The organism is Paenibacillus nasutitermitis (assembly GCF_014641075.1).
Taxonomy (GTDB): Bacteria; Bacillota; Bacilli; order Paenibacillales; family Paenibacillaceae; genus Paenibacillus_Z; species Paenibacillus_Z nasutitermitis.
On record NZ_BMHP01000005.1, the window covers coordinates 1 to 230,686 of the forward strand.

185 protein-coding genes, 3 pseudogenes and 1 riboswitch (1 of these 189 cut by a window edge) are annotated in these 230,686 nt (G+C 51.4%); of the genes and pseudogenes, 59 read left to right on the top strand and 129 right to left on the bottom strand.

Going from position 1 to position 230,686, the window contains the following annotated elements:
• From IEY46_RS27525 to IEY46_RS27545, 5 genes are all read right to left on the bottom strand, one after another.
• A partial coding sequence (locus tag IEY46_RS27525) for a dihydrodipicolinate synthase family protein (protein ID WP_188997253.1) occupies positions 1 to 202 on the bottom strand: 202 nt, incomplete at its 3' end.
• A gap of 289 nt (positions 203 to 491) precedes the next feature.
• The gene (locus tag IEY46_RS27530; RefSeq protein WP_188997255.1) at positions 492 to 1,613 is read right to left on the bottom strand and encodes a sn-glycerol-1-phosphate dehydrogenase; all 1,122 of its coding nucleotides are present in this window, start codon (positions 1,611 to 1,613) and stop codon (positions 492 to 494) included.
• Entirely contained in the window at positions 1,613 to 2,407 is a 795-nt protein-coding gene (locus tag IEY46_RS27535) for an HAD-IIA family hydrolase (protein ID WP_373288904.1), read from the bottom strand. The genes IEY46_RS27530 and IEY46_RS27535 overlap by 1 nt, the downstream gene beginning before the upstream one ends.
• Positions 2,408 to 2,561: 154 nt before the next feature.
• Positions 2,562 to 3,326, bottom strand: coding sequence for a DeoR/GlpR family DNA-binding transcription regulator (locus IEY46_RS27540; protein WP_188997257.1), 765 nt, complete (start codon positions 3,324 to 3,326; stop codon positions 2,562 to 2,564).
• 408 nt (positions 3,327 to 3,734) lie between these two features.
• The gene (locus tag IEY46_RS27545; protein WP_188997259.1) at positions 3,735 to 4,517 is read right to left on the bottom strand and encodes a YheC/YheD family protein; all 783 of its coding nucleotides are present in this window, start codon (positions 4,515 to 4,517) and stop codon (positions 3,735 to 3,737) included.
• A 148-nt stretch (positions 4,518 to 4,665) separates the two neighbouring features.
• Between IEY46_RS27545 and IEY46_RS27550 the strand changes: the two genes are divergently transcribed.
• The 3 genes from IEY46_RS27550 (at position 4,666) to IEY46_RS27560 (ending at position 12,272) form a co-directional block, all read left to right on the top strand.
• Positions 4,666 to 5,448, top strand: a complete 783-nt coding sequence (locus tag IEY46_RS27550; protein WP_188997260.1) for a DUF6492 family protein — start codon at positions 4,666 to 4,668, stop codon at positions 5,446 to 5,448.
• 405 nt (positions 5,449 to 5,853) lie between these two features.
• Positions 5,854 to 10,035: a hypothetical protein gene (locus IEY46_RS27555; protein WP_229750589.1), complete on the top strand. Its 4,182-nt coding sequence runs from the start codon at positions 5,854 to 5,856 to the stop codon at positions 10,033 to 10,035.
• A complete protein-coding gene (locus tag IEY46_RS27560; protein ID WP_188997265.1) occupies positions 10,032 to 12,272 on the top strand; it encodes a hypothetical protein in 2,241 nt (746 codons plus the stop codon). Before IEY46_RS27555 ends, IEY46_RS27560 begins: the two co-directional genes overlap by 4 nt.
• A 138-nt stretch (positions 12,273 to 12,410) precedes the next feature.
• Here the strand turns inward: IEY46_RS27560 and IEY46_RS27570 are convergent, their stop codons facing one another.
• From IEY46_RS27570 to IEY46_RS27615, 10 genes are all read right to left on the bottom strand, one after another.
• Positions 12,411 to 13,373, bottom strand: a complete 963-nt coding sequence (locus IEY46_RS27570) for a phosphotransferase family protein (protein WP_188997268.1) — start codon at positions 13,371 to 13,373, stop codon at positions 12,411 to 12,413.
• Between the two features lie 114 nt (positions 13,374 to 13,487).
• A complete protein-coding gene (gene fdhD / locus IEY46_RS27575) occupies positions 13,488 to 14,276 on the bottom strand; it encodes a formate dehydrogenase accessory sulfurtransferase FdhD (RefSeq protein WP_188997270.1) in 789 nt (262 codons plus the stop codon).
• An 83-nt stretch (positions 14,277 to 14,359) separates the two neighbouring features.
• Positions 14,360 to 16,714: an FdhF/YdeP family oxidoreductase gene (locus IEY46_RS27580; protein ID WP_188997271.1), complete on the bottom strand. Its 2,355-nt coding sequence runs from the start codon at positions 16,712 to 16,714 to the stop codon at positions 14,360 to 14,362.
• A 177-nt stretch (positions 16,715 to 16,891) separates the two neighbouring features.
• Complete coding sequence (locus IEY46_RS27585) at positions 16,892 to 17,254, bottom strand: Na-translocating system protein MpsC family protein (protein ID WP_188997273.1); 363 nt, start codon at positions 17,252 to 17,254, stop codon at positions 16,892 to 16,894.
• A gap of 132 nt (positions 17,255 to 17,386) precedes the next feature.
• Positions 17,387 to 18,604, bottom strand: coding sequence for a formaldehyde dehydrogenase, glutathione-independent (fdhA, locus tag IEY46_RS27590; protein ID WP_188997275.1), 1,218 nt, complete (start codon positions 18,602 to 18,604; stop codon positions 17,387 to 17,389).
• Between the two features lie 275 nt (positions 18,605 to 18,879).
• Complete coding sequence (locus IEY46_RS27595; protein WP_188997276.1) at positions 18,880 to 19,605, bottom strand: PCI domain-containing protein; 726 nt, start codon at positions 19,603 to 19,605, stop codon at positions 18,880 to 18,882.
• A 59-nt stretch (positions 19,606 to 19,664) separates the two neighbouring features.
• Positions 19,665 to 20,267 carry a DUF443 domain-containing protein gene (locus IEY46_RS27600; RefSeq protein ID WP_229750590.1) on the bottom strand — a complete coding sequence of 201 codons (603 nt, stop codon included), beginning with the start codon at positions 20,265 to 20,267 and terminating at the stop codon, positions 19,665 to 19,667.
• A 280-nt stretch (positions 20,268 to 20,547) separates the two neighbouring features.
• Complete coding sequence (locus IEY46_RS27605) at positions 20,548 to 21,267, bottom strand: hypothetical protein (protein WP_188997279.1); 720 nt, start codon at positions 21,265 to 21,267, stop codon at positions 20,548 to 20,550.
• A 45-nt stretch (positions 21,268 to 21,312) separates the two neighbouring features.
• Positions 21,313 to 21,762 carry a hypothetical protein gene (locus IEY46_RS27610; RefSeq protein WP_188997281.1) on the bottom strand — a complete coding sequence of 150 codons (450 nt, stop codon included), beginning with the start codon at positions 21,760 to 21,762 and terminating at the stop codon, positions 21,313 to 21,315.
• Between the two features lie 12 nt (positions 21,763 to 21,774).
• Positions 21,775 to 23,100, bottom strand: a complete 1,326-nt coding sequence (locus IEY46_RS27615) for an SPFH domain-containing protein (protein WP_188997284.1) — start codon at positions 23,098 to 23,100, stop codon at positions 21,775 to 21,777.
• Between the two features lie 240 nt (positions 23,101 to 23,340).
• Between IEY46_RS27615 and IEY46_RS27620 the strand changes: the two genes are divergently transcribed.
• The 3 genes from IEY46_RS27620 to IEY46_RS27630 all read left to right on the top strand — a co-directional run bounded on the left by IEY46_RS27620 (position 23,341) and on the right by IEY46_RS27630 (position 25,711).
• Positions 23,341 to 23,853: an acyl-CoA thioesterase gene (locus IEY46_RS27620; protein WP_188997594.1), complete on the top strand. Its 513-nt coding sequence runs from the start codon at positions 23,341 to 23,343 to the stop codon at positions 23,851 to 23,853.
• 151 nt (positions 23,854 to 24,004) lie between these two features.
• The gene (locus IEY46_RS27625) at positions 24,005 to 24,517 is read left to right on the top strand and encodes a cupin domain-containing protein (protein ID WP_188997285.1); all 513 of its coding nucleotides are present in this window, start codon (positions 24,005 to 24,007) and stop codon (positions 24,515 to 24,517) included.
• A gap of 204 nt (positions 24,518 to 24,721) precedes the next feature.
• Entirely contained in the window at positions 24,722 to 25,711 is a 990-nt protein-coding gene (locus tag IEY46_RS27630; RefSeq protein ID WP_188997287.1) for a Gfo/Idh/MocA family protein, read from the top strand.
• 247 nt (positions 25,712 to 25,958) lie between these two features.
• Here the strand turns inward: IEY46_RS27630 and IEY46_RS27635 are convergent, their stop codons facing one another.
• The 9 genes from IEY46_RS27635 to IEY46_RS27675 all read right to left on the bottom strand — a co-directional run bounded on the left by IEY46_RS27635 (position 25,959) and on the right by IEY46_RS27675 (position 42,583).
• Positions 25,959 to 28,607: an SLC13 family permease gene (locus tag IEY46_RS27635; protein ID WP_188997289.1), complete on the bottom strand. Its 2,649-nt coding sequence runs from the start codon at positions 28,605 to 28,607 to the stop codon at positions 25,959 to 25,961.
• Positions 28,608 to 28,861: 254 nt separating this feature from the next.
• Positions 28,862 to 29,191, bottom strand: coding sequence for a hypothetical protein (locus IEY46_RS27640; RefSeq protein WP_188997290.1), 330 nt, complete (start codon positions 29,189 to 29,191; stop codon positions 28,862 to 28,864).
• Positions 29,192 to 29,208: 17 nt separating this feature from the next.
• Positions 29,209 to 29,907 (bottom strand): pirin family protein, encoded by a 699-nt coding sequence (locus IEY46_RS27645; protein WP_188997292.1) that lies wholly within the window; start codon positions 29,905 to 29,907, stop codon positions 29,209 to 29,211.
• A gap of 254 nt (positions 29,908 to 30,161) precedes the next feature.
• Positions 30,162 to 30,413, bottom strand: coding sequence for a GlsB/YeaQ/YmgE family stress response membrane protein (locus tag IEY46_RS27650; RefSeq protein WP_188997294.1), 252 nt, complete (start codon positions 30,411 to 30,413; stop codon positions 30,162 to 30,164).
• 218 nt (positions 30,414 to 30,631) lie between these two features.
• Entirely contained in the window at positions 30,632 to 32,857 is a 2,226-nt protein-coding gene (locus IEY46_RS27655; protein WP_188997295.1) for a hypothetical protein, read from the bottom strand.
• Positions 32,858 to 33,479: 622 nt separating this feature from the next.
• Positions 33,480 to 36,053: a glycoside hydrolase family 2 protein gene (locus tag IEY46_RS27660; protein WP_188997297.1), complete on the bottom strand. Its 2,574-nt coding sequence runs from the start codon at positions 36,051 to 36,053 to the stop codon at positions 33,480 to 33,482.
• Positions 36,054 to 36,207: 154 nt separating this feature from the next.
• Positions 36,208 to 41,085: an S-layer homology domain-containing protein gene (locus IEY46_RS27665; protein WP_188997299.1), complete on the bottom strand. Its 4,878-nt coding sequence runs from the start codon at positions 41,083 to 41,085 to the stop codon at positions 36,208 to 36,210.
• Entirely contained in the window at positions 41,075 to 41,437 is a 363-nt protein-coding gene (locus IEY46_RS27670) for a hypothetical protein (RefSeq protein WP_188997300.1), read from the bottom strand. Before IEY46_RS27670 ends, IEY46_RS27665 begins: the two co-directional genes overlap by 11 nt.
• Before the next feature lie 147 nt (positions 41,438 to 41,584).
• Positions 41,585 to 42,583, bottom strand: coding sequence for a LacI family DNA-binding transcriptional regulator (locus IEY46_RS27675; protein ID WP_188997302.1), 999 nt, complete (start codon positions 42,581 to 42,583; stop codon positions 41,585 to 41,587).
• Positions 42,584 to 42,797: 214 nt separating this feature from the next.
• Between IEY46_RS27675 and IEY46_RS27680 the strand changes: the two genes are divergently transcribed.
• From IEY46_RS27680 to IEY46_RS27700, 5 genes and pseudogenes are all read left to right on the top strand, one after another.
• The gene (locus tag IEY46_RS27680) at positions 42,798 to 44,729 is read left to right on the top strand and encodes a hypothetical protein (RefSeq protein ID WP_188997304.1); all 1,932 of its coding nucleotides are present in this window, start codon (positions 42,798 to 42,800) and stop codon (positions 44,727 to 44,729) included.
• 199 nt (positions 44,730 to 44,928) lie between these two features.
• Positions 44,929 to 45,420 (top strand): NUDIX hydrolase, encoded by a 492-nt coding sequence (locus tag IEY46_RS27685; protein ID WP_188997306.1) that lies wholly within the window; start codon positions 44,929 to 44,931, stop codon positions 45,418 to 45,420.
• Between the two features lie 5 nt (positions 45,421 to 45,425).
• Positions 45,426 to 45,683: pseudogene (locus IEY46_RS27690) on the top strand (VOC family protein); the annotation flags it as partial.
• Between the two features lie 355 nt (positions 45,684 to 46,038).
• The gene (locus IEY46_RS27695; protein WP_188997307.1) at positions 46,039 to 47,019 is read left to right on the top strand and encodes an aldo/keto reductase; all 981 of its coding nucleotides are present in this window, start codon (positions 46,039 to 46,041) and stop codon (positions 47,017 to 47,019) included.
• A gap of 111 nt (positions 47,020 to 47,130) precedes the next feature.
• Positions 47,131 to 47,508 carry a MerR family transcriptional regulator gene (locus IEY46_RS27700; RefSeq protein WP_188997309.1) on the top strand — a complete coding sequence of 126 codons (378 nt, stop codon included), beginning with the start codon at positions 47,131 to 47,133 and terminating at the stop codon, positions 47,506 to 47,508.
• A 260-nt stretch (positions 47,509 to 47,768) separates the two neighbouring features.
• Here the strand turns inward: IEY46_RS27700 and IEY46_RS27705 are convergent, their stop codons facing one another.
• Entirely contained in the window at positions 47,769 to 48,665 is an 897-nt protein-coding gene (locus tag IEY46_RS27705; RefSeq protein WP_188997310.1) for an aldose epimerase family protein, read from the bottom strand.
• 238 nt (positions 48,666 to 48,903) lie between these two features.
• Between IEY46_RS27705 and IEY46_RS27710 the strand changes: the two genes are divergently transcribed.
• The gene (locus tag IEY46_RS27710) at positions 48,904 to 49,122 is read left to right on the top strand and encodes a DUF1540 domain-containing protein (RefSeq protein ID WP_188997312.1); all 219 of its coding nucleotides are present in this window, start codon (positions 48,904 to 48,906) and stop codon (positions 49,120 to 49,122) included.
• Between the two features lie 296 nt (positions 49,123 to 49,418).
• Here IEY46_RS27710 and IEY46_RS27715 read toward each other — a convergent pair whose 3' ends face one another.
• Complete coding sequence (locus tag IEY46_RS27715; protein WP_188997313.1) at positions 49,419 to 50,207, bottom strand: class I SAM-dependent methyltransferase; 789 nt, start codon at positions 50,205 to 50,207, stop codon at positions 49,419 to 49,421.
• Positions 50,208 to 50,542: 335 nt separating this feature from the next.
• Between IEY46_RS27715 and IEY46_RS27720 the strand changes: the two genes are divergently transcribed.
• Together IEY46_RS27720 and IEY46_RS27725 are read left to right on the top strand one after the other, a co-directional pair.
• On the top strand, positions 50,543 to 51,133 hold the full coding sequence (locus IEY46_RS27720; RefSeq protein WP_188997315.1) for a beta-class carbonic anhydrase: 591 nt from the start codon (positions 50,543 to 50,545) through the stop codon (positions 51,131 to 51,133).
• Between the two features lie 78 nt (positions 51,134 to 51,211).
• Entirely contained in the window at positions 51,212 to 52,324 is a 1,113-nt protein-coding gene (locus IEY46_RS27725; RefSeq protein ID WP_188997316.1) for a stalk domain-containing protein, read from the top strand.
• A gap of 104 nt (positions 52,325 to 52,428) precedes the next feature.
• Here IEY46_RS27725 and IEY46_RS27730 read toward each other — a convergent pair whose 3' ends face one another.
• The 8 genes from IEY46_RS27730 to IEY46_RS27765 all read right to left on the bottom strand — a co-directional run bounded on the left by IEY46_RS27730 (position 52,429) and on the right by IEY46_RS27765 (position 60,712).
• Positions 52,429 to 53,535 carry a Gfo/Idh/MocA family protein gene (locus tag IEY46_RS27730; protein ID WP_229750591.1) on the bottom strand — a complete coding sequence of 369 codons (1,107 nt, stop codon included), beginning with the start codon at positions 53,533 to 53,535 and terminating at the stop codon, positions 52,429 to 52,431.
• 203 nt (positions 53,536 to 53,738) lie between these two features.
• Positions 53,739 to 54,530: a hypothetical protein gene (locus IEY46_RS27735; RefSeq protein WP_188997317.1), complete on the bottom strand. Its 792-nt coding sequence runs from the start codon at positions 54,528 to 54,530 to the stop codon at positions 53,739 to 53,741.
• Positions 54,527 to 55,462: an MBL fold metallo-hydrolase gene (locus IEY46_RS27740; RefSeq protein ID WP_229750607.1), complete on the bottom strand. Its 936-nt coding sequence runs from the start codon at positions 55,460 to 55,462 to the stop codon at positions 54,527 to 54,529. Before IEY46_RS27740 ends, IEY46_RS27735 begins: the two co-directional genes overlap by 4 nt.
• Before the next feature lie 261 nt (positions 55,463 to 55,723).
• The gene (locus tag IEY46_RS27745) at positions 55,724 to 56,551 is read right to left on the bottom strand and encodes a carbohydrate ABC transporter permease (protein WP_188997320.1); all 828 of its coding nucleotides are present in this window, start codon (positions 56,549 to 56,551) and stop codon (positions 55,724 to 55,726) included.
• Positions 56,552 to 56,570: 19 nt separating this feature from the next.
• Positions 56,571 to 57,464, bottom strand: coding sequence for a carbohydrate ABC transporter permease (locus tag IEY46_RS27750; RefSeq protein ID WP_188997322.1), 894 nt, complete (start codon positions 57,462 to 57,464; stop codon positions 56,571 to 56,573).
• A 22-nt stretch (positions 57,465 to 57,486) separates the two neighbouring features.
• Complete coding sequence (locus IEY46_RS27755; protein WP_188997324.1) at positions 57,487 to 57,948, bottom strand: Ig-like domain-containing protein; 462 nt, start codon at positions 57,946 to 57,948, stop codon at positions 57,487 to 57,489.
• A 254-nt stretch (positions 57,949 to 58,202) separates the two neighbouring features.
• Positions 58,203 to 59,765 (bottom strand): ABC transporter substrate-binding protein, encoded by a 1,563-nt coding sequence (locus IEY46_RS27760; RefSeq protein ID WP_188997325.1) that lies wholly within the window; start codon positions 59,763 to 59,765, stop codon positions 58,203 to 58,205.
• 20 nt (positions 59,766 to 59,785) lie between these two features.
• Positions 59,786 to 60,712, bottom strand: coding sequence for a nucleoside hydrolase (locus tag IEY46_RS27765; protein ID WP_229750592.1), 927 nt, complete (start codon positions 60,710 to 60,712; stop codon positions 59,786 to 59,788).
• A gap of 284 nt (positions 60,713 to 60,996) precedes the next feature.
• On the opposite strand from IEY46_RS27765, the gene IEY46_RS27770 reads away from it, so the two are divergent.
• Positions 60,997 to 61,764, top strand: coding sequence for an AraC family transcriptional regulator (locus tag IEY46_RS27770; RefSeq protein WP_188997329.1), 768 nt, complete (start codon positions 60,997 to 60,999; stop codon positions 61,762 to 61,764).
• Between the two features lie 133 nt (positions 61,765 to 61,897).
• Here the strand turns inward: IEY46_RS27770 and IEY46_RS27775 are convergent, their stop codons facing one another.
• Positions 61,898 to 64,126 carry a glycosyl hydrolase gene (locus IEY46_RS27775; protein ID WP_188997331.1) on the bottom strand — a complete coding sequence of 743 codons (2,229 nt, stop codon included), beginning with the start codon at positions 64,124 to 64,126 and terminating at the stop codon, positions 61,898 to 61,900.
• A 351-nt stretch (positions 64,127 to 64,477) separates the two neighbouring features.
• On the opposite strand from IEY46_RS27775, the gene IEY46_RS27780 reads away from it, so the two are divergent.
• On the top strand, positions 64,478 to 65,428 hold the full coding sequence (locus IEY46_RS27780) for a DUF4261 domain-containing protein (protein ID WP_229750593.1): 951 nt from the start codon (positions 64,478 to 64,480) through the stop codon (positions 65,426 to 65,428).
• Positions 65,429 to 65,680: 252 nt separating this feature from the next.
• Here IEY46_RS27780 and IEY46_RS27785 read toward each other — a convergent pair whose 3' ends face one another.
• The 7 genes from IEY46_RS27785 to IEY46_RS27815 all read right to left on the bottom strand — a co-directional run bounded on the left by IEY46_RS27785 (position 65,681) and on the right by IEY46_RS27815 (position 74,347).
• A complete protein-coding gene (locus tag IEY46_RS27785; RefSeq protein ID WP_188997333.1) occupies positions 65,681 to 65,959 on the bottom strand; it encodes a hypothetical protein in 279 nt (92 codons plus the stop codon).
• An 89-nt stretch (positions 65,960 to 66,048) separates the two neighbouring features.
• Positions 66,049 to 66,936 (bottom strand): diacylglycerol/lipid kinase family protein, encoded by an 888-nt coding sequence (locus IEY46_RS27790; RefSeq protein ID WP_188997600.1) that lies wholly within the window; start codon positions 66,934 to 66,936, stop codon positions 66,049 to 66,051.
• A gap of 204 nt (positions 66,937 to 67,140) precedes the next feature.
• Positions 67,141 to 69,384 carry an alpha-L-fucosidase gene (locus tag IEY46_RS27795; protein WP_188997335.1) on the bottom strand — a complete coding sequence of 748 codons (2,244 nt, stop codon included), beginning with the start codon at positions 69,382 to 69,384 and terminating at the stop codon, positions 67,141 to 67,143.
• A gap of 14 nt (positions 69,385 to 69,398) precedes the next feature.
• Entirely contained in the window at positions 69,399 to 70,709 is a 1,311-nt protein-coding gene (locus tag IEY46_RS27800; protein WP_229750594.1) for an alpha-L-fucosidase, read from the bottom strand.
• Between the two features lie 112 nt (positions 70,710 to 70,821).
• A complete protein-coding gene (locus tag IEY46_RS27805; protein WP_188997339.1) occupies positions 70,822 to 72,429 on the bottom strand; it encodes a type 2 periplasmic-binding domain-containing protein in 1,608 nt (535 codons plus the stop codon).
• A gap of 51 nt (positions 72,430 to 72,480) precedes the next feature.
• Positions 72,481 to 73,365, bottom strand: a complete 885-nt coding sequence (locus IEY46_RS27810) for a carbohydrate ABC transporter permease (RefSeq protein WP_188997340.1) — start codon at positions 73,363 to 73,365, stop codon at positions 72,481 to 72,483.
• Between the two features lie 25 nt (positions 73,366 to 73,390).
• The gene (locus IEY46_RS27815) at positions 73,391 to 74,347 is read right to left on the bottom strand and encodes an ABC transporter permease (RefSeq protein ID WP_188997341.1); all 957 of its coding nucleotides are present in this window, start codon (positions 74,345 to 74,347) and stop codon (positions 73,391 to 73,393) included.
• 209 nt (positions 74,348 to 74,556) lie between these two features.
• Between IEY46_RS27815 and IEY46_RS27820 the strand changes: the two genes are divergently transcribed.
• Both IEY46_RS27820 and IEY46_RS27825 read left to right on the top strand, forming a co-directional pair.
• Positions 74,557 to 76,149, top strand: coding sequence for a response regulator transcription factor (locus tag IEY46_RS27820; RefSeq protein ID WP_188997342.1), 1,593 nt, complete (start codon positions 74,557 to 74,559; stop codon positions 76,147 to 76,149).
• A complete protein-coding gene (locus tag IEY46_RS27825; protein ID WP_188997343.1) occupies positions 76,146 to 77,876 on the top strand; it encodes a sensor histidine kinase in 1,731 nt (576 codons plus the stop codon). Before IEY46_RS27820 ends, IEY46_RS27825 begins: the two co-directional genes overlap by 4 nt.
• Before the next feature lie 179 nt (positions 77,877 to 78,055).
• Here IEY46_RS27825 and IEY46_RS27835 read toward each other — a convergent pair whose 3' ends face one another.
• Positions 78,056 to 78,460, bottom strand: a complete 405-nt coding sequence (locus tag IEY46_RS27835; protein ID WP_188997622.1) for a hypothetical protein — start codon at positions 78,458 to 78,460, stop codon at positions 78,056 to 78,058.
• Positions 78,461 to 78,774: 314 nt separating this feature from the next.
• Between IEY46_RS27835 and IEY46_RS27845 the strand changes: the two genes are divergently transcribed.
• The gene (locus IEY46_RS27845) at positions 78,775 to 79,815 is read left to right on the top strand and encodes a GTPase (protein WP_188997346.1); all 1,041 of its coding nucleotides are present in this window, start codon (positions 78,775 to 78,777) and stop codon (positions 79,813 to 79,815) included.
• Positions 79,816 to 79,923: 108 nt separating this feature from the next.
• The gene (locus tag IEY46_RS27850) at positions 79,924 to 80,802 is read left to right on the top strand and encodes a TRM11 family SAM-dependent methyltransferase (protein WP_188997602.1); all 879 of its coding nucleotides are present in this window, start codon (positions 79,924 to 79,926) and stop codon (positions 80,800 to 80,802) included.
• A gap of 16 nt (positions 80,803 to 80,818) precedes the next feature.
• On the opposite strand, the gene IEY46_RS27855 is transcribed toward IEY46_RS27850, so the two are convergent.
• Positions 80,819 to 82,657: a UbiD family decarboxylase gene (locus IEY46_RS27855; protein WP_373288909.1), complete on the bottom strand. Its 1,839-nt coding sequence runs from the start codon at positions 82,655 to 82,657 to the stop codon at positions 80,819 to 80,821.
• Positions 82,658 to 83,228: 571 nt separating this feature from the next.
• Positions 83,229 to 84,350 carry a GntR family transcriptional regulator gene (locus tag IEY46_RS27860; RefSeq protein ID WP_188997347.1) on the bottom strand — a complete coding sequence of 374 codons (1,122 nt, stop codon included), beginning with the start codon at positions 84,348 to 84,350 and terminating at the stop codon, positions 83,229 to 83,231.
• A 226-nt stretch (positions 84,351 to 84,576) separates the two neighbouring features.
• Between IEY46_RS27860 and IEY46_RS27865 the strand changes: the two genes are divergently transcribed.
• Entirely contained in the window at positions 84,577 to 86,862 is a 2,286-nt protein-coding gene (locus IEY46_RS27865) for a hypothetical protein (RefSeq protein ID WP_188997349.1), read from the top strand.
• A gap of 329 nt (positions 86,863 to 87,191) precedes the next feature.
• On the opposite strand, the gene larC is transcribed toward IEY46_RS27865, so the two are convergent.
• The 13 genes from larC to IEY46_RS27930 all read right to left on the bottom strand — a co-directional run bounded on the left by larC (position 87,192) and on the right by IEY46_RS27930 (position 101,951).
• Positions 87,192 to 88,877 (bottom strand): nickel pincer cofactor biosynthesis protein LarC, encoded by a 1,686-nt coding sequence (larC, locus tag IEY46_RS27870; RefSeq protein ID WP_188997606.1) that lies wholly within the window; start codon positions 88,875 to 88,877, stop codon positions 87,192 to 87,194.
• Positions 88,878 to 88,918: 41 nt separating this feature from the next.
• Positions 88,919 to 89,608 (bottom strand): nickel pincer cofactor biosynthesis protein LarB, encoded by a 690-nt coding sequence (larB, locus tag IEY46_RS27875; protein ID WP_188997350.1) that lies wholly within the window; start codon positions 89,606 to 89,608, stop codon positions 88,919 to 88,921.
• Positions 89,609 to 89,674: 66 nt separating this feature from the next.
• Positions 89,675 to 90,493, bottom strand: coding sequence for an ATP-dependent sacrificial sulfur transferase LarE (gene larE / locus IEY46_RS27880; protein ID WP_188997352.1), 819 nt, complete (start codon positions 90,491 to 90,493; stop codon positions 89,675 to 89,677).
• A gap of 43 nt (positions 90,494 to 90,536) precedes the next feature.
• On the bottom strand, positions 90,537 to 91,415 hold the full coding sequence (locus tag IEY46_RS27885; RefSeq protein ID WP_188997353.1) for an aldo/keto reductase: 879 nt from the start codon (positions 91,413 to 91,415) through the stop codon (positions 90,537 to 90,539).
• 233 nt (positions 91,416 to 91,648) lie between these two features.
• Positions 91,649 to 92,539: a hypothetical protein gene (locus tag IEY46_RS27890; protein WP_188997355.1), complete on the bottom strand. Its 891-nt coding sequence runs from the start codon at positions 92,537 to 92,539 to the stop codon at positions 91,649 to 91,651.
• On the bottom strand, positions 92,536 to 93,531 hold the full coding sequence (locus IEY46_RS27895; RefSeq protein ID WP_188997357.1) for a carbon-nitrogen hydrolase family protein: 996 nt from the start codon (positions 93,529 to 93,531) through the stop codon (positions 92,536 to 92,538). The genes IEY46_RS27890 and IEY46_RS27895 overlap by 4 nt, the downstream gene beginning before the upstream one ends.
• Positions 93,532 to 93,547: 16 nt before the next feature.
• Positions 93,548 to 95,086: a bifunctional GNAT family N-acetyltransferase/carbon-nitrogen hydrolase family protein gene (locus IEY46_RS27900; protein WP_188997359.1), complete on the bottom strand. Its 1,539-nt coding sequence runs from the start codon at positions 95,084 to 95,086 to the stop codon at positions 93,548 to 93,550.
• 439 nt (positions 95,087 to 95,525) lie between these two features.
• Positions 95,526 to 95,846, bottom strand: a complete 321-nt coding sequence (locus IEY46_RS27905) for an MGMT family protein (protein WP_188997361.1) — start codon at positions 95,844 to 95,846, stop codon at positions 95,526 to 95,528.
• 59 nt (positions 95,847 to 95,905) lie between these two features.
• Entirely contained in the window at positions 95,906 to 97,648 is a 1,743-nt protein-coding gene (locus tag IEY46_RS27910) for an ABC transporter ATP-binding protein (protein ID WP_188997362.1), read from the bottom strand.
• Positions 97,649 to 97,769: 121 nt separating this feature from the next.
• Positions 97,770 to 99,512: an ABC transporter ATP-binding protein gene (locus tag IEY46_RS27915; RefSeq protein ID WP_188997363.1), complete on the bottom strand. Its 1,743-nt coding sequence runs from the start codon at positions 99,510 to 99,512 to the stop codon at positions 97,770 to 97,772.
• A gap of 174 nt (positions 99,513 to 99,686) precedes the next feature.
• Positions 99,687 to 100,298 carry a class I SAM-dependent methyltransferase gene (locus tag IEY46_RS27920; RefSeq protein ID WP_188997364.1) on the bottom strand — a complete coding sequence of 204 codons (612 nt, stop codon included), beginning with the start codon at positions 100,296 to 100,298 and terminating at the stop codon, positions 99,687 to 99,689.
• Between the two features lie 55 nt (positions 100,299 to 100,353).
• Positions 100,354 to 100,788 (bottom strand): DUF6526 family protein, encoded by a 435-nt coding sequence (locus IEY46_RS27925; RefSeq protein ID WP_188997365.1) that lies wholly within the window; start codon positions 100,786 to 100,788, stop codon positions 100,354 to 100,356.
• 218 nt (positions 100,789 to 101,006) lie between these two features.
• On the bottom strand, positions 101,007 to 101,951 hold the full coding sequence (locus tag IEY46_RS27930; protein ID WP_188997366.1) for a DUF1861 family protein: 945 nt from the start codon (positions 101,949 to 101,951) through the stop codon (positions 101,007 to 101,009).
• 376 nt (positions 101,952 to 102,327) lie between these two features.
• Between IEY46_RS27930 and IEY46_RS27935 the strand changes: the two genes are divergently transcribed.
• Genes IEY46_RS27935 through IEY46_RS27945 form a run of 3 tightly spaced genes read left to right on the top strand, consistent with a single transcriptional unit; the run spans position 102,328 to position 105,684 of the window.
• Positions 102,328 to 103,512, top strand: a complete 1,185-nt coding sequence (locus IEY46_RS27935) for a glycosyltransferase family 4 protein (protein WP_188997367.1) — start codon at positions 102,328 to 102,330, stop codon at positions 103,510 to 103,512.
• On the top strand, positions 103,509 to 104,612 hold the full coding sequence (locus tag IEY46_RS27940) for a glycosyltransferase (protein ID WP_188997368.1): 1,104 nt from the start codon (positions 103,509 to 103,511) through the stop codon (positions 104,610 to 104,612). Before IEY46_RS27935 ends, IEY46_RS27940 begins: the two co-directional genes overlap by 4 nt.
• On the top strand, positions 104,605 to 105,684 hold the full coding sequence (locus tag IEY46_RS27945) for a mannose-1-phosphate guanylyltransferase (RefSeq protein WP_188997370.1): 1,080 nt from the start codon (positions 104,605 to 104,607) through the stop codon (positions 105,682 to 105,684). Before IEY46_RS27940 ends, IEY46_RS27945 begins: the two co-directional genes overlap by 8 nt.
• A gap of 101 nt (positions 105,685 to 105,785) precedes the next feature.
• Here IEY46_RS27945 and queF read toward each other — a convergent pair whose 3' ends face one another.
• The 14 genes from queF to IEY46_RS28015 form a co-directional block, all read right to left on the bottom strand.
• Positions 105,786 to 106,286 (bottom strand): preQ(1) synthase, encoded by a 501-nt coding sequence (gene queF, locus IEY46_RS27950; RefSeq protein WP_188997372.1) that lies wholly within the window; start codon positions 106,284 to 106,286, stop codon positions 105,786 to 105,788.
• A 17-nt stretch (positions 106,287 to 106,303) separates the two neighbouring features.
• Positions 106,304 to 107,032, bottom strand: a complete 729-nt coding sequence (gene queE / locus IEY46_RS27955; RefSeq protein WP_188997374.1) for a 7-carboxy-7-deazaguanine synthase QueE — start codon at positions 107,030 to 107,032, stop codon at positions 106,304 to 106,306.
• A complete protein-coding gene (locus IEY46_RS27960; protein WP_188997376.1) occupies positions 107,022 to 107,468 on the bottom strand; it encodes a 6-pyruvoyl trahydropterin synthase family protein in 447 nt (148 codons plus the stop codon). The genes queE and IEY46_RS27960 overlap by 11 nt, the downstream gene beginning before the upstream one ends.
• A complete protein-coding gene (queC, locus tag IEY46_RS27965; RefSeq protein WP_229750595.1) occupies positions 107,465 to 108,139 on the bottom strand; it encodes a 7-cyano-7-deazaguanine synthase QueC in 675 nt (224 codons plus the stop codon). Before queC ends, IEY46_RS27960 begins: the two co-directional genes overlap by 4 nt.
• Before the next feature lie 258 nt (positions 108,140 to 108,397).
• A riboswitch (PreQ1 riboswitch) is annotated at positions 108,398 to 108,442 on the bottom strand.
• 104 nt (positions 108,443 to 108,546) lie between these two features.
• Complete coding sequence (locus IEY46_RS27970) at positions 108,547 to 111,651, bottom strand: MMPL family transporter (RefSeq protein WP_188997380.1); 3,105 nt, start codon at positions 111,649 to 111,651, stop codon at positions 108,547 to 108,549.
• 162 nt (positions 111,652 to 111,813) lie between these two features.
• The gene (locus IEY46_RS27975) at positions 111,814 to 112,410 is read right to left on the bottom strand and encodes a TetR/AcrR family transcriptional regulator (RefSeq protein WP_229750596.1); all 597 of its coding nucleotides are present in this window, start codon (positions 112,408 to 112,410) and stop codon (positions 111,814 to 111,816) included.
• A gap of 378 nt (positions 112,411 to 112,788) precedes the next feature.
• Positions 112,789 to 113,700 (bottom strand): response regulator, encoded by a 912-nt coding sequence (locus tag IEY46_RS27980; RefSeq protein ID WP_188997384.1) that lies wholly within the window; start codon positions 113,698 to 113,700, stop codon positions 112,789 to 112,791.
• Between the two features lie 9 nt (positions 113,701 to 113,709).
• A complete protein-coding gene (locus IEY46_RS27985) occupies positions 113,710 to 115,002 on the bottom strand; it encodes an ATP-binding protein (RefSeq protein ID WP_229750597.1) in 1,293 nt (430 codons plus the stop codon).
• A 22-nt stretch (positions 115,003 to 115,024) separates the two neighbouring features.
• The gene (locus IEY46_RS27990) at positions 115,025 to 115,675 is read right to left on the bottom strand and encodes an amino acid ABC transporter permease (protein ID WP_188997386.1); all 651 of its coding nucleotides are present in this window, start codon (positions 115,673 to 115,675) and stop codon (positions 115,025 to 115,027) included.
• Positions 115,676 to 115,690: 15 nt separating this feature from the next.
• On the bottom strand, positions 115,691 to 116,341 hold the full coding sequence (locus IEY46_RS27995) for an amino acid ABC transporter permease (protein WP_188997388.1): 651 nt from the start codon (positions 116,339 to 116,341) through the stop codon (positions 115,691 to 115,693).
• A 79-nt stretch (positions 116,342 to 116,420) separates the two neighbouring features.
• The gene (locus IEY46_RS28000) at positions 116,421 to 117,329 is read right to left on the bottom strand and encodes a transporter substrate-binding domain-containing protein (protein WP_188997390.1); all 909 of its coding nucleotides are present in this window, start codon (positions 117,327 to 117,329) and stop codon (positions 116,421 to 116,423) included.
• 23 nt (positions 117,330 to 117,352) lie between these two features.
• Complete coding sequence (locus tag IEY46_RS28005) at positions 117,353 to 118,081, bottom strand: amino acid ABC transporter ATP-binding protein (protein ID WP_188997392.1); 729 nt, start codon at positions 118,079 to 118,081, stop codon at positions 117,353 to 117,355.
• A 678-nt stretch (positions 118,082 to 118,759) separates the two neighbouring features.
• Positions 118,760 to 119,146 carry a hypothetical protein gene (locus IEY46_RS28010; RefSeq protein ID WP_188997394.1) on the bottom strand — a complete coding sequence of 129 codons (387 nt, stop codon included), beginning with the start codon at positions 119,144 to 119,146 and terminating at the stop codon, positions 118,760 to 118,762.
• Positions 119,147 to 119,199: 53 nt separating this feature from the next.
• Complete coding sequence (locus IEY46_RS28015; protein WP_188997396.1) at positions 119,200 to 120,396, bottom strand: ParM/StbA family protein; 1,197 nt, start codon at positions 120,394 to 120,396, stop codon at positions 119,200 to 119,202.
• A gap of 357 nt (positions 120,397 to 120,753) precedes the next feature.
• On the opposite strand from IEY46_RS28015, the gene IEY46_RS28020 reads away from it, so the two are divergent.
• Both IEY46_RS28020 and IEY46_RS28025 read left to right on the top strand, forming a co-directional pair.
• Complete coding sequence (locus tag IEY46_RS28020) at positions 120,754 to 121,473, top strand: 3-ketoacyl-ACP reductase (protein ID WP_188997398.1); 720 nt, start codon at positions 120,754 to 120,756, stop codon at positions 121,471 to 121,473.
• Between the two features lie 146 nt (positions 121,474 to 121,619).
• A complete protein-coding gene (locus IEY46_RS28025) occupies positions 121,620 to 122,630 on the top strand; it encodes an LLM class flavin-dependent oxidoreductase (RefSeq protein ID WP_188997399.1) in 1,011 nt (336 codons plus the stop codon).
• 77 nt (positions 122,631 to 122,707) lie between these two features.
• Here the strand turns inward: IEY46_RS28025 and IEY46_RS28030 are convergent, their stop codons facing one another.
• From IEY46_RS28030 to IEY46_RS28075, 10 genes are all read right to left on the bottom strand, one after another.
• Positions 122,708 to 123,832, bottom strand: coding sequence for a glycosyltransferase (locus IEY46_RS28030; protein WP_188997401.1), 1,125 nt, complete (start codon positions 123,830 to 123,832; stop codon positions 122,708 to 122,710).
• A 239-nt stretch (positions 123,833 to 124,071) separates the two neighbouring features.
• Positions 124,072 to 124,971 (bottom strand): DUF6612 family protein, encoded by a 900-nt coding sequence (locus tag IEY46_RS28035; RefSeq protein WP_188997403.1) that lies wholly within the window; start codon positions 124,969 to 124,971, stop codon positions 124,072 to 124,074.
• 181 nt (positions 124,972 to 125,152) lie between these two features.
• Positions 125,153 to 125,638, bottom strand: coding sequence for a glutathione peroxidase (locus IEY46_RS28040; RefSeq protein ID WP_188997405.1), 486 nt, complete (start codon positions 125,636 to 125,638; stop codon positions 125,153 to 125,155).
• 411 nt (positions 125,639 to 126,049) lie between these two features.
• Positions 126,050 to 129,130: an S-layer homology domain-containing protein gene (locus IEY46_RS28045; protein WP_188997407.1), complete on the bottom strand. Its 3,081-nt coding sequence runs from the start codon at positions 129,128 to 129,130 to the stop codon at positions 126,050 to 126,052.
• Positions 129,131 to 129,367: 237 nt separating this feature from the next.
• On the bottom strand, positions 129,368 to 130,348 hold the full coding sequence (locus IEY46_RS28050; protein ID WP_188997409.1) for an ABC transporter permease: 981 nt from the start codon (positions 130,346 to 130,348) through the stop codon (positions 129,368 to 129,370).
• Positions 130,341 to 131,258, bottom strand: coding sequence for an ABC transporter ATP-binding protein (locus IEY46_RS28055; RefSeq protein ID WP_188997411.1), 918 nt, complete (start codon positions 131,256 to 131,258; stop codon positions 130,341 to 130,343). Before IEY46_RS28055 ends, IEY46_RS28050 begins: the two co-directional genes overlap by 8 nt.
• Complete coding sequence (locus IEY46_RS28060; protein WP_188997413.1) at positions 131,255 to 132,064, bottom strand: GDSL-type esterase/lipase family protein; 810 nt, start codon at positions 132,062 to 132,064, stop codon at positions 131,255 to 131,257. Before IEY46_RS28060 ends, IEY46_RS28055 begins: the two co-directional genes overlap by 4 nt.
• A 263-nt stretch (positions 132,065 to 132,327) precedes the next feature.
• The gene (gene rlmN / locus IEY46_RS28065) at positions 132,328 to 133,395 is read right to left on the bottom strand and encodes a dual-specificity RNA methyltransferase RlmN (protein ID WP_188997415.1); all 1,068 of its coding nucleotides are present in this window, start codon (positions 133,393 to 133,395) and stop codon (positions 132,328 to 132,330) included.
• Between the two features lie 139 nt (positions 133,396 to 133,534).
• Positions 133,535 to 134,983 (bottom strand): DEAD/DEAH box helicase, encoded by a 1,449-nt coding sequence (locus IEY46_RS28070; protein WP_188997417.1) that lies wholly within the window; start codon positions 134,981 to 134,983, stop codon positions 133,535 to 133,537.
• Between the two features lie 49 nt (positions 134,984 to 135,032).
• Positions 135,033 to 135,470: a winged helix-turn-helix transcriptional regulator gene (locus IEY46_RS28075; protein ID WP_229750598.1), complete on the bottom strand. Its 438-nt coding sequence runs from the start codon at positions 135,468 to 135,470 to the stop codon at positions 135,033 to 135,035.
• Positions 135,471 to 135,627: 157 nt separating this feature from the next.
• Here IEY46_RS28075 and IEY46_RS28080 point away from each other — a divergent pair, with 157 nt between their 5' ends.
• Together IEY46_RS28080 and IEY46_RS28085 are read left to right on the top strand one after the other, a co-directional pair.
• Positions 135,628 to 136,839 (top strand): MFS transporter, encoded by a 1,212-nt coding sequence (locus IEY46_RS28080; RefSeq protein ID WP_188997419.1) that lies wholly within the window; start codon positions 135,628 to 135,630, stop codon positions 136,837 to 136,839.
• Between the two features lie 37 nt (positions 136,840 to 136,876).
• Complete coding sequence (locus IEY46_RS28085) at positions 136,877 to 137,719, top strand: aldo/keto reductase (RefSeq protein WP_188997421.1); 843 nt, start codon at positions 136,877 to 136,879, stop codon at positions 137,717 to 137,719.
• A 58-nt stretch (positions 137,720 to 137,777) separates the two neighbouring features.
• Here the strand turns inward: IEY46_RS28085 and greA are convergent, their stop codons facing one another.
• The 6 genes from greA to IEY46_RS28115 form a co-directional block, all read right to left on the bottom strand.
• On the bottom strand, positions 137,778 to 138,257 hold the full coding sequence (gene greA / locus IEY46_RS28090; RefSeq protein ID WP_188997423.1) for a transcription elongation factor GreA: 480 nt from the start codon (positions 138,255 to 138,257) through the stop codon (positions 137,778 to 137,780).
• A 217-nt stretch (positions 138,258 to 138,474) separates the two neighbouring features.
• Positions 138,475 to 140,010, bottom strand: a complete 1,536-nt coding sequence (locus IEY46_RS28095) for an alpha-L-arabinofuranosidase family protein (RefSeq protein WP_188997425.1) — start codon at positions 140,008 to 140,010, stop codon at positions 138,475 to 138,477.
• Positions 140,011 to 140,023: 13 nt separating this feature from the next.
• Positions 140,024 to 141,517, bottom strand: a complete 1,494-nt coding sequence (locus IEY46_RS28100) for an FAD-dependent oxidoreductase (protein WP_188997426.1) — start codon at positions 141,515 to 141,517, stop codon at positions 140,024 to 140,026.
• Between the two features lie 34 nt (positions 141,518 to 141,551).
• On the bottom strand, positions 141,552 to 143,066 hold the full coding sequence (locus tag IEY46_RS28105; RefSeq protein ID WP_229750608.1) for an extracellular solute-binding protein: 1,515 nt from the start codon (positions 143,064 to 143,066) through the stop codon (positions 141,552 to 141,554).
• 65 nt (positions 143,067 to 143,131) lie between these two features.
• A complete protein-coding gene (locus IEY46_RS28110; protein WP_188997430.1) occupies positions 143,132 to 144,007 on the bottom strand; it encodes a carbohydrate ABC transporter permease in 876 nt (291 codons plus the stop codon).
• 32 nt (positions 144,008 to 144,039) lie between these two features.
• Positions 144,040 to 145,029, bottom strand: a complete 990-nt coding sequence (locus IEY46_RS28115) for an ABC transporter permease (protein ID WP_188997432.1) — start codon at positions 145,027 to 145,029, stop codon at positions 144,040 to 144,042.
• 356 nt (positions 145,030 to 145,385) lie between these two features.
• Here IEY46_RS28115 and IEY46_RS28120 point away from each other — a divergent pair, with 356 nt between their 5' ends.
• Positions 145,386 to 147,005, top strand: a complete 1,620-nt coding sequence (locus IEY46_RS28120) for a response regulator (RefSeq protein WP_188997434.1) — start codon at positions 145,386 to 145,388, stop codon at positions 147,003 to 147,005.
• Positions 147,002 to 148,810, top strand: a complete 1,809-nt coding sequence (locus IEY46_RS28125) for a cache domain-containing sensor histidine kinase (RefSeq protein WP_188997436.1) — start codon at positions 147,002 to 147,004, stop codon at positions 148,808 to 148,810. The genes IEY46_RS28120 and IEY46_RS28125 overlap by 4 nt, the downstream gene beginning before the upstream one ends.
• 270 nt (positions 148,811 to 149,080) lie before the next feature.
• On the opposite strand, the gene IEY46_RS28130 is transcribed toward IEY46_RS28125, so the two are convergent.
• Complete coding sequence (locus tag IEY46_RS28130; protein WP_188997438.1) at positions 149,081 to 151,129, bottom strand: catalase; 2,049 nt, start codon at positions 151,127 to 151,129, stop codon at positions 149,081 to 149,083.
• Positions 151,130 to 151,374: 245 nt separating this feature from the next.
• Here IEY46_RS28130 and IEY46_RS28135 point away from each other — a divergent pair, with 245 nt between their 5' ends.
• The 3 genes from IEY46_RS28135 to IEY46_RS28145 all read left to right on the top strand — a co-directional run bounded on the left by IEY46_RS28135 (position 151,375) and on the right by IEY46_RS28145 (position 154,830).
• The gene (locus IEY46_RS28135; RefSeq protein ID WP_188997440.1) at positions 151,375 to 153,129 is read left to right on the top strand and encodes a class I adenylate-forming enzyme family protein; all 1,755 of its coding nucleotides are present in this window, start codon (positions 151,375 to 151,377) and stop codon (positions 153,127 to 153,129) included.
• Positions 153,122 to 154,192, top strand: coding sequence for an acyltransferase family protein (locus tag IEY46_RS28140; protein WP_188997441.1), 1,071 nt, complete (start codon positions 153,122 to 153,124; stop codon positions 154,190 to 154,192). The genes IEY46_RS28135 and IEY46_RS28140 overlap by 8 nt, the downstream gene beginning before the upstream one ends.
• Positions 154,193 to 154,395: 203 nt before the next feature.
• Positions 154,396 to 154,830, top strand: a complete 435-nt coding sequence (locus tag IEY46_RS28145; protein WP_229750599.1) for a cupredoxin domain-containing protein — start codon at positions 154,396 to 154,398, stop codon at positions 154,828 to 154,830.
• 77 nt (positions 154,831 to 154,907) lie between these two features.
• On the opposite strand, the gene IEY46_RS28150 is transcribed toward IEY46_RS28145, so the two are convergent.
• The 4 genes from IEY46_RS28150 to IEY46_RS28165 all read right to left on the bottom strand — a co-directional run bounded on the left by IEY46_RS28150 (position 154,908) and on the right by IEY46_RS28165 (position 158,403).
• The gene (locus IEY46_RS28150; RefSeq protein ID WP_188997443.1) at positions 154,908 to 155,333 is read right to left on the bottom strand and encodes a MarR family winged helix-turn-helix transcriptional regulator; all 426 of its coding nucleotides are present in this window, start codon (positions 155,331 to 155,333) and stop codon (positions 154,908 to 154,910) included.
• Positions 155,334 to 155,535: 202 nt separating this feature from the next.
• On the bottom strand, positions 155,536 to 156,336 hold the full coding sequence (locus IEY46_RS28155; RefSeq protein ID WP_188997444.1) for an ABC transporter ATP-binding protein: 801 nt from the start codon (positions 156,334 to 156,336) through the stop codon (positions 155,536 to 155,538).
• A 14-nt stretch (positions 156,337 to 156,350) separates the two neighbouring features.
• Positions 156,351 to 157,394 (bottom strand): FecCD family ABC transporter permease, encoded by a 1,044-nt coding sequence (locus tag IEY46_RS28160; RefSeq protein WP_188997446.1) that lies wholly within the window; start codon positions 157,392 to 157,394, stop codon positions 156,351 to 156,353.
• Between the two features lies 1 nt (position 157,395).
• Positions 157,396 to 158,403, bottom strand: a complete 1,008-nt coding sequence (locus IEY46_RS28165) for a FecCD family ABC transporter permease (protein ID WP_188997447.1) — start codon at positions 158,401 to 158,403, stop codon at positions 157,396 to 157,398.
• A gap of 213 nt (positions 158,404 to 158,616) precedes the next feature.
• Between IEY46_RS28165 and IEY46_RS28170 the strand changes: the two genes are divergently transcribed.
• Positions 158,617 to 159,609, top strand: coding sequence for an ABC transporter substrate-binding protein (locus tag IEY46_RS28170; protein WP_188997449.1), 993 nt, complete (start codon positions 158,617 to 158,619; stop codon positions 159,607 to 159,609).
• Positions 159,610 to 159,811: 202 nt separating this feature from the next.
• Positions 159,812 to 160,330: an ankyrin repeat domain-containing protein gene (locus tag IEY46_RS28175; protein WP_188997451.1), complete on the top strand. Its 519-nt coding sequence runs from the start codon at positions 159,812 to 159,814 to the stop codon at positions 160,328 to 160,330.
• 55 nt (positions 160,331 to 160,385) lie between these two features.
• Here the strand turns inward: IEY46_RS28175 and IEY46_RS28180 are convergent, their stop codons facing one another.
• From IEY46_RS28180 to IEY46_RS28200, 5 genes are all read right to left on the bottom strand, one after another.
• Positions 160,386 to 162,548 (bottom strand): S-layer homology domain-containing protein, encoded by a 2,163-nt coding sequence (locus IEY46_RS28180; RefSeq protein WP_188997452.1) that lies wholly within the window; start codon positions 162,546 to 162,548, stop codon positions 160,386 to 160,388.
• An 85-nt stretch (positions 162,549 to 162,633) separates the two neighbouring features.
• Positions 162,634 to 164,934 (bottom strand): pectate lyase-like adhesive domain-containing protein, encoded by a 2,301-nt coding sequence (locus IEY46_RS28185; RefSeq protein WP_188997454.1) that lies wholly within the window; start codon positions 164,932 to 164,934, stop codon positions 162,634 to 162,636.
• A 67-nt stretch (positions 164,935 to 165,001) separates the two neighbouring features.
• Positions 165,002 to 165,424 (bottom strand): hypothetical protein, encoded by a 423-nt coding sequence (locus IEY46_RS28190; RefSeq protein WP_188997455.1) that lies wholly within the window; start codon positions 165,422 to 165,424, stop codon positions 165,002 to 165,004.
• Between the two features lies 1 nt (position 165,425).
• Positions 165,426 to 167,795 (bottom strand): preprotein translocase subunit SecA, encoded by a 2,370-nt coding sequence (secA, locus tag IEY46_RS28195; protein WP_188997457.1) that lies wholly within the window; start codon positions 167,793 to 167,795, stop codon positions 165,426 to 165,428.
• 417 nt (positions 167,796 to 168,212) lie between these two features.
• Positions 168,213 to 168,632, bottom strand: a complete 420-nt coding sequence (locus IEY46_RS28200; RefSeq protein ID WP_229750600.1) for a GTP pyrophosphokinase — start codon at positions 168,630 to 168,632, stop codon at positions 168,213 to 168,215.
• Between the two features lie 249 nt (positions 168,633 to 168,881).
• On the opposite strand from IEY46_RS28200, the gene IEY46_RS28205 reads away from it, so the two are divergent.
• From IEY46_RS28205 to IEY46_RS28220, 4 genes are all read left to right on the top strand, one after another.
• Entirely contained in the window at positions 168,882 to 170,369 is a 1,488-nt protein-coding gene (locus IEY46_RS28205; RefSeq protein WP_188997458.1) for a hypothetical protein, read from the top strand.
• A gap of 27 nt (positions 170,370 to 170,396) precedes the next feature.
• Positions 170,397 to 171,989: an LPXTG cell wall anchor domain-containing protein gene (locus tag IEY46_RS28210; RefSeq protein WP_188997460.1), complete on the top strand. Its 1,593-nt coding sequence runs from the start codon at positions 170,397 to 170,399 to the stop codon at positions 171,987 to 171,989.
• 8 nt (positions 171,990 to 171,997) lie between these two features.
• Positions 171,998 to 172,225 carry an aspartyl-phosphate phosphatase Spo0E family protein gene (locus IEY46_RS28215; RefSeq protein ID WP_188997463.1) on the top strand — a complete coding sequence of 76 codons (228 nt, stop codon included), beginning with the start codon at positions 171,998 to 172,000 and terminating at the stop codon, positions 172,223 to 172,225.
• A 142-nt stretch (positions 172,226 to 172,367) separates the two neighbouring features.
• Positions 172,368 to 173,042 (top strand): class D sortase, encoded by a 675-nt coding sequence (locus IEY46_RS28220; RefSeq protein ID WP_188997464.1) that lies wholly within the window; start codon positions 172,368 to 172,370, stop codon positions 173,040 to 173,042.
• A gap of 139 nt (positions 173,043 to 173,181) precedes the next feature.
• Here the strand turns inward: IEY46_RS28220 and IEY46_RS28225 are convergent, their stop codons facing one another.
• Positions 173,182 to 174,606, bottom strand: coding sequence for an aldehyde dehydrogenase family protein (locus tag IEY46_RS28225; RefSeq protein WP_188997466.1), 1,425 nt, complete (start codon positions 174,604 to 174,606; stop codon positions 173,182 to 173,184).
• Positions 174,607 to 174,818: 212 nt separating this feature from the next.
• Entirely contained in the window at positions 174,819 to 175,535 is a 717-nt protein-coding gene (locus IEY46_RS28230; protein WP_188997468.1) for a hypothetical protein, read from the bottom strand.
• 160 nt (positions 175,536 to 175,695) lie between these two features.
• Here IEY46_RS28230 and IEY46_RS28235 point away from each other — a divergent pair, with 160 nt between their 5' ends.
• Both IEY46_RS28235 and IEY46_RS28240 read left to right on the top strand, forming a co-directional pair.
• Positions 175,696 to 176,472: a gluconate 2-dehydrogenase subunit 3 family protein gene (locus IEY46_RS28235; RefSeq protein ID WP_188997469.1), complete on the top strand. Its 777-nt coding sequence runs from the start codon at positions 175,696 to 175,698 to the stop codon at positions 176,470 to 176,472.
• A gap of 18 nt (positions 176,473 to 176,490) precedes the next feature.
• Positions 176,491 to 178,206, top strand: a complete 1,716-nt coding sequence (locus IEY46_RS28240) for a GMC family oxidoreductase (RefSeq protein WP_188997471.1) — start codon at positions 176,491 to 176,493, stop codon at positions 178,204 to 178,206.
• Between the two features lie 156 nt (positions 178,207 to 178,362).
• Here IEY46_RS28240 and IEY46_RS28245 read toward each other — a convergent pair whose 3' ends face one another.
• Positions 178,363 to 178,908: a 50S ribosomal protein L25 gene (locus tag IEY46_RS28245; RefSeq protein ID WP_188997473.1), complete on the bottom strand. Its 546-nt coding sequence runs from the start codon at positions 178,906 to 178,908 to the stop codon at positions 178,363 to 178,365.
• 355 nt (positions 178,909 to 179,263) lie between these two features.
• Between IEY46_RS28245 and IEY46_RS28250 the strand changes: the two genes are divergently transcribed.
• Positions 179,264 to 182,401 carry a hybrid sensor histidine kinase/response regulator gene (locus IEY46_RS28250; RefSeq protein WP_373288910.1) on the top strand — a complete coding sequence of 1,046 codons (3,138 nt, stop codon included), beginning with the start codon at positions 179,264 to 179,266 and terminating at the stop codon, positions 182,399 to 182,401.
• A 38-nt stretch (positions 182,402 to 182,439) separates the two neighbouring features.
• Here IEY46_RS28250 and IEY46_RS28255 read toward each other — a convergent pair whose 3' ends face one another.
• Positions 182,440 to 183,204, bottom strand: a complete 765-nt coding sequence (locus IEY46_RS28255) for a MerR family transcriptional regulator (protein WP_188997476.1) — start codon at positions 183,202 to 183,204, stop codon at positions 182,440 to 182,442.
• A gap of 224 nt (positions 183,205 to 183,428) precedes the next feature.
• On the opposite strand from IEY46_RS28255, the gene IEY46_RS28260 reads away from it, so the two are divergent.
• A complete protein-coding gene (locus tag IEY46_RS28260; protein ID WP_188997478.1) occupies positions 183,429 to 184,283 on the top strand; it encodes an alpha/beta fold hydrolase in 855 nt (284 codons plus the stop codon).
• Between the two features lie 75 nt (positions 184,284 to 184,358).
• On the opposite strand, the gene IEY46_RS28265 is transcribed toward IEY46_RS28260, so the two are convergent.
• Genes IEY46_RS28265 through IEY46_RS28275 form a run of 3 tightly spaced genes read right to left on the bottom strand, consistent with a single transcriptional unit; the run spans position 184,359 to position 187,448 of the window.
• Entirely contained in the window at positions 184,359 to 185,477 is a 1,119-nt protein-coding gene (locus tag IEY46_RS28265) for an HD-GYP domain-containing protein (protein ID WP_188997480.1), read from the bottom strand.
• Positions 185,474 to 185,899, bottom strand: a complete 426-nt coding sequence (locus IEY46_RS28270) for a response regulator (protein ID WP_188997482.1) — start codon at positions 185,897 to 185,899, stop codon at positions 185,474 to 185,476. The genes IEY46_RS28265 and IEY46_RS28270 overlap by 4 nt, the downstream gene beginning before the upstream one ends.
• Positions 185,892 to 187,448 carry a sensor histidine kinase gene (locus IEY46_RS28275; RefSeq protein WP_188997483.1) on the bottom strand — a complete coding sequence of 519 codons (1,557 nt, stop codon included), beginning with the start codon at positions 187,446 to 187,448 and terminating at the stop codon, positions 185,892 to 185,894. The genes IEY46_RS28270 and IEY46_RS28275 overlap by 8 nt, the downstream gene beginning before the upstream one ends.
• 134 nt (positions 187,449 to 187,582) lie before the next feature.
• Between IEY46_RS28275 and IEY46_RS28280 the strand changes: the two genes are divergently transcribed.
• Positions 187,583 to 188,224 (top strand): response regulator, encoded by a 642-nt coding sequence (locus tag IEY46_RS28280; protein WP_188997485.1) that lies wholly within the window; start codon positions 187,583 to 187,585, stop codon positions 188,222 to 188,224.
• 46 nt (positions 188,225 to 188,270) lie between these two features.
• Here the strand turns inward: IEY46_RS28280 and lepB are convergent, their stop codons facing one another.
• From lepB to IEY46_RS28300, 4 genes are all read right to left on the bottom strand, one after another.
• Positions 188,271 to 188,834, bottom strand: a complete 564-nt coding sequence (lepB, locus tag IEY46_RS28285; protein ID WP_188997486.1) for a signal peptidase I — start codon at positions 188,832 to 188,834, stop codon at positions 188,271 to 188,273.
• Positions 188,818 to 189,369: a hypothetical protein gene (locus IEY46_RS28290; RefSeq protein WP_188997488.1), complete on the bottom strand. Its 552-nt coding sequence runs from the start codon at positions 189,367 to 189,369 to the stop codon at positions 188,818 to 188,820. The genes lepB and IEY46_RS28290 overlap by 17 nt, the downstream gene beginning before the upstream one ends.
• A gap of 162 nt (positions 189,370 to 189,531) precedes the next feature.
• Entirely contained in the window at positions 189,532 to 190,296 is a 765-nt protein-coding gene (locus IEY46_RS28295; RefSeq protein WP_188997490.1) for a hypothetical protein, read from the bottom strand.
• Positions 190,297 to 190,352: 56 nt separating this feature from the next.
• Positions 190,353 to 190,841, bottom strand: coding sequence for a hypothetical protein (locus IEY46_RS28300; protein ID WP_188997491.1), 489 nt, complete (start codon positions 190,839 to 190,841; stop codon positions 190,353 to 190,355).
• Between the two features lie 435 nt (positions 190,842 to 191,276).
• Here IEY46_RS28300 and IEY46_RS28305 point away from each other — a divergent pair, with 435 nt between their 5' ends.
• Entirely contained in the window at positions 191,277 to 192,194 is a 918-nt protein-coding gene (locus IEY46_RS28305) for an aldo/keto reductase (protein ID WP_188997493.1), read from the top strand.
• A 151-nt stretch (positions 192,195 to 192,345) separates the two neighbouring features.
• On the opposite strand, the gene IEY46_RS28310 is transcribed toward IEY46_RS28305, so the two are convergent.
• The 4 genes from IEY46_RS28310 to IEY46_RS28325 all read right to left on the bottom strand — a co-directional run bounded on the left by IEY46_RS28310 (position 192,346) and on the right by IEY46_RS28325 (position 196,871).
• Positions 192,346 to 192,738, bottom strand: a complete 393-nt coding sequence (locus IEY46_RS28310; protein WP_188997494.1) for an MmcQ/YjbR family DNA-binding protein — start codon at positions 192,736 to 192,738, stop codon at positions 192,346 to 192,348.
• Positions 192,739 to 192,835: 97 nt separating this feature from the next.
• Entirely contained in the window at positions 192,836 to 193,501 is a 666-nt protein-coding gene (locus tag IEY46_RS28315) for a YdeI/OmpD-associated family protein (RefSeq protein ID WP_188997496.1), read from the bottom strand.
• A 339-nt stretch (positions 193,502 to 193,840) separates the two neighbouring features.
• Entirely contained in the window at positions 193,841 to 195,340 is a 1,500-nt protein-coding gene (gene mqo, locus IEY46_RS28320; protein ID WP_188997497.1) for a malate dehydrogenase (quinone), read from the bottom strand.
• A gap of 421 nt (positions 195,341 to 195,761) precedes the next feature.
• On the bottom strand, positions 195,762 to 196,871 hold the full coding sequence (locus IEY46_RS28325) for a Gfo/Idh/MocA family protein (protein ID WP_308422849.1): 1,110 nt from the start codon (positions 196,869 to 196,871) through the stop codon (positions 195,762 to 195,764).
• A gap of 174 nt (positions 196,872 to 197,045) precedes the next feature.
• Here IEY46_RS28325 and IEY46_RS28330 point away from each other — a divergent pair, with 174 nt between their 5' ends.
• A complete protein-coding gene (locus tag IEY46_RS28330) occupies positions 197,046 to 197,372 on the top strand; it encodes a winged helix-turn-helix transcriptional regulator (protein WP_308422850.1) in 327 nt (108 codons plus the stop codon).
• A gap of 107 nt (positions 197,373 to 197,479) precedes the next feature.
• Here the strand turns inward: IEY46_RS28330 and IEY46_RS28335 are convergent.
• The 9 genes and pseudogenes from IEY46_RS28335 to IEY46_RS28375 form a co-directional block, all read right to left on the bottom strand.
• Positions 197,480 to 198,001: pseudogene (locus tag IEY46_RS28335) on the bottom strand (NAD(P)H-dependent oxidoreductase); the annotation flags it as partial.
• A gap of 181 nt (positions 198,002 to 198,182) precedes the next feature.
• Positions 198,183 to 198,567: pseudogene (locus IEY46_RS28340) on the bottom strand (SRPBCC family protein).
• A gap of 65 nt (positions 198,568 to 198,632) precedes the next feature.
• Positions 198,633 to 199,070, bottom strand: coding sequence for an SRPBCC family protein (locus IEY46_RS28345; protein WP_188997503.1), 438 nt, complete (start codon positions 199,068 to 199,070; stop codon positions 198,633 to 198,635).
• A complete protein-coding gene (locus IEY46_RS28350) occupies positions 199,067 to 199,573 on the bottom strand; it encodes a MerR family transcriptional regulator (protein WP_188997504.1) in 507 nt (168 codons plus the stop codon). Before IEY46_RS28350 ends, IEY46_RS28345 begins: the two co-directional genes overlap by 4 nt.
• A gap of 331 nt (positions 199,574 to 199,904) precedes the next feature.
• Positions 199,905 to 203,756, bottom strand: a complete 3,852-nt coding sequence (locus IEY46_RS28355) for an S-layer homology domain-containing protein (protein WP_229750601.1) — start codon at positions 203,754 to 203,756, stop codon at positions 199,905 to 199,907.
• 266 nt (positions 203,757 to 204,022) lie between these two features.
• Positions 204,023 to 204,454 (bottom strand): NUDIX hydrolase, encoded by a 432-nt coding sequence (locus IEY46_RS28360; RefSeq protein WP_188997507.1) that lies wholly within the window; start codon positions 204,452 to 204,454, stop codon positions 204,023 to 204,025.
• A gap of 104 nt (positions 204,455 to 204,558) precedes the next feature.
• Positions 204,559 to 206,388: a cyclic nucleotide-binding domain-containing protein gene (locus IEY46_RS28365; protein WP_188997508.1), complete on the bottom strand. Its 1,830-nt coding sequence runs from the start codon at positions 206,386 to 206,388 to the stop codon at positions 204,559 to 204,561.
• 14 nt (positions 206,389 to 206,402) lie between these two features.
• Positions 206,403 to 207,032 carry a hypothetical protein gene (locus IEY46_RS28370; RefSeq protein ID WP_229750602.1) on the bottom strand — a complete coding sequence of 210 codons (630 nt, stop codon included), beginning with the start codon at positions 207,030 to 207,032 and terminating at the stop codon, positions 206,403 to 206,405.
• 206 nt (positions 207,033 to 207,238) lie between these two features.
• On the bottom strand, positions 207,239 to 207,376 hold the full coding sequence (locus tag IEY46_RS28375) for a hypothetical protein (RefSeq protein ID WP_188997509.1): 138 nt from the start codon (positions 207,374 to 207,376) through the stop codon (positions 207,239 to 207,241).
• 169 nt (positions 207,377 to 207,545) lie between these two features.
• Here IEY46_RS28375 and IEY46_RS28380 point away from each other — a divergent pair, with 169 nt between their 5' ends.
• The 6 genes from IEY46_RS28380 (at position 207,546) to IEY46_RS28405 (ending at position 213,364) form a co-directional block, all read left to right on the top strand.
• Positions 207,546 to 207,920: a DNA-3-methyladenine glycosylase family protein gene (locus IEY46_RS28380; protein ID WP_188997511.1), complete on the top strand. Its 375-nt coding sequence runs from the start codon at positions 207,546 to 207,548 to the stop codon at positions 207,918 to 207,920.
• 268 nt (positions 207,921 to 208,188) lie between these two features.
• A complete protein-coding gene (locus IEY46_RS28385) occupies positions 208,189 to 209,295 on the top strand; it encodes an iron-siderophore ABC transporter substrate-binding protein (protein ID WP_188997512.1) in 1,107 nt (368 codons plus the stop codon).
• A complete protein-coding gene (locus tag IEY46_RS28390) occupies positions 209,288 to 210,328 on the top strand; it encodes a FecCD family ABC transporter permease (protein ID WP_188997513.1) in 1,041 nt (346 codons plus the stop codon). The genes IEY46_RS28385 and IEY46_RS28390 overlap by 8 nt, the downstream gene beginning before the upstream one ends.
• A complete protein-coding gene (locus tag IEY46_RS28395) occupies positions 210,325 to 211,356 on the top strand; it encodes a FecCD family ABC transporter permease (RefSeq protein WP_188997514.1) in 1,032 nt (343 codons plus the stop codon). Before IEY46_RS28390 ends, IEY46_RS28395 begins: the two co-directional genes overlap by 4 nt.
• A complete protein-coding gene (locus tag IEY46_RS28400; RefSeq protein WP_188997515.1) occupies positions 211,356 to 212,174 on the top strand; it encodes an ABC transporter ATP-binding protein in 819 nt (272 codons plus the stop codon). The genes IEY46_RS28395 and IEY46_RS28400 overlap by 1 nt, the downstream gene beginning before the upstream one ends.
• 338 nt (positions 212,175 to 212,512) lie before the next feature.
• Complete coding sequence (locus tag IEY46_RS28405; RefSeq protein ID WP_188997516.1) at positions 212,513 to 213,364, top strand: helix-turn-helix domain-containing protein; 852 nt, start codon at positions 212,513 to 212,515, stop codon at positions 213,362 to 213,364.
• Between the two features lie 79 nt (positions 213,365 to 213,443).
• Here the strand turns inward: IEY46_RS28405 and IEY46_RS28410 are convergent, their stop codons facing one another.
• Both IEY46_RS28410 and IEY46_RS28415 read right to left on the bottom strand, forming a co-directional pair.
• Positions 213,444 to 215,690, bottom strand: coding sequence for an FAD-dependent oxidoreductase (locus IEY46_RS28410; protein WP_188997517.1), 2,247 nt, complete (start codon positions 215,688 to 215,690; stop codon positions 213,444 to 213,446).
• 21 nt (positions 215,691 to 215,711) lie between these two features.
• The gene (locus IEY46_RS28415) at positions 215,712 to 216,707 is read right to left on the bottom strand and encodes a zinc-dependent alcohol dehydrogenase family protein (RefSeq protein ID WP_188997615.1); all 996 of its coding nucleotides are present in this window, start codon (positions 216,705 to 216,707) and stop codon (positions 215,712 to 215,714) included.
• Between the two features lie 763 nt (positions 216,708 to 217,470).
• Between IEY46_RS28415 and IEY46_RS28420 the strand changes: the two genes are divergently transcribed.
• A complete protein-coding gene (locus IEY46_RS28420; protein ID WP_188997518.1) occupies positions 217,471 to 219,987 on the top strand; it encodes a CotS family spore coat protein in 2,517 nt (838 codons plus the stop codon).
• Between the two features lie 31 nt (positions 219,988 to 220,018).
• The gene (locus IEY46_RS28425) at positions 220,019 to 221,158 is read left to right on the top strand and encodes a glycosyltransferase family 4 protein (RefSeq protein WP_188997519.1); all 1,140 of its coding nucleotides are present in this window, start codon (positions 220,019 to 220,021) and stop codon (positions 221,156 to 221,158) included.
• A gap of 198 nt (positions 221,159 to 221,356) precedes the next feature.
• Here IEY46_RS28425 and IEY46_RS28430 read toward each other — a convergent pair whose 3' ends face one another.
• Positions 221,357 to 221,689 carry a hypothetical protein gene (locus IEY46_RS28430; RefSeq protein WP_229750603.1) on the bottom strand — a complete coding sequence of 111 codons (333 nt, stop codon included), beginning with the start codon at positions 221,687 to 221,689 and terminating at the stop codon, positions 221,357 to 221,359.
• A 230-nt stretch (positions 221,690 to 221,919) separates the two neighbouring features.
• Between IEY46_RS28430 and IEY46_RS28435 the strand changes: the two genes are divergently transcribed.
• From IEY46_RS28435 to IEY46_RS28445, 3 genes are read left to right on the top strand one after another with little or no spacing between them, the layout of a single operon-like run.
• Positions 221,920 to 222,171: a sugar phosphate nucleotidyltransferase gene (locus tag IEY46_RS28435; protein WP_188997522.1), complete on the top strand. Its 252-nt coding sequence runs from the start codon at positions 221,920 to 221,922 to the stop codon at positions 222,169 to 222,171.
• Positions 222,168 to 223,475, top strand: a complete 1,308-nt coding sequence (locus tag IEY46_RS28440; protein ID WP_188997523.1) for a UDP-glucose dehydrogenase family protein — start codon at positions 222,168 to 222,170, stop codon at positions 223,473 to 223,475. The genes IEY46_RS28435 and IEY46_RS28440 overlap by 4 nt, the downstream gene beginning before the upstream one ends.
• A 43-nt stretch (positions 223,476 to 223,518) precedes the next feature.
• Positions 223,519 to 224,499 carry an NAD-dependent epimerase/dehydratase family protein gene (locus tag IEY46_RS28445; protein WP_188997525.1) on the top strand — a complete coding sequence of 327 codons (981 nt, stop codon included), beginning with the start codon at positions 223,519 to 223,521 and terminating at the stop codon, positions 224,497 to 224,499.
• 175 nt (positions 224,500 to 224,674) lie between these two features.
• On the opposite strand, the gene IEY46_RS28450 is transcribed toward IEY46_RS28445, so the two are convergent.
• Together IEY46_RS28450 and IEY46_RS28455 are read right to left on the bottom strand one after the other, a co-directional pair.
• The gene (locus IEY46_RS28450; protein ID WP_188997527.1) at positions 224,675 to 226,741 is read right to left on the bottom strand and encodes an iron ABC transporter permease; all 2,067 of its coding nucleotides are present in this window, start codon (positions 226,739 to 226,741) and stop codon (positions 224,675 to 224,677) included.
• Positions 226,738 to 227,778, bottom strand: a complete 1,041-nt coding sequence (locus IEY46_RS28455) for an ABC transporter substrate-binding protein (protein ID WP_188997528.1) — start codon at positions 227,776 to 227,778, stop codon at positions 226,738 to 226,740. Before IEY46_RS28455 ends, IEY46_RS28450 begins: the two co-directional genes overlap by 4 nt.
• A gap of 431 nt (positions 227,779 to 228,209) precedes the next feature.
• Here IEY46_RS28455 and IEY46_RS28460 point away from each other — a divergent pair, with 431 nt between their 5' ends.
• Entirely contained in the window at positions 228,210 to 228,572 is a 363-nt protein-coding gene (locus IEY46_RS28460) for a PadR family transcriptional regulator (RefSeq protein WP_188997530.1), read from the top strand.
• A complete protein-coding gene (locus tag IEY46_RS28465; protein WP_188997532.1) occupies positions 228,559 to 229,605 on the top strand; it encodes an HAAS signaling domain-containing protein in 1,047 nt (348 codons plus the stop codon). Before IEY46_RS28460 ends, IEY46_RS28465 begins: the two co-directional genes overlap by 14 nt.
• Positions 229,606 to 229,742: 137 nt before the next feature.
• Here the strand turns inward: IEY46_RS28465 and IEY46_RS28470 are convergent, their stop codons facing one another.
• Positions 229,743 to 230,240, bottom strand: a complete 498-nt coding sequence (locus tag IEY46_RS28470; protein WP_229750604.1) for a DUF2798 domain-containing protein — start codon at positions 230,238 to 230,240, stop codon at positions 229,743 to 229,745.
• 74 nt (positions 230,241 to 230,314) lie between these two features.
• Positions 230,315 to 230,686 carry the 3' portion of a TetR/AcrR family transcriptional regulator gene (locus IEY46_RS28475; RefSeq protein ID WP_188997534.1) on the bottom strand. Its footprint extends 183 nt past the window's final position, so only the last 372 of its 555 coding nucleotides appear in the window; its start codon lies off the right edge, out of view; the stop codon is at positions 230,315 to 230,317.

Consider the following 230,686-nt stretch of genomic DNA (forward strand, 5'->3'; position numbering starts at 1 on the left):
GCTTGTCCGGCAACCGCTTCGCGAAGAATTCAGCGATTTCTATCCGCTCCTCGGCCGACAACGCCGGGGATTCGCCGGTGCTCCCCCCGATTACGTAACCCTCCACATACTCGGAGGTATGATGGATCAAGTTCTCGAAGCCCTCATAATCGACTTTCCCCTCGAAGAACGGTGTTGGAATAACCGGTATATTTCCTTTCATGTTAACATTCCTCCTTGATTATTTTCACGATAATGAATTTGTTTTTTGTATAATGAATAATTAAAATATATCACCAGAACCTGACTGGTGTCAAACCTCCTTCTGCCGTTTTCAAAAAGACTTCCGAAATACAAGCCTCCCGTCTCCGGCTACAACACAAAAAAAACACTCCGAACATAGGCGTGATGCCTAAGTTCGGAGTGTTGCTCGTTTCTGGTATGCCATGAAGTCCGGGAAGAAGTCAGACTGCCTGAATGAATGCGGCTGCCCGTCCATTTTGGACGCCCGATTATTCGTTAATTGTCCGCAGCAGCGTATGGCGGTTCATCCGGATCAGATGCGCCTCTTTGAGGCTGCTCTCCAGCAGGCCGTGCTCGATGCCAAGCTCCTCGATGGTCGAAGGCCCGCCTGCGATCCGAAGAAGCGCGCGGATGGCATCCGGGGACGGAATCCGGTTGAGCTGCTCGCGGTTGTATGCGGATAGCGGTCTGCCGCTATCCGCATAACGGTGATACAGCTCCGAAATTTCGGCGCAGGCGACTCCCACTTTCGCCCCGTGCAGCAGCTGCCGCCGGCCCGCTTGAAGAAACGCCATTTCCCAATAGTGGGACAGATGATGCTCCGCACCCGATGCCGGGTGCGATTGTCCGAACATGAGCATAGCCAAGCCCGAATCAATCAGCGCTTTCGTCAGCGTATATATTCCCTCCTCCGAGCGGCGGCCGATCTCTTCGACATGATGCACAGAAACGAGCAGCGCCTGCTCGGTCATTTCGGCAGCCTTGGCGTCGTACGGCTCCCCCGCCGTATCGCGCCCGTAATGCCAATCGAACAGGGACGTATATTTGCCGAGCATATCACCAAAACCCGCAGCCACCATGTTCCGGGGCGCCGCGCACAAGATATCGAGGTCAGCAAAGATCGCCAGCGGACCGATCGCCGGCACCGTTATCTTCTGGCCGCGGATCAGGATCGGCGCGCTCAGGGAAGTAAACCCGTCCACCGACGGAGCAGTAGGTACAGACAGGAAAGGCACCCCTGCTGTATATCCGGCGTAGCGCACAATATCGTGAATCGTTCCGCTTCCAGCCGCGACAAGCAGGTCCACCCCATGCCGCTGGATGTCCAGCAGGGCCTGGACAATCGATGCCTCGTCTGCTACGACATCGCCGCTGCGATTGGGCGTTATCCGCAGGATGACCGCCTTGATGCCGATTGCATCCAGGGATTCGCACAGCCGCTCGCCGACGATGCCTGAGGTGATAGCATCTGCCACAATCAGCACTTTCGCGCGACCTATGCTTGTAATGTACGGCGCGACCTTTCTTGCGGCATCCCGCTCGATGAGAATAGGCTCGGGGAAGGAAAAATCCGCCTGGCCGTCCGCCATGATAGGGTTAAACGTTGTCATTACACCATCTTCTCCATCTCAGTACTGACATCCGCAAGCGAATTCCAGACGAGATCCGGCTGTTTGGCCGCGGCCACCGCCATCTCCCGTGTTGCCGATCCCGTCAGCACGAGCGCCGTCATCATGCCTGCACGCTGGCCCAGCTCGATATCGGATGCGAGGCTGTCGCCAATCACCATGCAGCGTTCCGGCGGCAGACCTAGAACGTCGAGTGCCGCTTCCGCCATAAGCGAGGATGGCTTTCCGACCGTGACCTCGACTTGCACGTCCGTTGAATGAACGATAGCGCCGATCATGCCTGCGACATCGATCGCATCGCCGTCATCGCCAGGGAACGTTTTGTCGGCGTTTGTCGCAATGATTTTGGCTCCGCCCCGTACCGCCCGGAAAGCATCGTTAAGCTCTTTGTAGGTCAGCGTTTCATGAAGCGTGATAACCAGCCAATCAGCCAGCTCCGGCCTGGCTGCCTCCTTCACCCCATATGCGGCAAGCTCGTCCTTCAATCCTTGTTCGCCGAGCACCCAGGTCCTGCAGCCCGGCATATGCCGCTGCAAATAACGGGCCGTAACCGTAGAGGTCAGTACAATCTCCTCCTCCGCCACATCAAGACCAAGTGCTGTGAGCTTCTCGCAGCACATGCGCCTGGAGATATTGCCGCGGTTGCTTAGGAAGACGATCCGCTTGCCTCTGGATTTGAGGAACGCTACCGCTTCTGCGGCGCCGTCAATCAACTGTTTACCCTTGTATACCGTCCCATCCAAATCGATTATATATCCGTCAATCGTGTTCAACATGTTGCGCCTCCCGCTCATATCCGTTGTTCAATTACTCTTCTCATTATCCTTTCGTTTTCTTTCGAGTGTCAACGTTTATTTGCAGTTGTTTTCAATTACATACGGCAGCATATGCCTGTACGAATCCCACCGTTTGCTGCGTTTTTCCGGCAGTTTAAGTCGCCTGAATGACATTCATCCGGCCAAGCGTCCTCAGAAACAACGGATCGGCGGCGCTATCTGTAATCAACGTGTGGATCGCCTGCGCCTGGATAGACGTAACAATGGACCTTCTCCCGAGCTTTGTATGGTCAAGAAGCGCAACGACCTGTGAAGCATTCGCCGCCATCAGCTTCTTTAATTCCGCTTCATACATGCTGAAATCCGTCATTCCGGTGTCCAGCGTGAAGCCTTCCGCCGACGTAAAAAACAGGTCGGCATGCACCTCCTGCAGGATGCTTCTGCCCAGCACACCCTCAACCGTCCGGGAACCATGCCGCAGAATGCCTCCGATCAGGATGACGTTATTGCGCGGATTGCGCCCGATCTCCTCAGCCGCAGACAGTCCGTTCGTGACGACAGTCAGATAGTCCATCTCCGAGAGGCATCTGGCAAGCTCAAACACCGTCGAGCTGGCGTCAAGCAGGATGCATTGTCCCCGTTGGACAAGCTCCGCCGCCTGCCTCCCTATAGCCTGTTTCTCCTTCTGATTCAGCTCGCTGCGGGAAGGAGCCGGCTGAAGAGAAGGGTTGGAAGCGGACTTCACCGGTACGGCGCCGCCATGCGTCCGCTCCAGCAAGCCCTCTTCTTCCAGCAGGCGCAAATCGGTCCGCAGCGTCCCTTCCGACACGTTCATTTCTATCGCCAGTTCTTTCACGATAATCTGGCGGTTCTCTCTGAGCCTGTGCAATATCCGGTCCCTGCGCTGTGCTGCGAACAATAGGTCCGCCCCCTTGCGTTCATGATTGGTTATACATTTCTCCACCTAAGTATCATGCGAAACGCCAACAAACGCAAGCAAACGATTCTATCCGACCATAAAGAATACCCCCAGACTGAAAGGATGGGGGTATTCTTTATGGTCGTCAGCCGGATGATCCCGGTCGTCCGATGTACGCACTCCGTTGCCGCTGCGCTTGCACTTTCCGGAGCCTCAGAGCACGGCCTGCTGGCTCGTGTGCACAGGCGCCTGGGGTTGGCCTTGTCCATCCGAAATTTTCCCTTCGTCTATCAGCATGCCGCATCGACGCACCGGACAGCAAACTTGATTGCGCATAACGAATCATCGTTCGCATTTTGCCGCTGTCCGTCGTCTCTTTTTGCCACTGCTCTCTTCATGACAGCCTCATTAGTGGGCGGTGCGCCTGCCATAGCTTCGGGCAAACGACATCATCCGGCGGTATGCAGGGGGATCTACATTTTTGAGCGGATGAAACTGCGGATGATTGGAGTTGACCTCGAGAATCCATAGCCGATTGTTACGGTCCATGGCAAAATCTATTCCCAGTTCATGCATGCCCTTCTGTCTGGTGCTGAGAAAACGGGAGATCTCCAGAGATTTCCGGGTTACATACGCGATATGGCTGCTCCGCGCTTCTTCGGACAGTCCTCTTTGCTTCAATAGCGAAGAATAGGTGTGCAGACTTGCGCCTTGATAGACATTCGTCACTATCCGATTTCTGACTCCGATCTTGGCCATGATCCCGGTGCATACCCAGGACTCCCGCGGCTTGCGCTGGATCATACTGCGGATATCATAAGGCCGGCCAGCAAGCTGACCCAGCTTTATGGCCTGTTGAATGATCATTCTACACCCTTTCTGCCGCATGTTAATATGGCTTATAACCTCGGCAAGGCTGAGGAAAGTCTGTCTATTCTGTTTTCTTTTGCGCGTGGAGAACAGTTCATAACCTCTGGGTAAACAAGTCAGTTTGTAGATGCCGATACCGTATGAACCGATATCCGGCTTTATATATACCGAGGAGTACCGGGCCGCCATCATTTTCAGGTTGGACAAACGCAGTGGCACGGTATGTGGGACATGCTTGCGGAGCGGTCTGCAGGCCGACAACATTCTGCATACGCGCAGCTTGCCCCGAATGGTCGCACTGGAATAGTTCTTTCGTTTCATCGGCTTCACCTCCTGATACCATATGCTGCTTACAGCATGAGCACTTGTGCAAACATACAGATCTGGCAAATATCCGCTACTTGGCAACACCCGCGGGAGGCTGCCTGAATATTTTATAGCGTTCCTATTATGAAACGGAGATGAAAAGATGCCCCTTCCCGCTATTGATGTAGTGATTCCTGCGATCGAGAAGGATCTGGGAACCCTCCCTCATGTCATAGACAGCGTTAGAAAAATGGTGAAGCACCCCATCGGCAAATTCATGATTGTCTCCCCGGACACCCCCCGAATGAGACGATTATGCAAGCAAAAAAACTGCAGCTTCATCAATGAGAATACCGTCCTGCCCATTACCAAGAAAAACATTCATTACCGCTCGGCCAAATGGGAGCGTTCCGGTTGGCTGTTCCAGCAGCTCCTGAAGCTCGGCAGCAGCAAGCTCGGCGCGAACAAGTATTATCTGGTGATCGACGCCGACACCATTCTTATCCGCCCTCATGCATTTCTAACCGAAAGCGGCCTGCCGATCTTTTATTACCGGAATTGGAGCCAGCCGGAATACTATCAGACCTACCGGAAGCTGATGGGCCGGAAGCATTCCTCCAAAACCTCGTTCGTCACCCATTATATGCTGTTCGAAAGCGCCAAGGTGAGCCAGCTGAAACGTACTATCGAGCAAAGGCACGGAATTCCCTGGTACCAGGCTATTATCCGCAGCATCAATATGAAAAAACAGTTCGGTTTCTCGGAGTTTGAGACATACGGCAACTTTCTGCGCGACAAGCGTCCCGGCAGCCTGGTTATGAAACCGGCGCTCAATAAAAGCCTGTCCATGAGCGCATCCCGACTGACAGAAGCCAAGCGGCTTAAGCTTGCGCGCTCCTACCGTTCCGTCTCCTTCCACCACCGGAAGGGTTATGTGAGGAAATAAGCTGCTTGTTCGATACGCCATAACCAAGCCCGAAAGCCGGAAGAATTTCCATCGCTCTCTCGTCCGCCCTTCCGGCTTTTGTATGGCAAGCGGCTTCAAACAGGCAGCTTTCAACAAGATATAGGCTGAAAGATGGACTACCGGGCGTGTCCGGGCGACTATATTTCTCGTCATGGCGATATGTTATATTGATTCTGCAAGCAAGCCTTACCTGTTCATTCCACTTCAGTCTCCTTGCCTCTTTAACAAACCCGCGCACTTGCCGCACTACAGCCGTCTGGCATCTGAAGTCCGCCTGCCGGCCAAAGAAAACCCTTCTAGTTTTTACCCGATGGCATCACCCATCACGAAGCTGCCCGATGACCCCTCTTCGTCCAATACCATGCGTAAAACGAGAGGAGATTGATGATGTTCGAATGGTTCGAAAAGATGATTCGGGAAGTGATCTGGAAAGCTATCGCCGATTTCGTGGAAGCCCTGCCGGGAATGGCGGAGGACAAGCTGTACGAATTTCTCCATGATCTGAAGGCGGGAGAGGTTCTCGCTTCCTCGCCGCTGGTCAAAATCATTGCCGTGAACGATGCGGAAGAAACGGTCACGGTACTGGTGCGGGGCGCCTTCCCCTTCTCCGGTGTCACGCCGTTCATGCGGATTGAAGCCGTCATTTCGCGGGCGCGCGCGGATATCCATGTAACGGGGGAGGATCCCCCCATCCGGATCAAGCAGTGGCAGACGGTGCTCGGGGACCTGAGCGTCAAGTCCGAAGGCAAATACAAGGGCGCCCTCGGCTTTGGTTTTGACGGGGAGCGCGGCAGCTGGATGGGACAAGGCTCGCTCAAGCTGATTCCGCTTGGCATCGGCGCAGCCATTTACGGCGGCTTCAGCGAACGCGGGCTTGTGCTGGGTCTGGACGGGGAACTGCCCAAGGGGGCTTCCATTCCGCTGGGTCCCACCGGACTTGGGCTGCGCGGGATCGGCGGCGACTTTGCGTATAATTTCGTCGCCCGCCTGGAGAAGGAAGGGATGCCGATCGCCCATCCCACGGCTGAAGATTATGTCAAATGGGCGCGCGACACCGGAAGCATCGACCGCTGGATGGCCGGTCCGATCGACCATACCTCGGTCGGCGTAGGCATCCGGACGATCATCTGCACCAAAGCGGACGAAGGTTTTGCTTTCGAGCTGAATCCTGTAGGATTCGCTTTTCTGCTCCCCGGCGGCACCTTTATATTTGGCGGGAAAGGCAAGCTGCTGCAGAAAGAGGGTTTCGGCGCTGAAGGTTTTTTTGTGTTCGATGCGGACAGCGCCTCGCTTGCCCTTGGCGTAGGCGTCAATGTCGATCTCGAGCTGCTGGACGGCAGCGGTCAGCTGGATCTGTTCTTCTCCTTCTCCGATCCTGACGCCTGGTATCTGGACCTGGGCACGGAGAGCAAGCCGGTGAAGCTGGAGGTGCTCAAGAAGGTCCCCGTCATCCGTCTACTTTTCTCGCAGAAGGCCGAGGCTTATTTCCGTATCAACCATCATCGCATCGCTTTCGGGGGGACGCTTGCCATCGGCGGCTCGTTTGAAATCGGGGATATACTCAAACTCTTCGCCAAGCTGGCCGTATCGCTCCACGCCTATGTAGGGTGGGACCCGCTGCTGGTGAACGCCCGCATCAAGGTTCATGGAGAAATTGGCATCAAGATCTGGAAATTTGAATTTGTCCTCAGCGGCGATGCGGATGCGGAGGTTTATTTCCCGACCCCTACTTTGTTCCGGTTCGAAATTAAAGGCAATCTCAATCTGCCGTGGCCGATTCCCGACGTGTCATTCAGCAAGTCCTTCGGGGACGATGTCGTGAGGCCTCCCTCCATCTCTTCGCCCCTGGCTGCCGGAACGTATGTGATTAACGGCGCTTCGACGGTACAGCAGAAGCCTGTCGACGCCATCCACATCATCAGCGATCTGCAGTGGAATCTGGATACGGACAAGCCCTGGCCGGATCTGGAGCTGGTGGTGCCCTTCAGCAAACGGGTGACGGACCGCACAGGCAAAGTCGAAGCCAGCCAGGCCGTGAGCCCGGCCGTTCAGGGCGGTTATACCGTAACCGATGAGCTGCTGGAGCTTGAATTGACGGATCTGGTGCACGGCGTTCCGGTGCCGGATGTGCGGGCGGTTTGGGCGGATGGTCCGGGCGGCAGCACGGCACAGCTGCATGTGCTCGGCTGCGATCCTTATGCCTGGATGACCGCCAAGATAGACACCTCCACCTTCCCGCTTGGTTCTCCCGAGAAGACCGTGGATACTTTTTTTGGCTACGGCTCTCCGCAGCTTCTGTCTGCTGCGCCGCAGCGCTTCGCAGCGTTTGAGCTGACTCCCGCAGCGGAAGGGGACCGTCTCTTGACGGCGTTCAGGCCCGAGATTCCCACACGGGTGCTGGAAACCGGAGGGTTCTCCCTGCGGTTCGAGACACAAGGAGGCGGCAGCTTCCTGGTGTCGAAGGTGGTGCTGTTTCTCATAGTCGCCAGCAGCCGGCGTTTCCCAAATGTTCCGAAGCTCGTCACCGAAGATGGTATCACAGCCGTTTATCAGGATCACGGCACGGTCTTCTCCAATCTGCGGCTGGTCTCCGCCCGGTTCGCCTTCCCGGTTCCTGTTGATCGAATCAGCGTGCGGTCGGCAGCGGAGCGGCAGCAGCGTTTTTACGTCTACGCTATCCGTTATCAGGAGGCCGCACAGGCCTCGACCGGCTCGATCAGCAAAAAACTGCTGATGCCCGGCCGGTACCGCCTTCATCTGAAGGGTGCATCGACCGCAGTCCATCCTTCCGGCAGCGGAGCTTCCTCTCCGTTGCCGCCGGCCAGTCCCGTGGACTGGTTCTATGATAAGGAATTCGAGGTGGCTTATCCGGAAACACTCCGTCCTTATATCTTTTATTCCACCTTCGGGGATACGAAGCTGTTTTCCAAGGTTCAATATCCATGGACGCAGTGGACGCTGGATACGTGGAATCCGACCCAATTCGGCTTCGGATTCCCCCTCTACCGCGGATACAAGGCTGCCGTCCGGTTCATGGTGCCGTATGTGAGCGGAATCTTCGCGCAAGCCCCGCTTAAGTTCCGCATCACCTATGAGCATGGTGGGGTCATTACGGAAACCCTCCTGCCCCAATCCGTGTCTGACGGCACCAGCTCGCTGCCGCCCGAGAGCAGGAACTGGATCGCCGCTCACGGCGGAACCGCCGCGCCCGACCAGGAAGTCGTGATGTCATCGCTTCCTGCGGAATCAGGCCCGGCGAAGCTGACCATTCTGTTCGACCATCCGCAAAGCGGGGAGGTCCGGATCGATGAATGGTCCGGCTGCGTCTCGGCTTTCACCGGCTTCAGGGCCCATCTGGCCTGGCCGCATACCTGCCTGAGTGTCTACTATGACGCCGCTGGCAGGCATACCACAACGGAGTGTCCCCTGCCGGAATCCAATAAGATCCATAAATTCGGCAAAATCGATCCTGTCCGTCATTACCGCGAAGCCAGCGGCATTGGCAGCATTGTTCTCGACAAACGTCTGCCCATCAACCCGCTGACGCCGATCGGCGAGATCAGGCCGATACCGGATCTGCCTGTCATTCCCATACCTGTACCGCTGAAGCCCTATCCCGTCGAGCTGACGGCGCCGCCGGTCTCATGGAGGCTACCGGCTGGCCTTGCCTCCCTGATTGGTCCGCTGAACGAAACCTCGGCGCTGCGGTTCACGGGATTTGCGGCTGAAACAGGCGCGAAATTCGGTCTTGGCAGCGTCATGCTGTCCGGCATCAACGATACGGTTACGGCAACGACTATCGAAGCGGTTTGCGATACGGAGGGCAGGCCGTATGCCTTGTGGCTGCGAACGCCTGAACCTGTCGATTGGCGCCGGGTTACCCTTACGCTCAGCGTCCGCCATACGGCACCGGATAAGGGCTGCCCGACGTCTTATGCGCACCGCCGCGCTTTGGCCTTGGAGGTTTTGGCGCTGCCCGGATTTGACGGAAGCTCTGCTTTTCTCACCGGATCCTTAGGCGGCATTCCGACCCGGCTGCCGCGCGGCGAATACACGCTCACGCTGGCATTTGATCCTTTCAAAACGGGGCTGCCCAGGTTGTATCCCGGGGATTCCGCCGGACCGATGCCGGAAACAGCCGTTCTGCGGTTCGTGCAGCCGCTCGGTCTTACGTGGCCGCTTCCTTTCGCCTTGCGTCCATTTCCATGGCATTTGCCGGATAAAATTCCGACGCCGATACCGCTGCCTATCCCGATTCATGTTCCCAGGCCGGATCCCGTCCCGTTCCCCCGCCCGGGCAGATTGCTCGAACGGTTAAATGAATCCGGACTCCGTCTGGCAGACGACCAGCAGTATCGCGGCAACGCTTTGGAAAATATCCGCGATGCCCTGTTGGGAGGGCCCGGCGAAGGAAGTGGCGGAAACACGGACATACAGGATCATTCCCATGAAGAGACGCCTCCGGCTCCAGCAGGCAGGAATGCTTTTATCCATCTCCCGCTTCCCGGAGAGTTTCCGGTTGCGGATCTGACAGCCGCAATGAAAAAGGGAGGCGATACGCCATGACCATCTATTTATCAGCGCTGGGGTGGGTGAATGACTTGCCGGCAGGCAACCGGCTGCGCTGGCATTTTCCGCATGCGGAGCTTTCGCCCGGCAGCGGATATCCCCGTCTGCCGCAGGTCGTTCTCGTCGAACGGGCTCCTCTTAATCTACGTTTTGTCAGTTCACGGCTTTCCCCCTCCCCTTACCCGCCGGCGTGGTGGGACTTGTTGGGGAGCCCGACTGTTGGCGGGCTGCTGCTCGCAGACGAATACAAGCTCCCCGCACCGGCACAAGCGGTCGCTTTTGTCTGGCGAGGGTCAGATGCCCGGATCGCCTTTCATAATACTCAGACCAGCGCGCTTGAGGCTCTGCGCACCGTAACGGACGGGGCATCCGTCTATGTGGAAGGGCAGTCCATAGATACCATTGCCGTACTCGGCACTGGCGGTACGCTGGAGAATTTGCGCATCCTCGACCTGTTTCGCGACCGCCAGCTGGACTGGGAACGGGTCGCTGAAATTGCTGTGGAGAAAAGCCTTGATGCCGAGCTGGACATCGTCGCCAAACGTTACAGCCAGCCCGTCACTCTGACGAAAGACCAATGGGCCGAGCTTGTCCATACCGCTCAGAGGGCCCGTGCCTCCTCTCCCGCAGACGCCATTGCCGGGGAGCCGACGGCATGGGAGATGCTTGAGCTGCTGCTTGGGCTGCGTTGGGAGGTCGCGCTGCTCTGCGGCTTTGCTTATTGCGACGGACCGGGGGCAGCGGGCTGCGAGCTGGACAGTTTGCTCGCAAGACCGCTGGAAACTCCCGACCATACCGGATATGCCTACCGGATCCGCAATGGGGATAACGGGGAAACCAGCAACCTGGTTATTGTGGTGCCGGCAATAGCCAAGGAACTGGGCGTTCCGGATGCCCCCATGTATATAGGTGCGGAGGTGCGGCTGCCTGAGCCCGTTTCCCCGCAGCTCCTTGAGCCCGTCCCGGTCAACCCGACGATAGCTGTCTTCAAGCCATTGCCTGTACTGGAGGAGCGCTTTCAGGTGCGGTTAACCCAACTGACCAGGCAGTCCGACCAACGGGCGCATGGCGTGGAGATTGAGGAGATTGTTACCGCCAGCCCGACAGTGGGCTCGCGCGAGCTTCGCCGCACCTTCTACAACCGTTCGCGGCGGCCGGAAGACCCGCAGCTTGCCTACTCATCTGCCCGCTCCTTCGATGTTGATTTCCCTGATGTGCTGCTGCAATCCAGAGCACGGGCCATCGATGCCTGGGACCGCGTCAGCGGCTATTCCGCCTGGAGCCCGCAAGCTCCGCTGACGCTGCGCCATGAGCCGCTCCCGCCGCCATTTGAATCGGCTGCGTACGAGTCAGGCACCGCCCGCATTACGCGCCGCGCCGCTTCCGCAGGCGAGCCGGACTGGAAACCGGATCCGCTCGTCCGGCGGGCCGGCGGGCGGCTGATCCTCTACCGGCAGTCCGCAGCCCCCCGCAGGGCGGATGCCGTCTTCGGCGGTGCAATCCCGGCAGGCGACGGCGTGTACCGGTCATCCGTAACCGGCGTGAACGGGCTGCCTGATTTTATCGGGGGCATCTTCTCCACCGGCGGGGTAACCGAGAATGTGATTGCCGTTGACGGCTCCGACATCCTGTTCCGCTCTTCCGCAAACGCCGGGGCGTCCAGTACATCGTTTGATTCCGGGCCGGGCCGGCTGGTTCAGGATCTCAAGCACCCGTCCTTATGGGTTCAAGTGGCCGATTTCCCAGCCGAAAATCTTCCGCAGGTGCTGGTGTTCAACGATCCGCTTCCGCCTCCGGCAGCGGTATCAGTCGTGACGTATATGGCCCGGCTGGCCTATTATGGACGCAGCGGACCTCCCGGCGGAGTTGTAAGAGCGGTCAGGCAGCCGGACATTCCCGCCATTCCGCCGCCTTTCACTGCAGAACTGCTTGGCATCGATTTCTTCCACCGGACGCTGCTCAAGCTCCGCTTCACCATACCGACCGCTTCCGGCCGTTATACCGTATGGTGGTGCGACGGAACAGCCACGCCTGAAGAGCTTGCGCGCCGCGGCGCGCCCGGCACCCATCAAGCCCAGGTGGCGCAGAGCGGCCTGCATCTGTACGAGACGCTGGCCCTGCCCATTCCGCAGCATGTGGACCGTCTCATCACAATTGGCGTGCAGCAGGTTGGTGAAGGTGCCGTCAGCAGCTTTGCCGTCATTCCCTTCATGCTGCCCGCGCTGCACGGATAACCGTCCGCAGCACCTCTTCCGATGCCAGGCCCGATTTATGGCAGCGGCCCGGACGGTTGATTCGCAGAAAAATCCCCCTGCCGATTGCGACAGGGGGATTAGCCGGGCTGTTCAATATGCCGGTGCAAAGGACGGATGCTATAACCCGTCTGCGCACTGCTTCAGACTTTCGGTCGTTTCCTGCAGCTGCCTGATAAGCTGCTCGCGCGGCCATTTGCCGTCATTGCGGGCGAGGTCGCCCTGGATCAGCCGGATCATCCAGATCGAGAAGATGCTGGCAAACAGCATATATTGCCGCTTGAAATCCGCTCCCTCCTTACCAGACAGATGACCGTCATGTCCGGCCGCCTTTAGATAAGCTTGCAGAATGTCATTTCGGCTGTCCTCCGTCATGCTTTTCGGAAACAAAGGATGGGACATGTCGATCATATGATACAAATCCCATAAGGGAGAATTAAGATGGGTATGCTCCCAGTCCAGCACCACGAGTCTTCCTTGTACGGCCGCGTAGTTGCCTGCATGCAGATCGCCATGAGAGATGACCGGTTTGGCCGGGAATTCCGCATGCTCCATCGCCTGGTATACGCGTATCAGTAATGCTTCCGGGATGGAAGCCGACATCAGGGCGGCGGCCGTTTCGGCCTGATTCCGGCGGAGATCGCCGATAATCGCTTCAATCGGCGGCTTGGGCCCTCTGAGCGGCGCATCCAGCAAGGGGACCGTATCAAGAGCATGCCAGCTTGCCACAAGCTCAGCAAGCTCCACCGCCACTTCCTTCCGGAAAATGTGATCCAGGCGGCCCATATCCTCGAAGAGAATGGCATGTCCGCCGGTTTGGCGGTTGAAGGAGCTCAGCAATATTTTCGGGTAAATCGGAGGAAACGAGGGCAGTACGTGATCGTAGACCCATTTTTCTTTCCCCCACTGCTCGTCATTGGTTAACGGTTTATAGATATAGCTCTGTCCGGGCCGGCAGTAGATCCGCTCTACCGCTTGCCCGTTCATTCCCCGGTACAAAATCTCGCGCTTGATAATATGCCCGCTGTTCAGCGTTCCGTCCGGCAGCATCAGACCATCAGGCAGTTCGGGCCCTGATTCCATAAACTAAGCACCTTCATTTCTCATGGCTTTCTTCTAATTTCCAGTCTACCATGACATTGGCAAGATCGGGTATCGGAATTTGCCGCGCCGGATCGTCTTACAACCGCGTGAAAGCTAGGAACGGATCCGTTCCGGATGCGTGTAGACGTTCATGCTGCCGCGGCGGATGAATCCGGCACAGGTGATGCCCAGATCCTCCGCAAGCTGCAGCGCAAGATCGGTTGGAGCCGACTTGGACAACAGAACGCCGCAGCCGATTTTCGCCACCTTCAGCACGACTTCAGAGGAAATACGCCCGCTGAAAGCAATGATTTTGTCCCCAGCCGGAATGCGGCTTCGCAGCAAATGACCGTAGAGCTTGTCAAGCGCATTATGACGGCCGATGTCCGTCCGCACGGCAATCATCGCATCGGCCGTGCAGATTGCCGCATTATGGACGCCACCCGTCTGGTGAAAATCCGTCGAGCTCTCCTGAAGCAGCCGCATCAGCTCCAGACATTGCCCGGCCGCAATGGGATGGCGGCTCATGATCGTCTTCGCTGTCCGGGCGTCATTATGGAAATAAAACTGCCGGCTCTTCCCGCAGCAGGAGCCGATAAACCGTTTGGAATGAAACTCCTTGCCTGTGGACTGCTTGATATGAAGCTCCGCATAAGCAAATCCACGCGCTTCATCCAGCGTTAGCGATTTGAGATCGTCTATTGTCCGGATCACGCCCTCCGAGGCCAGAAATCCGACCATCATATCCTCCAAATCGCCGGGCGTGCATACGATAGTGGCAAATTCCTCGCCGTCCAGCCGGACCGTTAGCGGCATCTCCGTTGCAATTTCGTCATCCTTCTCCACAGACCCGCCGCCGTCAAAACGGATAACGCGCCATCCCGTTGTTGCTTTGCTGTCCATGACGATCCCTCCCCTCCAAGCCAGCCCATCGGTTGCTTTCAAGTTGCATCCCCGTTGGCAATTCTCTACTGCTTGCCGTGCCCTCAGGTGGGAATATCCATCTCCAGCTCGTCAATACGCTTCTCCACATAGCGGGTATCCTTCAGCGCATGGAAAGTCTCCGCCTTCTCGATGACCACCGAGGTATTGTATTCGGGTATTCCGGCCTGGGGTTCATAAACACCTTTGGGAAAAAGAACATTTCCTTCCGGCCAGAACAGCTCGATATTGCCCGGTGCTATATCCGCTTTCTTCGCCCGCGCATGCATCATGCCAATGCGGTTATAGATGACAACCGCGCTTCCTTCGGCAATGCCAAGCGCCGCGCAGTCATCGGCATGCATGAGCACATCGTACCGGTCCGCCCCGTTGAAGGAGTCTGTATCGCTGTACACCATGGAGTTGAACTGCTTCCCGCGCCTTGTCGTTGCGTAGAAATTACCCTCGGGCTTGCGCAGCTCCGGCAGCTCGATGGCAATGAGGTTTCCTTTACCGTCCGCTGTCGGACAGATGCCATCCTCACACAGCCATGCGCCGCCGGATTGAAACACATCGCCTTTCCCCTGCAGCTTCTGGATGCCATTATAGGCAGGCGCCGCCCGGGCAATCTCTACGCGTATGGCGGCTGCGCTATCGAAAGCCGCCAGATTGGGCCGGTCCTGTTTCACCTTGGCCGCAAGCTCCCCGTAGATCTGCCACTCCGCGCGGGCTTCCTCCACTCTCGGGCCGGCAATTTCCGGAGAGAAATAGACCATTCGCTCCGTCGATGTGGAAGTCCCTCCACCCGGCTGCTCGTAACGGGTCATGGCCGGCAGCACAATTACTTCTTCCTGTGCGTCAACAAGCGTCGACGTATTCAGGACAATATCCTGATGGACGCGAAGATCCACGCTTTCCAGGCAGGTGCGCACAAATTCCGGATCGGGCATCGTCTCCAGGAAATTGCCCCCCGAGGTGTAGAACACCTTCAGCTTGCGTTCATGATCGTCGGGCAGCTGCGTATTTTCAAGCGACACACCGACAATATCCCCTTGCCAGCGGGGAAGCTCAAAGCCCCACTCCCGCTCGACCCTCGGTATGTCAGCGCCCTTGAATTCGCCCCCCGGCAAGCTGAACGGATCCGCTCCCATCTCGCCGGAGCCCTGAACGCCGCTGTGCCCGCGGATCGGCATCAGACCGCAGTGCTCACGACCGAGAAATCCGCGCAGCAGGGCGAGGTTCGCCACCTGCGAGATATTGTCCGTACCGAAACGGTGCTGGGTCAGCCCCATGCTCCACACAAATACGCCGGACCTGGCTTTAGCCAGCAGCACCGCAAACTCGCGCATCCGCTCCTTAGTAAGACCGGAAGATTTCGTCAGCAATGCCCAGTCCTGGTTCTTCACATGGGCGCGCAGCTCCTCGAATCCGTTGACATGCTCCCGCACAAATTCATGGTCGATGGCCGAGCCCGGCTGCTCCTCCTCCATTTCGAACCAATGCTTCATCACGCCGTGCATGAAGGCAATATCTCCGCCGATATTGACCTGGTAGAAATCATCCGCAAGCTTCGTCCCGAACAATGCCGACTCTGCGATGGAGGGAATCCAGTAGCCTTCCATTGCAGGCTCGCGGTAGGGATTAATGACTATGATTTTGGTGCCGTTGCGCTTGGCGGCATACATATATTTCGTGGAGACCGGCTGATTATTGGCCGCTACGCTGCCCCAGAAAACCAGGACATCCGTTCCGATCCAATCCTTGTAATTACAGCTGGATGCCCCGATCCCCACAGAACGCTTCAGCGCCGTCTTGGAAGGGGAATGGCAGATGCGGGAAGCGTTGTCGATATTGTTGGTGCCGATAAAACGCGCGGCCTTCGCCGCCGCATAATACACCTCATTGGTAATCCCCCGCGCTGTCAGATAGAAAGCCAGCTGCTTGGGATCGATGCCGCGGATCTTGGCTGCGATCCGCTCCAGCGCTTCTTCCCAGGTAATGCGGCGGAAGGTGCGTTCGTTCTTGCGCCGCAGAAGCGGATACGGCAGCCTGCCCAGCTTGCGCAGCGCGGTGCTGTCCAGCTTGCGCAGCTCATCAATGTCCGCATGGAGCAGCTCCGGCTTGATCGCCGGCATGGTATTGAGCCGCAGCACGTTCAACCGCGTTGTACAGATATGCGGACCGGTCAATGTCTGGTCATAGAGACCGGATACCCCAAGCGCGCAGCCGTCACAGACACCTTGCGTCAATATGCGGTACGCGTACGGCAAATTATCCCGGTTGTCCCAAACAACCTTCATCGTATCCCGGATATGGTGGGGCTTTAATTTCCCCAGCCCGAACGGCGCCTTTCCTACCCACAGCTTCGGGTCCGGCTTGCTAGGCAATTTAATTCGGCCCGAATGCAGCGTCTTTCCCATGTAAATCATCTCCCCGCACTTTTTGAACATTTAATAATGGCCTTGCTCCACGATCAAACCAAGCTGTAAATCAGGTCCCCGGGATAAAAAAAGCCGCAGGAGAATGATTTCTTCACGAAATCATCATCATGCGGCTGGTCTTGGGCAGGAACGCTGCCAAGCGCCAATCCTCTTGCGCTAAACGCTATTAAACTTCTGCTGGATATCTTGATCGAAGACGAAAATAGACATCCCGAAATCCTTGTCAATATCAATATCGACGAATAAATCCATCAGCTTCGCACCCAGCAGTTCTTCCATCTCAACCGGCGGCTCCTTGCGGTACATATCCTTCACCCACTGCGTGCGGGCTTCGCGCAGGATATGCTTTCCTTCTTCCGCCGAGGCCATAAATTTCTCCACCGGCGACAGATTGCCCTCCATCTCACAAATCGCCCACTGTTTGCAGAAGGTCGTTGTGATCCGGCTTGGCCCTTTGCCCATATGCCGCTTCCGGTAAGCTTTGACCAGATTGCTGAACTCCGCTTCATAACGATTCATTATATATCCCCATATGCCGTGGACAGGCGGCAGGTTCGCTGCTCCTTATCGGACGGCCTTGATATTTCATTGTATGACCAACATAGCGTATTTAACACCGTGCCGCAAGCAGATCAGGTCCTCTGCCCCGGATCAGGCTTTAACCAGGCCATGCGGATCGATTACGAATTTCTTCGAAGCCCCTTTGTCGAATTCGGCATATGCAGCCGGAGCCTGGTCCAGCGAAATTTTCGTTGCATTGACCGCTTTGGCAATTTGCGCCCGGCCGCTGAGAATCGACATCATCAAGTCCCGGTGATACTGCATGACAGGCGTTTGTCCGGTAACGAACGTATGGGACTTGGCCCAGCCCAAGCCAAAGCGGATCTTGAGCGTTCCATGCTTGGCATCCGCATCGATAGCACCCGGATCACCCGTGACGTAAAGACCCGGAATACCGAGTCGTCCGCCGGCCCTCGTCACTTCCATAATGGAGTTAAGCACCGTTGCCGGCGCTTCGCCGTGGGCATGACCGTGACCATGCGCTTCAAAGCCTACGCAGTCAACGGCGCAGTCCACTTCAGGCACGCCCAGAATTTGCTCGATCTGCTCGGCCAAATTCGCATGCTCCTTCAGATTGACAGTCTCGCAGCCGAAGCTTCTGGCCTGCGCCAAACGCTCGCTGTTCAGATCGCCTACAATTACAACAGCCGCTCCCAATAGCTGGGCCGAATGCGCGGCAGCCAGACCAACCGGCCCGGCACCGGCGATATATACCGTCGAGCCCGGCTTGACGCCAGCGCTGACAGCGCCATGATAACCCGTCGGGAAAATGTCCGAGAGCATGGTCAAATCCATTATTTTCTCCATGGCTTGTTCCTTGTCCGGGAATTTCAGGAGCTGAAAGTCCGCATAAGGAACCATGACGTACTCCGACTGTCCGCCGACCCAGCCGCCCATATCGACGTACCCATAGGCGGAGCCCGGACGGTCCGGATTCACATTAAGACAAACATGCGTGTTGCGTTCCTTGCAGCTGCGGCATCTCCCGCAAGCAATATTAAACGGAACGGAGACCAGGTCGCCTTTCCGGATATACTCGACATCGCGTCCAACCTCGATAACCTCTCCGGTTATTTCATGACCCAGCACCAAGCCGCTGGGAGCTGTCGTACGGCCCCGGACCATATGCTGATCGCTGCCGCAAATGTTGGTGGTTACGACTTTCAGAATGACGCCATGCTCACATTTCCGTCCCACATTGAGCGGATTTACTCCCGGCCCATCGCGCAGAATCAAATCCGGAAAAGAAATATCCTGTACCTCGACTTCCATAGGTTTCACATAGGCTACCGCACGATTTCCAGCCATTCACGCCACTCCCTTTGAGATGATAGGTTTGAAAAAGACAGGTGCATAGAATCAGAAAACATACCAAAAATACTGTAAGCGTTACCAATAGGAATCTGTGTAAAAGTATATCATACCGGCTTCTATTTAACCACAGCGGAAGGGACGGATATGGCAGGGCCTGCTGTACATTCCATGAAACTGGGGCAAAAAAAAGCCGGACGCAGTGCGCCGCGTCCAGCTTCTTCTCTCCATGCTTTGCCTTGCCTTTGCTGCCCCGCTGCGCATTTTGCCTACTAGGCATTGCGCGGCAAAACATTGCCGCAAAACTCGCAATACTTGTTCTCGCCCGGAAGAATAGTCGAGGCTGCTCCGCAGCCGGTGCAGTTTACAGAAACAGGCGAACGCGGAGCCGGGTTCGAGGGAGCACCCTGCTGCCCTCCCGGCACAGGAGGGAACGGCTGGTCTCCCCATTGACCATTCTGCGGGGTTGGAGGAATGGGCGGGTTGTCCCATGGCTCCTGCACGCGCTGCATGGTGACCTGGCGATTCGCCCTATCGATATACGCAAAGGGCAGGAGTCCGGCGCGAACCATATATTGCAAATCATTCAGCACTTTTTCAGTGTGGACGCCAACCGCCTGTGCGATCTGGTCGATCCCCGTGACCCGTTGGACAATAATCAATTGTTTGTATTTCTCGAATATACGCTCGATCTTGAGCCGGCTGGCTCGGGAAAGTATCAATAAAAGGATGGCGACGAACATAAGAAAGAAAAAAGGTAAAGGTCCTCCCCCGTTGGCATCAGGCTCACTATCGGGGGCAGTTGCAATGAGTGCTGTCACCATAGGTGTGCTGAGCAGTATTGCAAAACCCGCAACTTTATAATCCCGCGCTCTCATGTAACTTTTATGCCTGTGCCGCATGAATCTCACCAGAACCAGCAAATAGGCCACCGGGAAGAAGAAAAAGGCCAAAACAAGAATAAATGCTCCATGGATGGAGGCTTTTTCTTTATGCAATGGGATCCCTCATTTATCTCTTGAATTCTGGGCTGGCGCTAAGCCGCGTATGTTCGGTATCAGCCGCTGCGCGGCAAAATATTGCCGCAAAACTCGCAATACTTGATCTCGTCCGGAAGAATGGTCGAGACTGCTCCACAGCCGGCGCAATGGACAGCTACAGGCAGGCGCGGAGCCGGATCCGCTGGAGCACCCTGCTGCCCGCCAGGCACAGGAGGTAACGGCGGGTCGTCCCCTTGACCATTCTGCGGGTTTGAAGGAATGGGCTCGTCGTCCCATGGTTCCTGCACGCGCTGCGTAATGACCTGGCGATTCCCCTGATCGACATATACATTGAGCAGTAGTCTGGCGCGGACCATATATCTCAGATCATTAACTGCCCTGTTGTAACTGACCCCTGCCGCTTGCGCCAGGTGGTCAATCCCCATACTCTCCTCCCCTCCGAATATTTGCCGGTAGCGGGCAAATAATTTTTTTTGTCTCCATCCTGCGAATAGTGAAAAAATCAGTAAAAAGAGACCCAGACTAATGGTAACAATCATAATGGTGCTCAGAACCTCGGGGTCATTATCATCGATATCAAAGTACTGCAAAAACGATCTCACCGATAGAAAACTAATGAGTACAGCAAATCCGGCAACTCTAAAATCCCGTGCCCTCATATACCCCCTATCTCGATGTTTAAGGAATCTAATGAACAGCAAAATTAATGCAAGCGGAATCAAAAAGAATCCCGAAATAATAATAAACGCCCCATGAATGGAGGCTTTTTCTTTATGCATCGGTTTATGCATTGTTTTATATAATGGTTTAAGCAATGGGATCCCTCATTTATCTCTTGAACTCTGGGTTGCCGCTAGGCAACCCGTATCCGTCCGGCAAGGAGCCTAAGGCTTGAGCTTCGGACGCATAACCTGCTCCCAAAGCCCCCTCCACCCGCTCTCATCCGCTGCGCGGCAATACATTGCCGCAGAACTCGCAATGCCGGGTCTCCCCCGGAAGAATGGTCGACTCCGCCCCGCAGCCGGTGCAATTTACGGATACAGGCGAACGCGGGGCCGGATTCGCAGGAGCTCCCTGCTCCCCGCCGGGCATAGGAGGCATAGGCTGGCCGCCCCACTGTCCGTTCTGCGGAGCTGGAGGAACGGGCGGATTTCCCCATGGCTCCTGCACGCGCTGGACAATGACCTGACGGTTGTCCTGGTCGATATACGTAAAAGGCAGGAGCCCGGCGCGGACCATAAAGTTCAAGTCATTCAGCGCTTTGCGTTCGCTGACTCCAGCCGACTGCGCGATATATCCCACCCCGGAGACTCCCTGATCGATAACCAGCTGCCGGTACCGCTCCAGCTGCCTCTCCAATTTCCGCCTGCTGCCTCTGGCGAGCACGAGCAGGATAGCGATGGGGAAAGCAAATAGAACCAGCATGACCGCAGCGGCCGTCCCTTGGCCGGTGCCCGAGGTATTCAATAGAATAACATTAATAAAAACCAACGTACCAACGAATGTTAAAGCCGCAACTTTATAATCCCGGGGCCGCATATAACTCATGTTGCTGTGCAGGATCAGTCTCAGAAGCAGCAGTATGAATGCAACCGGAAAAAACACGAATGACGCAATACTGATAACAGCCCCGTGAATGGAGGCTTTTTCTTTATACAATGGAGATCCCTCATTATCTCTTCATTTTCTGGCTGTTGGCTTCTCCTATTTCTTGAAGTAACGCGGACCGACAGCGCCTGTGGCGCCCCGCTCATCCTGCTCCGAATAGCGGGTGAACAAGGCGACGCAGCCGGCAATCGCCCCTGCAACTGCAAGCAGAATGAAATGGATAAGCGCGTATGTGAAGGCAGAAACATCCAGCAGGATGGAAAATACAAGAATGACAACAAGCACGGCTGCCATATATAGTCCCGTTACCGTCCCGAAAGCCAGGTAACCGGGAATCATCCTCCGGGCGCGTTTACGGTTGGAATGATACATCATGACCATGGCGTAAACGGCCGTTTCCCCAATCATCAGCGCTCCCAGAGAGAATCCAAAATGGCTCAGCCGCGCGAGCGGCAGCCCCAACAACAGCATCAGCGCTACCGTCGCCGCGATAACCAGCGCATAAATAATCGTTGTGACTTTTCTGTAAAATCGCTCCGAATCCATCTCTTGTCCCTCCTATTCAATGAGTTTGTTGCCGCATTCCAGACAGAATTTCTGGCCGGGTTTCACCTCATGCTGGCATTGGCCGCATCGCAAAGATGTGCTTGTCCCGCAGTTGGGACAGAATTTCACCCCGTCTCTGACCTTCTCTCCGCAATTGTTGCAGCTCTGCTCGGCCAACAGGGAATGGCCGCACTGGGCGCAGTTTTGGGCATCTACCGCATGGTCGGCCCCGCAGTTGGGACATGGCGTATAGGGATCACCGCAATGCGGACAGAACTTGGAGCCTTCCGGGAGCGGCTTGGAACAGCCGCTGCAGGTAAAAGCCGCAGGCTGCCCCGGAGCGCTGGCCTCCAGGAAGTTATAACCGCAGGAGCTGCAGAATCGGGCATCATGGACGTTCATGGTCTGGCATTTGGGACATCCTTTATAAATAGCGGATGAGGATGAGGTGGACGATGACGTATTCATCTGGCGGGTCACATCCATCATCTGATTGCCGAAGGCACCGCCCATACCGAGCCCCATTCCCATGCCAAGGCCTGCATTCATCAGACCCGAGCCGCTGCCTTCATTCGTTGCGGCCCCCTCCAGCGTATCGAAGGAACGTTCCTGCTGATAGGAATAACCGATAATGTCCATTTCCGCTTTTTTGGCCAGCGCTTCCTTCAGTCTGACCGTACCGGGGTCATTATCCGGCGTATTGACGGAATCGATATAAAAATGAAGCAGCCGGATGCCGGCTTCCTGAAAGACGGGCGCGATTCTTTCTTCAATATGCTTGGAAATTTCAGATATATAGGCGTTGATTTCAAGGATGCTGATTTTCTTGTGAACGAGATAGCTTGAAATCAGCTCTTTAATATTCATCATCAACAGGCCGCGGAAATACTGCGTCATCGTTTCTTTATCAAAGACCCTCATTGTGCCGGTCAACTTAAGCAGAAATTTTCTGGTATCTTCGATTTGCAGTCCGAACTGGCCGAAGGAACGTACCGAAACAATAATCTGGTACTTGGGATCCTGCAGCTGCACGGGAGACGCCGTTCCCCACTTGATATCCAGCGAGTTGAGTTTGTTGACGAACCATACTTCCGCGGCGAAAGGCGATTTGCCGCCAAAGGGAAGATTCACAAGGGATTGCAGAATCGGAATATTTTGCGTGCTCAAGGTGTGCCTGCCGGCCCCAAAAATATCCAGCGCCTGTCCGCCTTTGAACAAGATGGCCTCCTGAGACTCATTTACGATCAATTGCGTCCAGGTGCCCAGCTCAGGGTTGGGATGTTTCCAGGCAAATACATCCGGGGGACCGTCATATTTTACGACTTCTACAATAGCCATTGCGTTCTCCTCTTCTCTTTTGACATCCGGGTAGGACTCATAATAAGTCTATTTTACTAGAACATTACGTATTTTGACATCATTCGATTCTATTTTTTTCCTTTCCGACAAGAATTTTTTTCCTTTTGCATCTGATTTTTTTAGTTGGCAGGCCTTGTGGGCTTTCGCTCCGGGACGCCTTCGTTTGCAGCCGGCGGCAAATAAGTTAAGATGGAAAGAAACAATGGAGGGCTTCATGCCATGGAACATCGGTTCGTCAAGGAGTCACGCTGCTACAAAACAGCAAGAATTTTCCCTACCGACGTGAATAATCACAATACGCTCTTCGGCGGAAAGCTGATGGCTTATATCGATGATATTGCTTCCATTACAGCATCGAAGCATGCCCGCAAATCGGTGGTCACGGCCTCAACGGATTCCGTGGATTTCCTGCTACCGATCCGTCCTACGGACTCGGTCTGCCTGGAATCAATCGTGACGTGGACAGGCAGAAGCTCCATGGAGGTATTCGTCAAGGTGATTACGGAGGATTTGCGGACGGGGATCCGGGCGATTGCGGCAACAGCCTTTCTCACCTTCGTGGCTTTGGACGAAAATCGCAGGCCGGTGCTGGTACCGGAGATTGTGCCGGAAACGGCGGAGGAGCTTCGTCTGCATGAAACTGCTACGCAGCGAGCCGACATGAGGCGTCACCGCAGGGAAGAAAGCAAGAAATTCGCCGACTTCCTGCAAATGAGTTTTCCGTGGGAATAGTTCCCCCTTTGCTTTAGCAGGAGGCATTGAGTCTGCCAAGACAAGTTAGCTTAGCTCGGCCCTTCAACCGTTATAATGTCTGCCCGGATGTTTAACTTATCAGTAGCGCAAGAGAATCTGCCTGTTTACTTGCCGGAAAGAAGGTTAGAAGATGAAGAAGCCACCAGAACTGAGAACCTTTCTGTTTCAAGATGACGGTACAATACCCAACAACCGGAACCTGCCCGTTGTTCTCTATCCTGGCGCCCTGAAGGGTCAGGCAGATCACACCGAGAGCCTGTTCAACCGGCATAGTTGGCGGAACAGCTGGACGAACGGTGTATTCCCTTACCACCATTACCACAGCAACGCCCATGAGGTTTTGGGCGTTATACGCGGGTCCGTCACACTGCAGCTGGGAGGGGAGCAGGGAAAACAGGTTGAGCTGCATGCAGGCGATGTCGTTGTGCTGCCTGCTGGGACCGGACATAAGCGGCTTGGCTCATCGGGCGACTTCCAGATCGTGGGTGCCTATCCAGGCGGGATGGATTATAATGTGCGCACAGGCGAAGCGGGAGAAAGACCGCAGGTGCTGCAGGAAATCGACCAGGTTCCCCTGCCGGATGCGGACCCGGTGTTCGGGGAGTCAGGCCCGCTGCTGAGGCTTTGGAAAGGTTTATTCTAATTGCGCAGCGCGTTGTCTTGCTTTCTTAGCGTTTCGCATGTCCGCTCCAAGCCAAGTGGTTTTGTTCCAAAAAGGTTCGCCGTTACCGGTTAACGTGTTACCATGAAACCAGCAGCACCTCTTTAATTAACATTGCTGAACATTTTTACTGCTTGCACGCAGAAAAATCGGTTCGTTCATCCAATCATTCAAAAGGAGACTGTTATGACTGAAAAACGCGTTATTCATTGGGGTATAATGGGCCCCGGCAATATTTCAGGAACTTTCGCTTCCGAGCTTGCCCATGCACCGGAGGCCAAGATCGCCGCTGTAGCTGGCCGCTCCATCGAGAAAGCGCAAGCCTTCGCCGATAAATTCGCCATCCCCCAGGCTTATGGAAGCTGTGAGGAGCTGGCAAACGACCCTCAAGTGGACATTGTCTATGTCGGAACACTGCACCCGATCCACAACGAGAACGTAATGACCTGCCTGAGAGCCGGCAAAGCCGTTCTGTGTGAAAAGCCATTTACGATGAACGCGGCGGAAGCCAGGGAAATTGCCGACTATGCGAAAGAGCGGGGCTTGTTCGTCATGGAGGCGATGTGGACACGTTATCTCCCGGTTATCAAGAAGGTCAGAGAGTGGCTCGACAGCGGCGTGATCGGCGAAACCAAGCTGCTCAAGACCGAATTCGGCTTCGATGCGGGCTGGAACCCCGAGGGCCGGCTGCTGGATCCGGAGAAAGGCGGGGGCACCCTGCTGGATGCCGGGATCTACCCGATTTCCTTTGCTTCGATGGTATTCGGTTCGCAGCCGACGAAGATTCAGAGCACGGCCTTCATCGGGGAAACCGGAGTGGACGAGCAGTTCTCGCTCTTGTTTGATTACGAAGGAACAGCAACCGCATCCCTGCACGGCTCGGTCCGGCTGAGCATGAACAATGATGCCTGGATTTACGGAACGAAAGGAAAAATCCATATTCCCGAGTTTCTCGCCGCCAAGAAGGCCACCTTGTATGTGAACGGCCAGGAGGAAGAAACGACATCGGATGACCGCACCATCACCGGGCATCTGTTCCAGGCTCTCGAAGCTATGGACTGCCTGCGGGAAGGGCGGACGGAGAGCTCCATCATGCCACCGTCCGAAACCGTGCAGCTGATGGAAACGCTCGATGCCATCCGGGCCCAGTGGAACCTGACTTATTCCGGCAAATAACTCTCACCGGACTGGACCAGCCACGTTGTTTCCCCGGACACCGTTTTACATGTGCATGACCGCTGTCACGCACCGCCACGCAAGCGCATGATGCGGTGTATGGTGCGCCGCGGCCGCCGTGGCGGCGGGTGAAAATAGGTCCTGCGAAAACAGCAAACCCTCCAAGTTACGCTTCTACAGCGGACTTGGAGGGTTTATTTGCTGCCCCAACCTTGAGTGCGCGGACGCTGATGGACTTTCCATCCCATCATCTACCAATGAGCCCGATCCATTCCCAATACGGCACGCATAGAACCGTTGCGAGCACGACGGCGATTACGTAGCTGACAGCGATCTTCTGGCCCTGCCGGTGACTGAACGATTTTCCTTCCGCGCTGTAATACGCCGTTAGATACGTCGGGGACTGGTACGCGAAGAGGAAGGGATCTGTCGACAGCAGAATGACGAATACGAGCACCCAGGGATGGATACCGGCCTGTCCGGCTAGCGGCAGCATGGAGATCGTGAGCAGGATGACGGCCGGGTCATCCCGTACCACAAGTGTAACGGCAAACGATAGCACGATGACGGCCAATAAAAAGAGCAGCGGGCTGGCCAGAAAGGGTTCCATATAATCCCCCAGAAATAAGGTCATCGCTTCAATAATGCCCAACTGCCGGGCGGCCTGCGCGAAGCTGAAAGCGACTCCGATAAACAGCAGGAATGTCCAGTCGATACCGCTTTTGAGCGTCTTCGTATCCAGTGCCCCGCTGATTACCAGCACCGCAAAACCAAGCAGCATCACCCAGGTATTGTCGATGCCATGCAGCGGCTGGGCAATGAGCAGCCCAATGCTCCCCAGCACCGTAAACATCGTGATTTTCTCTTCCCTCGTAAAGCTGCCCAGCACCTTCAATTGATCATCCAGCACTTTCCGGGATACCGCCTTCGGCTGCTCCACATTCTTGAACAAGGTCTTGATCGATAGCAGCATGACAGCCGTGAAAATAATAAACGCCGGCAGCGCATACAAGAACCATTTGAACCAGGACAGCTGCTGCGCCCCCGGGATCAGCCCGTAGGCCATTACATTTGTATAAGAGCCGGTAAGAATGAATGGCGCGGTAAACCCGTAAAATATCATGGCTGCAAGCCCAAGCCCCGCCGCTCCCCTGCTCTGCGGACGAAAACCCATCAGCTCCGAAAGCGTCCGTGCAATCGGCACGCCCAGCGCTACCTTGGCGGAGGAGGAGGGAATCATCGGATTGAGCAGCATGCCCCCCGCCACAATGCCCCACAGCTGGCCTCTATAGTGGGTCGGAAACAGCCTGAGCGCGTGCAGCGACAGCCGGTACAGGATGCCCGACTTGGTAATAACGGCACCAAGGGCGAGAATAAAAAACATATACAGCCAGGTCGGCGTAGCAAAGCCCGACAGCGCAACCTCCGGCTGTACGAGCCCTCCCACAGTCCACAGCATGGCCATAAACAAAGCCACCAGATAATCCGGAATAATATTGACGATCCACAAGATGACAGCCGCGATCCCGATGCCGATAAAATCCATCCCCTGACGCGACAGTCCGGCCACGGGAGGAGCAAAATGAAAATAAGCCAGGCTCGCGATAACCAGCAGAAGGGCAACCAGGCCGGTCATCCGCTGCTGTTTCCAGAAGCCGCCCGCCTGATCGGCCATCTGCCTGCTTTTGCGGCTGTCCAGCCTTTGCTTGGCCAGATTGTAGCTTCTGTCCCGGTCCTGGCCGGCCATGCCGGAGAGCGTTTGTTCGGAGCCTGCAGCCGTCTCCGCCATCTGCAAAAATTCCAGAGCCTTCTGTTTCATATCCAAACGATGGCAAAGCTCCGCTCCGTATTCATAGAGGCTGGCCATCTGATGGACGGAATAGTTGTGCGTACGGGAAAACGCTGTTTCCAGCCGTGCCAGCCCCTTTGCATGGCCGGCCTCTGAGCATCCCTTCAAATAACGTTCAAATATCCGGTAGTCGGCAATCAGCAGCTCGTCCGGACAAGAGTCCAATAAAAGGCAAAGCTCTGCCTCAAGAGACTCGCCGACCGCCGGCTGCCCGGCAGCTGCATCCGCAGAGCCGACAAGCGCAAGGATAGCCGGCCATTCCCCTGCTTCCGCATAAACAGCCGCGGCGGCGGCAAGTCCATGATGCCTGGCCAAATATTCCCCGGCGCTTGCGATCATGCTTTTCCTCTTCGCATAGCCGTATTTCTCAACAAACAGCTCTGAGAGCACAGACCGCAGCCCAGGCTCCATGCTGTACAACGCTCCGCCTTGCGTCTGCCCTGCCGGATGGAGGCTGCCTCTTAGGCCTGCGCTTGCTGCCAGCTGATGCTGGAGCGAATCGATCCCGCAGGCGGATTCAATCCAGTCCATGCTGAACAGCGGCATCAGCGAGCAAACAAGCAGCCCTTCCGGAAGCGGCTCCGGCAGGTCAGCCAGCTTGTCAGCGGCCTGCTTCAGCTTCGCTTCCCTGGATTCCTGCAGGCGGGTGTTGGTATGAATCAGACGCTGGGACAGAAGCCGGATAAAATAGGTGGAAATTGAGGCCTTCCCTTCCATTAACGTCTGAAACATCTCCAGATCGATGACGAACAGCTCCGCATGGTCTGCGGCCATGGCGGTTGCGGAACGGGGCTCGCCCGTTAGAAGCGCCATTTCGCCGAGTGTGTCGCCAGCCGCAATCCGGGTCAGCAAGCGGTCCTGTCCTTCCGGGCTGGAAGCGAACAGTTCAATCATGCCCTTTTCAATAATATACATGCAGCTTCCTTCGTCGCCCTGACGGAACAGCACCTCCCCGGGGGGAAGAGAAAGCTTGCCGAGCTTGCCCAATATCTGCGCCAGCTCCAAGTTGCTAAGTCCCTTAAACATTTCAATGCTATGTATACTCACGCGCGGTCCACCTACACTTGTCGTTAATCATCGTTATACTCTATCTTATCGGTTTTTGGGAGAAGGTCCTATTAGCTAAAGTTAATTCCACCTTTTATTTGGCGCATTTTTTTGCTACCGGACAAAATAATGCCTGATAGATGAATCAAAACAAAGCAGCGGAGCCCTCCATTTTCGATCCTAATCATCACCAACGCGAAAAAAAATCACTGATCATTCCCTAAGGAATAAAAAGTGATTGTGATCGCAACGGCTTATTCGGTCATGAACGTATCCGGCGTGTATTCAATTCGCGAGTCAGCGACAATAATCAATTGCCCCGAGGCAGCATCGTATTCCACCGGCCCTTCCTTAATGTAATACCAGATCTTCACGGTCGGCGCGTCCTCGAAATCGTGAAAGAGGAACATATTCAGCTCATGCTTGAAAGCCAGCAGTTCCCGAATGTTGTCGCTCAAAGGCACGGAAACCGTAAATTTCCAGCCTTCGCCATGCGATTCCGCCTTATAGGGCACCGGCTCATTCCGGGTGTCGATGAAGACAGGTCCGCCTACTGCATGCTTAACGATAAAGGTTTCCTTCATTAATGATTTCCTCCTTCTTAGGGCAGGTCGATCAGCATGACGAAGGATGCCTCATCTGCCGATAGCGTCAAACGGGTGACGGATTCAATCCGCGCGGTATCTCGTTGGCCCAGTGAAATTTCATTCGCAGCGACAGAACCTTCGATAAGAAACAAAAACATGCGCCGGCCCTCTTCCTGGGTAAAGGATAATGTTTTCCCGGCTTCCAGCCTTCCCAGGTAAATCGTCATATCCTGCTGAATGCTCGCCGATTGCCCGGCGCCGTCTGGCGTGACGACAGGAATCAGTGCATTGGTCAGCTGCGAGGCATCGTACCGGCCTGTTTCATAGGATGGGGCAAGCCCACGTTCCCGGGGCATAAACCACAATTGAAGCAGGTTCAGCTCCTCCGTATCCGAAGGATTAAATTCAGCATGGACGATACCGGTACCAGCCGACATGCGCTGAAGCTCATTCACCGATGCCGTTTCCACATTGCCTAGACTGTCCTCATGGCGGATTTGGCCTTTCAGAACAATGCTGACGATTTCCATATCGCTGTGCGGATGGGCACCGAAGCCTTTGCCGGGAGCTAAATAATCATCATTGCAAACCCGCATCACGCTAAAGCCTGTATTATCGGGGTCGGCGTATTCACCAAAAGCAAAGCTCGGCCGGCTGCGCAGCCAACCGTTGTCCACCGAATATCGTTCATCAGCAGCAAATACCTGGATCATCTCTATCCCCTCCAATTCTAACTATTTAATATTTACTAACTTAATTATAGTTAATTTACATGCCTATTACAACTGATTCTCCTTTTGCGGCTCGAACTCCTTCCTCATTAAAAGATAGGCCATGATAGCGGGACTATAAGCAAGCCGATACAAGCGGAAGTACTTATTCCAAAAAAAAGCCGCCATCAGGTGTCGGAAATTCAACATCCCCTCTGTGCGGCTTTATCCTGCATATTCGTTTCATATCCAGAAGACTAGGTTCTTCTGCTGGTTCTCATGATCGCACTCAGGATCAGAACCACGACAATGGCACCGATAATGGCCGGTACGAGCGCGAAATCCGCTGCCCGCGGACCCCAGTCGCCCAGAATCAGTGTACCCAGCCAAGCGCCGACAAAACCAGCGATGATGTTGCCGATAATCCCGCCCGGAACGTCCCGTCCCACGATTAATCCCCCGAGCCAACCAATGATGCCGCCTATAATTAAAGTCCATAGTAAATGCATATCCATATCCTCCTTTTGTGTTCGACAGTTGTTAGTATTTACAACTGGGTACAAGGTTAATACCCTGCGGAGCAACGGATAAATCAATTCATTATTATTTTGCATAAAGTTCTATAATGATGGTCAAATCAGCGCCACGGTAGAATGCAGCCTGGAGTTGTACACATTTCCTAGTGTATCGCCTTCAAGGACAAAACATGCTAACCTGTCCCATTATTTTAGAGAACAAGCTGCAGCAGAAGGGATTCTCTTTGTTTCATTTTCAGCTGGACGACCGCATTGCCCGCTTCCTGCTTTGCCGGTTTCATAACAACCGTTTCTCCGCCGCGAATGACTACTGCTTCCCGGTAATCTTCATGAAGCTCAATGGCATACTCCCCCACGGCATCCTCAAGATGGGCGATCATGATCGTACGCACAGCAGGAGCAGCGGAACGACGATTTAGCGCATAGCCGTCCAAATTCATCATATATAGCCGCTCATCACTGCATGAAGCCCACTGATCCCAGAGCAGAGCCGCACGGAAAGTCTGTCCGGCGCCATAAATCTCCTGACCGGCATAACCGGTTTTGTCATCCTCCAGCGTCCCCAGATTTTCCAGCGGAATATAATCCAGCTCCGAAAGTCTGAATTTCTCCGGCAGGCATTTGGGAAAACAATAAAAGTTATTCATACGCGCTTGATTAAGTGCTCTGATCAGGCCGTCGGAAGGACTTCTGTCTTTCAGGGTAGAGGCGATTCTGGCTGCACATTCCAGATTCTCGAAGAATGCCGGATATAGCATGGGGGTACAAGCCTGAAACATTCCCCACAGCTTGTAATCCGTGAAGCCGGGATCATTGAACCAGTACATCATCCGTAAATTTTGCGCCAGCAAGTAACGGTAGGCTTCTTCATAGGCGATATCTCCTGTCTCTTTGAACAGCCCATCGGCGGCTTGAATCGCCATCGATAACAGAAAGGATTCCTGGTGCAGATCATTAACGGGCAGATGAAGCAGCACCCTCAGCGAACGCTCGGCCTCCTCCAGGTATCTTTTTTCCCCCTTAGCCCGGTACAGCAGCAGCATAAAATACGAATAGGCGCCTGCAACCGGGAGATTATCGCCATTGCCGTGCTTCTTTAGCTCCGGCGCACGGAACGATAGCGGAAACAGATAGGCGCTGCGCTGTGCCAGCGGGATGACGACCGCCTCCACTGCCGCTTCAATCCGGGCGCTGGTTTCCCCATCTTCCTCAAACCAGGCTGCTCTCCACCATTCCTCCAGCAGGAAAATATACTGCCAGGTCCCCCATACCCGGGGGCGGTTCTCCAGAAATTCATCCCCCGCATGACGGATAAATTCCCATACCTTCCGCCGCAGCTCCTCATAGACCGGAGAGGGCGCGCTGCGGGATATTTCCGTAAGCGGATGGATCATCATCAAAGCCGCATCCATACCGGGTTGATTGCGAAAATCTACCGTCAACCCCTTGGCTTGAAAGGATTCCTCCCAAGCCGGCGATACGCCGTTCACATAAGGAATCAGCATGTTATAGCTGCCGTTGCCGTTCCAGCAGGCGTCTTCATCCAGCAGATCCTCCGCGCAGCGAATGCCGAAATCCCGCCAGCTGGTTGCTCCGGGCGGAAGCGAAGCTTCACGCGGCACGAAATGCAGGCAGGCTTCTACAAGATCCACCACTGCGCTCCGCTCTGTCGGCGGCTCATCCATGGCGAGGCAGCGTAAAGCATAAGAGAAGCGGGAATGCTGCAGCGGAAATTCCACGGCAAGAGGAGCATCGCCGATCAGGCCAACCACAAGATTCCCTTTTTCATGCGAATAATTCCGGCGCATACCGCATCGGTAATGCAAGAACCGGGGGATGCCCGCTTCCGCCATCCATCCCATTTTCGTCATATTAAAGAACAGCATTACGCCGAATTTTTTATAAGAGTCATAATAATAGCAGGCCGGAAAATCATTTCCTCCGGCTTCATCATTCCACTTGGTCGGGTTATCGATGTTGGTCTTATACCAGACATGGTCCCCCCGCTCATACGGTGGAAGGTCGCCGAGCCCCACCGTAATCTCCGGTTCCGCCACGTTGGAATTGATGAGCATCGTTCCTTCTCCCATTAAAGCCAGATCCACCTGCAGCCAGCCGCTCTCCCGATCCGCGGTTATGGTCCCGCTCCATGTGTAGAGCAGCGTATCCTGATCCCGCTTCGTACCGCTGACTGCCAGCTCCAGAGCGGAGATCTGCCGGATCTCATCCGGATAAAGGTCGAACCGGCTGCCGCGGATGAGCGGCTGGAACTGCGCCGACATCGCCTCCCACTGGCCGCCTGTCTCATTCTGCAGGGTATACCCATATCCTTGCACATCATCTTTATATTGAAAAATCATCCGGGAACGCTCGCCGCCCGGCAGCTCAAAGGTTTGATGCTTGGTTTGTGCCGTCATCTCACTCACTCCTGTTCATGCTCTCTTTATGAAAAATATAGTACGCCGTGGATTCAGTCCTCGTATGCTCCCGCACGAAGGTCGTCCCTTGCTCGTGCCGCGCGCGTGACCATCCGCTGGCACAGGCTCCCGGATGCCTCGCACTAACAACAAGGAAAAACCTTGCTGCATTCCCACTGGTGGACCTGGATGCTCCCTCGGAACTCTCCAGCACGGAAAAACCTTCTTGCACCAGTTCCAGCCTCGCCTCCACTTGCTATAATAAGGAAAAACCTTGCTGCATTCCCACTGGCGGACCTGAATGCCCCATCGGAACTCTCCAGCACGGAAAAACCTTCTTGCACCAGCTCAGCCTTGCCCTCACTTGCTGCAGCAAGGAAAAACCTTTCTGCATTCCCATTGGTGGACCTGGATGCTCCCTCGGACATCTCCAGCAAGATGAACTAATCCATTAGTTCCCCCAAAGTGGTCGAAGCAGCGTCCTGTGTAAGATCATATTCACCTATAAAAGGTACTTTCGGAATAAATGAACGCCTTCACTTGCGAAAATTTGTTGGATTTCCCCAGCATGGGCTTTATATTTAAGGATTCAGCCCTATGGGGTCTGGCCCGGTGTCTGGCCCTATGAGGTCTGCCCGTACGGGGTCTGGCGCACATTAAAGCCGTCCAGCCGCACCCCGTCCAGTAACCCTGGCGGCCCATTCCATGGGATCATTCGCGTTTCGGATGGAAGCAGCACGAGACCATTTTGTTCAAAAATTCCAGCGTCTTCATGGTCCGGTACAGACAACCAGACTTCGCAGGCACAATGGTCCGCTTCATTGGTTACCCATACGGCAGACTGCTGCCCGTCTACCCGCGCACTCACCTGCACGGGCTTGAGATGACGCAGCGCCTCAAACGCCTGTCCGCCTCCGGCTGTGAACACATAATCATTGCCCGCCAGCCACTGATCCCCTTCTCCCTCAAGGCGCAGCCGAAGAAAAAACACATTGCACGGCAGCACGGGCACGATAAATTCAACAGCCCCCGCCAAAATAACCGGCCCTTCCGGGTTGATGTCCTCCCCGAATTCGGCGCAGAGTCCGCCATTAAAATCATAGACGAAAGCAGAAAGCCTGAGACTTCCCGCTGCAGGCAGAGACTTGCCGTTATCATCGCAGTGGAGAAACAACTCGGCCCTGAAACTCTCACCAGGCTGGTAGGCGGCCCGGTCATACCTGGCCGATACATGAAGAGCCGAGAATGCCTGCTTCATCGCGTAATAAGCAGGCTTGGGAACACCGTCAAATTCCAGAACCGAGGTATTGGCATTATTGGGGAAGGGCTCGTTGCCCATCCAGATCAGAAATCCGGAAGACGCCGGCTCCCTGCGGCGTGTGGACTCCACCGTATAGCGCAAGGACTCCTTCTGCAGGAAGCGGCTGCAGTGGACAAAAACCTCCAGCTGATCCTCCGCTTCCTCCCAGCGGCCGAAGCTTTCGCTGATCGGTTTCCATGGCACCCACCAGTTGCCCCGGTGTACCCAATAGGGATTATATTCCGTGGGCGGCCAAGCTGAGCAGGTCCCCTGGAGGGAACGCAGAAGAGAGGAGCGCGAAGCGCCGGCCGTCCCGGTCTCGGAACGGAACTGGGCATCGTCGCGGTTGAAGAACTCATAATGCCCCGGATTCCCCAGAAAAGTCCATGGTCCATGAACATCATGGTGAACCCCTTTGCCAAAGCCCTCAACACTCGCGCAAAAGGTCGGCCCCGATGCGCTTGCCGGGAGAAAACGCCTGCCCGGATCCAGCCGGCTGACCAGCCTCGCCAGCATGGCAATATTGGCATGACGCTCGTCAACCGGGCGGAAGCCTTCCCACATCAGCTCATTGCCGCCGCACCAGAGCAGGAGACTGGGATGGGAGCGTTTCTCGCGGATCGCGATTTCAGCTGCCTCACCCAATAACCGCAGCAGCTGCGGATCATCCGGCGGGCAGTTGTCCAAGCCGCTTGACGACTGCAGCAGCTCCTGCCAGACCAGCAGACCGTGGCGGTCGCAGTACTCATAGAACTGGGGCTTCTCAATAATTCCCCCGCCCCATACCCGGACCAGGTTGGCATTCATCTGCCGCATTCTGTCCAGCTGCAGATGATACTGTGCGGCGGTGACCGACCCGTAATACGGTGAGATCGGCACCCAATTCACGCCTCGCAGAAACAAGCGGCGGCCGTTAACCAGCGCCGTATAAGGCGCTGAGGCTTCATCTGCTCCCGGATTTCGGACCCACTCCACCGACCGGAAGCCAATCCGCTTCGCAGCGGAATCGCAGTTCCTGCCCACGCTGTCCAGAAGCTCTGCCGATGCCCGGTACAGCGGCTGGTCTCCCATCCCGCTCGGCCACCAGAGGCGGACAGCCGCTAGCCCGGCTGACGCCTGCAGCCCCTTTTTTCCGGCTCCCAGACGGATCTCCTCCTCAAGCTCCCACACGACAGCGCCGCCCGGATCTTCAATCCGCCAGCGGATCAGATAATCGCCCGGTGTGCCAACCTCAAGCTCAAGCCGGCAGTCGACATTGCCACCCTGCCCGCCAGTTAACCCCGCTGAAGGGAAAAAATCCCGGACAACCACGCCGCGGAAGGTTCGCAGGTACACATCCCGCCAGATACCTATGTTGATCATTCGCGGACACCAGTCCCAGGCATAGTTGAAGCGGGACTTCAGCTTGCGGATTTGTGATGAATAGCCGACCTGACCGTCCACCTCCGGCGGCATCCGGAAGATGACTTTCAGTTGGTTGGCTTCTCCATTCCCGAGCAGCATATCCGTCACATCGATGACGACCGGCACAAACATGCCTTCAAATTCAGCCGCGGCAATCCCGTTAATGTGAATCCACCCTGCAAAATCAAGCCCTTCCAATACAAGCTCGCAGCGATCCTGCAGGCAATCCGCGGGGGTATGGAACGTTTTCTCATAGACCCATTCCCGCTGGGTCACCCACTCGCCATGCATACTGTTTAATCCGATATGGGGATCGGGCAGCAGGCCTGCCGCCAGTAAATCCGTCTGCACGGAGCCCGGTACGGAAGCTTGGACCGCCTGTACCGCGGGCGGAATACGCATGCCCAGCTCCATGGAAAGCTCCGGCCGCCACTGATTCGGGTACCATCCGGTTACGGTCCAATCCGTGCCGTTTAAGGAGTATCGATTCATATAAAAAAAACCGCCTTTCTATCTATCTTCCTCTTTGAAGTCATGCAAGTTTCTTCCCTCAAACATATAAGCAATGTATAAGCGGTGTTTATACGTTCTCCTATTTCAAAAGAGCAGGCAGCTCTTGCAGGGCGGCCCGCTCTCTGAGTGCAAATTATGAAATATTCCGCTCTGCCCGCAGCACTGCATCCAGGGCAATTGCCCCTCTTCCGCGGCTGACGGCGGCTTGTTTCGGTAAGCCGGATATTGCTTGACCTTCCAGCGTAATGCCCAGTGATTGCCCGATCCGCTCCAGCAGGATTTGCAATTCCTTCCCGGTCAATGTGCGCCCGGGCTCGAATGTCCCCGCCGCAGTCCCTTGAAAAATGCCGGCAGCAGTCACAGCCGCCACATCTGAAGCATACCAGCTGTCCGCTTTCACATCCGCGTAGACTTTGCCGTCCGCCTGCCTGGCAGGCAGCTCAAGTGTCCGGACAATCATAGCGGCGAACTCGGCGCGGGTCAGCCCCTTTAATGGCCGAAAGAGGTCTGCGTCCACACCCTTGACGATGTGCTTCGCCGTCAGGGAGCGGATAGCCCTGTAGGCGGTATGGCTGTTCCCCACATCCTTGTAAGCTTTCTCGTAGGTCAGCACGGCATAGGTGCTGAAGTGGCTCAGATTGACTTGAATTTGACCGTTTGAAACTCTGCCCCCTATATAGACAGGCGACTGTCCGGCATCATCGGCTTCCAGATAATAAACGCCCGCAAGATCTTCCTCTGCGCCCTGCTTCATAGCAAAGTCAGCTTTGATCGGTTCGGAGAAGGTTGTAATCAGCTGCGGTTTCCCGCCGCCCACTGACAGGCTCAGCTCAAAGGTATACATGCTGCCCCCGATACGCAGCAAGCCGCCGCTCGGGTCCTTCAGCTTCTCTATGGCCTGCGCCGTTTCCCCTTCGGTCGCCTCAATCAACTTTAACGTCAGAACCGCTCCGGCAAGCTCCGCTTTGTCCAGCTTCTCGTAAGCCGTTTTCAGAACGGATGCAGGAATATGAAGCGCGGCATGCGGCGCTTGCACATGGAGCATACGGAAGCCCGGATTGCTGAGGTCCCCGTTAATAACAATCGTGTTCTGTGGACCGCTTAAGGTGATAAAAGCATTGCCTTCCGTATCCGCCTGCAGTTTATCAGCCTGTACGAGCAGCTGTTCCGTTGGTGCTTGCGACCCGGTTGTGCCCACTCCTTCCGGATTGGCGGGGTTGCCTGGATTCCCCGGATTCTCTGGGTTACCTGGGTTCTCCGGGTTTTCTGGATTCTCCGGGTTTTCCGTTCCCGGCTCCTCCGGATCGGCCCGCTCAATGCGTATCATGGCCGTCCCGCTACCGCTCGCGGTTGAAGCCTCCATCCGGTAGCGGCCCGTAGCCCAGTCCGGCGGAATTGCAATTGTTGTCCGGAACAAGCCGTTGGCATCTGTCGACGCCTCGCCTGACACACCTCCAATACGGATGGTTACAGGAGTCTCCTTCACAGGAGTGCCATCGGTGTTCACAACAGTACCGCTTGCACTTACCTCACGGCTCCCGTTTCCGTTCACAGCCTCCGGCTGGTCGAGATGTATCCGGTGTCTTGCAGCAGCTTCCTGCTCCGTACCGGCAAACAAGCTTCGGCTCCAGCTGTCGCGAATAATCCTGACCGCATCATCGTTCAGCGGTTCATAGACGGCATAGGATTCCACAGGATACAGATAGATCGCATCCACATCGGCAGCCCTACTGTCGCTCATATTGGCTAACGTGAGAGACTGGATTCCCTGATCCAGGCCCGCGGTACCGAGATAGGAAATGGTGACTTCATCCTCCTTGCCAGCGAGAGAATGCTCATATACAGCCGATTCGCCAAGCGCGACGGATAACGCGGCTGCCGAGTTTTCTTCCCGGGCGATGGCGCTGACATAGATGTCATACTGTCCCGCCTTTGCTGTTGTCAGATCAAAGGTGCGGCTTTGTCCCGCCGGCATGGACGCATAACTGCTGCCGGAGAGCGCGGAGCTTCCATAACGAATTTCCGGAACGCTCATCTTGAAGATTTTCACGTTCGTAATGGTCACAAAACCCTCATAAACGTTGGGATTCGTGGACATATTCCCGAAACGCACCTGGAGCTTGACCGTACCCTCGGGTATGACCGCAACCGGGGTGGTCTTCACCGAGGTTTGGCCGGAATACCAGAAGCGGTTCATATACTTCATCGTGTTGTCATCGGCCAGCACAGTGGCTCCGCCATCCGCATCAATAGCCAGGACCTGTGCCGTAAGATCGGTATCAAACTCCAGCCGCGCGGCAAAATCAAGCTTGACGGAGTCACCGATTTGGAACTCTCCATCGCCGCCGACGGGGATTTCGGAGAACAAATAGCCTCCATCAAAAATCCGCATATTGTTATAACCGGTTCCCTTAACAAAAATCGCATTTTTCCCCTGCCAGCTGTCGTAAACTTCCTGCTCTTCCTGCACAAGCAGTGAATCCTCATAGATGGCCCTCTCATCCGTGCCGGATGCATCGCTCTGCTTGCGGATCGCTTTGGCGCCATCGTTCAGATCGCCTCCCGGCAGGGAAAGCTCCACATCCGCCGGAGCATTTTGCCGGAACAAGTCCTCCGCTTCGATAATCATGGCCTTGTGCTCATCTGTCTTCTGACTGACCATTAACCGCGCTGCACCCGGCACCTCTTTCAGCTTCAGAATAGCCCGCAGCGCTTCGTCGACGGATTCCGCCCCGCTATTGGTGCTGACCCCGTTCTCCGTAATACCGTCGAACGCCAGTCCGTATTCCTGGTTAAACATCGGCACGCCCGTCTCGTTATTTCCCAGCCACCAGGTCGCGGCGATACCGGCCATAACCGCGTATTTCTCTTTTCCGGTTATCTCATATAAGGTCAGATAATTTTCTACATAGCTCGCCGTTCCGTAATTGATTTGCGGATATTTCAAACGATTGGGCGCCAACTGGTAAGCACGGCCGGAAATCAGCATATCGCTGAGAAAGCTGTCCGCTTCCTGCTCGGCTGTCTCTATCCAGTCGGGCCGCCCGCTCAGCTTCCCGGCGATGGCCATTGCTTTGGCCTGAATACTTCCCCATTCATACCAAGAGCCGTTGCTGTGCATATAAGCGGAAAGGGGATAACTCGTAAAACCGCCTTCCTGGGATTCTTGCAAACCTTCACCCAGCATCCGGATTAATTTGCGCGCCATCGTTCTTGCCGCCCCCTCCGGCAGTGCCTCTTCATGCTTGGCTAGCGCGATAACAGCCGAAGATGAAAGCCAGTTGTCGTCGAGCAGCAGCCAGCCGGGCACCTGCTTGCCGTTCAGGGTGGTCGTCGTTCCGTAGCGCGGCTCAATCTTCCCGTTCAACCGCGTCAGCGAAAGCTCCAGACGCTCCTGCAGGCGCCCGGCAAACACTTCATCCTCCGGCTTCAGAAGCGGCAGCGAGGTTGCCATCGCTTCATAAGCGCGAACCGCCCACGAGCTGAACTCCGTAAAGGAGGAATGGCTGTCTTTTTTGAAAAAATGCCCCTGCGCATCTTCCGCCACGAAATTATCGAAATCACCCTCTGGCGATTGCATCCACATGGCAAATTCCAGGCCGCGCTTAATCATGTCATAGCTGTACGCATCGCCATAGATTTTGTAATGCTCGGCATAAACCAGCACGGCACGCGCCACATCATCCAGCGCTGACACGCCCTCCTGGGGATCGCCTACCCAGACATACCCTTTGCCCAGATCGTTACGGTCGACCGGCTCGGCATACAAATGCGTAATCATCATCGGAATTCCGTCGATAACAACTTTTTCGCTGAGAAAATTAAGATGGCTCAGATTGGTATAGATTTCAGCCGGATCCTGAATCGCAAATTTCCTGAAAAAAGAGACGTCCTTGCCGGTAAGCTCCCCATCCTTATCGAAATCCAGATCGGCGTTATCGTTCTTCGCCTGCACCTGCTGTTCCAGATACACGGTATCAAGCCCGTCGATCCGGCCGTCCTGATTCAGATCGTAAGAACGGTTCTGCCTCGTGCCGCTTAAGCTGACCGAGGTCACGCGAACAGCCGCATTCGTATCATTATGCAGCTCAAGCCACAGCTCCTGGACCCCTGCTGGAACCTTCGGCTCGCTCGCTACGCTGCGGCCCTGGACAGCGGTCCATTTTCCTCTCTGGATATTCGTCAAATCGTTGATTTCAACAAGTGCGTTCGCACCATCGTTGACGCGGGCAAGAACCGTGGATGCCGTAGTCACATCCGGATCGAGCTGGATCTTCGCACCCAGGGATAATTGATCGCCGCCATGCGGCTGGTTCTCCCCATCTCCGAGCGGCACACTCCGCCAGACTGCAGAGCCCGGCTGCATCAGCAGTGCGGATTCAAGACGGGCCTGGCTTGCGCCCCAATTATTGCTTTCATCCAGCGGCGATGTGAAATCTGCGTTGCCAAGCGGGTATTCCACACGGGTTGTTCCATCGCTCTGCAGGCCCCACAGCTTCACGTTGTGAACCTCGATCGTTCCTTCCGTGTCGTTATGCAGCTCCACATAGATGGTTTGAATACCTGCTCCAATCTTCCCCTGATTCAGAAGGGGCTCTGTTGTGAGTACCGTCGATTTGCCGCGGACCACATTCGTCAGATCGTTCACTTCGGCCAAAGCATTGCTGCCGTCGTTAATGCGGATCATAACATTGGTATTGTTCACCACATCCGAATTCACCGTCACTGTCGCCGAGGCATAGACAACATCAGCAACGGAAGGACCGGCATTATCATTGGTTACCGGGATACTCTGCCAAACAGCGCCTCCCGGATCGAGCACCACATAATCCTGGCGCTCTACCGTACCCCCGCTGTCCCAAGTGCCCGCAAGCGGCTGTTTGAAGTCACCGTTGTTCAGGCTGTAATTAACAGTCACCGTGCTCTCAGCCGAAACCGGCTTTGCCAAAACAGGCAAAGCCCCTGCCAACAATACAAAAATAATCAAACAAGAAATCCATTTACGTAACATTAACGGTCCCTCCTAAGAGTTTTTGCGTGGCTCTGCCCTGAGACTTCGGGTTAACGAAGTCCTGGAGCAAAAACTCACTTCGTAAGCGATACTTAAGAGTTTTTGCGTGGCTCTGCCCTCTTCCCGCTTTATTGCGAGCGCTTTCAACAAATACCTGATTTTCTCTCCCACGCCTCAGCTCCGCCCCCATTCTTCTCAAAGGCAGTAAGCCTTCTCTATGCGCGGCCTGTGCGTCTGACCTAAGCTCCGAAATTTCGACGATCACCTTCCTGCCGCCAGATAACGGCCCCAAAAACCACAACCAAAATATGGCTTCCATAGCGTAAAAGATCGAATCAGAAATTTCTTTCACGATTAAGCGCCCATCCTGCCGGAAAAAGTCCGATTATGTAACAATAAGTAAAAATAAAATAATCTTACTGTAAGTGTTTCACGACTCTTACAGTAAGATTATAGGTCCTGCATAAAAGCTTTGTCAACGGCTAATAATCAAGCACAGTTATTCCGGCACCCTTCTCGTGGAGGCTCTCACCACCAACTGCACGTCATAAACCTCCTCGACAGCCTGCTCCGGAGGATTCAAGCCATGCATGATGTCAATCAGCGCCTGCGCGGCCTTCATACTCATCTGCTTGACCGGCTGCCTTACCGTTGTCAACGGCGGATAGAGATCTGCGCTTCCCGGGACATCGTCCGCCCCCACCACAGAGATATCCTCCGGAATGCGGATGCCTCTGGAACGGAAATGGCGGTACAACGTCGGAACAAAATGATCATTGGCTACAAAAAGCGCAGTCGTCTGCGGGTACCTCAGCAAGTAGTGGTCTATTTGCGCACACATATCCATTTCATCGAGATTGGACACATTAATCAAATGGTCCTCCGTGAAATCGCCCAGGCCGAAGGTCACTCCAGCTTCTCTGGTGCCTGCCAGTCGGTCATGATGATCGGCCGACTTAAACTCGTCAACAATGGCGATATGCTTATGATTCATATGGGCAAGATGCTGGATGGCTATAAATCCGCTCTTGTGATGGTCGGCCCGAATGTAATTGACCTTATATGCGTCGAGCTGGTTAAACAACAGAATGCTCGGGACCGCCCTGGCTACATCATTATAATGCTCCTCGTTATACGGCACGGACGTAAAGATGGCGCCACCGATCCCTTTCTCGGCGAAAAAACCGGCCAGCTCATTGCGTTTCTTGGGCAGCTCGTCCAACGGGCACAGCTTAATATTCAGCTTCTCGGCAAAAGCAACCTCGCCGATCCCCGCCATGATGCTGTTTTCCAGCTGCAGAGCCTGTGCAGTCGTGAAGAAAGCCAGATCCCTTGATTTATTCAAATTAGCCCCCAGTTTGGGCATAAAATTTGCGCTTTGTATGATTTCCAGCACCTTGTCGCGTGTTTTGGCGCTAACCGCGGCCGGATTATTCATGACTCTGGATACGGTAGCGATGGAAACGCCTGCTTTTTCGGCAATATCGTAGATGTTCATTTCAATCTCCCTCATCGTTTTATTTCAGTATAACATCTTATATGTAAGTCTTTCAATTAAACCTTATGATTGACCGCTTAAAAGAGGATGTAATAAAATATCGATGAAAGTTTAATTGTAAGAGTTACATCCCAATATGGAGGGAGCTTCAATACCGACCAGGAATGCAGGCGAACAAACGGATGAATCTGCTACGAAAAGAGGGAGAAAACGTATGAAAAAGGTCAAAAAGACGATCGCGGCAGCGCTGGTGCTGGCTATGACAGGAGCCAATGCGGCATGGGTCCAGGCAGCGACCAAAACGGTGGATTTCAATCTTTATCCCATTGCATTCAACCATATCAATTGGCAGATGATCAGCTCGCACACACCGACAACCGGTTATTCCTATACGCTGGGAACAGGGAATGGGCAGCGAACGAATCAGTACGGAGTTAGCTGGCCGGACAGCAGCTATTATAACAGTGTGCTCGGAACGGGAGGCTTCACGGCAGTGAACAGTTGGGCGATGAAGCCTGTTGTGCTGTATGCGGTAGAAAAAAGCGGAGGCTGGCTGGCTAATGGGTGGAATCCCTATCAGGATATGGCCGAAGGCGCTTTTGCCGTGGATGACAATGCCCGTGCCGCCATTATGTTCGCAGATGATTATTTGCTTAACGGCAATACCACCTCTTTCCAGAAGGCCCGAGACCTGCTGACGTTCACGGCCTATATGACAACCCTGGAGGGAAAAGTCTATGACTTTGCCTGGTCGGATGCCAGCGCCCATTTCGGGTGGGATCCTGACCAGCAAGGACAGGACAAGCATTTTATGTTCCGCTCCGAATACGTTAAACGTACACAATATCCATCCGCATCCCCAAATGCCAGCTGGATGGACCAAAGCTCCGATCCCGCACATATTCTGAAAGACGGCAGCGGCAATCCCGTCAGCGCGTCCCCTTTCATCTCCCATCCGAAGTATTCCATTTACATGAACGATCTGCTTGATACAAGCGGAAATGATGTTGCCGCGGTATACAACGGTCCGCTTTATTCCACGGCAGCGGGCGGGATTACGGGGTACAAAAGCAATATTAAGAACAATTGGACAACGAGCACCCAGGCGGCCGGACTGGACGAAGCCCGTAATATGTGGGCGATGGCCAAAGGACTCCAAATGATGCAGAAACTGAAATATACGAACGGCAGCCTGACGTCTGACGAGTTGGCGTTTGCAAAATTTCTGGAAAACCACTTTAACCGGATGCTGAACAATCTAAAGCAATACGCACCCTCCGGTTTCGATTCCAAGATGGCGAGCAATATCCTGATCGCACTGACGGACTACTTTCAGTTGGTATACGGCACAACTGACTATGGAACCTACAGTCTCAATCTGCCTGCGAACAATAATACGTCGACCACGGTCGACGATACCACCCCGCAGAGCAACCTTTATTCCTTAATCGATCAATACTTGAACAACATCACCTCCAAGCAATACCGGACCAGCGACTGGCGGGACGGGATCTTCATAGATAATCCCGCTGCCGGGAACTGGTACGCCTGGGGCGAGCTGCAGATCTACGCTTTGTCCAAGGTATACAAATTGAAACGCAACATCGGGCAAACACCGGCTCAGCTGGATGGGCTGCTGTCAATTATTACGTATTCGGCGGACCGCTTTTATGGCCAACAGGCTTATCATTACCTGGACAATGTCAATAACAACAGCCGTACCAAGGAACGGATCACCGAGATTAACGGCTGGAACGCTTCCTTCCATACCAATTCCGGACAATTCGCCTACCAGAACTCCTCTATCGTCGTGGGCTTGAAGGAGCTGGCTGAAGCCTATTATCTGTCGGACCGCGCTGATAAAACAGCCAAACGCAGCAGTTATTTGAACAACGCCAAATCGGTCGCCGCCTGGTTTATCGGCAATAACAACGCCTTAACCGACATGTACGACGGACAAAGCGGAACCGGCACCTATAAGGGACATGGCGCGGTATTCGACGGAATCACCATCAACGCCGGAATTCCAGTCCGCAATAATGGAGCCGGAGGCGAATCGTCTGCGGAGGGATTGTGGGCAATGATCCAGATCAAGCATGCCATCTCGAAATACGGGCTTTCTTCCATCTTTACTTTCGACTACTGATTGCCGGAAATTTTGCAATATGGATGATATTTGAATCTCATAACTTAACAGTTACGGTACACGATATAAACAAACAGGCATAATAGCACAATGATAAACAGGCTGCCGTCAATACGGGCAGCCTATTCAAGTAAGGGGCAGGAAAATCCAGGAACCATGTGGAATAATATACATCTTTACCATATGAGGAGGTCGTGAAATGGCGTTTCCAACACATATTGTATCGGCAGGCGGAATTGTAGAAGATGGAAATGGAAATATCCTATTAGTAAAAGCCCATGACGATGGTTGGGTGTATCCTGGCGGGATCACTGAAGTTGGAGAAAATCTGATGGATGGCGTGATGCGTGAAATCAAAGAGGAAAGTGGAATCGACGCCACGGTTAGCCATTTAATTAGTGTTGTTTCCAACACAGCGATCCATAAGTGGTATGACGGTGTGACTGATGTTCCGACGAAGGTCATGTTTGATTTCGTGTGCAAAGTTGTAGGTGGAGAGTTAGCTACATCGACCGAAGAAACGAGCGAGTGCAGGTGGGTTCCAAAGGAACATGTTCTGGATTTGATTACTTTACCCGCTATCCGCTTGCGTTATGAAGCTTATTTGAACTTTAACGGCTCTGTGAATTATTTGGAGTACGTCACTGGGACAACGTCAGACTGTAGTGTCAAGCTTCAAAGGCGTGTTTAGTTGTTGGGACTGTGATAAAACCGCAATCAGGAAATGAGACGATCTATTCTTTCTTTACCGAGAATGACAGTTATTTTCCAACAGAACAACAAGTGATGTTAAATTTCCAGGTACATAATCTAAACGAGACTATTAAGCATCTTGAACATATTGGTGTACCTCTTGCAAAGAAAAAAGAGAATAGTGAATGTGGAACGTTTAGTTGGATTGAAGATCCTGAAGGTCGACTGGTCGAGCTTTGGGCATACGAAGTTCCGGTGTAGTGAAGTTTCTGCAAAAGAATGCATTTCTGCGAAGATTGCAAAAACAGGATTGAGCTTGAAACACGACTGCAGTTCGGGAGACGACTGTTGACCGGCAGAGACTAGGCTTCAAGACGGAACGGGCCATCCTGAAAAGATGGCCCGAAACTTGCCTTGCCGTAGCGCTGATAACCGTTCTTTAAATTAAAACAGGTCACTCCGCTAACGAGGCACAATAGTTCATCATCATGAGGGCTGCCGACCTGGCGGCCCTTCGTTACGCTAACGGAGGATAGCTTGACTTGGAGTTAACTCCAAGGAGTAAACTGTATTTGAGAAACAATATATCTCTATGGAAAGGGAGGAATCAATCAAAATGGAGTATGTAAAACTTGGAAATACGGGCTTGGATGTATCCCGTATCTGTCTTGGCTGTATGGGTTTTGGTGTAGTCGTACAGGGGGGGCATCAATGGGTACTTGATGAAGAGAGCAGCCGTCCAATTATTAAACAAGCTTTGGAGCTTGGTATCAATTTTTTTGATACGGCGAATGTCTATTCAGCCGGAACAAGTGAGGAGTTTATTGGAAGAGCTTTAAAGGAATATGCAAATCGGGATGAAATCGTGCTCGCAACAAAAGTTAATGGCCGTATGCATGAGGGTACAAACGGTGCCGGACTTTCCCGAAAGGCAATCATGAGCGAAATTGATAAAAGCCTGGTGCGGTTGGGAACAGAATATGTGGATCTGTACCAAATTCACCGCTGGGATTACAATACGCCCATCGAAGAGACAATGGAAGCCATGCATGATGTGGTGAAGGCAGGGAAAGCGAGGTATATAGGTGCTTCTGCCATGTATGCATGGCAATTTTTGAAGGCACTACATGTAGCAGAGAATAACGGATGGACCAAGTTTGTGTCTATGCAAAATCATTACAATCTCATCTACCGTGAAGAAGAGAGAGAGATGCTGCCACTCTGTAAGGCTGAAAGAATCGGTGTGATTCCCTATAGCCCGCTCGCAGGAGGAAGATTGACAAAGGATTCGCAGGAAAAAACGCTTCGTTCGCAAACCGATCAAATTGTGAGACAGAAATATGATGCGACTGCAGATACCGATCGATTGATCATCAATCAGGTTGCGGCTATCGCAGAAAAATATGAAGTGCCGCGCGCTCAAATTGCACTTGCCTGGCTGTTGCAGAAAGAACCAGTAACTTCTCCCATTGTCGGTGCGACTAAAATATCGCATCTTAAGGATGCAGGAGCTGCTCTTTCGATTACGTTAACACCTGAAGAAATTGCGGCGTTGGAAGAACCGTATGTACCGCACCGGATCGTTGGTCATCAGTAATGAGCAACCGAATTGGACCACCGAAGAAAACGGTGATCCGTTATTTCTCCAAGTACCACATTAAGAAAGGAATTACCGCATGAAGTTAATTTAATAGGAGGTGCCCCCTTGATGACAATCGCAGAAGTAAGCAAAAAATTTAATCTCTCAGCCGATACGCTCCGCTACTATGAGCGCATCGGACTGATTCCACGTGTAAACCGTACTAAAAGTGGAATCAGGAATTATACGGAGGAAGACTGCAGATGGGTTGAACATGTCAAGTGTATGCGTGGCATAGGCCTTTCAGTTGAATTATTGATGGAGTACGCTAGGTTATATGAACAGGGTGAAGAAACCATAGGAGCGAGAAAAGAACTCCTAATCGAGCAGCGTAAGAACCTCATGATTAAAATGGAGGAAATGACGAAAGTACGGGGACGCATGGATGATAAAATTGCAGGATATGAACAAGCAATCTTGGAAATTAGTCCGAAGCTTCTATTTTAGCCGCTGAGGACTTGAACATATAGGTCAGGCAAAGGATTAGTTCAAGACTATAAGCTGGTCGATTAAGCTTTCGGGAAACGATATGTGACCCCTATTTAACGCTTGATTATTCCATCGCATGTACAATAGGCCATTCAAAGAAAGAGGCTGGCTGCACGTGATACGCTTCCCCTTTCATTGACAGGTATTAGGTTTCATCTGTTTACCGTATGGGTTGCAGCTTTAGCGCGCGGACAGCCTCTTTTTTTACTTTCTCCGTATTAGACCTCAATCACCTTAAAAGACAAATCGGACTTCAAGCTCCCATAAGGCTCAAGCCGGATCGCTGTCCCCCTCTTCTCGCTCTCTTCCAGACTTGCCGCCGGAGGCGACGAGAACAGCTCCAGCCCGACATTGAAGTGACAGCCATAATAAGGAGGAACCCGTTCGCCGCCAAAATCCCTCCAAAACCATACATAAGGCCAGACCTCCCGGTTCCAACCCACTTCCGCCCCAATTCCATCAGGACCGGTGAGCTTGTACTGGTTATGGACGGCTTTGAGCACTTCGAAGCCCCCAAGGCTCCCCTGCTCCGGCACACAATAAGCCTCCCCGGAACCGTCAGGCAGATGAATCATCGTTCCGGGCTTCAGGAAAGGCGTGCCAAATGTGATATGGTGGCCCCAATCGGCATGAACGACGGCCGGCGAGCTGTTCGACAAGGTCTCCTCAATCCGGAAGCCCGCTTGGCCGCTTCGCATCGTGATGGTCTTCTCCACCGTGAGCGGCAGCGTCCGAAGACTGTTGCTGAACATAACCGAAATGACCTCCGGCGTGTCCTCCATCACCTGATAGGACCATGAGGTCAGGCTGGCTTCCCCATATGTTTCCATCGGTGTTCCCTTGTACTCATGCCTGCCACTAAGATGAGGCAGAATTTCCTGCCAGCCCCCCTCGTATTGGGCTTGAAAATCACTGAATGCCGGTTCTCTGCGGCGCAGCCCCAAACGCGTGAACCAGATGAAATCCGTATCGGTGGGCTTGTGAAGCAGCTCGACCATATCCGTTCCTTTGCCAGGAAGAATGGTTAAACGAAACCGTTCGTTCTCCATCACTACCGTTTCGTAACCTTTGTACATTAAATCCTGCTTGATTCTACAGCCATAATTGCGATCCATACCCCATCCCCTTCTGGCAAAATGAATGCCGCTCAAGTCTTCCGATCCTTGCCGCCAGATCCATCGCAAACCTAGAGATATAATACCATCGAATGGGAGGAATTCAAGCTTCTCCTTCTCAAAACCATTCTCAGCAAGCCATCAGATGGGATCAGGTGTCAACGTACCGCCGATGTTTAGCACGTCCTTGATCGTGGTATGTAACAGTACACGTTAGATTAAGGAGAGGTGAACGAAAATGGAACATCCTATGGTGAAATGCAGTGTAGCCAATTGTCAGCACTGGGAAGACGGGAACAACTGTGTGGCGGAGACGATTATGATTGAGATCAACGCACATGCGGGCAGTCCGCTCCCGCAAGGGTCAGGCAGTGAGCAGTACGACACGAAACATCAGGATTCAGCCGGCGACGTCACTGATACCTGCTGTCATACCTTCGTGGAGCGCACTCATTAAGTGACATTCAAATTCAACCGGGCAGCTGCTCCGCTCCGGCCAGTGCAGGAAGCGAGCGCAACGCACATCATATGCAAACAAAAGCAAACCTGCCGCCAACAATGACGGAGAGTTTGCTTTTGTTTGCATTCTTGACCTGAGGCACTTGGTGGCTTGGCGCCTTGGTGCCCTGGTGCTTTTATGCTTTGGCGCTGTGATGCCTTGGCGCTTTGATGCCTTGAAACATTCTTACTTTAGCACCTGGTGCTTCTTGTATGGACATTGGGACTTGACTTTCATAAGATGGCAGCGGAGCTCTATAGCTGCCCCGCTTTCCGAGCGGTTACGATAGGCTGGTAGTACCCTGATTCGGCCGGGGTATGCCACTGGATATGGGACAATCCCGCCTGTTCCAGCAGGGCGCCCAGCTCATGCCGTAACAACGCCCTGTAAACGGTACGGTGGTGCTCCGTCTGCCACTGGCCGCCCTCCCCTTCCTGTACAATAAAATGGTTCGTCGTATAGGTCCGGCCATCCCCGCTCCAGTCCCAAACCTGGAACACAATGCGTTTCCCCTGATCCATGACTCGGGGCTGGGTCGCTTCCGGTTTCTCGGCAATCAGCATGTCGTAGTCCCGGATCGTCAGGACAAGCAGTCCGTCATCCTGAAGCTTGGCGGCCATATTACGCAAAGCCAGCAAAATTTCCTCATCGGCCAGAAGATGGGGCAGCGCGTTATCGGCCGACAGGACAACGTCAAACCTGCCTGGAACATCAAGCTGCAATGTCCGGAAATCCGCGATTCCGAAGGTAATCGCAAGGCCAAGCTTTGCCGCCTCACTGCGGGCACGCGCCACCGAGCGGGGGCTGATATCTGTCGCGGTTACGGCAAATCCACGCTCCGCCAGGCCAATCGTCTGCGTGCCTATCCCGCATGAGCAGTCCAATAGTGAAATGCCGCGTGACTGCGGATCGTCCATGCGGGCGCGGATAAACCGGTTCAGAATATCCCCCTGCCTGGCAATCGCCGCGTTCCAGTCCTCATAAATCAAATGGTAGGAGTCCGCGAGTTCGTCGTAAAATGAAGATACATCCCTGTCTTCCATCACATCCACCTCGTTCCCTGGTTTTCTCCATTATAGCAACGATATCCTTGATAGGGCAGTTGTCATTCATTGATGACGGCCAAGTCGCCCGGTTATGACAATGCCAAATATTTCTTTCGGATCTTCAAGAAAATAACCGGCCTTATGCCGGAGGAATTCAGAAATCTGGCGGAGACCGCTTAATAGCGGAGGGAGACGGTCCGCCGGCAACAGGATAGGAATGAAGAACAACAGAGCCGCCCGAGCACCTTTTTAGCGGTGCTCTTTTGTGAAACATTTGACTTGTGATAGGATTTGGGAGAATAATTAGAGTATAAATAAGGGAGGAATCTTCTATGTCAGTAATACCTGGGCTTTTGGAATTTAACAAACAATTTGTGGAACAGAAACAATATGAGGCCTATTTGACCGACCGGTTTCCGGAGAAAAAAATGGCCATTGTCACCTGTATGGATACCCGTCTCAGCGAACTGCTGCCCCGAGCGCTCAATTTACGCAATGGCGACGCCAAAATCATTAAAAACGCAGGCGCGATTATCACCCAACCTTTCGGTAGCGCGATGCGCAGCCTGCTGGTGGCGATCTATGAGATGAATGCGCGCGAGGTGCTGGTGATCGGTCATCACGGCTGCGGAATGACCAACCTCGATTCGACCGCTATGGTTAATAAGTTCCGGGAGCAGGGCATTCCCGATCTGACCATCTCCACGCTGGAGAATGCAGGAATTAAGATGGATCGTTTCCTCAAAGGATTCTCCAGTCCCGAAGAAGGCGTCAGACACAGCGTCTCGTTAATCCGTAATCACCCCCTCATCCCGCAAGGGGTTTCCGTCCATGGTCTTCTGATTCACCCTGAGACAGGCGCGCTGGAGGTCTTGGCGGAGGATTACAGGGAAACACCTGCCCCGAGCGGCGGCGCGTCATAAGAAAATCGGCAACATTGTTTCACGACCGTTCGTCTGTGGGAATAGGAATAAACCTCAGACGAAAGGGATGACGCAATATTGAAGAACAAGAAATGGATTCTCCTGACATTATCCTCCATGCTGCTCTTGCCTGCGGCTGTACAAGCAGGCACGCCGGCTTATTATACGCTCGGCTGGTCCAGCGGGGGCGTGTCCACCGGTCCGGCCATGGTCAAGAACGGCGTCGCCTATCTGGATGCCGCCGCGATGGGGAGCTCAGCCGGGCTCGAAATCAAGGCTGACACCTCGGGCAAAAGAATTCAATTCGACGGCTGGGAGAAGCATTTTGCCGTTCGCATCGGCTCACGGACCGGTGTGCTTGACGGCAAGGTAACCGATCTTGGCGGCACCGTTCTCAAGCAGGGCGAGAACATTTATGTGCCTGCGAAGTTTCTGATCAAAGCGCTGGAAGGCGGTTCCGTGAGCTGGGATGCCAAAAACAACCGGATCCTGGCGAACGGATTGCATACTTTCAGGCAGGTTGGCAAGACTTTCGAGGGATCGACCTATTCGATCAGCGGTGAAAACGGCGATCTGTATGTCTCGAAAGGGACAGCCGCTCCGCACAAGCTGGCCTCCCTCGGGGTACAGGCGGATTCGGTCGACATGACCTTCAACAAAACCAAGGGAGGTCTGCTGGTTCTGACCGTCCTCAATAATTACGGGGAACCGCATATCAACAATCAAATCCTCTCCCTGGTACTCAAGAACGGCAGCGTCATCCGGCAGTCCAGCGTGAAGTACTGGTTGCGCTGGGAGAAGAACGTGACGCAGACCGATGATTCGCTGCTGCTGACCGACGGGAAGCAGCTCCGGGTCATTGAGGACAGCACCGGCAATGTTGAGCAGACTCTGGATTTGGTAAAGCTTGGCGGCGAGGATGATGTGTATTTCGTTGAAGCTTTCGATCCGGATTTCCTGCTGATCCGCCCCAACCATAAAGGGCTTCTAACGCTCATTGACCGCGCGACAGGTACAAGCACCCTGCTCTACAAGGAGCTGCTCTCTGCGGAGGATCAGGAATATGCCGAGACGAATGATGTGCCTTATCATGGGGATTCGCTGAAATTCGTCAAGCGCAGCGGCAATACGCTTTATTTCAAGGATCATAATTCCACAAAGGAATATACCTATACGCTCGGCAAAGCCTGACAGGTTCTATCAAAAACCACTTCCGCAACATCAACAGCAAAGGACGTTCCTTTTGGTCTAACAAACCCGGGGAAACGTCCTTTTTATCGTCCCGGAAGCTCAGCTTAGCTTCCCTTTTCGTTTCGGATTAGTGCATCGATAATCATCTTGAAGATAACCAGATCGTTTTTATAATCCTCGGGCGTTGTTTTCGGCGTAAGGTCTTTGGTGATTACATCGTGGAAATAAATCAACTCTATGGTGTACGGATCGGTGAAGGTAGGCCGGATCACGGACTCCGTATACACCTCGCCAACCGTCTCTTTGACGTGCAGCTCAGTCGGCAGATGACGGATATATGGCGTATTGTACTGAACCCGAACCGATTTGGCCGGCGAATATACTTCAACATGAGCGTCGAAGCGCCCCTGCTGATCGATGCCCGTTTCGAAGACGACAGAGAATTTGCCATAATCAAAGATCGCACTAAGGAAGGTGACTCCGCCATTATGAGTGAGCTTGGCGCCCACAACGCCTTTGGGCATCCCGAGCACTTCTCTCATCGCGGACAGATCATGGCTGGAGAGCCCGCAGAGGAAACGCCAGAATTGAAAATAAGGGGAGCCTTCGTCCAGACCGGTAGCTTCTTTCAACTGCCGGACAGCCCGGCTTGTTTTGTCCTCCCGCGAGCCTTCCGGGAAATCATTGAACGAAACAACATGATGCGTGGAATCGATAAAATACTTGTTTGGCCCGATGATCGCCCGGACTCTCGCAAATGTAATGTCATCGAAGCTCCCCGCTTCCTGCACCGCCTGTTCGAATGCGCTGGCGTACCTCCTCATATAGCCAACCATCATTTTGACCCCGTTCTTATCCCGGGCATCGATAATAGCATCCGCTTCTGACAGGGTCAGGGTCATTGGCTTCTCGATGAAGACATGCTTGCCATTGTTTGCAGCCGCAATCGCATTTTCCGCATGGAATTCATCGCTGCTGAGGATAAAGATAACATCCAGATCGGCCTGTTTGACGATTTCCGCGGCATCCGTGTACAGACTCGCCACACGGTATTTGCTCCCCATGCATTCAACCAGCTTCGGCGAAATGTCGCATAGGGCGCCAATCCAGTAATGATTGGGCAAAGCTTCAAGGACCGGCAAATGAATCGTCTGGGCCACTTCGCCCAAGCCGATAATCCCCACATTCAAAACGTCTTGTTTATGCTCCACAATAAGCCGCTCCTCCACAATGATAATCGGGTGACACCAGATAATCGGCAGGTTTTTTGAAGCGCTTTCAACAATTACTGAGTTTGTATCTATGTCTTACAATAGAATGCCTCCCTTTTCCTGTCAACCGATCCGGCGTTATCGTCCATTCAAGAGATAAAAGCAGTCCCTTATCTCGTGAATAAGGCACTGCTCTTATTTGTCTATTCGTCCCCGTTCCCGCCCTGCTTATCCTCCGGGGTCGCGCCGGGGTCCACAGCGGCGTTTCTCCGGCGTTTCCTGATTCTGATCCATCGGATGAACAGAATAATCAGCAGCACCAGAACGGCCAGCAGAACGCCTGCTCCAATTAAGATATGCTTAATCCGGGGAATGAGAAAAGCAAAATGGATTTCCGTCGGCTTCGTCAGGGAAAGAATCCATTTCATCGTATTGCCCTTTACCTCATCGGCATTATTATTCCCGAATGTGGAAATCGGCAGTGTCAGCATGAAATCCAGATGAAGACGCTGAAGCGTGAGCTTGAGCAGATATTCCGGCACTTTGACCCATTCCTGGTTTTGGATCAGTGGATTCACGTATTTTCCGAGATCAATGGACAGCCGAACATCCATTTTCGTATAAAAATAATGCTTGGTTACGGTGACCATGTTCCCGCCCGCAAAATCCCACTCCTTCATATTCTCCTGGAGGGAGTCAAAACGTTTGTGGAGCATATAATCGGTTTCCTGATCCTTTGCCTTGCTCTCAAAGTCAAAACCAAGCTGCTCCGCCTTAGCCTGCAACTGCTCCCGCAGCTTGTCCCCTGTCAGCTTCTGCACACTTTCCTTTAGGGTTACCCTCATATCCAGATCCGCCGAGCCATTCTTACGGACTGTAATATGCGCCGTTCCGCTCGCGCATCCCGCAAGCAAGCTGATGGCCAGTATCCACAGGCCCAGCAACAACCCTCTTCTGCGCATATACATCCCCCAGCCGTCTGCTGCCCTGTTCAAACCGATTTCCACCATGGAGAAGTGGGATACTCGGCCGCTCCGATTACCAGCGCTTGTCCGATTTGCGGGGCTGCCAAGGGGACTTTCTTGTCCGCGGCGGCTTTGGATGCCCGCTCAATGGGATCCGTCCATTCATGCAAGGACAAGGTGAACGCTCCCCAATGGATCGGAATCAGCAGATTGCCTCCCACATCCTGATGAGCCTGGACCGTTTCCTCCGGCACCATATGGATGCCTGCCCAGCGGCTGTCATATTGTCCACATTCCATGAAGGTAACGTCAAAGGGACCGTATTTGCGCCCAATCTCCTGGAAGTGATCCGCGTAACCGCTGTCCCCGCTGAAGAAAATGCTGACCTCCCGGCCTTTGATGACCCAGGAGCACCAAAGCGTAGACTCGCGGTCGCCGAGGCCCCTCCCGGAGAAGTGCCGGGCCGGCGTGCATGCCAGATCAAGACCTTCATAATGGAATTCGCTCCACCAATCATGTTCCTGTATCTTTTCCGACGGGACGCCCCACCGTTCCAGATGGGCGGCTACCCCAAGCGGAACGATAAACTGCTTCACCCGGTCCTTGATCTTCATAATCGAGCCGTAGTCCAGATGATCGTAATGATCGTGGGAAATCAGCACCACATCGATAGGAGGAAGCTGTTCCAGCGCAAGCGGCGCCGTCTTGCTGTAGCGTTTGCCGCCGAATATCGGCACCGGCGAAGGGGCTGCTCCGAACATGGGATCAATCAGCAGGATTTTCCCATCCAGCTCCAGCATCAGGGCGGAATGGCCGAACCATCTGACAACAGCCTGGCCGGAATTCCCGGCGTACGGCACAGCCGTCTTCACAACCTGGATGGGCCTGGCCGGCCGGCGGTTCGTATTTGTTCGCGCGTAATCCCGAAGCAGCCCCAGTAACGTCTTCATATTCATCGACATCGGCGCCGGCGTGGCATTGATGAATTTTCCATTGGCATAATGGTCAAGCTGTCTGTAGCTCGCCTTGGCCGCCGGAGAAGCTTTTCCCCCGAAGGCCGGATAAAGCCTGACAAACAGATAAGCGGCGAGCCCAAGACCTGCCACGATAAGAAGAATAGTAAGTATGATCATGTTTCACCCCTTGATATGCCTTAGGCTCTATTATAACCGAGGTTATAACCGGGCCGCAAAGGCTTGGCAGCAAGGTACGAAGCTTCACGCTCAAAGCTTGATTGATGTGGACATCAAGCCCTGAACGTAATAGCGGTTCGTGAAGGTGAACAGCAGAATCAGCGGGATCGAAGCGACGACGTAACCGCCGAACGTGACCGGCATATTGGTGGAATATTGTCCGGTGAAGCTGATGATCAGCCCTGCGGCGATGGTCAGCTTCTCATGGTCGCTGATCGTGATCATCGGCCACAGGTATTCGTTCCAGGCTCCGACGATCTGCATGATCGCCAGCGTCCCCATGATGGGGATACACAGCGGGAGCGCGATTTTATAATAGAGCTTGAAATCATGGGCGCCATCCATCTGAGCCGCCTCGAAAAAATCCTTCGGAATGCTCTCAAAAAAAGACCTCAGCAAAAATACGCCGAAAATCGGCCCGCCCGTAATAATCGGCAGGATGAGCGCCCAATAAGAATTCAACAGCCCGAACGCCTTATACAGCATATAACCCGGCACCAGAGTCAGTGCGCCAGGGATCATCATCAAGGCCAGTACAGCCATATATAAAATCTCTTTGCCCAGAAATTTCATTCTGGCGAACGTGAAAGCGGACAAGGAGGCGATCAGCAGCATGGCGGTAGTGCCCACCCCGGCCACGAATATCGTATTCAGCAAATACCGCCATACACTGTTAAACGCCACTTTCACATTCGAAATCCGCAGCGGCAGGGTCGGATACCACCGGGTCGTATCGTAGGCAATGTCGGACTTGAAGGCTCCCCAGAGCGTATAGCCAAGCGGATACAGCAGCAGAACGATCAAAACGATCACGATGCCGTTTAACGCTAATTGGGGGAGATGCCTGGATTTCGTCATTTTACGTTTCTCCCATCTGTTAATTCGATTCCGTCCGCATCCCGCGGTAAGCAAATGCGCTAAGCAAGAAAATACCTACGAACATGACGGTGCCGATTGTGGTCGCGTACCCCATTCTTCCGGCGGTGAACGCCTCGATATACATATAATAGGCCGGTACATAAGTGCTGTAGCCGGGCCCGCCTGAGGTCAATACAATTTGTATGCCGAAGTCCTGCAGACCCCCGATAATACCGAAAATAAGAAAAAAGCGGATCTGTCCCATCAGATGAGGGATGTCGATCGACCAAATCCGGCGCATCAGGCCCGCACCATCCAGCTCGGCGGATTCGATCACCTCGGAGGAAATGTTCATCAAGCCCGCCATATAAATCAGAACGCTGGTCCCTCCGATCCACGGGAAACCCATAAAGATAATGCTGGGAATAATAAGACTGGGATCGCCCAGCCAATCGATAACCGCATCCGGCTCGATGAAACCCAGCCCTTTCAGCAGAGCTACCGCAAGTCCGCTTGTAGGATCATAAATATTTTTCCAGATTAAGAGCCCGACCACGCCCGGAGCGACGATAGGCAGCAGAATCAATATCCGGTAAAGCGACTGGAGCTGCTTTTTCTTCACGCTGAAAATCAGCTCGGCCGCAATCAGCGGTACGATAACGCCGATCAGCAGCCGGGGAACCAGAATAATAAAAGCCGTTGGGATGGAATCCAGGAATACCTTGTCTCGAAAAAGCTCCCTGTAATTATCAAGGCCGATATACGTGGCTTTGCCCACGCTGTCCCAATCAAAGAAGGAATGATAAATTCCGCTGACTGGAGGATAGTAGCAAAACAATAATAATCCTATAAAAAGCGGCGACAAAAACAGATAGGCCTTCCGGCTTTTCCATGCCCGATGAAATAATGTCACGCCCGTTCATTCCTTTCCTTGTTTATTCGCCGAATATATCGTTCAAGCTGTGCTTGCTTTTGGCATCGTTTTCCGGCTCGACAAGTGGAATCGTCACGGAGGTTTTGGTGTTCACTTCAATGAATATGGAGTTGGATTCATCGACAATCTGAAGCACAACGTCCTTCACCGGCTGCAGCTTGGATGCCTTGAAGGGGTAATACGTGTAGGTGGCCTGTCCCGCCCGGTCCGTAACGACACGGCTCGCGGACAGAATCCCTCCGCCTTTGGGCACAGCGAACAGGGAATGTCCCTCTACAGGGCTCCCCTTGCTGTCCGTCAGCTTGATAACAAGGCTGACCGGCGTTTGCCCGTCGGCAGGCGCCTGACCCGGATCCATCGAAACAAGCGTCAGATGAAACTGCTTGGAACGGTAAACGTCATATCCCGCACAGAGGAATATAAGCGCCAATATGACTAACGTTATCGCCAGTTTTTTCTTCATGCGGATCTCCATTCTTGTTAACGCTCATTCGTATAAAAATCCGGTGATTATTAAGGCTGCGCATGCGGAAATGTCTTCCGATCGCTGTTGTACCCCTGAATTTTTGAATTTGGATACCTCTATGGGTAAAATTCGGGGTACAAAGGCGAACGCTAACGCTTCTCCAGATCATTTTCCGCCTGCTTCGCCTATTACTCACCGGACTTTTTAAGGACGACAAGCTTTCGCCTGCCGTCTGGATGCTGCTTCCTTTTTTACCAGCCCGCGATGTCAATGTCCATTTTCTTGATATAGTCATCGGCGCTTTTGAGCTGTATTTCGTTGGCCTTCGCGAAGAAGGACTTGTCATCGGTCTCGCCCTTCACCCACAGCTCGAACTGTTTGTTCAGGGAGATGTTCATATCCTCGGTAAAGGCATTCGGCCAGCTTGCTTTGGGCATGATCGGGAATGAATTGCTCATCCAGTCATTAAGCAGCGGCGGAATTTCCGAGCCCTTCACCGCACCCAGGGCAGCCCCCTGCTCCAGTACCATCATGGAGATATTCTCCGGAACGCTCAGATATTTCAGGAACGCCACTGCCGCTTCCTTCATATCGGGGTTCTTGTCAACAATCGGCTTGAGAATGTTCAGGGACAGATCCGGATCCGGCTGGAAAGGCCCTTTCTCGGTGTACTCCACATCCGCGACAAATTCCGAAGTCGCTTTCGTGACGGGCGGCGCCGGAACAACCCCGAAATCGAAGCTGCGCTGCTTGTTGCCGTTCTCCGCTTGAAGCGCCCAGAGCCCTTCTTCCCGCATGGCAACCTTGCCTTCATTCCACTTCGGCAGGTAATCCGTATTCTGCCAACCCGGAGACAGCAGATCGGTGTACATCCGTTTGAGCTGCTTGAACATCTCCTGGGCGTAAGCATGCTCAGCCGGGTTGAACAGTCCCGCTTTGACGCCTCTCAGATTCTCCAGCGTATCGACCTGTCCGTCTTTGTTGTAATCGGTCTTGTCCATCAAAGCCGCCGCATAGAAAGGACCTACACTGAACTGCTCGTTCCACTGTCCAAGCTCAATCTGCTTGAAATTCCCCCACTGGGTGAAAGGAATATATCCATTCTCCTTCAGCAGCTTGGCGTCCGTGAACATTTGCTCCCAGTCCTTCGGCGGCTCAATGCCCAGCTTCTCGAAGGCTGTCTTGTTGTAGTAATACCCGGTCGCAGGACCCGAGTACAGCACGACCGGAATGGCAACCATGTTCTTATTGTTGTCCGTCAGCGTGCGGTGACTCATCAGATATTCCGGAAACTCATCGCTCCATTTGGCGTTGCCATCGATGTATTCATTTGGTGTATCCAGCACGTCGCCCAGCGGCTCATACCAGCCCCGGTCCAGATAATTATTGCCCCAGGTAAACGTGATGGCCGGTGCCGTACCCGCGGAAATCTGGGTGGTCAGCCACTCGGCGATTTCATTCTGCAGCTTGCCTACCGGCTTGGTGCGCGCCCAGGCTATTTTCACATTCGGGTGAAGCTTCATGAACTCATCGGCAATTTTCTGCGTGGACAAAAATACGTTCGGATTCTCAGCCGTCGGTTCGGTATTGATCGTCGGCATCCAGCCATGCAGATCCACCGTCAGGGTAACCGGTCTTCCTTCGGCAATTTGCTTGATGCCTGCGTTTTCCTCCGGTTTGCTCTCCTGATTGCCGCTAGTTTCCTTGTTATCGTTCTTCTCTGCGGCTGGTGCCGCATTATTCGAACATCCGCCAAGCACCAGGGCCAAACAGATACATACCATCATCAAATACTGGACCTTCCCCTTGCGCACAAGCTCCACTCTCCTCAAATTTACGGTCTTTGCAGAACACGCTGTACATACATTTCCACAAAACGCCGGCTGTCCACTTCCGTGCAGACCCAGATGTCGCTCTCGCCCGGCTCTTGATGCCAGTTCATGCCGGAGAGGTTGATGCTCATCCCTCTTGTGTATTGGCCTTGCGTCTCGATATCGATCTTGCGCCGCTCCAGCTTCACGAGATCCTCGCAGTACGCAACCGCGACCGCCAGCGGATCATGCAGATAAATATGCGGCGACTGCCAATATTCCCTCATCCGCATGACGAGCTGTGCAGTCGGATCGCTGCTGGCGCGGATTTGAGCGGTCTGTTCCTCGGAGAGCAGGCACTGGAAGGTGACATCCAGCCCGACTGCGATGATTTTGACGCCGGCTTCAAATACGACGCGCGCCGCCTCCGGATCGCAGGAAAAATTGTATTCGCTTACATTCATGCCGTATGCGCCGCCCATAACGACGATTTTCTCGATGCCAGTCTTTATTTCCGGCTTCACTCTCAGAGCCAATGCAATATTGGTAAGCGCGCCCAGCGTAATGAGCGTTACCGGATGCTCCGAGCGGAGAATCGTTTCGATTATAAATTCGGCCGCGGTCTGGTCCGCCGCTACAGCCTCGCCGTTCATTTCCTCCAGAAATTGATGAGGCGGCTCGTCGAAGGCAATGGCGGCGCCGTATACGTTCCGGTTAGCCAGCGGCCGGCCCGCTCCCGGGATGACTGGGATATCCGGATGCCCGGCTCCCCGCAGCAGGCTGGACACGATCTGGGCCCGCCGGTACGTATTCTTGAAAACGGTCGTGACCCCCAAAACCATAAGCTCAGGCGACTTTAAAGCTAAAAATAAAGCTAACGCATCGTCGATGTCGTCCCCGATATCCGTATCGATAATGACACGCTTGCGGGAATCCATGGTGCTTGGCAATGTGATGCCTCCTTCAATTCGGTTGATCATGATTTTTCCGGCTGGCAGCCTGCAGAACTGACCCTCCGTTACCCCTTATCCTTTTTTCAGAAGACTAGCTTACAGCTGTTTGGCACATAGAAAAATTTATCATAATCTTAAGTCTCCCTTCTATCCTGAATTGGTTAAAGATTATTAAAATATGGCTAAATAATTTTCAGCGTAAAACCTGAAAAACCCTAGTAAATCCGTGAAATCTCTTTTATACTATTACCTAATTATGGTGAACTGTAGAGGAGAACGTTATGTTCGCAAACAAGCTGGAGCTGCCTTTTGTTTTCTATCACAAGTCTGACACCGAAATCAGCTTTCACTGCCACGATTGTTATGAGTTGGTCTATTATCTGAGCGGTTCCGGAACAACCATCATCGGCGATGTCGAACATGAATATACGGCGAATACCTTCAGCCTGATCCGTCCGCGAACCTATCACAATGAAACTCATTATGAGTCGACCGAATTATTTTGTTTTGGTTTTTCATTGAGCGACAGCAATACCATCAAGCTGGAAAATGGATTGTACCCCGATCAATCCTCGCTGCTAATGCAAATAGCCAGCAAGCTGAGGCATGAAATCCTGACCAAACGGATCCATTACCAGATCAAGCTGGAGCTGCTCCTGAACGAATTTCTGATTGAATACGAGCGGATGCGTTCGGCGCGTTCCTTTGTCGATTCCTTCGAATACATCGAGAAGTTCCTAAACGAGAATTTCAATCAGGAAATCCAGCTCCCTTCCCTGGCCAAAATCACCGGATACAGCTACGATCATTTCCGCCATATTTTCAAAGCCAAGACCGGGGAATCGCCGATGAGTTATATCATTAACAGGCGGATCGAGCATGCCAAGAAGCTGATGCTGTCCACGGATATGACCATGAGCTCGATCTCCCAGGACTGCGGGTTCTCCAACAGCTCCCAGTTTGCCGGCACCTTCCGCAAGATGACAGGGCTGACACCGACCGAATTCAAGAAGAAGCATTATATCCAGTGGGATGCTTCGCGAAAATAGGTTTTTTCGTTATCAAGACGTTATCCACAGAGTTATCCACATAACTGTTCGCATTTTCCCGGCGGGTCTGGAAGAAAAAAGAGCGATCCTGGTCATCATGCCGGGATCGCTCTTTTTGATTGGAAGATATTAATCAGGTCTGCTCGAAAGTCACCAGCACAGACTGACGTCCTTTAAGACTCAGCTGCGCCTCCGTCCTCCCGTCCTTCGCCTTGACAGGTAAATCCGCAGCTTTGCCTGTCAGCGGATCCCATAGCCTCGCCTTCGCCGCGCTCACATTGAACTGCGCCTTCAGTGAAGACGGGGAATCCGCCGTATTCACGATCAGATACGTGATGCCCTCTTCCTTCTGTTTCTTCAGATAGATGATTTCCGGATGCACTTGGTCCAGCACCAGATCGGCTTCCAGCAGGGGCTTCAATTGCCCGGCAATCCCTTTGGGTTCCTTGACCTGTATGACCGCGGGGCTCCTCAGAAGCGTCTGAAGGAGCTCCGGGGCAGGCTCCATTTTCTTATCTCTGCGTATAAAAGCCGGCGACTCGCCCTGCATCACGATGTGAACGCCTGCATCGGCAAGCTGCTCCAGCTTCTTAAGCAGACCCGCCTCCAGAACGCTCGTCCGGGGAATGACAACCGTATCGAACGCCCAGCCTGCATCGGTCACCAGCTTTCCCCCCTTGATTCCGCTCTCCAGCAGTGCGCCGGTATCCAAATAATCGAAGTCCAGCTGATTCTCCACCAGATTCATCGCCACATCCCTGAAATTATTGCTGATGGCCACCGCTTCCGGCGCGAAATCTTTGGGATCCATAGACATGGCAGGGAGCGTCTTTGCCCATACGCCCTCAATAGGGTAATAAACAGCAATCTTTGAAGCCTGCTTCCCCCCGTCCAGCATATAAGCGATACGGCCGATATAATCGGTAAACAGCCGGTTCTCTTCCTGGCTCATCTTGTCGTCCTCATAATAGGAATTGAAATGGTCGACACCAAACGCGAACTGAACCGCTATTGCACCCAGTCTTCCGTCAAAGCTGGTCTCCTCCGTGTCGAAGGCATTGGAGATTTCACTCATCACATGTTCCTTGCGATAATAATGGGCTGCCGAGCTGGCCATCTTGGCCGTCGTCACCGCCCATTTCTTCGCCGTCTCGGGAAAAGCGGTCAGCAAATCGATGCCGGGCATCTGCATATGCTTGTAGAACGCGAACAGGTTCCCCTCAAATATGGCTTGGTAGAACAGGTCCTCCTCCAGCAGCAGATGCCCGGAGCAGGCAACGCCGCTCTCGCTGCAGAAATTCTCCAGCGGTTGAAAATAATGCTCCTCGACCAGCTCCGACAAGGTCTGGTAATAGTCCATCCGGACCGCCTGGGCTTCCTTGCTGTCTCCAGCCTTTAGATAGGGAAGCGAAGGGATAAGGTCATACCCTCTGCGCTGCTTGAATTCCTCGGCCAGCTGATTGCCCCAGCCGAGCGTTGGCAGCAGCGGCACGTCCGGGTCGGGTGCATCCAGCACCGCCGGCTGACGCGGCGAAGGACCGATATACGTGCCCATCAGCGAAGGCTCGTCGGTGAAGAAAGCTTCGATGCCTTTGCCGAAATATTCCTTCAGACGCTCATAATACTGCTTGTGCGTGACATTGATGAAGGTCTCGGCCGCTTCCTTCTCCAGCAGATTGATATACCGCCGCTGCTCATACCAGTTGTTCACGGCATGGGTGCCTTCATAGAAAGGCTTCTGTACAAAATAATAGACGATCCAGCTTCCTTCCGGCACGTCCCACAACAGATTGCCCGCTTCATCCGTAAACGGCATCAGATCGACTGCAGAACCGGGATCATAGCTGTTTTCGCTGCCCTTGAAGGCTTTGACGGATATGACGCTGCCATGGCCCTTCGGATGCGCAATTTCAAGTTTCTTTCCACCGGATGCGGCTTTGGCGATCACTGCGAGGCCCTGCGCCTCCAGATCAGGGCGCTCCTTCAGCACAAGCCCTCCGGCCGTTCCGCTGGGATAACCCCGCTCATCGTAAATCCATACGCGCAGGCCCAGCTGATCGACGGCATACTGGATATTCTGCTTCAGAATTTCCCAATATTCTTCGGTTTTCAGATATCCCTGATACGCCACGTTGGTGACCATGCCCCCATAACCCATATCCTTCAGCTGCTTGATTTTGCCTGTATGCAGATTGTCATGGATCATCCGCAGCGGCCGGTAGCGGACATCAGGATCCCGGAACTCCGCTTCGTCGAACGGCTGGATGACCGGCAGCACCTTCTCTTCCGTCTTCGTTGGCTCCCTATTCTCCGCTTCCGCCGCCGGCTGCTCATGGTGTTCCTCAGTAACACCCTCTGCCATAGGCTTCTTTTCTCCTCTTTTGTCGATTGCCAGAAATAGGCCTAATCCGATCAGTATTGCGGCTGCCGCAATTGCAAGCAGCCTGTTTCTTGTGCTCAGAATAACCCTCTCCCTGTTCGTTTTATTGCCCGGCTACCGCATCAATGAATGCGGTGTTGTCGCCTGCTGCCGGTCGCAATACGCATCGAATGTCCCCCCGCTAGAAAAATGCATGCATTAACGTAAAAATAGCACAGCGCTTCAGGCTCCATCTATGCGGTTATGGCTGAATCGTATCGCAAAATGGTTCTTCATCCCTTTTGAAATGGGGTATAAAAGAACAGTACTGTACAGAAGGAGGCGCATATACACTTGAAAGAATTTGAAGATGGACTGGAAACGGCGAAGGAGGAAGGTCAGGAGGAATCCGGTTTTGCCCGGGTGTACATGGTGGAACTGCTGTATAAGGAGAAGCCTGTCATTGACCGGGACAAGCTGCTTGCCTGCATGCAGGCCAATACGGGAGAGGTTCAGCTTCCCGAGAAGGAGGAGGCTGCCGATGGAGGGGCTGATCTGGCCGTTTGGGAGGCAAATGAAGCCGACGCGGAGAATCAGCTGACGCTGATGTTTTTTCATTTGAATCATATGATTTCCTATGAAGAAGGTCCTCTGCCTGCCCAAACCTGTGTGTTCAGCACGCAGGGAATGTCGGATATGCAGGAATACGAGAGCGCCATTCAACAATCATGGAATTGGAAGGAAGCCAGGCAGACCGTCCGTGAATGCCGCCATTCTCTGCTGTTTACCGACTTCTGCGCCTCCGGCCTGGAATACAAGGAACGCCTGGAGTTGTTCCAGAATGCTCTTAAGGCTTTGCTGGAAGCGGCCCCCTGCGAGGCGATTTATTGGAAGATGAGCGATAAATTCGTTCATCCGCAGCATTATCTCCAGGCGCTTACAGAAGGTCAGCAGTTATTTGGAGCGCTCAATATCCGGCTCTACCAGGTGAAAGGCTCTGACTCAGGAAGTCGGGAAATGCTAATGGATTCCTCCGGTCTTGCCGCGCTGGGACTGCCGGATGTACAGTGCCATTTTTTTGATCTGGAACCAGGCGAGATGGCGTCAAGCCTGCTCGATTTGGCCTATTATATTTTTGATAAAGGCGATTTGGTCAAGGATGGGGAAACGATCGGAATGACGGAGGACCAGCGCTGGCGCTGCCAGCACCAGTATTCGATTGCCGCTCCCCGGCGCGTTGTGCTGGATATTGACCCGGGCGAGCCTTATTATGCGGGCACGCAGCATCGTGACGGGATGGGTTGATGACCGATATCTGGAGCCCTATTTCGGCTCTGGTGATATATTGGTGTGAAAAAACCGGATCCTTTACGACAAGGGTCCGGTTTTCGTATTCACAGCTGGAATAAAGTTCAACTCACGTGTCCCGACATGGCCGTAAGTGTCCTATACTTTACTTTCGGGTCAGAACCTGAGAGGCTGAATGATGCCTTAAACGTCTTGACATTGACGTTGACGTTGTGGAGGCGACATATGTGCCCAGGTTCTATCGCAGCCCTAATCCTCGTAGCCTGCGACTCCTTTCTCCATCAGGAAATCCATCTCCGCCTCCAGAATCGATTCCACGGTCAGCTCGTCCAGCTTAATATCGGGCCGGCTCAGCACATAATCCACCAGCTCGTCGCTGTCCACTTCGACTTCCCCTTTGGCATTTTCCTTGCTGTTGTTTATAAACGTCTGCTCATGCTTCAGCACAAGCTTAATGGCCGCCGCATCCGCTTTGGTCTCTCCTGCTATGTATTGCACAAGCTCCTGCTCATTCACATTCTCACTCATCATAGGTCATCTCCTTGGCTGGTTGGTTCGTGCTGTCATTGTATCACAAGGAGCTTTTATTTCCCAAGCCTCTCTATCCTGCCGCTGCTTTACGGAAGATCCCCCACCAGTACGGCCAGATGCTGTCTTACATTCTCCAGCTCGTCGGGGGTTCTGTCCCCAATCTCCCCGTCACAGTCGATTTCCTGCCCGGGCGACGCTTCTATGGAAAGCTTATTGGTCTTGAAATAGCAGACCGCACCGCCCTCCGGCATTTCGCCGGTCAGCTTGAGCTGTATGGCTTTCCAGGCGAGCTCCATGGAGGTCTCCTTAATAATCAGGACATCGAACAGCCCATCCTCCAGATCCGTCTCCGGGAAGAAAGTCCGCATTCCGCCTGTATAAGCGCCGTTGCTGATGACCAGCAGACAGGCCGTGTTGTCATAGTCGAAGTCCGCGCTTGTGATTTTCAGGGAAAAAGGCTCAAAGCCTGTTATGGACTGTGCGGCGGAAATATAATAAGAGAGCTTGCCGAGCCTCTCCTTCTGATCCGAATCGATATTATTCGAGACCAGCGTAATCAGGCCGATCCCCCAGAAATTCAGAAAATAGCGGCTGCCGGATCTGCCTACATCGACATGCTTCACACGGCCTACCAGAATCTGCTCAACCGCAAGCAACGGGTCCTGATTCATCCCGATCGCTCTGGAGAAATCATTGCATGTGCCTCCTGGCAAAATCGCAAACAAGGGCCGTTCTGCAAGCGGGCACAGCGCATTGATCAGCTCATGGATCGTGCCGTCCCCTCCGAAGCCGATAATCAAATCAAACTCCGCGGCATGCCGCTGGATATATGCTGCGCCGTCGCCGGCGGCTTCCGTTTGGTAAACCACAACCTCATCGTAACGCAGCCTGAGCTTGTCCGTAATCCTGTCCATTTGATCCACCATCGCGGACTTCCCCGCAGCCGGGTTAAGAATAATGACGGCTCTTGGCATGCTCATTCTCCTTTACCAGCCTGTGGATGAATTATCCCCATTATAAACCAGACAGAGAAGCAGATAAAGCGGGGATAGCGGCTCTGCCGTGCTACGGATGCGGCTGTTGTTTTGGCCGATCGCCCTGTGCGGCGCATCATGCAAAAATCACCGTCGCGGGGGACGGTGATTTAAGGGAATTTTCATATTGTAAAATTTCGTTCATTACTGATAGATCAAAGCATCAACCTCAACATAATAATTCGTTGATTTTATATTCTTATCGCCTCTGGCAACGATCTTAATCGTGTGGTTCCCGCTGGAAAGACCTTGTTTGCGGTATACCGTTACACCCGTGTGGCCGTTCGGGCTATAAAGATCGACCGTTTGATCCCACACACCGTCAATGAACACATCCGCTTTCCCATGGTCTGCATCAAGCTTGCCGACCCATTCCACGCTCGTACCCGTAAAGGTCGTTTCGGCATAGTCGTCTTCAACGGTTGTATAATGGCCCGTGTTCTTGTAATAGTCGATTCCTGATACACTCGTCCTCCACGTGCCGGAATACGTCCAGCCGTTGTTAGCATCGTCCTTCGTCACGACAGGCGTGCCCTCCGAGGTGTTGAACCGGTCGACTTCGACATAGTTGCCAACAGCGGAAGCATTCCTATCGCTGCGGACAACGATCTTGATTGTATGCGGGCCGCTGGACAGATTTCTTTTCGCATAGAGCAGGGTGTCGATATAACGTGCGGCGTTGTACAAATCGATCGTCTGATCGAGTGTGTTATCAATATAGACGTCTGCCTTCCCGTGGTCCGGGCCCAGCACGCCATACCACTCTATGCTTTTCCCGGTGAAGGTATATTCCGCATAATTTCCGGTTGTCGACGAGAAGTGGCCCGTATCTCCGTAATAGCCCGTTCCGGTTGGAATACTCGCCGGCCATGTCCCCGAATAGGTAATGCCGCCCGCGGCATCATCCTTGACCGTCGGTGCTCCGGTCGTGACGTTCATGCGGTCGACTTCGACATAATAATCGGTTGACAAGGGGTCCTTGTCGCTGCGGTTTACAATTTTGATCGTATGGCTGCCAGGCGACAGGCCTGTTTTGGAGTAAATCTCCGTGTTGACGAATCGATTGGCCGCATACAGATTGACGGACTGGTCCAGGACATTATCAATGTACACATCCGCTGTCCCATGATCCGGCCCTTTCACACCCGACCATACCACATTGGTGCCATTGAACGTAAACTCGGCATAGCTTCCCGGCGTCTTGGTGAAGTGGCCGGTATTATTGTAATAGCCGGTATTGGAAGGAATGCTGGTTCCCCAAGTTCCGGTGTAACTGAATGCCGCATCGGAATCATCTGCCACACTGGTACCCGGCCCTTTTCCAAACAAGCTGTTCTTGATTGAAATAAATTGCGCGAGATGAGGCGAATTAATTTCCCCGGTTTTATTGACATGGGGTCCGAAAGACAGGACGCCGTTCTGATTGGCAACCGCGGAGAAGTAATTGCTAATGTAGGGAGTCGTATATTTCAGTCCAAAGCTGTTCCAATCATTGCCTTGATAAGCAGTCTCGCTCCACTGAATGCCGCCGATCCATCTTGTATACGGGGCGGGATTGGCGTCAGACGGGAGAATGGTTAGAAGATTCTGTTCACCCGCAATATAATCGGCATGTGTCGTCATCGGCAGATCGACACCAAGACCGGGATCGAAGGAAACAATGGCATTGGGATTGCCATGCTTCGCGGCGGCTGCGAACGTTGAGAAATTATGAGGTAGCGAGTAGTTGGTATAGGCCTGAGAAATGTCCGGCGTTCCATTATTGTACGTTCCATCGAACCACCAGCCCGCAACCTTGGAGCCATACCGGTCCGACCATTCCTGAATAATGCTCTCCCATTTGGCCTGAAATTCCTGCGTGGCCAGATGTTTGTAAATATTATTCTCCTGCGTCGGTTCAACGATTTCCGGTTCCCCGAGGGCCTCGGCGATATCGGTATCTTCGGAAGGCATACGCGCGGGGAAATAGAGCATCAGCTTGATGCCGTACGGATTTAACGCCTCATATAAATCCATGGGCAGATCCCGCACCGACATTCGGCTGGTCGATCCGCTTCTTCCGGTCAGCGTATCGAAGGTCGCATTGGGCGAGGCGAAATAGCCGGAGTTCTGACCCAAAGTAAAGACCACATATTTGGCCCCCGTCTCGTTCACTTGGGAAGCGAAACGCTGTACATTAAAATTGTTGACCAGCGTGTTCCAGTCACCCGTCATATCATCACCGCCATAGAGCCATTGAACGAAGAGCCCATATTTACCCTGCATGAACCAATCCGTATTAGAATTGTTCGTTTGTGCAAACACCTGTTGACCTGGAAGGATAAGTCCCATCAGTATCACTGCAACTAGAAGTGAACGGTAGATTTCATTTCTCTTTAGAAAGGCCATCGTCGCAATCCTCCTTAGTTTAGCTGGTGCAGATTCTCCTTAAGCGCTTTCAATTGTTCCATTTGCTGCGGGTCCATCCGGCCGAATCGATTCACATGAATGTCCAACGCGATAACGCCTTGACGGGAAACCGTTTCTGTCACCCATTGAAGGATGTCCGGGGTTGACCACGATAATCCGGTATTTCCCCATCCGGCTAAATCCTTTACGAACTCGCCAAGGAACGTCCAATGGAACCATTGTACGCCGTTCGCTTCGTCCGCCCATCGTACATGATGGGGAAGCGGTCCGATCTCATTGGTTTCTCCCGCAATATAATCTTCAAAGGGAGAGTTTACAAGAATAGAACTGCCAATACCCGAGTTAAAAGCAATGATTCGCGATACATTGCCTGATTTGGCTGCATTCACTAAGCTGTACCAATTGTATTTCCGGGTCAAATCATTGTAGGCGTCCTGAAACCACATGCCGTCAAACCACCAGCCAGCCACCTTGTCTCCATACCGGTCCGACCATTCCTGAATCACCGCTTGCCATTTCGCTTGCGTTTCCTGGGACGGCGCGATTTCTACCGGATAATCAAAGGCTTTGTTAATCGCAAAGTCTTCATCGTCTTTGTGCGCCTTGCTGGGCGGGTTCGCAGGAGAATACAAGATTAGCTTAATGCCATGCGGCGCCAAAGCATCGGCAATCTCCATCGGCAAATCTCTTGTCGAGGCCCGCTCGCCCGGTTTAACGCCTGCAATGCGGTCATAGGTCTCGTTGGGCGACAACAGATACCCGCTGTTCTGTCCGAGCGTCAAAATCACAAAACCGGCTCCCGTTTCCACAACCTGCTGGACATAGCCATTCACATCAAATCCGTTGATGACATCGTCCCAGGCTTCCCCCGGCTGCCATTTGTCGCCGGGCTCCGCGGCCACACGATTCATGAATTCAGCCAGCAAATGATGAGAAATGCCGTATTTCGCCTTTAGAAGCCAGTCCGTATTCGGATTTCCCGCCACATCGCCGATAGGTCCTGCAGCTTCGCTGATCACCGTTTGCTGCCCACCATCCTGTGAAGATCCAACCGTAACCTCGCATTTGTAATAACGGCCCACGGAGGATGCGGCAAGCGGCAGCCTGTCCTGATAAGCCCCTATAACCTGGCTGTAAGTTCCCTCCTTCTTATCCGAATTGAACCATCTATAGGAGATTTCCTTGGTTCCATCAGGTGTGCGGTCAAGAAAACGGATCACAGCTTTCAGCTGGCTTTTCTTCTGCAGCAGGCCTGTAATCTCTACTCGATAATCGAAAGAATGTCCATTGCCGTCAAGCATCATGGAGACAATCAACTCCTTATGAATGGTTAAAAAAATCACTGAAGCGAAAACCGGAGGAATTCCTTCCTTAATCACGATCTTCGCTTCAGCTTCTTCCTCTTCAAGTCCCTGATTATTTGCTCAATTCATCGAGTTTGGCTTGGGCCTCTGCCAATACCTGCTCTCCGCCCGCCTTCTTCCATTCCGTGACGAAAGCATCGAATTCGCTGATCGGCCGCTTGCCTGTGATGAAATCGATGAAATTTTTGATCGTCATTTGATCAAGCGCATCCTTGAATTCCGTATACACCGGCTTTTCCAACGGCATCATAAAGTCGTATTTGCCAATGCCTTTGCCTGCTGCCTTTTCCTTCACGGGCATCAAGTCCTTGCGGGTCATGAAAGGCGCCTGGAAGTCATAGTCGTTAAAGCTCGCCGGTGCATGATAATAGGGTCCGATTCCGAATTTCGCTTGCTCCTCTTCCTTGTCATATGGCGGCAGATAGACATAGCTTCCTTCGCTATTCTTCTCGTACGTTACGCCCTCTTCGCCGTATTTTATTTTCGTGAAAAGGTCCAGGTCAAAAGAGGTGGCGTCAAACATTTGCAAATATTTGGCCATTTTCTCCTGATCCTTCTCGAGCTGTATGCCGAATTGAATCCCTGTGCCCAGCATCGGATTTCCTTCCGTAATGCCGAAGCTTCCGTCTGGCCCTTTTGGTCCGCTGCTCAATGCCCATTCTGCAGCCGGTACGCTTTCGCGCAGCTTCACATAATATTTGCCGCTGAAGAAAGCTTCAGGCTGAATGAATTCCCACCACGATCTGGATACGGCTCCCACTTTGCTGGAAATGACTTTATCATCGAGATTGGTATCTTTATTAACGAAGAATTCCGGATCGATCAGCCCGCTTTCAAACCATTTGTTGAGCGTTGCCAGAGCTTCCTTCGCACCCGGCTCTACTTCCCCCCGTACCGCCTTGCCGTCGATATCAACGGTTGCTCCCGGATACACTCCGTAGGCGCCGAATACAGGCGAGAAGATAGCGGCTATCGTGGCGGACGTAGCGGTCATGCCATACGTATCCTTCTTGCCGTTGCCATCGGGATCGTCATTACGGAATTTCGTCAGAGCTTCTCCCATCTCGTCAATCGTTTCCGGTGTTTTTGCAATGCCTACCTTCGACAGCCAATCCTTGCGGTAACCGAGAACCTCGGAGGAGGAAGCGAGGGTCCAGAGAACAGGCAAGCTATAGATTTTGCCGTCCGGACGTCGGACATAGCGCATTGGATCAGGACCGAGGTTCTTTTCCATCCATTTCATGTAATTCGGGGCGTTCTTCTCTAACAGATCCAAAGGGATTTCTGCAGCAGCTCCTTGATCCGCAAACTTATCGGCATCCGCAAAAGGGACTTCCTTCCACCAGTCAGGAATATCTCCCGAAGCGATTTGCAGCAGCAGCTTCTCTCTAATGGCCGCAGGATCATTGGTTGAATTGTAGAAGGCCAGGTCCACTCCCAGCTTCTCCCGTATGGCATTCATCGCAAAACCGTCAACGTTGGTTTTGTCTGCATCGAAATTCCACACCATCAGCTTCATTTTTTCCTCTGCAGCCTTTGCCGGCGTTTCCGGCTTTTCTTCCGATGCCGACTTGTTATTCGAATCCCCGCATGCCGTGACGATTGAACCTAACAGGATTATGCTTAATAAAGAAGAGACCACTTTCATCCGTTTAACCATTTTTGTATACCGCTCCCTTTTTTTTATATGATCTATTTAGAGGCTAAGGCTTTAGCCTTTAATAGCCCCTACCATAACACCTTTGACGAAATACTTTTGCACAAAGGGATAAATAACCAACATGGGAATAATGGAAATGATGATGACCGTCGATTGCAGCTGTCTGCCTGTATACTTGCTCTGGCTGCCCATCTTCTGGATCATCGCCGTCATGTTGGAGGTATCGTTTTCTATCACAATCTTTCTTAACACGACTTGAAGCACTTGTTTCTTGCTGTCTGCAATGTAGATCAAGCTGTCGAACCATGCATTCCAATGCCCGACCCCCACCCATAACGCAACGGTCGCAAGCACAGGCAAGGAAAGCGGAAGGACGACGCTGGCAAAAATACGGATATACCCGGCTCCATCCACGCGAGCCGACTCCTCCAGGCTTTCCGGGATCGCCCTGAAAAAATTACGCATAATCAGCACATTAAATGCACTGATCATCCCTGGCAGCACGAGAGACCAAACCGAATTGAGCAGCCCCAGGTTTTTGATCAATAAATAGTTCGGAATAAGTCCGCCGCTGAACAGCATGGTGAATAACAGGAAGCCTGTAAATGCCCGGTTAAACGGCAGATCTTTTTTTGATAAGGGATATGCGGTCAGCGCCGTAAATACGAGAATCAGGACTACGCCCAGTACGGTTCGTATAATCGTATTCAGATAACCCGTCCAGAGCGGCGAATAATGAAAGGCCAGACGATACGCTTCGAAGGATATCTTATGAGGAAAAATCATAAATCCGGTCGAATAAGCAGAAGCCCCCTCCTGCAATGAAAGCACAATCTGGCTCCAGAACGGATAAAGGGTGACGATCATCAAGATGGACATGCCTCCGTAGAGAAAGGCATCGCCGATTTTTTCCGAAAGTCTTTTGCGGTATACCATAGTTGAACCTCCTTGCTCTCCGGCTTCACCATAACGTGTGCTCGTTCCCGCCGATCATCTTGACGATCCGATTCACACTGAGCACAAGAATGAGCGCAACAACGGACTTGAACATGCCGACCGCCGTGGAATAGCTGTAGTTGGCGTTAATCAATCCGATTCGGTACACATACGTATCGATAATATCGGACACATTGAGTACTTGTGAGTTGTACATATTGAAAATTTGATCGAAGCCGGCATCGAGAATGCTCCCCATGGCCAAAATCATCATGATGGATATTACGGGTACAAGCATCGGCAGCGTGATATGGATCATTCGCTTAAACCGGCCTGCTCCATCCATAATAGCCGCTTCATGCAGCTGTGGATCAATTCCTGCGATGGCTGCAAGAAAAATAATCGAGCCCCAGCCAAAGCTTTGGTAAATGGAGGTCACAACCAGAATCGACCGAAAATATTGCTCATCCGCCATGAAAATAATCGGAAGGCGGCCCAATGCTTGAAGCATCGTATTGATCGGGCCTTCCAACGAGAAGATGGTGATGAAAATACCGGATAATACGACCCATGAGATAAAATGAGGCAGATAGGAAATCGTCTGCACCCATTTCTTAAATCTGCGGCTTGAAAGCTCGTTAAGCAGAACGGCGAACAGGATCGGCACCGGAAAGCCGAATACGAGCTTGTAGAAGCTGATAATCAGCGTATTCTTGACCACAAGATAGAAATGGGCATCGTCGAAAGCTTTGTTGAAATATTTCAGCCCTACCCAAGGGCTCTCCGCGATCCCCCCCGTTATTTTGAATTCTTTAAAGGCCAGGACCAGCCCATACATCGGGATATAATTGAAAATAATTAAAAAGATAAATCCAGGCAGCAGCATCAGAAGCAGCATTCGATATTTTATGAATCGTTTATATCGCTCACTTGGTTTAGAATAGGCCTGACGGTAATCCCTTGCTGAGCTTGTGTCGGGCATGCGCCCCCTCCTCTCTTTATGACGGATGCTCTTGTTCATGGATAAATCGTAGCATAGCGATGTATGCGCTGTATTCTTCTCATATCTTTGAAATGTTTCACTTTACTGCGATGTTCCCTTTAGGATGTTGACTGGACTTCGGAATACGCATGATAATTGAACAAACACATCCAAAGTAGGCAGAGCTCCAAAGAAGGGCGGGATTAGCCATGTACAGCATACTCATTGTGGATGACGAAGGCTTCGAGCGGGATGGCGTTAAGTTTCTCATTGCCAAATATGGCCTGGAGCTGGAAGTTGCGGAGGCAGAGAGCGGAGAGAATGCGCTTGAATATATGAAAGAACATGCGGTCGACATTCTGCTGACGGATATCCGCATGCGGGAAATGGACGGATTGCAGCTGGCCGAACAAGTTAGAATTCTGCAGCCGGCCGTAAAAATTATCTTTCTAAGCGCCTTTGGCGAGTTTGAATACGCACAGAAAGCGATCAATCTTCAAGCGATCCAATATATTTTGAAGCCAGTAGATGTGACGGATTTCCTTGAGGTTCTTACCAAAGCTATTCAAATTTGCAAAGAGGAAAAGAAGGACCTGGAACAGCAGTCACAGATCCAGGAAATTTATGATAAAAACATCCAGTGGGAGAAGCACAGAATACTGGCCCATTTATTGAACAGCGATGCCGAATCCCGGATGGAAATCGCTCCCCCTCATTCTTTGCTTCAATTGAATCAACTGCTTCCGAACACCAACATTTCCGGAAAATGGTATTACCGCATGATGATGCTGGATCTAAGAACCCGGTTTTTCGATTCCACGGTTCCCCATTTCGAAAAAAGCCTGGCCGACCAGATTCAATACCCAAGCTCGATCATTAACTTAAATGAATACCAGAGCCTTGTCCTGCTCGAGGTACATGAGGGAGAAGCCCTGGAGCTGTTCAATCGATTGGGCAAGCATATTATGCAGTGGTTTAAGGCGCAATACCAACAAGACATTAGCGTCATCTTCAGCGATATGTTCAAGGATGTCGAGAGCATGCGCAGCGAATACCGGAAGATAGAAGCCATTTTGGAAAGTAAATTTTTCTTCGAGGAAGGAAATATTCGCTTCACCTATACGACGCAAGTTGAAGAACACAGCACCTCGCAGTATATCGATCAAGCCATTGAGGATATTACCAGTTTTATTGGGCGCAAGGAGTTCGGGGTCGTCCGCAGGCGGTTCGAAGGACTGTTTGATCATTTGAAGAACAGCAACCGATTCTCTGTTATTTATGTGAAGTACATTTGCTCGGAAATTGTTCGTTCGATCCTTAAATCAACCAAAACAAAGGACTTGGACTTTTTTAAGAACAGCTTGGAAACGATCTATAAAACAGCGGTATTAAAGGACCTGCGCGAAGTCATGATTACGATATTCGAGGAATACGGAGCTCAGATGGAACCTGCATCTGCTTCGCATCCTTCAGAATCCATCCATAAAGTCGTGTTGGATGTGATTCGGATCATGGAGCGGGAATATCAATCGGATTTATCCGTGGAACTCATTGCCGAGCGGGTTTATTTGACGCCAAGTTATCTGAGCCATTTGTTTGCCAAGCATACCGGAATCAGCATGATTAAATATTTGACCATCCACCGGCTGGCAAAAGCCAAACAGCTCCTGCAGGAAACAAATCGTAAAATTATTGATATCAGCAGCGATGTGGGTTATTCGAACTTCCCTTATTTCTGCACCTTATTCAAAAACTATTATGGCCAGACCCCCACCCAAATCAGAGAAGGAAACCTCCCATGATAAAGTGGACCCGTTATTTCCTGGATCAGTTGCGCTTTCGGCAGAAGCTTGTTCTGTCTTATTTGATTATTAGCATTATCCCCATTCTCATTCTGGGAACCTACTCCTATTATCAATCGAAAACCTTTTTGAAAGAGCAGGCATTGAAGAGCTTCCAACGGAATGTGGACGTGATCTCGGAGAGCATTCAATCGAATATGGATCACTACGTAACGATGTCCAGCTTGATTCTATACAACAATGTCATTCAGCGCATTCTCTCCAACCAATATCTGGACCTGTATAATCTGTATCTGGATTTCAATCAATTCCTTAACCCTTATATGAATATGCTGCTGAATCTGAATAAAGATACGAAGCAGTTGACGATCTATACAAAGAGCCAGCTTCCCGAATACGGCGAGTACATTAATAAAATGGAAAGAATAACGGACGAAGCTTGGTATACGGACGTGAAGCAAGTGAAGGGAATCAAATGGTATCACGAGAATAATCAGCTGTTCATTGCCGGACAATTCCCCAAGCTTTTCTCCTCCAACAGTTCATCCTTAACGGTAAGCGACGAGAATATCCTGTATATCCGCGTCAACAACCGCAGTTTATTCGCAGACCTGCCGGACTCCTTGCGGGAGCATTGGGTATTTCTGGTGGACCGACTGGGGAACTCGATCTACTCCAATCAAATTATGGATACGGAAACTGTAGAGATGTTAGGGGAAATACGCAGCGGCCAAGAGGGTGAAATGAACATCAAGGGTATGGAGATGCTGATGATCCAGCAGAAAATCCCCAATACGGATTGGACACTGTATTGCCTTGTGCCTTACCGGGAAATCGTGGAGAACTCGGGTAGTATCGTCAAAGCAACCCTGATTATAGCCGGAATTTGTATTCTCATTCTCATTGTGATCATCTCCGTATTCGCCAAATCGATGATTAGACGCATCTATAAGCTTAACAATTGGATGAAGCGTGCGGAATCCGGAGAGCTCGAGCTTCGTGTGCAGAGCACCTCCAAGGACGAGATCGGCGAGCTTACCATTCGTTTCGGCCATATGATGCACCGGATTAACGAGCTTGTCAACGAAGGATACAAAAACAAAATCATCCAAAAGGAAGCGGAGCTTAAAGCCTTAAAGTCGCAAATCACGCCTCACTTCCTGTACAATACCTTATCCTTTATTAATTGGAAGGCGCTCAAAAGCGAGGATCACGAGCTCAGCCACATGGTGACGAGCCTGTCCAAATTTTACCGCACCGCATTAAATCGGGGGGATAACATCATCTCGGTCAAGGATGAGGTCGTGAACGTGCAATCTTATTTGGACATTATCCTAACAATGAGCGAGCCCAAGTTTGACGTGGTCTATAACATTGATGACGAAGTCTATGCTTACGGCATGATTAATCTCATCCTTCAGCCCCTCGTTGAGAATGCGATCAAGCATGGCATCAAACGCAAGACGGAAGGCAAAGGCTTGCTGGAAATTTCGGCGCGGCTCCATGCTGACAACATTGAACTAAGAATCCGTGACAACGGCCCCGGTATCCAGCCGCAGCTCTTGGAACATTTGCTCTCCACTCCGACAGCGGGGTATGGACTTAAACATGTAGATGAGCGCATCAAGCTGATTTTCGGTGCGGATTTTGGGTTATCGATCGAGAAAAACTTGCTCCTGGGCGCCTGCATGTGCGTGACGATCCCGAAGCAGATGCTGCATGTTTAGTAAGGCGCCTTCCGACAATCTGAAATGAATCCGCCGCTCTCCTATGAAGAGCGGCGGGATCGTTTAAGGGAGCAGGTCAGTTACTGGCACGTTCGTGAATGGCTCGACTTTGAAGCCGGCTGCATCCTGCATCGGCAGCGATCCAGGCGTATAGCTGACCGTTATGTTTTTTGTGCCTTTCACTTCCTGGCGGAGAAGCAGGATGACCTTGTCACCTTCAATAGCTGCCGACAGGACATCAGTCCGCTTGCCTTTGGCACGTGCAGAGAATGCTGCCGGATCGGGTGCCACCGTACTGTCGAGCGGCTGTCAAAATCAAGAACGATTCGATTCTGGTCAAGGGTAGCCAGGTCTAATCGCGCAGGCTTAAGGAATGCCCAAAGATCCGATACAATCTCGTTCCCTTCCGAATCGTTCATCTTCACGAACCAACCGATTGAGTCCTGGTCAACCGCATCGGAAGCCAACGGAATGGAAGCCGGTCCTGAGGTAATGTCCTTCACTTCGCCGAGCAGCTTATTCTCCCATGCTGTGCTGATGACGAACCGGTCGGTAAGGAGAGAGCTCTTCTTTTTTTGTGTCAAGCGGGAGGGTCACCTGATCGACACTCTCATTGAAGAAATTATAATCGTCTTTATAAGGCGAATACGTATTCATATACATGCGTTTGGATTCGGCATCGAACTGCAGAAGCAATGAACGCCTCAGCATTTCCCATGGGCCGTGCCGTCCCCTTTTGCACCGATAACCCACTCAGACTCAGTGCCATGCCTCCGGGTAAAAGCTGCATAGGCGGCTCTGTCGTGCTGCGGATGCGGCTATTGTTTGGCCGGGTCCGCTTACCGTGTAAAATAGGTTATACTTACTCTATAGGATGAGATGAAAGGGGCGGCCCCTAATGGATAACATAAGCAGCAGCCAATGGGAAGAGGAGATCAGAAAGGCGGCGGCGGAAGCCTACGAGAAGGAAATTGCGATTATCAACCAGCAGCTGGAGCAGGAGATTCTGTTTGCCCTGATCGGTGATGTCAATGCCGGCAAATCCTCCACCATCAATAAGCTGATCGGCGAAGAAGTTGCAGCAGTGGGCGCGGAGCCCGGGGAAACGACCCAAATCAGGCCCCACGCTTATACGGACAAGATTTATTTTGTCGATACGCCTGGCTTGAATGATATCAATCACCAGAATTCCGAAGAAACGCTGAAGTATTTCAAAAGCGCGGACGTCGTTTTATTTTTCTTGAATGCCGCCGGCACCGTCTTCTCCGATTCCGAGAAGGAATCCTTCCTTCAGATCGAGAAGATCAACAAAAATATACTGATCGTACTCAATAAAATCGATGCCGCCGACGAAATCGACCGGCTTGTCAGGCGCGTACGCAAGGAAACCGGCGAGAAATACGAAGTTGTACCGATTTCCTCCCGGACTGGCCAAAATATCGATGTTCTGCGGAACCGGATCCTGGATATTCTAAAAAAAAAGAGCAAGGATATTCTTTTCGCCAAAAGCATTAAGGAAAAATCCGCGACCGCCCATACCTGGATTATCGGCGCCGCCACTTCCGCCGGTGCAGCAGGCGCGCTGCCGGTTCCCGGCTCGGATATCATCCCCATTACCGCCATCCAGATCGGGCTGCTGACCAAGCTCGCGACCCTGTACAACAAGCCGCTGTCCAAGGAAACCGCCAAAGAGATCGTACTGACGACCATCGTCGGCAATATCGGCAAAAGCATTTTCCGCCAGGTACTCAAGCTGTTTCCCGGAGCCGGTTCCATCGCCGGAGCAAGCGTGGCCGGAGCCATGACGCTGGCGCTTGGTTATGCCATGAAATACGCTTATGAGCACAATGTGGATATTACAGCCAAGAACATCAAAGAGATTTATGCGCGCTACCGCAAAAAAGCGGAAATTGAGCAAAACGACGAACCCTTGTCATGAATATTTATATACGCAGAGGATGAAAACAGATTGAATACAACGTTTAACACGGTATCGGAATCTATCTATACCTATGCCTGCCGCGAGGATGAGCTTTCCTTGTGTCAGATGGAGCTTCGCGCTTTATTTGGCGCCGAGGCGCCGGCCAGCCTTTTCAAGACGGACATTCGGATCGACGTCAGCCGCAGCCCCTTTATCAAAGAACGTATTGATGTCCTGTACCACGGGGACAAGCTGGCCGATATTTATGAGCAGGTGGAGCAGCTTGATCTGGCCGGGGCGACGTTCAAAGCCATATTTGTCAAAACAAACGACCTTGCACCGGCGGATAAGGTGGAATATGCCGAGCGCCGCATGATTGAGCGGGAGATCGGCATGCATATCGAAGGGGAAGCGGATATCAGCCACCCGGATCTTTTATTTGGCATTGTCGCCTTGGGCGGACGCTGGTATTTTGGGCCTTACCACAAAAACACAGCCGTCTGGCTGCACCATATGAAGAAGCCGCGCAGCTATTCCATTGCGCTGAGCACCCGGGTAGCCCGGGCGGCCGTCAATATTGCCGTTCCCCGCCCGGAAGGAATCCGGGCGATCGACCCCTGCTGCGGAATCGGCACGGTTCTGGTAGAGGCCTTGTCTATGGGAATCGATATGGTCGGCCGGGATATCAATCATTTTATTGCCCGTGGAGCACGGGAGAACATCGCCTACTTCAAGCTGGAGGGCGTCGTTACTCGGGGCGATATTGCCGATATTACCGAGACTTATGATGCAGCCATCATTGATTTGCCCTATAATCTCTATTCGAAAATCACGCCGGAGGAGCAATTCTCTCTCCTGGTGCACGCAAGACGGATTGCCGCCAGAGTGGTCGTGGTTTCCATTGAGGCTGTCGACGAAATGATTGAAAACGCCGGCTTTACCATTGTAGACCGCTGTATCGCGAAAAAAGGCTTATTCTCCAGACATCTGCTTCTCTGTGAATAAGCCTGTGGGGCCCTTCTCAGGCATGCTTTATTCCGCCGAGACTGGCCCCTTTTGCAAATAATCGCTCAATCTGCTTCTCAACCGCGGGATCCGGTATTAACGGCGGCGCCTGATGGGGCTTGACGCGGGCATCGATAATCACATTGTCGCAGGCCCAATGCTTGTTCTCATATGCCGCGTTCACCCCGTAAATGTCATGGGAAGGATTGCTGCGCGTAAAGGTCGCCCAGAAGAAATTCGCCATATTCGCGCTCAGAAATTCACTGTCGTCGCAAAGGATAATCATCGGGCAGGAAGGGAGGGGACCTTGGGCTTCAAGTGCGCCGCATAACTCCTGTAATTCCAGCTCTGCCCGGGCATAATCGGTGAACGCCGGCCCCTGCACCGCCACGATGCCCGGTATGACCAGACGCGCATTGTCAAATCCTCGTATCTCCTTGCATTGGCTGGGAACCTCCCGGCACAGCTCCCGTTTCTTGTCTCCATACGCAGCGAAGACGACTTTACTGCCGCTATTGAGGCCCGTTCCCGAATAATCCAGCGTATCGATCGTCGTATTCGTATGAAAATGAAGATCCCGTCGCAAATCGATACGCTCCAGAATATAAGCCAGGAAATCCGCTTCGCGGTGCGTATCCAGAGGCTGATTTTCTTCTGCCGAAATAAACAGGAACTTGGCCAGGCTCAGTTGGCCTGTCCCCAGGATCCGATTGGCGATCGTAAGCAGCTCTGCCGGCTGTTTGACCTGCTGATAAGGGGTGTAGCGCTCGCTCCCAATGGCAAAAAGCAGCGGATGTACGCCAGCGGCATCGACCGCGTGGACTTCCTTGACGCCGGGAATCTCCTGTTTGATGGCATCGCCCGTCAGCTCATGGATGAGATCGCCGAAGGCCGTATCCTCCTGCGGCGGACGGCCCACAACCGTGAACGGCCATATGGCGCCCGGCTTGGCATACACCTTGTGGACTTTCATAACAGGGAATGGATGCGTCAGGCTGTAATAACCCAGATGGTCGCCAAAAGGCCCCTCCGGCTTGGTTTCCCCGGGATGAATCTCGCCGGTAATGACAAAATCGGCATCATTGCTGATACAGAAGCCGTCTCTGTAGCTGTAGCGGAAACGGCGTCCGGCAAGCAGGCCGTTGAAGGTCATCTCGCTCAAGCCTTCCGGCAGCGGCATGACAGCCGATAACGTATGCGCCGGAGGCCCGCCGACAAAACAGCTCACCTTCAGCGGATTTCCTTGTCTGACAGCTTTCTCCTGATGGACGCCGATCCCGCGGTGTATCTGATAATGCAGTCCGACTTCCTTGTCCAGCTCATACTCATTGCCACTGAGCTGGACGCGGTACATGCCAAGGTTGGAATTCATAATTCCCGGCTTATCCGGGTCTTCCGTATACACCTGGGGCAGAGTGATGAAGGCGCCTCCGTCCATCGGCCAGTGCTGAATGAGCGGAAGATCGGAGATCCGGATCTCCTGCGCCGCTGCCGGCAGGCTGCCTGATTTCTTCAGGGGCAGGGCTTTCCACGCCGCAAGTCCCGTTCCGACATGCTTGAACGGGTTTTTCAAGGCTTGCATGGGATCGCTGCGCAGCGCCATTACACTCTGCACGGCATCCCAGGTCTGCCGGAAAATAAACTTGCTGCGCTCTACGGTGCCGAACAGGTTCGAGACCGCGCGAAACCGCGAGCCTTTGACACGTTCAAACAGCAGTGCGGGACCCCCTGCTGCGTATACCTTCATGTGAATCGCAGCCATCTCCAGATAGGGGTCCACTTCCTCGCGGATGCGGACCAAATGACCATGCTTCTCCAAATCGATGATGCAATCTTCCAAGCTGCGATAAATCATGGATAGGCTCCAATCTCCAATAAAATTTATGTATCGATTCATCCCCCTTGTTGGGGCTTGTCGGACCATGGGATAAGATGTACTGATGCATTCAGTTAAAACGAATTACAAAGGGTTGTCAAGCGATGCGGCCCCCGTTGCCTTGCGGGAAGTGATCCGGCAGGACCGGTTCATTCGATATATTTACAGAGGGAAGCGTTATCCCGTCAAGAGCTGCGTGCGGTGCGTTGAGTTCGGTCGGCCAATTTTGTACAAAAACACCCCAACCGCTGGTTGCGGTTGGGGTGCGGCTGCGGTGGTTGTGCAGCTTTAGCTAGTTACCCCTGAAAAAGTCCGCATTAGAAAATGTGGACACGGGTGACTTTGATATCGGAGGGGTGGCTTCCCCTGGTGTCCCCGTTCACCTCGTTTTGGAGCATTGTTGCTGCTCTTTGCAGGGTTGCTCGAGAATCCACGGTCAGTGGCCACGGCTTGCGGCGCTTTGCCGAATCGTTCGATATGCGCTTCAATGGCGGGAACAACATAACACAATATTCGCCCTGCGAGATCGCGGCGCCCTTTCAAGGGAATATTACTCCTGAGCCAGCGGTGCTGTGCTTTCCCTGAGAATAAGTCGCGGAGCAATGATAGAGCCTGGGTGGCTTCCGCCTGGATGCTTAATAAGAATTTCAGCGGCCTGAATTCCAAAAAGAAGCATATTCTGGTCTACCGAAGTAAGCCGGGGGATCGACCACTGTCCGGCAGGGTGCCCATCATAACCCATAATACTGATATCCTGCGGCACTCGAAGCCCTAAATCCCCGGCCGCTTTCAAGGCGCCGAGTGCCTTGTAATCGCTTGTCACGAACAAAGCGGTAGGAGGCTGAGGCTGCTTCATTAGCGCCATAAACCCTTCATAGCCCGACTCCCAGGTTTCTTCCAAGGCCTCTTTAACCCAAACCAGATCCGGGTCGTAAGAAATGCTGTAATTATCAAGCGCCATGCGGTAACCCTGAAGCCGGAGTGAAAATTCCATGTTTAACTCTACTATTGATTTTCCCGTTAGAATAATCCCGATTCGTTTATGGCCCAAATCAAGCAAATGCTTGGCAGCCATATACCCTCCCGCCATGTTGTCGCCCGCCACATTCGGTATCTCCAAATCAGGGACATAAAATTGGATCGTAACCAGATATTTCTTTTCCCGCTTCCATTGCTCCATCGTATCCGTCATCTTGGATTGCCTGGTATTCAGCAGAGCAAAAAGTATGTATCCAGCCTCGGTATCATTGGGGAGCAGCGGACTATCACCGATATCCAATATGGAAAAATCGAGGTTATATTTGGCACAAACCTGTTCGATTCCAGTTAGCATAGACATATACAATTGCTGATACAGAATACCGGTGCGGACATGGCTGTGTACGAAATAAACTTTTTTAACCGGTGATGGAATATTCATAAGCGCCTTGCTGGTCTGCGGCCCACTGAATGCTTTAATAAAGCTTCCTTTTTTACGGATGCGTATGACAAAATCTTCATCCACCAGTACAGCCAGCGCCTTGCGTATCGTCATTTCACTTGTACTGTAAATTTGAGCCAATTCCATCTGCGAAGGAATCGGGTCATTGGGGAGCAACTCTCCGCGGCTTATTTTTCGTTTAAAATCATCGGCAATTTTGCGATATAACGGTTTTTTAACGTTTAAGGTCAATGGACTCACTCCCGCATCAACGGCATTGTTGCTTAAAGTATACAGAAATAAGGACCAGTACTCAATTATTTAGGATTTATTTTAATTAATAAAGATATATTGTAATCAAGGATATTTTTATTTAATAAAGATATTTATGTTTTGCCTGAAAATGATAAAATTTTAGACGTAGCCAAGTTTGTATACGCTACCAAAATGAGTATCTAATCAAAAGGAGCTGATTGAAATGAAACAGGAAAAGGAATCGGTTGAGAAGGGGATCAGGCGTAAATGGTGGCAACGCTCATTCCCGATTTCAATGATGATTCTGCTGGCGATTGTCTTTACAACGTCTTCGGCAGCTGCCGCGCCAACCGGTTCATTCAATATTGGTGCCTACTGGCAACCGCCTACTGCAGGACCAGCTTATTCGACTGACATGAACACGAACGCTAACTGGTTAGCGATTAAAAACGCCAATATCGATACCGTGATGGCAATTGAATCAGAAAGTTTGATGACCAAAGCTACAAATGAAAGCGGTATCAACTTTAGCAATGCCAACAATGTTACACTTATGGCAACGGATGGAGGAATTTACGGCAAAGAAACTTTCACTGCCGCTGATATTACAGCGTTGAACAACAAAATACTTCCCTACAAAAATGATCCTCGAGTCAAAGGTCTTAATCTCAAGGACGAACCGGGCGGATGGAATTTGGAAGGATATGCGAACACCTATAAACAAGCCAAATTGTTTGCTCCTGATTTATCCTATTATGTCAACTTGCTTGCTTATAAAGCTGAAAGATCCGAAAGTGATTCTTTAGGGGCTCCAGGCGGAAAGCTGTTTCTTAGTAATTCGGCCGCAAGAGGAAGCGGTACTTTTGTTACAGCACAGCAGTCGCTCGGTCAAACATTCAAGATGCCTGCCGATGTCAGTTATCTACACAGCATGCAATTTTACCTGGATGCTGTTCAGTGGTCAAGCAATGAAATGCTTTCATTGAAAATATGGGACAGTCCGGCAAAAACCACCAAGCTTGCGCAAGCTGATGTATGGGGATATGCCAGTGCCACCACGGGTCAGCAATATAAATATTACCCGATATTTACATTGGATGTTCAACTGACGGCAAATACGACTTATTATTGGGAACTGACTCACAATGGCGGCGGCGACAATTCCGTTGGTTGGGTGACTTCATCACCAACCGGTACCAGCACGAATCCGGATGGTACTGCTTACGTAAATGGAGTGGTTAAAAATTATGATTTCTACTACAAACTATATACAAGACGACCGAATACGCCGGATATAAAGGTCAATCCGCCAGTGGGCAGTGGCGATTACATTCGTTCCAATCAATCGTTCGGCCAAACCTTTACAACATCTTCCAACGTCAACCGTTTCTTATATTATATTCAACCCTATATCGATCCTGTTCTTTGGAATGGTCAAGCTCTGACGATTACCCTATGGGACAGTCCGTCCAAAACGAATAAGATTGCCGTATCAAAAACGCTCACTTCATCAAACTCCGGACTTATGCCGATTTTTTATATTGCTGCAAAATTGAGCTCAAATACGTCATATTACTGGGAGATTACAAGCAACTCCAGCTCTAATGTAGGCTGGATGGTATATTCTTCATCCAGTGTATACGCAGGTGGAACAGCTTATAAGAATGGGGTTCAGCAAGCGAATTCCGATATATGGTTTAATGCCCGCTTCGGCAGCGAATACGAGAACTATGTGGATGACTGGGTAGACTATAGCGGTGCCGACTTTATTCAATTCGATAACTATCCATTCATGGGCGGCCCGAGCGACGATGCCAATTATTTTCTCAATATTGAGCTGATTCGCGACAGAGCGATTGACAAAAATGTGAAGTACGGCGCATTCCTCCAATCCGTAGGGATCACAGACAGCAACACGGGGGCTGTAAGATATCGCAATCCAAACCTGAATGAAAAGCGATATAACGTATATACTCACCTGGCTTATGGCTTTAAAAATATGTATTGGTTTACGTATTGGCGTCCGCAAACAAATGGCTGGGGTGAAGTATTTAACGGCTCGCCTGTCGATTTTAACGGAACTCAGTTGGCGGCATACGCGCATATTCAAACTTTAAACAGTGAAATGAAGAATTTGGGGACAACTTTAAAGGATTTGACATCCCAAGCTGTCTATCATACTGGGCTTAATAAGCCCCGGGGAACGACCGGCATCCCGGCCAGCTTCTTTATCAGGCCGCAGGATATGAATGAAACAACGGTAACAGGTTACTTCACCAACACACACGGGCGCAAATACATTATGTTGGTAAATCGCGAGTATAATTTCGTTAAGACCAATATTCCCTTTAACTTAAATCCAAAACCGGCCACGTTAACGGAAATCTCAAAGACTACCGGAGCTGAGGTCCCGCTCGTGCAAGGCACTTATACAGCCGGTACCGGTGTTCTGAACATCACTTTGGCGCAAGGTGAAGGAAGATTGTTTGCACTGCCGATCGGGTATTAAATTCAATAATGTATCATGGAAGAGGCGCTGTTATAGGCCTCTTCGCTTGTTTGTACTCAGAAATAGCGTGTGAAACAGCACCGCGAAAACCGCTTTATTGGGCAACGCTGCCGGAAGCTGTCCGCAAGTTGCCGGCGGAACTTGCCTTCATCGATTAACTGTTAGACGATGAACATTTTCTTCAGCCATTTGTGGAACTGCACCCAAAGGCAAGAAAAGCGGTCGTTCAACCTATGGTCAAGGGCTACGGCCTTTACGAAGGGAGTCCGTCCGATGACGAATTGCTGATTCCGGCGGTAGAGGCGCATACGAAACTTTATCAGGAGCAACTAGCTAAGCGCACGTGCCGAAACATATTCCTCGCCCACCGATACGGCAAGCCTGTACATCTCCTGAAAGGGAATCCCATTCTCTCGTGCCGCTTTTGCCACATCCTCGTATTCGGGGGAAAAGCGGAATACCCGGCCATCCCGGATCGCCAGCTTCATTCGGATGGAACCGTACCCGGTTGTGACAACAGCCATCTCCCGCTTCAGAATCCGTCTGGCCCATTTCGTCCGGCGTAAGCCAAGCGTAGTCGTCTCCAGCAGCAGCGTGTCCTCACAGCGCTGCAGTGCGGCTTCAGGCGTCAATACGGTGACCAGGGTCGCCGGACGGTTCTTCTTCATATAGACGGGCGTATAAAACACATCTACAGCTCCGGCCTCGAACAGCCGGTCCATGACGTACCCCAGCGCCTCGCCTGTCATATCGTCCAATTGCGCTTCGATGACCATAATGGAATCCTCGTCATCGGTGTTTGCCTGCTCCATCAACAGCGCCCGGATCACATTGGGATGGGCGAATTCCTTGGTTCCTGCGCCATAACCGATTCTCTCAATCGCCAGAGCCGGCAGATCGCCGAAGCCTTTGGCAAGTGCCTTCAAAATCCCGGCGCCGGTCGGCGTTGTCAGCTCGCCAGCCACATCCAGCTTGGCAAGTGGAATGCCAATCAGTATTTCCGCTGTTGCCGGAGCCGGAATCGGATACAGGCCATGCGCCATCCGGAGTTTTCCGTGGCCGGTTGGCACTGGAGAAGCATAAATCTCGTCAACACCCAGATCCTCCAGAGCGAGACAAACGCCGATGGTATCGATAATGGAGTCCATTGCCCCCACCTCATGAAAATGAACCTCTTCCGGACTCATTCCATGAATCTTCCCTTCTGCCTTGGCAATGGTCTGAAAAATGGCCGTACTGCGCTGCTTCACCCGTCCAGGCAGGGAACTCTCCCCGATCATCCGCAAAATATCCGACGCCTTGCGGTGATGGTGGTCGTGATCATGTGAATGCTCATGCCCGTGGCTGTGACTGTGATCATGATGGCTGTGACCATGATCGCCATTATGGGTATGCTCATGGCTGTGGCTATGGGCGTGGTCATGGCTGTGATCGTGATCATGAGTATGCTCATGACTGTGGCCATGGCTGTGATCGCCATCATGAGTATGCCCATGACTGTGACTGTGATCGCCATCATGAGTATGCCCATGTCCGTGGCTGTGGTCATGGCTGTGGTCATGTTCATGACTGTGGTCGCGATCATGACCGTGGCTGTGGCCGTGGTCATGGCCATGATCGTGATCATGAGTATGTTCATGACTGTGGCCGTGGCTGTGATCGCCATCATGAGTATGCCCATGACTGTGACTGTGATCGCCATCATGAGTATGCCCATGTCCGTGGCTGTGGTCATGGCTGTGGTCATGTTCATGACTGTGGTCGCGATCATGACCGTGGCTGTGGCCGTGGTCATGGCTATGATCGTGATTATGACGGTGTTGGCTCAGTTGCGAACCATCCCCTTCATGTTCCATGCCTTGCCCGCCGATATGCAGGCGCAGCTTCTTCGCCGAAATCCCTTTTTTGATGACGGAATCGACAGCCACGCTGAAAGGATCAATGGGCAGCGCCTTCAGATGGCCTTCAATGTAAGAGAGGTCTGCACCCAAGTCGATTAATGCCGCTAGTGTCATATCTCCGGCAATACCGGAAATACAGTCCAAATAAAGTACCTTCACTGTGTTCCCGCCTCCATCACCAGTTGTAGAATAATTGCCGCCTGATATCCGGCCCCGAATCCATTGTCGATATTAACCACGGTGACTCCTGCCGCACATGATGTCAGCATGGACAGCAGCGGAGTCAGCCCCTGAAAATGAGCCCCGTACCCGACCGAGGTCGGCACAGCGATGACCGGCCGCCGGACCATGCCGCCCACAACGCTTGCAAGCGCCCCTTCCATGCCCGCGACCACGATCAGCACGTTGGCCTCCCGCAGCTTATCGCGGTAGGCCAGCAAACGGTCAATGCCGGCAACACCGACATCATAAATCTTCTCCACCTCACAGCCCATCCATTGGGCTGTTCCCGCCGCTTCCTCGGCAACCGGCACATCGGATGTTCCCGCACAGAGAACGAGAACCTTACCCGGGAAACGCACGGAAGGCTCTCCCACTGTGATCAGGCGGGAAGCCGGATTATATGCCGCATCCGAAAAATCCTCCCGTACAGCGCTTGCCATCTCTTCCGTCGCAAGCGTCACCAGCGCCTTGCCATGGGCTTGCATCAGACGCTCCACAATGGCCCTCACCTGGGGAACGGTTTTCCCTTGGCCGAATACCACTTCCGGAAATCCCGTTCTTGCTTCTCTGCCATAATCGACCTTGCTGAAGCCCAGGTCTTCAAATTCATTCAAGCTGTCCATTTATTTAAATCCTCCTGCCAAGATGTTCCGTTCATTAAATCAGATAAAACCTGCCGGTTGGCACTCTCACTCCGCTCCTGCTCCGACCTTCAGCCCCTGGTTCATGCTTCCGCTGCGGTAACCGACCAGGTCCAGCGTGACATAACCATACCCGTATGATTTCAGCGCCGCCGCGATCTCTTCGAAATGGCTGACCACGACCGGCATTTGCGACGGCTCCACCTCAATTCTGGCGATTTCGCCATGGGTGCGCACTCTGACCTGACGGATGCCGAGCGCTTTAATAAACGCCTCCGACTTGTCGATCTTGGTCAGCTTCGTCTGCGTAATCGTTTCGCCGTAGGCGATTCGGGATGACAGGCAGGCAAAGGACGGCTTGTCCCAGGTATCCAGCCCAAGCTCCCTGGATAATGTCCTGATCTCGTCTTTAAACAGATTCGCTTCGGCAAGCGGACCTCTAACGCCATGTTCCTTGGCTGCCTGAATGCCCGGGCGGTGCTCGTTCATATCATCGGCGATGAGGCCGAACACGATATTCTTATAATTCTTCTCGGCCAGAATCGGCGTTAAATGTTCGAACAGGCTCTTCTTGCAAAAATAACAGCGGTTGGCATTATTCTCGCTATAGCCGGGTATTTCAAGCTCCGAAGTCTCTATAACCTGATGCGGAGCTCCCATCTGCTCCGCGAGCTTTCTGGCTTCAAGAAGCTCTGCCGAAGGGTAGGTTTCGGAATCCGCCGTAACCGCCAGCACCTTGCCGGCTCCCAGCTCATCTAGTGCCACCTTGAGCAGGAACGTGCTGTCCACTCCGCCGGAGAAAGCGACCACTACGCTGTCCATCTCCCTGAGCATGGCTTTCAAAGCTTCCAATTTCTGCTGCAGCATGCCGGTTCTCCTCTCCTCTTTTAAGATCCTCGTATTCTTTATCTTAAGCAATGGATGTCGGGGATTCGAATATGGACGTATAGCCGCTGATGGAGCTTAGAATCCGCGCCGCTTCTTCGTCGTTCATCGAGCCGAAACGCTCCACCGCATCCACGATTTTAGGAAACAGATGAATATCGCCCGCACTGGCAAACCCGGCAACGCCGGGGAAAGAAAGCACAAAATGCACACAGGCATCAATGACCTCCTGCTGGTCGAAAGGCTCGTACCAGGTGGCGTAATTGCGTTTCTGCTGCTCACCCCAAGGCGCCTTGGCCACAGCTTTGATGACCCGCACGGCGGTATCCTGTTTGAGCGCTTCCCGCATAAGAGCATCGAAAGCCGCCCGGTATTCCGGCATCGAATACATATAATAATTGAGCGGCAGCAGAACGGTCTCGAACGGGAAACGCCGGAGTGCTTCCAGATGGGTGGCAGGCGCTTGATGGCCATGACCGGTAATGCCGATCGCTTTCACAATGCCTTCGTCCCTGGCCTCCAGGGCCGCTTCCAAGGCGCCCCCTTTTTCCGTGCAGCGGTCGAGCTCCTCAAGAGTGCCCACGGCATGCAGCTGAAGAAGATCCACGTTATCCACCTTCATCCGTTCCATCGAGCGGTATATTTCTTCTTTCGCTTTGGCTTTGGAGCGCTCCCCGGTCTTGGTCGCCAGGAAGATATCACCTCGGACGCCGCTTATAATCGGTCCCATCCGCAGCTCCGCATCGCCATAGCTCGCCGCGGTATCAAAATGATTAATATCATGCTTCAATGCAAATGAGATAGACTCGTCCGCTTCTTCCTGGGTAACATTCCCCAAGCTGGCAGCCCCGAACATCACGACCGATCCTTCATAACCCAAACGGCCAATCCTTCGCTTCAACATCTTATAACCTCCCAATCGTGGTATTTAAAAGTTTGAAGTGACGTTGATCTTCCCCTCATTATATACCTCATTGAAAGCGCTTGATCAATTTTTTATCGTAAATCACTTTTTTTCTGGCTGGTCCTGCACCAAAAAAAAAGAAACAGCAGACGGCCGTCTCTTCTTCCCATGGCTTATGCTTTGCATTCGCCGCTCCCGATCAGTGCACCGGCCGAAGCGGTCGGGGCCGCGCATCAGCCGTCCGATGGGGCGTACTTCCCCGTGTCCGGCTCGAATGCCGTTCCATTGGACAGGTCCAGCTCTACGTGGCTTGTTCCGCGATCGTCGGTCAGCACGAGCATGCGAGAGCCGACGAGGGGGACACGGTCGGCGCTGGTGCGCATGTGCGCAGAGATGGCACGAGGTGCACCGTCGACGATGTAACTTACCTCGACCCGGAAAATCGGGGAATTGCCGAGCCAGCTGTTCGTGAAGATCACGGCGGTCAGCGTCCCGGTGAATGACGAGCCCTCCACGCGGAGGCGCTCGATGTCCACCTGACGCCGCCGGGCGTGGGCGATCGAGCCGGGCAACCGCAGGAGCGCGATGGCGGCCCAGAGAGCGAAGCCGGCTCCGACGACGGCGCCGAGCTCTGGCGGGATCGTCGGCGACGTCGCGATAGCCTCGAGGTCGAAGGGTCGCGACGGATCGCTTGTCAGCATCCAGAGCAGGAGGACTCCCGCGCATACGGCGAGTCCTCCTGCAACTGCGAGCGTCGCGAACAGGCCGGCGACCCTGGTCTGTCCGAACTGCTCGACCGCTCGCGAGTACACTCCGGCGGTCGCGCTGATCGCGATGTACAGCAGCACCACGGCGACGCACACCGTGACCGGATGGCCGAGGAGCATGCTGATCGCCGGTGTCGGCGCCAGACCAAGCAGGGCGCCGAACGGTACGGAGCCTGTCAGCGCCCACAGCGCAGCGGCTGTGAGCAACCACGGCAGCAGCGGAGTCGCGCTCCCGACGCGGCGGCCCGGCCGGAGCAGCGTCATCCGCCCGCCCTTATCCGTGGTGGAAAACAGCGGCATCGTCTCGATGTGCTCCTGCTGCCCGTGCTTCTGCTGACCCTCCGCAGCATCGCTCATCGGCATGGCCCTCCCGAAGGAGATTCTCGCAGCTCAAGCAGCGGTTGGGTCGTCCCTGCGGCACGGCCAGGTCGATCAGTTGAGATGGATTCCGTTGTTGACGAGATCATTGTTACGGCTGTGGTTCTACGCAGCTCCTGCTCGTACAGCGCCGGCCTGCGGTCCTGGAAAGGAGCAACCGCCCCGCGTATCCGGTTGTCGCGCAGCATGGAGAAATCGGCATGAGCCAACACGACAGAATCCTGATTGCTTTCACCGACGACAACAACGCCCTGTTCCGTAAAAGGAAAATCGCAGGGCGTGAACAGACCGGCCTGGGAGTAACCCGTGTCAATCTGGGGACGACCTTCCACAAGCACACCTACGATGCCGCTTAAAGCAACGAACAGCTGATTTTCGATGGCTCTGGCCTGACAGCAGTGACGAACGCGGAAATACCCGAAAGCGTTATCCGTGTAAGACGGACAGAGGATCAGGTCTGCCCCTTTCTCGGCTGCAATCCGGGACAGCTCGGGAAACTCGATATCGTAGCAGATCAAGATAGCGGCTTTGCCCCAGTCGGTATCGAATACGACCAGCTCCTCGCCTTTCAAGAGCGGCCAGCGGTTCTGCTCCTCTGGCGTCAAATGCAGCTTATCCTGCATTTCCATCCGTCCATCCGGGAAGAACAGAAACGCCTTATTGACAAAACCTTCCTCTTCCCGGCATATATGCGTACCGCCGAGAATAATGATCTGCTGCTCCCGGCTGAGCTTCTGAAAAAATTCCACATATTTTACCGTGAATGAATCCAGATACTGACATGCCTCAAGATGTGTCAGCTCAGGCACAATGCTGAGCAAATGGGCGGTTAAATATTCCGGAAACAGGATCATATGGGCGCCTTGCGCGGCCGCCTCTTTTACTTTTGCTTGTATGCCCGCCCAGAACTGCTCCTCGGATTGAATATTCGTAAGTTCATACTGAACCGTTGCGATTGTCAGGTTTTCCATATCGACCTCCAAAGCTTCAGGAACGAATCTGCAAGGAATAAATATCTGTACGTCGGTCCCTGAACGTCAGTACATCCTTGGATTTACGGAAACGCTGTAGTGTTTCCATATCAACCTCGGCCATCATGACCGTTTCTGTATTTTCACTGCATTCTCCCGCAATGCCATCGCGCGGAAAAGAGAAATCTGCCGGTGTGTATACGCCGGATTGCGCATATTGAATGTCGACATTATCGACATGGGTCAGATTGCCCACTGTACCCGAGGTAACCGTAAACACCTGATTCTCAATCGCACGGGCCTGCGCGCAATATTTGACCCGCAGGAAGGTCTGCCTGTCCTCGGCGCAGAAAGGAACGAAAATTATCTGTGCCCCTTCCTCGGCAACGATCCGGGAAATCTCGGGATATTCAATATCGGCGCTCAGTTGGATCGATATTTTTCCGCAATCCGTATCAAATACTTCCAGAATGGTGCCGCCATTAATCCCCCACCATCTCCGCTCGTTAGGAGAAATATGCAGCTTATACTGCTGGGCGATGGTCCCGTCCCTGCGGAACAGATGAGCCACCGTATACATCCGGTTATTTTGCTCAATGAAATGGGAGCCGCCAATGATATTCACATTGTATTTTACGGCAAGTTGAGAGAATAGCTCCACATACTCCTCTGTATAGGTACTGAGCTTGCGGATCGCCAGACTCGGGGAGCGTTCGTCGAGAAACGAAAGCAGCTGCATCGTGAAATTCTCCGGAAATACGGCAAAATCCGACTTGTAATCGGAAGCAACATCCACATAATGCTCGCACTGCGTGGCGAATTCCTCGAAGGAATCAATCTTCTTCATCATATATTGTATGACACAAATGCGAACGGGAAAAGAGAGTTTATAATGAATTTTACTGACTCCCGGCTTGTATTCGATATTGTTCCATTCCAGCAGCGCCGCAAAATTCATTGAATCCTGGTCATCAGACAAATAATTTGTAATGATCCGCTTGAGCGTAAAGCCGTTCATCATTTGGAAAGTGAGAACGGGATCATAAATATTCTGCTGCAGAACCTCTTCCGCATAAGCCCTTGGAGTCATTTGATGACTGTATTTATGATAACCGGGAATGCGCCCGCCGACAATGATACTTTTCAAATTCAGCTGCTCCGCCAGCTGCTTGCGCGCTTCATACAGCCGGCGGCCGATCTTCATCCGCCGGAAGCCCGGGTGAACCATAACCTCCATCCCGTACAAGCTCTCACCGCGGGGATTGTGGTTGCGGATATAGCCGTTATCGGTTATTTCCGAATAGGTATGCTGCTCCAGATAATCATCGAAATTAACGATCAGGCTTGAACAGGAGCCAATAATCTCGCCGTCCAGCTCTACGCAAAGCTGCCCCTCGGGGAAAACGCGATGGTGGCTTTCAAGCTGGTCAAGCTTCCAGGGATCCATTCCCGGAAAACAAATATTTTGAAGCTCAATGATATTCGCAAAATCTTTTCGCTCAATCTGCCTTATAATTATTTTTTTCTCGAATTGTGAAATCTGCTCGCTTGTCATCAGTTAGAACCCCTTAGTTTAACGGATTATTCTTTATGATACGCCGTTTTCTTCACGGTCATATCAATAGACTATCAATGCTTTGTAAACTTTTGTGCGGAATTATAATCATTCCCCCCTGCTGTCTTTCCTTGTTCAATCAGCATGGTTGCCCTGGACAAAAGCGTGCACCTGGCACAAAGATATGCCGTTATTATATGCAGGGAATCTGAGACCCATTAATTCCCGTTCCCGGCATATCCAAAGAAAACAAAAAAAGGGCTGCCCTCAAAACTGATCGCTGATCAGCTTGAGGCGTCGCCCTGATTTCCTCTCTTGGGCCTGTCCACTCTCAGAACGTTAGACAGGCAGTATAGCTGGCTTGGCTTAAGAAGCTCCAGACCTTAATAAATCCTATCATGACGGGTCATGGCATGCAGCCGTTCATATGTGATGCCCGTTATTCCTGACCTTTGCCGGGACTATACCGGCATCGTTCTAGATCGACCCGTCCCGCGCTGTCGAAGTCAACACCCTCTTCCTGCAAATACAGCCTCTGCAGAAATTTCGCTTCATCCTCCTGCACGGAAATTTCACCCAACCGATTCACTACCCGATGCCAGGGCAGATCATGGGCTTTGCTCATGGAATGCAGGATCCGCACAACCTGCCGGGCTCCGCGGGGGCTCCCGGCGGCTTCCGCAATAGCGCCGTAGCTCATGACGCATCCAGCGGGGATACTTTTGATGATCTGGATAACGCGAAGCGTGAATGGCTCCATTTGTACCTCCTGAGACTGATCTGTTAAAGGATGCCCTGCATCCATAGGTACGCTCTTGGCTAAGAAGCCTTCTCGCCCTTTTGCAGCTGATACATCTTGAAATAACGTCCTCCGAGTGCCATCAACTGTTCATGGTTGCCCCGCTCGACAATTTCGCCGCGGTGCAGCACCAGAATCTGATCCGCCTCCCGGATCGTCGACAGGCGATGGGCGATGATCAAGGTCGTCCGCCCTTCGCTAACCACCTTGAGAGCCTGCTGGATCAGCCCTTCGGTCTCGCTGTCGATGCTGGCAGTCGCTTCATCAAGGATCAGAATCGCGGGATCGAAGGCCAGCGCTCTGGCGAACGAAATCAGTTGGCGCTGTCCCGAGGAAAGCGTACTCCCTCGCTCCACAACCTGCTCGTCGTACCCATGCGGAAGCCGCTCGACGAAAGGCGCCGCGCCCACATCGCGAAGCGCATCTTTCACCCGTTCAAGCGTGATGTCCCTGTTATACAGGCTGACGTTAAATTTGATATCCCCGGCGAACAAATAAGGGTCCTGCAGCACAATTCCCATATGCTTGCGCAGCGCCTGTTTGGAGAAGGTCGAGATATCGCGTCCGTCTATCGTAATCAACCCCTGATCCGGCTCATAGAAGCCCAGCAGCAGATTAATAATGGAGCTCTTGCCGGAGCCGGTATGGCCGACCAGAGCTACGGTCTCGCCTTTATTTGCTTCAAAGGAAATCTGCTTCAGCACATCTTCCCCTTCTTTATAGGCAAAGGTGACATTCTCGAATTTCACCACGCCCTGTGGACGGCTGACCTCTTCCGTCTTCTCCACTTCCGTGCCTTCCAGGTCCATAATGGCAAACACCTTGTCGGCCGAAACAAAGGCGCGCTGCGCGTTCGTCAATTGGTCGAAAATGCCGATAATCGGCTGAAAAATCCGACCTAAATAATCAATAAAAGCATAGAACACCCCGAATGAAATCAGCCCTTCCAGGGAATGACGCCCAAAATACCAGATAACGAGCGCCGTTACGAGACTACCGATCGTGCCCACGATATTACGCGAGGAGAGCGAGAAAATACGAAACTGCTTGATCTGATTCACATAGCGGTCCTCATTGAGCACCTCAAATTCTGCAAGCGTTACTTTCTCACGGCGGAAAGCCTGAATAATCGGCATGACGACAATAGATTCATTGATCATCGCATTCATATCGCTGAGACGGGCCCGCATAATCGTTATGAAGATCTTGGAATATTTCAGATGAACGATCATGATAACCACAAATAACGGCGGCAAGAGCAGGCAATACAGCGCAAGACGCGCGTCCAGAATAAACAAGGCGACGAAAATTCCGGTCAATTGCACCATGCTTACGACAAATGTAGCCATGAAGCTCATAAATAAATCGCGGATTGCCTCCGTGTCATTCGCAATTCTGGATACGACCTGCCCGATAGGCGTATTATCGTAAAACCGCAGCGGGATCCGCTGGATATGCCGCATGACATCCATACGCATATTTTTGATGATTTGCAGCGCCGTCGCCTGCAGAATATAGGCCTGCGAAAAGTTGCTGATGCTGGCGATAAGCAAAAGCCCCATATAACCGCCAAGCAGCAGCAGCACCGGTCCCAATTCACCGGTATCCGGGGTTAAATGTTTATCGATTATCGTCTTCGTAATATAGGGCCCGCCGAGCTCGGCGCCTACCGCAATACAAAGAATGAGCAGTGCGCCGATAATTCTGAATTTATAAACGAGCGCATATGCGAATAGTCGTCTCGTCGTGGATGGTTTGGTCATTCAAGCAAAACCTCCCGAGCATTTACTTTTAAGCTTCCCTGGACACCTGCCTGGTCATCAAGCAGGCCCCAGCCCTGAAGCCCTGATTTCGAAAAAAGGCTTGTTTATCTCAAATGTGCGGCTATTCTTCCAGGCTGGCTTCCATCTGCTGGCGTTCCCACTGCTCTTTATACCAGCCTCCAAGCAGCATCAGCTCCTCATGGGTACCTTCCTCGAGCACCCTGCCATTTTCCAGCACAAGAATCCAGTTGGCATGGCTCACGGCGGACAGGCGATGAGTCGTAATGACCGTGGTCCGTCCGGCGCGAGCCTGGCGGATATGATGAAGGATACGGTTCTCGGTCCGGGCATCCACCGCAGACAAGGAATCGTCGAGCAGCAGAATTTCCGCATCGACCAGAAGCGCCCTCGCGATAGCGAGCCGCTGCTTCTGCCCGCCGGAGAGCATGACGCCATTCTCGCCGACAACGGTCTCAAGGCCCTCCGGCATCTGGGCGATATCGGATGTGAAGGATGCCATCTCAACTGCCCGCTCCACTTCCGCAAGCGTTGCGTCCGGTTTGCCGAGCGCAATATTGTCGCGAATCGATTTGGACAGCAGCAGATGCTCCTGCGGCACATAAGCGACCCAGCGCTTCATTTGATCCAATGCAATATGCTCAACTGGAATATCAGCGACGAACAGCCGGTTATCGTCCACCGGATACTGGCGGAGCAGCTGCTTCAGCAGTGTGCTTTTGCCGCTGCCGGTCTTCCCTACAATCCCGAGCGTTTCGCCCCGTTCCAGCCGGAATGAAATATCGGTCAGGCTCGGGTGATTAGCGGTCGGGTAGGTGAAGCTGAGCCGCTTCATCTCGATGCGGGATGGAATTTCGATGACGGTGGGTTCTACCGGATCCTCCAGGTCAGCCTTCTGCGCCAGCGCGGTCTCCAGGCGATCCGCTGAAGCACTTCCCCGCTGAAGCACGTTAATAAACTCGCCGAATGAAATCATCGGCCAGATCAGCATGCCCAGGTAGATATTGAACGAAATCAGCTGACCCAACGTAATCTCATGTTGAAAGACCAGATAGGAGCCATATCCGATGCCGATGGAGTAGCTTATCCCGACAATGAGCGAGATCAGCGGCTGAAACAGCGCATTAAGGATCGAGACGCGCTTGTTCTTGTCCCTGACTTCCGAGGTCATCGTGTCAAATGCGTTCAGATCATGTTCCTCCTGCACATAGGAGCGGATGACGCGGATGCCGGAGATGGACTCCAGCGCATGATCGTTCATTTTGCCAAAGGAGGCCTGCGCCGCCAGAAACCGGGATCTTACTTTCTTCCCCAGCGAGCTGATAACGACCACCAGGAAAGGCAGCGGAATAAGTGCCGCCAGCATTAATTTGAAGCTGATGAAGGAGATCATGGTTACAATCACGACAGATGCGCCGACAAGCGTATTCACCAGCGTCATGACACCGTAACCGGATGTTTGCCCGATCGCCAGGATATCATTGGTCGCCAACGCCATCAGCTGACCCGTGCTGTTGCGCTGAAAGAAGGCCGGCTTCATCTTCGTTAAATGGGCGAGAAGCCTTCCCCGGAGCAGCTTCTCAATGAGCGCGGAATTTCCAAACAGGGTCGTAATCCATATGTATACCATTCCGTATAAGAGCAATGCCAACCCAACAAGAAGCAGAACGGTCTCATTCAATCCCCCGGAGGTCAGATTTCCCTGGCGGATATGGTCAACCGTGTTTCCTATCATTTTGGGCGGTATGGTGGTCAGTAGGCTGACGGCCGTCATCAGGCTGATGGCAATCGCATAGCTGCCCCATCTCGCTTTAAAAAACCACTGCAGCCGAGCCACGAAAGACAAGGCGTTCCCTCCTCTTTTTTAAAATAGGCTGTAAAAGCACAACCTCATTCGCTGTTCTGCCAATTGGAAAATATCTGCATCTATCATACTAACAAACGTACGTTCCCGTTTCAATTATTTCTTTTAATAAAAAAAAAAGGACAGCGATTCTGCTGTCCTTGCGTTTAACGTTTCTTATTCCGGCTGTTTCTGGATGCACCATGTGCTCATAGAGCGCAAACCCGCTACCTGTACGGTTTTCAGCGGTTCGAACAGCACTCCCGCAAGCAAGGCTGTATAGCTCATGATTCTCTCCTCATCCATGAGAAAACGCGTGCTTCCGTCCGGAAGCTCAAAGCGGCTTTCGCCAAGCGGTTTGATTTTGTTCTCGATGCCAATGGAGGTGGCCAGCCGGATGAACAGTCTCCCCCCGGGCTTCAACACCCGCCACAGCTCATGCAGCATCTGGCTGAAGTGGGTCTCGTTGCGGGCAAAATGCAGAACTGCGCTGCTGATAATAAAATCAAAAAAACGATCGGAAAATTGCATTTGCTCCACCGTTTCGACATTGGCTTGCCCGACCGGCCATTGCGGCGAGAGCAACGCTCCCCGTTCCCGGACAGCGGCTATTGCCGCTTCGGAGCGGTCTATGGCATACACATCATACCCGCTGCGAATCAAATAGGTTAGATTGCGCCCCGAGCCGCAGCCGGCATCGAGAATCCGCATTTCTTTTGTTATGCGTCCTTTCAGCAGCTGGTCAAACAGATAGATGTCAATATCGCCGAACTGTTCCTGCACATTCATGCCGTTGTCTCCTGTTCTTCAACCTTGGTCTCCCGGGAGGGGAAGAGCCATGCGCTTAAATTCTCATCGAATCCGGCCGCCAATTCCTGATCGCCGCCCGGATATCGGCCGGCTTCAGATTCTCCGCTACCGCTCTTTCGCAAAGGGCGGGAAACTCATCATCGCCGGCATTTCGCAGCGCAATGATCTGGGACAGCGAGAGCTTGGGATCCAGGACCCGGCCGGTTAACCGGTGATGCCGGAACTGTTCCTCCATACGCACGATACGGTCCTGCGTTTTGGTCGCATATATGCGGATTCTTGTGACTGCGAACACCAGACATAGAGAAAACAGGAGCAGCAGCAGGGCAAGCGAAACCTGGCTTTCATCCCGGACCGCCTGAATCAGATAAACAATGGACCAGATGAATACGACCATGGCAAGCGGCAGGGTTACGAAATGATAAGACCAATCAAGGCGCAGCGTCTTCCCTTTGTTCTGTCCCTCCATTAACGGCATCCTCCTCAAATATGTATCATTCCTTACTGATTACCCACACTTTCCATCATACCACCCCAACCTCCCCGAAAGGGAGATTTTTCGGATAAGGACATGGCTAAATCGTATGCGTCGGCGGGCAAAAAAAACGAGCCGTCCGTCAGCTGCGGGAAGACTCGTTTTGATGAAGGTTGTACAAAGACGCCCCTATGCATGAGCGGCCTGTACCTTTATTCGTATTCATTAAACGGGTCGGGAATCTCGATCCGGTAAGCCTCGGCGTCGCTGACGCCGACGGATAGCATGGCACGTCCCCCGGGGAGACGCACCAGCCCGCCGCTGAAGATGACATCTTCCAAATCGGGGCGCTTACCCGGACCGACTGGAAAGTCGCCGCGGACGGCAATGATCTTCATCGCCGTTTTCTCGCAAGTAAGGGGATTCAAGGCAAACGTGCAGGAATAATAATGCTTGTTACTCTCTTCATCGAAGCAGGCAATATGCCCAAGTACGCCTATAAGCCCATTCCTGAGCAAATGAGCTTCATTGGCGCCCCCCCACTCCTCGGCGACGAATTGATCCTGAAGAATCTTCGCATCCCGGAACGCCTGCTCGTTAAGATCATCCAGGGATTCAATAATCGTAAACCCAATCTGGCCTCTTCCGCCGCGGGAACCCTGAGGCCGGGTAAATACGCCGATCCGGCCATCGGCGAGCTCAATCAGGCGGATGTCTTTCATGTTGCGCGGTCCGGAAGAAAAATGGCACAGGGAATCGATGTGGGTTCCACGATAAAATTGGGTCGCCCACGAAATAATTCTATGGGGGTTGTCAGCAGCTGTCATGACCTCCACCCCGCCAACCACCAGCTCCCCTTTAATACAGGTCACGCACGGATCCTGCAGGTTATACGTATGGGTATGTGCTCTGGGACTCCACACGCGATCCGCACTTTGCGTGAAGAAGAAAACCTGCGAGAATTCGCTGTCGCGCTCCTCTACTCTGCCCATGATGACGTCTTCCCCGTCATAGTGGAAAGGAGCTGTAATATTGTATACATCACGTCCGCCAACGCCGGCGAACACGAGTTTCTCAACTTTCGTGATTCGCGGCTCGTCATAGAACTTGGACAGCAGCTGCCCGGCGGTTTCCGCTCTTGTTTTTTTAATAATCATTCATATTCTCCTGGTGATCATTCATATCTTGTTAATGATCATTCATTTTTCTCCTGATGTGAATCGCCATTATAGTCATGCCAGGCTTTAAGAAGGGAAGCAGCCTCCAAAGCGTTCAGCATCCTTCTTAAAAATATTCGTCACGTATGGATGAACCCTATACTTCCTTATATTCGGAAAATGGCCAGAGGAAACGGCTAAACCGGCTTCCGGCGCAAAAGATTTTCACCTTCTGAACTATAGGCGAAGCCACAGGGAACTCCAGCTTTCAAATATTTTAAAAAAATACCCTCTGATTTTTCGGAAAATAAAGAACCTTTTTATTTTCTTTTTTTGTTCCAATTTCAATGAACCACAAAATAGGGGGGCACTTTTTATGAACAAAACCTACGGTAACAATGTTGTCTTTCTGGGCACCAGCCTGCCAAGGGAATGTGGAATCGCCACATTCACCCAAGATCTATTGGACCAATTCTCAGCTATCCCCGAGTTTAATCCACCGCGGATCATCGCTGTCAATGACAATGAGTCCTATAGGTATAACGATCAAGTGATAGGCCAGATCGACCAGCATAGCCTGCCGGATTACCTGGAAGCCGCCGACTTTCTTAACCGCTCGGACACCACACTGGTTGTGATCCAGCATGAATTCGGCATTTACGGCGGAGAAAGCGGCGAGTATCTCCTTTCATTCGTCGAGAGATTAAATATTCCCTACTTGGTTGTCTTTCATACCGTATTAACGGTTCCCAGTCCCAAACAGCGCCATATTATGCAAAAGCTTGCCCAAAGCAGTATCAAAGTCATTACGATGGCCCAATCCACGGTACAGGATCTGCAGGCGATATACGGCATCGATAAAGATAAAATCGCTTTTGTCCACCATGGGGTACCCCGTGTCGAGACGAAATCAAGACGGGAGCTTAAAGCGCAATATGGCTTCGCTGAACGAAAGATCCTCTCTACCTTCGGGTTTCTCAGCCCGGGCAAAGGGATTGAATATGGCATAGAAGCGATGCAAGGCGTGGTAGCCCGCCATCCCGAGTCCCTCTATATTATCTGGGGCAAAACGCATCCTGTCGTGAAGCGGGAAGTCGGAGAAGTCTACCGGCAGAAGCTGACGGCATTGGTTGAGCAGCTTGGACTTGTTGATAATGTGCTGTTCGTTGACAGATTGTTAACACAGGAGGAAGTCATTCAATCCCTGGTCATGTCGGACATCTATATGACTCCGTATCTGGGGAAGGATCAAGCTGTCAGCGGAACGCTCGCTTACGGTATCGGTTATGGACGAGTCGTCGTCTCGACCCCCTACCGCTACGCCACCGAGATGCTTGCAGGCGGAAGAGGGTTTCTGGCTGACTTCCGCGACTCCGCCTCACTGGAGAAAGCGATCCTCCTGCTGCTGGGGAATCCTGCCCTGATTGCCGATATGGAAGTCCGCACCCTTGAACTGGGAAAAACGATGATGTGGAGCGAAATCGCCAAACGTTATGCAGCGCTCTTCCAGGAAAGCATTACAAGCGCCGCAACCCAATCCAACAGGAGTGTGATTAAATGAATATACAGACCGTTCCGCAAACCCAGTCCCCTTACATGCGCCGATTAACCGACGACACAGGCATATTCCAACACACCAAGTACGGTGTACCGGACCGTTCCAAAGGCTACACCACGGACGATAATGCAAGGGCTCTGATTGCCGCGGTCATGATGTACAGCATCCATAAAGATCCCAAAACCCTGGACCTGATCCAAACCTACATTTCCTTTATTCATCATGCCCAGAACCCCGACGGCAATTTCCGTAATTTCATGGATTATAACCGTTTCTTCATGGAAGAGCGGGGCTCGGAGGACTGTCAGGGAAGAACGCTGTGGGCGCTTGGCTTCACGCTATCGCAATCCTGCGTGCCCGACAATCTGCAGAACACCTGCCGACATATGATCAGCATGTCTTTGCCTCATGTGCGAACGCTCGGTTCTCCACGCGCTGGCGCTTATGCCATGGTGGGACTCAGTTTCCTGCTGGAAACTCCCCGCGCCTGCGCCTATTCGTTTCCTTATCCCTTCTCGGAGAACAGCGGCGAGGCGAAGGCATTTCTTCCCAGCTCCGATATTGCCCAGCTTATTGAAGACATGGCCGACCGGATGCAGGATCAATACCGCAGCAACAAAGGCAGCGGCTGGAACTGGTTTGAGGACAGTCTTACTTACGGGAATGCCATGCTCCCCTGGGCCCTGTTCAAAGCGGCAAGCGTCAGCGGCAGAGCCGATTTCAGGCAGACAGCCAAGGAGAGCCTGGACTTTCTCTCCTCCCGCACCTTCTCGCCCGAAGGCTATTTCAAGCCGATAGGCAGCCACGGCTGGCAGCTCAGAGAAGGTGAGGCAGCCCCTTACGACGAGCAGCCTATTGAGGCCTGCGAAATGCTGCTTGCTTGCAAGGAAGCGGCGAGCGTGCTGGAGGATGCCTCTTATTTGAAGAAAGCTGCCCTGTGCTATGAATGGTATGTCGGTCATAACTCGCTGAATGTCTCCTTAATCGATCCGCAAACCGGCGGCTGTTATGACGGCATTCACGCAAGCGGCCTGAACCTGAACCAGGGCTCGGAAAGTATCATCTCCTACAACATCGCTCATCTGGTGACCCATTATGGATAAATTCGTCACGATACTGGCAGGCGGAGGCGGCACCCGGTTCTGGCCGCTGTCGAGGCAGGAAACGCCCAAGCAGTTTCTGAACATCAGCGGCAACGACATTATGCTCAATGAGACGATTAAGCGGTTCAAGGGCATTATTCCACTGGAACACACGGTCATTGTCACCAACCGCTCTCAGGCGGTGCTGCTGGAGAGCATCATGCACAGCAGCGTGCCCAAGAGCCATATTCTGATCGAGCCGGTGGCCCGGAACACATCGGCCAGTATTCTCTATGCCGCATTTTTCCTCGAGAAAAACCAGGGCGAGTCGTTAATGGTGGTTCTGCCATCCGATCATCACATCACGAGCGAGGACCAGTTCCGGGAAACACTGGATGAAGCTTGTACGGTAGCGATAGAGACCGACAAAATCGTCACCATCGGCATCAAGCCCTCCTTCCCTTCAACAGGCTATGGTTATATCTGTTATGAGAGCAAGCCGTTTATGACCCGTCCTGCCGCTGTATATGAGGTCAGCGAATTTGTTGAGAAGCCTAATTTCAAGAAGGCGCAGTCCTACCTCTCCTCCGGCAATTATTTGTGGAACAGCGGCATGTTTATTTGGAAAACTTCCGTCATCATTGAACATTTCAAACGTTTCCTGCCCCGGCTGTACAAAACCATGCTCCCGCTTCGCGATCATTTGGGCAGCAGCGAAGCAGCGGCGGTGCTCAGCGGGATTTATCCGACGCTGCAAAATATTTCGATTGATTACGGGATATTGGAGCGCAGCGATGACGTCGTTGTTTTGACCGGCAATTTTGGCTGGAATGATATCGGCAGTTGGGATGCCCTGGGCTCCATATTCCCTCCGGACGAGGAAGGAAATATTGTGAAGGCGAATTACATGGGGATTGATACCCGGAATTCGATTATCTACGGCAACGGCCGGCTCATTACTACAATCGGGATCGACGGCCTGATCATCGCCGATACAGGTGACGCGCTGCTGGTCTGTCCCAAGGACAGGGCCCAGTCCGTCAAGGAAATTGTCGACATGCTCAAAGAGAAGGGCATGACGGAATATATGTAGAACAATACCCAAAACCCCCGAAGCACTTGCTTCCGGGGGTTTTGAATGTTTCTTGGCAGCGATACCGTTAAATGGGATGCCTGGACTTGAGTTTTTTGGCGTCAGCGGTTATCCACTTTCTCGGGATACAAATCGTGGTGGAGCATGCGCTGCTCCGCCATTTCTTCATATTTGGTCCCAGGGCGTCCATAATTGCAGTAAGGATCGATGGAAATGCCTCCCCGTGGCGTGAACTTTCCCCAAACCTCAATATAGCGGGGCTGCATCAGCGCAATAAGATCATTCATGATGATATTGATACAGTCCTCATGGAAATCGCCATGATTGCGGAAGCTGAACAGATAGAGCTTAAGTGATTTGCTTTCAACCATTTTCAAATCGGGAATGTACGCGATCGTAATCGTCGCAAAATCCGGCTGTCCTGTAATCGGACACAAGCTGGTGAACTCCGGACAATTAAATTTCACCCTGTAGTCCCGATAGGGATGTTTGTTGTCGAAACTCTCCAATATCGAAGGCGTATAGGTGGACGGATATTGCGTGCCCTGATTGCCGAGGAGATGGATGCCTTGCTGCTTCAATTCCTCTTTGCTTCTTGTCATTGATAGGTCTCCCCCCTTTAATATCCCCGCTTATTGCCCCACAGCCAGGCGTGAAGCTGCGGAAGCACCCGCACGTTCTTAAATTCGGCCGAGCTCATGACCTGCTCCACCAGCCACTTGTATTTGTCCAGCAGCATGTGCAGCAGGAGATTCCCATCCTGCTCTCTTACATCCCCGTTGCCTGCCTGAAGATAGAAAGGCGTCGCTGTATAGCGGTGATGGATGCTGCGGGCATACGCCAGATCTGCTTCATCAAATACCACAACCTTCAAGCTGAAGCTCCTCCGCTCGTCAGTGAGCCCGTCCACAATAACGTCCAGCACGCTCCAATCGGTCGTCATGCCGGAGCTTGGCGGCTTGGGAGATAACGTAAGCTCGTCAATATCCAGGAACCATTCCTGCCAGATGCTGCCCTGTGTCTCCAGGGCGACAGCAGTTCCGCTGGCGTGCAGAAGGCTGATCAGCTCGCCCAGGCGGGGCAGCAGCGCCGGATTGCCTCCGGAAACCGTGACATGAGAGAAGGTGTCGCCGGCTATAGTACGCAGCTCATCAACGATTTCTGCGGCGCTCAGCATTCGGATATCCGCCTTGCCCGAGCCATCCCAGGTGAAGGCGGAATCGCACCACGAGCAGCGATAGTCGCAGCCAGCCATACGGATGAACATGGTCTTCTGGCCAATAACCATTCCCTCGCCCTGAACGGTAGGACCAAATACTTCAATGACTGGAAACCGGCTATGATCCATACGTCCCTCCCGCAGCGGGGCGGAACACGATGTAGCTTGTCGGCGTCTCCCGCAGAAAAATTTGTACGCAGCGCGGCCTGGCCGGTGTCTGGTCAAGGAAATCCTGGACCAGTTCGTACAGGGTCCGGGCGACATTTTCCGTAGTGGGATAGCGGCGCGGATCCTGATCGTTGAACAATGCCGTATGCTCATTGAGCACGGTATGATCAAAGCGGTCATGAATCAGTTTCTTGACGTCTGCGAAATTGACGAGAAACCCGTTCTCATCCAGCTGATTGCCGGCAATCGTGACATTCGCGAAATACGTGTGGCCATGCATATGTCCGCATTGTCCCGCCCCGGGACCGGGAACATAATGGGCGGCGGCAAACTGCATATCCTTGTTCAATTCATATTGGAAGGGGTGAACGGCAGACGGATAGATTTGTTGAATCATAAGCGCCTCCCCCCTTTTCTGGCCGTTTCGTATTCTTGCAGGCCTTTGGCACGCAGCAGACAGGCGGGACATTCCCCGCATCCCGATGCGATAATGCCGTTGTAGCAGGTTAATGTCTGTTCGCGCACCTGATCGAACACGCCCAGATCATCCGCCAGCTGCCAGGTTTGTGCTTTGGTCAGCCACATGAGCGGTGTCTCGATCACAAATTCATAGTCCATGGCCAGATTCAAGGTCACATTCAGTGATTTGATGAACACATCGCGGCAATCCGGGTAGCCGCTGAAGTCCGACTGGCTGACACCGGTTATGATATGCCGCGCACCCCTCTGTTTCGCCAGCACAGCCGCAAAGGAGAGGAACAGCAGATTGCGCCCGTCCACAAATGTCGAAGGCAGCTCTCCCTCCTTGTGGTCGATGGCGATGTCGTTTCGGGTCAGCGCATTTGGCGCCAGTTGACTGATCAGGGACATATCCAGCACATGCTGACGGATACCGAGCTCCAATGCAATTTGCGCTGCACATTCCAACTCCAGCTTATGCCGCTGTCCGTAATCGAAGGTCACCGCCTCCACCTCGCGGAAGCGCCCCATCGCGTCATACAGGCAAGTCGTACTGTCCTGCCCCCCGCTGAATACGACCATGGCTTTCTTGTTGTTCATCCTGTTCATCCTCTCCTGCTGTCGCTCTCTAAAAAGAGCTGTTAAGCATAAAAGACTCTAGGACACCCCTCTTGCCACTCGAAAAGGATCATACAAGAAGAAACGGCTGCGCTGTCCTCTGGCGACAAAGCAAGCTTCTTCCCTTAGATCTTATAGAAATTTCTAAGAGTGAGACTTATAAATTCTATAAGATCACAAAAACGGTACCCCAAGGTGCAATGTCATTAAGATAAGGATAACTTAATGACATTGCACCTAGGAGGTACCGTTTCCTTAGTTTTTTATAGAGGGTGTTGCTAGAACCTCTCCCACTGCCGCGATTCTCGAACGGGCATGCAGTGGAATTATATGCTGTTGCTGTTATTGTAGCACTTATCAGCGGAAGGGTACAATGACATCCTCTTCCAGCCTCTTTTTTATTGCATGCGCAGCGGTTTGCCTTCGTCTTTCGCCTTCTTCCTGTTCCTGGCGTCCGGAAGGACGAGAAGGGCAGGAAGCAGCATAGGAAGGAAAACATAACACAGCACGACCAGACCGACAATGACGGCACTCGCCAGTTCCACCAACAGGACAAGGCCTGACGGGATCAGCGTGGCGAAGGTTCCGCCAAGAATAACCATGGCCGAGATGATGACCCCGCCGATGTGTTTGGCAGCCTGGACGATCGCCGCCCCGGGGTCCATAACACCCTCCTCCTTATAGCGCATCATCAGGAAGATGCTGTAATCCACGCCCACCGCAATGATCACGATGAAGGAGAAGAATGGAACAAAGGAAGATACCCCATCGACCCCGATAATGTAATGAGTGACAATATTGGTTGCCGTCATCGCAACGTAATAGGAAGCGATCAGGGACAAAATGATGTAAATCGCCGGCAGAACCGAGCGGATAACGAGCAGGAGTACAAGGAAAACCCCGATAATAACGATAACAGCCGTTCCGTTAAAGCTCTCCAGCTGCACCTTGTTCGTATCGTAGGTGGTGGAGCTTGGCCCTGCCGCCCCATATTGCGCATCCGCAAGTACGGTACCGCTCAGGCTCGTTGCCAGCTCCTGATTGATCTGCTCAATCGTATCCATTGCTGCCGGGGAATACGGATCGTTGTCGAGAATGACAAGGAGCTTGGTCGTTTTGCGGTCCTTGGACATGAAGTTGTCCACCGCTTTGTTGAAATCTTCGCTCTCCAATGCCTCGCGGGGGATGAAGAATGTCCGGGACGACTGCAGCTGCGTCAGGAATTCGCCTGTCTTGCCCAGCCCGTCCGAGATATCGCCCAGCCCGTTTCCGCTTTGGCCCAGACCGTCCTTAAGCTGCTCCATGCCGCCCGAGAGCTGGGACAGCCCGCTGTTAAGCTGCTGCTGCCCATCCTTAACGTCAGCCAGGGCCGCATTAAGCTTCTTCATGTTGGCGGCGATTTCCTTGCTGCCCGAGCTCCCTTCCTTCAGACCGGTCGTCAGCTTGCCTGCGCCGTTCTCCAGAGCGGCAAGCCCGGCTACCATCTGCGACTGCGCGGTGGAAATCTGCTTCAGCCCGCCAGCCGACTGATTCATGGAGGCATTCAATTTCACATAGCTTTTGTTCAGTTCCTTGAGACCGCCGCCCAGCTGGGCAATGCCGGTTTCAAGCTCCGTTCCCGTCTTCTTGAGGGTCAAATAATCCTGATCCTCGCCCAGCTCGCTGTATTTGGCTCCCAGCCCGCTGATCAGCCCGTTCATTCCGCCAAGCCCCTGCTGGATGCCGGGAATCTGGCCCTCCAGCTTCGAATAACCGTCCGCCAGCGACTTATATCCGCCTTGCAGCGCGCTTAAGCCGTCAGATAATTTGGCCGTATTCGCAGCCACGGTCTTGAGCCCGGCTTTCAGGGAGGTTATGCCCTGCTTCAGCTCTCCCGCTCCATCCGCGCCCTGGCTCATGCCGGAAGCGACCTTGCCCAATGCGTCGGTGATCTGGACATACCCTTCTTGAACCGCCCCGGTGCCCGTCACCAACTGCTCAACATCAGAGAAATCCGGACTCTGCAGCCCGTCCTGCATCTGCTGCAGGCCGTCATGGATCTGATCGACCCCGTCCTTGGATGCGGTTATTCCCTCGGTTACGCTCTGCGTCTGGCTGCTGATGTAGAACTCGTCAATTTCCTCGCCCTGCGGCTGCGTGACGCTTACCACCTGCTTAATGCCTTCGATTCCTTTGAGCTTGCCGGTCAGTTTGTCTACAACCCCCAGCGCCTCATTCGTGTTGAGCGCATTGCCGTCCTTGATCACAACGGTTGTCGGCAGCGCCTGGCCCTTGCTGAAATGCTCCGCTACGATATTGAAGCCCTTGGTGGACGGATACCCGTCGCCCAGCTCGCCAAGCTGGTCAAAGGACAGCTTCTGCGAGCTGAACATAACCGCCGGAATCATAAGAGCGACAGTGACAAGTGTGACCACAACGGGATGCTTGACGGAAATAGCCGTCAGGCTTGCCCAGAAGCGGCTTTCTTTATGTCCGGCTGCCACATTCTTCGATGGCCAGAATAATTTGGTTCCCAATACCTTCATTAAAAAAGGAGTCAGCGTGACGATTTCCAGCAGCAGGATGACCGTGCCGATCGCCACCACATTCGCAGATTTGTATATGCCGAAATTCGAGAAGCTCAAAGCCGCGAATGCGATAAATACGGTTAGAATGCTGTAGAGAATCGTCTTGCCCGCTGTGCGGTACGTATGGATAATCGCATCGTCGATGGTCCGTCCATGCGACAATTCTTCCTTGAACCGATTGAACAGCAGAATATTATAATCCGTCCCGATTCCGAACAGAATCAGCACGAGCAGCATTTGCGTCACGCTCGTAACGGGGAAATTCAACTTATCGATAATTTGCGCGGCAATTCCCATCGAGCATAAGTAAGTAATTCCGACCGCAGCCAGCGATACGAATGGGATAATGACCGAGCGGAACATAATAATCAGCACCGCAAGGATGAAAATGACTGTCAGAACGGCGCTTTTCTCCACCCCTGCGGTAGAAGCTTTAATATAGTCGTTCTGAATGAAGTCCTCGCCGCTTAAATAATAAGTGACCTTCACATCCTTGAGCACATCGTCGAACTGCTCCTGGATCAGGTCCACCTCGCGGCCGTTCTTGTTCAAGCTGAAGCTGGCCATCAAGGTCGTCCCGTCTTCGGAGACCAGTGACGATTTGGCATCCGGAAGCGTGAACGGGTCCAGCAGCTCGTCAAATCCAAGCTCCTTCTGATGGGCTTTCATATTTTCAATGCCTGCCTCAATGCCCTTCATATCCTCATCCGACAGCTTATTCTCGTTATGAAAAACAATAATATCGCTGGTCCCGGTTGTACCGGTCATCTCCTTCAGAATCAAGGCAGCCTTCTTGGAAGGACTGCTGTCGGAGAGCGGATCCTGCCCCCGTTCCTGCAAAATGGCATTGACATCCGGTTGAAATACCGTTAGCAGCACAGTGGCCACGAGCCATACAATCAATAAAATCCAGCGCCATTTAATCATTTTTTGCATATGCCGCAATTCCTCCCGAAATCTCTTAGTAAACAACTGTTCATTTTTGAGTCGGGAAGAGACGGACCTTGCCGTCTACAGGCGGCTAAAGCCCGTTCTCCTCCAATAATAAATCAGATAAGGATCGCCAAATCCTTCTGAGCGGTCAAATACAATGATCCTTCAGCTTCTGTTGATCCTGTCGCCAATACCGGTAAAATAGATGCGCACCAGTTCATCCACCAGCCGTTCAATCGTATCTCCGTCCTCGTATTCCCGCAAAATAATACACATGCCTTCCACAATCGTCGACGCTATCATATGTGCAGACTGGTTCTCCTCATCCTGAAGCCGAGCGGTTCCGTTTTGAAAGGTGTGGAAAGCTTTCTCGAGGATCGAGTAGGTGACCGTGGTCAACTCCTGCTTCACATTCTCATAAGGGGATCCTTCGCTCTTGTTCATTAGTACGGAGAGCTCCAGGCTCGATTGGTTGAACAGCCGCACAATCGTGCTCTGAATCTTGTGGAGAAACGCAAGTGAATTGTCCGGCTCCATGGCGCTGACGTCTTCCAGATCCTGTTTGATCTCCAGCATATAACCGACAAATTGCTCATAGGTTGGCTGAAGGAGCTCATGCAGCATCTTTTCTTTGCTCGCAAAATAGCGATAAATATTCCCTGGCGTGATGCCCGCCGTATCCGCAATTTGGCGCATGGAGGCATCCCTGTAGCCCAGTCTGTTAAATTCCCGCAGTGCCGAGCGTAAAATGTTTTTTTTCATCTCATCCTTGAGAACCTGCATAAATAAACACCCGTTCACTTTTGGATTTAGAGTTATTATAACCGCCCGCCCAATCCGTGCGCAAGCTTCCTCCCTTCCGAACGGCTTGGGTTTTGGCGGTTGTTCACGGAAATGTAACAATAAAACGATGCCCTCCCGGTCATAAAAGAAAAACTCTGTGAATAGGCCAGTCCTGCTATATAAAGACGAAAAAAGGCCGGCCTGCTTGTTAAGCGGGGCTGACCCTGATTCATTCATCTTCATCGTTGATCGCGAAGTACATTTTGTTCAACGGACATTCTCATCGGAGCCTTGGGATCGGTATCCGCGATCGAGCTGGTTGGCAGCAGCCGGCCAGCTGCTGCAGCTTTCTGCCCTCTATACCGGATGCTGCTCCTCCCTTATACGATCGAGCACCTCCAAATAAAACACCTGCATGAACTTTTTAATATTGACTTTTCCTTTGTCCGGCTTCAGGCTTTCATCCATCTCTTTCATTTTCAGACGCACGTCCTGGAAGTCAAAATAAAGCGGTGCATAATGCTCAAATTTGGGATTGCTGAAATCCGTTAGGCCTATGCTGGCAAGGTTGCTCAGAGCCCCCATCACCGTACGCCGGATCCGCTGCTCCACGGCTTTGCTTTCTTTCTCGATATCAGTGCCCATCCCTTTATTGGCCTGGGCCGCGACTTCGTACAGCTCTTTTAGAGGAGGAAGAGACTCCGGATGCCGGGAATGAACCAGATGCTCCATAATCTCCGCAATATCCCTGCTCCCGCCTTCACCGATAATGCCTAATTCCATCAAAATGGATTGAATAATTTCCCGGTTCGTCCTTTTCTTGAAGCTGCCGGCCAGCTCCGGATTCAGATTATTCAATTTTGACAGGGAAGCCTTGATTTCGCCCAGATAACAGCAGATTCTCCACTGCTCGTGCACTCTGGACAATACGGCTTCCACTTCCACCCTGTTGATAGGCTTCTGGATATAAAACTCGATGCCTGCCAGGTATGCCTTTCCAATCATTTCCTTATTTTCGATTTGCGAGATCATCACATATTTGCCCCCAAAGCCTTGCCGCTTCAAGTGGTAAATCGTTTCAATGCCATCCTGGTCCGGCATCAGCAGGTCGATCAATACGACATCCGGTTTGGCAATCAGGATGCCCTGCTCGCCAGTGGTGCCATTTCCCGCCATGACCACGACCTCGCCAAGACCGCTTTTTTCAATGATGAATTGGAGCATCAGACGGCTCGCGGAATCATCATCGACAATGCCAAATGAGAGCATCCTGAATCCTCACACTCCTTTTTTCAACGAATCAGTCGAAAAAATCAGAATAAACGTGGTGTCCTCTGCCTGCTCCGATGGCTGCAAACGCAGCTTCCCGCCAAATGCCTGTACGATATCCCGGACGTGGGACAAGCCAATGCCCGTTGCCGCATATCCGGACTGGTTGAATTTCGTGGTGAAGCCGGGTTCAAAAATTATTTCACGGTTCTGCTCGGCGATGCCCTCCCCCGTATCTGATACGGCAATTACCGTCTCCGCGTTCTCCTCATAGATCCGTATGCGCACCCGCCCCTCCTGATCGATCGCCTCGATAGCATTGGATACCAGATTATTCAGCACGGTCAGCAGTAGGATATAATGGTCCGTTACATAATCGGTCCTGATCTCCCGTTCCATGCGGATATCCTTCCGGAGCATCTGACTGTAGCCGCTGTTGGAGCGGAATACGAAATCGGCGATTTCCGACAGGGACATTTCAGTTGTCGTTTTGCGGTCAAACAGCTTTAAGAGGCCTGCCAATATTCGCTGGGAATCCTTCTTCACTTCATGAATCTGCTGGGTAATCTCCAGCATGGCGCGGCGTTCCTCCTGACTCCCGGTTTCCCCCAGCCTATCGTATAGATTGTGGCTTTTGGCTGTAATCCGCTCCAGTGTATCCATTGATTTTTTTAAATAAAACACTTCTCCATACAGACCGGAGCCGATATTCAGCATCTGCTCCATCCGTTTCTGCTGTTCGTTATGCACCACCCTCATCTGGTTGATCGTAATGCTGCTGTACAGTCCCACCACAAAATAGCTGCGCAGGACGGCTGTAGCGCCCAGCAGCAGCCACTGGGCGGAGTACAGGTAAGGATAACCGAACAGGATACTGCGTGTTAGCAGCTCCAGCTCGTTCGATATAAATTCAATAACCGTAATAAAGCTGCCCAGAATCAGAGGATGAAATTCGGACAGCCTGGTCTGAATCCGGCCCATCCCCACAGCAAAAATCATGTAATAGAGACCGGCCGAGAAATGGCTGTGCAGACTGGCTGCAAAGGAGAACGAATCATCCACATACACCGCATCCATGATCATTCGAAAGCACAGCACCGTAATGCCTGTAACGACTCCCGTCAGCATATAAGGCAGCTGCCTCATGAGCAGGAGGCACAGCAGAAAAGCGCTGCTCCCAAGCCCAATCCGAAACAGTTCTCCGCTGAAAGGTGTAATCTTGAACTCCCCGGCAATCGCCGTTACAACGGCAACCAGAAGCATTTGAGCCCACTCCGCCTGATGGCGTTTTCGTTCCGGCAATCGGTTTCCTCCCATCATCCGGTTATAACAGCCTGGATTCAAACCTTCTTGACAGCAGTGATAGGCCATAGTTTACCGTAAAATACAAGATTGCGGCAACCAGCAGAACCGGGAAAACATAGTCATAGCTTTGACCGATGACGATTTTGGAATGATTCATCAGCTCCGGCAGCGAAATGATAACTGCAAGCGATGTATCCTTCAGCAAGGAAATAAACTGACTGACAAGGGGAGGAACCATCCGCCGCAGCCCTTGCGGCAGGATAATATGCCACAGGGTGCGCATATAACTTAATCCAGAAGAACGAGCGGCTTCAATCTGCCCCTTATCAATGGATTTCAAGCCGCTGCGGACGATCTCCGATATCATGGCCCCTTCAAACAAGGTCAGAGCGACAATCGCCGCGTTCACAACGCCGAGTTTGATCCCGATATCCGGCAGCGCAAAACGCGTAAAGAAAATAATGAGCAGAAGCGGCAGATTGCGGAGAATTTCCACGATGATACCCAAAATGGGCGAAATAACCGGTATTTTAGTATAACGGACCGTTCCGACTATACAACCCAGCACAAAGCTTAGCACAATTGAAATAAAGGCAACCTTCAGCGTGACATAGAAGCCTTCGAGGATAAACTTCAGATTCTCTATGGCGAAAGCATTGGCAAAATCCATCCGTTCCCTCTCCTTCTAGCCGCTGTGGGCCCATTTGCGTTCGAAGTGAAGTGCCATATAACTCAGAGGAAGCGTGAGGGCAAGATAGAACAGTGCAACAAAAATGTAGGTGTCAAAAGTGGCCAGCGTACTACTTGCCACCGAATCCGCAAAATACATGAGATCGAGCCCCGCAAAAACGCTGAGCACCGATGAATTTTTCACCAGATTGATAAACTGGTTGCTTAGCGGAGGGATTACGATTTTCACCGCTTGCGGAAGCACGACATACCGCATCGTTTGTACGTAAGTAAGCCCGGAGGCTTGCGCCGCCTCCGTCTGCCCCCTGGGAACGGACATGATGCCGGCCCGGATGACCTCAGCGATGAAGGAAGCCGTGTACAGGGTCAGCCCCAAGGTACCGCAGACAAATCCGGACAACGTAATCCCCAGCGAAGGCAATCCGTAGAAAAAAATAAAAACAACCAGCAGCAGTGGGATATTCCGGATAAACTCCACATATACCGCCCCTGCCCACCGGAGCGGTTTGATAGAGGAGATCCGAAAGATGGCGATAATCGTTCCCAGAACAAAGCTCCCGATCAGGGCAATGATGCTGGAATAGATCGTATTCAGGAAACCTTCCAGATAAATGTCGAAATAATCGGTCAGGATGGAGAAGTTCATCCCCTGCAACCTCCTCGCCATTATGAGCGATCAGAAGAGGGCAGCCTCGGCCGCCCTCACTTCTGTTGTCGATTTCACGTTAATCCGTTTTGGGTGCTTCACCTATCCATTGCGTATAAATTTTGTCGTATTCCCCGTTGGACTTCAGCGTCTTCAGCCCTTCGTTGACCGCGTCCACCAGTTCCGTTTCGCCTTTCTTGATGGCAATGCCATAAGGCTCATCGGTGAATGTATCTCCGACCACCTCGTAATTGCCGTCCTGAGCCACCATTCCATACAGAATGGCGTTATCCGTTGTCAGCGTGTCGCCTTGCCCTGCCTTGAGTGCGCTGAAAGCATCCTGATAGTTTTCGAACTCCAGCACGGTCGCATCCGGCGCTTTTTCTTTGATGTTATCGACTGATGTGGAGCCCTTCACCGCAAGCACCTTGGTGCCCTTGGTTATATCATCCAGACCTTTGATCGCGCTTCCTTTCTTTACGAGCAGGGACTGCCCTGCTTTAAAATAAACATCCGAGAAATCGACTTCCTTCTTCCGCTCATCCGTAATGGTCATTGTCGCAACGATCATGTCAATTTCGCCATTGTTGAGCATGGGCATCCGTGTTTTGGAGGTGACCTCCTTGAGCTCCACTTTGGCCGGATCACCCAGGATAATGTTAGCCAGCGCTTTCGCGATATCCACGTCAAAACCTTCCACTTCATCATTCATCGGATTTTTTAATCCGAACAGCTTCGTATCGAATTTAACGCCGACAACCAGCTTATCCCTGCTTTTGATTTGGTCCAGCATACTGGAATTCGTCGAAGGTGGTTCCTCACCATTGCCCCCCGAATTCCCTTTACCGGCGGAGCTTGTATTTCCACTTGCTCCACTGGCGCCGTTTCCGCCATTATTGCTTTCTTTCTGATCCCCGCAGCCGGCCAAGGCCAATACGGAAATCAGCACAAGCATCAAACAGGCCGCCATCCATGTTTTCGTTTTCATTTCATATCCTCTCCTTTTGCTTATTAATGTCGCAGGACCCGCTTGAGAAACAGACGCGCCCTCTCTTCGCGCGGCTCCGTGAAGAACGCTTCCGGTTCGGACTCTTCAATGATTTGACCCTTATCCATAAACACAATCCGGTCCGCCACCTCCCGGGCAAATCCCATTTCATGGGTAACGACGACCATGGTCATCCCCTCATCCGCCAAAGCTTTCATGACATCAAGCACCTCTCCAACCATTTCGGGGTCAAGCGCAGAGGTCGGCTCGTCAAACAGCATAATTTCCGGCTTCATGGCAAGTCCTCTGGCAATCGCCACACGCTGCTGCTGTCCACCCGAGAGCTGCGAGGGATACTGCTGGGCTTTCTCCTGAATGCCGACTTTGTCCAAATAATACAATGCAGTCTTCTCCGCCTCCTGTCTCGAAAGGCCGAGCACTTTGATCGGAGCCAGTGTAATATTGTCGATTACTTTCTTGTGGGGATACAAATTGAAATGCTGGAACACCATTCCGATATTACGTCTGAGCTTGTTAAAATCCGTTTTTTTGTCATGGACGGGAACATCATTCACAATCAGCTCGCCGCTTTTAAGCGCTTCCAAACGATTGATGCACCGCAGAAGCGTACTTTTGCCCGAACCGGACGGCCCCACCACGACTACCACTTCACCTTGTTCAATCTGCAAATTGATATTATTCAGCACATGAAAATCGCCATAATACTTTTCAACCTGACGAAATGAAATCAATGGACCCTCCCCTTCTGAGATAGGATGCTTACCCGTTTGATCATGATCATTCCTCTTCTTTTCTTCCGTTAGATGCGTGTAAGAAAATATAACGCATGTTTTATTGTGAACCCTAACTTACGCAAACCTATACAATCCGACGCGGAAACAGCAAACTATTTTTATCATTCATTCTTTTTTTGTGACAATCAGCCCTATATGAGAGGCTTTTCTCCAAAATAAGTTCCAACAGGTCCGTTACTTGCCCCGGAATGTTGAGACAAATGCCGACGGTATTGTACGCGTTTAACGGAGCTGCAGCATTGGGCCAACAGGTAATATTTATCATTCCAGAAGAATCGGCATCGCCACCTTTGTGTATAGCGAAAACTTATACTTTCTTACATTAAAAAAAACCCGGACGAGTGTCCGGGCTTGCTCCCCATGCTAGGTATGAACCAATCATTCTATGATTTGCAGTACATTCTGCCGAGAAATACTCGGAGTCACTTAGTAACACTAAGCACCACTCAGTATCATCAATTGAAAGAAAAAAATAAAAAATTTCGTTTATTATAGCCTGGGAAATAATATTTTTTAAATAAATATGAAGAAAAGGATCGATTTCGCTGTTTTCACAGGCAAAAAAGGTGTTACTAAGTATTTCTTTATGATTCTTAGCAGTGCTTATATTCGCTTTTATGTCCAGGACTCGATATCCTCATCGTCAAATTCGTCCTCGGCAGCTGGTTCCGATTCCTCTTGTTCAGGCTGCATCGAAGCTGCAAGACCTTCCAAGTCGAGAGACGCGGCAGCCACTTCTTCATTGGCTTTCGATCCGGCACCGATTGCTGCCGAAGACGTCATCAGGCCGGCTGCTGCCCCCGATGCATTCCATGTGCTGCGCTCGGTTGGAATGAAGGCTTGAAGATTGCGGACACCGTTCTGGCCAATTTCATTTTCGATCAAGTAACGGAGCGAGTCCATTAAATTCGTTTGCGAATTGATCCACTGCATGATCGCGGGATCCTCCGACTTTTTGGTCTTCAAACTGATATTGTCTCCGGGCATCTTTGTTTTTTTCACGGCTTCCACCTTCTTCGCGTCCTTGGATAATTACATCGAGCTTCAGATGCCCCTTAGACTGGCTGCACCGCTTTATTCTTAAGTGCTTCGTAAATTTTCCCCCGCACAAAAGCATCCAGTCCAAGCGCATTCATCTGGACCGCGTAATCCGCCGGAATATAGAGAAGCTTCATTTCCCGTTCCTTGCAGAGCTCATCCAGAAGCGGCTGAAGCATGGAGCGCATCAGAATGCTGCCTCCGCCATATACGCAGATCAGATCGATTTCATTCCGCGTTTTGGTGAGCTGGCGTTTGACGTTCTGCACAATCTGCTTGACCTGGCTCTCCAGCGGTCTCTTGAGCGTCTTGATGGCACGCGCATGGAATTTGTGCTTGGGATTCTTCAGCACATCGCTGAAGAATTGCCGCGGGCTGTCCGTCAGATGAATCAGCCTGTTGAACTCATCAAGCGCTTCTTCGATGGCATAGCCTGCCCCGTGGTGGGTCCCATAGACAAATTGACGCAGAAACTTGTTGCCTTCGGTGATTGGGTATTCCGTAGATCCGTCGCCGATATCCACATGAAGGATCCGCTTGTCCTTGAAGTAGCTGCCGTTAAACTTCTTCTCAATATCATAGGCTTCAATAAAGGACTGGAAGATGTCGCCTTCCCGCCAGTTGCCCTCGGAATCCTTCTGCAGGGCAAAGATTACTGGAGTTGCTTCCGGAACCACTTTGGCGAAAGGGAACACGATTTTCACGCCCACCCGCTGCATGCCCAGGTGGACCGTCACGTTATGGGAGCCTGTGGTGAAGCGTTTTTCGAATTTCAGAGAGGTCTCGTCCGTATGCTGCGTAACCGGAAGTGCGGTTGCCATATCCGCTTCAACTTCAATCGTGTCGGGTATCTTCTTCTCTTCCTCATACGCCTTCTGGACCGCCATAGCCGCAATTTGCGCAAGCGTGTTGATGATTGGGAGATCCATGTCACTTTTCAGATCAATGCCAATCTGCAGATTATCCAGAATCTCTCCGCTCTCCAGGGCGAATTTTCCAACATAATACATGCCTGGGCGGGCTGCCGGGGAATCAATCGTAACGACCAGCTGTTCTTGTAAATTCTTGATGAAGCTCTCCGGTGACTGCTCTTCGCTCCAAGGGAGCTCGTCCACCGTACAATTCACATTCGGCTGCTGGACCAATTTCCCGTCAATAATCAGGTCATGCTCGCTGTTTCCATTATCGTTACCCACAAAAAAATGGAATTTCATAAGAAACCTACCTCCTATTAATCTAACAATTGTTAAAAAATGTTCCTAGTATTACTTTGCCATACAAGGTGATATTTGCACAACCCGCTATGGTCCCAATAACCATGTTAAATTTTTCTCAGGAAGGGTCGAAATTTGTTTTTTCCACGCAAATGCTGGATATTTGCGTCTTTTCTTTTAAGAATATACAAAAAGTAAGTAGGGTACTAAAAAGTGTGTACTTGTTAAAAGAAACCCGTTGTTTCATACTTAAATAAGGGCTGTTCTGCTCGCGTTTGTTCGAATGGAAATACATGGCGGTCTGGTTACATGGGCAAGCTGATGCATAGATCCAAATGATAATCGGGAGTGATGGATATGGAATTAAAGAATAAAGCAGCTATTATAACAGGTGCCGGCAAAGGCATTGGCAAAGCTACAGCTGTCACTCTGGCCCAAGAAGGCGTAAATCTGGGTCTAATCGCCAGAAACAGGGATGACCTCAAGGCTCTTCAGTCGGAATTAAGCGGCACCTACGGTGTCAATGTCTATTTTGCCTCCGCTGATATAAGCGAGAAACCAGCCGTAGACGAAGCCATCCGCACCCTGACCGCCAGTCTCGGCGGTGTCGATATATTGATCAACAATGCGGGATTTGGCCAGTTCGGAACCATTATCGATATGGAGCCGGAACTGTGGGAACGGATTATTCAAACCAATCTTATGGGAACTTATTATGTGACTCGCGCGGTCCTGCCCGTACTGCTGGAACAAGGCAGCGGCAGCATAATCAATATTTCTTCAACAGCCGGCGAACGCGGCTTTGCAACCGGCTCCGCATATTGTGCCTCCAAATTCGCCATTATGGGCTTTACCGAATCGCTTATGCAGGAAGTCCGCAAACTCAATATCCGTGTTACCGCGCTTACTCCGAGCACCGTAAATACGGAGCTGGCGGTGAAGGCCGGGCTTCCAATCGGCGACGAGGATAGGATGATGCAGCCGGAGGATGTGGCGGAATTGATTTTGGCGACGCTTAAGCTTCCCGATCGGGTCCTGCTGAAAACAGCCGGGATCTGGACGACCAATCCCCAATAACTTACCGTTTGCACACCCTGTCCCTGATACAAGGCATCGGGGTTACGGGAAGAAACTAACTTTATTTCCAGAAGACGGCGCAGCCGTTTCTTCTTGTACCGGAGGGTCTTCCCCTCCCCTTAGCCTATCTGAAGGAGGAATGAGCCATGCCCAATCCAACCATAGACATCCGACTCTCTGTCCTTGACCTGGCTCCGGTTATTGCCGGAAACACGCCGGCCGATTCCTTTCGCAATACGCTTGATCTTGCGCGCCATGCCGAGAATTGGGGTTACCATCGGTACTGGCTTGCGGAACATCATAATATGCCGGGAATTGCCAGTTCCGCGACCTCTGTAATCATAGGCCACGTAGCCGGCGGAACGAAAACCATCCGTGTCGGTTCCGGAGGCATCATGCTGCCTAACCACGCCCCTTTGGTGATTGCCGAACAGTTCGGGACGCTTGAATCCTTATACCCCGGCCGTATTGACCTCGGTCTGGGGAGAGCGCCCGGATCCGACCAGGCGGCAGCCCGCGCGCTGCGGCGCGGCTTGGGCAGCGGCGGCCAGGACTTCCCCGAGCTGTTGAGCGAGCTGCAAAGCTATTTCAACCCTTCGAGCGGGTCTCCGATGGGTGTACGGGCCGTTCCCGGCGAAGGGCTGGATATCCCGATATGGCTGCTCGGCTCAAGCGGCTTCAGCGCCCAATTGGCGGGTCAGCTAGGGCTGCCGTTCGCTTTTGCCAGCCATTTTGCACCGGATTATCTGCTCCCTGCCATCGAATTGTACCGCAGCCACTTCCGGCCGTCTGAAGCGCTGGACAAACCTTATGTTATGATCGGCCTGAACGTCGTTGCGGCTGACACGCAGCAGGAAGCCGCAAGATTGGCTACCTCCCAGCAGCAGCAGTTTCTCAACCTCATCCGCGGGCGCACCGCGCGTTTAAGCCCGCCGGTGGACAGCATGGACGCTCTTTGGAATGAGCAGGAGCAGGCTCTCGTCGAGAGGCAGCTGAGCTATGCCATTGTTGGCGACCAAGATACGATTCGCAAGCGGCTGCCGGTCTATCTCGAGGAGACAGGCGCCGACGAATGTATTGTCGCCTCCCAGATCTACGATCATGAAGCACGCTTGAGATCCTATCAGCTGCTGGCTGAGGTTGTTACGCATCGCTGATGTATAGAAGAAGTGCAGGGCATCTTTCAGGGGATGCCCTTCTTTTTGCTGCCTGGCATGGCAGGGTTCCCCTCGGATTAACTTCGGGAATACACGGCCCGCTCAATGGCCTGCTTCATCAATACACCCGAACGGCCCCAACTTAGCCGGGCTACATCCCGTCTGCCCTGCTCCCCTTTCTGCCTGCATAAACCGGGGTTTTGAAAGGCCAGTCTCATCTGCCTCTTCAGACTGTTTCTATCCGGTTCCGCCCAGAGCTGTCCCTTGCGGGCAAACAAACCGCGGAATTGACGGGATATGGCATGTTTGCTGTTCATGCTTCCAGCCGGATTCCGCAGCGTGTAGCTGACCAGGAAGGAATTCCGCGGGGTCAGAAAATCCATATGTCCGCCCCATCCCGTAGCAATTACAGGGGTTCCACTGGATAATGACTCCAGAAACGGAAGCCCTACTCCTTCTCCCCGGGTTGGAAGCACGAAAGCATCCCCCCTCGTATAGATGCCTTTAAGCTGCTCGTTGCTCATCCGATGGGCAAGCACGACTACAGGAGCCGTTGGCTTACGGATCCCCAGACTGTCTTTATAGCGCTGAATCCGTTTCATGATCCATCCTTCAGTCTCGTGGGGCGAATAGCCGTTTGTTTTGATAACGAGCATGACATTGTCTGCAGCCGAAAATGCCTCCCAGTACGCCCTTAACAACGTTTCGGGATTTTTGCGGTGCTGAAATCCAAAAACGGAGACAAAAACAAACCGTCCTTCTGCATTTGGAACAGGCAGCTTCATGTTGTCCGGCTTATAGAGTGCGGCATTTATGCCATGGGGAACAACCGATACCGGAACCCTTACACCGCTTCTTCTCAATGCTTGCTTATTGTGGGTGGAAGGCACACAAACCGCATCGAATTTGTTGATATAGGGAACCCAATTTCCGGGGATCCGGGTTGTTTCCCAAACCGTATTCAGAATAATCCGATTGTATAACTTCCTTTCTTTCGCCAGGTTGATCGTATTCGGAAGGAAGTGATAGATCAAGACCCGGCGTTTCTTTCCTATGCCTTGCGGTACGAATCCCTGGTAAGACGTTCCCTGCTTCACATCCACCCCCTGGCGCCTTAATGCCCGGACGTATTCTCGGCTTGCAACGCCTAGACCGCTGTTTCTATGCATGGGCCCCTTCCACGTGACTTGGTAATTTGCCATCGTCTTCGCACCCTCCATTCTCCTGTGTTGAAGTCAAGAACCTTCACTAATCTATGGCAATGTGGAGGGAAACGAATGGGCTGGCGCGATTTTTCTGTCCCTGAAATGGAAGGGATGGGGGCGCGCTGCCGAGAACAGCTGCCAGGGTGATCCGGCAATAACCGAACCGAAGAACAGGCGGCGGCGGACAGAAAAAAACCGCCGGATCCATGGAGGAACCAGCGGCTTTGCTTGCTGCTTTATTGCGGTGAGCTAGGAGCATCCAGTGCTTCCTGTGGCACTTTGATCTCTTTGATTTCATTATGGTTGGAGATTGTGCTGGCCATGACCATATCCAGCGATACTTTCTGACCTTCCTGGTCCATATCCATCGTCATGGCAACATCCGACTTGGTGGGAAGATATGTTTTCTTGTCTACGCCATAAACGATTTTAATATTCTTGATGTTCATTGAATCCATCATCGCCGCCACTTGCTCATTGCTGCCGCCACCAGCCTGGCTCATCAGGGACTTCGCCAATTCCTTCACGCCGTCTCCGGAGAGCTCGGCTGTCATCACGTAATGGTCTCCTTCTTCCGTGACTTTCGTGTCTTTGGAGATAGACTTGAACTGCTCCATCTGGCTCTCCGGTTTGATGGTGTTTGCCATGCTGGCGATCATTTGATCCTTCATTTCATTAGGAAGCTTGGCCCAGTTTCCGTCTACCTGGGAGTAGATGCCGTCCTCCATAATATACTGCTTGATGGATTGCGAGCCATCCGCCATTTTCATTTCAATATCCTGGTACATTTGAAGCGGTTCCTTGATGAGGTCCGATTTCATATTCAGGTCAATCTTCTGCTCCTGCTTCTGATCGCCTTCGCCCATCGTAATGTTTTGGTTGACTTTGGCCTCCATGGAGAAGCTTTTTAACGCTATGCTTGCATCCGTTGATTTCTGAATAAGTTCGTCTACCGTCGGGATCGATCCAGAATCCTTGACTGTCGTTCCTGCGTCAGGCGTCTTTCCCGAATTGGTTGATTCATTAACCGGTGTGCCGCTGGTGCCCCCATCAGGCTCATTATTTTCCTTCGATCCGCATGCGGTGATACCTAATACCATGATTGCTGTGAGTAAACCTGCTGTCCATTTCTTCAATTTATTGCCCTCCCATAATTTGTATTCCCCTTGTCTTAACCAGATTTTGTATAGTTGTAACAGAAAGATTCGAATCTTTAGCAAATATTGATAATAGAGATCTCCTCCCCCCTGATTCAGCGGCGTTATGGGCAAAGAAAAAAAGAACCCCTGGACTTAAGGGTTCTCCATCATTAGGCTCCTACTTGGCTTCCAGCAGCTCTTGTACGTCCGCTTCAATAGCTTCCGGCTCTGTTCGGGCCGAATACTGCTTGATGACCTTGCCGTCGGCATCGACCAGGAATTTAACAAAATTCCACTCAATATCCCCTGTGCGGTAAGGCTCCGGAACCTCCTCGACCAAATATTTATACAGCGGAATGGCATGCTCGCCCTTCACGTCTACCTTGGAGAACACGGGGAACGTCACTTGGTAATTCAGTTCGCAGAAGGTCTGGATTTCCTCATCCGTGCCCGGCTCCTGGTTATTGAACTGATTGCTGGGGAAACCCAACACGACAAGGCCGTTATTCTTGTAGGTATCATAAAGCTGCTGAAGGCCTTTGTAGTGTGGCGTCAGACCGCAAGCGCTAGCCGTGTTCACAATGAGCAGCACATTTCCTTTGTAATCCGACAGCGGTTTCTCTTCCCCTGCCGCAGTTTTAACCGTGTAGTCATAAACGGACATAAATATAATCCCTCCATCAACCCTATTTTAAATTGCTCACAATTTAATTGTGTATAATATACCGTTCCCGGCTCCGAATGTCAACCTGCCCTGCTTCCTGATCGCCCGCTCCGACCTTCTTTGCGAACCCGACTTGAAGAATTAAATACTTGTCCCCAAGTTATGCACATATTATCCACAGAAAGGATTCTATCCATTATCAACATTCCGTCTTCAAGCATCGGAAGGATAGGGGCAGCTTGCAAATGCAGCCGAAGAAGAGCCGGAAGGGAAACTTCGTTCCCCTTTCGGCTCTTTGATTTTTTGCGATAAATTCCTATATTCATCACCGTTACCCGCCCTGCATCCGGCTAACTACCGATGACCCTCTTCCAACGTCAATTCCAATCATTAGCGTTCAATGATGGAGGGTCACGAAGGTAGCGTAGTAGCCGTCACTTCATTGGACGGACCTGCATTAATACCATCCGCTACGTTCAACCGGATACGGTACGCGGTACCGGCCGACAGCCCAACCACCCTTGCATAATTGGAATCCACGGTTAAGGGAGACTGGGTGTCGGCGCTCTGCCAGGTTTCCCCGCCATCTTCGGATATCTCAATACTCATCTCCGTTGCCAGGTGGGGGCTGGAGTAAAGAACCATGATTGTTGTATCTGTAATATCCATCACCGCCAGATCGTTAATCAGCGCAGGCTGATCCGCTTCCACTAGAAAGTTCACGGTCTCAATTTGGGCAATCGCCGCAGCCTGCGAAGGATTCTGTACGGAAGCCACCCATGCCTCAACATGAATCATACGCTCGGACCAGGAAGGCGGGAGTTCCACCGAATAATTCACATTCTGGTCCCATCCGCTGTCGAGCGTATAAGGCGAAGGCGGGAACGTTCCAAAGAAATCATCCGTGTCCTCTTCCCTGTAGAGATAGAAAAACGCATAGGGGGAAGATCCCGCATCACCGTAAAGTACCCTTAAACTGTCTACATCTCCGTCCAGGCCAGGAGCAGTCAGCTTTACACCATTGACCGCATCCGCAAAGTCCGCCCCTGTATTTGCAACATGTACCGGAATAGACAGCCTGTGCTCGCTGATCACATAATTGACCCGATATTGATCATCATTTATAACCGTAAGCTGCGTAAGAGGAACCAATGCGAACCGGATCGTGGTCATGGCCAGATTATCCTCCGTTACCGTCAGTTCGTAGGAACCGCTCTCCGTGAGTGTATTGCCCAGCTCGTAATATTCATCCTCTACGCCATCCTTGACCAGGATTGCCGCAATAATCGTCTTGCCTTCGGCGCTTTGGGGGGTCACATAGGATGGATATGTTTGTCCATCCTGCACACCCGTGACAACAGGATCCGGTTCGTTAGTCGTGACAGCGACCGTATTCGACACGCCTGCATGCCATCCGCCGGCGACTCTCAAGCGCAAGTGATAAGAAGTACCCTGTTCCAGACCGATGACTTGAGCCGAGGCAGACAGGGCTGTGAGCTGCTCACTTGTCGCAGCGGCCCTCCAGCTGCCGCCATTGTCTTCAGACAGCTCCAGGAAGACATTCTCAGCCCCTGACGGCTGCGTGAAGCTCATATCCACGGTTGTGCCCGTCTTGGCGGTTACAGACAGATCCGTAACCGGCGCTGCCGGATCCGCTTCGGCGGTGAAATGCAAAGCTTGCAGACGCGCAATAGCTTGCTGCTGTGAGACATTATCCGCCGATCCCACCCAGGACTCGAGTTGAATGGAACGCTCTTGTAGCGACGGCCCCAGATCCATCGTATAGATCACCGTCAGATCCTGGCCTTTGATTATCTTGAAGGAAGCTTGCTGAAATGATGCAGTGCTAAAGGCTTCTCCGTCGCGCTCCAGCAGCAGACCGCTGATTGACCTTCCATCCGAAGTCTCATAATCCGCGGACAATGTGCGCGCGTCAGCCGCCAAGCCGCTAATGCTTATCTTCAAACTGTTGACCGCCTGGTCATAATCAGCCCCGTTATTGCTCAGATGCACCGGAAATGTCAGCTTATGATCCCTGTAGATGATTTCCTCCTGCAGGGCAGTCAGCTTCACATCGGATCTCAGCTTGAAGCGGACCGTGCTCCGGCTGCCGCCAGCCGTCCCCAGGGTCAGCACATAATCGCCGCTCTCTTTGATGAGGTCTCCATAAGCGTATGAAGCAACCGCAATTCCATCCTTCTCCAGAACGGCTGATGTGATGGCGCCTGTGCTTGCCGGAGTCACATAAGACCAATAGGTCTGTCCATCCTGAACACCTGTAATAACAGGAGCCGGGTCGGGAACGCTAATCCCGCCTCCTCCGGGATAAGGCGCATTCGGAGCCGGGTCGGGCTCTGCCGGGTATTTAGGGGTCAGCTTCCCCGGCTTCCTCTCGAAGGTTGAACCCGTCACATACAGCAAAGCCTCTGTAATCAAGCCTTGGCCGGTCACGGCAAGGACAGCGCGCACTTCCATCGTCCCGATCGAGCTGCTGCCGGAGAGAACCAGGATCAGTCTGGATAGAACCTGCATCGCATCCACAATGGTGTTTCCCTCCAGGACAAGACGCACCTGCCCGGTCAGCTTGCTCACGATGATCAAATGGAACGTGGAATCGTTCAGATAAACGCTGTTGGCACCGCCGCCGTGTACCGTCGTTGTTCCCTGCACGGTCACGTTTTCCAGATGCACATCGCCTTCCCCGATGCCTTGATCCAGCGTAAGGTTTCCGGTAATCACCATATTGCGCAGCTTCACGCCCGCCGCAGAAATGACAACATTGCCCGCCACTTCCTCTACTCCCTCGGAGGGGCCATAGGTGCCCGCTTCCTTGTATACCTTATCCTCCGGCTCCGGCACCTCCCCGGAATTGACATCACTCAAGGCCCGGTCCAGCACAACAACGGCCTCGGCCCTTGTCATGGCGCGGTCGGGCTTAAAGCTGCCGTCGGGGTAGCCCGACAGCCAGTTCCGGGCCGATACCGCGGCAACGGCTGTCCTGCCCCAGCCCGCAAGAAGGGCATCGTCAGTGAAGCCCGTGCCCGAGCCTCCCGCCGGTTCAAGGTCCAGCTTCGCAAGCTTGAACAGCATAAGCGCCGCTTCTTGGCGGGTAACCTGCTTCGCCGGCCGCGCCGTTCCGTCCTCGTAACCGGAAATATAACCTGCCGCAACAGCTTTGCCAAATTCAGGAGCGTACCATTTGCCGGCCGAAACATCCTTGAATACAACCGGCGATCGGGCTTCAAGCTTATAGGCTCGGTTGGCGAGTGCAATGAACTCCGCCCGCGTAACGGATTGGTCGGGCTGGTAGGAGCCGTCCGCATAGCCCGACAGCAGCCCGTTCTCAGCCCATTTCTCCATCGTTTGCGAAGCCCAATGCGCATCCGTGTCATTGGGCTTGGCCGCAGCAACCCAAGGCATTACCGATCCTATCAATGATATAATCAGCGCAGCCGCAACCGCCGCTCTCCATCCTCTGTTTCTTTTCCTCACATCTATCATCCCTCTCCCTGAAGTTGTCCTGTCAGAGGAAAGAATACCAAATGGCTGCCGGCCGCATAATTTACTTTAGTTAACTTCCAAAAAAACATGCAGGCTTGCTCTTATTTACACTGGCAGCGGGCAGAGAAGTCCAAGGCTTCTTCCAAGCGGGAATTTACGGGTCTTTTCGCGGGTCATCCCAAAAAAAACAGCCGCTGCGAGGGCATGCGGCTGCTTCCTGATCAGGCATTAATAAACATCGCGCCTGGTGAAGGCGGCAAAAGCTACGGTCAGAGCCGCAGCTCCCCAGACGAGGAGCACAAGCAAGGAAAACCCCAGCGACATGCCCTCAATCGGCGGGGCGGCATCCTCGAGGTACTGGATGAGCTGAAGATTGACCATAAATAAATATTTGGCCGATTCCCACGATGCCACCATCGAGCTCAGAATGGTACCGGCGATTAGACAGGCCAGCATGACCCCCATAACCGCCGCCGTGCTGCGGAAGAGCACGGAGAGCATGAAGGTGATCGTTGCCACCACAAGGGACACGAACCAGGCCAGGCCAAGCTCCATGATGATATACTGCCACTGCGGGAGGCTGTGCACCCCTGAGGCGTCAAGCACCCCGCCAGTTACGGTGAATCCCGTCAATACAGGGGCCTCCCAGCCTTTAAAGCCGAACACGGCTCCCGATATCAGCGTCGCCAATAAACCGAATATCGTAATGATCAGCGATACGCAGAGTGTGAGCGCCAAATATTTGCTGAGCAGAATCCGCCAACGCTTCACTTTGCGGGTCAGCAGCACCTTGATCGTTCCGGCGCTGTATTCCGATGAAACGATATCAGCCGCAATAATCATCATCATGAGCGGCAGCAGCAGATTAATCCCGTTGCCCACAAAACCGCGCACGAAGGTAGGCGCTCCCGGCTCGGACGGATTGATATTATGGTCCAGATAATACCGCTGCTGCTCAATGCGCACCTTCAGATTCTCTCCAGCTTCCTCCGATGTCCGTCCGCTCGATACCCGGTTCTCCCAGCCTGCCAGCTGCTGCTCCAACGCAATCCGCCAATCCACGTCGCCGAAACGTTTGCGGTTCTCTTCGGCCTGACGAAGCTGGGCATACGTGAACAGAGAAATCAGGATGGCGATGATGAAGGTGACCACCAGCAATCTCCGTTTCCCCGCCAGCTTCACCATCTCGTTATAGACAAGGTTAATCAATGCCCTCACCACCCGTCAATTCGATGAACAGATCCTCCAGCGAAGGAAGCTTGCGGCTCATTTCCATCACCGTAACGCCCGCTTCCACCAGGGCCCGGTTCCAATGTCCGGTCTGCTCCGCGACAAAAGGCGTTTTCACCAGCTCCCCATCCATTTCCACCGCACCAGTCAACCCCTTCAACACCTGCAATCCCTGTTCCTGAGGGGATAAACGCCAGTGGACCCGCTCCTGGTGAGCCAGTAGATTGTTCACGGTATCTACGCGGACGACCCGTCCTTTAGAAATAATGGCCACCCGGTCGCACATCAGCTGGATTTCACTCAGCAAATGACTGGATACTAATACACTCAGGCCCTCCTGCTCGGCCAGATAACGGATAAACTCACGCATTTCGCGGATGCCGGAAGGATCGAGTCCATTGGTCGGCTCGTCCAGAATCAGCACCTTCGGCCTTCCCAACAGTGCCTGGGCGATACCCAGCCGCTGGCGCATACCCAGTGAATAGGTCTTAACTTTGTCATGGATCCGGGCGTCAAGGCCGACCAGCGCGATCACCTCATTCATCCTCGCTTCGTCGATACCATCCATCATCCGGGCAAAATACTGCAGGTTCCGCCAGCCGCTCAAATACGAGTACAGCTCCGGATTCTCGACAATACAACCCATATTGTCCATCGCCTCGGAGAACTGCTTGCTCAGATCATAGCCGCATATGCGGATCGAACCGGAAGTCGGCTTAATCAGTCCCACCAGCATCCGGATGGTCGTTGTTTTCCCGGCGCCGTTAGGCCCCAGAAAACCGAACACTTCGCCGCGGCGCAGCTCAAAATCCAGGTGATGGATGATCTCCCGCTTGCCGATCACCTTCCTCAGACCCTGCACCGCCAATGTGATACCATCGCTGCTCATCCCTTCACCCCCTCCCACGTGATCAACGAAGCTACCCGTTCCCCGATCAGGCGGTAGCCCGCGGCATTCGGGTGAAACAGATCCCGCGCCAGGTAATCCTGAACCTGTAATTGAAACAAATCTGCGGTAGGGACAAGCACGGTCTGCGGATAGGCAGCGGCAACCTCGGCCGCCTTGTAATTCCATTCCCGTACAATCCGGGTCGTCGCTGCCGCGTTATCCAAAGAGCCGAACGGATTATATAAACCAATCAGGAAAATGCGGGCGTCGGCATTGTTCTCCCGAAGCTGCTTCAGAATGGAATCGAGCTGGAGCAGATAGGCCTCCTCGATCGTGCTGATATTGGCCTGCTCCAGATTGCCCAGTGTTTGTCCGCCTTGGAACAGATCATTCCCGCCGATGCTGAGCACAATAACGTCGGCGGTCTTGACCTCGTTCTTCGTCTTGCTTTGTCCAAGCTGTTCCGCCAACTGGCTGGCAATTTGCCCGTTCACGCCATAATTGGTCAGCGCAATATCCCTTCCGGATTTCTCCTTCATATTCTCCTGTAAATAACCCACATACCCTTTGCCTTCAGGATCCCCGGCTCCTCTGGTAAGCGAATCCCCGAGCGCCAGCAGCCGGAATGATCCATCATCCGCGGCGGGCTCAGGCGTCTGTTCCTCTGCGGGGGCTGTCCCTGTTAGGGGTGCGGCCGATGCGCCGCTGAAGGTTTCCTGCAGCGTCCAGGCCAATCCGCCCATCCAGATCAGACAGGATAGAGCCGATAGACAGATCAGCCATTTGATGGCTTTGTCCCTGATCATATTTTTGCTTGCCTCCCTTGGACAGGTTCCTGTTTATACATGTATAGCATAGCAAGCTGAAATCTAACTTAAGAAGAACGGCTTTTAGCCGGCTATTAGCGGAAAAGTACGTTCTCCCCTTCAAATTATCACTTTTTGATAGCTTAAAAAAAACCTGCCCCCGGTAGTTCCGAAAGCAGGTTTGGATGGAATGCATGTGAACAGCGGCCAGGAGAAGGCTCCCAGCCTGCCGTTAATCAGCGGTAAAGCGCCCTAACCAGACGTTATACCGCTTGGTCTTCCTTGATTTGTTTGCTTCTCAGCTGTCCGCAGGCAGCATCGATGTCGGTGCCATGCTCCAGACGGACGCTTACACTGACGCCCTGTTTCTTGAGCGTATCGTAGAACGCACGGATCGACTCCTGCTCGCTTCTTTGATACTGGCTGTGCTCATCCACCGGATTGTAGGGAATTAGATTCACATTGGCAAGCTGACGGTTGGCGCCGATCAGTTCAGCCAGCTGCAGCGCATGCTCCCGCTGGTCGTTGACATCCTTCAGCAGAATATATTCCAGCGTAATCCGCCGATTCGTCTTGTCCCAGTAGTACTGGATGGCCTGCATCAGCTTCTCGATGGGAATCGCACGGTTTATTTTCATAATCTGTGTTCGCAGCCCGTTATTGGGCGCATGCAGGGAGACCGCCAGATTTACCTGCAGGTCGGAATCGGTGAATTCGATGATTTTGTCGGCCAGGCCGCTGGTTGACACCGTAATATGTCTGGCCCCGATCGCAAGCCCCTTGTGGTCCTTAATGATACGCAGGAAATCGGACAGATTCCGGAAATTATCGAAAGGCTCGCCGATGCCCATCACCACCACATGACTGACCTTGCCGCCCCTGCCCTCCTGATCCAGGTGAAGCTGTACCTTCATGATCTGCTCGACTATTTCCCCGCCGGTTAAATCCCGGCTCTTGGGGAGCAGCCCGCTGGCGCAAAAACTGCAGCCGATGTTGCAGCCTACCTGCGTGGTCACGCATACCGATAGCCCGAATTTATGCGTCATAAGCACCGTTTCAATGAGATTGCCGTCTGCCAGCCGAAACAGAAACTTGATCGTGCCGTCTGCCGACTCCTGTTTCACATGCTCACTTAAAGTGGATATATCAAAATGCTCCTCGAGCACGGCGATGCATGCGGGGTGGACATCAGTCATGTCGGAGAACGCTGTTACCCGCTTCCTGTATAGCCACTCCCATACCTGGGCGGCGCGGAACTTCCGGTGTCCATGCTCCCCCAGCCAGACGGTCAGCTGATCCAGAGTCAAGCCATATATGGATTCTTTATTCATTTATTATCCTCTTTTCAAAAACATTAAAATAATAGAGCCCGGATTTCCCGCCGGTTGTCTCTTATTGTCCCAAATATATTCGGCGAACACAAGGGGAGTTATTGGGCTGCAAGGGAAGATTAGCACGCGCCCTTCCTTCTTACTTCTTCAAGGCTTTATGCACCTTCAAAAGCTTCCCCTTAACACTTGTAGTCTTCATCGTTTCCAGAACCAGCGGTCCCTTCCCGTTCAAAATATCCACATAGGTTACATTGTCCTGAATTGCAATAATCCCGATGTCTTCAACCGTTACTCCCTCGATCCGGGCAATCGTACCGACAAAATCGACGGCCCGCAGCTTCTTCTTCTTGCCGCCGTTGAAATAGAGCTTCATAATGTCCACGTTCAGCCGCTCATTCCTGGATTCTTTGAGCTGGGTCCGGGCCTGAGATTTCGCCTCGAAAGCCGCTTCCCTCAGAGCTACCTGCTCCCTGGACGGAGCTTTCACAACGGGAATGGCAAAACCGATATAACGTTCGATATCAGTGAGAAATTTGCCTTCATGAGGAGTCGCGAACGTAATCGCTTTGCCCTGCCTTCCCGCCCGGCCGGTTCTTCCCGTACGGTGCACATAGCTTTCCTTCTCCATCGGCAGATCATAATTAATGACCAGCGTAATATTGTCGATATCGATGCCTCTGGCGGCTACGTCGGTCGCGATCAAATAACGGAATTGTCCGCGTTTGAACGCATTCATCACCTCAAAGCGAACCTCCTGCTCGAGGCCTCCGTGGATTTTGTCGCATGAATAACTTTGCCCCGCCATTTTCACAAACAGCTGGTCCACCTGTTCCTTTGTCCGGCAGAAAATGATACAGCTGTCGGGATTCTCGACGACCGTGACCGCTTGCAGCAGAGGCCACTTGCCGGCATCCTTTACCTCAATCAAGGCATGCTGGATATCCTGCGTCGTAACACCCGCTGCCTGAATTTCAATAGGAACGGGATTGTTCATATATTTCAGGGACAGGCCCTCTACATCCTTCGGCAGCGTAGCCGAGAACAGCATGGTCACACGCTTCTCCGGCAGCGCCCGGATAATCGCCTCAACCTGCTCGATAAAACCCATATTCAACATCTCATCCGCTTCATCGATGACCAGACAGGAAATACGTCCAAGCGTAATCGTGCCTCTCTGGATATGGTCCAGAACGCGGCCGGGGGTTCCGACGATGATATGGGTTCTTTGCTTTAACTCCGCGGTTTGCACGGTGAACGGCTGCTTGCCATAGACGGCCGCTACCTTAATGCGTTTGAACCGCCCGATATGGGTCAAATCTTCCTGCACCTGCACCGCAAGCTCCCGGGTAGGGGTAAGGACGAGCGCCTGGGGTTTGTTCTCGTTCCAGTCAACCAGCTCGCAGAGCGGAATGCCGAATGCTGCCGTCTTCCCGCTCCCCGTCTGCGATTTTACAACCAGGTCCTTTCTCTGAAGCGCCTCAGGCAGAACCTTTTGTTGTACCTCTGTGGGTATTTCGTAGCCCAGATTATCCAGCGCCTTTTGGAGATCTTCGCTTAATGCATAGTCTTTGAATGTTTGCTCGCTCATGATTAGCCTCTTCTGCTTTGTATTTGGCGTACCGGCTTGGGCGGCCGGTCTATTGGCTTTTGGCTACGGTTTGTTCGGTAACAGCGCGTTCGATGACGTTGCGTTCACCTTCGGCCAGGCCTTGCGGTTTCCTATTTAGTTCATTGTCTTCCAGAACCGCATATTTGTCTCCGTATTCACGGATAATATGGGTCTCTCCCCATGCGCACAAGGAGTCCAGTATGGATTTGAGGCTCCACCCGTACGTGCTCAGCTCATACTCCACCTTCGGGGGAACCTGATTATAGATAATCCGGTTCACGATGCCGTCCTGCTCTAATTCCCGCAGCTGCTGGGTCAGCATTTTCTGCGTGATTCCGGGCATGAGCCGTTTGAGATCGCTTGTTCTTTTTTTGCCATAGGTCAGATGACAAAGAATGACACATTTCCACTTTCCCCCGATTACTTCCAGCGTAGCCTCTACCGATATGTTGTATTTCTTTTTCATCGCGGATGCCCCTCTCCAGATAGCAAAATCGAACCCTTATTCGTTATTAGGGTACTTTTTGGTACCTACCGTACTATAAAGTACGTACTGTTCTTTTTTAACCCGATAAATCATAATAACATTTGCCGGACGGTAATACTATACGGGAGAGAAGACAATGTCCTATAACAATAAAAGAAGTACACTCGCGCTGCTTGCATTAGCCGTAAGCGCCTTTGCGATTGGAACCACAGAATTCATCAGCGTGGGACTGCTTCCGCTAATTGCGGAGGACCTCCATATCTCACTTACCACTTCAGGCTTGACCGTGACTTTATATGCGCTTGGCGTAATGTTCGGAGCGCCGATCCTGACATCGCTCACCTCGAGATTCTCACGCAAATCGCTGCTGATCGGGATCATGATTGTATTTATCGCCGGCAATGCACTCGCAGCCTCCGCCGGCGGAATAACTGTGCTGCTGGTTGCGCGCATCGTCTCCGCTTTCGCTCATGGACTGTTCATGTCGATCGGGGCTACGATAGCTGCCGATCTTGTGCCCGAGAACCGCAGAGCGAGCGCCATATCGATCATGTTCTCGGGTCTGACGATCGCCACGGTGACCGGCGTGCCCCTCGGGACCTTCATCGGCCAGCAGTTGGGCTGGCGGGTAGCTTTTGTTGCGATTGTGGCTGTCGGCATCCTTGCTTTCATCGCCAACCTGATCCTGGTACCAGGCGATCTGCGCAAGGGTACCGCAAGCACCATTCGCGACCAGGTGAAAATCATTACGAACGGCCGCCTGCTGCTTGCTTTTGCCATTACGGCGCTGGGATACGGAGGCACCTTTGTTGTCTTCACTTATTTATCCCCGCTACTTGCCGATATAGCCGGATTTAAGGAAAAAACGGTGGCGGCCATTCTTCTTCTATATGGTATTGCCATTGCGATAGGCAATGTGATCGGAGGCCGGCTCTCAAACCGCAAGCCCGTCTCGGCCTTGTTCTATATGTTTGCGGTCCAGTCGGTCGTGCTGCTGATCTTGACGTTTACCGCTCCGTTCAAAGTCGCAGGGCTGATCACGGTCTTCTTCCTCGGTTTATTTGCTTTCATGAACGTACCGGGTCTTCAGGTATATGTCGTCATGCTGGCGGAGCGGTATGTGCCACAAGCCAAAGATATCGCTTCTGCCGTGAATATTGCGGCATTTAATGCGGGAATTGCGATTGGCGCCTATCTGGGCGGAATTGTCGCGGACACGATCGGCCTGATCCATACCACATGGGTTGGAGCGGTTATGGTTTTCTTCGCCGTCCTCTTGACGGGCTGGAGCCGCAGGCTGGAGCAACTTGACGATAGACAGCCGGAAAAGATGCGTTTGTCCGCTTGAATTTTGCATGAAACAAAACAACAGGAGGTTTTTTCACATGATGAAATCACTACAAAGCACTACGACCTTGCACAATGGCATTCAAATGCCCTGGTTCGGTCTGGGCGTATTTAAAGTCGAAGAAGGCGCCGAGCTGGTGAATGCGGTCCGGACTGCCATTGTAAACGGCTATCGCAGTATCGATACAGCGGCCATTTACGGCAATGAGCAAGGCGTCGGACAAGGCATTCGGGAAGGCCTCGCAGAGACGGGACTCACCCGGGAGGACATCTTCGTGACCTCCAAAGTGTGGAACGCCGATCACGGCTACGATGCAGCACGCGCGGCCTATGAAACCAGTCTGAACAAGTTGGGCCTCGATTATCTGGACCTGTACCTGATCCATTGGCCGGTAAAAGGGAAATACAAAGAAACATGGCGCGCATTGGAATCCCTTTATCGGGAGGGGAGAGTCAAAGCAATCGGGGTGAGCAATTTTCAGATCCATCATCTGGATGATCTGATGGGTGATGCACAGGTCAAACCGATGGTCAACCAGGTCGAGCTGCATCCTTATCTGATCCAGGAAGATCTGCTGGCATACAGCAAGCGGCAGGGGATTCAACTCGAGGCGTGGTCGCCGCTCATGCAGGGGCAGCTGCTCGATCATCCGCTCCTCCAGGAAATTGCCGGTAAGCACGAAAAGTCGGTCGCCCAGATTATCCTGCGCTGGGACTTGCAGCGGGGAATTGTAACGATCCCGAAATCGACCAAAGAACATCGGATCAGCGGGAATGCGGATGTGTTTGATTTTGAACTGACGGACAGTGAAATGGCCCGGATCAGCGGGTTGAACCAGAACCGCCGGGTGGGTCCGAATCCCGACAATTTCGACTTTTAACCTGAAGCAGCGCCGCTCCCTTGAAGGAAGCGGCGCTGCTTGTCTGTATGATGAAGGATTATGTCGATTTGATTTCAAGCAATTCGTATTTAATCTCTCCCATAGGCGCGTTCACACTGATGATGCTGCCGACGGATTTCCCCATTAGCGCTTTGCCGAGGGGGCTTTCGTAGGAGATTTTATTCTCGGAGGCATCGGCCTCGCTGGAGCCGACCAGCATGTATTCCAATTTTTCTGAATACTCGATGTCATTCAAGACCGCGATCAATCCTACCTGCACGGTGGAGAGATCCATGCTGTCATCCGCGATACGCGCTTTGTTCAACATTTTCTCCAGGATCATAATTCTTGTTTCCATGAACGACTGGTCGTTCTTGGCGGAATGGTATTCGCTGTTTTCCTTCAGATCGCCGTAGCTGATCGCGAGCTTGATACGGGCAGCCAGTTCCTTACGCTTGACCGTCTTAAGCTCATCCAGCTCAGACTCAAGTTTGGCGAAGCCCTCTTTGGTTAATATGATTTCTTCTTCCTTGGACATTCCCACAGCTCCCAATTCCTTAACAGCTCTATTTTGTTACACTTTATTCATTCTAACCGATTTGCGGGAATTTAGCGAAGGCAAGCGGGGGTTTCTTGTTCCAACTTTTGTACGATAATAAGCCAGATAAAAGGTTGCGTCCTCTATAGAGACACAAAGAAAGCCGTGCGTCACGCACGGCTTTCATCGGGTTAAAGGACTTCCCTGACCCGCTATACTATTGATCGATTGACTCGAATCGAATCAGCGTCACGCTATGTGCGGGAACGCGCAGTCCGGCTTCGACAGGCACGAACTCGCGGACATCGGGAACGACCCGTTCAGGTGCTTCCTCTGTATTGGCCGCATGAATGTTCTCATGATGAAGCGTCCAAACGGCAGCGGAGCTTGCGAACCCTTCCGGAATTCCCAGCGCGATCTCGAAGCTCTCATCCAAATGACGGTTCACCAGAGCCACGCGAAGGCTGCCGTCGTCCCCGACCGCTCCAACCGCGTCGATGTACGAAGACGCGACAGGCTGATGCTTATCCGCCTGCTCTTTGCCGTAGTTCGGGTGGCTCACTTGCGGCACGGGCGTCAGTCGCGATGGAGACTGAACTTCGATTTGCACGCTTTGCCCGACCATCCATTCCCGATACTTCTTAAACAGGTGAAACAGCGGCGTCTTGATGACAGCATCCTCCGTCACGTTCATGACGCCGTTCCCGTTCACCAGAAACACGTAGTTCGCCATTCCCACGTGCGGGCTCAGCCGAATCATCGCATGGAAGATGCCCGCAGCGAAGATTGCATCCTGAAGATTGCGTGGACTGTTGCGGTTGAGCGTGTAGCCTTCCCCGCTCGACGGGTCAGCCTCGTAATGCCGGATATTCCATTCGTCCAGGGAAATGCGAATCGGATGCCCAAGCTTATCCTTCATCCGGCTCAGCGTCGTCTCGATCGTGCTCAGCATTTTACGCAATTGGCTCTCGAAGTAAACGGGCGTATACACAATCGGGTAATACTCTTCGTTACTTTGCCGGTCAACCGAGCAGCCGTAAATGTGGATCGTGAGGTAGCGAAGATACTTCCCGGCCGCTTCGATGACTTTCCGATCCCACTCGGAATCGTTGCCTTCGTAGGAACCGACGCCCAGTAGCTCCAACTGTTCATCATATTTCTTGGCAAATTGTGCCCAGTTTGCCAGTCTGGCCGCGTATTCGTCCGCCCCAAGCTGGCCGGCCTCCCAGTGGCCCCAAGTCTCGTTGCCGATGCCCCATAGCTTGACGCCATAAGGCTCCTCGCGTCCGTTCTCTTTTCTCCACCGGGCGTCTGCCGTTTCCTTCCCGTTGCAGTAGTCGATCCAGCGCAAAGCGTCGACCAGCGTTCCCGTACCAAGGTTTACATTGACGTATGGGTCCGCGCCGACCTGCTCGCACCAATTCAGGAACTCATCCGTTCCGAACTGGTTCGACTCCAGTCCCCCCCAGTGCCAGTTCGGGCGAACCGGCCGCTGCTCGCTCGGGCCGACGCCATCCTTCCAATCGTAAAGGTCAACGTAACACCCTCCAGGCCAGCGTATGACCGGAACGCCGAGCTCCCGGGCCGCCTCGATGACATCCTGCCGCAAACCCCGGGCGTCTGACTTGGGCGAGTCTGCGTTCCATACGGACGGGTACATGCAATTGCCGAGATGCTCGAAATATTGACCGTAAATGTAAGGGCTGATCTCGCCTGACCGTTCCTCTTTCTTCACCAATATGCTGGCTTTCATGCGGCTTCCCTCCCTAGCTCCCGTTTTTTCCGAACGGATTGTGATGGCTGGCGGTGCTTCCTGATCCGTCGCCCTTCGTCAGGCGCAGGCCGCCGTCGATCCGCTCCTCCACGCCCTCGGCCTGGAGCAGGTATTGACCTTGCTCGATCAGCAGCCTTCGTATGTCCGCTGGCGGAACCTCCCGCATGCCTATCTCTCTGCTAACCGCCAGAGCCGCCGCCGTTCCGGCTCCTTGACCGATGCCCATCGCCGTCGCCATGACACGGACCGATCCGAACGCATTATGCGTAGCCGAGATGCAGCGCCCAGCCACAAGCAAATTGTCGATGCCTTGCGGAAGCAAGCTGCGATACGGAATTTCGTAGACCGCTTTGCCCGATCCGGTGAACACCTGCTGCTCGCCTTCCGGCGGGTGAATATCGATGGCGAATGTTCCGCACGCGATGCCGTCCTCGAACGCCCGGCTGCTGAGCACATCCTCCTCCGTCATCGTATAATCGCCGACGATATGCCGCGTCTCCCGAACGCCGACCTGAACACCCGTATCGAGTACGTAAGCGTCCTCGAACCCGCCGATGTTCCGTTTCATGAATTCGGTAACCGCCCAAGCCTGTTGCCTTGTTTCGATCTCGGCACGCGTCAGGTCAAAGACGTTCGTGCCGTCGATGCCTTGCAGGCGTGTGCAATTCACAGCGAATTGCCCGTCGCGCGGAAGCTCGTACATCAAGATCCGCGGCGCGGCATCCTTCGGATATTCCCCCCGCTCGACCGCCGCTTGAATGATTTCCTTCATCCCGAGGAAAGCCAGCGCGCTCTGCGCGTCGATCTCTTCGTCGCCCGGCGAGTCCTTAAGCAGATCCCGGTTTTCTTTCATCCAGGCCTTCAACCGTCCTATGTCGACGCCAGCCACCCGGTAAAACAGCGTCACCGGCTGCATGGCCCCGTCCGTTTCCCGCCCCTTTACAAACGGAGCGCCGATTCTCGCGGCGACGTCGGCATCTGCCGAGCAGTCGATCACCGTTTTTGCCCGGATCGCCTGCCGGCCGGATTTACTTTCGACGATGACGCTGACAATTCGTCCGTTCTCGGCGTACGCTTCGGCGAATGTTGTATGGAGCATCAATTCGACGCCGGCTTCCTTGAGAAGTTCGAACAGGACAAGCTTCATGCCTTCCGGATCGAACGGGGACATCGAGGCGTTGTCGAACGTCAAGTCCGTAACGTGACCCGGGGAAGCCGTCTTCTTCACCAAAAGTTCAACCAGCTCGCCTGCCACGCCCCGGATGACTTGATTGCCGTTCACGTCGTGGAACGTGAACATCGGATTGACCATTGCGACCGTCAGATTGCCGCCGACAAATCCGTACCGCTCAAGAAGCAGCACTTTTGCGCCGTTGCGGGCTGCTGCCACCGCGGCGCCGATTCCCGCGGGTCCTCCCCCCACGACGAGTACGTCCGGTTCCGCCACGACGGGGATTCGCCGGGCCGATTCTTCGATAACGTTCATTTACTCTCCACTCCTTCCGAGGGAAACACATTCTCTATTTTTTCGTGGCATACCAGTCGTTGATCGCCTTCATCATGTCGCTTCCTCCGGACGAGTCCCATTTATCCAGAAACTTGTCGAAGTTCTCGATCTTCTCGCCGCTCAAAAGCACCTGCAGGAAGAAGTCGTTCTCCATCTGGCTCAGGCTCGGCAAGTTTTTGCCGACTGCTTCGATTGGCGGCATGAACGCGACCGGATTGACTTTCGCGTATTTGTCGAAATCGTTATTGATGGCATTAAAAGCCTCAAATAACGCCGGCGTCCGGCGCAGACGTGCCAGCCACATATCCGCATACTCGACCTCTCGTATGCCGTTCAGGAAGAAGTACGCGCTGCCCCGCCTCTCCGTGAAGATCGGCATGATCGGACTGTAGACCCCGTTCTCCTCGTTAAACGTAACGCCCTTCTCGCCTAGCGTCAGGTACGTGAAATTGCTTTTCTCCATCTTCATGTTCATTAACTTAATCGCGTCCTCTGCATGTTTGGAGGACTTGGGAATCGCGTGAACATAGATCAGCTTATCCGCCATTTCCACGCCGGCCGATCCGTCGGTTCCTTGCAGCGGCGAGATATAGCCCATTTTGCCTTCGGGCACGTTCGTTTTGAACGCATCGCTCATACTGGAGGCCAAGTTCCAGTCGCCCGAGATCATCACCGCTTGGCCGCTGATGAATTTCTCCTGAGCCTGGGCCGATTTATTGACTGGCCAGTCTTTGTCGACCAAACCCTCGTCGAACAGCTTCTTCATAAACGCGAAATATTCTTTCATCGCCGGCTGCTTAATTCTCGGCACCAATTGCCCATCCATTTCGGACCATCCGGTATAGAGGCCGTAGGCACTCCAAACCATTGGAACGTTCGTTCCGTTCCCGGTTAACGGAATCAGATCCGGTTTCTTCGCTTTTATCGTTTTCAGCGTTTCATAGAACTCGTCCAGCGTTCCGGGCGTTTTCAGCCCGAGTTCGTCGAGCACGTCCTGCCGTACGATCATTGTCTGTTCGATGTTCGGACGTTCGTTTTTCTGCGGAATGCCGTACAACTCGCCGTTGTATCTGCCGAGCTCCCAGGAAGATTCCGAGATTCCTTCCTTCAGGTTCGCGCCGAATTGGTCCACCAAATCCCCGATCGGCTGAAGCGCGCCCTGGGCGACCAGCGTATAGAACTGCGTCGGATTTAATGTAAGAATGTCGTATTTTACGCCGGATGCAATCTCGATATTAAGCTTCTCCTCCGGATTGTCCTTCGGCAGGAGCGTATAGCTGATCTTATAACCGGTTGTTGATTCGATGTCTTTGGCGACGGGATCGTTGTTCGGATCGAAACCGACATTAAATGCGAGCACCTTCAGTTCCGGCTTGGCGCCCCCAGCTTCCACTGCAGACGATTCCGACGGGCTCTTTCCACTCTCGCCCGCTTGCGGTTCCTTTCCTCCCGAGCATCCCGCAAGTACGGCTATTGCCGCGATACCGGCTATGCCGGCTTTTATCCATTTGCTGCGCTTGAATAACATCAATGATTGGCCTCCCCTTTTGTTGTGCGCTTGTTTATTTTATTTAAAAGCAATTAGCCCAAAACCTAGCCTTTGACCGATCCGAGCGTCATCCCCGTCACGAAGTAGCGCTGCAGAAACGGATACACCAGCAGTATGGGCACGATCGAGGAGATAACGGTCGCCGCGCGGAAGCCTTCAGGCGCCATGCTGAGCCTGACCGAGTCCGGCTGCTCCTGCAGAAGCTCTTCCGTGTTCGCGATCGTTTCGTACAAGAACAGCTGAAGCGGCTTCAAATCGACCGAACTGATATAAATCAGCGGGTGAAAATAATTGTTCCAGTAGCCGACAGCGTAGAAAATACCTAATGTGGCGATGACCGGCAGCGAAAGCGGCAGCACGATCGACCATAAAATCCGGAAATTCGTCGCCCCGTCGATCTTGGCGGATTCCTCGATGCTTTCCGGTATCCCTTCGAAAAACGTTTTGCAGACGAACAGGTTGAACGGCACGACGAGCAGCGGTACAATCATCGCCCAGATCGTATCGAGCAGTCCCAGCGCCTTCATCAGAATGTAACCCGGAATGATGCCGCCGTAGAATAACATGCTGAACACGTACAGCAGCAGAATCGGCTTACGTCCCTTGAATTCGGGCTTGGAGAGCGGATAAGCGGCCAATATCGTAATCGTCAGGCTGAGGACCGTGCCGATGACTGTGACCAGTAAGGTTACCTGCAGCGCCTCAAAAAAACGGGTATGCGCAAACACGAAGCGGAACGCCTCGACATGCATGCCAATCGGGTAAAACGTAATCTTATTGCCCATGACGGACGCCTGGTTGCTGAGCGACTTTGCGAGCACATGAAGAAAGGGCAATAGGCAGATCAGCCCGACAGCGGCGATCAGTACGTTGTTGACGGCGTCGAACCATCGATCCGACCGGCTGCGAATTGTTTTCATGAAAATGGCTCTCCCTTCTCCCGTCCCCGGGTTTACCAGATGCTTTTCCCTAGATACCGTTTACCGAGCTGGTTGCTGGAGTACACAAGAATGAACGCCACAACCGATTCGAACAAGCCAAGCGCCGTCGACAGGCTGAAGTCCATCTTTCCGAGACCGATCCGGTAGACAAACGTCTGGATGATGTCCGCGACGTCGTACACGGCGGGATTGTACATGACAAGCACCTGTTCGAATCCGGCGTTCAGGATCTGCCCCAGCCGAAGAATAAGAACGAGCAGGATGACCGGCACGATTCCAGGAATCGTAATATGCCAGATCCGTTTGAAGCGACCCGCCCCGTCCATGACTGCCGCTTCATGCTGCTGCGGGTCGATGGCCGTCATCGCGGCCAGGAACAGGATCGTGTTCCATCCCGTTTCTTTCCACCCTTCCGTAAAGACCAGTAGCGAACGGAACCAGGATGAATCTGAGAAGAAGCTGATACTTTCGCCGCCGGCAGCTTCGAGCAGTTTGTTGATCATGCCATAGGAGCCGAATAAGGAATAGAACAGGCCGAAAATGATGACCCACGAAAGAAAATGCGGTAAATACACGATCGTTTGAACCCAGCGTTTCATCAAGCGGATTCTCAGCTCATTCAGTGAAATCGCGACGATGATCGGTATTGGAAACAGGAATACCAATTTGTATAAGCTGATGATCAGCGTATTGCCGATAACCTTCAGGAAGGCTTCGTCTTCGAAAATGCGGTTAAAATGCTTCATGCCGACCCACGGGCTTTTAATGATCGAATCGATAATATTGTTGCCCGCAAACAGGTTGAAATCCTTGAAAGCCAGCGATAAGCCCAGTAGCGGAGCGAATTTGTAGACGATCAGGAAAATCAGTCCCGGCACGCACATGAGATAAAGATCGTAGTTCATCCGGAAATAGCGCCAAAATCCTTGACCGTCCGGCTTGCGGCGGCCCGCCGCCATCGAAGGTGGCAGCCGCCCCGGTTCCACGTCGGACTCCTTCATCGTCTTTCATCCTCTCCATAAATCCTCGTGCCGACGTCCGCGGTACGACGGCGCGCTCTTCGTTACGGCGACCGGACGGAAGCGGGAGAAATTGCTTTCCTTCCGCTCCGATCCAAGGAGAAACGGCTGCGCCGTTCTTCCCTTTGACCTTACAGAAATTTATAAGCGTGAAACTTATAAATTCTATAAGGTGAACAAAAAAGGTTTACACCTTTTTCGAATTCGCCTTACAATGGGGTTGAGTGGGTTCCCCTTGATCAAATTGTAACTGCTATCCCGGATCGGTTATAGGGGAGCGGATTATGATTTTACGGTGTTACTGTATAGTTTTCGACATCGATTCGGGGGAATGTGGAATGTACAAGATCTTTATCGTGGATGACGAAAGCTCCGTCCGGTCCGGTCTGCGGGAATGCGTCGACTGGCCGGCCTTTGGTCTGGAAGTGGCCGGGGAAGCCGAGGACGGGGAGATGGCTTTGCAGGCGATCCGCGGGATGAGGGATGTCCGCATCGTTCTGACGGACGTGCGGATGCCGCATATGGACGGCATCCGGCTGGCCGAACGGCTCTCCGAGGAAGGCCATCCGGCGAAGTTTGTGTTCATAAGCGGGTACGGCGATTTAGATTATTTGAAGAAAGCGATCCGGCTGGAAGCCGCCGATTATTTATTGAAGCCGGTGCGCCTGGGAGAGCTGACCGGGCTGCTGCGGCATCTCGTCGGCAAGCTGGACGAGGAAGATGCGCAGCGGGATCGCCTGAACGGGCTGCACATCAAGCTGAACCAGAGCATCCCGCTCCTGCGGGAACGGCATCTGGCCGCTCTCGTACTGGATGGGGCGCAGAACCCCGAGGCATTAGAGGACAAGTTCCGTTTTCTGGGCATCCGGCTGCCCGTCTCGCCGATTCGCTTGGAGGTGTTCGCCGTCCGGATCGACGATTACGGTAAAGTATTCGGGGCATTGCCGGAAAAGGAGCGGCAGCTTCGCTCTTTCGCCATGCTGAACGTGATCGAGGAGGTCCTGAACGAGCTGTACTCGGGACATGCGTTCGAGGTGCGGGCGGGAGAATTCGCGGGAATCGTCCAACTCGATACCGACGCCGACGAAGATGGCTTGTTCACGCTCATTCACCAGGTGAAGGAGCAAATCAACAAGCTGCTGCGTCTTGAAGTGACGATCGGGATCGGCCCGGCCGCAGAGCGCTGGGATGAACTCCCGGAAGCCTACGGGCAGGCCGCCCAAGCGGCTGAGCACAAGTGGTACGTGGGCAAAAACCGGATCATCACAATGGACGGCCTCTTGCAAAACGGCTATTCGCCGTCCTCCGAAGCCGGTGGAGGATTCGACTCGAAAGAGATTGCTTCGCTTCTGAAGGGGCCGGATTGGGATGCCGTGCGACGGGCGGCGGAACGCTCGCTTGCAAGCGGCGATGGACCAAACGCCATCCTCCGAACGAGGATCGCCGGCGCCCAGCTGCTCGCCGTATGCGCCGAGCTCCGGCAAGAGCTGAAACTGCCCGCCGAACGGTTGGAAGAGAGTGAATTACGGCTGTGGCAGGCGATCGCTTCGACCGAGACGATCGGCGAGCTGAGCGAGGAGGCCGTCCGGCATCTGAGTTTGACGTACGCTGAAGTCTCGGAGAAGCGTGAGAAAAAAACGCATAATGTCGTGGCGCAAATCCAGCGATATATCGAGAAGCATTACGCGGAGGATTTGACGAACGCCCGGATCGCGGCGTCCGTCTACTTGACTACGACCTACGTCTGCCTCCTGTTCAAGCAAGAGACGGGTTTAACATTGAACGAATACGTCGTCGAGACGCGGATCGCGGCGGCCAAACGGCTGCTGGCCGACCCCGTGAACAAGCTGTATGACGTCTGTTACCTGGTCGGGTACAAGGATCCGGGATATTTCGGCAAACTGTTCAAGAGGCAAACCGGCTACACGCCAGGCGAGTTCCGGGAGCGCGGCTTATGAATGGCTGGAGATGGCTGAAGGGGTATTTGCGGGCGTTCACCCGAGCGAGCGTCACGAGAATAGCGATAACGATCTATGTCGTTGTCGTCTTGCTGCCGGGCTGCCTGCTGTTCTATTTCTATTACCGGCAGACGTCCGGCATCATCGAACGGGAGATGGGGGATTCGATGCTGCAGACGCTGAACCAGGCGGAATACAACATCTCGAACAGCCTGGACAACGTCGCCAGCGTCTCGGACAGCTTGCTCGCCAACCAGGATATTATCGACTATTTGAGTGCTGCCGGCGAACCTGCATTTGAGCAGTATTGGCATTTTCAAGCGCTCGAGAAGCTGGTAGCCAGCGCGGAGCGGAACCGGGGGATTCACCGGATTCGCCTGTTCGTCGATCCGAAACTGACATACTCGCGGGAAGGTTCTCGTTTCTTCCCGCTGGATGCCCTGGATCGCGAGTCCTCCTGGTATCGCGATATGACTTCACGCAACGGCGCCATCGTCTGGCGGAGTACGTACCGCCAGTACTATCTGGGAGAAGCCGGCACCGACGTCGTATCCGCCTTCCGCATGCTTCACGATCCCCTTCACTACGAGACGGTTATCGGTGTGCTGGCGGTGGACGTCAAGGCGGACGGGATCCGGGACATTTTGAACCGGGTCTCCCTCTCTGCCTCCCAGGAAGTTTACGTCGTGGACGGCAATCGTCTGCTCGTCTCCCACCCGGACGCGCAACGGCTCGGCAAACCCGCCGATTTGACAATCGGCCAAATGGAGCTGATGGCGGATTCGCCGGAAGGCGTCTTCCGGGACGACCAGGGGACGTCCTCCTTCCTGTTCCGCCGGATTCCGGACACGGATTGGACAATCGTTGCTAAGCTGTCGACATCGGAACTGTCTGGAAAAAGCGTCGTCCTGACGAAAATCTCCGCCGTTCTGCTACTGGGAATCGGCTCTGTCATCTTTATCTTTTTCCTCGTACTCGCGTTCGCTGCGGCAGCCGAAAGCCTCAGTAAACGGATCCGGGACATGATCCGTACCCTGAAGGCGGAAGGCTCCGCGCATTTCGACGGCAGCCTTCCGAAACCGAAAGGAGACCTTCGGCAGCTCGAAAGTGCGATCTCCCGCATGGTTCAGGCCGTACACGACCTGACGGCGGAATCGTATCTGTCCAAGCTGCACGAAAGGGATGCTCAACTCAAAGCGCTCCAAGCGCAGATTGATCCGCATTTTCTATACAATACGCTGGACAGCATGAATTGGATGGCCATCCGCCGAGGAGCTGGAGAGATCAGTGATCTGATCGAAGCGCTCTCCACGTATTTCCGGCTAAGTTTAAACAAAGGCCGCGACGTCGTCACGCTCGCAGAAGAGCTTCAACTGATCCGCTCGTACATGCATATTCATAATACGCGGGACGACAAAGGCATCGCAGTGGTGTACGATGTCGAGGAGCCGCTGCTGTCGTACCGTCTGCCGAAGCTGACCTTGCAGCCGATCGTAGAGAACGCCGTCCTGCACGGCATCCAGCATAAACGGCCGAAAAGCGGCACGATCGTGATATCCGCCAGGCTTGAGGGACCTTGGCTGCTCATCAGCGTTGAGGACGACGGCGTCGGTATGACGCGGGAGCGGCTGGATCGCCTGTTGGAACCTCGACCCTCTGGAGAAACTGCCGAGAGCTACGGCTTGTACAACGTACACGAGCGCTTACGCTTATTTTCCCACGATAACGGCGCAGGAGTAACGATGTTCTCAGAGCCGGGACGGGGAACGAAAGCGCTGCTAAAAATCAAGATCGCTGCCGACTAGATTTTCGATCCATGCCGACCTCGCCGTCAATGAAGGGCCCTCACGTCGATCGATACGGCGCGCGGGCCCTTATTTCAAATTTTGGATGCCAGCGTATTTCCGTTTCGACCGCAAAGATAACTAAACAAGCTGCCTCCGGCTGAATACCGACGACAGCTTGTTGGCTGAGTGTTTCTTTTTAAAAAAATATCCGCTATACGGGCTTGACCATGCACAGCTTTCATCCGTTCGAGGTCTTCCCAACCCCGCCCGGCACAAGTATAGCACTACCTATACCGGCTGCCTGTCCCAATGACGGTGAGCCGCAATGGCTGCAATAAAGGATTTCGTATCCAATTTGGAATCCTCCCCCATTACAACTCCCGGCCCTTTGCCGATTCCGCTTGCTTCCAGCCATGCCCGGCCTTCTCCACCCGCGCTGATCGGCTTGTAGTGGGCGTATGCCTCATTCAGGAAATAAGCCGCATCCTTGATAAATTTCTTGTCAGGCGCAGTTCCCCCGGCCGCATAGACGGCATCAAACAGAACAGAATCCGCCGTCAGGAAGGTATGCATGGCTTCCAGTTCCAACCCGTCTGTACCGGCCACCTTTCCGAGCTTGGCGCTGATCACCTCGGCCTGAACCCCTTCCGCTTTCAAGGCTTCCAGCACCGCATTGACTTCTCCGCTGTTAAATCCAGACGCGGCAATCACGCCGACCTTGCGGCCTTTCGGGGTTTTGGCCTTATTGGCCAGACTGAGCGCCGGCGATGACTTCATCACCTTGGAGCCTCCACCTTGAGGGGGAGTTGCACCCACTGCTTCCGCAATCGCCGCGGCCATCTCCGTATTGACATTTGCGAACATATCGACGACCTGCTGCCGGATGAATTTGTGCTTCACCTTGCCCAGCTCAAAGCTGAATGCAGCGATAATATGTTCTTTCTCCGGCTCGCTCATACTGTTCCAGAACAGGGTTGCCTGCGAAAAATGATCCTTGAAGCTGTCGCTTCGCGCGCGCACCTTGCGCCCTTCCACCTTCTCCTGGTACGAAACATAGCCGCCCTCGGCTTCAGTCGACGTAGCCGGGGTATTGCCGGCCAGCGAATTGTTGTGATAGCTCACAGGCCCTTTGTTAATAGTCTGCCGGCCATAACCATCGCGCTGATTGTTATGGAACGGGCATACCGGACGGTTGATCGGCAGCTCATGAAAATTCGGTCCGCCCAGACGGATCAGCTGTGTATCGGTATACGAGATCAGACGCCCCTGAAGCAGAGGATCATTGGAGAAATCAATGCCCGGCACGACATGGCCCGGATGGAAAGCGACCTGCTCCGTTTCCGCGAACACATTATCCACGTTGCGGTTCAGGGTCATTTTCCCGATGATTTGCACCGGCACATCCTCTTCCGGCCAGAGCTTCGTCGGATCAAGAATATCGAAGTCGAATTTGAACTCATCCTCTTCTTTCAGAAGCTGAACACCGAATTCGAATTCCGGATAATCGCCATTCTCGATCGATTCCCACAGATCCCGGCGGTGAAAATCCGGATCCTTGCCGGAAATCTTCTGCGCTTCATCCCATACCAGGGAATGGGCGCCCAGCAGCGGCTTCCAGTGAAATTTCACAAAATGGGCCACTCCCTGATCATTGACGAACCGGAACGTATGAACACCGAAGCCCTCCATCATCTTCAGGCTGCGGGGAATGGCCCGGTCGGACATAGCCCACATGATCATATGGGCGGACTCCTGGTTGTTGGCGACAAAATCCCAGAACGTATCATGGGCGGATGCAGCCTGCGGCATCTCGTTATGGGGCTCGGGCTTAAGCGCATGAATCAGATCGGGAAATTTGACAGCATCCTGTATAAAGAAGACCGGAATATTGTTCCCGACCAGATCGTAGTTGCCCTCCTGCGTATAGAACTTCGTGGCAAAGCCCCTCGCGTCACGAACGGTTTCGGCCGAACCCCGGGAACCCGCCACCGTTGAAAATCTTACAAATACCGGTGTTTTCACAGACGGATCCAGCAAAAAACCGGCCTTCGTATATTCCTTCATGGAATGATATAATTCAAATTCGCCATGTGCGGCAAAACCCCGCGCATGCACAATCCGCTCCGGAATCCGTTCATGGTCGAAATGCGTCATTTTCTCACGGAAATGAAAATCCTCCAGCAAAGTTGGACCCCGTTCCCCCGCTTTCAGGGAAAACTCATCCTCCGACACCTTCAACCCTTGATTGGTTGTCATTTTTTTGCCTTCATCATTGGATCTAAATGGCTCCAGCTGCTCGTTTTTGCTGTTGCCGTTTACCTTGGATTCATCGCTCATTATCGAAAACTCCTTCGCACTCGAAATGGAATTGAAGCAGGTATCTACTTCTTTACCCAATGGGATGCGGAAGAAATCGAAATGAAAAATTCTTTATAAGCTGCCAACCGGTTTCCATGGATCTGGCCCTGTACCCGCTTTATTTTGTTCTTTATAAAGAACATCAAAAGTGCTATATTACCTTTATAAAGATTGTCTTCAGGATTTAGACCGCCCCATATGATCATCAAAAGGAGCTCTCCATTATGAACGAATTTAATTCCGATACCCTCGCTTTTCTCCTGCACCGGCGTGCGGCCTCCTGTCCGGCCGATATTGCTTACAGCTTTCCGGAATTGTCCCAGCATTATACCTGGGAAACCCTATGGAAGGAAACGCGGCTTCTGGCCAAAGGCCTTCTTCAGCTCGGCGTAACAAAAGGAGATTCCCTGGCCCTGCTCATGACCGGAAGAATGGAACTGATTGTTTCCATGTTTGCAGCCGCGAGTATAGGAGCTGTGATTGTACCGCTGAATGCCTATTCCAAGACGAATGAGGTCCGCGGGTATCTGCAAAGCGCGCGCCCCAAAGCTATGATTATCGGAACCGAAGGGCATCATCTTGATTACCCCTCCATGCTTATGGAGTTGATCCTCGAATGCCGCAACAGCGCAGCGGACAACTCCTGGCTGCCCTCGTCTATCTTTGTTGTTGGCGCACAGGCCGGGCTCCCCTCGCCGCTGCGTCCGTTCAACGAGCTGATGGCGCTGGCCTCCCATACAACGGACGAGAAATTTATCAACGCCTGCAAGGCCGCAACCGTTCATGATCCGCTTATTCTGCTCTATACGTCCGGCACCACCGGCTCCCCCAAAGGCGTTCTGCGCACCACAGCTTCTTTTATGGTTGCTCCGCCTGAACGCGGGCATCCGGGTAAGAAATCCGCTTTGCTTCAGAAAACGATCGACCGGATTGCCCGGCGCTTCTCCGTTATCAGCCTGCTGCCGCTTTACCATCTTGGCGGATTCGGAACGATTTTCACCAACCTGAGGGTATGCAATATCCGTATCGTGCTGCTCACGCACTTTAATCCGCTGCAAGCGGTAAAAGCCATCCGGCAGGAAGCCTGCCGGATGATGATCGGAACGCCTTATATGGTTCAGCGAATCCTCTCGTCATCACAGGGAGACTTCTCCGGATTATCCTCGCTGATCGGCATCTCCTTCACATCGGCATCCGTTGACAGCTCCTTGCTGCGCAAAGTCAACAGGGAGCTTCGCCTGTTATTTTTCATGGTCACCTACGGCTCTTCGGAGACGGGATCTGTCGCCAATGCGACATGTTTTGTGGGACGGCAGCGAAGCCTGCCGATCACACTCTTGTTCAAGCTGCTTACCCGCTCCCATCTGCTTAGCGGGATGATCAGCTTCGACAGCTTTGAAGCAAACAACTACAGCCTCGCCGGCAAAGTCGATCGCGCCGTAGAAGTAAACATCCTGAATCCGCAGACGGGGGAGCTGCTGCCATACGGAGAGCAAGGGGAGGTGTCCGTCCGCAGCCACCGGGTGATGCGGTACTTGAAGCATAATCAGGATATGCCTTGCTTCACAGCGGATGGATGGTACAAGACGGGCGATCTCGGATACCTGGACGATCAAAATGTGCTGACGATAACCGGACGGCTGCGCCGCCTTATATCCCGGGGAGGAGAAAAAATCTCGCCTGTCGAAATCGAGGGCTTGCTGCTGAAGGATAAAGATGTCGAAGAAGCTTTCGTCATTGGCATTCCCGATGAGTTGTACGGGGAGCAGATCTGTGCGTGCCTGGTGGCGAAGAAAGGCGCGAATGTGAATGCCCAAATGATCAAAAATCGTCTCGCTGTTCATTTGTCCGCATTCAAGATTCCCCAATACGTCTTGTTTTTGCCCGAGCTGCCCCTTTCGCCGACAGGAAAAATCGCAGTCACGGATATTAAACAGCTGGCGCTCCATGCGCTGGGGGAGCTCAAACAAAATGCGTAGATATTATCCGGGGATTACGATCTTCAAGCTGGCCGGATGTCTGCTCGTACTGCTCTCCCACACCATTCTGCTGCGTTATATGGAAGTCGCACCCAATCAGCAGCTCCGGTTTCTCACCCCTTTGCTCGGCATGATTGTTCCCTGCTTCTATGTGGCTGCAGGATTTCTGGCCTGCAAAGGCTGGACGCATACGGCGGATGGACGCCGTTATGTGAGGAAGTACATAACGAGGATCTCCTTGCTGTACGGCTTTTTTTGCCTGCTGTTCGCGGCTGAACACATTATCCCTGCACTTATGAACAAAGGGTTCACCATGAGCAATCTGATTCTTCAATTCAAAATTCTGACCGCTGCGGTCGTCTTGAACGGTCCGTTCGTTCAACTCTGGTTTATCCCACCCCTCCTGTTTGGCATATTCATAAGCTATTGGCTGTATGAGAAACGTGCCCTACGCCTTGCTATCCTATTGGCTGCACTGGGCTTTCTGCTGACGCTCTTCCTGTCCGGCAGTTTTCGAATGCTGTTTCAAGCTGAGCTGGACAGCCTGATCAGCAACCAGGATCCGCTCTTCGGGTATCTGAAGCTGTTCATCTACCGGTATTTGGGGTTTGGCTTCCCCTTTGTGCTCGCAGGTGTGCTGATCGCCCACTATGAAGAAAAGTTCTACCATGCCCGGATCACGCCGCTCGCCGCTGCCGCTCTGCTTCTTACCGCGGCGGAGCTCGTGTTCCTGTTTCGATATGCCCAGTGGAATACGGAATATAAGCTTGCTCTGAGCATTCTTCCTAATACGATACTTCTGTTCTATGGGCTGCTTCATATCAAGTGGCCATCCATACAGACCCGGCATTCTTTCATTAATCTGTTCAGTGTTGTGACGTTCTGCGGACATATTCCCTTCATGCGGCTGAATCTCCTCCTGCTGAACTGGGAGGTGAGCACGATGAGCGGCTTGCAGGATGCCCTCTATGTAGCCCTAAGCCTCGTTGAGTGCATAGCCGTTACGTTCCTGCTTTACAAGAAGGGGAAGAGAAGAAGCAGCGTGGCCCTGCATTCATCTTGACTGTATATAAGCATTTATCTTATCTCTAAGTTTATTTGCAATAAAGCATGTTATTATTCTTCATAAATTGTTTAATTAATTATGAGAATTATCTAACTGTTGACTCTGGGACAGTTACGGCGTATCATGGTTATTTGGACAAGCAATTATCTTATCTCTAAGTTACTTCATTCATTTCCATTACATCTGAGGAGGAATTCAACATGAAAGTGAAAATGAAATGGACGGTAATCGCAGCTCTGATGATCGTGGCTGTAATGGCGCTTAGTGCATGTGGCAATAACAATAAAGACAATAATTCTACCACAAACACCAATACTCCATCCAATAATAGCGCTTCTTCAAACGACTCTTCCACGAACGCAGCCGGCGGCGAAACGAAAGAAATTACGATCGACGCCTCAAACTGGAAATTTGACCAAACCGAGATCAAGGCTAACAAAGGCGATACCATCAAGCTTACCTTGAAAAACTCGCAAGGCGTTCACGGCATCAGCATTGAAGATCTGGGTGTTGATATTAAAGGCGGCGAAACCAAGGAATTTACTGTAAACGATGCGGGTACGTTTGAATTTCATTGCTCTGTTCAATGCGGACAAGGCCATAACGATATGTCCGGCAAGATTATCGTCGAGTAACATAATAAGAATCATAATTAAGGGGCTGTCATCTTATTCAGATGATAGCCCCTTTTTTGATAGATGACCCTGGAATATTATGGATTTGCGGTCAGCTTGGAATAGATTTGCTCCAACATGGCAATTTCCGCATCCGTCAGCGTGGTAAATGAATTGGCCAGGACCTGCTCCCATACAGCATCGATGGTTTTTGTTTCTTCGCGCCCCAAATCCGTAATTTCCAGATAGACGGCTCTACGGTCTTGCTCATCGCTCCGAATTCTTCGAATAAGTCCTCTGCTCAATAATTTATCACAGATCATCGTGACCCCGCCTGAGGTTACGGACATCTGTCTCACCAAATCCTTCGATTGCAAAGGCCCTTGCTTATTCAGCAATGAAAGTAAATGCGTCTGTAATATGGAGAGATCCATGCGGTTGAGGCGGTTCCACTCGGCTTCCCACATCTTTCGGTGCTGGATGGATTTCTCCATATAGGACTGCAACCGTTCATTTCGATTCAATACGTTGACTCCTCCCCTGCACCCTGAAAAAAGAGATCCGACCGGCCGCCTGCGCTCCCTCAAACGATTGGGCCAGCTTGGCATTTACAGCCCTTTCTCTTTTTAGTTTACCTCAAAACGGGAAGCCAAGCACCACCTGATTGTTTACAAGTAATCGAAGAGGGGGATTGGAACGCAGAACCTTATTTGTTTCCATTTTAAATCAGCCTGAAATCAGCCTTCGTCCTTTGCCGTAAGGGATACAGAGCGGCGTTCCGAAGATCGGATCTGCCGTCACTTGACACTCCATATCGAATACATCGCGGATGAGCTGCTCGTTTACGATCTTTTCCGGCTCGCCTTGCGCGTGTATTTTGCCTTCCTTAACCGCTACGATATGATGCGCATAACGACAGGCGAGATTGATGTCATGAAGTACCATGACAATGGTGCGGTTCTCCCGCTCATTAAGGTCAAACAGCAGATCAAGAATCTCGATCTGATGGGTCATATCCAGGTAAGTCGTAGGCTCGTCCAGCAAAATAGTCGGGGTGTTCTGGGCAAGCGTCATGGCGATCCAGGCCCGCTGCCGCTGTCCGCCTGATAGAGAATCAACGGATCGGTTGGACATCTCCTGCATATGGGTGGCTTCCAAGGCCAGCTTCACCATCTTTTCATCCTCAAGGGACCATTGCTGAAGGAAGCTTTGGTAAGGATACCGGCCCTGCTTGACAAGCTGCTGCACAGTCAGCCCTTCCGGAGCGACCGGACCTTGCGGCAGAATGGCAAGGCGCCGGGCGACCTCCTTGCTCGACAGCTTGCCAATATCTTGGCCGTCGAGAATAATGGAGCCTTCTTGAGGCTTCAACAGCCGGGCGAGCGAACGCAGCAGCGTCGATTTGCCGCAGCCGTTGCTGCCGATAAATACCGTTATTTTACCCTGGGGAATCCGTATATCGAGATTCGAGAAAACCGGTTTTTTTCCATAGGATAACGTTAGACCGTTCGTCTGAATAACCGCCATGAGCATCGCCCCCCTTATGATCTTCGGTGACTGTATAATAAGTAAATGAAGAATGGCGCTCCGATCGCGGCGGTAAATACACCTGCGGGAATATCAAGCGGAATGAACGCAATTCTGGCGACCAGATCGGATAACAATAAAACAAGCGAGCCAATAAGTGCCGATACCGGAATGACACCGCCGTACGCCGGTCCGACAAGCTTGCGGGCCATATGGGGTGCCATCAAGCCAATGAAGTTGATGGCGCCTCCTATAGCAACAGCCGCGCCCGCAAGCGCAACGCTGATGAGAAGCAGCACCGTTCTTTTGATATGAACGGAGCTGCCGACGCTCGTTGCGACCTCGTCTCCCAGCTCCTGTACATTTAAGTGTCGGGCGTAGATAAGCGCAATCGGCATCAGCACGACCATCCACGGCAGCAGCGTCAGAACATCGCTTTCCCAGGACACCCCATATATGCTCCCTGTCATGAATGTAAATGCCTTGACGGCTACTGCTGTCGGGGTAAAAGACGCCGTAAGAATCAGCATGTAGGTCACGGCGGTTAATGCAGTAGCCATGCCGATGCCGATAAGTACAAGCCGCAGCGGCGTGATTCCGCGGCGGTATGCGAATAAATAGATCAGGATGGCGGCAGCGAAAGCCCCGACAATGGAGCTTATCGGCATCAGGCGGATACTAAGATGGGAAAAGTATAAAATGAAAATAACCGTCCCAAGCGAAGCACCGCCCGTGATGCCGATGATATCCGGCGATGTTAGCGGATTGCGGACAATCCCCTGCAGCAGGGCTCCGGAAACGGCAAGCGCCGCGCCAACCATGACCGCGATCAGGACACGCGGCATTCTTAGTGAGAATATAATCATGGAATCAGCTTCGTCTCCGATACCGACAAAGGCACGAATGACAGAGAGCGGACTGATTGTTGTACTGCCCAAACCCACACAAACGATGATGGCAGCTGCGTTTGCAGCCAATAGCAGCAGGATTACCGATACCGTTCTACGGCTGATCTCGAAGGAATAATTGCGCCCTCGCAGTGTAAATCTGGCATGCATATCAGGTGTTCTCCCCTCTTCGAGCAATATAGACGAAGAATGGAACCCCAATTATAGCCGTCATAACGCCGACCGGCACTTCCTTGGGAAATGAAATATAACGTGATCCGATATCGGCAGCCAATAATAAAATACCCCCAAGTACCGCGCAATACGGTATAACCCAGCGGTAATCGATTCCTACCAGGTAACGGGTGAGATGAGGAATGATGATGCCTACGAAAGCGATCGGTCCGGCAATCGATACGGATCCCCCTGCAAGCAGAACGACAATAACTCCCGCTGCCAGCTTGATATAGATGGTTTTCTGTCCCAGTCCTGCAGCGACATCCTCCCCCAGCACAAGCAGGTTCATATGTCTGGCTAGCACCAGACTTCCTAATAAAGCGATCCCCATGTACGGGGCCGCCGTCTCGAAGACCCCCATATCGCGTCCGGCTACAGAACCGACGAACCAGTACAAAACCTGATCGAACGTCTGCCCGCCCGTTAACAGAACGCCCAGAGAGAGCGAGGAGAAGAAGGCCGTCATAGCAGCTCCTGCGAGCGTAACCTTGAGCGGCGTCAGCCCGTCGCTTCCGATTGAACCGAGCAAGTACACAAGAGCGGCGGTAAATGCCGCGCCGGCAAAGGCAAGTGTCGCAAAGGTGGACATACCGCCCGCGCCAAAGAAAGCCGAGCCAACAACAATGCAGAAAGCGGCCCCGGCATTTATGCCGAATAAGCTCGGTGATGCGAGCGGGTTGCGAGTTATTCCCTGCATTAAGGACCCCGCAACTGCCAGACCAGCTCCTGCTGCCGCAGCTATAAACGCACGGGGCACTCGTGTGGTTTGAATAATGAGATGCTCTTGAGAGCCATTGAAAGCGGTATAGGATTCTATAATGGTATTCCAGCTGATATTAGTCACTCCAAAAGCTATGCTGCAAACGATTCCGGCGGCAAAGAAGATGAGACCGATCAGCAATCCGGTCAGCTTCTGTATAGGTGTTGTAAGTCGTATATTCATCCTGTCCTCTTTCCCAGCTTCCCTGATCAAGGTAAACATGCTATAAACAATAAGTGTTGACCAAATAATTTTAGGGTATGTGGAGACCGCTGTCAATGATTTTGAGAATCATTATCATAAAATGTGTTGACTTGAATACATGAAGCTGTTATAGTTTGTAACGTTATGTAAGTGAGAACCATTATCAAACTATAAAAAAGGGAGTTATATGCTATGTCATCCGTCGTCAAACAGAAATTCACCTGGAGCATGTCCGCCATCCTTCTTGCATTTGTAATCTTGATCGCAGGATGCGGCCAATCCGGTTCCGGCAACAATACAAACAGCCCGGCAGATTCAAACCCACCGAAGTCCGATGACAAACGCGAAATCACCCATGCAATGGGAACGACTTCGATTACCGGGACCCCGACTAAAGTTGTCGTATTGACAAATGAAGGAACGGAAGCATTACTGGCTCTTGACGTGAAGCCGGTAGGCGCCGTTAAGTCCTGGACAGGCGACCCCTGGTATGAGCACCTCTCAGCCGATATGGAAGGCGTAACCGTGGTCGGTGACGAAAGCCAGCCAAACTTAGAGCTCATTGCCAGCCTTAAGCCTGATCTTATCATAGGCAACAAATTGCGTCAGGAAAAAGTATACGATCAGCTTAAAGCCATCGCTCCTACTGTCTTCTCCGAAACACTCCGCGGAGAATGGCAATCGAATTTCCAGCTATACGCAGATGCATTAGGTAAAAAGACAGAAGGCGAGAAGGTTATTGCGGATTACGAGGCCCGGACAGCAGACTTCAAAGAAAAAGCCGGCGACAAGCTTAACCAGAAAGTGTCTGTCGTTCGTTTCATGGCAGGAAAAACACGTATTTACTTAGAGGATACCTTTACAGGCGTGGCATTCTCCAAGCTCGGGATTACCCGCCCGGACAACCAAAAATACACCGATACCTTTGTTGAAGAGATTACGAAAGAACGTCTTCCGGAAGTGGATGCAGACATGCTGTTTTATTTCACCTATGATACCGGGGATGGCAAAGGAACCGAGATGGAACAAGAGATGCTGAAGGATCCGCTTTGGAAAAGCCTTTCCGTTGTGAAGAATAATAAGGCGATGCGCGTCAGCGATGCCGTATGGAATACCTCTGGCGGCGTCATTGCAGCCAATCTAATGCTTGATGAGCTATACGAAATTTATGAGATTCAGCAATAAGCAGTTGTTGTTAACAGCCGGCATAGGTGCCGGCTGTTTTTTGTTCCATAAACCCCTTCCGCCTGATTCCAACTGGTTGCCGTCCATAAAGCAGGACAATCGCCGACTGATCCAGAATGGTTCTCTTTACATGAAAGTGTGTGTTGAAGGTGGTACATCCAGACTAACTTGTAATGATACCTATGAAATCGGAGGGAAATGAATGGAGCTTATTGAAATGATTGACGATGTCTTCCAGGCAGCCCAATCCGGTGATGCATCCCGGCTGCGTCGTCTTCTTGCGTCCTGTCCCCAGCTTGCCAACACGGAAAACAAGGATGGGCTTACGCCCCTGGGATTTGCCGCGCATTTCGGCCACAAGGATGCCGTACAGGCATTATTGGACCATGGCGCAGATATTAATGCTTTATCCCATTCCAAGGTTTCCTTCATTCCGTCCAACACCGCGCTGCATGCGTCGATTGCGGGGGAACGAAACATGGATGTCATTCACCTGCTGCTGCTGAATAAGGCAAACACAAATGTATTCGACAGCAATGGTCATACTTGTTTGCATAGTGCCTCGTTTCACGATGACAACGCCGATCTGATTCGTTTATTGATCGGGTACGGAGCGGATGTAAATGCCAGGATTGAAGGCGGAGATACGGTATTGTCGCTCGCAAACCAGCAAGCCAACCGTCAAGTTGCCGAGCTGCTGGCCCAGTATGGAGCTGTCTAAATAAAAAAACCGCCCTTAGTCTTTTTCAAGATACTAAGGGCGGTCCTCGTTATATCTACTTATTTAAATTCAGTGCTCTTAGGATGATCGTAACGGCTTCCGCACGGGTTGCATTCCCTTTTGGCTTCAAGGTGCCGTCCTCATAACCGCCTATTAATTCCTTTGAGACAGCCGTAAGAACGGCAGCTTTTGCCCACCCGGAAATGTCGGCGCTATCCTTGTACGTCTTGCCGCTGGATACCAGCTCGATATTGCTGGCACTCACGATCATTTGAGCCATCTGTTCGCGGGTAATCAGATTGTTGGGACCAAATGCCGTATCGCTGTAACCGGAAATGATTCCGTGAGCTGCAGCTGTGGCAATGAAACTTTTTGCCCAATGATCGGTGATGTCCGTGAAGGTCTTTCCGTCTTTTGCAGGCAGATCAAACGCCTTTACAAGAACGGAAACGAATTCAGCACGGGTGATGCTTTTGCTTGGTTTAAAGGTTCCGTCCGGATATCCGGTTATTGCTTCCAACTGAATCAAAGCTTGAATATTCGTTTCCGCCCAATGTCCCTTAATGTCAGATAACTCGACAGAGTTTGGTTTAGTAGTCGGAATATCCTCTTTTTTAACATCGGCCAGAACAGCAAATTTCCCGAAATGATTCACAGAGCCTGTTGCCGTAAAATTCGTTTTATCCACTTGTGTGTTGTCGAGCGCAATCCATTTATTGGTTTGTTCGTTAAACCAGTAGATACCAACCGAAGTTTGAGCTGGATCGACTAAAGTTTTGTTAAATGGCAACGTAATGGAAACCGCGGCGCTGAAATTGTCAGCATTATCTTTTTTAATTTCAAAGACATCACTTACAAGCTTTTGCGAAGGGTCGACGGGCAGTTTGGACACGTCCGTCACTTTATCCACTGTTACCTTAATATCACTCGCAACTGCACCGGCCGGAATGACAATTTTAACACCATTTTGATCGACCGTGCCCCCATTGGTTGAAATGACGTTCGAGGCGTTGCCGCCGATATTGCCATAATATCCGCCGTTTGAAGCAGGCGTATAACTGGCAAACTTCGTGAAGTGTTTCGTCCAGATAACCTGGTCATTGCCAACATCGATTTTTGCGTCGCCGCCGGCTTGAATCTCAGTGTCTGCAGCTGTTTGAGTATCCGTACTCAAGGCTTTCGTAATGGGTGTAAATACGTTTCCTTTTGCATAACCCGCTGCTTTTCCTGCCTGGTAGGGAAGCAAAAGCCGTACAGCCTTATCAAAGGTTAAGGTAACGTCTTCAGATCCCACCTCAATAACGGCACTCACATCTCCGCTGTCTGGCCATACACTGCTGTTGCTCAGAAGCGTAGGCAGTTTAATGACGCCATCCCAATTGGCTGGAGCTGTAATTTTGGTGCCGGCAGGAATGGATAGACTTACGTTCCCCAATGAAGTAACAGCTTTCACCTCGATTAAAGGAAGGGTAGCCGTTCTGGTGGTTCCTGCCACGTCGCTCGTTACCTGCAAGGTCGCGTTCGTGGTTCCTTCTGGTATAGAAAGACTCAAAGGCTCCGTCGAGACTTGGATAGGAACGTTAGAAACGACGGTTTGGACAGCCGGCCTTGTAATAGAGAGGCTGTAGGTTTTTTTCGTTATTCCGTCTTGAGCCGTGACTTCAACGGAAACTTGGGTTACTCCTTCGTTTACATTCACTTGCTTCGTTGCGGCTGTCTCGTTATTAATTTTGATGATTGCTTGTGGATCAGCTGCAGATGCAGTAACGGTTACACTGCTAACCGCATTTCCCACACTAATGGGATAATCGGTTTTGTCTGCGGAGAAATCAAAGGGAATTCCGCTTAGCTGCAAGCTTTTCAAATTGGCGTTTGTGTTGCCAACCGGTGATTGCGATACCGTAAATGTTTTGGATTCCGGATTGCCTACACCGCCAACATAGGCCGTATAATTGCCAGCTTCCAAGGTGTACGGACCAAAGGAATAATTGCCATTGGCATCCGCCTTGTTCTGGTCAGCCAAAATGTTAGTGTTACTGTTATCTGCTACGCGCAGGGTAAGATTCTTGCCGCCATAGGAGGCATTTCCTCCCGTAAGGATCACCTGGTTGTTATTTACAGAGACGACCAGGTTGTAGTTGTCTGCAAAAGCATACGCAGGAAGAAGGGTAAACACTAAAACCAGCGTTAAAAGTAGGCCGAGCCATTTTTTTTTCAAAATAAATCCTCACTCTCTTTGTCATTCTTCGTTCATTTATCTTCGCAGAGAAGCTGCAGGGCTCCTGCGAGCTGGAACCATTCTTCTATCCTTCATTGGAAGCGATGGCTGCTTCCTTTGGTTGTGCTTTGGCTGCCTGATTTTGCAAATCGTCCCAGACAAACACTTTTACTGTGTAATTCCCGGTTGTTGGCAGCTCGAATTCAGCACGCACTTCCTCGTCATCGCTGATATTTTCTTCAATGGCGATAAGCTGAACCGGTTTATTTCCGTTCATGAGTTGGAATATGACGGTTACAGTCTCGTCGGTCACAGATTGTTTGTTGATTTTGGCGACTACCGAAGCTGAAAGTCCATCCACTGTAACTTGTGGCGTATCGATACTATAGTCGTCGGAAGTGCCCGGTGCCGGTACTAAGTAATAGTAGGTTTTGCCGCCTTCGGCTGGCTTGTCTGTTGTTGGAGTTAGCCCTGTGTTCGTTACCGTGCCTTGGCCGTTTACGACCCAGATGGTTGGCTTGTCAGCTGCTTCACTGCCGTTAACCAGTGTTCCGGTTACAGTCAATTGCGCATTATTTATTCCATCCGGACCTTTTGCTACTTCGATTCCGCCATAATCGTTGCCGGTTACGGTGGTTACACCCGTCAAGTTAACCTCGGACGCATTCACCAGCAGCGCGGCATCTGCTCCGCTGCCTGTGAAGTTGTTTACGGTTACGCCAGCGGAGTTATAAACTTGTAGCGCATAGACGCCCTGCCAGCCCAATTTTGCCGTCATCGCCACTTTTAAGTCGTTAATGGTGACACCACTTGCTTCCACGGCAATCCCGTGCTTGCTTCCAGATGGGCTTTCGTTGATGGCATCCGTGTAACTAATGGTATGACCATTACCGTTGATCGTCAGTGCCCGGTTCACGACGAGCCGTTCCGCCACACCGCTGATGTCATCAGTCAGATTGATTGTCGTGACCTGGATGTCGCCTAACGCTGTTTGCAGCTCAGTCAAGTTTTTTGCACTTGCCGTTTTTGCTAGATAAAAGTAGGTCTTGCCCTCTGCGGCTGGTGTGCTTACGGTTGCAGTTGCCCCTGTATTCGTTACCGATCCTTCATCACCTACAATCCAAATGGTTGGCTTGTCGATGGCTTCACTGTCGTTAACCAGTGTTCCGGATACAGTTAATTGTGCATCATTTATTCCATCCGGACCTTTTGCTACTTCGATTCCGCCATAATCGTTACCGGTTACGGTGGTTACACCCGTCAAGTTAACCTTGGACGCATTCACCAGCAGCGCGGCATCTGCTCCGCTGCCTGTAAAGTTGTTTACGGTTACGCCAGCGGAGTTATAGACTTGCAGCGCATAGACGCCTTGCCAGCCCAATTTTGCCGTCATCGCCACGTGTAAGTCGTTAATGGTAACACCACTTGCTTCAACGGCAATCCCGTGCCGGGATCCAGGGGAGCTTGAATTAATGGCGTCCGTGAAATTAATCGTGTGACCATTACCGTTGATCGTAAGTGCACGGTTCACGACGAGCCGCTCTGCTACACTGCCGATATTTGCAGTCAGATTGATCGTCGTGACCCGGACGTCACCTAGCGCTGTTTGGAGTTCAGTCAGGTCTTCTGCACTTGCCGTTTTTGCCAGATAATAGTAGGTCTTGCCCTCAGCGGCTGGCGTGCTTACGGTTGCAGTTGCCCCTGAGTTCGTTACCGATCCTTGACCATCTACAATCCAAATAGTTGGCTTGTCAGCTGCTTCACTGCCGTTAACCAGAGTTCCGGTTACAGTTAGTTGGGCATCCGCTATTCCATCTACACCTCTGGCTACTTCGATCCCGCCAAAATCGTTGTCGGTTACGGTCGTTACACCCGTCAAGTTAACCTCGGACGCATTCACCAACAGCGCGGCATCTGCTCCGCTGCCTGTATAGTTGTTTACGGTTACTCCGGTGGCGTTATAGACTTGCAGCGCATAGACGCCCTGCCAGCCCGGCGCTTCTGTCATAGCCACGTGTAAGTCGTTAATGGTGACACCACTTGCTTCCACGGCAATCCCGTGCTTGCTTCCAGATGGGCTCTCGTTGATGGCATCCGTGTAACTAATGGTGTGACCATTACCGTTGATCGTGAGTGCCCTTGTCACCACGAGTCGCTCTGCTACACCGCTAATATCTGCAGTCAGATTGATTGTCGTGACCAGGCTGTCGCCTAACGCTGTTTGGAGTTCAAATAAAGTTGATACACTAGCTTCGTTTGCTTCCGCGGCACTTACCACACCGGGTAATACTGCCACAACCGGTGTTACCGCCATGGTAACCGCCATGACCTTTGCTACTTTACTGCGCGCTGAGGATCGTTTGTCCTCATGTTTTTTCTTAGCCATTTTTATACCTCTCTCCTATGAGCCCTTATGCGAATAGTTTGATAAACCTTTAACCCTGCCTCGGTACCTACTCCAGTAAGGGCATCACCCCTTTCATTTGAAAGACACGCCAGCTCTCATCGGCAAAACGGATGAGACTGACAAGATAAATGATCTTTTTTTCTCCTGTCTTTGGATCCTGGAAGAAGACCTCTACATTGCTGCGATAAACGGGTTCGTCACCTTGTGTGACAAAAATTTCATTTTGCAGGGCAAACCCCTTTTTCCATGTTGGATCCCTCTTTATTTCAGCAAAAGCAAATTGCTGGGCATAGGTATCAACGATGCCTATGATTCGCATTTGCTCGTTTATATCGATCTCCTCAGTACCCTGGACAATTTCATCTTCCTGGGGCTGGCCGGGCTCTTCGGTCACTAATTCCCGGGAAGATTCATTGGAAGCGTTACGGAATAGACGACTACGAATTTTTGCAAGAAATTTCTGTGCCATGCTATACCACCTGATTCATTCTTTGAATGGGCTCGTTCGTGGAGTCTCTTAGTTCTTGCATGACTTTACGGGCGACTATCTTCTGGATGCGGTCTCCCATTTGATTAAACAATCGCCATGCTTCCTTCTGAAAGGCTTGTACCGGATCCTGCTGGGCGTAAGCCTGATAATGAATACCATGCTTCAATTGCTGCAAGCTTTCCAAATGGTCCAGCCAGCTGCGGTCAATAATTTGGAGATAAGAAGGGCGCCATATTTGCTTCCAGTAGGAAGGCTCCCTCTGCGCAATATAGGCATCCCATCTATTTGTCCATTCGACTACCACTTGATCGATTATTTTCTGCGAATTCTGCCAATCCTGGATATTGTGCAAAAAGGGCCCCTCCGCCCCGAACTCGCGCTTTAGCTGCCAAATATCCCATTCTTCAGGTACTTTATGGTCGGGGCAATACTTATGAATGAACGCGGTCATGTAGGATACGACCGAATGGGATAGCCGGGCGGGCCATTCTTCTGATTGAAGAACTTCATTGCGCTGCTGATAGAAAGCCTGGCGCTGATCATGGATGATCGTGTCAAAGCGAAATACCATCGAACGGACTGACAGCAATTGCTGCTCCACATGCCTTTGCACAGTTCCCATGAAACCCTGCAGCTTGCCGCCCAGAAAGCCCTCTTGGCCCCATTGCCAACTCTCGCGAAATTCTTCCGCTTCGTCCTTGGCAAACCTTTCGATCAATTCATCCTCTAAAGATAGAAAAAACTGCGAAGAACCTGGATCCCCTTGCCTGCCTGAGCGTCCACGCAGCTGATTGTCAATGCGCCGGCTTTCATGGCGTTCTGTCCCGATGACATGTAAACCTCCGAGCTGGGCAACGCCTTCTCCCAAGCGAATATCGGTTCCTCTGCCGGCCATATTGGTTGCAATGGTTATCGCTCCCTTCAATCCGGCACCGGCAATAATTTTTGCCTCCTCCTGTTCTGTTTTGGCATTGAGAATTTGATAGGGAACCTTCAAGCTTGAGAGTCTGTTTGCGATATCCTCCGATTGCTGTACGGAAGTTGTTCCTACAAGCACGGGCTGACTTTGCGCATGCCTCTTTCTTATTTCTTCGATTACGCGATCGTATTTAATTTCTTTGGTTAGAAAAATGATATCTTCATAGTCCTGGCGAATAATCGGCTTATGAGTTGGAACGGAAACGACTTCCAGACCGTAAATACGCCGCATTTCTTCTTCATCTGTTTGAATCGTTCCTGACATGCCTGCGATCTGATTGTATAAGCTGAATACTTTTTGAATCGTTATAGTAGCATGGGTTCGATTTTCCTCACTTAAAGGCACATTCTCTTTGGCTTCAATCGCCTGCTGTAACCCTTCGCTGAACTGACGGCCCTCGAGAATACGTCCTGTAAAAGCATCAACAATATGTACTTTATGATCCGCAACCATGTAGTCTACGTCCCGGTGCATTAATACTTTAGCCCGCAGGCTTTGCAATAAATAATGATAGATGACGGTGTATTCAACCTCATACAGGTTATCGATCATGAAAGCAGCTTCTATCTTCCTGATGGCCGATTCCGTAAACATCACTTGATTCGATTCACGATCGGTTTCATAGTCGCGTCCTTCAAGAAATCCCCGAACGAATCTCGCACACACATAATAAAGATCTGGCGCTGCTTTGCTTGTCCCTGCGATAATGAGCGGTGTCCGTGCCTCATCGATCAATATACTGTCGATTTCATCTATGATGGCAAATGAGAGCGCTCTCTGTACCCGATGTTCGGCCTCCGACACCATATGATCCCGCAAGTAGTCAAATCCAAATTCCGTACAGGTGCCATAAGTGATATCTTGTAAATAGGCCGTTCTCTTCTCATATTCGCTCATACTTGCCAGGTTCAGTCCCACGGATAAACCAAGGAGCTTAAACACCTTACTCATTTCTTCATAATCGCGTTTCGCTAAGTATTCATTAACGTTAACCATATGTAGACCTTTATTCTGTAACCCAAACCAATAGGCAGGGAGAAGAGAAACGATGGTTTTCCCCTCGCCCGTCTTCATCTCTGCAACATCTCCCTGACATAGGATCCATCCGGCTATCAGCTGAACATCATGCATGGTAATCCCCAGAGCTCTCTTTACCGCTTCTTTTACTACAGCAAAAGCTAAATAAAGCGCTTCCTTACGTTTGCTGTCTTCTTGCAAACTGGTCCGCAGTTCAACGCTGACTTGATCCAGAGCTTTTGTATCTTGAATAGATTTATAATATTTATCAATTTTAGGTAGTATATGGGCTAGAATGTTCTTGACTTCCCTCTGGTTCTTATTTCCTAACCATTGCCTGAACTTAGAAAGCAATGTAACTCCTCCTTTGTTATGGAGCTGGAAATTTAGAAGTTATTGCCGATCTCAATGCACACTTGTAATTCCCAAATAATACCACATAAAACATATGGCAATATATATAGATAATATAGCTTATGGATCAATATTCCTAATCTGTTATGGAAGCATTTAGGCTCTTTTTCTCATATTAACCGACAATTCACTGCATTATCTTCCAATTTGCTCAATAATTCACCAATATCAGACAGTGATGGAATTGCTATCACCCTATTCTCTTGTATCCCTATCTCTTGTGCAGGAACGAGACAATAGATCTGCAGTTGCAATGGAAACATACGAAAAAACCGTATACCGATGTGTAGGATACGGCCTCGCCTGGAATAACGAGTAGGGACTTTATACCCACCTCCTTCGCGAATTTCTCATGGATTAATCGCTATCTAAAATTTCAATGGCTTTCTTATATTTATCCACTCTTTTTAAATCACCTTGGGTCGGGTCCTTTATTCGCGACAGATCCAGGTTTTCTTTAAGATCGGCCTTTTTTACGTTCCTGGATATCGGATTCGTGTTCGCTCGTTGAATAAATTCCTCGTAGGTCTCTTCTTCCGTTTTTGTTAATAAACGAATGGCTTCGATGATCTCTCCGGAAAATCCATATTTCTTCAATTCTTCAATGGTCACTTCCGTATCTTCGACCACGTCATGCAGCACCGCAACGATCTTCTCTTCTATGGTTTCCACCCTGTTCATCACCGCCAGCGGGTGCAGAATATAGGGTTTCCCTCCTTTATCGCATTGGCCTTTGTGTGCATGCAAGGCAATTGAAATCGCAACTTCGATATCCAATCTGGTCATCTCCCTTGTTCCGATATCAAGTCTCTTACAAAAAATCATACCCAATCATACCCTTTGAAAGGTAACGTGTTTTGAGTACGTAAACAGGGTACCAGCCGCATATCTCAAGAAAATACACGGATTCTTATGAAAATACAGTTTTCGACGATTAACTTCATTAAATTTGGGTAATGACCTCATATCATTACCATTAGATTTCCAGTGTAGACAGGGAAGGAGGTGATATTGATGAAAGTAGGAATGACATGTTTTTGTGCTTGTTTCCTGGCCATTCTGGGTGTTTTTTCCCTGAATGAAACAGCCGAAGCCCGTGCACTGGATTTGCTGTCTGGCGGAGAAAAGTCCACAGAACAGAATTCCGGGGACACGGCTTTTTTTGATGCCTTAAAGACCCTGCCCAGTGTAGGGGGTACGACGGTGGATGCCTTGGGCGCAGTGGTTGACTCCACGGTTCAGACGGCCTTGCCTGCGGTGCTGAACTCGGCCGCTGATAGTCTTGACACTGTTGTGGATTCTACCGTGAAGACGGCCTTGCCTGCGGTGCTGGAATCGGCCGCTGATAGTCTCGACACTGTGGTGGATTCTACCGTGAAGACGGCCTTGCCTGCAGTGTTGGACTCGGCAGTTGATAGTCTCGACACTGTGGTGGATTCTGCCGTGAAGACGGCCTTGCCTGCAGTGTTGAACTCGGCCGCTGATAGTCTCGACACTGTGGTGGATTCTACCGTGAAGACGGCCTTGCCTGCAGTGTTGAACTCGGCCGCTGATAGTCTCGACACTGTGGTGGATTCTACCGTGAAGACAGCCTTGCCTGCGGTGCTGGACTCGGCAGTTGATAGTCTCGACACTGTTGTGGATTCTACCGTGAAGACAGCCTTGCCTGCGGTGCTGGAATCCACGGTTGATAGTCTCGACACTGTTGTGGATTCTACCGTGAAGACAGCCTTGCCTGCGGTGCTGGAATCCACGGTTGACGGTCTGGGTAAGATTCTGCTACCTGCGGTGAAGCCGGTAATACCAGGTAATACTAAGCCTCCCTGGATGCCAATAGACGTTGCCGGACCAAGCCCCGAATCACCACGGGAAAATGCGCCAGAGATTTCGAGTGCCTTACCGGATCTTGACGCCCCAGTCGGGGTTGAAGCTCATGTGCAGCTTGTGGAGAGTCGGCCAGGAGGAACTTCTCCTGCACCCCATGCTGCCGAACCCCGTATTGAAGCACAACTGCTCCCATTGGAATTGGTTGCAGAGGTGGAGCAATCGTCTTCTGAGAACCCTGTTCCACCAGACAGCGTTTCCGAGGACCGGAACGGTAGTGGGTTGGCTTTATCCGTCCCATCCCAGGATACGGAGTACCAGAATGCTGAAGGACCTGCCTTTGTCCGTAAAATAAAGGTCGGTACGATGCAGATTGCTCCGTCTGATCGGGAAAATAGGCGTCTGAAGCCGGATAAGCCAGTGCGCAGTCATAAACGGGAAATTCCATTGTATCCCAATATTACGGCCGCCGCCAGCCCTTCACAACCTGCTCCAAGCCCAACCGGGACCGGAGGCGGGTCCGTTCATCCCTTAAATCAAATGGTTGGCGTCCTTGCCGACAGCCTCATCATCCAGTCAGGGAGCCAACGTATTTTTGCGAAGGATACTAAGCTGTTCATTCCCAACCGCGCGAATGAACCTCCTATTCAGCCACCGCAGCACATTCTTTTTTCTCTGTTTATGCTTTAACCAAAACGAGAAAAGGAGTGCTGCGTAATGAGGAAAAATAAATTAGCCAAACTTACTTGTGGATTTATTCTGGCCTGCTTGATCATGGGGATGCTGCTGTTTCAGAACAGTGGCCGGGCACAAGCACAAGGTCTTGATTCCCTTTATCCGGGAGAGATAATTGAGAAAAGCATCAGCGATATTATGAACATCGCTCTGCCATCAGACAAGGAGATTACGGCGGCGGCGGATGCGTCTCAGGATTCGCTGGTTGATCTACATTTACATGTCCTGACAGGGGATTCTGCTGAAAACGCAAACAAAGGCGCCTTGATTGAAGCCGACGTGAGCATTCTGGCGGACAACGCCGCTGAACCTGCGAATGCCGGTAACGGCTCACTCGTTAAGGCCGACATCGATGTGTTCTCGGATCATGCGGCAGCGGAAGACAACAGCAGCGGCTTGTTGGTTGAAGCCGACGTAAGCGTTCTGGCGGACAACGCCGCTGAACCTGCGACTGCCGGTAATGGCTCACTCGTTAAGGCCGACATCGATTTGCTCTCGGATCATGCGGCAGCGGAAGACAACAGCAGCGGCTCGTTGGTTGAAGCCGACGTGAGCGTTCTGGCGGACAGCGCCGCTGAACCTTCGACTGCCGTTAATGGCTCACTCGTTAAGGCCGACATCGATGTGCTCTCGGATAAGTCTACCGCGGGAAGCGCAAGCAGCGGCTCATTGATCACAGCGGATGCACGGGTCCTCTCGAGCAGCCCCGTTAAAGGCCTTAAAAACGACTCCCCGCTCAACCTTGATGTGGATCTATTGTCGCATGGTGCAGCATCGGCTGCTAACGGCAATTCGCTGCTCAAGCTCGATGCGGATCTGTTGCCTATCCATCTATTCAGTACCCATTTGGATGATGGAACAGCAGACCTGTCAAATATTGTAGTCGCCTCCATTTGTTTGGATCCGCTTCTGAATGTAAATGTGAACGGAGGCCGCTGCTCTAACGGCAATACGACTGACACGGATACCGATAGTGGAGAAAATGACGGTGGAAACGGCAGCGAAAACGGCGGCGGCGAATCGGGGTCTGATCCGGGCAGCGATTCCGGGACTGAATCTTCTCCTGATCCGGACTCAGGCACTAATTCCGGATCCAGCCATGGTACTGACACTGGAACTGATTCCAGCCATGGTACTGGATCCGGGTCTGACTTCGGAACCGGTTCTTACACTGGCTATGGGTCAGACACTGGCAATAGCTCCGGTTCTGGTTCTGGCACCGGTTCTGGAGATGACTCCGGATCTGCCATTAACAACAGAACGGGCACAGAGACCGGGAACAGTGGCCCGATCGGCAGCAGTGCCGAAACGGGCACGGCCAACGGTTCTGGCACTAACAGCGGAATCGGCGGAAACAGCAGCGCCTATGGAAATATCATTCTGGCAAAGGGGAACGGGATGACCGGCGATAATTTGACCTCTTCCCTGATTCCCGTTAACGCAGGGCCAACAAGCGTAGATGCCGGAACCTTGGAATCATTACCTTTAACTGGTGGCTTGGTCGACCAGAACCTGCTCCTCATCGGAGCCTTGCTTCTCTTTCTCGCTGGCATTGCATTAAGAAGAAAGGAATAGGTCACGTTATGGAAAAAATGCAAAAATTGCGCGAGGAATTGCAGGTGCTGGTTCAGCGGTATGGCATACAAGACTCCAGAGTCATCAGGAAATCGCAGCAGTTGGACAAGTTGATTGTTCAGTATATGAAGAAAGCAGCAATTCCTTCCATTAACTGGCCATCAATGAACAATTTACTTGATAACCATGCAGATCGTCAGTCGCCTCCATCTTTATCTATCGAGGATATACAGTAATAACCGCTTCGCGAAAATCATCCGCGACCTGTCCGCCCTCGTGAACGGGCAGCTCCAAATGAAGCCCACCGGTAACGGATGCTTCAAAAAGACCCCCGGGAGAGACTGCAGTCTCTCCCGTTCTTAAGGAGGCTGCAGGAAAATGAAAGCAACCGGAAACCTTCTCATTCTGGCAGGCATTGGAATCCTGGTTTTTCTGATTGGCGGCGGTTACTGGCAGGCGAAACAGACGGGCCGCTTACTGGAGGAATTTGAACGGCTGCCCTTTCAGGACTTCGATGAGAAGGCACAGGGAAGCGGGGTAGGAGCCGGGGATAAATCGGAGGGCTACACCGGCCCCGTGACTAAACCAGCACCCGACCGGGCCATCATGACGGGCGAGGTTATCGCACTATTGGAAATAGACCAAATTGATTTGAAGGTGCCTGTCGTGCAAGGCGCAGGAGCCAAGCAAATGAGCACGGCCGTCGGCCATCTGGAAAGCAGCGGCGATCTGGGTCAACCGGGTCACAATTTTGCGGTCGCAGGCCATCGGTCCCGAACGTTCGGCCAATTTTTTAACCGTCTTGACGAATTGGAGCTGCAGGACCGGTTTACGATTCGGACACCGAATGAAATCTACACTTATATCGTCATAAATAAAAAGGTCCTCAACCCTTCCGATGTCGATGTCATTCTTCCTGTAGAGGGAAAATCGCTGATCACCCTGATCACTTGCCATCCGCTCCGTTCGAATGAAAAAAGACTAATCGTACAAGCGGAAAAGGTGAACCAGTCCCCCGCGGCAAGCCCTGTATCCGTAGAATCGAACTTCTAAAAGGCTTCCCGGCCAGCCTAATCGTCCTGATCCACTGCGCCATTGACATATTTGCGGATCATGCGAGAAGCTTTAGAACTTGGCCCGATATCGCTTTGCCCGAGTAAGGCTGTATCACATGAAATGAAGCTGCCATAAGCTAATTCCGATTAAAGATAACCAATTTCATCTCGGTCATCTCTTCAACCGCATATTTGATTCCTTCACGCCCAATGCCGCTTTCCTTGACACCGCCGTAAGGCATATGATCCACCCGGAAGGTGGGAATATCATTGATAATCACTCCGCCGACATGCAGCTTATCCGCCGCATCCAATGCCGTGTGGATATGATCGGTGTAGATCCCGGCCTGCAAGCCAAAACGCGAATCATTGACATGTCCGATCGCCTCATCCACGGAAGATACCTTGTTGATGACTACAATCGGCGCAAACGCCTCCTGGCACGACACCTTCAATGCTTGATCCGCATTCAGCAATACCGTTGGCAGCAGCACGCCATCACGCACTTCCCCGCCGATCGCCACAACCGTTCCCTGCTCCTTGGCTTCCTCGATCCATTGCAACACTCTCGCATTCTCTTCTGGCGCGATCAACGCAGACAGGTCCGTTGCCGGATCCAAGGGATCTCCCACAACCAGGCCTTGCGTGAGAGCGACGAACTTCTCCACGAAACGGTCATACTCATCTTCATGCACATAGACGCGCTGCAGGGAAATACAGACTTGACCCTGATTGCTGAACGCTCCCGTTACGCAGCGGGGTACGATCTTGTCCAGGTTGACACCCTTGTCGACAATAACCGCCGCATTCGATCCGAGCTCCAGCGTCACCCGTTTTAATCCTGCTTTGGCGCGTATCCCGATTCCGACTCCGGGACTCCCGGTGAAGGTGATCATGCTGACGCGGTCATCAGTCACAATCCGGTCGCCGACAAGACGGCCGCTGCCTGTTACGACATTCAGCGCCCCCGCAGGCAAGCCGGCCTCATGCAGCAGCTCCGCGATGAAATAAGCGGACAGCGGCGTTTGACCCGCCGGCTTCAATACAATCGTATTGCCGGCTGCGATGGCCGGACCCACTTTGTGGGCAACCAGGTTGAGCGGAAAATTAAACGGCGTGATTGCCCCGATAACACCAAGCGGCTCCCGGGTTGTATATGCAATCCGGCCTTCTCCCCCGGGCGCCGCGTCGAGCGGAATGGTCTCGCCATGGATACGTTTGGCTTCCTCCGCGGCGAATTTGTAAGTCTGAATGGTGCGCTGCACCTCCGCCATGGCTGTCGTCACAGGCTTCGCCGCTTCCAACGCGAGAATCCCGGCCGCTTCTTCAGCGCGTTCGGTCATGAGTAGAGCCAGCTTCTCCAGGATAGCCGCCCGCTTATGAGCCGGCATCGCAGCCATAACCGCTCTAGCCTCATAAGCCGCTTCAATGGCCCGATCTACATCTTCTATGGTCGCTGCAGGAATCTGTGCAATCGGCTCCCCGGAATAAGGAGACTTAAGCTCGGTGCTGGCTGATGCTTCCACCCATTCCCCGTTAATAAACAATCGCTGTTGTTTCATCGATTATGATTCCCCTTTCCTGCTCATTCTTCTCCTAATCCTAACGCAAATGCACCAATTGGGCAAAAAGCATGAACGGACAAGAGAGCTGCAAGAAAACGTCGTGAAATGTAAAATCCAGCCATCAATTTGCGTTCTACGCGTAAGCAAAAATAAGGACTGGCCTGAAGATCATCAAGACTCTTCGGGACAGTCCTTGGACAGGATCCACCTCATTTTAAACCATGTGCATGTTTGAGAATGAGGGAAATATTTTTATTTTGATCCTTGTTGATGGAGTTCACGGAGAGCCCTGTTTTAGGCTTGATCCTCTCCATGGCAGCCAGCGCATCCGGATGGGATACCGTAAAAACGCGGGTTTGTCCGCCCAGCAGAGCCCGGATCCGATGCCCCGCTTGTTCCAGCCCGGTCTCCCGGCTACTGTGCGGACGAATCGCCGTCGTGCCGCTAGTATGCGCATTACTCCGGCCGGCCGAACCTGCATAAGGACTCAGCAATTTGCTTTGCAGGGGATCCACGCCCGATATTCCTTCCCGCTCCGCTCCGATCACAACCTTATCCCCCAGCATCAGAACCTTTACCCCTTGAATCCCATCGTTTTTCAGTACAGCTTCCAGCCTGCCTGATTCTGATTGTCCCTCTTCACTCAGCCCTGAGCTGCCGATCCGGCTGTAAGTCGAGGTGCCCATTCCGCTGTAGGTCGTACCCTTCCGGTTCGTGGTGTGGTATTTGGGCCCGCTATAGCTTGGAATGTACGATATGCCGTTCCATCTCCCGTCATGGCCCTGGTCCGGCGCAGTCTCCATTTGTAATGGCGTCTTCGATTGCACGGATGGTGCGGATGGCGTAGATGGTGCTGTCGAACAAGCCGAGACCAGGAACATCGCGCCTAGCACGGGAACGATTATCTTCAACCCTTTTTTTGCCAAAGGGAACACCTCCCTAAAAAAAATTTTTTCAGTCTTCAGTATTTTCTTAAATGACCATCATTATTTATGGAGGTTATAGGGAATGCTTTTTAATGGCCGCATTTCCCTTGCATGAAATCCGATCGTAACAGGAAAATCACCTGAATAGGAGGTTAACATCATGTCCGATCCCACTACTGATACAACGGAACGCAATGAGGAGCAACCGCCATCAAGCTCGCGCCGAAATTTCCTCAAAGGCACGGGTCTTGCTGTAGGCGGGTTAATTGTAGGAGGCGTCGTCGGCGGACTGATTCGCCCAACGTCGAAAGAGCCGGCAGCTCCATCGCCCGAGACCGGCGGCGGAACTGCCGTAAACTATAATCAAGCGCTTATGTACTTCAACCAGGAACAGTTCCGGATTGTCGATTTGGCCACGGAGCGGCTGTTCCCCAAGGACGACCAGGGACCCGGAGCCCAGGAGCTTGGCGTCGCCTATTATATCGATCACCAGTTGGCCGGCGAGTGGGGCATGAATGGGCGCGAATATATGCAGGGCCCCTTCTTTGCCGGGGAGAAGACGCAAGGGTACCAGGGACATCTGCGGCGGCGGGAGATCTTCGAAATCGCGCTGCGGGAAATGCAGAATTACAGCAACGCCAAATTCGAGAAGGACTTCACCGGTCTGGCTCCCGAAGAGCAGGATACCGTATTGAAAGCTTTTGAAAACGATGAAGTAAAGCTCACGACGATCTCGGCGAGCGGATTCTTCAAAATGTTGTTCAGCAGCACGATGGAAGGGGTCTACGCCGATCCGCTCTATGGCGGCAATGGCGGTATGAGCGGCTGGAAAATGAAAAAATTCCCTGGGAGCCAGATGGCGTACACCGATATTATCGAGAAGGAAGAATTTGTCAACATGCAGCCGGTCAGCTTGCGCGAACATATGGCACAATAATGCAGATGAGGGATTACAATGGCGAAAAAACTACCTAAAGTGGATGTTGTTATTGTCGGTGTCGGTTGGGCAGGCGGCATTATCGCCGCTGAGCTCACGAAAGCCGGTCTAAACTGTGTCGGTCTTGAGCGGGGCAAGGAGCGCAATACCGAGGATTATTATATGGTGCATGATGAACTGCGTTATGCGCTTCGCTTCGAGATGTTTCAAGATCTGTCGAAAGAAACAATCACATTCCGTCCCAACGAGAAAATCCGTGCCCTCCCGATGCGCTCCTACGGTTCATTCCTGCTGGGCGACGGACTGGGAGGCGCGGGCGTACACTGGAATGGCATGACATTCCGTTTCCTGCCCTACGACTTTGAAATTAAGTCCAAGACGATTGAACGTTACGGCAAGAACAAGATTCCAGCAGGCATGACGATTCAGGACTGGGGTATCACTTACGACGAGCTGGAGCCGTATTTCGATAAGTTCGAGAAAATGGCCGGTATTGGTGGAGAGCCCAATCCACTCGGGGGCAAGCGCTCCAGCGGGTATCCGACCGCACCCATGAAAGCTTCGCCCGTGATGAATATGTTTATCGATGCGACGAAGAAGCTCAATTACCACCCGTACATGATGCCTTCGGCCAATCTGTCGGAGTCCTATACGAACCCCGATGGAATAACGCGCGCCGCCTGCCAATACTGCGGCTATTGCGAACGTTTCGGCTGTGAATACGGAGCCAAAGCCGACCCTGTTGTGACCGTAATACCGGTGGCGAAGAAAACCGGCAAGTTCGAGATCCGGACGCATTCCAATGTCAGGCGGATCCTACATAAGGACAATAAAGCCACCGGCGTTATGTACATCGATCTGACAACAGGCGAGGAAATCGAGCAGCCGGCGGATATCGTCGTCGTGACAAGCTACGTGTTCAATAATGCGCGGCTGCTGCTCACCTCCAAGATCGGCAAGCCGTATGATCCGGCAACCGGCAAAGGCGTGATCGGCAAGAACTATGCCTATCAAGTCGAGGCTGCCGCGGCAGTCGGTTTCTTTGAGGAGAAGGAATTCAATCTGTATTCCGGGGCCGGTTCCATGGCGGTGACGCTCGATGATTTCAACGGGGATAATTTTGATCATACGGATCTCAAGTTTATTCACGGAGCGAACATCGCGTATTCGCAGTCGGGCAGCCGTCCGATCGCCAACAATACGGTGCCTCCCGGCACGCCAGGCTGGGGACAAGAATTTAAGACAGCCTCGCTCAAATACTTCAACCGCAACGTCACCGTATGGGCCGAGGGCTCCTGCATGCCGTACCAGCATCATTTCCTGGATCTGGATACCACCTACAAGGATTCGTTTGGCGATCCTTTAATGCGGATTACGTTCGACTTTGAAGAGCGGGACAAGCATATGGTGAAGTTCATGGGTGACAAATGCGGAGATATTCTCAAGGAGATGGGAGCGGATAAGGTCGTTGTCTATAACGAACAGGGACCTTACGAAATCACCAACTATCAATCTACACACAACACGGGCGGCGTCATTATGGGAGCAAGTCCCGACACGTCGGCCGTCAATTCGTACCTGCAGATGTGGGACATGGAAAATGTATTCGTGGTAGGCGCATCCGCCTTCGCTCACAACAGCGGCTACAATCCAACAGGCACTGTCGGGGCTTTGGCCTACCGGGCAGCTGACGGTATTGTGAAGTACAGCAAGAGCGGCGGCATTCTCGTATAACGGATACAAGAACGCCTGCCTGCTTAATCAAGCACCCAGGGCTGTTAGCGGGTTTCCTCTAAACAAGAAACACGCCGTATCCTGCAGACGACTGCAGAATACGGCGTTATTCTTGTTTCCAGCTCTCACTTCATTATATCCTACCGTTAGGCAAGCCTACGGTTTTACGACGGAAACGAGAAACTCATTCCCCGCGGAAATCACCCGTACTTCCGGAGAGAATGCGAAATCTCCCACATAGACGGAGTCACCGATGTTCATGCCGCTAATGTCAAACTCCACGCTTGTCGGCAAATGCTCCGGAAGCGATTCGACTTCAATGAACTCACATTGGATCTGTACCACTCCGCCTTGCTTGGTACCGACCGGCGTACCTTTAAATTTTACGGGAAGCTTGGTGCGCACAATTTCATGAGTTTGCACCAGCTGGAAATCAACATGGATCAGATCCCGCGTTACCGGATCCCGCTGAAGGTCCTCCAGCAGTACGGATACCGGTTCTTTCCCTTCAAGCTGCAGCCCGATGATGCCGGACTCCCCTTGCTTCAACCATTTCTGAAATTCAATTGTGGATAAATGGATCATCTTATTCTCGGCATTCCTGCCAAATACAATGCCTGGCAGCCGGCCTGACCGGCGCAGATTCCGAATCCCCGATGAATTCATTGTATTGCGTTCTTCCGCTTGAAAATGTGTCAGCATGCCATAACCGCTCCTCATCATCATTTGATCTCCATAGGTTTATATCAGCCGTCTGACCTCCCCCGATAGGGGATATAGAGAGAAACATAGCATCACCTCCTTCATAAATTCAGGGAAAAACGCTCGCATACATTTAATGTAAAAATCCCGGTATACGCATGAAGGCACCCCACTTCGAGAAGTGGAATGCCGTCTGATACTCACACCTTAGCATGGAAACGACGCTTTGTCTATCGCAAGGCGTGAGGAACGTTACAAGCGCCAAGCCGCTCACGCCCCTGCCCGTCAATAAACCCCAAAGCGGCAAGCATGAATAAAAGGGAAACACACGATTTATGTCGAAACTCTTTGTATGATGATGCCCACAAAACATGCAGCCAGCCTAAAATACATAGCTATAATTCTATTATTTCTTTCCGTTCTCCTCGGTTTGCGATGGGCTTGGTCCGGGGTGTTTCCCACTTCGGACTTTCCACTGGCGGTCCGCGGCGTACTCGATGCGCGCGGCTGGGACTTGGAGACTTCTCCGTCCATCGCATTAAATGGCGAATGGCAGTTTTACCCCTCTGCTTTTGTTTCGCATGAAAATACGCCGCAAGCAGAAGAAACCTCCCGTTATCTACACGTTCCCGGAAACTGGAGCAGCGCGCTGCATACGGATTCCGGCTCCTCCTACGGGTATGGAACGTACCGGCTTCGCATTCTAATCGACCCGCTGGAGCAGCCTGTTTCCTTCTGGTTCCAGGACATTCAGACTTCTTCGGAAGTCGAATTAAACGGGAGCATTGTTGGTGGATTAGGCCAACCAGCTGCAAACGCGAATGAATATACACCGAGGAGTACGTCTTACACCGCTTCCTATTCGGTAGAAGGCACTACACAGATCGAACTGCTTATTCGCGCTGCGAACTTCGATAGACCCCTGAAAGGCGGGATAACACGTTCCATCCGCTTTGGCTCAGCGGCTACAATCGACTACGTACGATGGTACTCGATCGGATTTCAGTTGGTTGCCTTCGTTATTTTACTGCTTCACGGCTTGTACGCCATGCTCCTTTACTTCTTCAATCCCCAGGAACGGGCGTTGCTTATTACAGGCTTGTTGACGTGGACGGTCGGGATGGCAGTGATTACCGGTCATGATAAACTCCTCTTGTTATGGCTGCCCATCAATTATACGTGGGCGATTAAGATCCGGATTTTCTTTATCTTGTGGCAGAACTTATTTATACTGCTTCTTTTCCGAAGATTGTCATCAGCTCCTCCCCGGAACAAATGGATGCGTGGATACGTTGCCGCACTCGTTTCAGTGACGGGGGTCCTGCTGGCCTCACCCGCTTCATGGGTAAACAACATGAACGACCTCCATGTCTTTACGCTCTTTTATGTTTTTCCATTCGTTTGGTTTCTTTGTATCGTAGGGGAGATGGTCTTCAAGAAACAAGGCGACAAAGACATCGTTTTCCTGCTGCTGACCGCGGTAGGCATTATTTCCAACTTGTTATGGAGTTTGGCGGAGTCTGGCAAAGACGTGGCGCCCGTTTATTACCCGGTCGATATCCTTGCGGCGATGGTCGGATTTTCCGCTTACTGGTTCAAAAAATATTTCCGTCATTCCAGAGAGAACACCAGTCTGAACGAACAGTTAAAAAAAACGGACAAGCTCAAAGACCAATTTCTCGCCAATACGTCCCATGAACTGCGAACGCCGCTTCACGGTATTATGAATATCGCCCAGACCGTCGTTAATAAAGAGAAGGAAACGATGAACGAGAAAAGCCTTAAAGATATGGAACTTCTTATAACCATAAGCCGCCGCATGTCTCATATGCTCGGCGATCTTCTGGATGTCGCAAGGCTCCAGGAACAACGCATCGTGCTGCAGCAAGAGCCTCTGAACATTCAATCGGTCGTGCCCGGCGTAATCGGCATGCTCCGATTTATGATTGAAGGCAAGCCTGTCCAATTCCAAATGAATATCGCCGAATCACTGCCGCCGGTCATGGCCGATGAGAAAAGACTCGTGCAAATTTTGTATAACTTATTGCATAACGCCCTTAAATATACGGAAGAAGGCATGATCAGCGTCTCTGCGGAGAAACGGGACGGACAGGTGCTTATCCACGTTTCGGACACCGGTGTGGGCATCGATGAGGAAGCACAGGCGCGCGTTTTTCTCCCCTATGAACAAGGATCTTACGGAGTGAACGATGGGAGAGGCATCGGACTGGGCCTCAGCATTTGCAAGCAGCTGGTGGAGCTGCACGGCGGTGAATTGACCGTTCGTTCTGAAGAAGGCGCAGGCTCCATCTTTAGTTTTGGCCTGCCGTTAGCGGCCGAATCGAATCTCGACTTGCCGCGCGGCTCTCTTGATTCCCCCCAGTTAGCAGATGGGGCTGAAGAAGCCCGCACGGATTTGATTTATCCAGCCGCCGCATTCGGTGAATTGGCAGCCACCGCATCCGCCCCGCCGCTCTTGGATGAAGGGGCGATCCATATTCTTGTCGTTGATGACGACCCCGTCAACCTTAATGTGCTTGTTGGTATTCTCTCGTCGGAGCCGTACACCGTGACAACCGCCACCTCAGCCCGCGAGGCCTTGGCATTACTCGGAAGCAGGCAGTGGGATCTGCTTATTGCCGATGTTATGATGCCGCAAATGTCGGGGTATGAATTGACGCAGAAAGTGAGAGAGCATTACAACTTATCGGAGCTTCCGGTTCTGCTGCTGACCGCGCGCAGCCAGCCTGCTGACATCTATACCGGATTCTTGTCGGGCGCAAGTGATTATGCGACAAAGCCTGTGGATGCGCTGGAACTCCGCTACCGGATCAGAGCGCTCACCATGCTGAAACAATCTGTAAAGGAACGGTTGCGCATGGAGGCTGCTTACCTGCAAGCGCAAATACGTCCACATTTTCTGTTCAATACGCTGAATTCCATTATGGCGTTAAGCCATATCGATACGGAGAAGATGCGCAAGCTGGGCGATGCCTTTGCATCCTTTTTACGGATCAGCTTTGATTCACTCAACACCGGAGAGCTGATCGAGCTTTCCCGCGAACTGAGGCTTGCCGAAGCTTATTTGTATATTGAAAAAGTCCGGTTTGAGGACCGTTTGTCCATCGTCTGGGACGTGGAACCTCATCTTCAACTGCTGCTTCCTCCGCTTTCCGTACAACCACTGATTGAAAATGCGGTCAAGCATGGAATACTCAGTCAACCCGAGGGCGGTACGGTCCATATTCGGATTGCCCGCCAGAAGAGTTATACGCTTATTGAAATCAAAGACAATGGCAAGGGCATGGAACAGAAGCAGGTTCATCATCTGCTGAATCCCATCATGAAAGGAAAGAATGGAATCGGACTTTCCAATACGAATCGGCGATTAATCCAATTGTACGGCCAGGGCTTATCTATTATCAGCACGCCCAATGAAGGAACAACCGTTTCGTTCATCATCCCCGACGACCTTCGTAACCCGTCTGTGTGACCCTGTTTGCTTCTTAAGAGAAGGCAAACAGGGCTTATTTATGATTCTTTATCCGGATGAAAGGAATGGTTGGCCTGTAATAATACGGTTTCCTTGCGGCCTATGAGACCTGTTTCGATACATAATTCCATTAATTGATGAATCCCGATGAACTGCTGGCGATTCCGCAGGTGAATACGGTCGAGCGCATTTCCGGCGACTTCTTTTACTTTATCTATGCTCTGATGTTCCACGGCTTGGACAAGCTCTTTCATTTTCTCCAAATAATAGACCGTCTTTCGCAAACTGCTGATGAGCAAAACCTGCCTCACATGAACTGGCGTATATAGTCGGTAACCATTATCGGGATCCCTGTCCGGCACGAGAAGTCCTTCTTTTTCCCAATGACGAATCGCTGAGGTTTGCACATTGGTCAGAGAAGCCACTTCCCCGATCGTCATCTCCTGTTTCATCTTCTTATCCCCGACCGATGCTAAATGGGGATCTTGCAGCAGTGCAATCGTCTGATCGGCGATGCTTTTTTCCTCATATAATTTGGCCTGCTCTGCGTTGACAAGCCAGAAAGCCTGATCCAGTTGGGCAGCCTGGATGTGACGAAGCACGTCATACGTAAGCGCGAAGCCGAATCCGGGGATCAAGGCACGGAGGCAACGAAAATAAGCTCTATGCACATTGGTATAAAGACGGTATCCGTTCTCCCCCCGTTCCGGTGAAGGAACGACCCCCCAGGATTCATAATGCCTTAGAGCGCTTGTGCTGATTTGAAGCTCTTGAGCAATCTCTATCGGCTTGTAGTATCGCATCCTCTCACTCCCTGCATCGATAAGTTAAGATAAGCTATACGTTACTCCAAACCTTTCGATGGCCGCAACCTTAAATTAAAACCTTAAAGTGCTTTAAGAAGCTTCGTTCTCCTACTTCCCTGCTGGTTTAGAGGAAATCTACCGATGACTTTCCCACTTGCATGAATGTTGTATATTAATGGGTGTGAAGCTCATAATCAGACATTCAAACGGGAGGATGAAATATGATCAAAGCTATGATGCATGATGGAAACGAAATAGAGATAGAGGTTCAAGGCGAGGGGCCTAATCTGCTGCTTCCGGTAAACCCGCACCCCATCGAAGGGCCGCAGGCCGATGCCATGCTAAGCTGGGGGGCAGACCCGGCTCTTGGACGTTCCCTGATCGAGGGTCTGAGTGATGCATTTCGTGTGATCGCCTTCGATTATGAAGGTCATGTGCTCAGCGCGGCGAAACCTGACACCTTGACGCCAGCCAACATTGCAATGGACCTTCTGTCCATCGCCAATGCGGCAGAAGCCGGGCAATTCGCCTATTACGGTTACTCTTGGCTTGCTCTAAGCGGTATGCAGCTCGCCCTCCGGACGCCCCGGCTCTCGGCGCTTGTTATGGGCGGCTTTCCCCCTGTCGGGGGCCCTTATAAGGAAATGCTGCGCGTCACTACGGCCACTCATGAGATGTCCCGTTCCACACAACAGGTCCCGGAAATCACCTCGAAAGCTGCCGATGAGTTCGACTGGTCCAAGGTTGAGGTTACGATGAGCGAGGCTCAGACTAGACAGTTCGTCACCTTATATCAGGAGCTCCAAGGATTCAATGACCGGGCAGCCCAATCCGGGATTTCTTGTCCCCGTCTGTGTTTTGCAGGAACTGCCGACAAGATTGACTATGGCAAGCGTTGGGGTGATGTACAGGTAAATATCGCCGGGCCACTCTTAGACCGGCGTGAAGAGATTGAAGCCTTCGGATGGGATGTTGCGCTTCTGGAAGGCCTCGATCATACACAAGCCATGCAGGCTGCCAGCGTAATGCCCATCCTGCGCCCTTGGTTGATTTCCAAGTTGAACGGCCATTACTAAAATGGAGGTTGAGTCCCCACAAGCTCACCGAACAATCTCCCTCACAGTACCCCACTGCCAGGGGGCGTTGAGGGATTATCCAATGACCCTGCCGAATGCTTGAACGATATCTTCCCGGAAGGAGGTCCCGGCCAGCTTCCGTATCTCTTCATAAGCTTCGCGTTCGGTCATCGCTTTCCGGTAGGACCTTGGAGTAGTCATGGCCAGGAATACTTCCACAAGCCCCAGCATTTGCGAGAGCGTCGGAATCTGATCTTCTTTGAGCCGGTAAGGATAGCCGGTGCCATTGATCTTCTCATGATGATAGAGGAATGCATGCTGCACCTCCAGAAACCCCGGGACATCCTCGCACAGCTCCTTGGCCATGAAACAATGCTCCTGGACAACTTCCAGCTCGAATTCCGACAGCTTTCCTTCCTTCTCGAACATATAATCCGGGAGCTTCACCCGGCTCACAAAATGCAGCAGCGACAATAAGTCAATCTCCCAATCCTTCGAGGATTGGCCGCCATGCTCTGTCCATAATGCCTTGAGCAGCAGGCTCATCTCGCTTATTTCCTGGCGTGAGGTTTGTGTTTTGCGTTCCCCGACAGGGATGAAGCATTGCAGCATATGAATCACCTGCTGCTTCTGTTGTTGAAAAGCGCGCTCCTCATGCTGTTTCTTTTGTTGATGGCGGGCAATGATGATTATGCCTCCCAGCAGCACGCTGCCGAAAACAAATAAAATGCGCAGCGCCGCAAAAAGCGCCCCAGCATCCCCTTCCACGCCTTGATCCGCCTCGCCAAAGGCCATATACACAATAACGTACAATAAAAAGATAATCGAACAATAACCATACACCCTGGGATGAACGAGCAGACTGCTCAATACCGGGAAGATCAGAAGCATAACCCACATTTGCCCAGGCAGCATCGGATTATAGATCGAACCGGCCACCATAATAAGAAATAAGAACGAGACCACAATAAGCTTGCTAAAGGTGATATAAAGGGTCAGTTTCTTCTGAAAATCGAACATACTCCATGCCAGGATCGCCACAGCCAATGATATCATGATCATTTCCTTGGAATCGAAGCTTCTGCTGTATACCGCATCGATGATTCCAAAAAGGGCCGCCATTGAGGCCATGCCGCCAACCAATAATAAGATCATCTGCTGAACCGGCATCGCCATCAGCTTCTTTATATTCATGGAGGCCCCCCATCGCTGCCCATGAAGTCAGCGTTCTCTTTGGACTGGAAGAAGGTAGATCCGTTCATAACTTCTTGTATGGCCTGCAAAATCTGTTCGGGGTCCGTATCCTTCATCAAATAACCGTCAACCCCCGCTTTCACGGCGCGGTAAATATCTTCGCAATCGTCGAAAGCCGTCAATATAATAATCTTCATAGCCGGATGTTTGGTTTTCAGATAATTGGCAGCCTCAATAATCGATAAACCCGGCATTTTTAAATCCGTGAGCAGCAAATCCGGAAGAAGCTCCTCGGAACGCTCCATCGCTTCATTTCCATCTGCAGCCTCTCCGACAATGGAATAATCGTTCCCGCTATTCAGCAGCATATGCAGACCTAGGCGGGCCGAGGGGCGGTCATCCGCAATAACGACCTTATACATGAGCCAAGCTCCTTTCACGCGGGATATCAGCCATAATGGTTGTCCCTATCGACTCCCCGGAGTGAATGGAGATAGAACCATTTAATGCTTTTATCCGACTGGTCATGCCTTTCATTCCAAACTTGCCTTGATGGGCATCCTCATGATGGTCCTCGATCCCTTTCCCGTCGTCCCTAATCAGAATCGTCCATTGAACGCTCGTGACTTCTAATTTCACTTGGAGCTTCGTTGCTTTGGCATGCTTAATCACATTGTTGGCTGCCTCTTCAATGAAATGATAGATGGTTTCTTCAATTTCGATCCTCTCTTGCGGAATCCAGCCTATATTGTCAAAGACAAGCTCCACACCGGTACCCGTGGTAATTCGCTGAAGCATCCGCTCAATGGCATCCTGGAGATTGAACCTTCTCTTCTCCCCTTTGAGCTCAACGATAAATTTGCGGATATCGCGGTGGCTTTCTTTGACCTTCTTCTCCATCTCCGACAACAAGGGCATGGCCTCGTCCCGGGCGTCCGCAGGAATCAGGCTCTTTAGCTGAAATAACTGAATGGAGAGAAAAAAAAGTTCCTGCGCAATGCCGTCATGAATATTTTGGGCAATATAGTCCCTTTCGATGGCAACGGCGCTATCCTGCTTCTCCTTTACTTGCTTGTTTATGTCGTAGTGGGCCTGGAATTTGATAAGAACCAGCTGAATATAAGCATGCTGCAGGATCGACAGCTCATTTATATCCGCCCGAATCAGCAACCACCCATATTCGTTTCCATTACGATCGCGCAAGGTCCTTACATATAAGGGCGTCTTTTCTCCGATGGGTGAGAGCAAATGGATATATGCCTTAGGAGCGGCTGGGGGGTTTTGTTTCAGTTCATTTCTAAAATAGGTATGCATCCAGCTTTGATCTTGTTCATGCGGACCGGGTGCGCCTACACAGAGCCAAACCTCGCGCTGCTTTAAAATTTTCTTGAGCAGCTCTTCTATGTAACGAATCGCACCTTGATGACTGATTTCCATTTGCATGCGGCTTGAGGAATAGATCATCACTAATATGCGAATATGAGCGGTCATGCTGACGGTGCTGTAATGTGCGGCAGCCGCCGCGCCATAGAAGAGGATAACGTAAACCATGTAAGTCCAGTGAGCGGCCAAATACGCATTCAACGCAATACGCTCGAGTAATGAAAAAAGAAGAGGAATAAATAGAAGAAACATGAATGTGCTCACATAGTAGGTCTTCCATCTTGTAACCTTCTTCAGCATAATCAGGCTGGATAAACTATAAAAGATAAACGGTCCGGCTATCCCCCCGGCAGACCAAAGAAGATAGATTTGGAAGAGCATGTCTATCCCCATAGTGATACGTGCGGCCCGCTCCAGTGATTTGTTCAGAAATACGAAGCTGTAGAGGGCTTGAAGGCTGACCGCTGCCAGCACGAGTCCAGCAGACCCGTTCCCGTTTTCCCCGGAATAGAGGAGAATGCCGATTATTAATAAGATCCAACGGCACCCGATAGATACATATAAACTCGTATGTCTATGCAATAACATTTATATGCTCCTAGATCTTATAATTTGGCGGTAGTCAAATAGTCTCATTTCGTATACAATGGAAATTAGTGTAAAGATAGGTCTAATTAACTAAAAACAGTATAGCATAGTTTTTTACATATGGAGGTTCAATCATGGTAAAAATGATTATTCTCGATGATCATCCGCTCGTTCGGCAAGGCATTCGCATGATCGTATCCTCGGAAAATAAAATAAACATCGTCGGAGAAGCATCCAATGCTAAGGAAGCCTTGAAGCTTATCGTGCAAACGCTGCCGGATCTGGTACTGGTCGATTTGAATTTGGGGGAAGACAAGGGATTGGATTTTATTCAAGATGCCAGAAGGCTTGGACATGATTGCAAATATCTGATCTTGACCTCTTCCGCAACCAAGAGCGAGCTTCAACTGGCACAATCGATGGGAGTGGAAGGCATTTGTCTTAAAGAGGCGCTGCCAGAGGATTTATTATACGCAGTTGATGTTGTAGCACGCGGGCGCAAATATTATGACCCGGTCTTTATGGATTCCCTTATGTATACTGCGCCTACAACCCAGGAGCTCGCATTTGCCGAATTGACCCCCAAAGAGCTTGAAGTTCTGATCGCACTGGGCAAAGGCCGTTCTAATAAAGAAATTGCAAGCAATCTCTTTATTACGGAATTTACGGTCAAAAAACACGTCAGCCAAATATTATCCAAACTGGGTTTGGCAGATCGTACACAAGCTGCCTTATATGCCCTTTCGAAAGGGCTTGTGCAATTTGAACTCTGCTAGGAACAGAGCCTGTGAGTCCTGGCGAAACCCCGGGATGCCCGTCGGACTACAGCTTTAACGGCTTGGAAATGCGATGCATCGGCCAAAGTGACAAAGCGGCATAGCCTCTAATATCGCCGATATGGACAGGTCCCAGCTGAGGGTCTCTGCTGTCCAGGCTTTCACCCAAATTGCGGTTGTCACCTGCAACAAACAGTTCATCGATCCCCATGGTCATCTCTTCCATGTCTTCCGACTGTCCATACGTGTACAGCTCGACCAGCGGCGCTCCATTCACATAGGTAACGCCGTCAACAATCGCGACTTTATCGCCCTCAACGGCAATAACCCTTTTCACGATGCTATAGCCCAATCGGTCCTCTTTGATTACCACGACATCCCCGTATTTAGGGACGCCAAGGAACAATGAAAACTTATTGATCAGCAAAATATTACCGCTCTGCAGCGTGGGGTTCATGGAATTACCGGAAACTTTCACGATGCCGGTCAGATTATTAATGATAATAAATGCGGCTCCCACAATCAGGAAGAACCGTATCCAGCCCCATACGCCCTTCTTCTTCCGAGTCAAGGATGCTCTTTGGCTCTTGACTTCAATTTCTTCCGTCATTCTTCGTGTCACCGCCTGACGATTCATTTCCGTACACAGCGTCCGTGACGGTTGGCGTTTCTAAAGGAATGAATGTCAACTGGGGCTGCACATAGCTTCCTGCGAGTGCATTCATCGCTTCCTGGGCGCTGTCCGTAATTATCTGGAGCTTGTCCAACATTTGCTGGCGGTCCTGCTCATTATCGATATCCATGTTTGCTATCAGAGCTGCTGCATATTGCTTAATGGCCTCCGTATGCAGCCTTTTCTGTTCTTCCGTATACGCATCCAATTCCGTAGCGGACGCCTGAAGTCGAAGCTGCAATTCTTCCTTTAACAGGATCTTCTGCTTATCGGTCTCAGACTGTATGGATTGTCCCAGGCTCTCCATGACGATTTCCGTCTTCTTGTTGAACCAGGACTGGAGCAAACCTGCAAGGTCTATGTCTGCATAAGCAATACCCGTTGTCGCCGTGAAGGCGATGGTTAAAGAAACAATTCCAGCTGCGATTTTTTTCTTGGGCCACGCCATCTTACGTTCTTCCTTCTTCCTCATTCCATCTGCAGCTCCTTCCCAATCTGGTGGCAAAGTTAGTTTCTTCCCTTAGACCTTATAGAGATGTATAAGAGTGACACCTATGAATTCTATAAGGTTTAAAAAAATAACCGGGAAGCCCTGTTACAGGGCTTCCTTCGGTTTTACTCGCCATGTTGGAGACTAGTTGATCCCTTGAACGATGGCATCCAATTCATTCAAGCTGTTAGCAAGCACCACTGCGCCTTTAGCTGCGATTTCAGCTTTTGCTGCTGCAACGCCGTTATCCGTCAGAACCTTCAGCTCAGCTTCCAGTGCAGCGATTTTGTTATCCAGGTTTGATTTGATTTCGTTCGTTGCTTCTGTTTGCTCTGCTGCAAGCAGCGCGCTCAGCTCTGATTTTGCCGCACTGATTTTATCATTCAATGCCTGAACAGCCGCCGTTTGAGTCGGAGCTACTTCTGTATCAAGTCGATTAAGGTACGTTTCTTTGTGGTTTTTAATCGCATTTGTCAGATCCTTCTTATTTTGCACACCGATTCCGGCAATTGCCGTATTTGTATCCGAATTCGTTGCAGATACGACTGCATCATACTCAGCCGGCATATTGCTTGCGATAGCAGCTTGTGCCGTGTTGATTTGGCCGGTATACTCATTTACCTGGTTATTGATCGATTGGTTTATGCTTGCCACTTGCGCTCTTCCGGCATCTCTGATATCTCTTTGAGCCTGGCCTTTCAACTCGCCAACAGCAGTTGCATGAGCTGTTGTTTGAGCTGTGTAGTAGCTTGCAAAGTCTCCAGCAATAACGTTCTTCACGGCAGCCGAAGCTGTGTTATACCAGCCTTGCAATTGTGTGCCTGCATTGGTTGCTGCGAATACAGATCCCATGGAAGCTACCATTCCAACAACGACTACCCCGGCTGCTACTTTGTTTTTCATCTTCATTCTTGTCAATCTCCTTTTTTTGAGTTTATTGGTTTAATCATTTAGACTCTTTGATTCTAATTGCTGTCTGCACGGCCTTCGCCGCCATCTAACTGCTGTGTTAATTGTTCGATGGTGTCCTCAGCAAATTTCTCGAGCTCATCACTGCTCTTGCTAGTCGCCGTACTTATGTAAGGATCAAGCTTCTGATTCTTGATGGCTTCGGATAGTTCATTCATCTTTTGCTCCATTTGAACCCTGTAAGCTTCGCTGGCGGATTGAATGCCCGTTATAACCTCTTTACTGCCGGCATCCAGCGTCTTTGCCAGGTTCTCATCGGCGTGTTCTGCCAAGCCGCTTGATGAATGCTTCACCCTCTGCGTGGCTTTCTCCAGTCCTTGCACAACGGTCGAGTGAACCATTCGATCGTTAAGCTGATGCGATCTGGCCTTGTACCAATCTTGTAAAATCAAACCTGCGTTCGACTGTGCATACACGCTGCCAATCGCAAGAAAAGCGCTGATTCCCACTGAAGCGACAATCAATGTATAGGATTTTCGTTTCACATGAGGTGGCCTCCCTTTTGATCATCAACCTGTCCGCTGAAGCAAGTATAACGTGGATGAGCAATCGATACGTCAGCCATGAGTGTGATTGTTTCGGCTCCCTTAGAGGGGCACTATGGTATACTTTCGTACCAGAAGAGAGATGCTGATTCCTGATGGAATTTATCCTGACCTTTCCTATCGTTGCTTTTCATTTACTTGAATCAATTTCATTAATTAGAAAATAACGCTTTATTTACACTACATGTAGTTTTGTTGGAAATATACAATCAACATATTGTGAAAGATTAAGCTGAATATGCAATTATGAAATTGATTTCACTTACTATAGAATATTTCAGCTCTTACGCGGGACAACTTATTCAGCTATACTTTTTATAGTATGCGCACAAAAAGCGTGTATGGATTGCTTATTCAAAAAGGAGGACTTTGTTCATGAAAACTATGAAACTTGGAACCAGCTCATTGGAGGTTCCGGTCGTTGCAGTCGGCTGCATGCGGATTGATTCGCTGAACAAAGCGGAGGCTGAACAATTTATTCAGACTGCGCTGGAACAAGGCGCCAATTTCTTCGATCATGCGGACATATACGGGGCAGGTGCCTGCGAGGAAAAATTTGCGGATGCCATTCAGATGAATGAGAGCATTCGCGAGAAGATCATTCTGCAATCCAAATGCGGCATTCGCAAGGGTATGTTCGACTTCTCCAAAGAACATATTCTGGAGTCCGTAGACGGCATTCTCAAGCGGCTGAAAACCGACTATCTGGACATTCTCCTTCTGCACCGTCCGGATACGCTGGTAGAACCGGATGAAGTAGCGGAAGCGTTCAACACGCTTGAAAGCTCAGGCAAGGTGCGGCATTTCGGCGTTTCCAATCAGACGCCCATGCAGATCCAATTGCTGAAGAAGTCTGTCAAGCAGCCGCTTGTTACCAATCAGCTTCAATTAAGCATCACCAACGCCACGATGATCTCCAGCGGATTTAATGTCAATATGCAAAATGATGCGGCGGTGCACCGGGACGGCAGCGTGCTGGATTATTGCCGGCTGAACGATATCACCATTCAGCCCTGGTCGCCGTTCCAATACGGGTTCTTTGAAGGCGTGTTCCTCGGAAATGATAAATTCCCGGAGTTGAACAAGGTTATCGATGAAATAGCCGACAAATATGAAGTCAGTAATACGACGATTGCCATCGCATGGCTGCTGCGTCACCCCGCACATATGCAGCCGGTTACCGGCACGATGAATATCGAGCGCTTGATCGATTGCTGCAAAGCAAGCGAAGTCCAGCTTTCCCGTGAAGATTGGTATGCCATCTATCGCGGGGCAGGAAATGTGCTTCCATAACCAAACAGGATGGGATTACAACAACAGGGCAAAACAAAGCAACCTCAGGTCTTCGCGGACTGGGGTTGCTTTGTTTTGGAGAAGGAGAATCATCAATGGGACTATGCCCGCGTGACGCCATTAAAGCACCGGGCTGAGCGCTAACGGTCCCTTACTCCACCCCGACAGAGCCTTTGTTTTCATCGCTTTCCAGCACCTGCTTGACAAGTTTTTTCGGCGCGGCCAGCAGATACGCCTCCTTGATCAGCACAGACAGCCCGCTCCAGTCCGGAGCTGCCGCTTTATCAAGTGAAACCCAGCCGTGTTGGCCGATGTAAGGCGTTTTGATGTAGCCTCCTTTTTCCAGAAGCAGGAACTGCTCCTCCTTGCTGGATTTGAGCGAAAGACTCGGGAAGCCATCGTTCTCCCCCATCATAATGAACGTCTTCCCCCTTACCTTCATGACGTTGTGGCCAAAACCGTCGATTACCTCTTCCACATCCGGCAAGGGACTGCAAATAGCCCTTACCCGCTCCAGCATGTCCATTCCCTGCTTCGATTTCATGTTAGAATCCACCTTTCCCGTTCTTTTTCTTTGTTACGTATTGAGAATAGCATTGACAATCGCTTCCGTTCCGGCAGCCATATCTTCGCCTGCAAGGCTATCTTCTACGATAAAGATCCATGCTTTTATACCCCTCAGCCAGAACCGCCTTCATTTCTGCCCGCCGTTTGGCTCTTGTTTCCTCTTGCACGGCACTATACACATATCGCGCCCAATCCTTGCGGTACCCCGGAGTGAGCGATTGGTAAAAGGCAAGCACTTCAGCGTTGTCCTGCAAGTCTTTCTCCACATCTGGGATCATGAGCAGATAATCGTCGACGCTTTGACTGGGTTTGGATGATGGGCGATTTTTAGTTTGTGCATCGGCTTTAAGGCCGACAACCGTGAAAACCTCGTTTAACCCAACCATGCGGGAAAATTTGATGCTGCTTGCCCCAATATAACCATCTTCGTCAGCCCCTAATCCACCCAGCAGCTCGTCCCTATGAATGAAGGTCGGATAAACTTTATTTCCTTTTTTGGGATATGCTGCGTAGAAATAACCACCTTCGTTCAAATGCTCGTTCCCGATTACCCGTTTAACGAGTGCCTGCAAGGACTTCAAATCCAGCACAAAAGCGAATATGAGATCATAACCGCCGTCTTGAAGCTCCGTATCATATTGTTCCAGGCCCGCTAATAAATCCTCACCCTCGGGTTGAAACAATACAACCGCTTTTTTATATTTGTGCAGGTTCAACTTCTCTACGATCGTTTTTGCCATGATGGAACCTCCTGCCGTTACGCCATTTGTAAATGCACCAATAAGTATGTCTCAAGAAAAGTATAAACATTGAAGTATGCCTCAGGTCAAGGGCTTGTTTGCTACAGCCAAACTTGCTTTGTACGAGTTTTGCCAGTTGAATGAATAGATTGCGGAGGGGAACAATAAGGTGACTAAGTCTTTTTATCTCTAAAGATACGTATTACGGCACTGCAGGATCCGGACATGCCATCCGTTACAGATTGACGATCCTTCCCGGGAACAAACCGACAAAAGAATAACGGCCTTCAAGTCCCGTGGAATTCAGGACGAAGGCCGTTACAGTTGGAAGAGTGAAGTTTACTTAACGGTTTGCAGTTCACTGTTTAGACCCAGCGTCCGCCCCGTTGAAGCATGAATCTCCTTGATAAGCTCCGGGTTTTTCACCAGAGATACGCCATAGGAAGGAATCATTTCTTTTATTTTCGGTTCCCACGCTTTGAGCTGCTGCGGGAAGCACTTGCGGATGACTTCAAGCATAACGGGAACGGCCGTGGATGCGCCTGGAGAAGCACCGAGCAATGCGGCAATCGACCCATCTGCGGCGCTGACCACTTCCGTGCCGAATTGAAGCGTTCCTTTACCGCCCGCAACCGTATCCTTGATCACTTGCACGCGTTGCCCGGCGACCAGCATATCCCAATCTTCGCTTTTGGCATTTGGGATGAACTCCCGCAGCTCTTCCATACGTTTTTCTTTGGATAACATCACTTGCTGGATCAGGTACTTGGTCAAGGATAGATTTTTTGCGCCTGCCGCCAGCATGGTGATCACATTATTCGGTTTTACCGAACCCACCAAATCAAACATCGAGCCGGTCTTTAAGAATTTAGGCGAGAATCCGGCAAACGGTCCGAAGAGCAATGACTTTTTATTATCGATAAATCGGGTATCAAGATGCGGAACCGACATTGGAGGGGCGCCAACCTTGGCTTTGCCGTATACTTTAGCATGATGCTGCGCCACTATTTCCGGATTATTGCACACCATAAACAGTCCGCTTATCGGGAATCCTCCAATATGCTTCCCTTCCGGGATGCCGGATTTTTGAAGTAAAGGAAGGCTTCCTCCACCGCCGCCGATAAAGACGAACTTAGCCGTATGGCGCTCAACCTTGCCGCTGTCATTGCGTACTTTCAATTCCCATGAGCCATCGCCCGCGCGTTCTATATCATCCACACTATGTTTGTACCGGATATCGACTTTTTTATCCTTCAGGTGGTCGAACAACATCCGCGCCAGCGCACCAAAGTTAACATCCGTTCCAGAGTCCATCTTCGTCGCCGCAATCGGCTCATTCGCTGTACGGCCCTTCATAATAAGCGGGATCCATTCCATTAATGTTGCCGGATCCTCGGAGAACTCCATTCCTTGGAACAGCGGGTTGCTTGTCATGGCTTCAAAACGTTTTTTAAGATATGTGACGTTCTTATCCCCTTGTACCATACTCATATGAGACAAGGGCATTATAAAGCCCTGCGGATTACGAATCAGATTGCTTTTTACAAGATAAGACCAAAACTGCATGGAAACTTGAAACTGTTCGTTCACGTCTACCGCTTTGCTGATATCAATGGATCCGTCCGGTTTTTCGGCGGTGTAGTTGAGCTCGCATAATGCAGCATGCCCCGTTCCCGCATTATTCCACTCGTTCGAGCTTTCTTCTCCTGCGCTTGCCAGCTTCTCAAACACCGTAATGTTCATGTTTGGCGCTAATACTTTCAGTAGTGTCCCCAAAGTCGCACTCATGATTCCGGCACCAATTAAGATAACATCTGTTTTGGTTTGTCTGTCGCTCATTTCTACCGTCCTTACACGCTATATTTGAAAAAAAGATGTGGTGGTTCCCGCTTGGGCTCCACAGCAAGACAAGGGTGCGACCTCGTCACACACCTTTTCTGGGTCAGTCATCATTTGATCATCATGTTTACTATAGAAGAATATATCTACTATTATATGATAGTTATATGCGATTTAAAAGCAGGTAAATTTAAGGGATGGCATACGTTTCCAAATCAAGAAGAGAAAAACGCCTAGAATTGAATCATTCTGGGCGTTCAGAGGACCTCAAGGACTCCATTTGATACTTCTATATTATTATCAAACGTTCAAATTGCTACAAAAAAAAGCATATGATAAAAAAGCCGACGCTTCATGCATCGCAAAAATTTCAAAGAAATCCAAAACCGTTTAAATTCTTCTGGCGTCAGCACGCCGCGCCTTACTCCACAGTTTGGCGAACGCCCGTGCTGGAGGCTGCCCGGATGGCGTCCATCAGGCGGTGCATCCGTACCGCTTGGGTGAAGTCAGGAAACTCCGCCTCACCACCATCGAGCCGCTCCGCGAATAACGCGTAGAGATGGGCGACATTATACATCGGGCCTGGGAGCAGATCCCGCGTGATGGTCGAAGCGTAGCCGTCCGGCGCTTCAAGTGTCCGGACCTCTCCGGACGGTCGGGCGAGGCTAAGGTTCAGCCGATCCATCTGGAACATCAGCCCGTCCCGCGGCGTCGCGGTCAGCTCACCTTCGGTTCCGACAATCCGCAGCGTAAAGCCCGATGCTCCGGCGTTGACGAACTGGGCGGATACCAGCGAGCCTTGGGCCAGCTTACCGGCGACAAGCACGTGATCGGGCGCATTCGCCCAAACCATCTTGCCGGTCTCAAGTACATTTATCTCCGGATATTGTGTGGCCAATGACGCGGACACTTCAATAAACGGTGCCACCATATATTCGATTGAATCAAGTACATGCGCCGCCCCGATGGTCAGCTGATCCGCCCCGTTGGATTCATCCAGCAGATAGGCATGCGCCAGGTCTACCGTCCCCTTCGAGGTGGGAAAGGCAGGCAGCAAAGTGACGACATTTACCGCCAGGATACGGCCAATAGCACCTTCCGCGATCAAGTCCCGGATGTAGCGGACGGTTGGATTGCCCCGCGCCTGGAGGCCGACGATATGACTTACTCCCCGCTTCTGCGCAAGCGCAAGAAGCGCCTCTGCTTCCGCAGTGGTCCGGGCGAGCGGCCATTCGCTGTACACGTCCTTGCCGGCTTCGAGCGCCATCCGGATCAGCCGGTCGTGTTCCGGCACCTTCACCGTTACCGCAACGATGTCAACGTCAGGCTGCTTCGCCATCTCCGACGCATCTGTATAGAAACGCCCGATACCGTGGCGATCAGCCGCCTCCTGCGCGCTTTCCGGCCGCGTGCCGGTTACCGCCGTGGCCTCATATGCCGCGAGCGCGGCAAGCGCCGGGACGTGAGCAAGTCCGCCCCAACCTCCCGCTCCGACGATGCCGACACCCCACTGGATTTTCTTTTCCATCATTTCTTCCTCCTCTGACTTTGTTCATCTATCATGCTGACAAAGCTGAGTATGAACGATATAATCGAAGCAGAAAAGTACGCACTTTTTTGTAATATAGTTACCGAATGGGTACGTTGAAGGAGTTGGCTAAGCATAACATTCGAGGATAGCAAGACGAATTCCGGCGACATGAGCATGGAAAAAAAGTACAACAATCCGACCGAAGCAACGCTGGACCGGATCGGCGGCAAGTGGAAGACCGCAATCCTCTGCCTGCTCGCAGAACAGGGTGCAATGCGCAACGGGGAGATATTGCGGTTGCTATCGCCCGTCACGCAAAAAATGCTTAGCCAGCAGCTAAAGGAGCTCGAAGCAGAAAGGCTCATTCTCCGCACCGTCTTTCCGGAGGTGCCGCCCAAAGTCGTGTACGAACTGACGGAGAGCGGATGGTCGCTGCGGACGGTGCTGGATCCGCTCTGTGAATGGGGCAAGAGATTCGTTAAAGCCGACAAGCCGGAATAAGATGCTGGTTCATCCGATAAGCAACTCTAATTTGGCAAAGGGGCCTTCCGCCAGAACGCGGGGGCCTCAGCCTAACAGAAGCAACAATTTCCCGACTGTTACCCCCATTAACGATCCACCGTTTTAATATAACGCCAGATCTTGTTCAGCTTTCTTTATGCCTGCCCTTCGGACTCTCCATGCTGCCAAACTCGAAGAACTTCACTTTTTTGATGCCGACGTAATTAAATAGCGCTTTTCGCATTAATGTTTTGTGAGCGTTATAAAGCCGTAACAACGGGTAATAGGCCGGCCCCTTCATAGTGGAAATACATACCACCGACTTTCCCTTCAGCTGACCCTCCGGCAGAAGTCCCCCTGTATCCCGATACGTGAACTCCGACGCAAACAGCTGATCGATATAGCCCATGAGCATAGCCGGAGGACGTCCCTACCAAATGGGATAGATAAAAAACAATTTTATCAGCCCACGTAGGCTGATCCCTGCATCGGGCAAGATCCGGGTCTGCATGCATATCTCTCCTGCGTGTGTTTTCATTAAAAACCAGGATCGGATTGAATTCTTCTTCATATAAATCCATGACTTTTACCTCGTCTATATGAGCATTCTCCTTATTCCCTGAAAGGACAGGCGATCGATCTTCTTCATACTAAGGTGTTTTATTGAGGATGCTTGAATGGCTGCGCCGCAAGCAGCTTGCTTTCTTTGCTATCTCCACCGCCCTCCCGTTGTCAAAATAAAAATCGCCGTCCAGCTCCCGATTAGGGAGCTTGAACGACGAGAGGTTTAGATTCATATATTTGGCATAGCTAGGAGGAGGTCATCTCCGCCAGCAGCTTGCCCAGCCGGTCGAAGTTCTGCTCATTTCCTTCAACGCAGTATGCTTTGGCCTGTTCGAATTCTTCCGTTATTTTGAAAAGCTGATGGAAAATAACATTGGTACGGCCATCCAGGTCCTCGAAGGTGGCCGTTACGCGAAATTCATGACCGGACAGATGATCAAAGCACAATCCGCTCAACTGGCACGGTCTCGACGAAGACGCTATGGTTTGGGTAATCCACGCCATTCGGTCCATGCATCGTAAATCGCCATGTGCCTCCTGGCCTCACATCGCACTCGTGAAATGTATTTGTGAAGCCGTTCGGCCCCCACCAACGAGCCTGCAAATCGGGGGTTGTCCAGGCCCGAAACATAAGCTCCCGCGGCACATCAAACTCGCGCGAGGAATAATTTCATTTGCCGAGTGTCAAATCCCTGCCTACCCTTCAAATAGCTTGCCTAGTGCGTCCAACATGAGGGTTGTACCGTGTTCCCGAACTTCCGGCGTATCGTGTCCGTCAAAGTACGAGCCTTGCTCCGTATAAATCAGTTTTGTTCCGCCCTCCACCTGGATCAGCTCGACCGTTGTAATCGAAACAGAGATGCGTGTGCCGTCTGAATCCAGGGTGTACGTATAGACAATGCGCTGATCCGGGATAATCTCCTGGTATCTGGCGTCGAAGGTGAAGATCGGCCCTTTCGGCGGACCGCCGGCGCTGTACTCGCGTCCGCCGACCCGAAAGTCGAAGATCTCCGGCGTCGAATACCATTTCGCTTTGGAATTCGGGTCGGACCAGGCTTGATAAACCCGCTCCGGCGAAGCGGCATAAGTCCGCTCGACGACGAAGGTCGCATGCTTAACAAATCGTTCGTTCATTTATTTTCCTCCTCAGGTTTGGGTATACCGTTCTCCTCGATAAGAAAGTCTCCCAACAGATCCAAATGCCGCTCCCAAGTCGTTTGCCGCTCAAGGACCGGCTTCTCAAATTCCATCTTCATCGCTTGCATAAGATTCGTAAAATCTTCGACCGTTATTTGCGTCTTGCCTTGCATAAGCTTGGATACATGCCCGAGCTGCTCTAATAGCTTCTGCTGCATTTTAATCTGCTCTTTGATCCGGTTAATCTGCAGATTGACAATCTCAAACGGAGTGATTTGCCCGTCGCTCAGGGCTGACTTAATCTCCTCGAGAGATAACCCCAGCTCCTTGAGCGATAAAATCTGGTGCAAATGGGACAAGTCCGATTCGCTGTACAGCCTGTGGCCGGATTCCGTCTGCCCTGACGGAGAGAACAACCCGATTTGATCATAAAACCGCAAGGTTCGTACGGTTAGCCCCGTCATGTTGGCGAGTTCCCCAGTCTTCCAATATTTCTTCATTCACCATCTCCACTCTTTGAAGCTAGCTTTATACCGGTAACTTTATTATAAAACCTTACGTAGCGTAACGTGCAAGTGTTTTTTGCGACGCTTTGCCACGAAATATTTTTTTTGTTTCGCACCGTAGTCCCCTATCGACCGGTTTCTTGCGGCAGACCGGCCTTCTCGAATGAACACGGCTTAATGGCCTGGTTCATACCCGACACTGTGGACTGGACAAAAAATGGAGCCTGTACTTTTTAAAGTAGCAGGCCCCTCCATTAATCTGAATTGATGCAGATTGCCAACCGAATCAATCCGCACTTTCTTTCGAAATTCGCTTACCGAACCGTTACTTACTTTTCTGATCTAATACTTTTAGCAGAACCGTTACGGCTTCTGCCCTTGTTGCATGGTCGTCAGGGGCAAATCTGTTATTGCTTTTACCTTGTATTATGCCTTGCTGCTGCACGAGAGCAACACTGCTTCTCGCCCACTTCGGAATATCAGTATCATCGGCAAAACTGGTTCCAGCAGCTTCTTCAGCCGGTTGGCCTAAAACTTTGGCGAGAATCGCGGCCATCTCTGCCCGTGTAATTTCCGCACTCGGACGGAACGTGCCGTCCTCATAGCCTTTAATATAACCGGCCTGTACAGCCTGTGCGACCGCGTCCTGTGCCCAAGCCCCGATCTTCGCTGAATCTGTGAAAGTTAGCGGAGCGGTCGCTTCCGCTTGCGGCTTCAACGTATTCATCAGCATGACAGCAAATTCAGCACGCGTCACAGTAGACTTGGGTTTGAATGTGCCATCTGGATAACCGCTCACTATTCCATTGCTTACGGCCAACTTGATGTTGGCCTCGGCCCAATAGCCAGAGATATCACTAAAGCTCGGAACGGCTTTATCCGGTACGGTTTTCGGTTTGTCTACTGCCAATACGGCATACTTCGTGAAGTGATTAACGTCCACCGAAATTTTATTCCCGTTGATTTTCCCTCCCGGAACTTCTACCCATGTTTTTTTTGTTTCGTCATAATAGAACACGACTGCCCTTTGGTTATCTTTCAAGCTTGCCGGATTAAAAACAAACGTCAACGTGACAGGATTATTAAAGTTTTCCGTAAAATCTTTAAGTATCTCATAGATCGAACTGACAAGTACCTCTTGATTCGTTATAAAGTTTTGCGTGTTTGCTACTTTCTCGATAGTTAGTTTCAATTCTTTGTTTGTCGCATTCGCTGGAATCGAAACCGTTAACCCCTCGTCTACGCTCACTTCCCCCGACTTTCCTGCCGGAAGCGTTAATTGACCATTTGTAGAGGTAACTTTATCATTGCTTGGGGATGGTATGATGCCACCGAAACCTCCGAATCCGCCTCCGCCTCCGACAGGACCTCCGCCGGTGCCTCCGCCATTGCCGCCATTGGAATTATCGATATATTCGTTTAAGTAAGCTTTCGTAAAGACCAGACTTTCTGCCTTGCCTGGGGCTTGCAACGTAAGATAGATGCTGCCCCCACCTGCATTCAAATGCGTTACATTTATCGTCAGCTCCGATCTTCCTGGCGGTAGCGTTGCCGTGTTGAGCAGCTCCCCTTCGTCCGAATAAATGCGAACCGTCTCTCCTGCCTGCAATTGGCTGACGGTAATCGAATCATTTACAGTACCTGCCCGATTCGTGACCTTAATATCTTCAAGCACTGGCGTCCGGGTTATTCGGTCCAGGACAGGAGTGATGGAATAATAGGGAGCCGTCTCCCCCTCGTTATCCGTATAAAGGACTGCAAGCGTCAACGCTTGGTCAGGGATGGGGGTTCCTGAAGGTATCGTGATCTGGTAGGCGGCTTGCTTGGTATTCACCGAAGCAATGCGGCTACCTATTATGCCATCCGCTCCCGCAAAATAAACTTCGTAGACGCTGCCGGCCATCTCCTTGCTTGCTGGTAACCAGGACAATGCGCCGCCAATTGTATTTGGATTCGAATCGGTATCATTAAACGTTATACTATCTGCCAAGAAGGTCGGCATATCCCATAGTCGGGTCCGGCTATATGCCGTAGATTGTCTGTATCTACCATTGTTATTAGCCTTGATATTAGCAAATATAGCGATATGCGTTTGATCGGCTTGGGGGTAACGGCCATAAAGGTTATAGTAATAGAGCCCGTTATCCAGATCTTCCTTGTAGACTTCACCGATTATTTGACCTCGCTGCTTATCCTCATTCATAAAGAACAAGGTATAGTGATCCACATCGGCATCATTGCCGGCAGGCTCAAAAACAACGAATCCAGATACGAGACCCGCTTCATCATTCGTATCCAGGAAAACGGATTCCCCCGGCGTAAACGTATCCATATAGTGTGAAACATCTTCTATAGAGTTAAACTTGTAGACCTGGTTCATCCCAGAGGTTTCCGTAAAAAAGGGATCCTTGTTGCCTCTGACTAAATAAACCGAGCCGGAAGCATCCATGTCCACCAGACCGACCTCAAATGGCAAATCGAACAATTTTGCGGACGAGTTACTGTCGTATACTGCATTTTGTGTAAAAACATAGGCACCCTTTGCATAAATGGCCTGATCTGGAAATGTCGCAAGTAACTGTGCAGGCTGGTCCGTACTATATTTCTTGGTCCCTGCGTAAATGGCATCACCATCTATAAACAATGTCCGGGTGCTGTATCCAAAGCCGTTAACCAGATTGTGTACCTTATATGGATGTTGAAGCTCAATCCCATACATATTGTTGTCGTCACTTGCATACAGCATTCCCTTCTCAGGGGAAATGACAATATGATTAGCATCTATATCAAAGTAGCCATTCTTAATCTCGTATACGGATTGGGTTACGGAAGAGTATACACTTAGCGTATTATTCGACCGGGCTATATTGGTAGATGTGAAGAAGAGTTTATCTTCATACGCAGCGGCCTGCAGCGGCATTCGAGCCGATAACTGAGCTGCCGCTGAGACTGTTGAATCAGCAGCATTCACAATGCCTATTGAGGATGAACCGTTATTAGCGATATAGAGACTGCCATTATATAGATCAAGATCTACCGGCTTGGAACCTATGTACGATTCCTTATCTACGGTCATCGTATCCTTGTTTATGGTCAGCAGCGTATTTTCAGTCGACAAGGCATAAATATGATTGTTGTCCGACACCCATTGTGTAATCGGGCTGCGCAAATCCAGCTGGTTCACTGAGGGAGTATGGCCATCGTAAGAAAGTGCAGGCAGCTCTATCTTCGTCTTGGAGATGGTCTGATAGGAAAAGATGTACACATTCTGATTCGAGTCCATCAAGGCCAAGGATGACTCATTGGGGAAATTGGCCAAATTGGCCAAAACTCGATAGGTCTCTTTGTCATAGATATGCCGACTCGTCACAACCACTTGATCCCGAACCTGCAATAATTTATCAAAGTGATAATCAGTAAAGGCTGTATATGTTCCTTTAACTAGCTCCAGATTTGTTGCATCAAGACGGCGTGATCCATAATACACATCGTCCCCCTGTGCAATAACCGGCTTGCCAAAATTGTACCCATTGGCATTGATCCGTGATACGACCCGCGAGTTATCTCCCAAATCCAGGGCCATAAAGTCGGACCCCGCCAGGTAAAGCAGGTTCTTCTCTATGTTGACTTCCAGATCAGTAAAATTAAAGGAACCTCCACCAGGCGGAGCAATTGCGCTCTCAGTACCAGCGTTCAAGTCATATTTCATAACCGCATAATCGGATGAGGACAGGTAGTAGATATACTGGTTATCCTTCGATAGCCGATTTACCGTCCTCCCTGTCGCTAACGTCTTTTCTATTGTCCCTGTCGCGATGTCTACAACTTTTATTTGATGGGCTCCGCCCAAACCGACATAGATTTTTCCCTGATCAATGACCAGATCTGTTGGAACCGAGCCGATGTCAATCGTCTTCAGGAGGGTCAGATCGCTGTAACGAATGAATAATAATTGATTTGCCTCTCGTGCAAGCGCGTAAATATTGCCCGACGTTTCATCCAATACCCACTCTGTCAATTCTTTTCCCGGTAACGATAAGGTGATGCCTGACGATGCAATTTCTTGGGGAGAAGCGGATACGAGCCTGCTCGATTGACTAGGCAGAAACACGAGTTGGGCGAGCATTACTGCTAAAGATAATACAAAGCAAATAACCCTACGATTTGTTTTCGACATACGGTTCCCTGACACTCCCTTATAATATTGGATGAAATACCCAGATATAATTATTAATTCTTTATTTTACTTTCGAATCCTTCTCTTCCATAAGTTTTATTTTCAGGCATGGGATCGAAGTTCTTGCTTTGGCCGTGATGCAATTATGAATTGCAAAATGACCAGACAGCATTACGCTGTCTGGTCATTTTGCCATTTTTACATTCAGTTGTAATCCTGCATAGCATGGATGTCTTAGGCTGGCAAACGATTAATTGGACAGGTTTTTATTCCATCCATTGTCTCGGTCCTATTATGTGGAATAGTTGCTTCCTTTCATGATTACAGGTATCCTGAATTCGTTTAATCGTAAAGTCACTAATTGGTTTTGGGAGATCATCCATTGAGCAATATCTGCATTCTAAAATTTCAGGCGAACTTGGCTCAGGTATTTGATTGTTTTTGTTATTTGATATAAAGACAAAGTGATGCATGTCATAGTCTGGATCATAATAGATGCCAGTTAATTGCCCGACTTCGACATCAAGCCCTGTTTCTTCCAGCACCTCCCTCTTTGCAGTTTCTTGTACGGATTCATTTACTTCTGCTTTTCCACCTGGAAGATCCCAATTGTTCTTGCCGTAGCTGTGTTTTACTAATAAAATGCGTCCTTCTGAATCAGATATTACGGATGCGGAACCCATTAATTTGTTAGACAAAATAATGCCCCCTAATAATATATTGGCTTACATCAGGATAACGCCAATAAGTGGAAATAAGTTTCAATCAGGATGAAAAAGAAGCAAGGATGCCCGAATCCATTTTATTCGATTCTCAAAGCATGTCCGCAACGAGCGCAATATCGGGTACTCCTTGGAGATAAGGAACCGCAGCCGCTGCAATACAGCTCGCCACCGGTCGCGTCGTCCGAGTCGGGATGCCGCAGTTGCTCTTGCACATAGGGATTCATCGTCGAAAGGGTCTGAATCTCTTCTCTTCTGCCGATACGGATCAGGACAGTTAATAAGATGATATCGATACAGCCGATAACAACCATCATCCCGATTTTTACCCAGCCATGGTCAAAGCGGTAATCCCACAACGCATGCAAGCCGATGACTATGAGAAGCAGGAGGACCGCGCCGCCAACCTTGTACACGGCACGCGCGCTGCCAAAGGCTCTCGACTTCGTTGAAGCTGCACCGATCCAGATTGCTGCTGCCGCGATCGCCGTCCACGCTCCATGGCCGAAAGGTGACAATAAGGCTCTGATCCAGAGAACGGATAACAATCCGACTGAAGACGCCTCTTCCATATGCGACCAACCGTAGATCATGCTTTCTACCGCGGCAAATCCCATGCCTGCCGTCGCTCCGAATACAACCGCATCCATCAGAAAATGTATTTGCTTCCTCCGGACAAGAGCGATGCACACGAGAAGTTTAACGCTTTCCTCGATCAACGAGACAAATAACGGCAATCTAAACTGCGAGAAATCCAGGCCGATTCCGCCGCTGCCGAATAGCCACGCCCGCTCCAGGAACCACGCCACAGGAACCGCGAATATCGCGGAAGCCACGAAAATCAGGCTTAATCTCGTCTGTCGGAACCCTAATAACTGATGGTCTCGAATATACGTAACAAACGTAACCGGTCCCACCAGCCCTCCTACAATCAAAACCACGATGCTCAGCCAACTGTTGTCCAGGAACAGAGCCAGCAGGGACAATGCGATGAAGCTCCCACCCAGCCAAAGAAGCATATCCATCCAGCGCTCTCTTGCTTTGGGCAGGATGGGGCTGCGTACCTCGGAGACGGTATCTAGCTCTCCCCCAAACTCATCGTTAACTTTGGGAACCAGGTGCGGAGCCCGGATGTGAAGGATCTCCATAAACTGCTTCTGCAGCGGGGCGTAATAACTCAGCACATACAGAAACTCGCTCTTTCCCATTACCAATAATTCACTATCCTCCGATGCCGTAACCGTCACCTCTGAAGGTGTATCGGTCAATAGCATCGCTTCCCCGAAAAAATCGCCTTCGAGCAGAGCTGTCCTTTTTCTTCCCCTCCCGCAGGCTTCCAGTCTGCCCTTGCTGACCATATAAAATTGATCGGCAAGCGCTCCTTCCGCCACGACGGTTTCGCCTTTCGCAACTTGTCGGACTGTTGTGACTTCTGCGAGACCGCGAAGCTCGGCGTCAGGAATGACCGACCATATCGTAGCGTTGCGAAGCTTCCGATGAATCATGCGAATGCGGACGGTTAACAGCATGCTCTCATGGAACAGCGGGCTGCTTTCAGCAAGAAACTCGAATAAGCGACGATCCAGACACAAAGCCGATACGTCGCCAATCGCGGTTACCCGAGCAGTCCTGCGTTCGTTTTGCAGCAAACCGATTTCTCCGACTAACGCTCCTGGACCGAGCTCGGCCAGCAGCATCGACTTCCCGACCAGATTACGCGATGAAACCTGCACCTTGCCTGTACGAATAAAATAACATTCCTTGCCAATTTCACCTTCAACAAGAAGCGATTGCCCGTCTATGAAATCTATGGATTGAATAGAACGGGCCGCAATCCGCAGCTCTTTATCCGGGATACCACGCAATAGAGGGAGCTCGTGCAAAAAAGAAAGAGTGTCTTCGGAGGACATCTGCTCAACTTCCCTTATCTCATATTGCCGATAATGCTGCTTCTGGAATCCTGCATCTTCTTGATAAAGTTCGTCATCGTTTCGAACGCTTCATTTCGCTTATTACTCAGACTTTGCAAACGAAGCATATCCATCTGCTGCGAATTCGATAAAGCGTCGATTTGGCCTTTTACTTGCGACACTAATGCTTCGAGTTCGCCTTTATTTACCGGCAGCTCTGCGGTAATCCCGGCTTCATCCCTTGCGATTCTCAAGGTTTCTTTCTGGTTGTCATTTATAAGATAATCGGATTTGGCGTCGGCTGGGAATCCTGCCTTTACCTCTCCCAGTTTGTACTGATAGTTATTTAATTTGGCTATCTGATCATTCCTGGCCTGTACGGCTGCGATTTGATCCTGCAGCTGCTTTTCCAGTAGTTGTGCGCGTTGCTCTTGAACCGCCTTCATTGCCGTTTCAAGATCCATGCCATTTACATTAATCGTCTCTACCCCGCCCACATTGCCGATCGAATTCTGCGTCGCGCCTTTGCCCAGCGCGTCATTGATCGTATGGTAGAACGAATTATTGTACATGAGGGCCGAACCCGCAAGTACACCTACAATAAATACACCGCCAACAGATAGTATCTTTTTCTTCATGCTCATTCGCCAACTTCCTCTCGTCCCGCTTATTTCATCATATTATTTCCATTATAAGGACGTCAACAGTTTTCCTAGCAAATAAAAAGAGAGGTCCCTCCGTCATTATATGACGTTTGGGACTCCCTCTGTCGAATAAGTCCACCGCCTGCAGCACTCCACAACAAAATTATCGCCGTCACATGGGGTGGTTCAGCCAGTGGCGATTAATACTAAGCTGGCCACGAGCCTTGCAATTTACGGATGAAAATGATTTGTCCGGTATGATAGACAGCGTGGTAGACAAGATCCGAGACCCACTGGTAAATCGTGATCCCATCCAGTTCGTTCTGCAGGTCTTGATCACTCATCGTGATAAGTTTCTCTCGAATGCGCATATGTACATCTTTCAATTTCGCAACGGTTTCCTGCCACTCTCCCTCCGTTCTAACTGGCTGGCGAATTCAAACTGCTATCGGTGGATGGAGCATCTCCAGAACCCGTAAGACTCGACAACAGCGTTGACTTGTAGAAAATGATGTGGTCGACTACGTCGCCGAGCGGGTAAGAGAAGGTTTTCTTGATTTTCAAGCGTTTGGCGGGATGGATGACGAGGAAGTCGTTCGTTTATTAACCTCCATAAAGGGTGTTGGCCGTTGGACCGCGGAGATGTTTCTTATTTTCTATTTGGGAAGACAGGATGTTCTCTCTTTTGGGGATCGTGGACTTAACCGTGCTGCGGAATGGCTTTATGCATCCGAGGATAGCGGCGGTCAATCTCAATTACATCGCAAACATGCCCAGTGGAAGCCTTATTCAACTCTTGTATCCCTGTACTTGTGGGAAGCTATCAATATGGGCTTGGTCCAGGCGGGACCCCTAATAAACGATAAATCATTGACACCACATCACTGAAAAAAGCTGCCACAAAAGAGACAGATCCCCGTATTGCCCTCAAGCCTCTATTAATTTTTATCGACACCAAAATCCGCAAACCTATGCATGTTCCTTAAGTAGCAGAACTTCTCCAAAGAGGTTTTGCTTTTTTTATTTGCATCCCATTCATCACAAATAGTTCGCAAATTATTCATTGACAACCCGACTAAAAAGGAAGTATATTTATTGACATTGATAATCATTATCAAGACAAAGAATACATTCATGATAAAGGAAGGGTCCTCACATGAACACAAAAAGAAAGTTCTCATTCATCACATTATTCATTACCGCTTTGTTTGCTTTAGTGCTGGCAGGTTGTTCCAGTGAGCCGTCCAATTCGACGCCTGCACCCTCTCCAGCTGCGAATGATGCGGCAAATACTGAAAAAACTCAAACCGATGCTCCCGCTTCCAAGGATGAGAATTCCGGGAATTCCGAGTATCCGATCGTAATTAAACATGCTTTTGGCGAAACAGTTATTGAAAGCAAGCCTGAACGTGTCGCTACGATACAATGGGCTAACCACGATGTAGTTCTCGCACTGGGCGTTGTACCCGTAGGCTTCTCGGCGGCGAATTACGGCGTTCAGGATGACAGCGGACTGCTGCCTTGGACCGCTGCAAAACTCAAGGAACTTAATGTGAGCGAGCCTAATGTCTTCCAAGATACGGACGGCCTTGATTTTGAAGCTATATCGGATTCGAACCCCGATGTCATTCTTGCGGCTTATTCCGGTATTACCCAGGAAGACTATGATATTCTTAGCAAAATCGCTCCTGTTGTGCCGTACCAGTCCAAGCCTTGGGCAACCACGTGGCGTGAGCAAGTGCTGTTCAGTGCAACAGGCATGGGCATGAAAGCTGAAGGCGAACAACTCATTAAAGACACCGAGAACCTGGTTAAAGAAAAGGCAAGCGCATATCCGCAGCTGCAAGGCAAAAAAGTTGCCTGGGTCAACTTCTCGGCTAAAGATATGTCCAAATTTCACATTTATACGCCTGCAGACCCCCGCGGCGATTTTCTGATCGAGCTGGGAATGACTTATCCTGAAAGCATCACGAGTCTGATTACGGATCCAACCAGCTACTCATTGAATTTAAGCGCCGAGAATGCGGACGCACTGAACGATGCTGATATCATAATCGGCTATGGCGATGAAAGCTTATATGAAGCCGTTAAAGCGGATTCCTTGCTCAGCAAAATCCCGGCCATTCAAAGAGGTTCTGTTGTGTTTATCGGCAACGGCACGCCTTTGGCAGCTTCCGGGAACCCTAACCCGCTTTCGATATCCTTTACCATTGATGAATATTTGAAATTAATCGCAGGAGCTATCGACAAGATCAATGAATAGTTCATCGATTTCGAACAACAACCGGCTAAGCTCGCATATCCCGAGGAATTTCACCTTGGTTCTGGTCATTTGTATCGTCTCACTGGTCTTATGCGTGATTGCCTCGCTGGTCTTGGGCTCCCGGCCGGTGCGGTTCCATGAATTAATCGACGGGTTATTTCACCAGGACGTAGACTCCTACGGGGCAAACGTGGTTCGCAAGCGGATTTCCCGGACCGTCTTCAGTTTATTTTGCGGTGCGGCACTCGGAGTTTCCGGAGCGCTTATGCAAGCGGTCACTCGTAACCCAATTGCCGACCCGAGTATACTGGGCGTGAATACAGGCGCATCGTTGTTCGTGGTGTGCGGCATTGCGTTCCTGAACATAAGCACCGCCAATCAATATATATGGCTGGCTTTGGCAGGGGCTGCGATAACTGCGTTGTTCGTATTCGGAATCGGCTCAATGGGGCGTGGCGGCGCCACGCCCATTAAGCTTGTCTTAGCCGGAGCTGCCACAAGTGCCGCCCTGTCTTCTCTGGTCACCGCCATCATCATTCCACGCTCTTATGTCATGGATCAATTCCGATTCTGGCAAGTGGGAAGCGTCGGCTCGGCAACCTGGAGCGCTATTGGCACTTTCATTCCGTTCCTGCTCGTCGGATTGCTGGTCGGTTTTATTACCGCTCCGGCACTAAATGCGTTGGCGCTGGGAGACGATGTAGCGACCGGATTAGGCGTTCGTACAGGAACACTAAGGCTCATTGCGGCTCTTGCAGGTGTTCTATTGTGCGGCGCAACTACTGCCATGGCAGGACCTATTGGTTTCATCGGGCTGTTATCCACACATGTTATTCGACTTATTCTTGGACCCGATTTGCGCTTTATTATACCGATGTCAGCTCTTTCCGGAGCCATTATTCTGACGATATCCGATGTAGGCGGCAGGCTCATCGGCAGTCCGGGTGAGCTTGAAGTCGGTGTTGTCACAGCGTTTATTGGAGCCCCCATCCTAATCATAGTAGCTATGAGATCGAAAGTGCGCTCATTATGACAAATCAATCGATTGCATTTATTATGTCGGGCAGACGTCAAAGACGCCGCCGATGGATACTGGTTACGGGCTTTCTTGCCGTACTTGCATGTATTCTTGGCTGTGTCATGCTTTTACTGGGGAGCACCATCTATCCGGTTAAAGATGTTATTCGAACGCTGGCGGGAGAGCACATCAAAGGCGTTTCTTTTGCGGTTAATACGATCCGGCTGCCGAGAATGCTGGCAGGCCTTTTTGCCGGATTTGCTTTTGGCATTGCCGGCTACACCTTCCAGACGATGCTGCGTAATCCTCTTGCGAATCCAAATGTCATCGGCATTACTTCCGGTTCGAGCGCGGCGGCTGTTTTCTGCATAACCGTACTTCAAACAAGCGGAGCTGTTGTTTCCGTCGCTTCCGTGATTGCGGGTCTTGCTACTGTACTATTGATTTATATATTATCCAGAGGAACGTCATTTTCCATCGGGCGGTTAATCCTTATCGGGATCGGTATTCAGGCCATGCTTGACGCTGTCATTTCCTATCTTCTGCTGGTTAGCGCGGAACAGGATGTTCCCGCAGCGCTCAGATGGCTCACAGGCAGCCTCAACGGATCACAAATGCACGAGCTGCCGCCTCTTTTTATAACCGTGTTGATCTTTGCGCCTGTCGTGATCGTGCTGGGCAAACATCTGAGTATCCTGGAACTTGGCGAACAATCGGCTTCTTCTCTCGGTGTGAGCACGGACAGGACAAGAATTCTGCTTATCGTCAGTTCCGTCTTCATGATTGCTATTGCTACTGCTACCACGGGTCCAATAGCCTTTGTCTCCTTCCTTGCGGGACCGATCGCAAAAAGACTGGTCGGAGTTGGTTTCTCCAACGTCATTCCGGCAGGACTTGTTGGCGTCAATTTGGTCCTGGCGGCAGATCTGATCGGACAATTTGCTTTTGAGTACAGATTCCCCGTAGGCATCATTACCGGATTACTCGGAGCGCCTTATCTGATCTTCCTGTTAATCCGCATGAATCGAAAGGGAGAATTATAATGAAACCGACACATATTTTTCAAGCCGACCAAATCGTAGCGGGCTATGAGAATAAAACGGTTATTCACGGTGTGGGCCTTGTTATACCCAGCAATAAAATAAGCGTTATTATTGGATCCAACGGCTGCGGAAAGTCTACGCTTCTTAAAACGCTGGCCCGGCTGATCAAACCCATATCAGGCACAATCACGCTGGATGACAAGCCGCTCAGTAAAATCCCGCCCAAGCAATTGGCCAGGGTGGTAGGACTGCTGCCGCAATCTCCTCTTGTTCCGGAAGGAATTTCTGTAACGGATTTGGTTGGACGAGGAAGGTTTCCCCACCAATCCTTGCTCGGCGGATGGACCAAAAAGGATTATGAAGCCGTTGACGAAGCGATGAGCATTATGGATATAACCGAGTTTGCCAATCATAATATTGATGAGCTTTCAGGCGGTCAACGACAGCGCGTCTGGATCGCAATGGCTCTGGCGCAGCAAACGGACATCTTATTTCTCGATGAACCGACAACCTTTTTGGATATCACCTATCAAGTCGAGATTCTGGATCTGCTCACCGATCTAAACCGCAAACACGGAACGACGATTGTAATGGTGCTTCATGATATAAATCTGTCCGCGCGTTATGCGGACCATATTTTTGCACTTCATAAGGGAATGCTTGTCGCTGAGGGTAAGCCAGCAGAGGTGATTACGAGCACTTTGGTTAAAGACATTTTCAGGCTGGATTGCACGGTGATCCCAGACCCTATTTCGGGATCTCCTATGGTGGTGCCCAAAGGACGATATCATGTTAAAGATGCCTATCCAGGTCAATAATTCCGCCTGCCGTATGATAAGGGTTCCCCTAGATGCGGAATCCCGAAAAAAACTGACCGTTGCAGGCTTAAACCCTGCAACGGTCAGTTCTTAGATTGCATCACAAAGCGATACTATCATTTTACGATTATTCACTCGTATCGTCCCCCTTAGAATATGGTTTTACGTTACCGCTCCCTTCCGATATACGCTAAATGCAAAAATAATACTATCCTATTAAAAATAGCCCTACCATGAACTAATCACCTTGATATGCATTATTATATTGTGTTAACATCGACTCCGTACGAACAAGCAAAGTATGCGTTTACGCATAATCTAAGGGCGGGGTGAATGCTATGAACGATGCTCTAGGTGATTTACACAACATGGTTCCTCACTTCATACAAGTCATCCATAGGGTCGTAAATGGTTCATGGGTAAATCATAGAAAGGTATGGGACACCCACTCCTTCATTCTTGTGTACGACGGGGAAGCCGTTATCGGATGTAATGAAGAGCGGCGAGTCGGCAAAGGGGATTTGATCTACTTTAAGCCCGGCGATCTCAGATGGGGGTATACGTTCGAGGATAATCCAATGAAATGTTACGGGGTGGATTTCCAGTATTCCTGCCTATTATTCGATGACAAGGATTGGATCAAAAAAGACATTCCCCTGCCTATTCAATCGTTTCTTCGATTAAATGATGCTCATCTATTCTCCAGGGTGCTTCATTTGTTCCAGAATTTAACGAAGGAATGGATCTCTCCCACTACTTTCAATAAAGTAACCAGAGAAAGAGCCTGTTTCATGGAGATCCTTAATCTCCTCTTCCTCTGGAACTCATCCAAACAATCTTTAAACTATGATAAAATCAGGAAAGTAGAAAAGATCTCGCAATATATACTGGATAATTACTCGAGTAAAGTGAAGCTTCAGGAATTGGCCAACTATATCCAACTCAGCCAATCTTACCTGCAGGTGATTTTCAAGGAGATAACCGGAAGCTCTCCGATCGAATATTTAATCAATGTACGTATTAACAAGTCTAAGGAATTGATGAAGGAAGGCTTTGCGAATATCGGAGAAATCTCCGAGCTTGTCGGGTTCAACGATGCGTTCTACTTTAGCAGATGCTTCAAAAAGATGGAGGGCGTTACCCCGTCCGAATACCGAAATGTAGTTTCTTCTCAGCGCCAATTCGTTTAAACCATCCTCCATACGAAGCAAGCAAACAAGGCTATCCTTCACGGATAGCCTTGTTTGCTGCTGTCACACCATGATTATCTTAACGAACCCGGATTTCAACGATCTCGGCATAAGCTGTCCCATTGGTTTGCTCCACGACAAGCCTTAACTGCCGGGTCTGCACCCCGTTCTCCAGGATATGCTTTCTCTTTCGCTGCCTGTTGCCCTTCACTTCTAGTAATGAGTTCCAATTGCCGCTGTCGTAGACCTCTACACGATAATCCTTGACCAATTCCGGAATGACATCAAACTCAGTCCGATGATGATGCAGATTAATAAGATCTTCATTCACATCATCATTAAAGGTAATATGGATTTCATTAACCTTCACTGCTTTATCCCAGTTTAATGCAATCCAGGCTTCTTTCCTCGCATGCTCTGCGAGCCACATATGGGCTCCGCCATAAGGACGCTGGTAACCATCGATAATTTTGCCAGGCTCAAAGGCATTAGTCTCATCCACCAACCGGAAGCAGAAGGGTTTGCGCACGACACGTTTCATATTCCATTTCACTACGAGCTGATCATGATTGAGCGATTCCATCCCACGAGCTACATTCAGCGCCTTTTCTTTAATGAATGAGAGCACTCCGCTCATTGGCTGGCGTGACAGATAGAGGGTTACACCCGGATTTTCCTTCACGATCACAAAAGCATTCTGCGCTCTTTCCGGGCTCCAGGGGAGGTTGAATTCTATCCATTGTTTGTTGCCCTTCTTAATGGTTTGAGCGTCCCGTACTTGAAGCCGATGAGGAATATAATTTTCCTGTCTTCCCGTATCCCATACTTCAACCTCAACTGTGGTGTCGCTGGCGGAATCCAAAAGAATTTGTATTTTCTCTATCTTAGGGTCCACAGGCATCAAGAAGGCTGCATCTGTTGATAGCTCGAATGATTCATCGGCTCGTTCAATGGCAAGCCGGTTCACATAGCTTGAAGCAATTACCTTCGCTTGCAGTGCGAGATCTGCAGGATCTTCGTTCTTAATCCCGATCACGGATGAATCTTCCCATAAGAGGGTCTGCTGCAGTTGTTTCAAATGCTTCTCATAAACCTCTCGGGGAGTTGCTTTGTTCTCCACACAGAGCGCCACCGCTGTCCCCGCCGCTTGTCCGACAGAAGCACATGTACCCATTACTCGTGAGGATCCAAAAGCAATATGTGTCGCGCTAATATTTCTACCTGCAAATAGCAGATTATTGACATTGACTGAATAAAGGGAACGATATGGAATTTGATAGATACCATCCGAATGATAATGGCGAGACGTATAATCCGCGGCATACATCCCTTCAGGCGGATGCAGATCAATCGACCAGCCTCCGTAGGTTACATTGTCATCAAATTCCGTTTGGCGTTCCAGATCGTTCTGGTTTAATACATAGTCTCCTTTGAAGCGGCGGTATTCCCGTTTCCCCGGCATGCTGCCAACCCATTCCAGAGTCATCGTTTCCGCTTCAAATTTTCCGGAATTTTTAATGTAATCCCATATTCCATAAATAACAGACCATAATTCATCACGAATAAGCTCATTATCATGAAGGGTATCTATTTCCTCTGCTCCGCCCCACTCTATCCACCAATAATGACAGCCGGAGTCCCCGCTGCTAAGTACCCTTTTGATCGGAATTGGCGTTTGGGTAATATCTTTCGTAAAGCTTGGTGGAACAAACTTCACAGGGCGTCCGGCATCCTTGGTATAGAAGAGCAGCGTGCTTCCCAGCGTAATATTGTCTGACACATCCGGAGCCCACGCTTCATTAAACTCGTGTTTGGCCTCACGTCCAATTTGATATTTTGCCCCAGCCAGGAAACCGATTAATCCATCGCCTGTACAATCCAGAAAGACGGGGCTTTCAAAACGGATTTTACGTTCAGAGCCCATCATCCAGCCTGTCACCGATATAATATGGCGGTTTAATTCATCGCCTTCCGCTTCAACCTCATGGACATCCGTATTTAAGAACAATTGGATATTAGGTTCATGACGAACCTTCTCCAGGACGATGAGATCCCAATAATACGGATTGCCCTCAGGATTCGTATATTGATTTTCCACAAACATTTCGCCTAGTATGCCCGTCTCCCGCGCATAACGATTGACACCGTGACCCGTTGCTCCAACGACCCATACACGCATCTCGCTGCTTGAATTACCGCCCAGAACGGGACGATTCTGAATGAGAGAGACCTTCTTCCCCAAGCGGGCAGCAGCAACCGCCGCACTTACTCCTGAAAGTCCGCCGCCAACAACCGTAACATCTGACTGAACATGTTCGAATCTCATTTTTTCACTCCTTGATCTATACTAAAGTTGAATTTGTGTTTTAAGGAAATCTCTATTCTTTGCGTTCTCAAAAAAATCGAGAGTCTGCTCCAATGAAAGTGTCTGTGAAACCAAATGATCAACTTGGACACGTCCTTCGTCGATCCACCTCATCGCCGGGATCGTTGTATAATGAACAGCCATGGAACCCAGGATGGTCCAATCCTTATTGAATAGCTTGAATGGACTCAATGGCACCGTAACCTCGCTGTCTGCCACTCCAAATTGCAAATATTTAGCTGCAGGCCCCATATACGTAAAGGCTTTTTGGATCACGGCAGGAATACCGGTTGCCTCCACAACAATATCGAAGGCCTGACCGGACAGTCGTGTATCAAGCTCATCACTCAATATCGTTCGGGTTGCCCCAAACTGCTCCGCAATTCGCAGCTTGGATGGGGAGATGTCGACCACAGCCAGCTCTGATGCCCCTGAACGCGATATTGCCTGCACCAATTGTTGTCCCATCGCACCCGCACCGAAAAGAATGACTCTGTCCCCTGCCTGAACCTGCAGTCGGTTCATGGCGTAAACCACACACGCCATTGGCTCAATGAAAGCCCCTTGCTGGAACGTCATGGAATCGGGCATTCTGATAAGCGTATTAGCGGGAACTCGAACATATTCTGCCATGCTCCCGTTCCTGGTTACACCTGTTGCAGCAAAATTCTCGCATTGATTGGACCTGTGCGTCTGACAATATTCACAATGACCGCAAAATATATTGGGATCCGCGCTCACTCTGTCACCCACTGAATATCCCGTTACAGCCGGGCCGATCTCATGAATGACACCAGAAAATTCATGCCCCGGAATAAGCGGATAGGACGATATATACGTCCCTTCATAAATATGAATATCGGTTCCGCATATCCCTGTTCGTTCCACTTTGATGGTTACTTCATTCATTCGCGGTTTTGGATATTCCACTTCTTGAATGGTAGCTTGATGCGGTTTTTCGATCACCAGCGCCCTCAATTGTCTCCACCTCTCGATCACTAGTCTGAGATATAAAATGTTCTCCTTCCACGAAGTTAGGAATACTGCCCATGCCACCCATTTTCGTCGTAACCATAACTCATACAGTCCCTAAGATGCATCTCCCGCGCCCGATTGAATAGCCATTCTTGCGGGTGTGTTCAGCGGCTTTGAGCGCTGCCTTGTAATCAAAATAACATATCGATTGTTGAACGGACATGGACTAATCAGGCTCACATGTATTATCTAATTCTGAATTCTATGCAGCCGAATACTTCGCTTGGCTGGCTCTGCCCGTTCGAAAAATGGGAATATCATTAATGGTTTGCACTGGAGAATGGGAGTAGTTTACTGGCCGAAGGGTGGTAGTTCATTAAAAAACAAGCAATCGGATACAGCCGCATGGCTTATCGGATTGCTTGTTTGCACGAGGAGTTAAACGCAGCCGCGCTATGCCTAGCGATTTTCACTCCCCTGTCTCAACGGGTCAAATGCCCTTGATGATGAATTGTATTTTAATATACTCAGCTTTCGCTAATAAAGCAAAATCCACGAATGTACATATCAACGAATCCATAGATGACATATGCTTAGAAATAGATGCACGCTAACTTGTTTAGGAAACCTGCACCCTTTCCCTGACCCGTGAGCTTCTGACCATTTTCACATTTCACAGACGACCGGGAAGCATCTGAACTTAGACGGTCAGGCCATCCAGTCGAAGGCTGCCCGGTACATTAATTTTATTTGAGGAGTGATGGAATTGGAGAACTATTTAATCGGTCCCTGGGACCATCTCGAGAATACACTGCCCCCCGGAACCGTTCTTGAGCAATACGTCCCGCCAGAGCTCGAAAAGATCGCATATCAGGTTATGGAGCAGTACGAAATGGTTGTTTCTGACATGCTGCTGATTACATCCAAACCCGATAAAGGCGGTGCTATTTGGAGAATCAATACGGATCACGGTCCACGCAGCCTTAAGGTACTGCACAGAGATCCCAAAAGAAGCCTGTTCAGTATCGGAGCCCAGCAGTATATGGTTGAGCAAGGTGCCAAGGTTCCTGCCTTCATTCCTAACAAAGAAAATACGCTTTATGTTGAGGCGGGGGGCAAGCTATGGATTGTAACGGAATGGATTGAACCTCTGCAGCAGGTTTCGAAAATCGATCTGGAGGGTGCAGCTGCGCTTTGCTACGGACTCGGAGAGTTTCATAAGCATTCCCAAGGATATGCCCCTCCATTCGGTGCAGCCAAATCGTCCCGATTGTACGGATGGTCCAAATATTATGAGAAAATCATGGCCAAAATCGGATGGTTTGAAGACATTGCTACCGCCTATCGGGAAATACCCTCAAGTGAGCGTTTGCTTTCTGTTATTGATGAGTTTAAAAAACAGGCTTATGACATATTCGATCGTTTCCAGTCATCGCCCTATTTCAAGATGATCACCAAAGGCGAGCAGCATTGGGGGCTTGCTCATCAGGACTATGGCTGGTCCAATGGTCAAATGGGGCCTGGGGGAATATGGGTTATTGACCTGGATGGCGTCGCTTACGACCTGCCCTTCCGTGATTTGCGCAAATTGATCACGAGTACGATGGATGATATGGGCAACTGGGATTTGAACTGGATTCGCGGGATGATCGGTGCTTACCATGAGGCTAATCAGATCGATCAGGATATGTTTGAGCTTTTATGGATCGATATGGCATTCCCTAATGAATTTTATAAGCATATCAAAGAGATTGTATTTGATCCGAAATTATTTTTGCAGCATGAGCTTGAACCTATTCTGGCGCGTGTACTGGCTACCGAAAGCAGTAAATGGGAAGCCTTAACAGGGCTTGAGCAGGATAAAGCGAATTACTTGCCGGCACAATACACAACGGAAGAATCCAATTGGGAATTTGTGCGTAAGCAGCCCATTCATCAAGGAATTAAACTTCCTGTGGGTATCGATATACCGCAGAACCCCTGGGAAGACACAGAGGAACAACAGCACGAGGGAGCCATTCCTGTTGTTGATGCTGATTTACCTGAACCACAGCAGGACACAGCCATTCCTGTTGGTGATGCTGATGTACCTGAACCACAGCAGGACGCAGCCGCTCCTGTTGGTGATGCTGATTTACCTGAACCACAGCAGGACACAGCCATTCCTGTTGGTGATGCTGATTTACCTGAATCGCAGCAGGACGCAGCCATTCCTGTTGGTGATGCTGATTTACCTGAACCACAGCAGGACGCAGCCGCTCCTGTTGGTGATGCTGATTTACCTAAAAAACAGCGGGACACAGCCATTCCTGTTATTGATGCTGCCTTACCTAAAAAACAGCGGGAGCCTAAAAAACAGCATGTTCCTGTCAAATCTTCTAAGCCGACCTATGTACCGGATTCTAAAAATAAAGCTAAAGATGTACATTCTGATCATACCGGTCCGGTTACACACGCGCCACTTATATCTGAACCGGCAGGAGTGCCCCTCATACAGCACCAAGCAGCCGTTGGTGTTCAAGAGCAAGCTATCCATCCAGGCATGGAAGCCGCAAGCGGCCTAACTGAACAACCAATTGCAAATGAGCAAGGCGGAATTGTCACTCAAATTCCCAAGCCTTCGAGATCAAAGAAAAAAACCAAAAAAGTGGTTGTCAGGAAAAAGCGAAAAATTCGTAAAAGGCTGTTGAAATCGCGCCTAGTATCCAATCCAAAAATGGTTAAATGGCTTAAAAAGCCGAAAGTAAAGAAAGCTTTACAATCACCTGCAGCAACTAATAAGAAAATAGTGCTTAAGAAAAAACAACCAAATCTCCTTAAGTCTCCCGCTAAGCCAATAATAGCGCCTAAGAAAAAACAACCAAATGCCCTTAAGTCTCCCACTAAGCCAATAATAGCGCCTAAGAAAAAACAACCACATCCCCTTAAGTCTCCCATTAAACCAACAATAGCGCCTAAAAAAAAACAACCGTGTCTCCTTAAGTCTCCCATGAAGCCAACAATAGCGCTTAAGAAAAAACAACTGTGTCTCCTTAAGTCTCTCATTAAGCCAACAATAGCGCTTAAGAAAAAACAACTGTGTCTCCTTAAGTCTCCCATTCGGCCAACAATAGCGCCTAGGAAAAAACAACCTAGTCCCCCATTAAGCCAAGTCTTTAAATCGAGGATGCAAAAGCCTGCCCGATTAAGAGAGGTTGTTCAAAAAGTGGATGCTTTCACTGTAAGCTTGAAAACAAGGGTGATGCATACGAAGAGGGTTTTGCCAAGGCAAAGCCACAAGTAGACTGCGAAAACTTTTAGGAGGAAATGTCCTAATGAACATATTAATGATCTGTACTGAAAAGCTGCCTGTTCCTAACATTAGAGGCGGCGCCATCCAAACTTATATCTGTGGTGTCGCATCGATATTAAGCAAGCATCACAGGATCACGGTCCTCGGAAGAACAGACCCGGATTTGCCAAACGAAGAAGTTAGCGAAAGCATCCGTTATGTCCGGGTAAATTCAGATGGCGTGTTTGACGTCTACTCCCTAGGTGTGATTCACTTTCTCTCCCAAAATCAGGAGCAATATGATATTATTCATATCTTTAATCGGCCAAGGCTCATTGCCCCCGTACATGATGCTGTACCAAACGCCAGAATTATATTAAGTATGCATAACGACATGTTTAATCCTGAAAAAATCAGCAGAGCCGAAGGCAGCGCTGCAATAGAGCAAGCTGAACGGATTATTACCATAAGTAATTATATTGGCCGTACGATTATCGAATACTTCCCTCAAGTAGAGCCAAAACTGAAAACGATCTACTCCGGGGTTGATTTAAGTCTGTTTGCCCCTTGGACCGAATCCCCGTATTCTTTGCAAGCCAGAGACAGCATTAGAACGGAGCATAATCTTACATCTAAAAAGGTAATCCTGTTTGTAGGCAGATTGTCACGTAATAAAGGGCCCCATGTTCTTGTCCGCGCCATGTCACATCTACAGCAGGATGCTGTGCTTGTGATTGTAGGCGGTGCTTGGTACAACGATAATACAATTAGTGATTATGTGGCTTATGTCCGCGCTCTTGCAGAGCGTTCCCCTATACCTGTAATCACAACCGGATACGTGCAGGCACACGATGTTCATCGTTGGTTTTGTGCAAGTGATGTGTTCGTTTGTACCTCTATTTGGCAGGAGCCGCTGGCCAGGGTCCACTACGAGGCAATGGCTGCGGGACTCCCATTTCTCACCACTAATCGAGGAGGCAATCCGGAAATTGTGAGAGACAATAATGGTCTCCTTTTAATGAACCCGGAGGATCCTATGGAGTATGCACATCATCTTAATCAACTGTTATCAAATCCTCATCTTTCTCGTCAGATGGGCCTGAATGGCCGACGTATGGTCGAGCAGCATTTCACTTGGAAGCGAGTTGCTGACGATATCTTGTCCGTCTGGGAACGCAAGTAACGAGCCCTTCTGAATCAGTTTCTACGCTGGACTCCTGATCACAGGTGTCCAGTTTAGGACTGATGCTTCTATCCGGCACATAATACATAGCCCCAACAACGGCATTCCCATAAACGAATGATCAACCCGGCAGGGTGGCGGGTTGACCAGACAAGATATCTTTATTAATGCCCATACTTAAACTTCGTCTTCACCGTCTTATTCTTCTTTGCTGCCTGCTTCTTCCACTTCTTCTTCACTGTCTTCTTCGTCGTCATCATCATCATCTGCTTCCGGGGCTTCCAATTCCCCAGTCTCTACATCCATCTCGCTTTTGTCGCCATTTTCGTATTCTACTTCAATTTCATCTACTTGCGCCCAATCCACTTCGCTTAACAGATGGCTAATTGCAGCCTCTCTGGTCACGGAAAGCTCACCGTCTTCTTCCATTGAGTAATCCTTTTTTTCCCCGTTTAAATACTCTACTTGAATCTCCACAATCTCAGGATGACTTTCTAGCATTTGCTTTACTTGATCTGCTAATGACACCACGATCATTCCCTTCATTTCTAGTTAGAAACTTTTCAGGTTTCCCTGTATTCTATGATCCCCTGATCTTATTGTGCAGGCTGTTGATAGAGTAAAACCGCGGATTTCAGTTGATCATATAGCTATTATCGATTAAAAAGCATATTTTACTATAAACTGCTAAATGCCCTACCATATGAAAATTATATTCATAACTTAATAATAAATTCATTTATGTAAGGAGTCCAAACCATATGAAGGGACTAATTTTCTGTGCTGGCAGAGGAAGCAGGCTCTACCCCTTTTCTGAAGTAACACCAAAAGCATTACTTCCGGCAGCCAACAAGCCAATTCACTATTATTGCATTGAACAGCTGGTTAACCTACAAAAATGCGGGATTGGAATTGTGATACGTCCCCAGAACCTGACTCTTTTTATGAAAGAGATTGATAGAGGCGGTCCACAATCGGTGTATGTGCAAACCTCATGGGGGACTAACAGATGAATATTCTAATCATGGGGATGGGCTATGTCGGAGTGGCAACGGCTTTGCTGCTTACTGAGCTTGGATGGCAAGTAACCGGTTTGGATCCGAATAAGTCAAGGATTCGAACGTTGAGTCACGGCGTACTTCCCTTTTATGAGCCTGGCTTGGATGAAATGCTAAGAACGCATTTGGCTTCCCGCAGGATCACTTTTACTTCAGAGATCGGCCAGGCTATCGACGATAATGAAGTCATCTTTCTCTGTGTCGGGACGCCATCTGGAAGTGATGGCAGCGCGGATTTGCAGTTTATCAAAGAAGCAGCGGAAAGTATCGGCAAGCACATGCAGGGATACAGGCTGATTGTTATCAAAAGCACGGTTCCAGTTGGAACCAACGAACAGGTAGTCCAATGGATCAACCAAGCCCAGCCTTCCGCAATACCTTTTGACGTGGTTTCCAACCCTGAATTTCTGAGAGAAGGCAGCGCATTACAAGACGCACTTGAGCCTGATCGGATTATTATCGGCAGTGATAATGACCAAGCCACAGAGCTGCTTCGATCTCTATATAAGCATGTAAATGGCCCTGTAGTGGTTACCAAGCCCAAAACAGCTGAGCTGATCAAATACGCCGCAAATGCCTTTTTGGCTTCGAAGATCTCCTACATGAATGAATTAGCAAGACTGTGTACGAAAATGGGCGTGAACATTGCCGATGTTGCAGTCGGGATCGGGATGGATCATCGGATTGGACCGCACTTTTTAAGGGCAGGTATCGGATATGGAGGCTCCTGCTTTCCCAAAGATATCCATGCGCTGCTGTTCACCGCTCGGGAGCATGATGTGGACCTGACTATATTGGAAAAGGTAGTTCAGGTCAATCAGACGCAAGCCCTTTATTATATGAACATTTGGGAACAGCTGTTGGGCTCATTTAACGGGAAAACCATTGCGGTATTAGGTATTTCCTTTAAACCGGATACCGATGACATCAGAGAAGCACCAGCAATCGGTATTATTTCGAAGCTGCTGGAAAACTCTGCTGTTATCAGAGTCCACGACCCGATAGCCAAGCTTCCAAAAAGTATGCTGTCCAAACATCTGAAGCAGTTCGATTCCGTTGAGAAAACTGTACAAAACTGCGATGCTGTCATCCTATGCTCGGAATGGAAGCAATATATGACGATGGACTGGGAGCAGCTAAAGCGCCGCTTGAAGCAGCCCTACCTGTTTGACGGCAGAAACATGCTGGATGGTGCGCAAATGACTGCACAAGGCTATCATTACTCAGGCATAGGCATGAGCTGGACGGAGATAAAGTAATAATGTAATTATTTATTCCCAAATCAGCTAAAGGATGGTATCTATGCATATATTAGTCACCGGCGCTGCCGGATTTATTGGCTCACACCTATGTGAGCGATTGCTTCAGGATGAAAACAATCAGGTAACCGGACTGGATGCATTTGTCCCGACGGCTACTCCTGAATGGATGAGGAAGCGCAACCTTCGAGCGCTGCTCCATCACCCGCGATTTTCTTTTATACAGCAGCATCTATTGAATGTTTCATGGGCAACCCTGCTTCCAAACGTAGACATTGTGTATCATCTGGCGGGAATTCCTGGTGTACGATCAAGTTTCGGTCCCGATTTTGAGACATATGTGACGAATAATATTTTGGCTACCCAATGCTTGCTGGAAGGCTGCCGTCAATATCCGGTCAAAAAATTAATTTATGCTTCAACCTCCTCCGTTTATGGAGAAAAGACCGGTCAAGTAAACGAGCTTGTCCCAACAGCCCCCCTGTCTCCCTATGGTGTCAGCAAGCTTACCGGCGAACAGTTGTGTCATGTATATGCTCATAACGATCAGGTCCCTGTCGTGATCCTCCGATTTTTCACTGTATATGGTCCGAGACAGAGACCGGATATGGCTTTTCACCGTTTTATTAATCACATTATGCACAGTAAGCCGATTCCTATTTATGGCGACGGCCAGCAAACCCGTGATTTCACATTTGTAGAAGATTGCGTACGCGCTGTTGCCCAAGTAGCTTATGCGGACAATGTTATCGGCGAAACGATCAATATCGGAGGTAAGGAGCGCGCTTCTGTTCTTGAATGTATCTCCATTTTAGAGCGATTGGTTGGCAAAAAAGTGGACATTCAATTTATCCGGCCTACGTACGGGGAGCCCAGACATACATGGGCAGATATTACGAAAGCACAGTCTCTATTGCGTTATGAGCCCAAGATGGACTTGTACCGGGGACTTGAACACGAAATGCTCGATATTTATGAGATGTCCACGTCGATGCCGTCAACAGATCATGATTCACTTAGTTAGACGTAAGCCTCCTGTCTGTAACGGAAGATTTGTCAAAAAAAGTCCATCCCGCACAGGATGGACTTTATCTCGTACTTCATTGAATTTTCGTCCGCCAAGCCGTTCATTTGTAGAGAGCCGTTAACTGTAGCTATAGGATCGGCCTGACTTTATAGGATTTAGTCGCAGACAGCTGTCACGCTCTGCGCGTAAAAGTCCGGAACATGATAAACAGGAAGTAAGGCGCTCCAAGCAGCGTGATCAATATTCCGGACGGGATTTCCTTGGGAGCCATCACTGTCCGGCCAACCGTATCCGCCAGCACAAGGAGCAGCGCCCCCAGCAGGCCGGAAAGCACGATTGAGCGCCTCGTGTTATGCCCAATCAGGATACGGACAGCATGTGGCGCCATTAAGCCCAGGAAGCCGATCGTACCGACACAAGCGACGGCGCCCGCCGCCAGGAGCACGCCGACGGCCATGGCGGCCAATCTCGTACCGCGAACCGGCAAGCCGAAGCCGACGGAGCTGTCATCTCCAAATCCGAGCAGGTCGAACCGCCGCCCCAGACTCCAGGCAATCGGAAGCAGCACGAGCAGGAATAACGCGATGGTAATCACCTGATCCCAGTTGCGCCCGTAAGTCGTGCCGGTCAGCCAGATGAAGCCCGTGCTTCCCCAGAGCGAGCCGCGCACGATCAGCACCTGGATGCCTGCCGCACCGATTGCCGATACCGCAATGCCGAGCAGGATCAGAACGGATGGATTAAGCGCCTTGCGCCAAGCGAAAGCGAAGACGATCGCGGCGGATCCCACGGCACCGATGATTGCCGCGATGGGCAGCAGCGAGATCGGCAGCTGCGGCCAGGCAATGAGCACCGCAAGCGCTCCGAAGCCCGCACCCGAGGTGATGCCTATTATCGAGGCGTCGGCGAGCGGATTGCGGACCGTGCTTTGGATGAGCACGCCGCTGACCGCCAGGGCAATACCCGCTCCGGCCGATACCAAAGTCCGCGGCAGCCGCAAGTTAATAATGACCGAATAGCTCGCAGCGCTGTCAGAGCCGATAAGGCTTGCCCATAGCTGCCTGATCGGTACCTGCGTCGCTCCCATTGTTAAACTTACCAAAATAAGCGCAATAACGAGCACGAGCAAAATGACGGCCAGCCGTGTATAACGGATCTTCATCGGTTGGCCCAGGACGCTCATGGAGACGCTGCCCGCCGAGCCGGATATCCCTTTCATTTTCCGCAGGACCAGCCAGATTAACCACGGCGCTCCGATGACGGCCATGACCGCGCCGACGGGCACCTCCCCCATTCCGCTGCGCACCATACGGGCAAGAACATCTGCACCGGTAATGAGGACGGCCCCCCACAACGCAGTGGCCGGAATAAGCAAGCGGTGCGAACGCAGCCCGCTTAGACGGACAAGATGGGGAGCGACCAGACCCACGAATCCGATCGGACCCGCGACGCTGACGACGACGGCCGCCATAAGCACAGAAAGCGCCAAACCGAGAAACCGGGTAAGGTCGACCTTCTGCCCGAGCGACCTGGCCGTCGCTTCGTCCAGATTCAGTACGTCGAATTGCTTGCCGAACAGGAAAGCCAGAACGACCGCTCCCATCGTCCACGGCCAAGCATACTGCACCCCGCTCCAATCCAGCTGGTTAAGCGAGCCTGCGCCCCATAAGAATAAAGATTGAGATTCATACGCATAGAAAATATGCAGCGCGTTCGTGAAGGACCCGAGCACGAGCGACACGATCATTCCCGATAGCGCTAGCCGGATGGGACTTGACGCTTTGCCACCTGCCAAAATATAGGCTGCCATAGCGGCAGCCGTTCCTCCCAGAACAGCGATGAGGAAAGGCGACTGATGAAGGATGGCAGGAAAGAAAATCGTGCCCAGCACAACCATGAAATACGCGCCGCCGTTAATACCAAGCGTATCCGTGGCGGCCAGCGGGTTCTTGGTGATCGTCTGGAGCAGAGCTCCGGCAATTGCCAGCCCGGCACCGGTAAGAAGACCCAGTATCATGCGGGGCATCCGGATATCCCATACCAGATTGTGATCCATCAGGTCCTGCCGGTTCTGCAGGGAGGCGATGACCGTAGATACGGAAACCTTGGCCTCCCCGAAGCATAAACTCGCGAACATGAGAATCACGAGGGCTGCGATGCCGCCTCCGAATATCGCAATTATACTTTTACTGCTGGTCGTACTTGAAAATGGCTTATTCGTATCTATGGCCGTATTCATTTGGTCAAAACTTCGACGATGCGTTCCACGAGAACCTTCGAAGAGGTCGGGCCACCGAACGTCCAGGTGCTTCCGTCCAAAGCATAGGTGCGATTTTCTTTAACAAAGTTAAGACCTTTCCATATCGAATTGTCCTTCAACGCGTTGGCGAAGACATCGTCCTTCTTTTCCACGATATAGATGAAGTTGGTGCCCTCTACCGCGGGAAGAGCCTCGATGGTCGAGTCTGTGTAGCCGTATTTCATGAACTTGTCTGATTTCCACTCATTTACAAGACCGATACGGTCCAACGTCTGGGAGACGACGGACGAATCCGTGAACAATCTCAATAACGCATTGTTCTGCGAGGTAAACGCCTGGGTCAGGACATACTTGAAATTTTCTTTGCCCGCTGCGGCCAGCTTAGCTTTGACATCTGCATAGTATTGGTCCAGGTCGGCCAGGTACTTGTCGGCTTCGGCTTCCTTGCCTACTGCAGTCGCAATGGTATTAAAGATGTCGATGGTTCTCGTGTATTGGTCAATGTCATCCGGATACGGATCGAATTCGATGGTCGGCGCAATGGCATTCAGTTGGTCGTAGATAGCTGCGTTGTTGTCGGTGTTGGAAATGATGAGATCCGGCTTCAATGAAGCGATTGTCTCCATGCTCGGCTCCCAGCGCAATCCTACGTCGGTTACGTCGCCAGCCAGCGGAACTTCGGGAGTCACCCAAATGGCGAACTCCTTGTTGTCTGCGTTCCCAACCGGCTGCAAACCCAGCGCGAGCAGATCCTCGGTGAAAATCCATTCGAGCACGACGACGCGCTGCGCCGGCTTGTCTAATGTCGTTTCGCCTTTGGCATGCTTAATGACGATCGGGCTGGAAGCTTCCGGTGCCGGCGATTCGCCAGATGCGCCCGTGTTGGCTTCTGTTGAAGGGCTTGCAGGACTTGCGTTGTTCGATGCCCCGGCTTCGTTCTTATTATTGGTGCCGCATCCTGCGACGATAAAGGCCATAACTATAGATACCGCCATAATGCTTAGCAATTTTTTCATGATATGTAGTTGCCTCCAGATAAATGTTTTTATTAGGCTTTGGCCGGGACTTCTGCCCGGGCATAGACGTAGCTTAGACCTAGGCTGCCGCTTCTTCCGTCGGCTGGTGGTGAATACGCTTACCGTCCGAATAAACGCCACCTTGCACCGGGATGAGAACACGAGTCTTTATTTTAACCGCGACATCGACAACCACCCTTCGCTGAAAATGATTCTCATTTAAATCTCACGACTCAATGATAATGGTTCTCAGCTGTGATGTCAATGAAAAAAAGATGAGCTAAAAGGCTTCGACAGAGAGCGTTTCGAGCTTCTTCTCCAAGCATCGTCCTCCGACTAGCTCATGACCTTGATATAAGATGAAATCAATTATATCGTCATCTTTACAATAGTGTGTGACACACAGTATAATAACTCCAGGAGCTGATCATATGGCGGATGTAAATGAAACGATAATGGGGTTATTGAGCGAGCTGCGGCGAGGCACGATTGTCATTAGCGTGCTCAGTCAATTATCCGAACCGCGGTATGGCTATTCCCTTGTGCCCTTGTTGCAGGAAAAGGGAATCCCTGTTGATCCAGGCACCTTGTACCCCTTGCTTCGCAGGCTGGAGAAACAGGAGCTGTTGGAGAGCAGATGGGATACGAATGATTCGCGCCCCCGTAAATACTATTTGCTCAGCCCGCTCGGGAAGGAAGTATATGCGGGACTGTCCCAAGAGTGGCGCAAGCTAGTCGCCAGCATGGAAGGTATTTTGACCGAAAATGGAGGAGAGCAGCATGGAAGTCATTGACCGTTATATTTATGCGGTGACGCAGCGTCTGCCTAAGCAGCAAAGAGAGGATATTAAACAGGAACTGCAAAGCCTGATTGAAGATATGCTGGAGGAGCGCATACCAGATGGTCCAATTGCGAAAGAAGATGTCGAACGTGTGCTGCTTGAGCTGGGCCATCCGAATGAGCTGGCCGCAAAGTATCGCGGGTACGAGCGTTACTTGATCGGTCCGATGTTGTTCGATGCTTACTTGACTATATTAAAGATTGTGATGGCCTCTATCGCCATAGGATTAACCGCCGTTTGGGCCATCGAGACCTTCGTTTCCCATTCGGGGATACTGGACCCGATTGCAAACTACCTGACCTCTCTCGTTTCGGCCGCTGCACAAGGGTTCGTTTGGGTCACCGTTATTTTTGCTTGGATCGAGCGTAGGCAGCGGCTAAATGTCGCCGGCAACGACAGCAGGAATAAAGCGTGGAAGCCCTCCGATTTGCCGCCGATTCCGGATGCGAAGACGCAAATCAAAAGGAGCGGACCGATCTCAAGCATCTTTTTTACCATTGTGGTCTTGGTGATTTGTCTCTATTCGACCGATCTGCTCGGGGTTTGGAGGCTCCACGACGGCACGCTCACGGTCGTTTCATTCCTGAACAACGATGTATTCCGGCACTATTGGCCGCTTCTGTGGATGGTAGCCGCCTTCTCCATTTTGAGGGAAATCGTACGAATTATTGTGCAGCAAAGATCAGGCAAATTGCTGGTTTTCCATATCGTGGTGACCCTTATTATAACGGTGCTGATGTGTACCCTGTTTGCGGATAATGCGCTGTTGAATCCCGATTTCATCCAGGATTTGATCGCCTTGAGCCATTTATCCCCTGAAGGAAAGGACTTCGATACCCTGGTGTCGTTGTGGCCCAAGGTGAACGAATGGCTCGTAAATGCCACCATAGTGCTTGCATTGCTCGATATTATAACCGAATCCTATGCCTGGTACCGGACCAAATCAGCCCCCGCTCCAATCACAAAACAAAAGCCGCTTGTATAGCGGCTTTTTCCGGCAGGTTGCGGAAAAAGTTCCGCAGTGCGCTTACTCATTAATTCGCACCACTTGTGACACGGTTCCCCGCGTGGGCTGAAATGGCAGCTTTTCGGGTACCTTCCGATCCCCCTTATTATGGCATCTTATGCGTACTCGACTTTTTTATCTTGAGAAGCATGCAGCTTCACCATCGCGAATCGTGCAATTGGTTGGATTACCAAGCTCTCAGCGGCAAGTACAATCATGAAATTTCTTGGCCAGTTCGTTACCCAGTTACGAAAGATTTCAGAACTAAACCCATTTCCTACAGCATTACCAATAAGCGTCATGCAGGCTGACATACCTATGACAGTGAATAAGATGCGGAACATCATTTTGGCATTAAAGCTGTCCGTTGGTTGTGTAAACTTTCCTGCTAATTTTTCAGCAATTCGACCAATAAGAACCGATTCAAGTATCATGGCAATAACCAGCATGATCGGAAACGTCTTAAGGATTGTTATCGCAACGTCTCCATTGAAGTCCTTGACAGCTAGAGTGGTATTTAATGAAGTCATAAACAGAGCTGTCAGTGAACAGATGATTACACCGTACAACGCGCCCTCCTTACCGTTTCTTGGCAATCTTGTTTCTTGATTCAATTTTTTCTTCCTCTCAGAATAATGATTTCAGACCTTAGCCATTTCGCTTCATACAGGGGCAAATGCAGCGACGATTATACAAATAAATTCGGTAATCGTTTAGCGATCGTTTTTAAAGGATCTGTTGATTTTTGCGTTAAACAAAGCATCATTGCACCTTCAATCGAAGCCGTTAACATCAATGCAATTTCCGAAGCTGATTCATTCGTGAACCCTTCCGCTACAAGTTTCGCAGAGTAAATGTGCTGGATGTTTTCGTATAGTGCACTGCATGCATTGCGGACAGGTTCACTCACCGTGGCCATTTCACTGACAATACTGCTAAATGTATAGCCAGTAATGGTGTCCTCTGTCTCTAAGTTGTGAATTAACTTATGAAGTATAGCTTGTACCGCTTCCTTAGTGGATCGATGCCCCCTGAAAATAGTTTCGATATCCGTCGTAAT

What these genes read in the sequence shown, in the direction of transcription:
- IEY46_RS28185 (WP_188997454.1), bottom strand. Translation starts at nt 164,934, where the DNA reads ATGGCTAAGAAAAAACATGAGGACAAACGATCCTCAGCGCGCAGTAAA.
- IEY46_RS27920 (WP_188997364.1), bottom strand. Translation starts at nt 100,298, where the DNA reads ATGAATGTGCAGGAACAGTTCGGCGATATTGACATCTATCTGTTTGAC.
- IEY46_RS27600 (WP_229750590.1), bottom strand. Translation starts at nt 20,267, where the DNA reads ATGAGGGCACGGGATTTTAGAGTTGCCGGATTTGCTGTACTCATTAGT.
- IEY46_RS27680 (WP_188997304.1), top strand. Translation starts at nt 42,798, where the DNA reads ATGAAAAAGGTCAAAAAGACGATCGCGGCAGCGCTGGTGCTGGCTATG.
- IEY46_RS28125 (WP_188997436.1), top strand. Translation starts at nt 147,002, where the DNA reads ATGAATGGCTGGAGATGGCTGAAGGGGTATTTGCGGGCGTTCACCCGA.
- IEY46_RS28385 (WP_188997512.1), top strand. Translation starts at nt 208,189, where the DNA reads ATGAACACAAAAAGAAAGTTCTCATTCATCACATTATTCATTACCGCT.
- IEY46_RS28025 (WP_188997399.1), top strand. Translation starts at nt 121,620, where the DNA reads ATGCCCAATCCAACCATAGACATCCGACTCTCTGTCCTTGACCTGGCT.
- IEY46_RS28215 (WP_188997463.1), top strand. Translation starts at nt 171,998, where the DNA reads ATGGAAAAAATGCAAAAATTGCGCGAGGAATTGCAGGTGCTGGTTCAG.
- IEY46_RS27855 (WP_373288909.1), bottom strand. Translation starts at nt 82,657, where the DNA reads ATGATTTATCGCAGCTTGGAAGATTGCATCATCGATTTGGAGAAGCAT.
- IEY46_RS27715 (WP_188997313.1), bottom strand. Translation starts at nt 50,207, where the DNA reads ATGGAAGACAGGGATGTATCTTCATTTTACGACGAACTCGCGGACTCC.
- IEY46_RS28375 (WP_188997509.1), bottom strand. Translation starts at nt 207,376, where the DNA reads ATGAGTGATCAAGACCTGCAGAACGAACTGGATGGGATCACGATTTAC.
- IEY46_RS28220 (WP_188997464.1), top strand. Translation starts at nt 172,368, where the DNA reads ATGAAAGCAACCGGAAACCTTCTCATTCTGGCAGGCATTGGAATCCTG.
- IEY46_RS27720 (WP_188997315.1), top strand. Translation starts at nt 50,543, where the DNA reads ATGTCAGTAATACCTGGGCTTTTGGAATTTAACAAACAATTTGTGGAA.
- IEY46_RS28030 (WP_188997401.1), bottom strand. Translation starts at nt 123,832, where the DNA reads ATGGCAAATTACCAAGTCACGTGGAAGGGGCCCATGCATAGAAACAGC.
- queE (WP_188997374.1), bottom strand. Translation starts at nt 107,032, where the DNA reads ATGGATCATAGCCGGTTTCCAGTCATTGAAGTATTTGGTCCTACCGTT.
- IEY46_RS27705 (WP_188997310.1), bottom strand. Translation starts at nt 48,665, where the DNA reads ATGGATCGCAATTATGGCTGTAGAATCAAGCAGGATTTAATGTACAAA.
- IEY46_RS27745 (WP_188997320.1), bottom strand. Translation starts at nt 56,551, where the DNA reads ATGACGAAATCCAGGCATCTCCCCCAATTAGCGTTAAACGGCATCGTG.
- IEY46_RS28395 (WP_188997514.1), top strand. Translation starts at nt 210,325, where the DNA reads ATGACAAATCAATCGATTGCATTTATTATGTCGGGCAGACGTCAAAGA.
- IEY46_RS27845 (WP_188997346.1), top strand. Translation starts at nt 78,775, where the DNA reads ATGGATAACATAAGCAGCAGCCAATGGGAAGAGGAGATCAGAAAGGCG.
- IEY46_RS28355 (WP_229750601.1), bottom strand. Translation starts at nt 203,756, where the DNA reads ATGTCGAAAACAAATCGTAGGGTTATTTGCTTTGTATTATCTTTAGCA.
- IEY46_RS27625 (WP_188997285.1), top strand. Translation starts at nt 24,005, where the DNA reads ATGAAGAAGCCACCAGAACTGAGAACCTTTCTGTTTCAAGATGACGGT.
- IEY46_RS28390 (WP_188997513.1), top strand. Translation starts at nt 209,288, where the DNA reads ATGAATAGTTCATCGATTTCGAACAACAACCGGCTAAGCTCGCATATC.
- IEY46_RS28080 (WP_188997419.1), top strand. Translation starts at nt 135,628, where the DNA reads ATGTCCTATAACAATAAAAGAAGTACACTCGCGCTGCTTGCATTAGCC.
- IEY46_RS28290 (WP_188997488.1), bottom strand. Translation starts at nt 189,369, where the DNA reads ATGAGGAAGAAGGAAGAACGTAAGATGGCGTGGCCCAAGAAAAAAATC.
- IEY46_RS27790 (WP_188997600.1), bottom strand. Translation starts at nt 66,936, where the DNA reads ATGCCAAGAGCCGTCATTATTCTTAACCCGGCTGCGGGGAAGTCCGCG.
- IEY46_RS27905 (WP_188997361.1), bottom strand. Translation starts at nt 95,846, where the DNA reads ATGGAGCCATTCACGCTTCGCGTTATCCAGATCATCAAAAGTATCCCC.
- IEY46_RS28305 (WP_188997493.1), top strand. Translation starts at nt 191,277, where the DNA reads ATGAAAACTATGAAACTTGGAACCAGCTCATTGGAGGTTCCGGTCGTT.
- IEY46_RS27675 (WP_188997302.1), bottom strand. Translation starts at nt 42,583, where the DNA reads ATGAACATCTACGATATTGCCGAAAAAGCAGGCGTTTCCATCGCTACC.
- IEY46_RS28405 (WP_188997516.1), top strand. Translation starts at nt 212,513, where the DNA reads ATGAACGATGCTCTAGGTGATTTACACAACATGGTTCCTCACTTCATA.
- IEY46_RS27975 (WP_229750596.1), bottom strand. Translation starts at nt 112,410, where the DNA reads ATGAAAAAAAACATTTTACGCTCGGCACTGCGGGAATTTAACAGACTG.
- IEY46_RS27710 (WP_188997312.1), top strand. Translation starts at nt 48,904, where the DNA reads ATGGAACATCCTATGGTGAAATGCAGTGTAGCCAATTGTCAGCACTGG.
- IEY46_RS27895 (WP_188997357.1), bottom strand. Translation starts at nt 93,531, where the DNA reads ATGGAAAACCTGACAATCGCAACGGTTCAGTATGAACTTACGAATATT.
- IEY46_RS28170 (WP_188997449.1), top strand. Translation starts at nt 158,617, where the DNA reads ATGTCATCCGTCGTCAAACAGAAATTCACCTGGAGCATGTCCGCCATC.
- IEY46_RS27550 (WP_188997260.1), top strand. Translation starts at nt 4,666, where the DNA reads ATGCCCCTTCCCGCTATTGATGTAGTGATTCCTGCGATCGAGAAGGAT.
- IEY46_RS27695 (WP_188997307.1), top strand. Translation starts at nt 46,039, where the DNA reads ATGGAGTATGTAAAACTTGGAAATACGGGCTTGGATGTATCCCGTATC.
- IEY46_RS28070 (WP_188997417.1), bottom strand. Translation starts at nt 134,983, where the DNA reads ATGAGCGAGCAAACATTCAAAGACTATGCATTAAGCGAAGATCTCCAA.
- IEY46_RS27700 (WP_188997309.1), top strand. Translation starts at nt 47,131, where the DNA reads ATGACAATCGCAGAAGTAAGCAAAAAATTTAATCTCTCAGCCGATACG.
- fdhD (WP_188997270.1), bottom strand. Translation starts at nt 14,276, where the DNA reads ATGGACAGCAAAGCAACAACGGGATGGCGCGTTATCCGTTTTGACGGC.
- IEY46_RS27810 (WP_188997340.1), bottom strand. Translation starts at nt 73,365, where the DNA reads ATGGTATACCGCAAAAGACTTTCGGAAAAAATCGGCGATGCCTTTCTC.
- IEY46_RS27615 (WP_188997284.1), bottom strand. Translation starts at nt 23,100, where the DNA reads ATGGCTATTGTAGAAGTCGTAAAATATGACGGTCCCCCGGATGTATTT.
- IEY46_RS27640 (WP_188997290.1), bottom strand. Translation starts at nt 29,191, where the DNA reads ATGAAGGAAACCTTTATCGTTAAGCATGCAGTAGGCGGACCTGTCTTC.
- IEY46_RS27805 (WP_188997339.1), bottom strand. Translation starts at nt 72,429, where the DNA reads ATGGTTAAACGGATGAAAGTGGTCTCTTCTTTATTAAGCATAATCCTG.
- IEY46_RS28435 (WP_188997522.1), top strand. Translation starts at nt 221,920, where the DNA reads ATGAAGGGACTAATTTTCTGTGCTGGCAGAGGAAGCAGGCTCTACCCC.
- IEY46_RS28325 (WP_308422849.1), bottom strand. Translation starts at nt 196,871, where the DNA reads ATGATGGAAAAGAAAATCCAGTGGGGTGTCGGCATCGTCGGAGCGGGA.
- IEY46_RS28040 (WP_188997405.1), bottom strand. Translation starts at nt 125,638, where the DNA reads ATGTCCGTTTATGACTACACGGTTAAAACTGCGGCAGGGGAAGAGAAA.
- IEY46_RS28155 (WP_188997444.1), bottom strand. Translation starts at nt 156,336, where the DNA reads ATGGCGGTTATTCAGACGAACGGTCTAACGTTATCCTATGGAAAAAAA.
- IEY46_RS28000 (WP_188997390.1), bottom strand. Translation starts at nt 117,329, where the DNA reads ATGAAAACGAAAACATGGATGGCGGCCTGTTTGATGCTTGTGCTGATT.
- IEY46_RS27800 (WP_229750594.1), bottom strand. Translation starts at nt 70,709, where the DNA reads ATGATGCTTGACGGCAATGGACATTCTTTCGATTATCGAGTAGAGATT.
- IEY46_RS28400 (WP_188997515.1), top strand. Translation starts at nt 211,356, where the DNA reads ATGAAACCGACACATATTTTTCAAGCCGACCAAATCGTAGCGGGCTAT.
- IEY46_RS28120 (WP_188997434.1), top strand. Translation starts at nt 145,386, where the DNA reads ATGTACAAGATCTTTATCGTGGATGACGAAAGCTCCGTCCGGTCCGGT.
- IEY46_RS27560 (WP_188997265.1), top strand. Translation starts at nt 10,032, where the DNA reads ATGACCATCTATTTATCAGCGCTGGGGTGGGTGAATGACTTGCCGGCA.
- IEY46_RS28135 (WP_188997440.1), top strand. Translation starts at nt 151,375, where the DNA reads ATGAACGAATTTAATTCCGATACCCTCGCTTTTCTCCTGCACCGGCGT.
- IEY46_RS28295 (WP_188997490.1), bottom strand. Translation starts at nt 190,296, where the DNA reads ATGAAGATGAAAAACAAAGTAGCAGCCGGGGTAGTCGTTGTTGGAATG.
- IEY46_RS27655 (WP_188997295.1), bottom strand. Translation starts at nt 32,857, where the DNA reads ATGACGGCACAAACCAAGCATCAAACCTTTGAGCTGCCGGGCGGCGAG.
- IEY46_RS28100 (WP_188997426.1), bottom strand. Translation starts at nt 141,517, where the DNA reads ATGAACGTTATCGAAGAATCGGCCCGGCGAATCCCCGTCGTGGCGGAA.
- IEY46_RS28365 (WP_188997508.1), bottom strand. Translation starts at nt 206,388, where the DNA reads ATGTCCTCCGAAGACACTCTTTCTTTTTTGCACGAGCTCCCTCTATTG.
- greA (WP_188997423.1), bottom strand. Translation starts at nt 138,257, where the DNA reads ATGTCCAAGGAAGAAGAAATCATATTAACCAAAGAGGGCTTCGCCAAA.
- IEY46_RS27900 (WP_188997359.1), bottom strand. Translation starts at nt 95,086, where the DNA reads ATGACAAGCGAGCAGATTTCACAATTCGAGAAAAAAATAATTATAAGG.
- IEY46_RS28115 (WP_188997432.1), bottom strand. Translation starts at nt 145,029, where the DNA reads ATGAAGGAGTCCGACGTGGAACCGGGGCGGCTGCCACCTTCGATGGCG.
- IEY46_RS27850 (WP_188997602.1), top strand. Translation starts at nt 79,924, where the DNA reads ATGGAGCTTCGCGCTTTATTTGGCGCCGAGGCGCCGGCCAGCCTTTTC.
- IEY46_RS27610 (WP_188997281.1), bottom strand. Translation starts at nt 21,762, where the DNA reads ATGGATTCGGAGCGATTTTACAGAAAAGTCACAACGATTATTTATGCG.
- IEY46_RS27685 (WP_188997306.1), top strand. Translation starts at nt 44,929, where the DNA reads ATGGCGTTTCCAACACATATTGTATCGGCAGGCGGAATTGTAGAAGAT.
- IEY46_RS27945 (WP_188997370.1), top strand. Translation starts at nt 104,605, where the DNA reads ATGGATAAATTCGTCACGATACTGGCAGGCGGAGGCGGCACCCGGTTC.
- IEY46_RS27570 (WP_188997268.1), bottom strand. Translation starts at nt 13,373, where the DNA reads ATGGAATCAGGGCCCGAACTGCCTGATGGTCTGATGCTGCCGGACGGA.
- IEY46_RS28315 (WP_188997496.1), bottom strand. Translation starts at nt 193,501, where the DNA reads ATGGCAAAAACGATCGTAGAGAAGTTGAACCTGCACAAATATAAAAAA.
- IEY46_RS28425 (WP_188997519.1), top strand. Translation starts at nt 220,019, where the DNA reads ATGAACATATTAATGATCTGTACTGAAAAGCTGCCTGTTCCTAACATT.
- mqo (WP_188997497.1), bottom strand. Translation starts at nt 195,340, where the DNA reads ATGAGCGACAGACAAACCAAAACAGATGTTATCTTAATTGGTGCCGGA.
- IEY46_RS28255 (WP_188997476.1), bottom strand. Translation starts at nt 183,204, where the DNA reads ATGCGATACTACAAGCCGATAGAGATTGCTCAAGAGCTTCAAATCAGC.
- rlmN (WP_188997415.1), bottom strand. Translation starts at nt 133,395, where the DNA reads ATGAATAAAGAATCCATATATGGCTTGACTCTGGATCAGCTGACCGTC.
- IEY46_RS28190 (WP_188997455.1), bottom strand. Translation starts at nt 165,424, where the DNA reads ATGGCACAGAAATTTCTTGCAAAAATTCGTAGTCGTCTATTCCGTAAC.
- IEY46_RS27755 (WP_188997324.1), bottom strand. Translation starts at nt 57,948, where the DNA reads ATGAAGAAAAAACTGGCGATAACGTTAGTCATATTGGCGCTTATATTC.
- IEY46_RS28165 (WP_188997447.1), bottom strand. Translation starts at nt 158,403, where the DNA reads ATGAATATACGACTTACAACACCTATACAGAAGCTGACCGGATTGCTG.
- IEY46_RS27995 (WP_188997388.1), bottom strand. Translation starts at nt 116,341, where the DNA reads ATGAACTTCTCCATCCTGACCGATTATTTCGACATTTATCTGGAAGGT.
- lepB (WP_188997486.1), bottom strand. Translation starts at nt 188,834, where the DNA reads ATGACGGAAGAAATTGAAGTCAAGAGCCAAAGAGCATCCTTGACTCGG.
- IEY46_RS28160 (WP_188997446.1), bottom strand. Translation starts at nt 157,394, where the DNA reads ATGCATGCCAGATTTACACTGCGAGGGCGCAATTATTCCTTCGAGATC.
- IEY46_RS27825 (WP_188997343.1), top strand. Translation starts at nt 76,146, where the DNA reads ATGATAAAGTGGACCCGTTATTTCCTGGATCAGTTGCGCTTTCGGCAG.
- IEY46_RS28140 (WP_188997441.1), top strand. Translation starts at nt 153,122, where the DNA reads ATGCGTAGATATTATCCGGGGATTACGATCTTCAAGCTGGCCGGATGT.
- IEY46_RS27545 (WP_188997259.1), bottom strand. Translation starts at nt 4,517, where the DNA reads ATGAAACGAAAGAACTATTCCAGTGCGACCATTCGGGGCAAGCTGCGC.
- IEY46_RS28105 (WP_229750608.1), bottom strand. Translation starts at nt 143,066, where the DNA reads ATGTTATTCAAGCGCAGCAAATGGATAAAAGCCGGCATAGCCGGTATC.
- IEY46_RS28235 (WP_188997469.1), top strand. Translation starts at nt 175,696, where the DNA reads ATGTCCGATCCCACTACTGATACAACGGAACGCAATGAGGAGCAACCG.
- IEY46_RS28280 (WP_188997485.1), top strand. Translation starts at nt 187,583, where the DNA reads ATGGTAAAAATGATTATTCTCGATGATCATCCGCTCGTTCGGCAAGGC.
- IEY46_RS28350 (WP_188997504.1), bottom strand. Translation starts at nt 199,573, where the DNA reads ATGAAGAAATATTGGAAGACTGGGGAACTCGCCAACATGACGGGGCTA.
- IEY46_RS28370 (WP_229750602.1), bottom strand. Translation starts at nt 207,032, where the DNA reads ATGAGCATGAAGAAAAAGATACTATCTGTTGGCGGTGTATTTATTGTA.
- IEY46_RS27930 (WP_188997366.1), bottom strand. Translation starts at nt 101,951, where the DNA reads ATGATTATTAAAAAAACAAGAGCGGAAACCGCCGGGCAGCTGCTGTCC.
- IEY46_RS27665 (WP_188997299.1), bottom strand. Translation starts at nt 41,085, where the DNA reads ATGTTACGTAAATGGATTTCTTGTTTGATTATTTTTGTATTGTTGGCA.
- IEY46_RS28075 (WP_229750598.1), bottom strand. Translation starts at nt 135,470, where the DNA reads ATGAAAAAGAAATACAACATATCGGTAGAGGCTACGCTGGAAGTAATC.
- queF (WP_188997372.1), bottom strand. Translation starts at nt 106,286, where the DNA reads ATGACAAGAAGCAAAGAGGAATTGAAGCAGCAAGGCATCCATCTCCTC.
- IEY46_RS28020 (WP_188997398.1), top strand. Translation starts at nt 120,754, where the DNA reads ATGGAATTAAAGAATAAAGCAGCTATTATAACAGGTGCCGGCAAAGGC.
- IEY46_RS27925 (WP_188997365.1), bottom strand. Translation starts at nt 100,788, where the DNA reads ATGGAGGGACAGAACAAAGGGAAGACGCTGCGCCTTGATTGGTCTTAT.
- IEY46_RS27820 (WP_188997342.1), top strand. Translation starts at nt 74,557, where the DNA reads ATGTACAGCATACTCATTGTGGATGACGAAGGCTTCGAGCGGGATGGC.
- IEY46_RS28445 (WP_188997525.1), top strand. Translation starts at nt 223,519, where the DNA reads ATGCATATATTAGTCACCGGCGCTGCCGGATTTATTGGCTCACACCTA.
- IEY46_RS27650 (WP_188997294.1), bottom strand. Translation starts at nt 30,413, where the DNA reads ATGCATTTACTATGGACTTTAATTATAGGCGGCATCATTGGTTGGCTC.
- queC (WP_229750595.1), bottom strand. Translation starts at nt 108,139, where the DNA reads ATGAACAGGATGAACAACAAGAAAGCCATGGTCGTATTCAGCGGGGGG.
- IEY46_RS28245 (WP_188997473.1), bottom strand. Translation starts at nt 178,908, where the DNA reads ATGCTGACACATTTTCAAGCGGAAGAACGCAATACAATGAATTCATCG.
- IEY46_RS27935 (WP_188997367.1), top strand. Translation starts at nt 102,328, where the DNA reads ATGAACAAAACCTACGGTAACAATGTTGTCTTTCTGGGCACCAGCCTG.
- IEY46_RS28145 (WP_229750599.1), top strand. Translation starts at nt 154,396, where the DNA reads ATGAAAGTGAAAATGAAATGGACGGTAATCGCAGCTCTGATGATCGTG.
- IEY46_RS27795 (WP_188997335.1), bottom strand. Translation starts at nt 69,384, where the DNA reads ATGGCCTTTCTAAAGAGAAATGAAATCTACCGTTCACTTCTAGTTGCA.
- IEY46_RS28110 (WP_188997430.1), bottom strand. Translation starts at nt 144,007, where the DNA reads ATGAAAACAATTCGCAGCCGGTCGGATCGATGGTTCGACGCCGTCAAC.
- IEY46_RS28250 (WP_373288910.1), top strand. Translation starts at nt 179,264, where the DNA reads ATGATGCCCACAAAACATGCAGCCAGCCTAAAATACATAGCTATAATT.
- IEY46_RS28275 (WP_188997483.1), bottom strand. Translation starts at nt 187,448, where the DNA reads ATGTTATTGCATAGACATACGAGTTTATATGTATCTATCGGGTGCCGT.
- IEY46_RS27535 (WP_373288904.1), bottom strand. Translation starts at nt 2,407, where the DNA reads ATGTTGAACACGATTGACGGATATATAATCGATTTGGATGGGACGGTA.
- IEY46_RS28240 (WP_188997471.1), top strand. Translation starts at nt 176,491, where the DNA reads ATGGCGAAAAAACTACCTAAAGTGGATGTTGTTATTGTCGGTGTCGGT.
- IEY46_RS28055 (WP_188997411.1), bottom strand. Translation starts at nt 131,258, where the DNA reads ATGAGCAGCGATGGTATCACATTGGCGGTGCAGGGTCTGAGGAAGGTG.
- IEY46_RS28450 (WP_188997527.1), bottom strand. Translation starts at nt 226,741, where the DNA reads ATGAATACGGCCATAGATACGAATAAGCCATTTTCAAGTACGACCAGC.
- IEY46_RS28455 (WP_188997528.1), bottom strand. Translation starts at nt 227,778, where the DNA reads ATGAAAAAATTGCTAAGCATTATGGCGGTATCTATAGTTATGGCCTTT.
- IEY46_RS27770 (WP_188997329.1), top strand. Translation starts at nt 60,997, where the DNA reads ATGTTCGCAAACAAGCTGGAGCTGCCTTTTGTTTTCTATCACAAGTCT.
- IEY46_RS27865 (WP_188997349.1), top strand. Translation starts at nt 84,577, where the DNA reads ATGAAACAGGAAAAGGAATCGGTTGAGAAGGGGATCAGGCGTAAATGG.
- IEY46_RS28085 (WP_188997421.1), top strand. Translation starts at nt 136,877, where the DNA reads ATGATGAAATCACTACAAAGCACTACGACCTTGCACAATGGCATTCAA.
- IEY46_RS28175 (WP_188997451.1), top strand. Translation starts at nt 159,812, where the DNA reads ATGGAGCTTATTGAAATGATTGACGATGTCTTCCAGGCAGCCCAATCC.
- fdhA (WP_188997275.1), bottom strand. Translation starts at nt 18,604, where the DNA reads ATGGCTGGAAATCGTGCGGTAGCCTATGTGAAACCTATGGAAGTCGAG.
- larE (WP_188997352.1), bottom strand. Translation starts at nt 90,493, where the DNA reads ATGCTGCAGCAGAAATTGGAAGCTTTGAAAGCCATGCTCAGGGAGATG.
- IEY46_RS28345 (WP_188997503.1), bottom strand. Translation starts at nt 199,070, where the DNA reads ATGAACGAACGATTTGTTAAGCATGCGACCTTCGTCGTCGAGCGGACT.
- IEY46_RS27740 (WP_229750607.1), bottom strand. Translation starts at nt 55,462, where the DNA reads ATGTCGATGAATATGAAGACGTTACTGGGGCTGCTTCGGGATTACGCG.
- IEY46_RS27960 (WP_188997376.1), bottom strand. Translation starts at nt 107,468, where the DNA reads ATGATTCAACAAATCTATCCGTCTGCCGTTCACCCCTTCCAATATGAA.
- IEY46_RS28130 (WP_188997438.1), bottom strand. Translation starts at nt 151,129, where the DNA reads ATGAGCGATGAATCCAAGGTAAACGGCAACAGCAAAAACGAGCAGCTG.
- IEY46_RS27970 (WP_188997380.1), bottom strand. Translation starts at nt 111,651, where the DNA reads ATGCAAAAAATGATTAAATGGCGCTGGATTTTATTGATTGTATGGCTC.
- IEY46_RS28460 (WP_188997530.1), top strand. Translation starts at nt 228,210, where the DNA reads ATGGCGGATGTAAATGAAACGATAATGGGGTTATTGAGCGAGCTGCGG.
- IEY46_RS27815 (WP_188997341.1), bottom strand. Translation starts at nt 74,347, where the DNA reads ATGCCCGACACAAGCTCAGCAAGGGATTACCGTCAGGCCTATTCTAAA.
- IEY46_RS27530 (WP_188997255.1), bottom strand. Translation starts at nt 1,613, where the DNA reads ATGACAACGTTTAACCCTATCATGGCGGACGGCCAGGCGGATTTTTCC.
- larB (WP_188997350.1), bottom strand. Translation starts at nt 89,608, where the DNA reads ATGGACAGCTTGAATGAATTTGAAGACCTGGGCTTCAGCAAGGTCGAT.
- IEY46_RS28410 (WP_188997517.1), bottom strand. Translation starts at nt 215,690, where the DNA reads ATGAGATTCGAACATGTTCAGTCAGATGTTACGGTTGTTGGCGGCGGA.
- IEY46_RS28440 (WP_188997523.1), top strand. Translation starts at nt 222,168, where the DNA reads ATGAATATTCTAATCATGGGGATGGGCTATGTCGGAGTGGCAACGGCT.
- IEY46_RS28265 (WP_188997480.1), bottom strand. Translation starts at nt 185,477, where the DNA reads ATGAATATAAAGAAGCTGATGGCGATGCCGGTTCAGCAGATGATCTTA.
- IEY46_RS28095 (WP_188997425.1), bottom strand. Translation starts at nt 140,010, where the DNA reads ATGAAAGCCAGCATATTGGTGAAGAAAGAGGAACGGTCAGGCGAGATC.
- IEY46_RS27620 (WP_188997594.1), top strand. Translation starts at nt 23,341, where the DNA reads ATGGAACATCGGTTCGTCAAGGAGTCACGCTGCTACAAAACAGCAAGA.
- IEY46_RS27885 (WP_188997353.1), bottom strand. Translation starts at nt 91,415, where the DNA reads ATGTTGAAGCGAAGGATTGGCCGTTTGGGTTATGAAGGATCGGTCGTG.
- IEY46_RS27890 (WP_188997355.1), bottom strand. Translation starts at nt 92,539, where the DNA reads ATGAGCGATGCTGCGGAGGGTCAGCAGAAGCACGGGCAGCAGGAGCAC.
- IEY46_RS28270 (WP_188997482.1), bottom strand. Translation starts at nt 185,899, where the DNA reads ATGTATAAGGTCGTTATTGCGGATGACCGCCCCTCGGCCCGCCTAGGT.
- IEY46_RS27785 (WP_188997333.1), bottom strand. Translation starts at nt 65,959, where the DNA reads ATGAGTGAGAATGTGAATGAGCAGGAGCTTGTGCAATACATAGCAGGA.
- IEY46_RS27940 (WP_188997368.1), top strand. Translation starts at nt 103,509, where the DNA reads ATGAATATACAGACCGTTCCGCAAACCCAGTCCCCTTACATGCGCCGA.
- IEY46_RS28260 (WP_188997478.1), top strand. Translation starts at nt 183,429, where the DNA reads ATGATCAAAGCTATGATGCATGATGGAAACGAAATAGAGATAGAGGTT.
- IEY46_RS28210 (WP_188997460.1), top strand. Translation starts at nt 170,397, where the DNA reads ATGAGGAAAAATAAATTAGCCAAACTTACTTGTGGATTTATTCTGGCC.
- IEY46_RS27980 (WP_188997384.1), bottom strand. Translation starts at nt 113,700, where the DNA reads ATGCTCTCATTTGGCATTGTCGATGATGATTCCGCGAGCCGTCTGATG.
- IEY46_RS28205 (WP_188997458.1), top strand. Translation starts at nt 168,882, where the DNA reads ATGACATGTTTTTGTGCTTGTTTCCTGGCCATTCTGGGTGTTTTTTCC.
- IEY46_RS27585 (WP_188997273.1), bottom strand. Translation starts at nt 17,254, where the DNA reads ATGAATCGTTATGAAGCGGAGTTCAGCAATCTGGTCAAAGCTTACCGG.
- IEY46_RS27910 (WP_188997362.1), bottom strand. Translation starts at nt 97,648, where the DNA reads ATGACCAAACCATCCACGACGAGACGACTATTCGCATATGCGCTCGTT.
- IEY46_RS27555 (WP_229750589.1), top strand. Translation starts at nt 5,854, where the DNA reads ATGATGTTCGAATGGTTCGAAAAGATGATTCGGGAAGTGATCTGGAAA.
- IEY46_RS28060 (WP_188997413.1), bottom strand. Translation starts at nt 132,064, where the DNA reads ATGATCAGGGACAAAGCCATCAAATGGCTGATCTGTCTATCGGCTCTA.
- IEY46_RS27990 (WP_188997386.1), bottom strand. Translation starts at nt 115,675, where the DNA reads ATGGATTTTGCCAATGCTTTCGCCATAGAGAATCTGAAGTTTATCCTC.
- larC (WP_188997606.1), bottom strand. Translation starts at nt 88,877, where the DNA reads ATGACACTAGCGGCATTAATCGACTTGGGTGCAGACCTCTCTTACATT.
- IEY46_RS28225 (WP_188997466.1), bottom strand. Translation starts at nt 174,606, where the DNA reads ATGAAACAACAGCGATTGTTTATTAACGGGGAATGGGTGGAAGCATCA.
- IEY46_RS27630 (WP_188997287.1), top strand. Translation starts at nt 24,722, where the DNA reads ATGACTGAAAAACGCGTTATTCATTGGGGTATAATGGGCCCCGGCAAT.
- IEY46_RS27580 (WP_188997271.1), bottom strand. Translation starts at nt 16,714, where the DNA reads ATGGGAAAGACGCTGCATTCGGGCCGAATTAAATTGCCTAGCAAGCCG.
- IEY46_RS27775 (WP_188997331.1), bottom strand. Translation starts at nt 64,126, where the DNA reads ATGGCAGAGGGTGTTACTGAGGAACACCATGAGCAGCCGGCGGCGGAA.
- IEY46_RS28330 (WP_308422850.1), top strand. Translation starts at nt 197,046, where the DNA reads ATGGAAAAAAAGTACAACAATCCGACCGAAGCAACGCTGGACCGGATC.
- IEY46_RS27660 (WP_188997297.1), bottom strand. Translation starts at nt 36,053, where the DNA reads ATGAATCGATACTCCTTAAACGGCACGGATTGGACCGTAACCGGATGG.
- IEY46_RS28465 (WP_188997532.1), top strand. Translation starts at nt 228,559, where the DNA reads ATGGAAGTCATTGACCGTTATATTTATGCGGTGACGCAGCGTCTGCCT.
- IEY46_RS28310 (WP_188997494.1), bottom strand. Translation starts at nt 192,738, where the DNA reads ATGAAATCGAAGCAGGGAATGGACATGCTGGAGCGGGTAAGGGCTATT.
- IEY46_RS28015 (WP_188997396.1), bottom strand. Translation starts at nt 120,396, where the DNA reads ATGAAATTCCATTTTTTTGTGGGTAACGATAATGGAAACAGCGAGCAT.
- IEY46_RS27645 (WP_188997292.1), bottom strand. Translation starts at nt 29,907, where the DNA reads ATGATCCAGGTATTTGCTGCTGATGAACGATATTCGGTGGACAACGGT.